The 230686-nt window shown below is 67.4% G+C and carries 211 protein-coding genes, 3 tRNA genes and 1 riboswitch (2 of these 215 running past the window's edge); of the genes, 114 read left to right on the plus strand and 100 right to left on the minus strand.

The annotated features are described in order from the left end of the window. On the plus strand, nt 1-299 hold the 3' portion of the coding sequence (locus SLQ33_RS05650) for a helix-turn-helix domain-containing protein (RefSeq protein ID WP_319452819.1). The gene continues 265 nt to the left of window position 1, outside the view; only the last 299 of its 564 coding nucleotides appear in the window; its start codon lies beyond the left edge, outside the window; the stop codon is at nt 297-299. A gap of 7 nt (nt 300-306) precedes the next feature. Continuing rightward, nucleotides 307-738: a PPOX class F420-dependent oxidoreductase gene (locus SLQ33_RS05655; protein ID WP_319452820.1), complete on the plus strand. Its 432-nt coding sequence runs from the start codon at nt 307-309 to the stop codon at nt 736-738. A gap of 20 nt (nt 739-758) precedes the next feature. Here the strand turns inward: SLQ33_RS05655 and SLQ33_RS05660 are convergent, their stop codons facing one another. The 3 genes from SLQ33_RS05660 to SLQ33_RS05670 form a co-directional block, all read right to left on the minus strand. Then, nucleotides 759-1052, minus strand: coding sequence for a putative quinol monooxygenase (locus SLQ33_RS05660; RefSeq protein WP_319452821.1), 294 nt, complete (start codon nt 1050-1052; stop codon nt 759-761). A gap of 89 nt (nt 1053-1141) precedes the next feature. After that, entirely contained in the window at nt 1142-1957 is an 816-nt protein-coding gene (locus SLQ33_RS05665) for a cutinase family protein (protein ID WP_319452822.1), read from the minus strand. Nucleotides 1958-2125: 168 nt separating this feature from the next. Continuing rightward, complete coding sequence (locus tag SLQ33_RS05670; protein WP_319452823.1) at nt 2126-2842, minus strand: CoA pyrophosphatase; 717 nt, start codon at nt 2840-2842, stop codon at nt 2126-2128. A gap of 95 nt (nt 2843-2937) precedes the next feature. Between SLQ33_RS05670 and helR the strand changes: the two genes are divergently transcribed. The 4 genes from helR to SLQ33_RS05690 all read left to right on the plus strand — a co-directional run bounded on the left by helR (nt 2938) and on the right by SLQ33_RS05690 (nt 9220). Beyond that, complete coding sequence (helR, locus tag SLQ33_RS05675; protein ID WP_319452824.1) at nt 2938-5121, plus strand: RNA polymerase recycling motor ATPase HelR; 2184 nt, start codon at nt 2938-2940, stop codon at nt 5119-5121. 105 nt (nt 5122-5226) lie between these two features. After that, nucleotides 5227-6114, plus strand: a complete 888-nt coding sequence (locus SLQ33_RS05680; protein WP_319452825.1) for a cutinase family protein — start codon at nt 5227-5229, stop codon at nt 6112-6114. Nucleotides 6115-6188: 74 nt separating this feature from the next. Then, the gene (locus SLQ33_RS05685; protein WP_319452826.1) at nt 6189-8729 is read left to right on the plus strand and encodes a DEAD/DEAH box helicase; all 2541 of its coding nucleotides are present in this window, start codon (nt 6189-6191) and stop codon (nt 8727-8729) included. A gap of 17 nt (nt 8730-8746) precedes the next feature. Continuing rightward, entirely contained in the window at nt 8747-9220 is a 474-nt protein-coding gene (locus tag SLQ33_RS05690) for a GNAT family N-acetyltransferase (protein ID WP_319452827.1), read from the plus strand. Between the two features lie 7 nt (nt 9221-9227). Here the strand turns inward: SLQ33_RS05690 and SLQ33_RS05695 are convergent, their stop codons facing one another. Further along, entirely contained in the window at nt 9228-10598 is a 1371-nt protein-coding gene (locus SLQ33_RS05695) for an MFS transporter (RefSeq protein ID WP_319452828.1), read from the minus strand. A 157-nt stretch (nt 10599-10755) separates the two neighbouring features. Between SLQ33_RS05695 and SLQ33_RS05700 the strand changes: the two genes are divergently transcribed. Beyond that, nucleotides 10756-11526 carry a class II aldolase/adducin family protein gene (locus SLQ33_RS05700; protein WP_319452829.1) on the plus strand — a complete coding sequence of 257 codons (771 nt, stop codon included), beginning with the start codon at nt 10756-10758 and terminating at the stop codon, nt 11524-11526. A 47-nt stretch (nt 11527-11573) separates the two neighbouring features. Next, the gene (locus tag SLQ33_RS05705) at nt 11574-12377 is read left to right on the plus strand and encodes a glycoside hydrolase family 16 protein (protein ID WP_319452830.1); all 804 of its coding nucleotides are present in this window, start codon (nt 11574-11576) and stop codon (nt 12375-12377) included. Between the two features lie 39 nt (nt 12378-12416). Here SLQ33_RS05705 and SLQ33_RS05710 read toward each other — a convergent pair whose 3' ends face one another. The 4 genes from SLQ33_RS05710 to SLQ33_RS05725 form a co-directional block, all read right to left on the minus strand. Continuing rightward, a complete protein-coding gene (locus SLQ33_RS05710) occupies nt 12417-15230 on the minus strand; it encodes a hypothetical protein (RefSeq protein WP_319452831.1) in 2814 nt (937 codons plus the stop codon). A 15-nt stretch (nt 15231-15245) separates the two neighbouring features. Continuing rightward, nucleotides 15246-15722 carry a hypothetical protein gene (locus tag SLQ33_RS05715; RefSeq protein ID WP_319452832.1) on the minus strand — a complete coding sequence of 159 codons (477 nt, stop codon included), beginning with the start codon at nt 15720-15722 and terminating at the stop codon, nt 15246-15248. Beyond that, a complete protein-coding gene (locus tag SLQ33_RS05720; RefSeq protein WP_319452833.1) occupies nt 15719-16708 on the minus strand; it encodes a caspase family protein in 990 nt (329 codons plus the stop codon). The genes SLQ33_RS05715 and SLQ33_RS05720 overlap by 4 nt, the downstream gene beginning before the upstream one ends. 382 nt (nt 16709-17090) lie before the next feature. After that, entirely contained in the window at nt 17091-17333 is a 243-nt protein-coding gene (locus SLQ33_RS05725) for a hypothetical protein (protein WP_319452834.1), read from the minus strand. A gap of 214 nt (nt 17334-17547) precedes the next feature. On the opposite strand from SLQ33_RS05725, the gene SLQ33_RS05730 reads away from it, so the two are divergent. The 3 genes from SLQ33_RS05730 to SLQ33_RS05745 all read left to right on the plus strand — a co-directional run bounded on the left by SLQ33_RS05730 (nt 17548) and on the right by SLQ33_RS05745 (nt 20894). Beyond that, on the plus strand, nt 17548-18783 hold the full coding sequence (locus SLQ33_RS05730) for a hypothetical protein (RefSeq protein WP_319452835.1): 1236 nt from the start codon (nt 17548-17550) through the stop codon (nt 18781-18783). 90 nt (nt 18784-18873) lie between these two features. Beyond that, entirely contained in the window at nt 18874-19704 is an 831-nt protein-coding gene (locus tag SLQ33_RS05735) for an LLM class F420-dependent oxidoreductase (RefSeq protein WP_319452836.1), read from the plus strand. A 251-nt stretch (nt 19705-19955) separates the two neighbouring features. Beyond that, the gene (locus tag SLQ33_RS05745) at nt 19956-20894 is read left to right on the plus strand and encodes a membrane protease subunit, stomatin/prohibitin (RefSeq protein WP_319452837.1); all 939 of its coding nucleotides are present in this window, start codon (nt 19956-19958) and stop codon (nt 20892-20894) included. Nucleotides 20895-20905: 11 nt separating this feature from the next. Here SLQ33_RS05745 and SLQ33_RS05750 read toward each other — a convergent pair whose 3' ends face one another. From SLQ33_RS05750 to SLQ33_RS05760, 3 genes are all read right to left on the minus strand, one after another. Then, nucleotides 20906-21745 carry an SDR family oxidoreductase gene (locus tag SLQ33_RS05750; RefSeq protein WP_319452838.1) on the minus strand — a complete coding sequence of 280 codons (840 nt, stop codon included), beginning with the start codon at nt 21743-21745 and terminating at the stop codon, nt 20906-20908. An 88-nt stretch (nt 21746-21833) separates the two neighbouring features. Further along, the gene (locus SLQ33_RS05755; protein ID WP_319452839.1) at nt 21834-22457 is read right to left on the minus strand and encodes a flavodoxin; all 624 of its coding nucleotides are present in this window, start codon (nt 22455-22457) and stop codon (nt 21834-21836) included. A gap of 14 nt (nt 22458-22471) precedes the next feature. Beyond that, entirely contained in the window at nt 22472-23353 is an 882-nt protein-coding gene (locus SLQ33_RS05760; RefSeq protein ID WP_319452840.1) for an aldo/keto reductase, read from the minus strand. A 110-nt stretch (nt 23354-23463) separates the two neighbouring features. Here SLQ33_RS05760 and SLQ33_RS05765 point away from each other — a divergent pair, with 110 nt between their 5' ends. The 3 genes from SLQ33_RS05765 to SLQ33_RS05775 all read left to right on the plus strand — a co-directional run bounded on the left by SLQ33_RS05765 (nt 23464) and on the right by SLQ33_RS05775 (nt 25877). Continuing rightward, nucleotides 23464-24348: a helix-turn-helix transcriptional regulator gene (locus tag SLQ33_RS05765; RefSeq protein ID WP_413467600.1), complete on the plus strand. Its 885-nt coding sequence runs from the start codon at nt 23464-23466 to the stop codon at nt 24346-24348. A gap of 79 nt (nt 24349-24427) precedes the next feature. Beyond that, nucleotides 24428-24793: a nuclear transport factor 2 family protein gene (locus tag SLQ33_RS05770; RefSeq protein ID WP_319452842.1), complete on the plus strand. Its 366-nt coding sequence runs from the start codon at nt 24428-24430 to the stop codon at nt 24791-24793. 82 nt (nt 24794-24875) lie between these two features. Continuing rightward, complete coding sequence (locus SLQ33_RS05775) at nt 24876-25877, plus strand: glycoside hydrolase family 6 protein (RefSeq protein WP_319452843.1); 1002 nt, start codon at nt 24876-24878, stop codon at nt 25875-25877. Between the two features lie 25 nt (nt 25878-25902). Here the strand turns inward: SLQ33_RS05775 and SLQ33_RS05780 are convergent, their stop codons facing one another. Beyond that, nucleotides 25903-26577: a helix-turn-helix domain-containing protein gene (locus SLQ33_RS05780; protein WP_319452844.1), complete on the minus strand. Its 675-nt coding sequence runs from the start codon at nt 26575-26577 to the stop codon at nt 25903-25905. Nucleotides 26578-26746: 169 nt separating this feature from the next. Here SLQ33_RS05780 and SLQ33_RS05785 point away from each other — a divergent pair, with 169 nt between their 5' ends. Then, nucleotides 26747-27235, plus strand: coding sequence for a DUF4189 domain-containing protein (locus SLQ33_RS05785; protein WP_319452845.1), 489 nt, complete (start codon nt 26747-26749; stop codon nt 27233-27235). A gap of 36 nt (nt 27236-27271) precedes the next feature. Here SLQ33_RS05785 and SLQ33_RS05790 read toward each other — a convergent pair whose 3' ends face one another. Continuing rightward, nucleotides 27272-27844, minus strand: coding sequence for a TetR/AcrR family transcriptional regulator (locus SLQ33_RS05790; RefSeq protein WP_319452846.1), 573 nt, complete (start codon nt 27842-27844; stop codon nt 27272-27274). A gap of 90 nt (nt 27845-27934) precedes the next feature. Between SLQ33_RS05790 and SLQ33_RS05795 the strand changes: the two genes are divergently transcribed. The 4 genes from SLQ33_RS05795 (at nt 27935) to SLQ33_RS05810 (ending at nt 32410) form a co-directional block, all read left to right on the plus strand. Next, the gene (locus tag SLQ33_RS05795; RefSeq protein WP_319452847.1) at nt 27935-28867 is read left to right on the plus strand and encodes an SDR family oxidoreductase; all 933 of its coding nucleotides are present in this window, start codon (nt 27935-27937) and stop codon (nt 28865-28867) included. 94 nt (nt 28868-28961) lie between these two features. After that, nucleotides 28962-29423 (plus strand): hypothetical protein, encoded by a 462-nt coding sequence (locus SLQ33_RS05800; RefSeq protein ID WP_319452848.1) that lies wholly within the window; start codon nt 28962-28964, stop codon nt 29421-29423. Between the two features lie 15 nt (nt 29424-29438). Continuing rightward, nucleotides 29439-30785: an amidohydrolase family protein gene (locus tag SLQ33_RS05805; RefSeq protein ID WP_319452849.1), complete on the plus strand. Its 1347-nt coding sequence runs from the start codon at nt 29439-29441 to the stop codon at nt 30783-30785. A gap of 23 nt (nt 30786-30808) precedes the next feature. Then, entirely contained in the window at nt 30809-32410 is a 1602-nt protein-coding gene (locus tag SLQ33_RS05810; RefSeq protein ID WP_319452850.1) for a phospholipase D-like domain-containing protein, read from the plus strand. 144 nt (nt 32411-32554) lie between these two features. Here the strand turns inward: SLQ33_RS05810 and SLQ33_RS05815 are convergent, their stop codons facing one another. Beyond that, nucleotides 32555-34210, minus strand: a complete 1656-nt coding sequence (locus SLQ33_RS05815) for an ABC-F family ATP-binding cassette domain-containing protein (protein ID WP_319452851.1) — start codon at nt 34208-34210, stop codon at nt 32555-32557. Between the two features lie 104 nt (nt 34211-34314). Beyond that, nucleotides 34315-34436, plus strand: a riboswitch (cobalamin riboswitch). A gap of 143 nt (nt 34437-34579) precedes the next feature. Between SLQ33_RS05815 and SLQ33_RS05820 the strand changes: the two genes are divergently transcribed. From SLQ33_RS05820 to SLQ33_RS05840, 5 genes are all read left to right on the plus strand, one after another. Further along, nucleotides 34580-35686, plus strand: coding sequence for an iron ABC transporter permease (locus SLQ33_RS05820; RefSeq protein ID WP_319452852.1), 1107 nt, complete (start codon nt 34580-34582; stop codon nt 35684-35686). Next, complete coding sequence (locus SLQ33_RS05825) at nt 35683-36522, plus strand: ABC transporter ATP-binding protein (RefSeq protein ID WP_319452853.1); 840 nt, start codon at nt 35683-35685, stop codon at nt 36520-36522. Before SLQ33_RS05820 ends, SLQ33_RS05825 begins: the two co-directional genes overlap by 4 nt. Then, nucleotides 36519-37643 (plus strand): ABC transporter substrate-binding protein, encoded by a 1125-nt coding sequence (locus tag SLQ33_RS05830; protein WP_319452854.1) that lies wholly within the window; start codon nt 36519-36521, stop codon nt 37641-37643. Before SLQ33_RS05825 ends, SLQ33_RS05830 begins: the two co-directional genes overlap by 4 nt. Nucleotides 37644-37686: 43 nt before the next feature. Beyond that, nucleotides 37687-38358: a (2Fe-2S)-binding protein gene (locus SLQ33_RS05835; RefSeq protein ID WP_319452855.1), complete on the plus strand. Its 672-nt coding sequence runs from the start codon at nt 37687-37689 to the stop codon at nt 38356-38358. 163 nt (nt 38359-38521) lie between these two features. Next, a complete protein-coding gene (locus tag SLQ33_RS05840) occupies nt 38522-39547 on the plus strand; it encodes a fused (3R)-hydroxyacyl-ACP dehydratase subunits HadA/HadB (protein ID WP_319452856.1) in 1026 nt (341 codons plus the stop codon). Between the two features lie 7 nt (nt 39548-39554). On the opposite strand, the gene mmuM is transcribed toward SLQ33_RS05840, so the two are convergent. The 8 genes from mmuM to SLQ33_RS05880 form a co-directional block, all read right to left on the minus strand. Further along, on the minus strand, nt 39555-40436 hold the full coding sequence (gene mmuM, locus SLQ33_RS05845; protein ID WP_319452857.1) for a homocysteine S-methyltransferase: 882 nt from the start codon (nt 40434-40436) through the stop codon (nt 39555-39557). 26 nt (nt 40437-40462) lie between these two features. Continuing rightward, nucleotides 40463-40750: a hypothetical protein gene (locus SLQ33_RS05850; RefSeq protein WP_319452858.1), complete on the minus strand. Its 288-nt coding sequence runs from the start codon at nt 40748-40750 to the stop codon at nt 40463-40465. A gap of 170 nt (nt 40751-40920) precedes the next feature. Continuing rightward, nucleotides 40921-41763, minus strand: coding sequence for a helix-turn-helix transcriptional regulator (locus tag SLQ33_RS05855; RefSeq protein WP_319452859.1), 843 nt, complete (start codon nt 41761-41763; stop codon nt 40921-40923). A 39-nt stretch (nt 41764-41802) separates the two neighbouring features. Continuing rightward, a complete protein-coding gene (locus tag SLQ33_RS05860; protein ID WP_319452860.1) occupies nt 41803-42735 on the minus strand; it encodes an SDR family oxidoreductase in 933 nt (310 codons plus the stop codon). 95 nt (nt 42736-42830) lie between these two features. Then, a complete protein-coding gene (locus SLQ33_RS05865) occupies nt 42831-43997 on the minus strand; it encodes an RNA polymerase sigma factor (RefSeq protein WP_319452861.1) in 1167 nt (388 codons plus the stop codon). After that, complete coding sequence (locus SLQ33_RS05870) at nt 43998-44405, minus strand: YciI family protein (RefSeq protein WP_319452862.1); 408 nt, start codon at nt 44403-44405, stop codon at nt 43998-44000. A gap of 80 nt (nt 44406-44485) precedes the next feature. Beyond that, complete coding sequence (dctA, locus tag SLQ33_RS05875) at nt 44486-45916, minus strand: C4-dicarboxylate transporter DctA (RefSeq protein ID WP_319453268.1); 1431 nt, start codon at nt 45914-45916, stop codon at nt 44486-44488. 204 nt (nt 45917-46120) lie between these two features. Beyond that, nucleotides 46121-47146 (minus strand): LacI family DNA-binding transcriptional regulator, encoded by a 1026-nt coding sequence (locus tag SLQ33_RS05880; protein ID WP_319452863.1) that lies wholly within the window; start codon nt 47144-47146, stop codon nt 46121-46123. A 165-nt stretch (nt 47147-47311) separates the two neighbouring features. On the opposite strand from SLQ33_RS05880, the gene SLQ33_RS05885 reads away from it, so the two are divergent. From SLQ33_RS05885 to SLQ33_RS05910, 6 genes are all read left to right on the plus strand, one after another. Next, nucleotides 47312-48784, plus strand: coding sequence for a sugar porter family MFS transporter (locus tag SLQ33_RS05885; RefSeq protein ID WP_319452864.1), 1473 nt, complete (start codon nt 47312-47314; stop codon nt 48782-48784). Next, nucleotides 48717-50675 (plus strand): putative nucleotidyltransferase substrate binding domain-containing protein, encoded by a 1959-nt coding sequence (locus SLQ33_RS05890; protein WP_319452865.1) that lies wholly within the window; start codon nt 48717-48719, stop codon nt 50673-50675. The genes SLQ33_RS05885 and SLQ33_RS05890 overlap by 68 nt, the downstream gene beginning before the upstream one ends. Nucleotides 50676-50680: 5 nt before the next feature. Beyond that, nucleotides 50681-51496, plus strand: coding sequence for a metallophosphoesterase (locus tag SLQ33_RS05895; RefSeq protein WP_319452866.1), 816 nt, complete (start codon nt 50681-50683; stop codon nt 51494-51496). A 311-nt stretch (nt 51497-51807) separates the two neighbouring features. Then, complete coding sequence (locus tag SLQ33_RS05900; RefSeq protein ID WP_319452867.1) at nt 51808-52617, plus strand: DUF1906 domain-containing protein; 810 nt, start codon at nt 51808-51810, stop codon at nt 52615-52617. A 243-nt stretch (nt 52618-52860) separates the two neighbouring features. Further along, nucleotides 52861-54894, plus strand: a complete 2034-nt coding sequence (locus SLQ33_RS05905) for a toprim domain-containing protein (RefSeq protein WP_319452868.1) — start codon at nt 52861-52863, stop codon at nt 54892-54894. Between the two features lie 9 nt (nt 54895-54903). Then, nucleotides 54904-57039, plus strand: coding sequence for a DNA gyrase subunit A (locus tag SLQ33_RS05910; protein ID WP_319452869.1), 2136 nt, complete (start codon nt 54904-54906; stop codon nt 57037-57039). Here the strand turns inward: SLQ33_RS05910 and SLQ33_RS05915 are convergent. From SLQ33_RS05915 to SLQ33_RS05955, 10 genes are all read right to left on the minus strand, one after another. Further along, on the minus strand, nt 57036-58109 hold the full coding sequence (locus SLQ33_RS05915; RefSeq protein WP_319452870.1) for a glycoside hydrolase: 1074 nt from the start codon (nt 58107-58109) through the stop codon (nt 57036-57038). The two genes, SLQ33_RS05910 and SLQ33_RS05915, sit on opposite strands and share 4 nt — an antisense overlap. A 215-nt stretch (nt 58110-58324) precedes the next feature. Next, nucleotides 58325-59665, minus strand: coding sequence for an LAGLIDADG family homing endonuclease (locus tag SLQ33_RS33560; RefSeq protein WP_413467584.1), 1341 nt, complete (start codon nt 59663-59665; stop codon nt 58325-58327). Nucleotides 59666-59670: 5 nt separating this feature from the next. Then, nucleotides 59671-61050, minus strand: coding sequence for a replicative DNA helicase (gene dnaB / locus SLQ33_RS33565; RefSeq protein ID WP_413467585.1), 1380 nt, complete (start codon nt 61048-61050; stop codon nt 59671-59673). Between the two features lie 528 nt (nt 61051-61578). Beyond that, nucleotides 61579-62034 (minus strand): 50S ribosomal protein L9, encoded by a 456-nt coding sequence (gene rplI, locus SLQ33_RS05925; protein WP_319452871.1) that lies wholly within the window; start codon nt 62032-62034, stop codon nt 61579-61581. An 8-nt stretch (nt 62035-62042) separates the two neighbouring features. Next, nucleotides 62043-62303 carry a 30S ribosomal protein S18 gene (gene rpsR, locus SLQ33_RS05930; protein WP_319452872.1) on the minus strand — a complete coding sequence of 87 codons (261 nt, stop codon included), beginning with the start codon at nt 62301-62303 and terminating at the stop codon, nt 62043-62045. Between the two features lie 44 nt (nt 62304-62347). Continuing rightward, complete coding sequence (locus tag SLQ33_RS05935) at nt 62348-62866, minus strand: single-stranded DNA-binding protein (RefSeq protein WP_319452873.1); 519 nt, start codon at nt 62864-62866, stop codon at nt 62348-62350. Nucleotides 62867-62959: 93 nt separating this feature from the next. Next, nucleotides 62960-63250: a 30S ribosomal protein S6 gene (gene rpsF / locus SLQ33_RS05940; protein ID WP_319452874.1), complete on the minus strand. Its 291-nt coding sequence runs from the start codon at nt 63248-63250 to the stop codon at nt 62960-62962. 84 nt (nt 63251-63334) lie between these two features. Then, nucleotides 63335-65005, minus strand: a complete 1671-nt coding sequence (locus SLQ33_RS05945; protein WP_319452875.1) for a glycosyltransferase family 87 protein — start codon at nt 65003-65005, stop codon at nt 63335-63337. After that, nucleotides 65002-67473 (minus strand): transglycosylase domain-containing protein, encoded by a 2472-nt coding sequence (locus tag SLQ33_RS05950; RefSeq protein WP_413467586.1) that lies wholly within the window; start codon nt 67471-67473, stop codon nt 65002-65004. The genes SLQ33_RS05945 and SLQ33_RS05950 overlap by 4 nt, the downstream gene beginning before the upstream one ends. Next, the gene (locus SLQ33_RS05955) at nt 67466-67888 is read right to left on the minus strand and encodes a DUF5318 domain-containing protein (RefSeq protein WP_319452877.1); all 423 of its coding nucleotides are present in this window, start codon (nt 67886-67888) and stop codon (nt 67466-67468) included. The genes SLQ33_RS05950 and SLQ33_RS05955 overlap by 8 nt, the downstream gene beginning before the upstream one ends. Nucleotides 67889-67998: 110 nt before the next feature. Between SLQ33_RS05955 and SLQ33_RS05960 the strand changes: the two genes are divergently transcribed. The 6 genes from SLQ33_RS05960 (at nt 67999) to SLQ33_RS05985 (ending at nt 74690) form a co-directional block, all read left to right on the plus strand. After that, the gene (locus SLQ33_RS05960) at nt 67999-68865 is read left to right on the plus strand and encodes a DUF1707 SHOCT-like domain-containing protein (RefSeq protein WP_413467587.1); all 867 of its coding nucleotides are present in this window, start codon (nt 67999-68001) and stop codon (nt 68863-68865) included. 111 nt (nt 68866-68976) lie between these two features. Continuing rightward, a complete protein-coding gene (locus SLQ33_RS05965; RefSeq protein WP_319452879.1) occupies nt 68977-69525 on the plus strand; it encodes a PadR family transcriptional regulator in 549 nt (182 codons plus the stop codon). A gap of 58 nt (nt 69526-69583) precedes the next feature. Then, the gene (locus SLQ33_RS05970; RefSeq protein ID WP_319452880.1) at nt 69584-70678 is read left to right on the plus strand and encodes an inositol-3-phosphate synthase; all 1095 of its coding nucleotides are present in this window, start codon (nt 69584-69586) and stop codon (nt 70676-70678) included. Between the two features lie 103 nt (nt 70679-70781). Then, nucleotides 70782-71675 (plus strand): alpha/beta hydrolase, encoded by an 894-nt coding sequence (locus SLQ33_RS05975; protein ID WP_319452881.1) that lies wholly within the window; start codon nt 70782-70784, stop codon nt 71673-71675. Nucleotides 71676-71806: 131 nt separating this feature from the next. Next, on the plus strand, nt 71807-73879 hold the full coding sequence (locus SLQ33_RS05980; RefSeq protein ID WP_319452882.1) for a PhoX family phosphatase: 2073 nt from the start codon (nt 71807-71809) through the stop codon (nt 73877-73879). A 19-nt stretch (nt 73880-73898) separates the two neighbouring features. Further along, complete coding sequence (locus tag SLQ33_RS05985) at nt 73899-74690, plus strand: LLM class F420-dependent oxidoreductase (RefSeq protein WP_319452883.1); 792 nt, start codon at nt 73899-73901, stop codon at nt 74688-74690. Here the strand turns inward: SLQ33_RS05985 and map are convergent. Beyond that, nucleotides 74604-75452, minus strand: coding sequence for a type I methionyl aminopeptidase (map, locus tag SLQ33_RS05990; protein ID WP_319452884.1), 849 nt, complete (start codon nt 75450-75452; stop codon nt 74604-74606). The two genes, SLQ33_RS05985 and map, sit on opposite strands and share 87 nt — an antisense overlap. A gap of 82 nt (nt 75453-75534) precedes the next feature. On the opposite strand from map, the gene SLQ33_RS05995 reads away from it, so the two are divergent. The 5 genes from SLQ33_RS05995 (at nt 75535) to SLQ33_RS06015 (ending at nt 79694) form a co-directional block, all read left to right on the plus strand. Further along, the gene (locus SLQ33_RS05995; protein ID WP_319452885.1) at nt 75535-75801 is read left to right on the plus strand and encodes a helix-turn-helix transcriptional regulator; all 267 of its coding nucleotides are present in this window, start codon (nt 75535-75537) and stop codon (nt 75799-75801) included. Between the two features lie 115 nt (nt 75802-75916). After that, complete coding sequence (locus SLQ33_RS06000) at nt 75917-76603, plus strand: GntR family transcriptional regulator (RefSeq protein WP_319452886.1); 687 nt, start codon at nt 75917-75919, stop codon at nt 76601-76603. A 48-nt stretch (nt 76604-76651) separates the two neighbouring features. Continuing rightward, nucleotides 76652-78436: an ABC transporter substrate-binding protein/permease gene (locus SLQ33_RS06005; protein ID WP_319452887.1), complete on the plus strand. Its 1785-nt coding sequence runs from the start codon at nt 76652-76654 to the stop codon at nt 78434-78436. Next, a complete protein-coding gene (locus SLQ33_RS06010; protein ID WP_319452888.1) occupies nt 78433-79176 on the plus strand; it encodes an amino acid ABC transporter ATP-binding protein in 744 nt (247 codons plus the stop codon). The genes SLQ33_RS06005 and SLQ33_RS06010 overlap by 4 nt, the downstream gene beginning before the upstream one ends. Before the next feature lie 53 nt (nt 79177-79229). After that, nucleotides 79230-79694 carry a MarR family transcriptional regulator gene (locus tag SLQ33_RS06015; protein WP_319452889.1) on the plus strand — a complete coding sequence of 155 codons (465 nt, stop codon included), beginning with the start codon at nt 79230-79232 and terminating at the stop codon, nt 79692-79694. On the opposite strand, the gene SLQ33_RS06020 is transcribed toward SLQ33_RS06015, so the two are convergent. Genes SLQ33_RS06020 through SLQ33_RS06050 form a run of 7 tightly spaced genes read right to left on the minus strand, consistent with a single transcriptional unit; the run spans nt 79691 to nt 86197 of the window. After that, a complete protein-coding gene (locus SLQ33_RS06020; RefSeq protein WP_319452890.1) occupies nt 79691-80635 on the minus strand; it encodes a CoA ester lyase in 945 nt (314 codons plus the stop codon). The two genes, SLQ33_RS06015 and SLQ33_RS06020, sit on opposite strands and share 4 nt — an antisense overlap. A gap of 15 nt (nt 80636-80650) precedes the next feature. Further along, nucleotides 80651-81847 carry a CaiB/BaiF CoA transferase family protein gene (locus SLQ33_RS06025; RefSeq protein ID WP_413467588.1) on the minus strand — a complete coding sequence of 399 codons (1197 nt, stop codon included), beginning with the start codon at nt 81845-81847 and terminating at the stop codon, nt 80651-80653. Continuing rightward, on the minus strand, nt 81844-82179 hold the full coding sequence (locus tag SLQ33_RS06030; protein WP_319452891.1) for a hypothetical protein: 336 nt from the start codon (nt 82177-82179) through the stop codon (nt 81844-81846). The genes SLQ33_RS06025 and SLQ33_RS06030 overlap by 4 nt, the downstream gene beginning before the upstream one ends. Beyond that, complete coding sequence (locus SLQ33_RS06035; protein ID WP_319452892.1) at nt 82176-83477, minus strand: aromatic ring-hydroxylating dioxygenase subunit alpha; 1302 nt, start codon at nt 83475-83477, stop codon at nt 82176-82178. Before SLQ33_RS06035 ends, SLQ33_RS06030 begins: the two co-directional genes overlap by 4 nt. Beyond that, entirely contained in the window at nt 83474-84361 is an 888-nt protein-coding gene (locus SLQ33_RS06040; protein ID WP_319452893.1) for an enoyl-CoA hydratase/isomerase family protein, read from the minus strand. The genes SLQ33_RS06035 and SLQ33_RS06040 overlap by 4 nt, the downstream gene beginning before the upstream one ends. A gap of 18 nt (nt 84362-84379) precedes the next feature. After that, on the minus strand, nt 84380-85360 hold the full coding sequence (locus SLQ33_RS06045) for a TIGR03621 family F420-dependent LLM class oxidoreductase (protein ID WP_319452894.1): 981 nt from the start codon (nt 85358-85360) through the stop codon (nt 84380-84382). Nucleotides 85361-85387: 27 nt separating this feature from the next. Next, entirely contained in the window at nt 85388-86197 is an 810-nt protein-coding gene (locus tag SLQ33_RS06050; protein WP_319452895.1) for an SDR family NAD(P)-dependent oxidoreductase, read from the minus strand. 118 nt (nt 86198-86315) lie between these two features. On the opposite strand from SLQ33_RS06050, the gene SLQ33_RS06055 reads away from it, so the two are divergent. From SLQ33_RS06055 to SLQ33_RS06065, 3 genes are read left to right on the plus strand one after another with little or no spacing between them, the layout of a single operon-like run. Then, nucleotides 86316-87134: a TauD/TfdA family dioxygenase gene (locus SLQ33_RS06055; protein ID WP_319452896.1), complete on the plus strand. Its 819-nt coding sequence runs from the start codon at nt 86316-86318 to the stop codon at nt 87132-87134. Then, entirely contained in the window at nt 87131-87835 is a 705-nt protein-coding gene (locus SLQ33_RS06060) for an SDR family NAD(P)-dependent oxidoreductase (protein ID WP_319452897.1), read from the plus strand. Before SLQ33_RS06055 ends, SLQ33_RS06060 begins: the two co-directional genes overlap by 4 nt. A gap of 14 nt (nt 87836-87849) precedes the next feature. Beyond that, nucleotides 87850-89301, plus strand: a complete 1452-nt coding sequence (locus tag SLQ33_RS06065) for an aldehyde dehydrogenase (protein WP_319452898.1) — start codon at nt 87850-87852, stop codon at nt 89299-89301. Here the strand turns inward: SLQ33_RS06065 and SLQ33_RS06070 are convergent. Continuing rightward, entirely contained in the window at nt 89288-89911 is a 624-nt protein-coding gene (locus tag SLQ33_RS06070) for a TetR/AcrR family transcriptional regulator (RefSeq protein ID WP_319452899.1), read from the minus strand. The genes SLQ33_RS06065 and SLQ33_RS06070 overlap by 14 nt on opposite strands. 16 nt (nt 89912-89927) lie before the next feature. After that, nucleotides 89928-91268: a glucosylglycerate hydrolase gene (gene ggh, locus SLQ33_RS06075; RefSeq protein WP_319452900.1), complete on the minus strand. Its 1341-nt coding sequence runs from the start codon at nt 91266-91268 to the stop codon at nt 89928-89930. A gap of 56 nt (nt 91269-91324) precedes the next feature. Here ggh and SLQ33_RS06080 point away from each other — a divergent pair, with 56 nt between their 5' ends. Beyond that, nucleotides 91325-91990, plus strand: coding sequence for an SDR family oxidoreductase (locus SLQ33_RS06080; protein WP_319452901.1), 666 nt, complete (start codon nt 91325-91327; stop codon nt 91988-91990). Here the strand turns inward: SLQ33_RS06080 and leuS are convergent. Beyond that, nucleotides 91987-94863 carry a leucine--tRNA ligase gene (gene leuS / locus SLQ33_RS06085; protein WP_319452902.1) on the minus strand — a complete coding sequence of 959 codons (2877 nt, stop codon included), beginning with the start codon at nt 94861-94863 and terminating at the stop codon, nt 91987-91989. The genes SLQ33_RS06080 and leuS overlap by 4 nt on opposite strands. 198 nt (nt 94864-95061) lie before the next feature. On the opposite strand from leuS, the gene SLQ33_RS06090 reads away from it, so the two are divergent. The 3 genes from SLQ33_RS06090 to SLQ33_RS06100 are packed head-to-tail and all read left to right on the plus strand — an operon-like array spanning nt 95062 to nt 97302. Continuing rightward, nucleotides 95062-95919, plus strand: coding sequence for an LpqN/LpqT family lipoprotein (locus SLQ33_RS06090; RefSeq protein ID WP_319452903.1), 858 nt, complete (start codon nt 95062-95064; stop codon nt 95917-95919). 44 nt (nt 95920-95963) lie between these two features. Next, a complete protein-coding gene (locus tag SLQ33_RS06095; RefSeq protein ID WP_319452904.1) occupies nt 95964-96302 on the plus strand; it encodes a hypothetical protein in 339 nt (112 codons plus the stop codon). A 19-nt stretch (nt 96303-96321) separates the two neighbouring features. Further along, nucleotides 96322-97302, plus strand: coding sequence for a bile acid:sodium symporter family protein (locus tag SLQ33_RS06100; protein WP_413467601.1), 981 nt, complete (start codon nt 96322-96324; stop codon nt 97300-97302). Here the strand turns inward: SLQ33_RS06100 and SLQ33_RS06105 are convergent. Then, the gene (locus tag SLQ33_RS06105) at nt 97289-97894 is read right to left on the minus strand and encodes a YqgE/AlgH family protein (RefSeq protein WP_319452906.1); all 606 of its coding nucleotides are present in this window, start codon (nt 97892-97894) and stop codon (nt 97289-97291) included. The two genes, SLQ33_RS06100 and SLQ33_RS06105, sit on opposite strands and share 14 nt — an antisense overlap. Before the next feature lie 125 nt (nt 97895-98019). Here SLQ33_RS06105 and SLQ33_RS06110 point away from each other — a divergent pair, with 125 nt between their 5' ends. Both SLQ33_RS06110 and SLQ33_RS06115 read left to right on the plus strand, forming a co-directional pair. Further along, on the plus strand, nt 98020-99321 hold the full coding sequence (locus tag SLQ33_RS06110; RefSeq protein ID WP_319452907.1) for an MFS transporter: 1302 nt from the start codon (nt 98020-98022) through the stop codon (nt 99319-99321). 4 nt (nt 99322-99325) lie between these two features. Further along, nucleotides 99326-100099: a TIGR03084 family metal-binding protein gene (locus tag SLQ33_RS06115; RefSeq protein WP_319452908.1), complete on the plus strand. Its 774-nt coding sequence runs from the start codon at nt 99326-99328 to the stop codon at nt 100097-100099. A 1-nt stretch (nt 100100) separates the two neighbouring features. Here the strand turns inward: SLQ33_RS06115 and SLQ33_RS06120 are convergent, their stop codons facing one another. Genes SLQ33_RS06120 through SLQ33_RS06130 form a run of 3 tightly spaced genes read right to left on the minus strand, consistent with a single transcriptional unit; the run spans nt 100101 to nt 103043 of the window. Continuing rightward, entirely contained in the window at nt 100101-101066 is a 966-nt protein-coding gene (locus SLQ33_RS06120; protein WP_319452909.1) for a squalene cyclase, read from the minus strand. 9 nt (nt 101067-101075) lie between these two features. Continuing rightward, the gene (locus tag SLQ33_RS06125; protein ID WP_319452910.1) at nt 101076-101567 is read right to left on the minus strand and encodes a pullulanase; all 492 of its coding nucleotides are present in this window, start codon (nt 101565-101567) and stop codon (nt 101076-101078) included. Between the two features lie 18 nt (nt 101568-101585). Next, the gene (locus SLQ33_RS06130) at nt 101586-103043 is read right to left on the minus strand and encodes a CCA tRNA nucleotidyltransferase (protein ID WP_319452911.1); all 1458 of its coding nucleotides are present in this window, start codon (nt 103041-103043) and stop codon (nt 101586-101588) included. A 114-nt stretch (nt 103044-103157) separates the two neighbouring features. Between SLQ33_RS06130 and SLQ33_RS06135 the strand changes: the two genes are divergently transcribed. The 7 genes from SLQ33_RS06135 (at nt 103158) to SLQ33_RS06165 (ending at nt 113388) form a co-directional block, all read left to right on the plus strand. Continuing rightward, complete coding sequence (locus SLQ33_RS06135) at nt 103158-103937, plus strand: NUDIX hydrolase (RefSeq protein WP_319452912.1); 780 nt, start codon at nt 103158-103160, stop codon at nt 103935-103937. Further along, nucleotides 103934-106342: a DUF6049 family protein gene (locus tag SLQ33_RS06140; protein ID WP_319452913.1), complete on the plus strand. Its 2409-nt coding sequence runs from the start codon at nt 103934-103936 to the stop codon at nt 106340-106342. The genes SLQ33_RS06135 and SLQ33_RS06140 overlap by 4 nt, the downstream gene beginning before the upstream one ends. Continuing rightward, a complete protein-coding gene (murJ, locus tag SLQ33_RS06145) occupies nt 106339-109863 on the plus strand; it encodes a murein biosynthesis integral membrane protein MurJ (RefSeq protein WP_319452914.1) in 3525 nt (1174 codons plus the stop codon). The genes SLQ33_RS06140 and murJ overlap by 4 nt, the downstream gene beginning before the upstream one ends. Nucleotides 109864-109964: 101 nt before the next feature. Next, nucleotides 109965-110555, plus strand: coding sequence for an RNA polymerase sigma factor SigM (gene sigM, locus SLQ33_RS06150; RefSeq protein ID WP_319452915.1), 591 nt, complete (start codon nt 109965-109967; stop codon nt 110553-110555). Nucleotides 110556-110712: 157 nt separating this feature from the next. Continuing rightward, the gene (gene trxB, locus SLQ33_RS06155) at nt 110713-111648 is read left to right on the plus strand and encodes a thioredoxin-disulfide reductase (protein ID WP_319452916.1); all 936 of its coding nucleotides are present in this window, start codon (nt 110713-110715) and stop codon (nt 111646-111648) included. A gap of 54 nt (nt 111649-111702) precedes the next feature. After that, a complete protein-coding gene (gene trxA / locus SLQ33_RS06160) occupies nt 111703-112038 on the plus strand; it encodes a thioredoxin (RefSeq protein WP_319452917.1) in 336 nt (111 codons plus the stop codon). Between the two features lie 156 nt (nt 112039-112194). After that, on the plus strand, nt 112195-113388 hold the full coding sequence (locus SLQ33_RS06165) for an N-acetylmuramoyl-L-alanine amidase (protein WP_319452918.1): 1194 nt from the start codon (nt 112195-112197) through the stop codon (nt 113386-113388). Between the two features lie 7 nt (nt 113389-113395). Here the strand turns inward: SLQ33_RS06165 and SLQ33_RS06170 are convergent, their stop codons facing one another. The 9 genes from SLQ33_RS06170 to rpmH all read right to left on the minus strand — a co-directional run bounded on the left by SLQ33_RS06170 (nt 113396) and on the right by rpmH (nt 119740). Further along, complete coding sequence (locus SLQ33_RS06170) at nt 113396-114142, minus strand: acetyltransferase (RefSeq protein WP_319452919.1); 747 nt, start codon at nt 114140-114142, stop codon at nt 113396-113398. A 215-nt stretch (nt 114143-114357) separates the two neighbouring features. After that, complete coding sequence (locus SLQ33_RS06175; RefSeq protein ID WP_319452920.1) at nt 114358-115353, minus strand: ParB/RepB/Spo0J family partition protein; 996 nt, start codon at nt 115351-115353, stop codon at nt 114358-114360. Between the two features lie 13 nt (nt 115354-115366). Next, nucleotides 115367-116401, minus strand: coding sequence for a ParA family protein (locus tag SLQ33_RS06180; RefSeq protein ID WP_319452921.1), 1035 nt, complete (start codon nt 116399-116401; stop codon nt 115367-115369). Then, complete coding sequence (gene rsmG, locus SLQ33_RS06185) at nt 116398-117099, minus strand: 16S rRNA (guanine(527)-N(7))-methyltransferase RsmG (RefSeq protein WP_319452922.1); 702 nt, start codon at nt 117097-117099, stop codon at nt 116398-116400. The genes SLQ33_RS06180 and rsmG overlap by 4 nt, the downstream gene beginning before the upstream one ends. A 60-nt stretch (nt 117100-117159) precedes the next feature. Then, the gene (locus tag SLQ33_RS06190) at nt 117160-117684 is read right to left on the minus strand and encodes a protein jag (RefSeq protein WP_319453270.1); all 525 of its coding nucleotides are present in this window, start codon (nt 117682-117684) and stop codon (nt 117160-117162) included. A 92-nt stretch (nt 117685-117776) separates the two neighbouring features. After that, nucleotides 117777-118874: a membrane protein insertase YidC gene (gene yidC / locus SLQ33_RS06195; RefSeq protein WP_413467602.1), complete on the minus strand. Its 1098-nt coding sequence runs from the start codon at nt 118872-118874 to the stop codon at nt 117777-117779. A gap of 49 nt (nt 118875-118923) precedes the next feature. Continuing rightward, on the minus strand, nt 118924-119220 hold the full coding sequence (yidD, locus tag SLQ33_RS06200; protein WP_319452924.1) for a membrane protein insertion efficiency factor YidD: 297 nt from the start codon (nt 119218-119220) through the stop codon (nt 118924-118926). Continuing rightward, a complete protein-coding gene (gene rnpA, locus SLQ33_RS06205; protein WP_319453271.1) occupies nt 119217-119576 on the minus strand; it encodes a ribonuclease P protein component in 360 nt (119 codons plus the stop codon). Before rnpA ends, yidD begins: the two co-directional genes overlap by 4 nt. A 20-nt stretch (nt 119577-119596) precedes the next feature. Continuing rightward, nucleotides 119597-119740 (minus strand): 50S ribosomal protein L34, encoded by a 144-nt coding sequence (gene rpmH / locus SLQ33_RS06210; protein WP_070355130.1) that lies wholly within the window; start codon nt 119738-119740, stop codon nt 119597-119599. Between the two features lie 555 nt (nt 119741-120295). Between rpmH and dnaA the strand changes: the two genes are divergently transcribed. From dnaA to SLQ33_RS06260, 10 genes are all read left to right on the plus strand, one after another. Then, nucleotides 120296-121774 carry a chromosomal replication initiator protein DnaA gene (gene dnaA / locus SLQ33_RS06215; RefSeq protein WP_319452925.1) on the plus strand — a complete coding sequence of 493 codons (1479 nt, stop codon included), beginning with the start codon at nt 120296-120298 and terminating at the stop codon, nt 121772-121774. A gap of 508 nt (nt 121775-122282) precedes the next feature. Beyond that, nucleotides 122283-123482: a DNA polymerase III subunit beta gene (gene dnaN, locus SLQ33_RS06220; RefSeq protein ID WP_319452926.1), complete on the plus strand. Its 1200-nt coding sequence runs from the start codon at nt 122283-122285 to the stop codon at nt 123480-123482. 28 nt (nt 123483-123510) lie between these two features. Beyond that, entirely contained in the window at nt 123511-124404 is an 894-nt protein-coding gene (gnd, locus tag SLQ33_RS06225; protein WP_319452927.1) for a phosphogluconate dehydrogenase (NAD(+)-dependent, decarboxylating), read from the plus strand. 3 nt (nt 124405-124407) lie between these two features. Further along, nucleotides 124408-125568: a DNA replication/repair protein RecF gene (gene recF, locus SLQ33_RS06230; protein ID WP_319452928.1), complete on the plus strand. Its 1161-nt coding sequence runs from the start codon at nt 124408-124410 to the stop codon at nt 125566-125568. Next, nucleotides 125565-126119 (plus strand): DUF721 family protein, encoded by a 555-nt coding sequence (locus SLQ33_RS06235; protein WP_319452929.1) that lies wholly within the window; start codon nt 125565-125567, stop codon nt 126117-126119. The genes recF and SLQ33_RS06235 overlap by 4 nt, the downstream gene beginning before the upstream one ends. 220 nt (nt 126120-126339) lie before the next feature. After that, entirely contained in the window at nt 126340-128373 is a 2034-nt protein-coding gene (gene gyrB / locus SLQ33_RS06240) for a DNA topoisomerase (ATP-hydrolyzing) subunit B (protein WP_319452930.1), read from the plus strand. Between the two features lie 36 nt (nt 128374-128409). Then, nucleotides 128410-132186: an intein-containing DNA gyrase subunit A gene (gyrA, locus tag SLQ33_RS06245; RefSeq protein ID WP_319452931.1), complete on the plus strand. Its 3777-nt coding sequence runs from the start codon at nt 128410-128412 to the stop codon at nt 132184-132186. A gap of 49 nt (nt 132187-132235) precedes the next feature. After that, on the plus strand, nt 132236-133132 hold the full coding sequence (locus SLQ33_RS06250; protein WP_319452932.1) for a DUF3566 domain-containing protein: 897 nt from the start codon (nt 132236-132238) through the stop codon (nt 133130-133132). A gap of 65 nt (nt 133133-133197) precedes the next feature. After that, nucleotides 133198-133271: transfer RNA gene (locus tag SLQ33_RS06255), tRNA-Ile, on the plus strand. Between the two features lie 145 nt (nt 133272-133416). Beyond that, nucleotides 133417-133489: transfer RNA gene (locus SLQ33_RS06260), tRNA-Ala, on the plus strand. 108 nt (nt 133490-133597) lie between these two features. On the opposite strand, the gene cwsA is transcribed toward SLQ33_RS06260, so the two are convergent. Continuing rightward, a complete protein-coding gene (gene cwsA, locus SLQ33_RS06265) occupies nt 133598-134035 on the minus strand; it encodes a cell wall synthesis protein CwsA (RefSeq protein ID WP_319452933.1) in 438 nt (145 codons plus the stop codon). 48 nt (nt 134036-134083) lie between these two features. Between cwsA and SLQ33_RS06270 the strand changes: the two genes are divergently transcribed. Beyond that, nucleotides 134084-134629, plus strand: coding sequence for a peptidylprolyl isomerase (locus tag SLQ33_RS06270; protein ID WP_319453272.1), 546 nt, complete (start codon nt 134084-134086; stop codon nt 134627-134629). Nucleotides 134630-134720: 91 nt separating this feature from the next. Here the strand turns inward: SLQ33_RS06270 and SLQ33_RS06275 are convergent, their stop codons facing one another. Together SLQ33_RS06275 and crgA are read right to left on the minus strand one after the other, a co-directional pair. Beyond that, a complete protein-coding gene (locus tag SLQ33_RS06275; protein WP_319452934.1) occupies nt 134721-135146 on the minus strand; it encodes a PH domain-containing protein in 426 nt (141 codons plus the stop codon). Between the two features lie 155 nt (nt 135147-135301). Next, nucleotides 135302-135586: a cell division protein CrgA gene (gene crgA, locus SLQ33_RS06280; RefSeq protein WP_319452935.1), complete on the minus strand. Its 285-nt coding sequence runs from the start codon at nt 135584-135586 to the stop codon at nt 135302-135304. Nucleotides 135587-135731: 145 nt separating this feature from the next. On the opposite strand from crgA, the gene SLQ33_RS06285 reads away from it, so the two are divergent. Both SLQ33_RS06285 and SLQ33_RS06290 read left to right on the plus strand, forming a co-directional pair. After that, complete coding sequence (locus SLQ33_RS06285; RefSeq protein WP_319452936.1) at nt 135732-136487, plus strand: DUF881 domain-containing protein; 756 nt, start codon at nt 135732-135734, stop codon at nt 136485-136487. Between the two features lie 18 nt (nt 136488-136505). Continuing rightward, nucleotides 136506-137180 (plus strand): aminodeoxychorismate/anthranilate synthase component II, encoded by a 675-nt coding sequence (locus tag SLQ33_RS06290; protein ID WP_319452937.1) that lies wholly within the window; start codon nt 136506-136508, stop codon nt 137178-137180. On the opposite strand, the gene pknB is transcribed toward SLQ33_RS06290, so the two are convergent. The 7 genes from pknB to SLQ33_RS06325 form a co-directional block, all read right to left on the minus strand. After that, nucleotides 137158-139047, minus strand: coding sequence for a Stk1 family PASTA domain-containing Ser/Thr kinase (pknB, locus tag SLQ33_RS06295; protein WP_319452938.1), 1890 nt, complete (start codon nt 139045-139047; stop codon nt 137158-137160). The two genes, SLQ33_RS06290 and pknB, sit on opposite strands and share 23 nt — an antisense overlap. Next, nucleotides 139044-140282 (minus strand): protein kinase domain-containing protein, encoded by a 1239-nt coding sequence (locus tag SLQ33_RS06300; protein WP_319452939.1) that lies wholly within the window; start codon nt 140280-140282, stop codon nt 139044-139046. Before SLQ33_RS06300 ends, pknB begins: the two co-directional genes overlap by 4 nt. After that, nucleotides 140279-141754, minus strand: coding sequence for a D,D-transpeptidase PbpA (gene pbpA / locus SLQ33_RS06305; protein ID WP_319452940.1), 1476 nt, complete (start codon nt 141752-141754; stop codon nt 140279-140281). Before pbpA ends, SLQ33_RS06300 begins: the two co-directional genes overlap by 4 nt. Then, nucleotides 141751-143166 carry an FtsW/RodA/SpoVE family cell cycle protein gene (locus tag SLQ33_RS06310; RefSeq protein ID WP_319452941.1) on the minus strand — a complete coding sequence of 472 codons (1416 nt, stop codon included), beginning with the start codon at nt 143164-143166 and terminating at the stop codon, nt 141751-141753. Before SLQ33_RS06310 ends, pbpA begins: the two co-directional genes overlap by 4 nt. Then, on the minus strand, nt 143163-144674 hold the full coding sequence (locus SLQ33_RS06315) for a PP2C family protein-serine/threonine phosphatase (protein ID WP_319452942.1): 1512 nt from the start codon (nt 144672-144674) through the stop codon (nt 143163-143165). Before SLQ33_RS06315 ends, SLQ33_RS06310 begins: the two co-directional genes overlap by 4 nt. Continuing rightward, the gene (locus SLQ33_RS06320; protein ID WP_319452943.1) at nt 144671-145138 is read right to left on the minus strand and encodes an FHA domain-containing protein FhaB; all 468 of its coding nucleotides are present in this window, start codon (nt 145136-145138) and stop codon (nt 144671-144673) included. Before SLQ33_RS06320 ends, SLQ33_RS06315 begins: the two co-directional genes overlap by 4 nt. A 151-nt stretch (nt 145139-145289) precedes the next feature. Further along, entirely contained in the window at nt 145290-146846 is a 1557-nt protein-coding gene (locus SLQ33_RS06325; RefSeq protein WP_319452944.1) for an FhaA domain-containing protein, read from the minus strand. Nucleotides 146847-147090: 244 nt separating this feature from the next. On the opposite strand from SLQ33_RS06325, the gene SLQ33_RS06330 reads away from it, so the two are divergent. Then, nucleotides 147091-147173 (plus strand) — tRNA-Leu (locus SLQ33_RS06330). An 80-nt stretch (nt 147174-147253) separates the two neighbouring features. Here the strand turns inward: SLQ33_RS06330 and SLQ33_RS06335 are convergent. The 8 genes from SLQ33_RS06335 to SLQ33_RS06370 form a co-directional block, all read right to left on the minus strand. Continuing rightward, nucleotides 147254-147649: a heme-binding protein gene (locus tag SLQ33_RS06335; RefSeq protein ID WP_319452945.1), complete on the minus strand. Its 396-nt coding sequence runs from the start codon at nt 147647-147649 to the stop codon at nt 147254-147256. Between the two features lie 247 nt (nt 147650-147896). Continuing rightward, nucleotides 147897-149303 (minus strand): hypothetical protein, encoded by a 1407-nt coding sequence (locus tag SLQ33_RS06340; protein WP_319452946.1) that lies wholly within the window; start codon nt 149301-149303, stop codon nt 147897-147899. Then, a complete protein-coding gene (locus SLQ33_RS06345; RefSeq protein WP_319452947.1) occupies nt 149225-150412 on the minus strand; it encodes an AAA family ATPase in 1188 nt (395 codons plus the stop codon). Before SLQ33_RS06345 ends, SLQ33_RS06340 begins: the two co-directional genes overlap by 79 nt. Continuing rightward, on the minus strand, nt 150405-151193 hold the full coding sequence (locus SLQ33_RS06350) for a hypothetical protein (RefSeq protein ID WP_319452948.1): 789 nt from the start codon (nt 151191-151193) through the stop codon (nt 150405-150407). The genes SLQ33_RS06345 and SLQ33_RS06350 overlap by 8 nt, the downstream gene beginning before the upstream one ends. A gap of 4 nt (nt 151194-151197) precedes the next feature. Next, nucleotides 151198-153000, minus strand: coding sequence for a DNA methyltransferase (locus SLQ33_RS06355; protein WP_319452949.1), 1803 nt, complete (start codon nt 152998-153000; stop codon nt 151198-151200). Then, nucleotides 152997-154727 (minus strand): DNA methyltransferase, encoded by a 1731-nt coding sequence (locus SLQ33_RS06360; protein WP_319452950.1) that lies wholly within the window; start codon nt 154725-154727, stop codon nt 152997-152999. Before SLQ33_RS06360 ends, SLQ33_RS06355 begins: the two co-directional genes overlap by 4 nt. Continuing rightward, the gene (locus tag SLQ33_RS06365) at nt 154724-154981 is read right to left on the minus strand and encodes a helix-turn-helix transcriptional regulator (protein ID WP_319452951.1); all 258 of its coding nucleotides are present in this window, start codon (nt 154979-154981) and stop codon (nt 154724-154726) included. The genes SLQ33_RS06360 and SLQ33_RS06365 overlap by 4 nt, the downstream gene beginning before the upstream one ends. A gap of 82 nt (nt 154982-155063) precedes the next feature. Continuing rightward, the gene (locus SLQ33_RS06370) at nt 155064-156521 is read right to left on the minus strand and encodes a neutral zinc metallopeptidase (RefSeq protein ID WP_319452952.1); all 1458 of its coding nucleotides are present in this window, start codon (nt 156519-156521) and stop codon (nt 155064-155066) included. A 99-nt stretch (nt 156522-156620) separates the two neighbouring features. Between SLQ33_RS06370 and SLQ33_RS06375 the strand changes: the two genes are divergently transcribed. Further along, nucleotides 156621-157124 carry a PPOX class F420-dependent oxidoreductase gene (locus SLQ33_RS06375; RefSeq protein WP_319452953.1) on the plus strand — a complete coding sequence of 168 codons (504 nt, stop codon included), beginning with the start codon at nt 156621-156623 and terminating at the stop codon, nt 157122-157124. Nucleotides 157125-157131: 7 nt separating this feature from the next. Here SLQ33_RS06375 and SLQ33_RS06380 read toward each other — a convergent pair whose 3' ends face one another. The 4 genes from SLQ33_RS06380 to SLQ33_RS06395 form a co-directional block, all read right to left on the minus strand. Next, nucleotides 157132-157953 carry an acyl-CoA thioesterase domain-containing protein gene (locus tag SLQ33_RS06380; protein ID WP_319452954.1) on the minus strand — a complete coding sequence of 274 codons (822 nt, stop codon included), beginning with the start codon at nt 157951-157953 and terminating at the stop codon, nt 157132-157134. Nucleotides 157954-157977: 24 nt separating this feature from the next. Continuing rightward, complete coding sequence (locus SLQ33_RS06385; protein ID WP_319452955.1) at nt 157978-158283, minus strand: hypothetical protein; 306 nt, start codon at nt 158281-158283, stop codon at nt 157978-157980. Beyond that, nucleotides 158280-159536, minus strand: coding sequence for a class I adenylate-forming enzyme family protein (locus SLQ33_RS06390; RefSeq protein WP_319452956.1), 1257 nt, complete (start codon nt 159534-159536; stop codon nt 158280-158282). The genes SLQ33_RS06385 and SLQ33_RS06390 overlap by 4 nt, the downstream gene beginning before the upstream one ends. 158 nt (nt 159537-159694) lie before the next feature. Further along, nucleotides 159695-160873 (minus strand): beta-ketoacyl synthase N-terminal-like domain-containing protein, encoded by a 1179-nt coding sequence (locus tag SLQ33_RS06395; RefSeq protein ID WP_319452957.1) that lies wholly within the window; start codon nt 160871-160873, stop codon nt 159695-159697. Nucleotides 160874-161032: 159 nt separating this feature from the next. Here SLQ33_RS06395 and SLQ33_RS06400 point away from each other — a divergent pair, with 159 nt between their 5' ends. Next, nucleotides 161033-162721, plus strand: coding sequence for a bifunctional diguanylate cyclase/phosphodiesterase (locus SLQ33_RS06400; RefSeq protein WP_319452958.1), 1689 nt, complete (start codon nt 161033-161035; stop codon nt 162719-162721). Between the two features lie 5 nt (nt 162722-162726). On the opposite strand, the gene SLQ33_RS06405 is transcribed toward SLQ33_RS06400, so the two are convergent. From SLQ33_RS06405 to SLQ33_RS06420, 4 genes are all read right to left on the minus strand, one after another. After that, nucleotides 162727-163035 (minus strand): GNAT family N-acetyltransferase, encoded by a 309-nt coding sequence (locus SLQ33_RS06405; protein WP_319452959.1) that lies wholly within the window; start codon nt 163033-163035, stop codon nt 162727-162729. 14 nt (nt 163036-163049) lie between these two features. Further along, nucleotides 163050-164003, minus strand: a complete 954-nt coding sequence (locus tag SLQ33_RS06410) for a pirin family protein (RefSeq protein WP_319452960.1) — start codon at nt 164001-164003, stop codon at nt 163050-163052. A 24-nt stretch (nt 164004-164027) separates the two neighbouring features. Further along, a complete protein-coding gene (locus SLQ33_RS06415; RefSeq protein ID WP_319452961.1) occupies nt 164028-164441 on the minus strand; it encodes an EVE domain-containing protein in 414 nt (137 codons plus the stop codon). Nucleotides 164442-164720: 279 nt separating this feature from the next. Continuing rightward, nucleotides 164721-165029, minus strand: a complete 309-nt coding sequence (locus SLQ33_RS06420) for a WhiB family transcriptional regulator (RefSeq protein ID WP_319452962.1) — start codon at nt 165027-165029, stop codon at nt 164721-164723. Nucleotides 165030-165442: 413 nt separating this feature from the next. Here SLQ33_RS06420 and SLQ33_RS06425 point away from each other — a divergent pair, with 413 nt between their 5' ends. Further along, nucleotides 165443-166546, plus strand: a complete 1104-nt coding sequence (locus SLQ33_RS06425) for an FHA domain-containing protein (protein ID WP_319452963.1) — start codon at nt 165443-165445, stop codon at nt 166544-166546. A gap of 3 nt (nt 166547-166549) precedes the next feature. Here SLQ33_RS06425 and SLQ33_RS06430 read toward each other — a convergent pair whose 3' ends face one another. Further along, nucleotides 166550-168013 carry a MinD/ParA family protein gene (locus SLQ33_RS06430; RefSeq protein ID WP_319452964.1) on the minus strand — a complete coding sequence of 488 codons (1464 nt, stop codon included), beginning with the start codon at nt 168011-168013 and terminating at the stop codon, nt 166550-166552. A gap of 417 nt (nt 168014-168430) precedes the next feature. On the opposite strand from SLQ33_RS06430, the gene SLQ33_RS06435 reads away from it, so the two are divergent. From SLQ33_RS06435 to SLQ33_RS06505, 15 genes are all read left to right on the plus strand, one after another. Further along, nucleotides 168431-169759, plus strand: coding sequence for an EspA/EspE family type VII secretion system effector (locus SLQ33_RS06435; RefSeq protein WP_319452965.1), 1329 nt, complete (start codon nt 168431-168433; stop codon nt 169757-169759). Between the two features lie 29 nt (nt 169760-169788). Then, nucleotides 169789-170106, plus strand: a complete 318-nt coding sequence (locus tag SLQ33_RS06440) for an ESX-1 secretion-associated protein (protein ID WP_319452966.1) — start codon at nt 169789-169791, stop codon at nt 170104-170106. A gap of 11 nt (nt 170107-170117) precedes the next feature. Beyond that, nucleotides 170118-170957, plus strand: coding sequence for an ESX secretion-associated protein EspG (locus tag SLQ33_RS06445; protein WP_319452967.1), 840 nt, complete (start codon nt 170118-170120; stop codon nt 170955-170957). A 17-nt stretch (nt 170958-170974) separates the two neighbouring features. Then, nucleotides 170975-171463, plus strand: a complete 489-nt coding sequence (locus SLQ33_RS06450) for a YbaB/EbfC family DNA-binding protein (RefSeq protein ID WP_319452968.1) — start codon at nt 170975-170977, stop codon at nt 171461-171463. After that, a complete protein-coding gene (gene eccA / locus SLQ33_RS06455) occupies nt 171456-173177 on the plus strand; it encodes a type VII secretion AAA-ATPase EccA (RefSeq protein ID WP_319452969.1) in 1722 nt (573 codons plus the stop codon). Before SLQ33_RS06450 ends, eccA begins: the two co-directional genes overlap by 8 nt. Nucleotide 173178: 1 nt before the next feature. Then, a complete protein-coding gene (gene eccB / locus SLQ33_RS06460) occupies nt 173179-174642 on the plus strand; it encodes a type VII secretion protein EccB (protein WP_319452970.1) in 1464 nt (487 codons plus the stop codon). After that, the gene (eccCa, locus tag SLQ33_RS06465; protein ID WP_319452971.1) at nt 174642-176867 is read left to right on the plus strand and encodes a type VII secretion protein EccCa; all 2226 of its coding nucleotides are present in this window, start codon (nt 174642-174644) and stop codon (nt 176865-176867) included. The genes eccB and eccCa overlap by 1 nt, the downstream gene beginning before the upstream one ends. A 10-nt stretch (nt 176868-176877) precedes the next feature. Further along, nucleotides 176878-178656, plus strand: a complete 1779-nt coding sequence (gene eccCb, locus SLQ33_RS06470; protein WP_319452972.1) for a type VII secretion protein EccCb — start codon at nt 176878-176880, stop codon at nt 178654-178656. Between the two features lie 144 nt (nt 178657-178800). After that, the gene (locus SLQ33_RS06475; protein ID WP_319452973.1) at nt 178801-179094 is read left to right on the plus strand and encodes a PE family protein; all 294 of its coding nucleotides are present in this window, start codon (nt 178801-178803) and stop codon (nt 179092-179094) included. A gap of 74 nt (nt 179095-179168) precedes the next feature. Then, nucleotides 179169-180443 carry a PPE family protein gene (locus SLQ33_RS06480; RefSeq protein WP_413467603.1) on the plus strand — a complete coding sequence of 425 codons (1275 nt, stop codon included), beginning with the start codon at nt 179169-179171 and terminating at the stop codon, nt 180441-180443. 94 nt (nt 180444-180537) lie between these two features. After that, complete coding sequence (locus SLQ33_RS06485; protein ID WP_319452975.1) at nt 180538-180840, plus strand: WXG100 family type VII secretion target; 303 nt, start codon at nt 180538-180540, stop codon at nt 180838-180840. 36 nt (nt 180841-180876) lie between these two features. Next, nucleotides 180877-181164 (plus strand): WXG100 family type VII secretion target, encoded by a 288-nt coding sequence (locus tag SLQ33_RS06490; RefSeq protein WP_319452976.1) that lies wholly within the window; start codon nt 180877-180879, stop codon nt 181162-181164. A gap of 94 nt (nt 181165-181258) precedes the next feature. Beyond that, the gene (locus tag SLQ33_RS06495) at nt 181259-182680 is read left to right on the plus strand and encodes a MinD/ParA family protein (RefSeq protein ID WP_319452977.1); all 1422 of its coding nucleotides are present in this window, start codon (nt 181259-181261) and stop codon (nt 182678-182680) included. Further along, a complete protein-coding gene (gene eccD, locus SLQ33_RS06500; protein WP_319452978.1) occupies nt 182677-184206 on the plus strand; it encodes a type VII secretion integral membrane protein EccD in 1530 nt (509 codons plus the stop codon). The genes SLQ33_RS06495 and eccD overlap by 4 nt, the downstream gene beginning before the upstream one ends. Before the next feature lie 13 nt (nt 184207-184219). Then, nucleotides 184220-185008 carry a hypothetical protein gene (locus tag SLQ33_RS06505; protein WP_319452979.1) on the plus strand — a complete coding sequence of 263 codons (789 nt, stop codon included), beginning with the start codon at nt 184220-184222 and terminating at the stop codon, nt 185006-185008. 42 nt (nt 185009-185050) lie between these two features. Here SLQ33_RS06505 and SLQ33_RS06510 read toward each other — a convergent pair whose 3' ends face one another. From SLQ33_RS06510 to SLQ33_RS06575, 14 genes are all read right to left on the minus strand, one after another. Further along, nucleotides 185051-185968 (minus strand): hypothetical protein, encoded by a 918-nt coding sequence (locus tag SLQ33_RS06510; RefSeq protein WP_319452980.1) that lies wholly within the window; start codon nt 185966-185968, stop codon nt 185051-185053. Between the two features lie 44 nt (nt 185969-186012). Beyond that, nucleotides 186013-188328 (minus strand): EspA/EspE family type VII secretion system effector, encoded by a 2316-nt coding sequence (locus tag SLQ33_RS06515; RefSeq protein ID WP_319452981.1) that lies wholly within the window; start codon nt 188326-188328, stop codon nt 186013-186015. Nucleotides 188329-188427: 99 nt separating this feature from the next. Further along, entirely contained in the window at nt 188428-190719 is a 2292-nt protein-coding gene (locus SLQ33_RS06520) for a hypothetical protein (protein ID WP_319452982.1), read from the minus strand. 4 nt (nt 190720-190723) lie between these two features. Continuing rightward, nucleotides 190724-191695, minus strand: coding sequence for a hypothetical protein (locus SLQ33_RS06525; RefSeq protein WP_319452983.1), 972 nt, complete (start codon nt 191693-191695; stop codon nt 190724-190726). Between the two features lie 293 nt (nt 191696-191988). Beyond that, nucleotides 191989-192273, minus strand: a complete 285-nt coding sequence (locus SLQ33_RS06530; protein WP_319452984.1) for a hypothetical protein — start codon at nt 192271-192273, stop codon at nt 191989-191991. 115 nt (nt 192274-192388) lie between these two features. Further along, nucleotides 192389-193489, minus strand: a complete 1101-nt coding sequence (locus tag SLQ33_RS06535) for a hypothetical protein (RefSeq protein ID WP_319452985.1) — start codon at nt 193487-193489, stop codon at nt 192389-192391. Between the two features lie 33 nt (nt 193490-193522). Continuing rightward, complete coding sequence (locus tag SLQ33_RS06540) at nt 193523-193861, minus strand: YbaB/EbfC family nucleoid-associated protein (protein WP_319452986.1); 339 nt, start codon at nt 193859-193861, stop codon at nt 193523-193525. Then, complete coding sequence (locus tag SLQ33_RS06545) at nt 193858-195399, minus strand: PPE domain-containing protein (RefSeq protein WP_319452987.1); 1542 nt, start codon at nt 195397-195399, stop codon at nt 193858-193860. Before SLQ33_RS06545 ends, SLQ33_RS06540 begins: the two co-directional genes overlap by 4 nt. Nucleotides 195400-195434: 35 nt before the next feature. Continuing rightward, nucleotides 195435-196832 (minus strand): type VII secretion protein EccE, encoded by a 1398-nt coding sequence (gene eccE, locus SLQ33_RS06550; protein WP_319452988.1) that lies wholly within the window; start codon nt 196830-196832, stop codon nt 195435-195437. After that, entirely contained in the window at nt 196829-198181 is a 1353-nt protein-coding gene (mycP, locus tag SLQ33_RS06555; RefSeq protein WP_413467589.1) for a type VII secretion-associated serine protease mycosin, read from the minus strand. Before mycP ends, eccE begins: the two co-directional genes overlap by 4 nt. Before the next feature lie 231 nt (nt 198182-198412). Continuing rightward, on the minus strand, nt 198413-198670 hold the full coding sequence (locus SLQ33_RS06560) for an HPr family phosphocarrier protein (protein WP_319452989.1): 258 nt from the start codon (nt 198668-198670) through the stop codon (nt 198413-198415). 28 nt (nt 198671-198698) lie between these two features. After that, complete coding sequence (locus tag SLQ33_RS06565; RefSeq protein WP_319452990.1) at nt 198699-200708, minus strand: fructose-specific PTS transporter subunit EIIC; 2010 nt, start codon at nt 200706-200708, stop codon at nt 198699-198701. Nucleotides 200709-200731: 23 nt separating this feature from the next. After that, complete coding sequence (gene pfkB / locus SLQ33_RS06570; RefSeq protein WP_319452991.1) at nt 200732-201709, minus strand: 1-phosphofructokinase; 978 nt, start codon at nt 201707-201709, stop codon at nt 200732-200734. Next, nucleotides 201706-202485, minus strand: coding sequence for a DeoR/GlpR family DNA-binding transcription regulator (locus SLQ33_RS06575; protein ID WP_319452992.1), 780 nt, complete (start codon nt 202483-202485; stop codon nt 201706-201708). Before SLQ33_RS06575 ends, pfkB begins: the two co-directional genes overlap by 4 nt. A gap of 102 nt (nt 202486-202587) precedes the next feature. On the opposite strand from SLQ33_RS06575, the gene SLQ33_RS06580 reads away from it, so the two are divergent. Continuing rightward, entirely contained in the window at nt 202588-204309 is a 1722-nt protein-coding gene (locus SLQ33_RS06580) for a phosphoenolpyruvate--protein phosphotransferase (protein ID WP_319452993.1), read from the plus strand. 65 nt (nt 204310-204374) lie between these two features. Continuing rightward, the gene (locus SLQ33_RS06585; protein WP_319452994.1) at nt 204375-205349 is read left to right on the plus strand and encodes a pirin family protein; all 975 of its coding nucleotides are present in this window, start codon (nt 204375-204377) and stop codon (nt 205347-205349) included. On the opposite strand, the gene SLQ33_RS06590 is transcribed toward SLQ33_RS06585, so the two are convergent. From SLQ33_RS06590 to SLQ33_RS06600, 3 genes are all read right to left on the minus strand, one after another. Then, nucleotides 205346-206371, minus strand: a complete 1026-nt coding sequence (locus SLQ33_RS06590; RefSeq protein WP_319452995.1) for a hypothetical protein — start codon at nt 206369-206371, stop codon at nt 205346-205348. The two genes, SLQ33_RS06585 and SLQ33_RS06590, sit on opposite strands and share 4 nt — an antisense overlap. A gap of 115 nt (nt 206372-206486) precedes the next feature. After that, nucleotides 206487-208643, minus strand: coding sequence for an FUSC family protein (locus SLQ33_RS06595; RefSeq protein WP_319452996.1), 2157 nt, complete (start codon nt 208641-208643; stop codon nt 206487-206489). A 38-nt stretch (nt 208644-208681) separates the two neighbouring features. Continuing rightward, entirely contained in the window at nt 208682-209248 is a 567-nt protein-coding gene (locus tag SLQ33_RS06600; protein WP_319452997.1) for a TetR/AcrR family transcriptional regulator, read from the minus strand. Between the two features lie 151 nt (nt 209249-209399). On the opposite strand from SLQ33_RS06600, the gene SLQ33_RS06605 reads away from it, so the two are divergent. The 23 genes from SLQ33_RS06605 to SLQ33_RS06715 form a co-directional block, all read left to right on the plus strand. Beyond that, complete coding sequence (locus tag SLQ33_RS06605; RefSeq protein ID WP_319452998.1) at nt 209400-210035, plus strand: TetR/AcrR family transcriptional regulator; 636 nt, start codon at nt 209400-209402, stop codon at nt 210033-210035. Between the two features lie 119 nt (nt 210036-210154). Beyond that, complete coding sequence (locus SLQ33_RS06610; RefSeq protein ID WP_319452999.1) at nt 210155-211084, plus strand: class I SAM-dependent methyltransferase; 930 nt, start codon at nt 210155-210157, stop codon at nt 211082-211084. A gap of 85 nt (nt 211085-211169) precedes the next feature. Further along, a complete protein-coding gene (locus tag SLQ33_RS06615; RefSeq protein ID WP_319453000.1) occupies nt 211170-212588 on the plus strand; it encodes an aldehyde dehydrogenase family protein in 1419 nt (472 codons plus the stop codon). A 57-nt stretch (nt 212589-212645) separates the two neighbouring features. Continuing rightward, nucleotides 212646-213509, plus strand: coding sequence for an SDR family oxidoreductase (locus SLQ33_RS06620; RefSeq protein WP_319453001.1), 864 nt, complete (start codon nt 212646-212648; stop codon nt 213507-213509). Between the two features lie 9 nt (nt 213510-213518). After that, nucleotides 213519-214481 (plus strand): NADPH:quinone oxidoreductase family protein, encoded by a 963-nt coding sequence (locus SLQ33_RS06625; protein WP_319453002.1) that lies wholly within the window; start codon nt 213519-213521, stop codon nt 214479-214481. Between the two features lie 28 nt (nt 214482-214509). After that, entirely contained in the window at nt 214510-215226 is a 717-nt protein-coding gene (locus tag SLQ33_RS06630) for a haloacid dehalogenase type II (protein ID WP_319453003.1), read from the plus strand. 9 nt (nt 215227-215235) lie between these two features. Then, complete coding sequence (locus SLQ33_RS06635) at nt 215236-215718, plus strand: DUF456 domain-containing protein (RefSeq protein WP_319453004.1); 483 nt, start codon at nt 215236-215238, stop codon at nt 215716-215718. 384 nt (nt 215719-216102) lie between these two features. Then, nucleotides 216103-216816: a bacterial transcriptional activator domain-containing protein gene (locus tag SLQ33_RS06640; RefSeq protein WP_319453005.1), complete on the plus strand. Its 714-nt coding sequence runs from the start codon at nt 216103-216105 to the stop codon at nt 216814-216816. A gap of 123 nt (nt 216817-216939) precedes the next feature. Next, nucleotides 216940-217149, plus strand: coding sequence for a hypothetical protein (locus SLQ33_RS06645; RefSeq protein WP_319453006.1), 210 nt, complete (start codon nt 216940-216942; stop codon nt 217147-217149). Nucleotides 217150-217240: 91 nt separating this feature from the next. Continuing rightward, nucleotides 217241-218935 carry a phage tail sheath C-terminal domain-containing protein gene (locus SLQ33_RS06650; RefSeq protein WP_319453007.1) on the plus strand — a complete coding sequence of 565 codons (1695 nt, stop codon included), beginning with the start codon at nt 217241-217243 and terminating at the stop codon, nt 218933-218935. A gap of 21 nt (nt 218936-218956) precedes the next feature. Next, nucleotides 218957-219328 carry a hypothetical protein gene (locus SLQ33_RS06655; RefSeq protein ID WP_319453008.1) on the plus strand — a complete coding sequence of 124 codons (372 nt, stop codon included), beginning with the start codon at nt 218957-218959 and terminating at the stop codon, nt 219326-219328. A gap of 8 nt (nt 219329-219336) precedes the next feature. After that, nucleotides 219337-220500, plus strand: coding sequence for a hypothetical protein (locus SLQ33_RS06660; protein ID WP_319453009.1), 1164 nt, complete (start codon nt 219337-219339; stop codon nt 220498-220500). Next, a complete protein-coding gene (locus tag SLQ33_RS06665; protein WP_319453010.1) occupies nt 220497-221168 on the plus strand; it encodes a hypothetical protein in 672 nt (223 codons plus the stop codon). The genes SLQ33_RS06660 and SLQ33_RS06665 overlap by 4 nt, the downstream gene beginning before the upstream one ends. Further along, nucleotides 221168-222190: a hypothetical protein gene (locus tag SLQ33_RS06670; RefSeq protein WP_319453011.1), complete on the plus strand. Its 1023-nt coding sequence runs from the start codon at nt 221168-221170 to the stop codon at nt 222188-222190. Before SLQ33_RS06665 ends, SLQ33_RS06670 begins: the two co-directional genes overlap by 1 nt. Continuing rightward, on the plus strand, nt 222187-222831 hold the full coding sequence (locus SLQ33_RS06675; RefSeq protein WP_319453012.1) for a phage baseplate assembly protein V: 645 nt from the start codon (nt 222187-222189) through the stop codon (nt 222829-222831). Before SLQ33_RS06670 ends, SLQ33_RS06675 begins: the two co-directional genes overlap by 4 nt. Continuing rightward, nucleotides 222831-223232 (plus strand): PAAR domain-containing protein, encoded by a 402-nt coding sequence (locus tag SLQ33_RS06680; RefSeq protein WP_319453013.1) that lies wholly within the window; start codon nt 222831-222833, stop codon nt 223230-223232. The genes SLQ33_RS06675 and SLQ33_RS06680 overlap by 1 nt, the downstream gene beginning before the upstream one ends. Nucleotides 223233-223249: 17 nt before the next feature. After that, a complete protein-coding gene (locus tag SLQ33_RS06685) occupies nt 223250-223780 on the plus strand; it encodes a hypothetical protein (RefSeq protein ID WP_319453014.1) in 531 nt (176 codons plus the stop codon). Continuing rightward, nucleotides 223777-225504, plus strand: coding sequence for a baseplate J/gp47 family protein (locus SLQ33_RS06690; protein ID WP_319453015.1), 1728 nt, complete (start codon nt 223777-223779; stop codon nt 225502-225504). Before SLQ33_RS06685 ends, SLQ33_RS06690 begins: the two co-directional genes overlap by 4 nt. Next, on the plus strand, nt 225501-226766 hold the full coding sequence (locus SLQ33_RS06695) for a hypothetical protein (RefSeq protein ID WP_319453016.1): 1266 nt from the start codon (nt 225501-225503) through the stop codon (nt 226764-226766). Before SLQ33_RS06690 ends, SLQ33_RS06695 begins: the two co-directional genes overlap by 4 nt. Before the next feature lie 13 nt (nt 226767-226779). After that, on the plus strand, nt 226780-227283 hold the full coding sequence (locus tag SLQ33_RS06700; RefSeq protein ID WP_319453017.1) for a hypothetical protein: 504 nt from the start codon (nt 226780-226782) through the stop codon (nt 227281-227283). A 24-nt stretch (nt 227284-227307) separates the two neighbouring features. Further along, nucleotides 227308-228261 carry a hypothetical protein gene (locus SLQ33_RS06705; protein WP_319453018.1) on the plus strand — a complete coding sequence of 318 codons (954 nt, stop codon included), beginning with the start codon at nt 227308-227310 and terminating at the stop codon, nt 228259-228261. Between the two features lie 3 nt (nt 228262-228264). Continuing rightward, nucleotides 228265-229836 carry a hypothetical protein gene (locus tag SLQ33_RS06710; protein WP_319453019.1) on the plus strand — a complete coding sequence of 524 codons (1572 nt, stop codon included), beginning with the start codon at nt 228265-228267 and terminating at the stop codon, nt 229834-229836. Nucleotides 229837-229849: 13 nt separating this feature from the next. Continuing rightward, nucleotides 229850-230686: the 5' portion of a hypothetical protein gene (locus SLQ33_RS06715; protein ID WP_319453020.1), read on the plus strand. The gene runs 66 nt beyond the window's last position; the window shows 837 of its 903 coding nt (coding positions 1-837); its start codon is at nt 229850-229852; its stop codon lies off the right edge, out of view.

The raw sequence follows: 230686 nt of genomic DNA on the forward strand, positions 1-230686 counted from the left end.
CCGTCGAGCTTGCCGAGAAGTCGGGCCTATCCGCTCCGGTCTGGGGTGAACTCGCACCAGAACCCCTCGTCGAAGAACTCCGCGGGCGTTCGGCCGCACTGCTCGCGCGTGCCCAGCGGTCCGGCGCGGTCCGTGCCGACGTGACGCCAGCCGACATCTCCGCGGCGGTGTGGGCGTTGCGCGGCGTCATCCACAGCGAGCGCCTGGACCCGGTCCTTCGGGGTCAGAACCTGTGGCGTCGCCATTTGAAGACAATCCTGCGGGGCTTTCACGTCGATGACGTCGACAGCTCTGCATGATGGTCCGATGGGATCCGCAGAATTGACCGACGACGTCATCACGTTCCTGTCCGAAGGCACCCGCACCGGCAAGCTCGGCTACGTCGCCGCGGATGGCCGGCCTCTCGTCGCGCCCATCTGGTTCGTCGTCGAGGACGGGCAACTGGTCTTCAACACCGGAAGCGACACCGCGAAGGGACGCGCACTGCGTCGCGACCCGCGCGTCGTGCTCGTCGTCGACGATGACCGTCCGCCGTACTCATTCGTCCAAGTTCAAGGGACCGCATCGATCAGCGCCGTCGACCCCGACGAACTCCTACGGACCGCCACCCGGATCGCTGCGCGATACGTGGGCGACGACCGTGCCGAGCAGTTTGGAAAGCGCAACGGCGTGCCGGGCGAGCTGCTCGTGCGGGTCACACCGGACAAGGTGATCGCCATGTTCGACGTCGCCGACTGACCGGACTACGCGCCGTGATCTCACACGTCTGAGGTGTTGTACCTCGTCTTCACCGGCGGCGCGGCCAACAGTGGAGGCAGTTCGGTGATCTTGCCGTCGCCGGCGCGGAATGCACGGTAGGCGTCGTCGTGTTCGACGGACTCCCAGAGCTCGTAGATGATCCAGTGCGTCTCGTCGAGCGAGTCGACGAGCACGTCGATGGCCAGGTTTCCGTCGAAGGCGCGCGTCTTGACCAGTTCGCGGCGGAACACTTCGGTTGCCTCCGAGAGTGATTCGGCCTTGAACCTCAACTCGAGCAGCACGGTGATTGGCATCGACTCTCTCCTGACATCAGCGGTTCGGAACCTGGGCAGGCGCCCGCATCCCTAGTTTCCGCTTTCGCCAACGAGGGCGGGCAGGAGGGTCAGCCGCCGTGCGCGGCCAGCTCGGTCGTCGGCGTCGACGTCGGCGTCAGCGTCGGCGCCAGGCTGGCGCTCATCACCAGTTGGTAGAGCGGTGTGCCCCAGGCGTGGGCACCGCTCGCCGCGGGCGCGTACGAGGTGTGGATCGCGAGGGCGGCGGGCGACATTGCGTCGGTGTCGGCGTCGGGGTTGGAGTCGCAGACCGGGTCGCCCACGTCGCAGACGCTGACGGTGCGCGCGCCGATCTCCGGCGGCAGCGTCGAGGTGGGAGCCGATGCCAGGAACGAGTGCTCCTGCGCGACGCCCTTGCCGACGCTGGGCACGATGGCGGTCGAACCGAGGTTGATGGTGGTGTCGGCGGGCAGTCGGTCGCCGTCGGCGATCAGCAGCGCCGCGGCCACGTGCGGGTCGTCGGCGAGGTCCTCGAGGTTGCGGTGGATCACCATGGCGCCCTGCGAGTAGCCGGCGAGCACCACCTTGGTGGTGGGGCACCGCTCGGTGAATGCCTCGAACTGCTCGGCCGTCGCGTCGGTACCGTCCTCGACGCTGTCCATGAAGCCCATCCAGCCGCCAAGGCCACCCTCCAAGGGGACCGGCGCCGCGGGATATTGCACGGCTTCGGCGGTGATCGTGTGGCCGCTTGCGGCCAGCTCGTCGCGCAGTTGCAGGTACGACTGGAAGACCACACCACCCATGCCGCCGTTGGCGTTCAGGCCTGCGCCGTCGCGCTGACCCGATCCGGCGGCGCCGATCCAATGAAAGTCGGCGCAGCCGGGCGTGGCCGCGGCGGTGCCGGTGGCCAGTCCGCCCAGCGCCATGCCAGCTACCAGAACGGCTAATCCAAGACGACGTATCACGACGATTTCCCTCCAACCCAGCGGCAAAGCCTGTTCGGTAGCAGTGCCGCGTCCTGAGGTTTGTCGTTGTCAGGACGGTTCTGCGTTACAGGTGTGACTCAACCGACGGTGTTTGACCAGGTGGGCGGCCTACTTCCAGGCGAACACCGGTTGCTCGAGCTCGTCGACCGCATCGTGGCGGCCTTCGAGACACAGCCACCGTAATTGCAGCAACACGGCACCCGTCGGCGCGTGGATGAGGTCGTTTCCCAACGGCATCTGCACGACAGGACGCGGGCTCTCCGGAATGGCGATGAACCGTGGCGAATCGTCGCGTTGCAGTTGGTGCAGTCCCACCCGATAGGCCGCCACGACCTCGTCGGCCGCGGGGCGGAGCTCGAGCCGTCCACCGCCCCAGATCACGATCGGGGTGATGACGTATCCGGACCGCGTCGGGTAGTCGTCGAGTAGTCCCAAGACGGTCGAGTCGGGCAGCCCGACGCCGAGTTCTTCGTCGAGTTCCCGAAGCGCGGCGTCGATCGCGGTCTCGCCCGGGTCCAGCCGACCGCCGGGCAGTGCCCACTGCGCGGCATGCGCCCGCAGCCGCGACGCTCTGCGGCACAGCAGGAAGGCCGCACCGCCGGAGACGTCGACCATGCGGCCGTCCAGACCGGCCTCCATCGGCCGCCCGTCGATCCAATCGTCCACCGGCGCCGGATCGATCCTGTCCTCACCGAGTTCGGAGTCGACGAGCACGATGGCGACGGCCGCGTGCCGCTTGGCCGGGTCGTTCACGACGCGGCGGTCGTGAGCCGCCAGATGCGTCCGGAACCGTTCGCGCAATGCCTCGTCGTACGTGATCGTCACCGCTCGACCATAGGCACCGTCGTAGTGGGCAGCATCACGCAAGTGTCGTCAGCGTGAAACACCAGGGATCATCGGGAGGAAGAGAGCGAGGGTCCGTGTCGACGCAAGAGCACGAAGAGGCATTGAACGCCGAGCGGGGCCATGTGGCCGGGCTCTACACGCGACTCGACGCCGAGCGCGCACGTGCGAAGGGTCGGTACGCCGCGGCGTTGCGCGGTGACGGCGGAGAGCTCGTCGATCGGGACGTCGAGGTGCGGGCAGTCGCCAACCAGATGAAGCGGCTCGACGTCGCGGACGACGGATTGTGCTTCGGCCGGCTGGATGCCGTCTCGGGCGAGGCGTCGTACATCGGCCGGATCGGCCTGCTCGACGAGGACGACGGGTACGAGACGCTGCTGCTCGATTGGCGGGCGCCCGCTGCGCGTCCGTTCTACGTTGCCACCGCCGCCAATCCGGAGAACATGCGTCGGCGCCGCCAGTTCCACACCCTCGGGCGTCAGGTGAAGGACTTCACCGACGAGGTCCTCGGTCGTCCCACCGGCGAAGACGAAGGGGACGCCGCACTACTTGCGGCCGTGAACGCGCCCCGCGGTGACGGAATGCGCGACATCGTCGCGACGATCCAGGCGGAACAGGATCAGATCATCCGGCTCGACCATCCGGGGGTGCTGGTGATCGAGGGCGGCCCGGGCACCGGCAAGACCGTGGTGGCGCTGCACCGCGTGGCCTACCTGCTCTACACGCAACGCGAGCAGATGGAACGCCATGGCGTGCTCGTGGTCGGGCCGAACTCGACGTTCCTGAACCACATCGGTCGCGTGTTGCCGTCGCTCGGTGAATCCGACGTGGTGTTCATGACCATTGGCGACCTCGTGCCAGACCTGACCGTCGCCGCCGCGGACACCTCGGAGGCCGCTCGGCTCAAGGGGTCGCTGAAGATCCTCGACGTGCTAGCCGCAGCGGTCGCCGACAGGCAGCGACTGCCGGTCGAACCGCTCCCCATCGAATTGGGTGACGTCACGGTGCGGATCGACGCCGAGACCGCGGAGTGGGCCAGAAAGGAGGCCCGCGAGAGCGGCCTGCCGCACAACGAAGCCCGTGCGGTGTTCCGCGAGATCGTCACGTACGTGATCACGGAGCGGGCGATCGCCCGCATCGGACGAGGCTGGCTGACCCGGGACGACAAGGCGGCATGGGCGGAACTGCGCGCCAGCCTGATCGAGGAGGTCGACGACCACGGCCAGTTCGCCGCCGCGCTCGACGAACTCTGGCCGGTGCTCACCCCGGACGCACTGTTGGCGGCGTTGTACGAGTCGCACGAACGACTGGACGCCGCGGGTGCCGACCAGGCTCTGTGGCGCTCCGTCGGCGACGCCTGGACGGTGTCGGACGTGCCGCTGCTCGACGAACTGGTGGACCTGCTCGGCCGCGACAAGGCCACCGACCACGCCGCCGAGAAGCAGCGGGAGGCCGAGGCCAGATACGCCGCCGGGGTGCTGGACGTCATGATCGACCGCGAGGATCTGATGGACGACGAGGACCACCTGCTCGCCCAGGACCTGATCGACGCCGAGGATCTGGCCGAGCGCTTCTCCGAGCGCGACAACCGCGAACTCGTCGAGCGGGCCGCCGCGGACCGGGATTGGACCTACCGGCACGTCGTGATCGACGAGGCTCAGGAACTTTCCGAAATGGACTGGCGGGTGCTGATGCGGCGCTGCCCTCGCCGGTCCTTCACGGTGGTCGGCGACCTCGTCCAGCGCCGGTCCGCGGCCGGCGCGACGTCGTGGGACGCGATGCTGGAGCCGTACGTGCCGGGCCGCTGGGTGTACCGCTCGCTGTCGGTGAACTACCGCACGCCGGCGGAGATCATGACCGTCGCCGCTGCGCTGCTCGCCGATTTCGCACCAGGAGTGAAACCACCGGAGTCGGTTCGTGCCTGCGGCGTCCAACCGTGGTCCCGCCAGCTCGCCGAACCTGAATTGAGCTCGGCCATAGCCGAATTCGTGCAGGACGAAGCCGCGCGCGAAGGCACCTGCGTGGTGATTGGACCACCCGGAGTGCCGGGCGCGGTGGCACCGTCGGAGACCAAGGGCCTCGAGTTCGACGCCGTCCTGGTGGTGGAGCCGGAACGGATTCTCGCCGACGGCCCGCGCGGTGCGGCCGACCTGTACGTCGCGCTGACCCGCGCCACCCAACGGCTCGGGGTCTTGCACCATGGCGAGTTGCCGCAAGCCCTGGCCGGACTCACCGACATAGCGGCGCGCCTCCTTCGCTGAGCAAAGTTTCGACGTTGCGCAGCAGGTGCTTTCGCATGGACGGGCGCCCCGACGGCCGCCGGGTGGCAGCGCGCGCTCGCCCCCGTCATGTGTCAGCATGGGTGGGTGAGGCTACGCCCCATTGTCGGCTTGATCGCCGCCGCCGCAGCTGCGGCCTGGGCGATACCAAGTGCACCAACGCCGTTCGCGTACGCAGCGCCGTGTCCCGATGCCGAGGTGGTATTCGCGCGCGGGACCACGGAAGCCCCAGGTGTCGGCCCGACAGGACAAGCCCTAGTCGACGCGTTGCGCGGTCAGATCGGCGCCAAGTCCCTCGGTGTGTACGCGGTGGACTACCCCGCCACCACTGAGTTCCGCACCGCCGTCGACGGTATCGCCGATGCACGCACGCACATCCTCGCCACGGCGGTGAACTGTCCTACCACCAAGATGGTCCTCGGCGGATTCTCCCAAGGCGCGGCGGTCATGGGCTTCGTGACCGCCAATACCGTGCCCGACGGAGTTGCTCCATCCGACGTCCCCGCGCCCATGCCGGCCGATGTGGCCGACCACGTCTCAGCGGTCGTCCTATTCGGGAAGCCGTCGACACGCTTCATGCACGCAATCAACGACCCACCGATCGCCATCGGTCCGCAGTACGTCGGCAGGGCGATCGACCTGTGCGTGGACAACGACCTGGTTTGCGATCCTCACGGCACGAGCTTTTCGGCCCACAACGAGTACACGGAGACGGGAATGGTCGACCAGGGAGTGGCCTTCGCCGCGAGCCAGCTCCAGGCCAGCTGGGCCGCGGACGCACGGGCGCAACCCTCGGCCACGGCGCTGCCGTCACAGCAGCCGACGGGACCCCTGCTCGCCGCGCCCTCCGGTCCCACCGCACCCTCTGCGGTCGACCCCGGCGAGTGGGGGGCCCATCTGCCGCCGGCGGGACCCGTCATCCCGCCTGGACCCACCGGCCTGCCACTACCACCGACAAACGCACCGGCGGCGTGACGTCGATCGATTCGCGTGACGAACGACCACTGACAAGGACGCCCTCGGACGCGTGAGGCAGGCTGGTCCTCACGATGTCCACCACTGCCCCGCCCCTGCTCGACGATCCGAGCGACTTGTCCGCACTGCGCGCGGGCGCCGACCCCGACGAGCTGTACAGCTCCTTCGCAGCCTGGGCCGAGGCGAGCGGCACGGTGCTGTACCCGGCGCAGGAGGAGGCGCTGATCGAACTGGTCAGCGGCGCGAACGTCGTGCTGGCCACGCCGACCGGCTCCGGCAAGTCGTTGGTGGCCACCGGCGCGTTGTACGCGGCGCTGGCGGCAGGCCGGCGCAGCTACTACACGGCACCCATCAAGGCGCTGGTCAGCGAGAAGTTCTTCGCGCTGTGCGACGTGTTCGGCGCGGCCAACGTCGGCATGCTCACCGGCGACGCAGCCGTCAACGCCGGCGCGCCGATCATCACATGCACCGCGGAGGTACTGGCCAACATCGCGCTGCGCGAAGGCGCAGAGGCTGACATCGGCCTGGTCGTCATGGACGAGTTCCACTTCTACGGCGATCCCGACCGCGGCTGGGCCTGGCAGGTGCCACTGTTGGAGTTGCCGAAGGCCCAGTTCCTTTTGATGTCGGCCACGCTTGGCGACGTGGCGTTCCTACGCGGCGACCTGACCCGCCGCACAGGCCGCCCCACCGCGCTGGTCGCCAACGCCGAGCGTCCGGTTCCGCTGTACTTCTCGTACGCGACGACGCCGATGCACGAGACGATCGGCGATCTGCTCGAGACGAAGCAGGCCCCGGCGTACGTCGTCCACTTCACACAGGCCTCGGCACTGGAGCGCGCGCAGGCGCTGATGAGCGTGAACGTGAGCACCAAGGAGGAGAAGGCGGCGATCGCCGAACTGATTGGCGGGTTCCGCTTTTCGACGGCGTTTGGTTCGACGCTGTCGCGGCTGGTCCGGCATGGGATCGGTGTTCACCACGCTGGCATGCTGCCCAAGTACCGGCGGCTGGTGGAACAGCTGGCCCAGGCCGGCCTGCTCAAGGTCATCTGCGGCACCGACACCCTGGGCGTCGGCATCAACGTCCCGATCCGAACCGTCGTCTTCTCGGCACTGTCGAAGTACGACGGCGTGCGCACCCGGCTGCTCAACGCCCGCGAGTTCCATCAGATCGCCGGGCGGGCCGGGCGGGCCGGCTATGACACCGCGGGCACCGTCGTCGTGCAGGCACCCGAACACGAGGTGGAGAACCTCAAGCAATTCGCCAAGGTCGCCGACGACCCCAAGAAGCGCCGAAAGCTGGTGCGGCGCAAGGTACCCGAGGGCATGGTGCCGTGGAGCGAGTCGACGATGACTCGGTTGGTCGAGGCGACTCCCGAGCCCCTGACAAGCAACATGCGGGTGTCGACGGCGATGATCCTCGACGTCGTCGACCGCCCCGGTGACCCGTTCGCCGCGATGCGTCGGCTGCTCACAGACAACCACGAACCGCGCAAGCGGCAGCTCCGGCACATCCTCGAGGCCGTCGGCATCGCGCGCTCGCTGCTGCAGGCCGGCGTGCTGGAACACCTCGACGAGCCCGGGGCCGACGGGCGCCGGTATCGACTCACCGTCGACCTGCCGCCCGACTTCGCCCTCAACCAGCCGCTGTCGACGTTCGCGCTCGCCGCCGTCGACGTGCTCGACCCGGAGTCGGAAACCTTTGCGCTGGACGTCGTTTCGGTCATCGAGGCGACGCTGGAGGATCCGCGGCAGATCCTGGCGGCGCAGCTGAAGAAGGCCAGGGGCGAGGCCATCGCCGCGATGAAGGCCGACGGCATCGAGTACGACGAGCGGATGGAACTGCTCGACGAGGTCACCTATCCGCGGCCGCTCGACGAATTGCTCGACCACGCCTTCGAGGTGTACCTGCGGAGCAACCCGTGGGCCGCGGACGGGCAGCTGTCGCCGAAGTCCGTCGTCCGCGAGATGTGGGAGCGGGCGTTCACGTTCCGAGAGTTCGTCAGCGTCTACGGGCTGACGCGCTCCGAGGGCGCGGTGCTGCGCTACCTCTCCGATACGTTCAAGGCGCTGCGGTCCGGAGTGCCTGCCGGTGCGCGGACCGAGGACGTCACTGACATCGTCGAGTGGCTCGGTGAGCTTGTCCGCCAAGTGGATTCGAGTCTGCTCGACGAGTGGGAGCAACTCACCAGCCCCGACCAGCCGTTCGACGCGCCCGTGGCGGTACCGGCTCGCCCGCGCCCGCTGACCGGGAACGAGCGCGCGTTCACCGCGATGGTGCGCAACGCGCTGTTCCGGCGGGTGGAGTTGTTCGCACGACGACGTTGGTACGACCTCGGCGAGTTGGACGCCGACTCCGGGTGGACGGCCGAGCGCTGGGAGGACGTCGTCCGCGCGTACTTCTCTGAGCACGACGACGTCGGGACGGGCGCGGACGCCCGCGGCCCGGCACGGCTGATCATCGACCGACAGCCCGGCATATGGCGGGTGCGGCAGATCCTGGATGACCCTGCTGGCGATCATGATTGGGGCTTTGACGTCGAGGTGGATCTGGAGGCCTCCGACGAGGAGGGCGCGGCGGTCATCCGGGTGGTCGACGCGGGCCGCCTGGACTAAGCATCTAACATCGGCTGATGACTGGCCGGCCGTTGATCCGCCCAGCGACGGTCGCCGATGTCGCCGACATTGAGGACGTCGTGAAAGCCGCGTATGCGCCGTACGTTTCGCGTATCGGCCGAAAGCCCGCACCGATGACGGTCGACTACCGAACCGTCGTCGCGGCCACCGACCAGGCCTGGGTCCTCATTGACGGTGCCGAGCTGGTGGGGCTCATCGTCGTGATCGTCCAATCCGATCATCTGTTGATCGAGAACGTGGCCATCAGTCCGGCGGCGCAGGGGTGCGGCTACGGCCAACTCCTACTGGGCTACGCGGAGCAACTGGCCCAGGAACGCTGCCTCCCTCAGACACGGCTCTACACCAACGCTGCGATGACCGAGAACCTCGCGTTCTATCCGCGCATGGGCTACGTCGAGGTGGCTCGCCGATCGCAGGATGGATTCGAACGGGTCTTCTTCGTGAAGGACGTCGGACCCAAACCTCGGTGATCCACGGTTATCGAGAAGGAGCAGGCACCGCCCAGGCGCTGCCCTGCTCGCGGTCGAGCACCGTCTCCCCCTTGTTCTTCAGCCCGAAGATGTAGACCAGCAGGCTCACGGCGATCACCACCGTGACGTAGAAGATGAACAAGGTGATGTGGTCGGGCTTGGACGCCTGGTAAAGCAGCGGCGCCGTACCCCCGAACACGGAGTTCGCTAGCGCGTAGCCCAAACCCACACCGAGAGCGCGGATTTCGGCAGGGAACAGCTCGGCCTTCACGATCGCGTTGACCGACGTATAGCCGGTGATGATGATGTACCCGACGGCCAGCAGTGCGAACGCCATCACCGCTGACGTCGTCTTCGGCAGGAACGTGAGAAGGACATAGGTGTAGATGACGCCACCGACACCGAAGAAGATCAGCAACGGCTTGCGCCCGATCCGGTCGCTGATCATGCCGCCAACCGGCTGCAGCAACATCAGGAAGATCAGGCCAAGCAGGTTGACCCACGTTGCGGTCAGCGCACGGTCAGTCCCGAAGGTGGACTTGACAATTGCCGGCGCATTGACGCTGTAGGTGTAGAACGCGATCGTGCCGCCCGCCGTGATGAGGAAGACGAGCAGCAGGGGCCGCCAGTGCGTGGTGAACAACGTCTTCAAGGACCCCGCGTCCCGGTCCTTGCCCTCGCGGATGGCCTCCAAGTGCGATTCACTGAGCGACTCGTCCATCGAGCGGCGAATCCACAACACCACGAGGGCGGCGATACCACCGATGAAGAAGCCGATCCGCCATCCCCAGGCCTTGAGGTCGTCATCGTCCAGGAAGTAGTGCGCGATGAGGAGCGTGAACTGCGCGAGAACGTGACCGCCGATGAGGGTGACGTATTGGAACGAAGACAAGAATCCGCGCCGATTCGCGGTGGCCGCTTCGGACATGTACGTCGCTGACGTCCCGTACTCACCACCGGTGGCGAACCCTTGCACGAGCCGGGCGAGGACCAGGATCACTGCCGCCCACCAGCCGATGATCTCGCGGGTGGGCATGACCGCCACGAGGAAGGAGCAGGCGGACATGACGGTGATGCTGAGCATCAGGGAGGCCTTGCGCCCGCGACGGTCGGCGAACCTGCCGAAGAACCACGATCCCACCGGTCGCATCACGAAGGTGACCGCGAAGATCGCGTAGATGTACACCGTTGAGTTGGTGTCGTTCTTGTCGAAGAACTGCGCCTCGAAGTACGAGGCGAAGACGGTGTAGACGTAGACGTCGTACCACTCGACCAGGTTTCCCGCCGAGCCCCGCATGGTGTTGAGCACCGCCCGCCGGGTGCTCGTCGGAGCGCGTGTCGGACCGGTCGGGCTGGATGGCGTCGCCTCATCGCTCATTGGGCGACGGTATCGAATCGAGCAGCCGCTAGAGGAGTTTCGGACTCATGACGAGCGATCACTAGCTCACCAACACGGGCGCGCGGCCGCGGTACCGCGGAGGTAAACTTCGGCGATCAGAATGCCGACTGGTGTGAGCCGAAAGGGGTGCCGATCGATGGTCGACGCGGCGACGGATCGTCCCTTCCTCGACCCGGCGGCCTACGAGCCCGAGCTGGCTGATCCGCTCGCGCTGCGCGCTCACCGCAACCGCCAACTTGCCCTGGCATACCGGGTGCTCGGTGCAATGGGCTGGGGCTCGCTCGGCGACGGTCACATCTCCGCCCGCGACCCGGAACGGCCGGACTGTTTCTGGCTGGGACGTTACGGCGTGCCCTTCCGGTACATGACCACCGACGACCTCGTACTGGTCCGTCCGGACGGCACCGTGGAGGGCGGCGGCCACATCAACATCGCGGCGTATTACATCCACGCCCCCGTGCACGAGGCACGACCCGACATCGTCGCAGCGGCACACTGCCACACACCGTATGGAACCCCGTTCTCGGCGACCGTCACCAGGCTCGAGCCGATCTCACAGGAGTCGTGCGCGTTCTTCGATGACCACGAGATCTTCGACGACGAGGAAGTCAACATCGGATCGACCGACGGCGGCAAACGCATCGCGGCGGCCATGGGAGGTGCCCGCGCGGCGATCCTGCGCAACCATGGGTTGCTGACGGTCGGCGCTACCATCGATTCGGCAGTCGGCTACTTCCTGTTGATGGAGCGCTGTGCCGAGGTTCAGGTGAAAGCGCCTGGTGCACAACCGATCAGCGCTGAGATGGCGCGGCGCGTCCACGACGAGTTCGACGACGTCGCCGCCTGGCAGATCTTTCAATGGGCACAGCGCACCCATGTGCCCGACCCAAGCGTTGTTGGGGATTAGCGGCTCAGCTGTTTGCGCTCAGCGTGCATACCGGCTTTCCTGGGTGGATGCCTGATATGAACCGTCGCCACGCGATGTCCATGGTCGGCATCGCCGCCCTGGCAGCCGCGATGCCCCTCCCCGCCGCCAACACAGCGCCGCCACCAGGCCGTTACCTCTTCGAGGACAACTTCGACGGACCCGCCGGCTCTGCCCCGGATTACTCCAAATGGGAGCCGGCGCTAGCGCGCGAGTCGATGGAGGACCCGACCTTCTGGGAGCTACCCGAGAACGTCGGCCAGTACCGCGACGATCGGCGAAACCTCTTCGTCGACGGCAAGTCCAATCTCGTGATCCGTGCCGCCAAGGACGGCAACACCTACTTCAGCGGCAAGCTCTTCGGCAAGTACCGCGGCCCCATCGGCACCACCTGGGAAGCCCGGATCAAACTGAACTGCCTCACTCCCGGTTGTTGGCCCGCCTGGTATCTGGCCAACAACAATCCCGTCAACGGCGGCGAAGTCGACCTCATGGAGTGGTACGGCAATGGCCACTGGGCCGCGGGCACCACTGTCCACGCACTGTTGAACGGCGGAGAGCACGTGAGCCAAGGCATCACGGTGGACAGCGGCTGGCACACCTGGCGCGTCCAATGGGATAACGCGGGCATGCGCTTCTGGAAGGACTACACCGACGGCGCGCAGCCGTACTTCAACGTTGCGGCGAACTCGCTGCCGGACTGGCACTTCAACGAACCCGGTTACACGTTGTTTCCGATCTTGAACCTTGCGGTGGCCGGTTCCGGCGGCGGCGACCCCAGCGGGGGCACCTACCCCGCGGACATGCTCGTCGACTGGGTGCGCGTCTGGTAGTGACGCAGGCACCGGCCGCATCGTGATCGATGGTGAAACCTAGGGTTGAGGCATTGCTGAGTAGTCGCGTTCGGCAATCGGCAAGTTCTCGCAGACCTTGCGGTAGTCGGCTTCGGATGAGATCGAGCGCTTCCATTCCTCGTCACTCATGTTGGTGGTGAGCTTGGCGCACAGGGCATCTACGCTGGGCACCGTCGGCCAGAAACGCAACGTCATGTCGTCACTGACCGACGCCAGCTCCCTGCCCTCCGGGCTGAAGGCCAGGCTCCGAACGGGTCCTTTGTGGCCGGCAATGGGAAACCCGACGCTTGTCCCGTCGTCGGCACGCCACAGCCTAATGGTTCCCTCGCGGCCGGCCGAGGCGAGCAGGCTGCCGTCCGGGCTGTAGGCGACCTTCCATACGACGCCTTGATGGCCCCTGAGTTCGTGGATCTGCTTCTCCGATGCGATGTCCCAGATTCTGACCGTCGAGTCGACGCTGGCCGAGGCGAGCCGAGTGCCGTCGTCGTTGAATGCGACGTCCCGGACTATGTCGCGGTGTCCGGCAAGCGTTGAGATCCGCCGAGGCCGCTCGACGGCCCATATCTCGATCACGCCATTCTCCCTGCCGAAGGCCAGCAGCTTGCCGTCCCTGCTGAAGTCGACGCACTCCACCGGACTCCATTGTCGAGGGCCCGTGTCCAGGTCTTGCGACTCCCGCTTCACGGGATCCCACATCAAGACCTTGCCGTCGTCGCCGCCAGACGCGATGCGGCCGTCGACGCTCACCGCGACGTCGCGAACGATCTTCTTGTCGGTGTGACGACCCAGCACCAACCCCTGAGGTGTGCGCGTGTCGACCTGCCACAGTTGCACCGTGCCGTCGAAGCTCCCGGTGATGACTTGGTCGCCGCTGGGGCTGAAGGCAGCGGAACTCACTACGTCGCTGGATATCTGCACGGGTTGATCCGTGGCCGGGTGGTGCGGTGGCCGGCCGTCCCAGATCCGTAGCGTCCCGTCGTCGCCCGTCGTCGCGATCCGGCTGCCGTCGGCACTGTATGCGACGCTGACGACGTACCTCTGGCCAGCGACCATCGGCAGCGCGGTGTTGGGATTCCAGATCCGCACCGTGCGGTCGGTGCTGCCCGAAACGATCAGTCCGTTGGGCGCGTAGGCAACTCCAGTGATCGTCCCCCGGTGGCCCACCAGCGGATCGCGGATCAGCCTCCTCTTGTCCACGTCCCACACCCGCAGGCTCTGATCGCCGCCGCCCGAGACCATGCGCCTACCGTCTTGGCTGAACGCGACCGCCGATACGACATCCGCATGTCCTGGCTTGAGGGGCTCAACGTTGAATGCACCGGTTTCCGTGTTCCACAGCCGCAGAATGCCATTGGCGCTGCCGGCCGCGACGAGGCGCGGATCGACGGGGCTGGCCGCCACGGCGCCAACGGGTTCGCCGTGGATGCCTTGACCCATCACCTTCGGTGTCACCTCGGCACCCTCGGCCGGGTTCCACACCCTGATCCTGCCGCCCCGTCCGCCGGTGATCACCCGTCCCGCAGTGTCGAAGGTGACGGTGGTGACGCCGTCGCGCTCAACATGGAGCTCGGGCGGCGCCGGACGGTGATCTGCCACGTCCCAAAGCTGGACCGTTGCGGTCGACCCGGCGCTTGCCAACAGTCGGCCGTCACGACGGAACGCCAGCGACTTGACCGGTCCGTCGGCTTGCATCACGGAACCCTGCGGGGCTCCCGTCATCGCGTCCCACAGTCGGACGGTCTTGTCCTTCCCGCCCGTAGCGATGGTCTTCCCGTCGGGGCTGTAGGCAATGCTGAGCACCTCACCTTCGTGACCCGACAGCGACCCGATCTCGGTGCCGTCCGCCGCGTTCCAGATCCGCGCGATGGAATCCGCTCCCGCTGAGGCGATCCGCGTGCCGTCATCGTTGACGGCGACACCGTTCACCACGTCCGGCGTCTCGATGATCTTCACGGTGGTCTGTCGGTCGGCGAGCGCATTCAGCAGCACGCCGTCGTCGTGTTCGTCCTTCCCGAACTTCATCGAGAGCAGCAACTTTTGGATGGCGTCGACGTCATCGCCGGTGCTGTCGAACGCCATCTCCGCCCTGGCCTCGGACAACAAGCGCCTACTCAACGCGTTGTCGCGTTCGCGTTGGGCTGCGATGGATTGTGCAATGGCAAGTGCGGCAACGACTGCCACGACGAGCGCAACCGCGGCGGTGACCATCAACCTGCGTTGCGACAGTCGCTTCTCGGCTTCCGTCTCTTGGAATCCGTCGAGTTCGTTCAGCGTCCGCGCGAGATCCGTCACTTGTTCGCGATATGTGTCGTCGCGCATCGAGAACACGCGTTGCCCACGTGTCCATCGCATGTCGATGAATCGTGGGAACTCGTCGAACGTGCCGTAGAGCGGGCGAGGTACTGCGGTCGTCGTCGCGGCGTCGAAGTCGCGAGCCTTCTTGTCCCAGGTGATCTCTCCCGCAGTCAGGACGAGCTGAATCTTCTTGCGGTCGTCGCCCTTGCGTTCCAGGAAGTGGGTGATCTCGTCGCAGACCCATTCCGAAGCGGCGGCCTCGGGACAGGCGAAGACCACCAGCCATCGCGAATTGTCGATAGCACCGGCGAGTTTCCTCCAGAGCGCGGGTCCGGTCAGATTGGGACGGTCCAGGAAGATGCAGAGCCGTCGCCGCATGATGCCGAGCATTGGGGTGCCGCGATGCAGCAGCTCAGTCTGAAGCGCCTTGGTCAGGTCGCCGTCGTTCATGTCCTTGTACGAGAAGAAACCGGCGTAGTCCCGCTCGCGTCGGCGAAGCGCCTGGCGCTTGGTCCACAACCAGCGGCGTACGTCCATCCAGCCCCCCCAGGCTCAGTCGCGCGAGACGCCCGCCGGCCAGATGACCCGAACCGGGCGCCCGCATGCACGTGCGAACTCGACGACGTCGCCTGTGCCTCCCTTGCCCTTCGCGGGCAGCCCATCCCAAACGGCGGCGAGCACGTCGCAGCGTTCGACGATCTCCTGCCCCGCCGCCAGATACGCGTCCTCGGATGGTTCCGGAAATCCGAGTGTCAGGACGGACTCGGCGGTATCGAGCAGCGTGCGGTAGGACGGCAGTTGCTCAGGGGCGAACGAGCTTTCGTAGTCGCGACAGGGCACCACCGCTTCGAGGCCGAAGCCGTGGGCAACCGCGAGGGTCGCCAGCAGCTGGTCGGCACCCGCAGCGAGGCAACTGATCACGGTACCCGTCGCCTCGGCGTCGAGTATCGATCGGAAGACCGACTCGATGGTCGGGACGGCACTCGCAGGCAGGGCCTGGTGACCGGTGATCCCGATCCGGGTCGTCACAGCTGACGCTTCTTCGCGAGCTCCCAATAGTGGGCGCCCAGATGCGTGAGTTTGCACGCCTTGCGCTCCATCGCGGCGAAATACATGTGGTCCGCACCCACCGGAACGATCAGCTTCGCGGCGGCGCATTTCTGCATCCGACTGAAGATCGTCCGATTCCGTTGGTAGAGCTCGATCGCGTCGGCCTCAATCGGAAGCGGGGTGGTCTTCTCGTAACTTGGGTCGAGTGCGTGAGGCTGTGATGGATCTGGAAACCATTCGGGGAGATCCCTGAGGATCAGGGGGTCGACTGACGGAGCGCACTTGCGGATTGCCTGGAGCTGCTCGACGTTCGCCAAGAACGTGGGACGTTGATCCCAGGCGCCGAATGACTCCGACACGTACGAGTAGAGCCCTGCGACGGACACCTCACCGAGCACGTCGGCGGCTCCGCCCAACAGCCCGCTTTCCAACAACACTGAGAACTGTCCGCGGCCCTCCGTCTCCATCGCGGATTGGCCAGCCCTACTCGCAGTCAAGATGGATAGCCCGTTCTTTACGAGGGCGAGATCATTCGAGATTGCTGGGATTCTTGCGGCCCCACCGGAGAAACAACAGTCCAGCAGGATGATGATCTCGTCGACCGGAGACTGCTTGATCATGTCCAGGATCGCCGAGAACGAAACTCCCGGGCTCACCGGTGTCCCGTCAGAGGTCACCAGATTGAGCGCATCCGCCTTTGGCACGCCGTGCCCCGCGAAGAAGAGCACAGCCATGTCGGCTTCTTCTCGAAAGAGTTGCTCGAGCGCGAGCGTGAACTCGTCCCTGGTGACACTTGGTTGCCCATCCGACGTGCCGAGGCTTCGACAATCGAAGTTCGTTTCGCGGTTCTGCTCGTGCTCCTGCAGTAGCGGAAGGATCGCCTCGGCGTCGCGGACGCACCCTGCCAGCGTCGGAAATTCGTGGCTGTCGTATTCGTCGATTCCCACAACAAGGGCGCGCTTCATGCGCTGAAAGATACAGCGATCGGACGGCGTCCAATGCTGAATTCGCAACGTACAGCACAAGCCTTGACCTGCAACAATGGGCGCTACAGAGCCGATGCCCAGAAGCCGCTGCGAGCCAACCACTTTGAGCCTGGCAACGCAGCCTTCGGCCTATTGCCGCTCACAGCAGGGCGAACTACGCTTCCGAACCTCGGGCTACGCGGGCGCTCGTGGGGCCTACCCTCGCAAACGGCGGAAGGTACGCCGATCACGACCCAGACGCCCGCGGGACCTGCTCCCGGCAATCTGCCCGGCAACCACCCGAAGAACTAAGCGCCGCATCAGTTCTCGGTGGCCTCGATCCCGTCGAGGGTCGGGGCACCCCACGTCCAGCGGCGTGGGATCAGTAGAGCGGGAGGAAACTTCCATTGATCCAGACTCCCCAGCGATACCCCAGCTGCTGCCAGACCACCGGCGTATCGGGTGACCAGCGGGGCTGCGGAGGCTTCGCCGGTGCGCCTGGCGGCGGCGGATCGCCAACCGGGTACCCGGGCGGTTCGGCGTTCGCGATTCCGGCACCCATCACCCCAGCAGTGAGTCCGCCTGCGACTGCGACGGCGGCGAGGAAGGTCTTGATCAGCGTCATGGGCGTGCCACTCCAATTCCCGGAATCAATCCGATAAGACCATCTAACCATCAAAGCCGAGCGGTAAACATCTCGTCGGTGCCCCGCAGTTGCGGACGACCTCGTCGCCTTGAACCGTGTGACCAGTCTGCAAAAAGTGTGCGAGCGGGGTCGGCTGGTGGCTCCTACCCCCGAGAGCGGTCCACCGGGCTGCGGCAACGGGAAGCGGCACATCATGAAGACCACGCGGTACGACGTTCGAAAATGGCAACCAACGGGCAGCACGGCCCGACGCATGCTCATCCTTCTGACGTTGGCCCTGGGCCTGCTGCTAGCGCCGCTTACTGGTCCGGTAGCTCAGGCCGCGCCGCCGGAGGTGCTGGCCAGCGAGAACCCGGTGGTCATCGGCTGGGCCGACACCACGAAGACCATCGATCTGACGTGGTCGTTGACGCCCCTGTCGCTGGCGACCTTGACCGTCACGGAGGGCGGGACGCCCACGCCGGTGGTCGAGCAGCTTGTGGGTTCACCTCCGGGGACGGGCGTTGTGCCGTTGACGGTCACCGAAGGCAAGACCTACACCGCCCAGCTCATCGCGGCAGTGACCAATCAGCCGCTCGGTGCGCCGCTGGTGATCACCACCAAACGGCCGCCGCCGCCCAAGTTCGACTTCGGCTGTGCGGTGCAGTGCATTACGACGGCGGACGTGGTGCCGCACGGCGGCTGGGCGCAGTTCACGATCGAGACCAGTGAGACCGCGATCATCACGCTCGAGGCGAGCACCACGAAGCCGAACACCGACGGTAAGTGGAGCAATCCGTCCGACGTGGCGTCGTCCACCGCGACGATTCTGCCAACCAAGAAGTGGACGCCGCAGCTGGCGAACCCGGACGCGAACACGACCTTTCACTACGTCGTGCGGGCCCATGACACGAACGGCAAGGAGCAGTTCAAGACCGGTAGCTTCAAGACGCTGACGCGCCGCGTGGTCGTGACCTTCGCCGAGATCCAGATGATCGACGACAGCGACGGCTTTGGCGCCGGCGACTGCGACTGCTTCTTCTATTTCAACGCCGGCGACGAGACACCGAAGGAATGGGGTCACATCTCAGACCAGCACAGCATCGAAAGCGGCACGTCGGTGCACCCGAACGTGTCCGTCACCGTCAACGACGCCCCAGCCGAAATCTTCATCCGTGCAAAGGGATACGACGACGACACCGACTTCGGTGAGTTCTGCTCCGCCGGCACCGGCTTCCCCGACTTCACCGGGTCCGCGAATTGGAAGTCCAGTGGCAACTTCGAAGAGTGCCTGGAGTGGGCCGGGGATCAGATCCTGGTGACCGTCGCGCGCCGAGGATCGGACCTCGAGCCCGGCGACGTCGAGGAGTTCACCGAGCCGTTCACGATCTCCGTGAACGGGGAACTGGTGTACAAGGTCCACGGGAGTTATCGGGTCACCTACGTGTGATGGCCAGCGCCCGCCTGATCGTCGCCGACGGAGGAATAGTCTCGTCTCGACAAGGGTTCAGCTCACCGTGTCGACCCTTAGGAGTGGCGTATGAAGATCGGGATATCCACGTTCGTCACCGACGACGGCATCGACCCAGTCTCGCTGGCGCGCGCGATCGAGGAGCGGGGCTTCGACTCGCTGTCGATCGCCGAGCACACCCACATTCCGGCGAGCCGGGAATCCGCCTACCCGATGGGCGGAGAACTGCCCGACATCTACTACCGGACGCTCGACCCCTTCGTCACGCTTGCCGCGGCGGCAGCGGTGACCTCGAAGATCGCACTGGTCACCGGAATCGCGCTGCTCATCCAGCGGGATCCGATCATCACCGCGAAGGAGGCCGCCAGCATCGATGTGATCTCCGGCGGCCGCTTCTCGTTCGGCGTCGGCGCGGGATGGAACATCGAGGAGTTGCGCAACCACGGCACCGACCCGAAGACGCGTGGCGCGCTGCTCGACGAGCGCATCGAGGCCATCAAGGCGCTGTGGACCGACGAGCCCGCCGAATACCACGGCAAGTACGTGGACTTCGATTCGTCGTACCTTCGCCCCAAGCCGGTACAGAAGCCGCATCCGCCGATCTACATCGGCGGCGCCTCCAACGCGACGATCAAGCGCGTCATTCGCCACGACGCGGGCTGGATCTCCAACCCCCTTCCCGTCGAGGTGCTGGCGAAGTTCGTCGGTCAGATCCGCGAGGGCGCCGGCCACGACGTCCCCCTGACACAGTTCGGCACACCTGCGGATCCCGACTACTGGCGCGCCGTCGAAGACCTGGGATGGGACCAGGTCGCGCTGCTGCTGCCGACCAAGCCGCTGGACGAATCGCTGCGGCTACTCGACGAGTACGCCGCGCTGGTAGCTCAGTACCGCGGCTAGCGCAGCCCGCAACGAAACTCGGACGCCTTCGGGCCGCGCCTTCGCGGATCGCGTCGTTGAGCGCTTCCTTGAACGACGTCCCCCGTTCGGCCATCCGCCTCTTGATGACCGCGAGCGTGTCGTCGTCGGGGGTTACCGTCGTGTGCACTCTGAACGCATACCCGCTCGACACGGCATCGTCGTTTCGCGTGACACTGCCGTCTACACGGCAAAGGCTGAATAATGACGCCATTCGATGGAAGGGGATGTAAGTGAAGATCAACCGATGGGGCGTCGCCGGAGGAGCAGTAGTGGCGATCGTCGCCGCGGGGCTGGCGTTGTCGGCGTGTACGACGGCACGGGTGAATGCGGGTCAGACCGCGATCATCGTCGACGACTACATGCTGATCCCCACCGACCCGGCAATCATCGAATGCGTCCAAGAGGAAACGTCGAATACCTATGGCAGCGTTGACGTGTACCGCTATCCCGCGCGGCAGATCTCCTGGGATGCCAACGAAGATCCCGGCGCGGAACGCGGTCCCTACGTCGTGGTGTCCAACGCGAAGGCACCTGCGGAACTGTTGGTGCCAGTCTCGGTGACGTTCGACCTCACCACAGACTGCGAGAAGCTCAAGTCGTTTCACCGCGAGTTCGGAACCAAGTATCAGGGCTGGCTCGACGACGATGGCCTACCGAGCGAAGGCTGGAAGCAGCTGCTGAATTACGTTGTCGGACAACCGTTGGAGCAGACCCTGATCCGGCTGTCGCAGAAGTACACCTGGCAACAGATCTGGAATGACGAGGCGATCCGGGCCGAGTTCCAGAACGCGCTGCAGCAGGAACTGCCGAACGCGAGCAAGAACCGCACCAACGGCGAGGACTACTTCAGCAACTTCCAGGTGACGGTGTTGAAGCCGGAGCCGAGCGACGAAGGACTCAAGGAGGCGATCATCGCCGAGCAGAAGGCCATCGCTGATGCCCGGGCGACCGAGGCAAAGGGTGTCGCCGACGCCAATGCCAAGAAGGCGGCCACCGAAGCCGAGATCTTGGCGGCCCAAGCGCAGACCGAACTGGCTCGCCAGCGCGCACTACAACAATCCGCCGAAATCGCGGGTTTCCCATCCGTGGATGACTACCTGAGGGCGAAGGCAATCGAGGCTGGGCAGAACCCCTACCAGCCGACGTACGTCGTGCCGCAGGCTGGGTGAACCGTTGCGGCTCAACCATTTTCGGCAGCCGCCCTGGTTCGCTCCCTCATTGAGGCGATCACTCCGCCGTCGTTGAGGATGTCGGTGCCGGTGAGGTATCCAGCTTTGTCGCTGGCGCAGAAGGCGAACATCTCCGCCATCTCTTCCGGCTTGCCCCACCGCGGGACCGCGAAGTCGGCGACCATTGCACCAGCCCCGGCCTGCTCCTCGAGCCTGCCCATCTCAGTGTCGATGGATCCTGGGGAGACCGAGACGATGCGCAGCCCCCGACCGTTGAACCGCTCGGCCTGCGACGTGCTGTACCACCGGACGAAGCTCTTGCTGATGGAGTACGAGATGCCGGATCGCGCCTCCTCGGGAGCGATGTCGCATGCCGAGAGCATCGCCTTCGTGAACGCGTCTTCGTCGGTTAGGGCGAGCGGGAACTGCCCCGTGGGAATCAGCTCCTCTGGCAGCATGTGGGCCGCCATCGATGCGACGTTGACGATCGCGGAGCCCGAGCCTGCGGTGCCGTAGAAGACCTCGTTGACGTTGAGCGTGCCGATCGCGTTGGTCCTCATGACGTAGTCGGCGTCGCCCATGCTGGGGCTCACCCCGGCGGTGTGGATCACCGAGGCGACCGTCCCGAGGCCGGATGCGGTCTCGAACAGCCGCGCGACCGCCTGCCTGTCGGTGACGTCGCAGTTGACGACCGTCGGCGTGATGTCGAGCTCCTTCAGCGCGGCGGCCGCGGCATCGAGCCGGTCCTGCCTGACGTCGCACAGCACGACCGTGTGGTCTCGGCCGACGATCTTGGCCGTGGCCAGACCCATGCCACCCGCGCCACCCGTGATTACCGATACTCGACTCATCTTTGGACCGTATACGGAGCGCGCCGCCGTTACAGGTTGGGGGTTGGGTGTCACCCCGGAACCCTGTCGCGGCTCCCGAGCTCACGGGTTACTTTGCGAACTGCGGGATGCGCTGCAGCCACGACATCATGTCGGTCTGGGCGTCCCGAACCTCTTCGCCGCGCACTGCGAGGCCTTCACCGATCGTCGCTTCGGGGCACAGACGCGTGTAGTCGTCGACGGTGTTCCCCATGCCGCTGACGGCGTACGTGACGAATGGGTGAATTGTCTTGCCGCGCAGGTCAACACCGTCGATGAAGGTGCGCATGATCATGGGTGGACGTACGTTCCAGATCGGGCTGCCGAGCAACACGGCGCCGTACGACTCGACTGCCGGTAGCGCGCCGGTGATCGCCGGGCGGGCCTCGGCGTCTTGTTCGTTCTTGTTGCGCTCGACCGTGGCCTGGTAGCTCTGGGGGTATGGGTCGGCGGCCTGAATTCGGTAGACGTCGACCGTGACGGTGGAGGCGATCATGTCGGCGAGCACCTCAGTGTTGCCTACCGCGAGGTCGATTCTGCCCCCGTAGTGGTAGTTCTCGCCCGGTCGGGAGAAGTAGGCCAGCAACACCTTCGACGAGCTCGTGGGGCGTGGCGTTGGCGGTTCACTGCAGCCAGCGAGTAGCGCCCCGGCACCCAGCGTCAGGGATCCCTTCATCAAGGTGCGGCGATTCATCGTGTATTGCGTGCTCAGGCTTCGGGGATCTCGATGCCGAACTTCTCGCGGGTGATGTCCTCCGGCTCCGGGCCGCCACGGATGCCGGTGTCGAGTGCGTCGATGGCCGCGAGCTGGGCAGCGGACAGTTCGAAGTCGAACACGTCGAAGTTCTCCGCGATCCGCGACGGCGTGACTGACTTCGGGATCACCTGGCGGCCCTGCTGCAGATGCCAGCGCAACATCACCTGCGCGGGCGTCTTGCCGTGGGCGGCTGCGATCCCGCCGATGACGGGGTCGTTCAGCGTGGAGCCGTGGGAGCCGTCGCGGTAGAAGGTGATGCCGCCGATCGGCGACCAGGCCTGGTTGAGGATGCCGTGCTTGGTGTCGGCGGCGAGCGCCTCGGATTGCCGGAAGTAGGGGTGGACCTCGATCTGATTCACGGCGGGCACCACCTCGGTCTCGGCGAGCAGCCCGTCGAGGTGAGCAGGCATGAAGTTGGAGACGCCGATCGCGCGCACCTTGCCGTCGGCGTACAACTTCTCGAGCGCTTTGTACGCCTCGATGGTCAGCGCGAACTCGCCGGGCAGCGCCTGGTGCAGGATCAGCAGGTCGAGTTGCTCGACGCCGAGCTTGCCGGCCGACTTGTCGAAGGCGTGCAGCGTGGCGTCGTAGCCGTAGTCGGTGATCCAGATCTTGGTTTCGATGAAGACGTCGTCGCGGGGCAGTCCGGAGCGTTTGATCGCCTCGCCCACCTCCCGCTCGTTGCCGTAGGCAGCAGCGGTGTCGATGTGGCGGTAGCCGATCTGCAACGCGGACTCGACCGCAGCGATGGTCTCGTCCGGCGGGGTTTGATAGACCCCGAGGCCGAGGACGGGCATGGACACGTCGTTGTTGAGAGTGAAGGGAACGCTCATCTTCTCGACGCTAGGCGCCGGTACGACCGCGCGGGAGGGCCTGGTGGGCCAGGTACCGGCAGTACCTGGCTGCGCGGGCCGGTCGCTTCTACCGTGGAGGCATGACCAGCATGGACGTGCCAAGCGCGATCCGCGAATTCCTCACTTCGCGGCGGGCGCTCATCAGTCCGGAGCAGGCCGGACTGCCGGCCTACGGAGGCAATCGCCGCGTCAAGGGGCTGCGCCGTGAAGAGGTGGCAATGCTGGCCGGCGTCTCGGTGGACTACTACGTCCGCATGGAGCGCGGCAACCTCGCCGGCGCCTCGGAGAGCGTGCTCGACGCCCTCGCTTCGGCCTTGCAACTCGACGAGGCCGAAAGAGCCCACCTCTTGGCTCTCGCGCGTGAGTCCGGAGCGCACGGCACCCGCCGCAAGCGCAAGACTGCCGGCACCCTTCGACCGGCGCTCCAACAGATACTGGATGCCATCACCGATGCGCCAGCGTGGATTCGCAACGGCCGTCACGACGTGCTTGCGATGAATCAACTTGCCCGCGCACTGTATTCGCCAGTGCTCGCCGACCCGCGCCGGCCTGCGAACACCACTCGGTTCGTCTACCTGCATCCCGAGGAAGCCGAACAGTTCTTCGTCGACTACGACCAGATCACCCGAGATGCGGCCGCGATGTTGCGCCTCGAGGCGGGCAACAATCCCCACGATGAGAAGCTCATCGCACTGGTCGGCGAGCTTTCGACCCGAAGCGAGTTGTTCCGCCAGCGGTGGGCTTCGCAGGACGTGCGATTCCATCGCTCCGGCCGCAAGCGGCTCAACCACCCGATCGTCGGTCAACTCGATCTCGACTTCGAGGCGATGCAACTCCCGTCCGAACCGGGGCTGCAGTTGAACGTCTACACCGCCGCGGCCAACACCCCGACCGCCGACGGCCTCAAGTTGCTCGCCTCATGGGCTGCCAGTCAGGAGAACCTGCTCTCCGAGCGCGCCACGACCACAGGGTGACGCGGCCTTGACACTCCAGTTACCGGAGGGTCCAGCCTGGGAACTGTTCACCGGACCACCACTGACATGGAGATATGCGATGACGACATCGATAGCGCTCGACCCGATCATTAACCGACACATCGAGGCGGTGAACAACTTCGACCTCGACGGTGTCATGACGACGATCGCAGATGACGCGCTGGTCAACGACAACATGCGCGAGTTCTGGGGTCGCGATCACATCCGGGCGTTCTTCGCCAAGGAGATGATCGGTGACCACGTCACCCTCGATACCGTCGAGGTGGTCGACAACGACGGGATGTGGTGCGTCCGTTGCAAATACGACGGTGACTACGACAAGACCGGACTTCCCGACCCGTTGATCATGACCAACTACTTCCGCGTCGTCGGCGACAAGATCGTCACCCTATTCATCGTCAACAACACCAAGCCGAAGTACTAAACACCCACGACTCTTGAGGCGGGCGCCGAAAACCTCAGGTACTGGATTGGCGCTTACTGCGCTCCATCAATATGTTTTTGGCGTGACGTTCTCAGCTGCTGGCGCAGCCGCGCGGTGGATCTCCCCCTTCCTGGCTGTGGCGGCTGTCGCCGGCATGGCTGTTCATGTCGAGCCTTCGCAGGTCGGTCCCACCCCGGCAGTGCGCCTGGCAAGTGACGCGAATCCGCTGGCTGGATTGCCGTTCTACGTCAACCCCACGTCGAAGGCCATGGCTGCCGCAAACGGTGTGGATCCGCGGAATCCCCAGCTGGATGCCATCGCCAACACGCCGACGGCGTACTGGATGGACAACTTGTCTACTCCCGCCGTCGACGCGAAGTACATCGCTGCGGCGCAGGGTGCCGGCACCATCCCGGTGCTGGCGCTCTACGGGATCCCGCATCGCGACTGCGGAAGCTATGCCGCTGGCGGGTTCGGGTCGGCCGCTTCCTATCAGGGGTGGATCGACGGCGTCGCAGCCGCCATCGGCGGCGGCCCGGCGGCGGTCATCCTCGAACCCGATGCGCTCGCCATGGCGGACTGTCTGTCGGGGGCGCAGCGCCAGGAACGCTTCGACTTGATGCACTACGCCGTCGACAGACTGACCGCCAATCCGGCGACGGCGGTGTACGTCGACGCCGGGCACTCGCGTTGGACGAGCGTTGACGAGATGGCGGCGCGCCTCAATCAGGTCGGTGTGGCGAAGGCCCGGGGCTTCAGCCTCAACACCGCGAACTTCTTCACCACCGGTGAGGAGATCGGCTACGGCGACGCGATCTCGGGCCTTACTGGCGGCAAGCCCTACGTCATCGACACCTCGCGCAACGGCGCAGGCCCGGCCGAGGGCGAGATGTACTGGTGCAATCCGAGCGGACGGGCGCTGGGTGCCCGCCCGACGACGGACACTGGCAACGGCAATATCGATGCGTTCCTGTGGGTCAAGCGGCCCGGTGAATCAGACGGGTCGTGCGGCAGCGGAGAACCCGGCGCTGGGCGCTTCGTCAACAGCTTCGCCATCGATCTGGCCCGCAACGCGGGCTGGTAGGGACATAGGCCGCGGCTTGGTTGGTTCACGCCGGGCGCGGCACCGTCGCCAGGCCTGATTGGCCAATCCAGCCGGGCACTGCTCGCCGTATGTCGGTCGGGGCGTCGATGGAGGCCGACCCGTCCAACAGTGCCCGCGGCCAGGATTGGTCTCCCCGCCAAATCTGGCTCAGCGTTCGCAAGTTGGTCGAAATCGTTGCCGCCACCTCGTATCCGGGATCGAAGTCGCATACCTGCGCCTCGCCGTCGGCGACCATCAGCCACCACGACGACGCTTTCGGAGGCGCTCCCGCCAACCGGAACGCCACCACCGTGCGCACCCGCGGCCACTGCGCGAGGGGAATCGTGCGGCGGATATCCCACATCAACACGCTCGGGTCGAGGTCTTTCTCGACGAGGTCGCTCATCCAGCGAACACTCCACGTCCCCAGCGCCTCAACCACGCCAACCAGTTCCCGCCCGCACTCGCTGAGCGTGTAGATCGTGCGGCCGTCGACTTCGGATCGCTCCACGACCCCGGCGCGGGTCAAGGTCTGCAGCCGCTTGGACAGCAGCGTCGGCGACATCTTCGGCACACCGCGGCGTAGATCGTTGAAGTGGGTACTTCCCGCCAGCAACTCGCGGACCACCAACACGGTCCACCGCTCATCGAGTAATTCCATGGCCTTGGCCACCGGACAGAACTGACCGTAACCCGACATCTGCAGCCTCCTCGCCCAAGCCAGCAAACGGTACTGCTAGTACACAGCATGATCATGAAGGTCGCTAGTACAGATTCAGGACCGCGGTTGCTACAGATCGGTGACTAGAGCACCCGAGTCGTCGCGGACGAACATCTTCCATCGAAAGCCCGATTCGAAGGAGGACATCATGACCGCAACCGAACACACCGTCGTCACCACCACCCACCAGAAAAGGCGAGCCCGAGGTCGGATCGCCGCCGCAATGGCCGCCGGCGCGGTCGCGGCAGGGGCGCTCGGCACAAGTTCAGCAGCCAATGCCTACGCCGACTACTACGTCGCCCTCGCCTACTCGTTCCAGAGTGATGTCGCTGGTCTCGCGAACAACCAGACAGACAGCGAACAGGCGAGGTTCGCGTCGCTCAAGAACTGCCAAGACGACAACGGCGGCAACCACTGCATTTGGTATGGCAGTTTCAGCAACGAGTGCGCCGCACTCGCCGTCCTCGGGGCGCAGGACGCGGCGACCGCGACCGCCCCCGACCTTCGGACAGCTGAACAAAAGGCGTTGGCGGCAAACCCCGGCGGTCGCATCGTGGCGTCGGGTTGCGCGCGCACACGCCCCGGCCACGGAGGGCCGATAACGGCCCCTACGCATACCATGGTCCCCCTTGCGTAAGAGCGATACCGGCAGGCGGGTCGCAGCGCGGCGAAGCTATGTCGCGGTTGGCAGCAGGCTGACGATCATGTCGATGAGCTCGTCGGCGGTGAGTTGCCACTTGTCCTCCACGAGGTGGCCGCTCGACTCGAAGACCGCGATGCCGTGGGCGTTGGTCAGCAGCAACGGTCCGTAGCGTCGCGCCTGCTCGGGCCCGACGATGCGCGCGACGATGTCGACGAACAGGTCCCACGTGCGGTCCGCCGCCTGCACCGCTGCCGTCGAATCACCGGTCGGCGTAGTGAACATGAGCCGGTACAGGTGCGGCCGCGTGCGGCTGATGCTGATCAGCGACAGCAGCGCTGCGCGCAAGGATCGCTCGGGCGGGTCATCGCTTTTCGCCAACCCTTCGAGGGTGTCACCTAGCTCGGCCACCGCGTTCGTCGCGAGGACGTTGAGCAGAGTGCCCTTGTCCGCGAAGTGGCGATACGGCGCAGAGCGCGAAACACCTGTGCGCGCGCCTACTTCACGCAGCGTGACCGCAGCGGGACCGCCGACGTCGAGCAAGGCGCCCGCGGCTTCGAGTAGCGACTGTCTGGTCGCCGCAGAGGTTTCCGATCGCGTTGCCACCGGCTGGAGCCTAGGCCCTACCCGTTTGGTTGACAATGTCAACTCAACGGGTAGTTTGAGCTGACACTGTCAACTGAAGTCTGGAGCGCCATGACTCCCGCTACTCGATCCGACCGCCAACAGTTGATCGTCGTGACCGGCGCCTCGACCGGAATGGGTGCAGCCACCGCACGAGAGCTCGCGGGCCGGGGATATCACGTGCTGGCTGGGGTCAGGCGCGACGTCGACGCCGCTGCGCTGCGGGCCGACGGGATCGAGCCCCACATCCTCGACATCACCAATGAATCCGACGTGGCCGCCATCTCCCGCCGCGTCACTGACGACCCGCTGGGACGACCCTTGCGCGCACTGATCAACAACGCCGGCGTCGCGGTCAACGCGCCGGTCGAAACCCTGCCGATCGCCGAGTGGCGAAACCTCTTCGAGGTCAACCTGTTCGGCCACATCGCGATGACTCAGGTGCTGCTGCCGGCGCTACTGCACAGTTCGGGCACCGTCGTGAACATCAGCTCCGTCGGCGGAAAGTTCGCCATGGCGACCTACGGCCCATACGCGGCGTCGAAGTTCGCCCTCGAAGCCGCCAGTGACTCCCTGCGCCGCGAAGTTGGCCCGCTAGGGGTCAAGGTCGTCGTGGTCGAACCCGGCGCCGTCACAACCAGAATGGCCGAAAGTGCAGTGGCCACTGCTAGTCGCCACAGCGCAAACATGACCACCGGCCAACTCGACCGCTACGCCGCCCTGACTGCAGCCGTCTCGGCGCAACAACTCTCCTTCACCAAGAAGGGCGTCCCCGCCGAACGGGCCGCGAAGGTGATCGCCAAGGCAGCAACCGCACCGAAACCGCGTACCCGCTACACGATCGGATCCGAAGCGGCACTGCTCTGGTTGGCCCGCGTCGCCCCCGACCGATTCCTCGACCGCATGCTGCGACTAGCCCTTCGGCCCCACTACGTCACGAGCTCGCAACCGCGTCCAGCAGCCAGTTGTCGCTCACCGCGTCAGCGCGCCGCTCGGACCGATTAGCGAAGAGCACACGACATACCGGGCAAATGCGCCTCCGTCGGCTGACGATCAGCGGTACTGTCCACCCGAACCAATCGGAAGGCACGGGGGAGATATGCGTATTCCGACCAGTGAGTTCATCTGGCAAGGACGACTGCACCTCGGCGATGAGCCAGGAGTCTTCGGCGATGCAACCTACGCGGGTTTGGCGATCGAATTGCCGCTGACCCTGACCAAAGCCGATTCCACCAGCGCCGCGACCCTGACCGTTCGCGCCGAGCACGTCCAGGTCATACCGCCCTATCTCGGCCATGTCGTCACCGTTGTGGCGTACCAGGATGGCGAGGCCAAGGTCGTTGGCGATGCCCGCATCGCGGCGCCGCCAGACAACCCCTCCGACGTCGAAACCGTGGTGCCCCTCGACTTGTCGACCGTCGCCTCACCGGTGTATGCAGGAGTCCGCATTCACGTCGATAGCGCCGTCGCGCCCGGCCTGTACGACGACTTCGTCATCGCCGGTCTGCGGCTGAATTCCACGGACAACGCGGTCGTCGGAGAACTGGGATTTCGTAGCTGACGATCTGAGCCGGCCGTGGATTCGGGATGGGATGCGTACGTCGAGGGAGTGCCGTACGGCATCGCGCCTAGTCAGGCGCCGACGGTGGAGACGCTGCGACCACCCTCCTCGCCTTGGGCGCTTCACGGCACCGTGTTCGGGCCGCAGGGATGGGTCGACGGTTACCTGACGATCGCGGGCGGTTCGGTCGATGCGATAACGAGCGTTCGGCCCACCGACATACCCGTGGTGGAGACAGATGGCAGCCTCGTACTTCCGGGCCTCATCGATCTGCACGGCCATCCCGAGCACAACATCTTCCAGGCGTGGGAGCCGCCGAGGACCTACCTCAACCGTTACGAGTGGCGCAAGCAGGAACCGGCGTATCAGATCCTGGTGGCCGGCCCCATGGACTACTTGCAGAAGGTCGCCAAGTTGCGGCCCTTGTGCGCGCGATACGCCGAGATGCGGGCGCTGGTGGGCGGCGTTACGGCGATTCAGGGTGCGAGCGCCAGGTATCCGGACCACAGCGAAGCGTTGGTGCGCAACGTCGACCTCCCCATCTTCGGTCGACATAAGGCCCGCTCCTACATCGACCTGCCGCATGAGAACGATGCCGCCAAGCTCCGAGTGAACATCGACTGCGGCACGGTCGATCGGGTCTACATCCATCTCGCCGAGGGGGTCGACCAAGCGTCGAGCGACGAGTTCGAACGGCTATGCGCACTGAACCTGCTCGGCCCGTGGACCGTGGTGATCCACGGAACCGGGCTGACACCTGAACAACTCGGGATCTTGCGGAATGCTGAAGCGAAACTCGTATGGTCTCCGCAGTCGAACCTCCGGCTGTATGGCGATACCACGCGGGCGGCCAACGCGATCGAGTTGGGCATCGACGTCGGGCTCGGCGCTGACTGGCTGCCCTCCGGCTCGCGCAGCCTGCTGGATGAGGTACGCGTCGCACGTCGCGTGCTGCACGCACAGCGCATGGACATCGCCCCCCGAACGCTGGTCGAGATGGTGACGAGCACGGCCGCCCGCATCGCAGGACTATCCGAGCTCGGCACCCTGAAACCTGGCGCACCGGCTGATATCTGCGTGCTCGAACGTCGCCACGACGACCCGGACGAGTCCGTCGTATCCAGCGACCCGTCCGCGGTGTCGCTCGTCGCGATCGGCGGCGACGTCGCGTACGCACGAACCGATTGGTGGGACGAGCTCTTCGACACCAGGGCTCCCGAATCGGTCATCGCCTGGGGCACTGAGATGCAACTGGACACCGGCTTCCGCGCAGCGCCGTCGTCACGTCGGCCGCTGCCGTTGTCGAAGGTGCGAGAACTACTTTTGACGGCCTTCATCGGAACAGGGCCGATCTTCGCTTAGCACTTCGACTAGGGGGGTACCTCGTGAAGCTTCTCGACGCAGCGGCGAAGGACGACGTGCAACGCGTCATCGACGCCAATCACAGGGCCCTGCAGGCGATTCCCGGATTCGTCCATGCCGAGCCCGGCTTTCCGCTCGTCGACGGGCGGATCTTGACCGAGCCGGCGATCATCGCGTTCGTCGCGGGGCAGGCGCACGACGCCGGCACCGACGGGGTGCGCCCACCCGCCTCTTTAGGGCCGTATTCCGTATTCGTCATGCAGGCCAGCCCAAGGATGCAACTGTCCATGCTCCCGGGATTCGCACCGGGGCCGACGTTGGACGGGCCCGAGAGTCGGGCGCAGACGTACGTGCCCATTGACGGCAACCCCATCGATCAACGCTTCGACGTTCGGTGGCCAATGCTGTGCCACATCTCGCCAGACGCAGGGTGGCCAACCCTGGAGAAGTTCCTCAAGGCCACCCGAGAAACGCTCACGATCGCCATGTACGACTTCAATGCCACCTATATCGCCAAGGTCTTCACCGAGGCGGTACTACAGCACGGACTGACGGTGGTCATGACGTGGGACAACGTGATGAAGGACGGTGAGAAGGAGCTTCTGGCCAACCTGCGGCAAGAACTCGACACGAGATTCGACTGTTGGGAGGTGCGTCACGGGAACGGTCGCCGCTTCGACAGCGCGTACCACCCCAAGGTGGCGGTGCGCGACTCATCGTCCTTCTGGCTGTCCAGTGGCAATTGGAGCAAGAACAGCCAACCCGAAATCGATCCAGTCAAGAAATGTGACCAACGAAGGGGCATGTTCACCAAGCGAAATCGGGACTGGCACATCGTCGTCGACGACGAGCCACTTGCTCGGCTGTTCGAGCAGTACATCACCTACGACCGCGACGAGTCCAAACGCGAAGCCGACGAGGCGATCCCGTCCTTCACCGAACTGATCGATGAGCAACACCTTCCAGACCTCTTCGTGTCGTTGGACGCGTTCGCTGACGCGGATGCATTACAAGACGTCCCCGAGCCGATCCCGCCTGAGCGGCTGCCGTCCACGCCGCGCGTTGTCAGCGTCCAGCCCGTCCTGACCCCGGACAACTACCACCCCCGGTTGATGGAGCTGCTGAGGGCTGCCAAACACTCGATCGACATACAGTTTGCGTACATCCGGTACAACGAACAGGACGGTGAGCTTCCTGAGAATGCCGGCTTCGTTGAGCTCCTGGAGCTACTGAGGGAGCTGAGTCATCAGAGCACCAAGACATTGCGAATCATCCAGAGTGGGGATGCGGACGACCTTTGCAGGCTCGTCGCATTCGGCGTCGACCAGTCAGTTATCAAGACGCAGAGCACCGTTCACAACAAGGGCATCATCGTCGATCAAGAGATCGTGCTCGTCAGCAGCGCGAACTGGTCGTTCGACGGAGTGCTCCGCAACCGCGATGCCGGGCTGATCATCTATGACGAAGAGATCGCAAGCTACTACCAGCGGGCGTTCGACTACGACTGGAACCACCGCGCCAGCGGCTATATCCAGCCCGACCCGGACGTCAGAATCGCTCCAGACGACGCTGCTCCCCCAGAGGGCATGGTGCGTATCGCGTGGCATGACTACTACGACGATTGACACCCCTGTCCCGCCTCGAGAATCAGTTCGCTCAACCGCGCGACATCAATACCTACAGAGGGCGTGACGACGCGGCCCATGGCCAGTTCTTGGTCACAGTGACAAAGGCGGTACCGCCTCTTGCGAGCGACGACGGCTCTCCGGCTACAACTCGGCGACGCGACCGTTGTCGACCAGCCACGAACGATCCAGCCGAACGTTCTGCAACATCCGGCGGTCATGTGTCACCAGCAAGAGCGCACCGTCATAGGTGTCGAGCGCCTGCTCGAGCTGCTCGATGGCGGCGAGGTCGAGATGGTTAGTCGGCTCGTCGAGAACAAGCACGTTGGTTCCTCGTGCCTGCAGCAAGGCGAGGCCGGCGCGGGTTCGCTCACCGGGCGAGAGGTCGTCGACCGCGCGCTCCACATGGTCGGCGCGCAGGCCGAACTTTGCGAGCAGGGTTCGCACGTCGGCGGTCGACCAGGACGGCACACGCTGCTCGAAGCAATCGACGAGCCTCCCGGAGCCAATGAAATCCGCACGGGCCTGGTCGATCTCGCCGATGGCAACGTTGGCGCCAAGACTCGCGCGGCCTTCATCGGGCTGCTGGCGACCTAGGAGCAGCCGCAGCAATGTCGACTTTCCTGCCCCATTGGGGCCGGTGATGCCGATGCGCTCTCCGGCGTCGACCTGTAGCGACACCGGTCCCAGGACGAATTCGCCTTGTCGCACAACGGCATTGTCGAGCGTCGCGACGACCGTACTCGACCGCGGCGCGGCTCCGATGGTGAACTCGAGCGTCCATTCCTTGCGGGGTTCGACGACCTCTTCCATGCGGGCGATCCGGCTTTCCATCTGACGGACCTTCTGCGCCTGCTTCTCGCTGGACTCGGTGGCCGCGCGTCGCCGGATCTTGTCGTTGTCGGGAGCCTTGCGCATCGCGTTGCGGACACCTTGGCTCGACCACTCCCGCTGGATGCGTGCGCGCGCCACGAGGTCGGCCTTCTTCTCGGCGAACTCGTCGTACTGCTCACGCCTGTGTCGGCGACCGACCTCACGCTCTTCCAGATAGCTCTCGTATCCGCCGCCAAAGACGGTGGTGGTGTTCTGGGCCAGGTCCAGTTCGAGAACGCGGGTCACGGTGCGGGCCAAGAACTCTCGATCGTGGCTCACCAGCACCACTCCACCACGAAGTTCGCTGACGAACTGCTCGAGCCGGACGAGTCCGTCGAGGTCGAGATCGTTGGTGGGCTCGTCGAGCAAGACGATGTCGAACCGCGACACCAAGAGTGCGGCCAATCCCACCCGCGCCGCCTGCCCACCCGACAATGCGGTCATCGGGGTCGACTCCGGGCGCAGCGCGTCGACGTCGAGCCCCAGGTCGGCCAGAACTGCGGGCAACCGTTCGTCGAGATCGGCAGCACCAGTGGCGAGCCAGTGATCCAGGGCCGCCGAGTAGGCGTCGGCCTCCGCCGGGCTGTGGCCCGGATCTGCCAACGCCGCCGCGGCTGCCTCCATGGCCTGCGTCGCTTCGGTGCATCCTGCACGGCGCGCGATATAGGTGGCGACGGTCTCCCCGGGTATCCGCTCGTGTTCCTGCGGCAGCCACCCAACGAATGCGTCGGCCGGGGCGACGCTGACCACACCGTCGAGCGGCTCGAGATCTCCAGCGAGGATCCGCAGCAGGGTGCTCTTGCCGGCGCCGTTGGCGCCGACGACTCCGATCACGTCGCCCGGTGCGACGGTCACGTCGAGCCCCTCGAAGAGGGTGCGATGGGCGAATCCGCCGGCCACGTTCTTCGCGACGAGCGTTGCGGTCATGGTTTCATCGTCTCCTGCGCGACCGGCCTATACGCCAGCGGGTGGCTCAGGCTCCATCCCTGACCCACTAGCGCTACGCTGTGCACGTTCATCCGCGACGGGGCCAGGAAGCCGGTGTGATTCCGGCACGGTCCCGCCACTGTGACCGGGGAGTAGACCCCACGCGTGACCACGGCCCTCGGGCTGGAAGGTCGGGGCGAGCGGCGATCCGGGAGTCAGGACACTGCACCGCCGCGGACCGGTATGACGGGGCGAGGAAACCCCGGAACGGAGACCGCTGGTGCACGCGCACGCCCTCAGCACGCGAAGACTCAACGCCTCACCACAGGCGCCCTTCGACATTCGCCGTGACGCCCGGCTGACCCGAGAATGAACCTGGCGGTGGCCTTCGGGCGCCGCCGCCTCCCATCCACGTCACGATCGCCATCGGCTGGACTGCTGCCGTCGGCGTGGTTCGGCGCGCTGATGCTCGTCCTCATCGCGTTCGGAATCGTCTCGATGGTCATCGGGGTGGGAATCGGTTCGGTGCGCGTCCCGGCCGCAACGGTCGTCGAGGTGATCTGGGCGAAGTCGCTGGGATCGTCGGACAGCGCCGCGGCGTCGAATCTCGTTCAGATCGTCTGGGACCTGCGGTTTCCGCGCGTCGTGCTCGCCGCACTCGTCGGGGCGGGCCTGAGCGTGGTCGGTGTCGCGGTTCAGGCGCTGGTGCGCAACCCGATCGCCGACCCGTACGTGCTCGGGGTTTCCTCGGGCGCCTCGATCGGTGCGGCTGTCGTCATCGTGTATGGCAGCGCGATGGGCCTGGGCGCCCTGGGGCTCAGCGGCGCGGCGTTCGCGACCGCCTGCTTGTCGATGGCCGTGGTGTACGTCGTGGCCCGGCGCGGCGGTGGACTGAACCCGCTGCGGCTGGTGCTCACCGGCGTGGTCGCCGGCTACGTGCTGTCGGCGCTCACCAGTTATCTTGTCTTCCAGGGTAATCCGCGCGGCGCGCAACAGGTGCTGTTCTGGTTACTGGGCAGCTTCGGGCGGGCCCGGTGGTCGGCGCTCCTCATCCCCGCCATCGTGCTCGCCCTCGTGCTGGTATGGCTGATCGCCAGGGCCCGCGCCATGGACGCGCTACTGGCCGGCGATGAGGCTGCCATCACGTTCGGCGTGCCGGTGGCACGGGTGCGGCTGGAACTGTTCGCGGCGACGGCCGCGCTCACCGCGGTGATGGTCGCCGTGTCCGGGGCGGTTGGGTTCGTCGGGCTGGTGGTTCCTCACATCGTGCGCCTACTGGTCGGCGGACTGCACCGACGAGTCCTCATGGCCAGCGCCCTGTTTGGGGCGGTGTTCATGGTGTGGGTCGATCTGGCCGCGCGGACGCTGGCCAGCCCACAGGAGATTCCCGTCGGCATTCTTACCGCGATCATCGGCGGTCCAGTGTTCCTGTTCCTGATGTCGCGCAGAGACAGCCGAACGGACCAGTTGCGATGACGCCCCCCACCGGTCTCGAGGTCCGTGACGTCGCCGTACGGGTCGGCGGGCGACTTCTCATCGACGGGCTCAGCATCGACGTCGGGCCGGGCCGATTCGTCGGGCTCGTCGGCCCGAATGGCAGCGGAAAGTCCTCGCTACTCAAGGCGATCTACCGCGTGCTGCGGCCTGAGCGTGGCGAGGTCAGCCTTGGGGGTGTTCGCGCCTCCTCGATGAGTGCGAAGGCGTTCGCCCGCACGCTGGCGGTCGTGGCGCAGGAGGCTCCGGTCGACGTCGAACTCAGTGTCGCGGACATGGTGATGCTCGGGCGAATCCCCTACCAGGGCACGCTGGGTGGTACCTCGTCGGCGGACCGCACTGCCGCCGCGGATGCGCTGGCCACCGTCGGCGCCGCCGACCTCGCCGACCGAGCCTGGCCCACGCTGTCCGGCGGCGAGAAGCAGCGGGTGCTACTGGCTCGCGCGCTGGCGCAGGACGGGCAGGTGCTCGTGCTCGACGAGCCGACCAATCACCTCGACGTTCGCCACCAGTTCGAACTGCTGCGGCTGGTGCGTGGGCTCGGGATCACCACACTCGCCGCCCTGCACGACTTCAATCTCGCCGCCGAATTCTGCGATGAGATCGTCGTCCTTCAGGCCGGCGCCGTCGTCGTGGCCGGGCGCCCGAGCGAGGTGCTCATCGACGAGGTGGTGCACCCGGTGTTCGGCGTGCACGTCGACCACGTCCGCAATCCACGCACCGGAGCGCTGCGGCTGCTGCTGTCCGCTCCGGACGACCCGACGTCGCCGGCCGGCGACGTCGGATCCCTCACCCCAACCCAGGAGTACTGCCCATGACCCGATTCCGCTCAGCGTGCCTGTCACTCGCCGCCGTGCTCGCCGTCGCCGGCTGTGCGTCCGACCCGTCGGACGACGTGGCGGCCGAGCCCGACCGGTCCGCCGGGGGTGCCACGGCGTTCGCCGATCTCCCACCGGTCACCGCGGACTTCAGCTGGCCGGCCGCCGCCACCCCGTCCGAGCACTATCCGGTGACCGTGTCGTCGTGTGGTGAGCCGGTGACCTTCGACAAGGCGCCGGAACGCGCAGTGGTCAACGACGACAACATGATCGAGCTGATGTTCGCGCTGGGCCTGACGGATCGGATGGCCGGCTACGCCGGGGCAGGTGAGCGGTTGCGGCTCGCGGCGTTCACTGACGACTACGCCGCCGTGAAGTCCCTTGGCCCGGATTACTTCAGCCTCGAGCCCCTGATCGGGGTTGCGCCGGACTTCGTCTTCGCCGGCTGGAACTACGGCTTCGATGCCGGGGGCATCAATCCCGACGGGCTGGCCGAACTCGGAGTCCCCAGCTACGTCCTGTCCGAATCATGCAGGCGCGTCGACGACACGCTCGCCCCGGCCACCGTCGACGAGTGGTTCGGCGACGTACGCGCGATTGCCGACGTGTTCGGGGTCCCGGAGCGCGCCGAGGCCCTGATCGCGCACTGGGAACAGCGGTTGGACCGGGTCGAGGACCGGCTCCCCAAGGATGTGGAGCCGGTGCGAGTCTTCTGCTGGGACTGGGGCACTGACACGCTGGGCACCGGTGCTGGACTCACGATCGTCTCGGAGCTGTACCGGCACGCGGGAGCGGTCAACGTGTTCGCCGACATGGCGGAGATGTGGGAGGACGTCGCCGTCGAGGCCGTCGTCGACCGCGCACCCGAACTGATCGCCGTCACCGACTACGGCGACGGACCCACCGGACAGCAGAGGGTCGAGGTGCTCCAGGCGATGAACGGGATCAACACAGTCCCCGCGGTGCGCGATAACCGGTTCCTCGTGCTGCCCCAGGAAGCGGTCAATCCGGGCGTCCGGATCGTCGACGGCATCGAGGCCCTCGCTGCGCAGCTGTATCCCGCACAGTTCGCCGACATGGTCGGCACACCCGGGTTCGGGCTGGCGCCCACCGAGCGCTGATGTGCCGCCGAAGGATTCCCGGGTAGCGCGCCGCCGAGTGGCGATGGCGCTGACGGCTGCCGCCGACATCGGCCCGTACTTCGCTCTCCATGGCGATCCGGCGGCAGTCACCCTGTCTCATCGACGGTTGTGCGAGCCGCAAAGGCTTCACTCGTTACTCAGCGCCATCGGCGAACGTATCGGAACCCGTGAGGGCCGAGTTGCCGCCTCCACGTTGCAGTACGGTCTCGCGGCGCGTTACTGGTCGCTCGTCTTGGGCGCATGGCGGTTCGGCGAGCTGGTCATCGACTTGCGCGGGCTCGGCTACGTCCACACTGCGCCCGACTCCGTCGAACTGACGCTGACCGACGTGCGCGCGTGGGATTGCACGTCCTTCGCCGCCGACGAGGTGGCCGAACTCATCGTCGACACCGTCGCCGCTCAGCTGACCAACCTGCACACAGCGCTGCGCACGGTGACACGGATCGCCGACGGACTTCTGTGGGGCAATGCTGCCTCGGCTCTGGTGACTGCGGCGCACACCGTCGACGTCAGGCGCCCCAGCGGTGAACTCACCGCCGTGACGACCGCGATCCGCTCCCATCCGCTCCTCTCCGACCGGATGGTCACCACGTCCACCGGAGGAGTTCGCCGTCGGAGCTGCTGCCTGTGGTATCGCACGCTCGACCGAACCAACTGCGGTGACTGCCCGCTGACGGGTCGCCGAGCTGGTTGATCGCCGATGAGGCGCCAGCGTCCACGCCCATGTCATCCGGCCCGCCGCACCGCTTCGTCGCTGTGCTCGTTTCGCGTATCGCCGTGCGTTGCCACGGTGTCCGCGCGCTAGTGTGCTTTGGTCGGCCTCAGCGAACAAGCCGACGGAAGAGTTGAGCAAGTTCATGACCGCACCAGCAGAAACGTCGGCGCTCGAAGCGCGGGTCGGCCACTACTACCAGATGGACGGCACCTACCTGGTGGGCCGCGAGAAGGTACGCGAGTACGCCCGTGCAGTGCAGGATTACCACCCTGCGCACTGGGACGTCGCCGCCGCCGCGGAGCTGGGTTATTCGGGCCTGGTGGCGCCGCTGACGTTCACCTCAACCCCGGGCATGAACTGCAATCGCTACATGTTCGAACAGGTGGTCGTCGGTTACGACACCTATATGCAGACCGAGGAAGTCTTCGAGCAGCACCGCCCGATCGTCGAGGGCGACGAACTACACGTCGACGTCGAACTGACGTCGGTGCGCAGGATCGCAGGCAGAGACTTGATCACCGTGACGAACACCTTCACCGACGCGAGCGGCGAGCGGGTGCACACCCTGCACACCACCGTCGTCGGCCTCACCGCCGAGGACCTCGATCCGGAGATCAAGACGGCCGTGCAGAACACGACGATGCACGACATGGACATCTTCGGAGTCGGCGAAGATGAGTACCACAAGACGGTGCGCCCGGAGGGCGAGGTTCGGATCTCCGAGGAAGGCACCACCCGCACGCCAGGAACCCCGTCGTTCGACGACGTGAAGGTCGGCGACGAGCTACCCCCGCGCCACACCCGACTGTCCCGCGGCGATCTGGTCAACTATTCGGGCGTGGCCGGCGACGGCAACCCGATCCACTGGGACGAGGGCATCGCCAAGCTGGCCGGGCTGCCCGACGTGATCGCCCACGGGATGCTCACCATGGGGTTGGGTGCCGGCTTCGCCTCCGCGTGGACGGGCGACCCCGGTGCAGTCACCCGCTACGCGGTGCGGCTGTCTGCGCCCGCGATCGTGTCAGCCAACGAGGGCGCGGACATCGAGTTCAGCGGCCGGATCAAGTCGTTGGACGCGGCGACGCGCTCCGGTGTCGTCATCGTCGCCGCGAAGTCCGATGGCCGGAAGATCTTCGGCCTGGCGACGTTGAACGTCCGCTTCCGCTGAGGGACGCCTAGCTTCCGATGGCGCTGGCGATGTTCCTGATGTCGTCGGGCCGGACGCGGCAGCATCCGCCCACGATGGCGGCGCCGGCCGTCACCCACTGTGGCACCAGTTCGGGTGACCATGCCGACGTGCCGATCCAGGTACGACGGGCCCCATCCCACGCCTCCCCGCTGTTCGGGTAGACGATGACGGGCTTGTCGGTGACGTCACGCGCGATGGTGATCGCAGTGAGTACGTCAGCGGGCGAGCAGCAATTCACCCCCACCGCAACGATTTCCGGCACGTCGGCGGCGATGGCGAACGCATCGGGCAGCGGTTGACCGGCACGCGTGGTCGTTCCGTCGATCGTGTAGGACAGCCAGGCCGGCAGGCCGAACTGCGGAAGTAACCCGGCTAGCGCCTCGGCCTCGTCGACATCGGGGACGGTCTCGATAGCAAGGACGTCGGGGTTGGCTTCGACGAGCACCTCCAGACGCGGCCGGTGCCAGTCGGCGAGCTCGGTGACCGTCAGCCCGTAGCGGCCGATGTACTCCTCGCCGTTGGCGAGCGCAGCGCCGTACGGCCCCACCGAGGCGGCGACCCAGCCGCCGCCGACCTCGTCGCGTGCCGTCCGCGCCAATTCGACGCTGAGTCTGATCAACGTGGCGGCCGCCGCGCGGTCGATTCCGTAGGCCGCGAACCCGTCGAACGAAGCCTGATAGCTTGCCGTCGTGGCGAACGCCGCCCCGGCGCGAAAGAAGGCGGCGTGGACCGCGATGATCTCCTCGGGGGCGTCGCGGATCAGGCGAGCCGACCACAGGTCGTCGGAAAGATCGTGACCGCGAGCCTCCATCTCGGTGGCAAGACCGCCGTCGCTTATCAACACTTTGTCGTGAGGCAGGGTAAACATGCTGGCTCGTAGTGGTCGCCTCGCGACTAGATGGCGCCCGGCGTACCGGGAGGGCTGAGCGAGCCGTCGACGTTGGGCACCATCGACGGGGCCGGTATCCCTCCTTCCGCCGCGTTGTCGCCCGGGATCCCATCGTCCGGCGGCGACTCGAACAAGCCTCCAGCGCAGGCCGGATGCCGCCACCCCAACCACTCGCATGCCGGATCGTCCTGGACTGCATTCGCAGGAACGGTCGCACCCATCACCGCCACTCCGGCAATTCCTGCCGCCACAGCCGTTCTGGCCAGCGTGCCGCACACTCCTGAAGCCATCATCTGTCGCTCCATCAGACGGGACTCAAACGAGTCGCTTGACGTTTGCCGCTCTCGAATCTTCACAGAAGTTGGCGGCCATGGCGCCGATACGGCCCCAGTCGGCCGCTTCATGGCGAAATTGTGCCCAGCGCTTGGCTTTTCGTCGTGCTGGTCAATATCGACGCCGGCGCTCAGCCACGACTCAGCGGTTGGTTCCCGATGACCGACAACAGTGCCAGGTTGCTGTGGCTCGGCGTGCCGGGGGTGGCGGTGTAGACGAGCAGCGAGTGTCCGTCAACGGGATCGGTGAGCACCTGGCACTGGAGTTCGAGTAGGCCGAGCTCCGGATGCAAGATGCGCTTGTGCTGCTCGTACTCGGCGACGATCTCGTGGCGCTGCCAGAGCTCGGTGAACTCGGGGCTGCAATCGAGTAGAGCATCAAGGTACGCGGTGGCTCGAGTGCGCGTGCGGGGGTTCGAGTAAGCCGCGCGCAAACTGGCGGTGAATCCGCGCGAGAGTTTGTCGTGGTCCTCGGCGAGGTAGCGGTCGCGGCCGTGCGGGTCGGCGAACCAGCGGAAACCTATGCTGCGCTGCAATCCGGTGTATTTGGTCAGGTCTCCTGTGAGCGCGACCGCTGCCGGCGTTTGAGCCAGCGTCTCGCCCAGTGCGGTGACGACCTCGGCGGGAGTATCGGCGAGCCGATCGAAGATCCGCATCAGACCCGGGCCGACGTGGTCTGCGCCCACCGTCCGCGACGGGGCGGCGAAGCCAGCCAGCTGGAAGAGGTGGTCGCGCTCGGCGAGGGACAGCCGCAGCCCGCGAGCCAGCGCGGCCAACATCGACGCGGACGGTCGCGGACCGCGTTGCTGTTCCAGGCGGCTGTAGTAGTCGGTCGACATGTCGCTGAGGGCGGCGACCTCCTCGCGACGTAGCCCCGCGGTGCGCCGTCGCCTGCCGCGGCCAAGCCCGACGTCCTCCGGCTGCAGTGCCTCACGGCGGCTCCGCAGGAAGTCGGCTAGCTGGGCACGATCCATGTTCACAGTGAACACCGGCCGGCGGGGACAGCGGTGTGCTCAGGCGGGAAAGCCCACACCGCACAGTTCCTCGGAGATGGTCCAGATCCGCGCCGCGGCCGCGTCGTCCGCCACATACGGGTACGGTCGCTGCTCTGCTGGCATCCCGCGCAGCTGCCTGAAGCCGTTGGGGCCGTAGAACTTTCCACCGACAGCTTCCTGGCTGGTCGCCGCGTACAGCGCGGGCAGCATTCCGGACTCCGCGGTACCCAGCACTCCAAGCCGAGCGAGCGTGCGGATCGCCCGCACCGAGAGACCGTCACTCGATCGGCCCAACTCCGGATGCGCTGCCAGCAGATTGGTGGCGGCCACGCCCGGGTGTGCGACGTTACTGACGATCCCCCAACTGCCCGACCTGCTGCGGCGGTCCAGTTCCATGCCGAACAGTGACACCGCAATCTTGGACGACGCGTAGGACCCGGACGTCGAGTAGCTGCGCTCCCACTGGAGATCGTCCCAATGGATTCCGTGTTGCGCCGCAGCAACACTGGATTGCGTGGTCACCCTGGCTTTGCCCATCCGCAGCAGCGGCAGGATCTGACCCACCAGCGCGAAGTGCCCCAGATGATTGGTGGCGAACTGCAACTCGAATCCGTCGACGGTGACCTGTCGCTGGGGCGGCGTCATCACCCCGGCGTTGTTGACCAGGATGTGGACGGGGCGATCCTCGGACAGCAGTTCGGCGGCCAGGTCGCTCACGGACTCCAGCGACGACAGGTCCAGCCGGCGCGTAGAGACCGTCGCTGTGGGCACCGCCCGCGTGATCGCGGCGACCGCGTCCGCGCCCTTGCGTTCGTTTCGAACCGGCATGATCACCTCCGCCCCCGCTTGGGCCAGGCGGTGGGCTAGGCACAGTCCGAGCCCGTCGCTGGCCCCGGTCACGACGGCCAGCCTTCCCGACAATTCCGGTACCTCGATGTTCTTCGCGCTCATTTGAGGCGTCCTCTCCGATCGGCTCTTTGCATCCATTCGACCTGTCGCCGCATGCGCCAACCAGGGTCAGAAGATCCGCGGATAATCGCTCCGCTCTAGAGGCGTTGGCGGAGGGTAGCCGCTTTCATCGTCAGGTGGTTGCGCTCGGCGACGGACTGCGCCTGCGCGGCAGCTTGCGCGTAAAGCATTGCGGCCGTGCTGAATTCACCAGCACGCTCATGGAGGTAGGCCTCCGATGCGGTGTACCGCGGCAGCATCGAGTCGAGCTCGCTGAGCGCAGCCAGACCGGCCTGCGGTCCGTCCGCCTCACCAACGGCGACGGCACGATTGAGCCGCACCACCGGGCTGTCGGTGAGTGCGACGAGCTCGTCGTACCAGTCGACGATCTGGACCCAGTCGGTCTCTTCGGCGGTCTGCGCGTCAGCGTGCAGCGCCGCGATCGCGGCCTGCGCCTGGTACTCGCCGAGCCGGTCACGGGCAAGCGCGGCCTGCAGCACGGCCACGCCCTCGACGATCAGATTGCGCAGCCAAAGGCCGCGGTCCTGGTCTGCCAGCGGCACGAGGCTGCCGTCGGCGCGAGTCCGGGATGGCCGTCTCGCGTGGTGCAGCAGGAACAGCGCGAGCAGTCCGGCGACCTCTTCGTCGTCGGTCGTCGCGGCGAGCTGCCGGGCGAGCCGGATGGCCTCGGCGGCGAGGTCGACGTCGCCGCTGTACCCCTCGTTGAACACCAGGTACAGCGTCCGCAGCACGGTGCGCAGGTCTCCCGGCTGATCGAGCCGGACGTCGCTGACGATGCGTTTGGCGCGGCTGATCCGTTGGGCCATGGTCGATTCGGGCACGAGGTAGGCCTGCGCGATCTGGCGGGTAGTGAGGCCGCCGACGGCCCGCAGCGTCAGGGCGACGGCCGATGACGGGGTGAGGCTCGGGTGCGCGCAGAGAAAGTAAAGCCGCAGCGTGTCATCCGTGGATTCGGTGGAACTGGTCGAAGCGGCGCTCACGTCCTCCCGGAACACCCGTTCCTCGCGGCGGCGCCGCGCGGTGTCGGATCGGGCGAGGTCGACGAACCGACGCCATGCGGTGGTGATCAACCAGCCCTTGGGATCGTCGGGGCGGTGGCTCGGCCACGTCTCGACGGCCCGGATCAACGCTTCTTGGACGGCGTCCTCGGCGGTCGCAAAGTCCGCCCCGCGGTGGACGAGAGCCGTCAAGACGCCGGGGATCAGTTCCCGCAGCTGGGCCTCGTCCACCGCGCCGGCGGCCATCTAGTCGGTGAATTTCGGCCCAGCGGTCAGGAACGACCGCACCTCGAGCCACTCGTGGATGGGCTTGCCGCCCGAGCCGGGTGCTGCGGACAATTCGCCGGCCAGCGCGACGGCGCGCTCGTAGGAGTCGACGTCGATGATCATCCATCCCGCGATCAGGTCCTTGGTCTCAGCGAAGGGGCCGTCGGTCACCGGCGGCTTGCCCTCGCCGTCGGACCGGACCCAGGCGCCGTCCGGGGCCAAGGCCTGGCTGTCGACGTATTCGCCGCTTTCTTGCAGGCGCTTGGCGAAGTCGTTCATGTATTGGATGTGGGCCTGGACCTCGTCGGGCGTCCACTGATCCATCGGCGCGTCGTTGACGGCAGCCGGCGCGCCTCGGTAGTGCTTGAGGAACAGGTACTTGGCCATGAGTTTCTCCCTTCAGGATGGCGACCCTAGTTGGTCGCTCACCCCTGGGACGGAGCCGTCACGACGTTCTCGACGTCACGTCACGCTGAACCCGTACGGTCAGCTGTAGCCGTGGGCGCCGCAGTGATCGCGTCCTCTTCGGGAACCTGCGTCAGCTCGCCGCTCATCGGATCGTGCTCTGTCAACGGCGGTACGTCGTCGCCGTCGAGGACCCTTCTCATGCGGTCCTTGTCGAGTTGGCCCTCCCAGTTGGCCACCACCATGGTTGCCACACAGTTGCCGAGGAGGTTCACCGAGACTCGCATCGAGTCCATGATCCGGTCCGCCCCTAGCAGCAGCGCTACCGCCGCCACCGGGATCGCACCGTGCCCGATCGCCGCGACGGTCGCCGACAATGCAAGGAACGACGACCCCGGGACACCCGCCATGCCCTTGGAGGTCAGCATCAGCACCAGAACTGCGGTGATCTGTTCACCCAGAGTTAGGTCCACGCCCAGCGCCTGGGCCAAGAACAGCACGCAGATCGACAGGTAGAGGGTTGCGCCATCAAGGTTGAACGAGTATCCAGTGGGTACCACCAAACCGGTTGTGGTGCGCGAACATCCGGCATTGGTTAGCTTGGTCATGATCCGCGGCAACACCACCTCGGTGGAAGCGGTGCCGAGCGCCAGGAAGAACTCGTCCTTGATGTAGACGAGGAATTTCCACAGGCTCACGCCGGCGAAGATCCGGGCGATGCCGGCCAGAATCAGAATGAACAGCGCCGCAGCGAGGTAGCAGGCACCGATGAGCTTGCCGTAACTGGCCAACGAACCTATGCCGTATTGGCCGATGATGTAGGCCATGGCACCGAACGCGCCCAGCGGAGCCAGACGCATCACCCAGCCGATGATCGTGAAGAAGATGTGGCTCATGTGGTCGACGAATTCGAGGATCACCGGTGGGCCCTTCTCGCCCAGCTTGGCCAGCGCCAGGCCGAACAGCACGGCGAAGAACAGCACCTGCAGCAGAGCGTTCTCGGCGAACGCCGACACGACGGAGGTGGGGATGATGCCCAGGATGAACTCGACGGTGTGTGGCAGCTCGCCATCATTGGTCTTCTTTGCAATCGCGTCGGCGCCGGAGGCCAACGTCTGTGGGTCGATGCTGAATCCCGCGCCCGGCTTGACGACGTTGCCGACGACCAGCCCGAACAACAATGCGAAGGTGGTGACCGCCTCGAAGTAGATGAGCGCCTTGACGCCAATGCGGCCGACGGATTTCAGATCGCCCACATGTGCGATACCGAGCACCACGGTGCAGAAGATGATTGGGGCGATGAGCATCTTGATGAGCTTGATGAACCCATCCGCAAAGGGTTTGAAGCTGCTGCCGAGGTCGGGCCATAGCCAGCCGATGAGGATGCCGGCGATGATCGCGACAAGAAGCTGAAAGAAGAGCGAGGTGTACCACGGCGGCTTGTTCGCCAGTCGCGCCAGCTCGCTCTTGGGCGGATCAATCGTCGTAGACATCGGGCGACCGTATGCGCGATTCGTAACGCAGCTGTTAGAGGTGCATTCCCCGTCGGTTACGCGAAAGATATACTGCCGCAATACATAACGCGCCATTTGTCACCCTTGCATTACATACCGCGACGTATGTAATGGCAGTCCCGAACCTCGGCTCCACCATTGGTGGCGACGCGCTCGCGCATCGACTAGCGCGCGCTAAGAGTGTCAGGACCTCGGGGCGCACCGCGCGGTCGACCCGCGTACCACCAGGTCGGGCTTGTGTCGCGCGTCCAGGAGAGGCGCATCCTGGAGCCGCATCCGAGCCAAAGCCGCCGCACCGGCGTCCTGTCCGAGCCGACGCGCGTGCTGATCGACGGACGTCAGATCGATTCCGTGCAAGCGGGCGACCCGCGAATTGTCGTAGCCGATCAGCGACAAGTCCTGCGGAATGCGCAAGCCAAGCGAGTGCGCCGCTTCGCGGACACCCAACGCCATCTCGTCGTTGTGTGCGAACACAGCCGTCGGGCGGTCGGCCAAATTCAAGATGCCCCGGGCGGTGCGCTCGGCAGCATCTTGCGAGTAACCTTGCCCAACAACGGTTTGCGGCCTCATACCGGCATTCGCCATTGTTGCTTCGTAGGCACGACGACGCAGTAGATGGCCTTCGTACTCGATGCCGGTGATGTGCGCGATACGCCGGTGCCCGAGATCGAGCAGATAGCTCGTCGCCGCCGCCGCGCCGGCCTCGTCGTCGGCGTAGACACTGTCGACGCCCGGCACCTTTCGCGCAACGCTGACCACCGGGACGGACTGGGCGAGCGTGAGCACCTCAACGTCGGGCAGCATCAACGTCGCGGCAATGATCACTCCGACACGGGCCTCGATGAGGGAGTTGACCGCTTGCTGGTCAGTCGGCTCGTCCGCGTCCGAGACTGCTAGGAGTACGCGATTTCCCGAGCGTTCCAGGGCATCTCGTACGCCTCGAAACACATCGGCGTAAACCTCGTTACGAAAGTCCAGCAGGTAGACGCCAATCGTCGACCGAGTTTTCGTGGCGAGATCAGCGGCGACGACGTTGTGCCGATAACCGAGCAGGCGGGCCGTTTCGAGGATCGTCCGTCGTGATTCTTCGCTGACGCCAGGCGCACCTCGGAAGGCCAACGAGACGAGGGCCCGGGATACGCCGACCTTTCGCGCGACATCGTCCTGGGTCACCGACCGGTGCATGCGCCCCGGAATGGATTCCTGCACGGACACCATGGTCCCACAGGCGTTCTTTAGGAGTGTTCAAATGGCTTTATGTCCAAATGACTTTACAAATGACTGTCGCGCGCTAGTCTACCTACGTGTGACGGGCATCACCGTCGCCAGCCAGCGCCAGCGTTCCCCGCGGGCCAAGCAATGGAGGAGCCCCACATGACTGCACATGCGGACTCGACGGCCGAAGCCGAGCTACCACCGCTGACGAACGGCCCCCACCGAAAACGGATCGGCCTCATCTCGATCGTCGCCTGCCTGGGCGGCCTGCTGTTCGGCTACGACACCGGCGTCGCCAACGGCGCCGAAGGTCCGATGGCGAAAGAACTCGGGCTCTCCCTGCTACAGCTGGGCGTAGTCATCAGCGCGCTGCTTTTCGCCGCCGCGATCGGCGCCCTGGTCGGCGGGATCATCTCTGACGCCATTGGGCGGCGCAAGACGATCCTGATCCTGGCGCTGTTGTTCTTCGTCGGCGTCGTGCTGGTCGTGTTTTCGCCGGCGGGACCCGAGTCGGGCACCTTCTCGCCGCTGGGCTTCGCGGTCCTGGTGAGCGGCCGCATCGTGCTCGGGCTTGCGGTCGGTGGCGCATCGACGGTGGTCCCGGTCTTCCTTGCGGAGCTATCGCCATACGAGATCCGTGGCTCGATCACCGGGCGCAACGAGCTGGCGATCGTCGTCGGTCAGCTGTCTGCATTCGTGGTGAACGCGATCCTCGGCGTGACCCTTGGCCACGTGGACGGCGTCTGGCGCTTGATGTTCGCGGTCTGCGCGCTACCGGCCGTGGCTCTGTTCTTCGGCATGCTCCGGATGCCGGAGTCGCCGCGCTGGCTGGTGGAGAAGGGCAAGTATGACGAAGCGCTCACCGTGTTGAAGACCGTGCGTTCCGAGGACCGGGCCATGGCGGAGTTCGCTCAGGTGGAGCTGATCGCCCGCGAAGAGCGGGAGGCCCACCAGATCGGGATCCGCGCGATCATGGGCAGCAAGTGGCTGCGCCGCATCATCTTCGTCGGCATCGGTGTGTGCATGACCCAGCAGCTCACCGGCATCAACTCGATCATGTACTACGGCACCCGGGTGCTGGAGGAATCAGGCATGGGCGAGGAGCAGGCCGTGCTCGCCAACATCGCGTTCGGAGTCGTCGCCGTCATCGGTGGAATCATCGCGCTGCGCAACATGGACCGGTTGGACCGCCGCAAAACCTTCATGATCGGTCTCACGCTCACCACGACCTGCCATTGCCTGGTGGGTGTTGCGTCGATGCTGCTACCGGCAGGGAATCCATTGCGGCCGTACGTAATCCTCGTCTTGGTCGTTGCGTTCGTGTTGTCGATGCAGACCTTCTTGAACATTGCCGTGTGGGTGTGGCTGGCGGAGGTCTTCCCACTGCACATGCGTGGTCTCGGCATCGGCATGGCCGTCTTCTTCTGCTGGGTCACCAACGGGTTCCTCGGGCTCTACTTTCCGACCCTGGTCGCAAGTATTGGCATCACCGGGTCGTTCTTCCTGTTCGCCGGAATCGGAGTGGTCGCGTTGCTGTTCGTGTACACCCAGGTGCCCGAAACCCGTGGCCGCTCGCTGGAGGCGCTCGAAGAGGACGTTTCGACCGGGCAGATCTATGTCGGCATCCGCTGAGGCGGAGGAGTTGGGCCGATTTCTCGCCGGAGTCGAGTTGTTCACCGCGCTTGACCCCGCACAGATCGCGGCGATCGCGGCTTCAGCGACGGTCCGCCAGTTCTCCGCAGGCGACCTGGTGGTCGACGCGTTCACGGCACCGCCCACGGAGATCTATGTGGTGCTCACCGGCGAAGTCGACCTGTGGCACGACCAAGATCGGGTGACGAAGGCCGGTGACGACCGGTTCGTTGCCGGCGAGGTTTTCGGATTCTCAGCCATGCTCACCGAACGCCCAATCGGCCCCAGGGTGGTCGCCACCACGTCGGCCCGCATTGCGGTCTTGCCGGGCAACCTGGTCGAGCCGGCGTTCTACTCTCGCATCGGCGCCAGGTTCCTGGCCGACTACATCTCTCGGACCCGACGGCGGGCCACGTCCACCCCGATGTTCAGCACGGTGGAGCACCTCATCGCGAGCACCCCGTTGGTCGTCAACCCGGAGACGCCCGTCGCGGTCATCGCACGGCAGCTTGCAGACCGTGACGTGCACTGCGCGGTCGTCGATTCGGGTGACGGCACCTACGGGATCGTCACTGAATCGGCGCTGAGCCGACGGGTTATCGGCGACGGTGTCCCCGCGGACACCCCCGCACGCGTGGTGATGGTGCACCCTGCCACCACGGTCGAGCTCTCCGGCTCGTCGGACGAGGCGGTGATCACGCTGCTCGATACCCGAGCCGAGTATCTGCCGGTCGTCGACCGTTCCGGCAATCTGCGCGGCGTGGTCGGAGCACGGGACTTCGTACTGGCGCCGACGACCGCCGGGGTCGGGATGCTCGAACAGATCCACCGCGCCCGCAACCGCGCCGAGCTGATCGAACGGGCCCAGCGTGCGCCATCGGTTCTCGATGACATCCTCGACCGGGGTCTGGCGGTCGATCGCGTCATCCGGGTGTACTCCGCGATTGTCGACGCGGTCGTTCGTCGATCGATCCAGCTGGTTTTCGCCGACCATCCCGACCTTGCTCTCGACCAATTCACGTGGCTCTTTCTGGGCAGTCACGGCCGGCGCGAAGCGGTGCCCTGTTCGGATGTCGATGTGGCCATTGCCTTCGACGACGCCGTATCCCCAGAGACGATGGTGCGGTTCCGCGGTGCGTTCGGGGACGTCAACGAACTGCTCACCGCCGCGGGGCTCGGCGTCGACGTCAATGGCGCCAACGCGTCGAACAAAGCCTTCTCCCGGACAAACGGCGAGTGGCGAGCCGCGGCAACGCGCTGGCTGACCGCCCCCGGGGAGCACTCCCGCGCGGCCATGGCGGTCCATCGCACCGGCCTGGCCGTCATCGCGTCCCTGCTGGTGGACGCACGGCCCGTCCATGGCACACCCGGACTGCCGGAGGTGGCACGGGTCTTCACCGACTTCCGGCAACACCCGGCGGCGATGGATCTGCTGCTGTCGGAATCGGTGTCGCACCGAGCGAAGGTGCGGGAGCGCACGCTTCGCGACGTGTTCACCGGCAAGGGCGACACCTTCGACGTCAAGACCCATGGGCTGCTACCGGTGGTGAGCATCGCCCGGTGGGCCGCACTTGGGGTCGGTTCCACCGAACTGCAGACCGTCAAACGACTCCGCGATGCGTCCGGTTCGGCCATCCTGCCCAGCGCCGAGGCCGACCGCCTGATCGAGGTCTTCGAGATCCTGCAACGAATGCGACTGCGCCATCACCTGAATCGGCTCCGCCAGGGGCAGCAACCCAGCGACCTGATCGACCGCGACGAACTGTCACCGATCGAACGCAGCATGATCGGCCAGGCCGTCCGCGAGATCAACACCATCGCGCGCCGGATGGACCGCGTCGCCCCTCGCCCCACACCGCTCACCCGGCCGGCCCGGCGAAAGGCAACCTGACAGCGATGCGGATCGCCGTCATCGGTGACGTCGGCGGACACGCCAAACAACTGCACCACGAGCTCGCCCGCCTCGGTGCGCGGCCCGACGGCTCCCTACCCGAGGATCTGATCGTCGTCCAGGTCGGTGATCTGATCCATCGTGGCCCCGACTCCGCTCGGGTCGTCAACACCGTCGACCACTACCTGCGCACCCAGCCCACCCAGTGGGTCCAGCTCATCGGTAACCACGAGGCACACTACCTCCAGCCGCCAGTCTTCTTGTGGCCGGAAACGTTGAGCCGCACGCACATCCGCATCCTCAATCGCTGGTGGCAAGACGGTGCCGCGACCGTCGCCGCCGCGGTCGAAACGACATATGAGTCCTTCCTCATCACCCACGCCGGCATCACGGCAGAGTTCTGGGCCAGCGACCTCGGCGGTCCACCCACCGCCGCCGAGGCCGCCCGCCGGATCAACGACCTTGCGAAATCAGGCGTCGATACGGTGTTCCGCGCCGGCACTTTCCTACACGGAATAGCCGCCCCGGACGCCGGGCCGCTGTGGGCGGACGCCACCACCGAATTGTTTCCCGGATGGGCCGACCGCCGCATGCCGTTCAGCCAGATCCACGGCCACAACAGCATCACCACATGGCGCGGAGACGACAACACTGCGCCCCGGACAGGCATCGACGCCCTCGTCACGATCGACCTCGCCGCCAAACACGAAACCGTCCACCTCGCCGGCGGTCGGCTCATCGGCATCGACCCCGACCACCGCGACACGCCGACGACCTCATGGCACGCACTTGAACTGACGGGCACCGTCACGGCGCGTTGAGTCGTCTCAGCTGTCAGCCCGACTGATGGCCAGTTGATCAGGTACGCCTCTGCTCGCCGCGCCGGGAGGTACCGCTGACGTGGGGATGGCTCAGCTCCTCCTACCGATCGGCCGCGGCTTTGGCCTGGGCTCGACGCTGGCCGGCCGAGATGATCTGGCGGCTACGGCGGGCGTGAACCGGCACGGGACAGCTCCGGCGCCAACGCCGGCCCGGAAGTGAATGTTTCGGCTTCGCGTCACCTAGATCGCGAACCGGACACAACCAGCCGGCGCAACACAAACAACAGCAGCCACATTGTTAACGTCGCCCGGTGCAGGACTCCCTAGGGATTACCGACCTGCGGCCATCGCGCCCGGTTTCCCGGCGCGACGCACTGCGCTACGCCGCTGCTGCGTCGGCATTGGCCGGGCTGGGTGCCGCCGCGGCAGGCGCCGCCGCGCCCGTTGCGTCGGCCGCCGCGCCCACACTGATTGACTTCGCCATGCGCCAGATTCCGGCCCGGGACATCCGGGCCGCAGGCCACGCCGGGGTGATCAACTACGTGTCGACGTCGCGTCCTGGCTCGAGCATGGGCGCCAAGCCGATCACCCTGCCCTACGCGCAGTCACTGGCTGCCGCCGGGCTGGCGATCGTCAGCAACTACCAATACGGCAAGCCGGGCGGGACCGCACCGTCGGACTTCACCCGCGGGTATGCCGGGGGCGTCGCCGACGCTCGTACCGCCTGGCAGTTGCATACCGCCGCAGGTGGCGGCCGGAGTGCGCCGATCTACTTCAGCGTCGACGACGACATCAACCGCGAAGCCTGGAACAGCATTGTCCTGCAATGGTTTCGCGGAATCAACTCAGTGATCGGCGCTCAGCGCACCGGCATCTACGGCGGCATCAATGCGTGCCAGTGGGCTACTGCCGACGGAGTGATCGGACGCTCACAATCGCCCGGCCACGTCTGGGCATGGCAGACGCGGTCGTGGTCACGCGGCCAGATCTATCCCGCCGCCGTTCTCTACCAGCGGGTGGTGAGCACCGCGTCGAATCCAGGCCCGGTGGTCGGCGGGCTCGAAGTCGACGTCAGCGATGCCCTGGCTCAAGACGTCGGCCAGTGGAACCTCCATCCGTGAGGGCGTAACCGTCGTCGAGATGCGGCGAAGATTGAGGGCGTAATCACCGGACTACTTTGACAAGACTTTGGCGTATCGCCAGTGCTTGTTAATGTCCTCTGCGCCGCCAGGTCAGTCGTTCGTAGACCGCCACGACACGGACCGGACGATGCGGCCAGGTGTCGGCGGGTCAAGACAGAATGCATATGCCACCCGTGCTGCCCCCACCTCGGCACGCCTCTGCCCTGATGGAAAGGACCAGCAGTGAGTTACACCGCCGCCGACATCACCGAGCTCGACGATGTCCAGCACACTCGCCTGCGGCCTGCGGTGAATCTAGGTCTCGACGTGCTCAACACGGCGCTACGCGAGATCGTCGACAACGCGATCGAAGAGGTCGCCGATCCCAGCCACGGTGGTGCATGCGTAACGATCACCCTGCACGCCGACGGATCCGTCAGCGTCGCCGACGACGGCCGCGGCCTCCCCGTTGACTCGGACCCCGTGAACGGCAAGAACGGCATCGTCAAGACGCTGGGTACCGCACGCGCCGGTGGCAAGTTCTCCGCACACACCGACGCCGCCAGCACGGGTGCCGGACTGAATGGGATCGGCGCCGCGGCAGCGGTGTTCATCTCGGCACGTACCGACGTGACGGTTCGCCGGGCGGGAAAGACCTACCTGCAGAGTTTCGGCGGCGGGTACCCCGGCGTGTTCGAGGGCAAGGACTTCGACCCGGACGCTCCCTTCACCCGCGGCGACACGCAGAAGCTTCGCGGCGCCGGCAACCGCAAGCCCGACGCGCACGGCACGACGGTGCGCATCCTGTTCGACCCAATCGTCGTGCCGGATTCCAGCATCGACATCAACGAAGTGCTGCTAAGAGCGCATGCCGCAGCTCGCATGTCGCCGGGCGTGCACCTGGTCGTCGTCGACGAAGGCTGGCCCGGCGACGACATCCGGCCCGAACTGATCGAACCGTTCAGCGGCCCGTGGGGCACTGACACGCTCCTTGACCTCATGTGCGCCGCCGCCGACGCGCCGCTGCCCGGTGTGCGGGCCGTCGTGGAGGGTCGTGGGGAGTACACCACCGGGCGCGGCGCGACGCCGTTCCGGTGGTCGTTGACCGCCGGACCCGCAGAACCGGCCACGGTGGCCGCGTTCTGCAACACCGTGCGCACCCCTGGCGGCGGGTCCCACCTGACGGCCGCGGTGAAGGGGCTGTCGGAAGCCCTGGCGGAGAGGGCTTCCCGGATCCGCGACCTGGGGCTCGCCAAGGGCGAGGAGGGTCCCGAGCCACAGGACTTCGCCGCGGTCACCGCACTGGCCGTCGATACCCGCGCACCCGACGTGTCGTGGGACTCCCAAGCCAAGACCGCCGTGTCGTCGCGGTCCTTGAACGTGGCGATGGCCCCCGACGTGGCGCGCAGCGTCACCATCTGGGCGGTCAACCCGGCCAACGGCGAAGCCGTGACGCTGTGGACCAAGCTGGCCCTGGAGTCCGCCAGGGCGCGGCGCAGCGCCGAGGGCGCGAAAGCCCGATCCAGGGCGGCGTCGAGGGCCAAGGGGCTGGGGACGAACCTGTCGCTTCCGCCGAAGCTGTTGCCCAGCAGGGAGACCGGCCGCGGGTCCGGCGCCGAACTGTTCCTGTGCGAGGGCGACTCCGCCCTTGGCACGATCAAGGCGGCCAGGGACGCCACGTTCCAAGCGGCGTTCCCGCTGAAGGGCAAGCCGCCGAACGTGTACGGCTTCACCGTGAGCAAGGCGCGGATCAAGGACGAGTTCGACTCGATCGAACGCATTCTGGGCTGCGGGGTACGTGACCACTGCGATCCGGAGATGTGCCGGTACGACCGGATCCTGTTCGCCTCCGACGCCGACCCCGACGGCGGCAACATCAACTCGAGCCTCATCTCCATGTTCCTGGAGTTCTACCGGCCACTCGTCGACGCCGGGATGGTCTACGTGACGCTGCCACCGCTCTTCGTCGTCAAGGATGGGAGCCAGCGCGTGTACTGCCAGGACGAGTCCGAGCGGGACACCGCCGTGGCTGAGATGAAAGCCACCTCCAAACGCAAGGTGGAGGTACAGCGCAACAAGGGACTTGGCGAGATGGACGCCGACGACTTCTGGAACACCGTGCTGGATCCGCAGCGGCGCACCGTGATTCGCGTGCATCCCGACGACGGTGAGAAGAGGTTGCATCACACTCTGTTCGGCGGACCGCCGGAGGGCCGACGTACCTGGATGGCAGACATCGCCTCCCGTGTCGACACCTCTTCGCTGGACTTGACGTAGGAGCACGATATGACCGCCATCATCGAACAGAACCCCGAGCTGGTGCTCGACCAGAGCGCCGACGACTACTGGAACCGCTACCAGCTGACCTTCGCGCTCTACAGCGTCAGCGACCGCGCCATCCCCTCCGCGTTCGACGGGCTCAAGCCGGGCCAGCGCCGCCTGCTCTACCAGATGCATGACTCGAGACTGCTCCCCGGCAACAAGCCGCAGAAGTCGTCGAAGGTCTGCTCGGCGGTGACTGGGAACCTGCACCCTCACGGCGGCGCGTCGATGTACGGCGCCGCTGCTCTGATGGCCGCTGAGTTCCAGCGCGTGAAAGTCATTGACGGACAAGGGGCCTTTCCGCGCATCCAAGGTGACACTCCCGCGGCCGACCGCTATACCGAGATGCGGTTGTCGGCACCCGGTGCCGCGCTGACAGCCGAGCTCGACGATCACGCGGTACCGATGGTGCAGACGTTCGACGGTGAATGGACCGAGCCGACGATGCTGCCCGCGCAGTGGCCGGTGCTGCTGTGCAACGGCGCCATGGGCATCGCCGAAGGTTGGGCCACCAAGGTGCCCGCACACAATCCCCGCGAGATCATGGCGGCCTGCAGGGCGCTGCTGGCCAGGCCGAACACGACCGACGACACGTTGATGAAGCTCATTCCCGGCCCCGACTGGGGATGCGGTGCCACCGTGATCGGCGCGACCGGATTGCGCGAGTACATCACCACGGGCCGTGGACAGTTCACGGTACGCGGCACGGTGTCGGTCGACGGGAAGAACGTCATCGTCACCGAGCTCCCACCGGGTGTCGCCAGTTCGACTGTGCAGGAGAGAATCCGGGCGCTGGTCGAATCCGGGGAGATGTCGGGTGTGGCCGATATGTCCGATCTGACCGACCGGCGCAACGGGCTGCGCATCGTGGTCACCGCGAAGCGCGGACACAGCGCCGAGACGATTCGCGACCAGCTGCTCGCCCTGACTCCCCTGGAATCGACGTTCGCCGCAAGCCTGGTCGCGCTCGACGAGGATCGGGTGCCCCGCTGGTGGACGGTACGGGAGCTGATCGGCGCGTTCCTGCACCTGCGCGACTCGGTGGTGTTGCGGCGCAGTGAGTATCGGCTCGAGAAGGTCACGGCACGGCGTCACTTGGTAGCCGGCCTGATGACCATCCACCTGGACATCGACGCCGCGGTGGCGGTGATCCGCGGCTCCGACACCGTCGACGACGCGCGACAAGGGCTGCAGGAGCGGTTCGCGATCGACGAGGAGCAGGCCAATTATGTTCTCGGGCTTCAGCTTCGGCGGCTGACCAAGCTCGACGTGATCGATCTACAGGCCGAAGCGGAGAAGCTGGACGCGGAGTTCGCTGAGCTCACCGAGCTGGTGTCCAACCCAGATGCCCGTCGGGTGGTGATCGACCGGGAGCTCGTGGAGACCGCGAAACTGTTCAAAGGCGCCGAGTTCGACCGTCGCACCGTGCTGGACTTCGAGGCCGTACCCGTCGCCGCCGGCGCCGACGAGGACGGGCCCCGTGAGCGCAAGGTCAACGCGTCCTGGCGCCTTGACGATCGGGGTGTGTTCTCCGACAGCCACGGCGAGCTGCTCACCTCGGGTCTGGGTTGGGCGGCGTGGACCGACGGACGAATCAAGTTCACCACGGGTAGCGGTCTGCCCTACAAGATCCGCGACATCCCGGTGGCTCCGGACATCGTCGGACTGGTGCGTTCGGGGGTGCTGGCCGATGGCCACCACCTGGCTCTGGTGACTCGCCGCGGGAAGATTCTGCGGATCGACCCCGCCGCGGTGAATCCGCAGGGCGCGGCGGGCAACGGCGTGGCCGGTGTGAAGCTAAGCGCCGGTGACCCCATGGACACAGTGATCGCCGCGTTCCCCGTTTCGTGCGAGAACGGCGAGGCCATTCTGTCGACGTCCGAAAAGGGTTGGAAGGTCACCGAAGTCGCCGACATCCCGGTGAAGGGCCGCGGTGGCGCCGGCGTCGGGTTCCACCCGTTCGTCAACGGCGAGGATGCCGTGCTGTCCGCGTCGATCTCGACCACCGGGTTCGTGCGGGGCGGGAAGCCGGTGCGGGCCGAGAAGCGCGCGAAGTCGACGGCTAAGGGGTCGGGCGGGGACGTGACGCCTGCTGGTTAGCGACGTGGAGTCGTGGTGATGTGCACGTGGTCGTAGTGGCCGTAACCCGAGCCGGCCGGACCGCCCGGTGTGTAGTAGGTGCCGCGCCAGATCACATCCTGTAACCCGAACCGGGCCGCATTGGCCATTGCGAACGCGAGAATCTCGTCTCCGAGCGCGATGCCCTCCGGGCTTGAGGAGTTGGGAATCATGATGTCGATCGCCAGGCCGCTCGGATGCCACGGTTTCGAGTCCGGCCGAACGCCGTCGATGTCGGCGATCTGGGGGAACCTCGCGCTGACGGCTCGCGCGGCCACGATGGTGTTGGGTTGCAGTCCGACCTCGGACGCGACGCCGACGGGCAGCGCCTCCGGGACGTCTACAACGGCAGCTGCGAGGGACGGGTCGCCGGGCATCGCGACAATCGGCGGGTCTACCGGAACGGGCGCACTCGCGGCGTCGACCACCGCTTGCTGTTGCGGTGTCAACGCCGCGTACTGCGCCTCCGCGGCAGAGATCTGGCGCAGCAGTTCACGCCACTTGGCCTGCAGGTCGGCGCGCACCGCGGTGGCCTGCTCGGCCGAGGCGCGGGCATCGGCGGCCGACGTCTCTGACGCCCTCGCGGCGGCGGCCCCACGCTCACGCCCTGAACTAAAGGCCTTCATCTGATCGGCCGTCTCATCGGCTATCACCCGCTGTAGCGACAGCTTGTCGATCAGCTGTTGCGGGGAGGTTGCGGTCAGCACTGCCGCGAACTGACCGGTGCGTCCGCCCATGTATGTCATCGCCGCTATGCGGTCGACCGCGGCCTGAAAGGGCTCAAGCTGGGAGTTCGCGACCTCGAGGGCCGCCAGGTCAGCGCGATGGCGCTCTTCGGCAGCAGTCTGGGCAGCCAGTCTGGCGTCGGCGTCGCGTTGGGCCGTCGTGACGGCGTCGCGGGTCTGCACCGCCTGACGGGACAGCTCGTTGAGCGTCGACAGCGCGTCAGCCGCCGGGTCGGCCATCACCCCGCCCGTCGACAGCGACAGCACCAGTACCGCAGCTGCCGAACCGTACGCCGTTCGCCGAAGTGAATGGCGAACCCATGTCATTCGGCTTGTCACGATCCTTCGCTTCAGGGACCGACCCGGTCCGGCGCGTGCGTCCCGGACAGGGTACGAACTGGCGTCGCCGATGTCCACCCGTCCGTCGACGTGAACGCCGCCCGGCCGGACCCAGCGGCAACAACTGCCACGGTCGTCAGTCATTTCGGGCCGAACCCGGCCACCACGAACCGCGATAGCTACAGCTGATGCGCCACGGTGACCTAGTTGGTCCGTCCCTGCAACCGCGCGCTGGCGTTGGCCACGCCAATAGCGAGGTGAGCCCGTACCGAAACACCCTGAACGACAACGTTGTCCGCGTCGACAACCGTGATCCGGTAGACCTCCCGCTCTCCTACACTCGAGATCTCGACGACCTTGTCCCAGAAGACGTCGTTGTTCGTCAGGTCGTGAAGCGTTCGGTCGTCGAGGACGGCGGCAGCGCGGTGGAGGCGACCGCGACTTGGCGAATGCTTCCACATCGTCGAACCGCAGAACTTCGTTTGCATGGCTTCTGCGAATGCGCGGTGGGTCATCCGTTGGTCGGACAGGCCTTGCCGTACTTGATCCCATACTTCGCGCGGAACCGTGTCGACGTTCTCATTGCTCTTAATGCCCTCCAGCTGGGCGAACACCGCGCGCGCGTCGAAGAACTTTGCACCGTGCGCGTCGACGGTGCGCAGGAATCGCATCTGGTGGCCCACGCCAGACACATGGAGGTGCCATATGTCGCGGTAGCTACCTTGTGGGATGCGGTAGGCCCGCGACGGAATGCCCAGCCTCAAGAGCAAGTGCCTGACGTCCTCCGAGAGACGCCGGCTCGTCGATGCGTAGTAGATCCGACCTTGTCCTCCCTTTCCGTCCCACTTGATGCACCCGTCCGTCGCCCAGAGATGTCTGAGGAACAGCGCGATCTGTTCGTCGGGAACCGCGAAGACCTCGGGCGGCACGAACTTCTCATGACTGCGCTTGTCGAATAGGCCCAGCCCGTCGAGCCACGCCACTATTGGATTCCGCTTGCCGTGCGTCACCCTGTACGGCGCGGGCAATCGCAGTGTAATGACCCGGGCCGCTGGATACTCGTCTCGCACCACTGTGACGCCAAAGTGCTTGGCCGCGTTTGCGACCGCCGCAAGATTCTGCTCGTCGATGCTCGCGTACCGGGTGGGCTGATTCTTGACGCACGACCCGTCGCCAATCATGTGCGCCAGCAAGACGACCTCGTCGTCAGCCATGCAGTGCGTGCTTCGGGGCTCGGGCACGCGGCGCGGGACCGCCAGTCGGTCACCGGCTTCCAGATCCCCGACCCGCCTCCATCCGTCGAGCAACATGAACAAGCAGTCGGCGGTCGCTTCCAGTGACCGGCCTGAAGCCAGCCGCAGCGTGAACGCCTCGTCACGGCCACCGGGCGTCACTTCGGTTACCTGGCGTGCCACCAGGCGCTTGCGCTCATCAAGCGACCACACCAGGGGCCGCTCGCCGGTCCGGTGCAACTCGTCGCACGTCACTTCGGCGCCGTTGTCGGCCCTCAGAATTCGCGCATTGGCGACCAGCCGCGACAACACGACTCCTAGTGCGCCATGTTCGTAAAGCGGGAAAGATGTAGCTGGTGCGCGACAGTTATGGTCTTGGTCGGGCCGTTGCGATGCTTTGCTATGATGAGGTCTGCCTCGCCGCCGCGGGGGTCGTCTCGTTCGAAGGCATCTGGCCTATGAAGCAGAATGACCATGTCCGAGTCCTGCTCGATCGATCCCGATTCGCGTAGATCAGCTAACATTGGCTTCTTGTCGGTTCTTTGCTCCGGACCGCGATTCAGCTGACTCATCGCCACCACCGGGACCTCAAGTTCCTTTGCTAGGAGCTTGATCTGCCGGGAGAACTCGGACACTTCCTGCTGGCGGGACTCGACCTTCTTGCCCGACGTCATCAGCTGCAGGTAGTCGATGACGATCAGCCGTAGGTCCGCCTTCTGGGCCAACCGGCGCGACTTGGCTCGGATCTCCATCATGGTCAAGTTCGGCGAGTCGTCGATGTAGAGCGGCGCCTCGCTGATCTCGCTCATGCGGCGCGCGAGCCGCGTCCAGTCGTCGTCGCTCATCCGACCCGACCGCATGTCGGCCAGCTTGATCTTCGCCTCGGCCGACAACAACCGCATGACGATCTCGGACTTGCTCATTTCCAACGAGAACACGACGCTCGACTGTCGGTTCTTGATGGAGCACGACCGCAAAAAATCCAATCCCAGAGTCGATTTCCCCATACCCGGACGGGCCGCGATGACGATCATCTGCCCCGGGTGCAGCCCGTTGGTCAACTCATCGAGCTCGACGAATCCCGTTGGCACGCCGCGGGCGATACCGCCCTGCGAGGCGATGGCGTCGATCTCGTCCATCGTCGGCTGAAGCAGCTGCTCCAGCGGAACGAAGTCCTCGGACGTGCGGCCGTCGGTGACGTCGTAGATCTCGGCCTGTGCGCGGTCGACGATCTCGGCGACGTCGGCGCCCTCGGCCCCGGCATACCCGTACTGCACGACGCGGGTGCCGGCCTCGACGAGGCGGCGCAGTAGCGCCTTCTCCGCGACGATGCCGGCGTAGTACCCGGCGTTGGCGGCCGTTGGCACCGTCGAGATCAGCGTGTGCAGATACGGCGCTCCGCCGACGCGCTTGAGCAACCCGCGACGGTCGAGTTCGGCGGAGACGGTGACCGCGTCCGCGGGCTCACCGCGGCCATAGAGGTCGAGGACGGCGTCGTAGACGCTCTGGTGAGCCGGCCGGTAGAAGTCTCCGGGACGCAGCCGCTCGAGCACGTCGGCGATGGCGTCCTTGCTCAGCAGCATGCCCCCGAGTACCGACTGTTCGGCCGCCATGTCCTGCGGAGGTTGGCGCCCGTAGTCCTCGCTAGGCGGTCCTGCCTCCATGCCGGAACGACCGAGATCATCGACGACAGCCACGAAGCGTCCCACCTCCCCTACGTTCCCGTCGAACATGCATTCGACGTCAACTTCTGCGACTGTAAGTCAACCCACCGACGACCACCTCGTCGGCGACGTCGGACCTGCCCCATTTCGTGCAATGTCGCCGCCCGAGGGCGGCCACGACGGCTAACGCTAGACGTTGCTGGAACGCCCGCAAACCGCCCCTGTTAGTGAACTCGTGCATGAAATGTGGATATCCGAGGTCGGCCATGTTGAGTCGCTGGGGACAACTTGTGGAGTAATGGGTCCACAATATGCATCCCCGCAGATAAGGGCACCACAGAGGGCGTGTTGAACTGTGGATGTGAATTGCCTCGGCGTGTCGGGCCGGGTTGCCGACTCGGGCGTGTTGTGTTGCCGTTTCGGAGCGGGCAGGTTAACAGCCCGTTAGCTTCGCTGTGGCGCGAATTGGGAGCAACGTTCGCCAGCGAGCACAGCAACGCCCGGGCGAGGTTCGATCAAGCCCCTCACCCGGGCGTGTTGACGCTGTTGTAAAGCTTCGGACTACTCCGCTTCGACGTTCAGCGACACCGCGACGGTCACGTCGGGGTGCAGCCGCACCGAGATCGGGTGCGTCCCGATGGACTTGATGTGCGTCTTCGGCAGCGCGACGGTGCGCTTGTCCAGATTGGGCCCGCCGGCCTTCTTGATGGCGGAAACCACGTCGGCCGGTGTCACCGAACCGAACAGCTTGCCGGTGTTCCCGGCAGTCCGGCCAGTCAGCGACACGGGGCCCAGCGCCTCGAGCGCGGCCTGGATTTCCTTGGCGTGGTCCAGGTCGCGGACCGTCTTGACCTCGCGGGCCCGACGGATCTCCTCGGCCTGGCGCTCGGCGCCACGCGACGCAACGATGGCCAGCCCGCGGGGCAGCAGGTAGTTGCGGCCGTAACCGTCCTTGACCTCTACGGCATCCCCGGGCGTACCCAGGTGATCGACCTCTGCGGTGAGAATCAGCTTCATCTCAGCCCCTACCGCGTCGCCGAGCTGAACGGCAAGAGCGCAACCTCACGGGCGTTCTTGACGGCGATCGCGACGTCGCGCTGATGCTGCACGCAGTTACCCGTCACCCGGCGGGCGCGGATCTTGCCGCGCTCGCTGATGTAGGTGCGCAGCAACGCGGTGTCCTTGTAATCGATGTTCTGCAACTTGCCCTTCTTGGAGCAGAACACGCACTTTCGCGTCTTGATCGGCTTCTCGGGAGCCGGACGCCTCTTCGTGGCCTTCGCCATGGATCTCTGCCTATCTACTTCTTGGTTTCGCTAAATGGTTTGTCTCAGAAGGGCGGTTCTTCGTCGGCCCCGCTGAAGGAACCGGACGCCGGAGCACTGCCCCACGGGTCGTCCTTGGGCTCGGCGGCGCGCGCGTTCCCGCCGCCACCACCGCTGCTACTGCCGCCACCGCCGAAGCCACCGCCGCCACCGCCGCTGCGGTTGGCCTTGTTGACCTTGGCCGTCGCGTACCGCAGCGACGGGCCGATCTCGTCGACCTCGAGCTCCACCACAGTGCGCTTCTCGCCCTCACGGGTCTCGAACGAGCGCTGCTTGAGCCGGCCGCTGACGATCACGCGCGATCCACGAGTGAGGCTCTCGGCAACGTTCTCGGCGGCTTCCCGCCAGATGTTGCAGCGCAAGAACAGCGCTTCGCCGTCCTTCCACTCATTGGTCTGACGGTCGAACATGCGCGGGGTCGACGCGACGGTGAAGTTCGCGACGGCCGCGCCCGACGGCGTGAACCGCAGTTCGGGATCGGCGGTCAGGTTTCCAATGACGGTGATGATGGTGTCACCAGCCACGAGGTCCTCCTGGATTAGTTGTCAGCGCTTTGAGCAAGCAGTCGCAGGCGAGCCTACGGAACTGCCCCGACGCGCACAGGCCGTCTAGACGACTTAGTGCTTGTCGGTCCGCAGCACCTTGGTCCGCAGCACGGACTCGTTCAGGTTGAGCTGGCGATCCAGCTCGGACACGGTGGCCGGTTCGGCCTTGACGTCGACGACGGCGTAGATGCCCTCGGCGTGCTTGAGGATCTCGTAAGCCAGCCGGCGACGGCCCCAGATGTCGACCTTGTCGACACTGCCGCCGTCCTTGCGGACGACGTTCAGGAACGTCTCCAACGACGGGGCTACAGTCCGCTCGTCGAGAGTTGGGTCGAGGATGACCATGATTTCGTATGGACGCATAAGGAACCCATCACCTCCTATGGTCGTGTGCGGCCACGGACTATCCGTGGCAGGAGGGTCGCCTGCGTCGGCAACCGGCCCAGGTTACATGACGGGGCCCTGACCGGCGAAATCGTGCGTCGCACGCTCGGCGTCGAGCGGAGCCTCCTCCACCGGTTCTTCCCGCCCGAGCACCTTCGGACGCAGCCGCGGCGGCACCCACCGCGCCGGGGCGTCGGGTGCGTTCTCGAACACACCACCCGACGGATCGTCGACGCGTCCGTGGTCGCGGACCAGGTCGAGTTCCGGCCGGTACATCTGGCGGATAACCAACGCGCACAACGCCATCACCGCAACGTCGCGCAGCAAGACAGTCGTGGTGAAGAACTGTTCCGGCAGCCCCATCTTCTGCTCGCCGTGCAGGAACAGCATGCGCGGCATCCAAACCAGCGCGTCGATCGTCATCCACGCCAACAGGATTCGACGATGCGGCAACGCCAGCGCGGCCAACGGCACCAGCCACAGCGAGTACTGCGGACTCCACACCTTGTTCGTCAGCAGGAAGGCCGCCACGACGAGGAAAGCCAGCTGCGCCAGCCGCGGTCGCCGCTGCACCGTCAGCGCGACGTAGGCGATCGCCCCGCAACACGCCACGAACAGGATCGCGGACACCGCGTTGAGCACCGAGGGCGGCTCCCAGAACCCCAGCTGCGGATCGAATCCGGCCCAGCCCGTGAACGACTTCACGACGTTGTACAGCGAGTCCATGTCGTCACCGCGGCGAGTGTTCAGGATGAAGAACTCGGCCCACCCACGGGGGAACATCACCATGACCGGCAGGTTCACCACCAGCCACGTTCCGACCGTCGCGAGCGCGGCCTTGCCCACGTCGCGCAGCCGCCCGGCGCGCATCCCGAGGATCAGCAGCGGCACGAACAGCAGCAGCGGATACAGCTTCAACGCCACGCCGATCCCGATGAGGGCGCCCGCCAGCCCCGGTCTTCGCCGTGCCCAGGCCAGCATCGCCGCCGCGCCGCACGCCGTGGCGAGCGCGTCGAAGTTGGTGAACGCGTGGAAGATCAGCACCGGCGAGCCCGCGACCACGGCCGCGTCCCACATGCGCCGGCCCGCCAGTCGCGCCGTCGCCCACACCGTCGCCATCCACGCGAGCGCGAGCCCCAACGCGGAGATGTTGAAGAACATCACCACCTCGGCGACCACGGGTATCGACACCAGTTTCGTCAGCGCGGTGTAGGTCTTGGCCAACGCCATCGACACGTATTGGTACACGCCCGTCAGCACGGGGTACTCCATGTACCGGATCGCCGGAGTGCCGTCGTACTGCATGCGGGGCGCGCCGGTGGGGTCGCGCTCGATCCAACTCGACTTGTAGGGAAACTTCCCCAGGTTCAACAGTTCTGCCGTGTACAGGGGCACGGTGTCGGAGTAGCAGAACTCGTAGTAGGCCCGGTTGTTCTCCCATATGGCCACCCGCTGGTCGGCGGTGCCCGTCCCCGTCGACTGCAGGCAGGCGGCCTTGGTGGTGTAGCCGAACGCCAGGAACACCAGCGCGATGAGCAGCATCACCCGCAGCGGCGTCAGGAATCGCGCACGCCCGATCAGCGCGTGGCGCCCGACGGGTCCACCGACCACGCCCGACAGCGCCCTCCCGATTACGTCTGTGCGACTGGGTAAGTCGCGATCGTCGTCGCTCCGTAGATCCCCGGCCAACGGTTGTGGGGACACCGTTGCCCGATCCGGTTCCTCACCGGTCACGGCGGCGGAGGCGGCGCGGTGATCGTCGGGGTGGGCGGCGGGACCAACGCTCCGGGGTCACCGGGTGGTGGCGGAGGAGGCAGTGTCACGGTGGTCGGCGGACCGAATGGGATCGTGATGCCCGGCCCCAGTTCGATGGTCGGTTGGATCACGGTCTCCGAGGGTGGCGGCGGCTCTGAGGGTGGTGGCGGAGGAGGCGGCGCTTGCGGCACGCCCGCGTACCCACCGATTTCCGTTGGCTTGGGGAAGGTTTCGTTGTCGGTGTCCTCGAGGGCACCGTCCATCGTCGCCTTCCAGATGTTGGACGGCAGGCCCGACCCGTACACCGGCCCACCCGACGCGTTCACCAAGGGCCTGGTGCCGTCGGTGGTGCCGACCCACACCGCCGTCGACAGCGACGGCGTGTAGCCGACCATCCACGCGTCGCGGTTTGCGCCCGTGTCGCCGAGCTGGTTGGTGCCCGTCTTGGCCGCCGAAGCGCGGCCGCCGGCGAGGTTGTGTCCGTTGGAGTAGGCGGCGATGGGCTGCATGGCCGCGGTGACGTTGTCGGCGACGGCCTTGTCGATCTTCTGCTCGCCGGCGTTGTCCTCCTGCGCCGCGTCGAACAGCACCTGGCCCGCCGAGTTGACCACCTTCTGGACGAAGTGCGGCTTGTGGTAGACGCCCGAGTTGGCCAGCGTGGCGTACGCCGAGGCCATGTCGATGACGCGGGACTGATACTGCCCCAACACGATTCCGTTGTAGGGCGGGCCGCCCTTGCCGTCTTCGGACAGCGTGTGCTCGACGCCGGGGAAGCTCTCGGCGATGCCCGCCTGATGGGCGGCGTCGGCGACGTCCTGCGGGCCGTTCTTGAGCTTGAGCATCAGCCGGTAGTAGCTGGTGTTCAGCGAGCGCTTCAACGCCTCGGCGATGCTGCAGGTGCCACACCCGCCGCCCTCGACGTTGTTGATCGTGACACCGTTGAGGTTCACCGGCGAGCTGTCGATCTGATACCCGAGCCCCATGCCCTGCTGCAACGCGGCGACGAGGGCGAAGACCTTGAACGACGACCCCGTCGGCAGCCCGGCCTGCGCGAAGTCGAAGCCGTTGGCGTCGGAACCGCCGTAGTAGGCCTTGACGCCGCCCGACTTGGGGTCGATCGAGACGACCGCCGTCCGCATGTCCGGCTCCTGGCCATCCAAAGTCTCGGCCACGGCTTCCTCGGCGGCCTTTTGCGCCTTGGGGTCGATGGTGGTGGTGACCTGCAGCCCCTCGGTGTTCAGCGTCTGCTCGTTGACGTCGAACAGCTCCGACAGCTCCTTCGTGACCTGGCGCTCGATCAACCCGTTGGGCCCCGTCGTCTGGTTCTGCGAGGCGGCCTGGTCGGGCGGGACCGTCGCCGGAAATACTTGTGCGGCACGGTCGGCCGGCGTCAGCGCGCCGATGGTCACCATGCCGTCGAGCACCCAGTTCCACCGCTCGGCGGCACCTTCGGGGTCGACGGCCGGATCCAGCGTCGACGGCCGTTGGATCAGCGCGGCCAGCAGGGCACCTTCGGAGACGGACAGCTGTTCTACCGGCTTGTCGAAGTACGCCTTGGCCGCCGCGGAGATGCCGTAGGCGCTGCGGCCGAAGTAGATGATGTTGAGGTAGGACTCCATCACCTGGTCCTTGGACCACTCGCGCGACATCTTGGTCGAGATGACCAGTTCCTTCGCCTTGCGGATCAGTCCTCCGATGCCCGAGCGGGCGTCGCCGACCAAGGCGTTCTTCACGTACTGCTGCGTGATGGTGGACGCACCCTGCAAGTCGCCGCCGAAGAGGTTGTTCTTGAATGCCCGGATGAAGCCCCTGATCGAGAAGCCGGGGTTGGTGTAGAAGTCGCGATCCTCGGCGGCCATCGCGGCGTCGCGCACGTGCGCGGGAATCTGGTCGATCTTGACGTCGACCCGGTTGCCTTCCGGCGGAATGATCTTCGCGAGTTCACTGCCGTCGCTGGCGAGAATCGTCGATACCTGCGCCGTCCGGACGTCGCCGGGCTTCGGGATGTCGACGATGACGTACGCCATCGCGAACGTGATGATCGGCAGCACGATGGAGGCGGCCACCAGTGCATAGATGGTGCGGCGCACCCACTTCCAGTTGATCCGCCTCGTTGCCCCGGGCCGCGGTCCAGGCGGTCCGCCCGATGGCCCGTCGTCGCGGGGCGGTGGTCCGACGGGGGGCCGTGGCGGCGGAGGCGTACCGTCGAGCGCCGCCTTGACGACCTCGAGCGGGTCGCGGAACCGTCCATCGGTTGGCATGGGCGGGACCTGGGGCAGCACCATCGTCCTGCGGTCGTCGGGCGGGAGGGGACCGTTGGACGTCCGCGGCGGGGGCGGTGCCGAATGCCGGGTGGGGGCCACCGGAGGTGGCGTCACCACACCGTCAGCTCCCGGTCCCCTGTGGACGTCGTCGGCTGACCTGCTGTGGCGCCCTTCGCTATTCACTGGCCGTGCGCGCTCCCGAGCGCGCCGTCCGCGTGCCCCGTGCCTTCGGGGGGCGGGGCGCACCCAGTACGTACGACTTGACCAGGTGGTTCCAGCTACAGGTGCGGCACACCTCCACGACGTGCACCTTGAATTCGTCGAACCGCGCGGCGAGCATCACCAGCTCCTCGGTGCTGCGAGCCGAGCCCGACACCGCTCCGAGGTGGTCGCCGAAAACCCACGACACCAGGGTGAGCTGTTCCTTGCGGCAGATCGGACAGGTCACCTTGCTGGGCCTACCGTGGAACTTCGCCGCCCGGAGCAGGTACGGATTGGCGTCGCACACCTCCGAGACGCCGGTGCGTCCCGAGTACACCTCGGCCAGCAGGGACCGTCGCTTGAGCGCGTAGTCCACCACCTGTCGCTGCAGTCGCACGTTGACCAGAGTACGTCGGCCTCCCAGCCGCGGAGGGCCGACGGGGCAGCGCGAGCCGCGGTTCGGCATCTGGTCTGCGGTGATTGGGGATGAACTTCTACGATCGTCGCGTGGCCACGCGGCAGAGAACCAATACCCGAGCGAAGGACGACGACCGCACCAAGACGTGCCAGATCCTGGACAGCGCGCTCGGTGACGGGCAGCTGTCGATGGAGGAACACCGTCAGCGCGTTGCGGCGGCCACCACGGCGCCCACGCTCGGAGACCTTCAGGCATTGGTGGACGACCTTCAGACCGGGAACGCGCCGGTGCAGCTGCCCAACCTGAGCAAGCCCTCGCGGCTCACCAGTGGCGGCAACTCCGGCGGTCGGGCCTGGGGCTTCACCGCCGCCATCACGGCGGTGCTGGTCGTGCTCGGCATCGCGATCGGCTGGGGCCTCTACGGCAATTCCTCCTCGCCGCTGGACTTCACCACGGACCCCGGTGCCAAGCCCGACGGCGTCGTGCCGATCGTGAAGACGCCACCCACCGAACTGCAGTCACTCGGCGGGTTGAGTGGACTGTTCGAGCAGATGCGCAAGAAGTTCGGCGATACGACGGGCTACTCGATGACGATCTACGACACGCGCGCCAGCCTGACCCGACCCGATCCGCGCGATGACCGGCGAGTGCTGTCCTACGAATATCGCGGCGGCTGGGACGATCCGACTTCGACCACCAAGAGCGACGACGACCGCGTCGTCGACCTCGCCAAGTTCGACTTCCCCGTGATCATCGGGATGGCCAAGGGCGCGCCCGAGATCCTGAGGCTGGGCTCGCAAACCATCGAGGACACCCGCATCGGCCTCGACCCGTCCGACGACCCGCTCAACCCCGACTCGCTCGACATCGACATCTACGTGACGGGTGAGTTCAACAGCGGCTACATCTCGGTCGGCCCGGACGGCACCTGCAAGCGCTGCGAACCCGCCTCCTAATCCTTCGCCAACACCCGCACCGTCGGCTCGATGTAGCGGTATATATATCGGCGCGATACAATTGGCCGACGTGTTGAGTCGTCGTAGCGACAAGCAAAGGAGGTGGTTCGGATGCTGGAGCTCGCAGTCCTGGGTCTTCTGCTCGAATCGCCGATGCATGGCTACGAACTGCGCAAGCGGCTGACCGGCTTGCTTGGCGCGTTCCGCGCGTTCTCGTACGGTTCGCTGTACCCGGCGCTGCGTCGCATGCAGGCCGACGGGCTCATCGTCGAGAACGCCGCCCCCGAGGGCACCCTCAAGGTGCGCCGCGCGCGACGCGTCTACGAGATGACCGACGCCGGCAAGACGCGGTTCACCGAACTGGTCGCCGACACCGGACCGCAGAACTACACCGACGACGGTTTCGGCGTGCACCTCGCGTTCTTCAACCGCACGCCGGCCGAAGCCCGGATGCGCATCCTCGAAGGGCGCCGCCGCCAGGTCGAGGAACGTCGCGAAACCCTGCGCGACGCCGTCGCTCGCGCCACCAACTCGCTCGACCGCTACACCCGCCAGCTGCATCAGCTCGGGTTGGAATCCAGCGAGCGCGAAGTCAAGTGGCTCAACGAATTGATCGCGGCTGAACGCGTGGCGCAGGGACGCGCCGAGCAACAGCCCTGAGCAACATCCACAACTACAACCAGCACCCGATAGTCCAGTAGGAGAAGGAGACCGTCCCATGTCCGAATTGAACGGAACGACCCCCAGCACTGACGTCCGGGTCGCCATCGTCGGCGTCGGCAACTGCGCATCCTCATTGGTCCAGGGTGTGCAGTACTACCTCGACGCCGACGAGAACAGCACCGTGCCCGGCCTCATGCACGTGAAGCTGGGCCGGTACCACGTCCGCGACGTGAAGTTCGTCGCCGCGTTCGACGTGGACGCCAAGAAGGTCGGCTTCGATCTGTCGGAGGCCATCTTCGCGTCGGAGAACAACACCATCAAGATCGCCGACGTGCCGCCCACCAACGTCACGGTGCAGCGCGGCCCGACGCTCGACGGCATCGGCAAGTACTACGCCGAGACCATCGAGGTGTCCGACACCGAGGCCGTCGACGTGGTCAAGGTGCTCAAGGACGCCAAGGTCGACGTCATGGTGTCCTACCTTCCCGTCGGCTCGGAAGAGGCCGACAAGTTCTACGCCCAGTGCGCCATCGACGCCGGGGTGGCGTTCGTCAACGCGCTGCCGGTGTTCATCGCCTCGGACCCGGTGTGGGCCAAGAAGTTCGAAGACGCTGGCGTGCCGATCGTCGGCGACGACATCAAGAGCCAGGTCGGCGCCACCATCACCCACCGCGTGATGGCCAAGCTGTTCGAGGACCGCGGCGTGCAACTCGACCGCACCATGCAGCTCAACGTCGGCGGCAACATGGACTTCCTCAACATGCTCGAGCGCTCGCGCCTGGAGTCGAAGAAGATCTCCAAGACGCAGGCCGTCACCTCCAACCTGCAGAAGGAATTCAACGCCAAGGACGTGCACATCGGCCCGTCCGATCACGTCGGCTGGCTCGACGATCGCAAGTGGGCCTACGTCCGCCTCGAGGGTCGCGCCTTCGGTGACGTGCCGCTGAATCTGGAGTACAAGCTCGAGGTGTGGGACTCGCCGAACTCGGCGGGCGTCATCATCGACGCGGTGCGTGCCGCCAAGATCGCGCTGGACCGTGGCGTCGGCGGCCCCGTCGTCGCCGCGTCGGCGTACCTCATGAAGAGCCCGCCCGAGCAGATGGCCGACGACATCGCCCGCACGCAGCTGGAAACCTTCATCGAAGGCTGAGCTTCCTCCCCCTTCACCGACACTGCGGGGAGATCGCGAATCCGAGCGGAAATGCGATCTCCCCGCAGTTTCGGCGTTTCTGGGGGTCGTTAGAGTCACGTCCGTGGTCTCTGATGACGAGTTGGCAAGCCTCGACGAATTTGGGCTGCTGCCCGAGAACGCCGAACAGATCGGTGCGACGGGTCCACTCCCGACCGTCGCGCGCCTCGACCTCGGCGACGTCAGCGCGCTTCAGTGGGGTGACGAGCCGCCCGAGGTGGTGTTCCTGCACGGCGGCGGGCAGAACGCTCACACCTGGGACACCGTGATCCTCGGGCTCGGCGTGCCCGCACTCGCGATCGACCTGCCCGGCCACGGCCGTTCGGCATGGCGCGAGGACGGCGACTACGGCCCGACGCTCGCCGCGGAGAAGCTCATCCCCGTGTTGCGCGTGCACGCCCCCAGACCGCGGCTCGTCGTCGGCATGTCGCTCGGCGGGCTGACGGCGCTTCGCATCGCCGCCACGGAACCGGCGCTGGTGCCCGAACTGGTGCTCGTCGACGTCACGCCGTCGGCGCCGGAGCGCCACGAGCAGATGACCAAGGCGCAGATGGGCACCGTCGCGCTGGTGCAGGGCGACCGTACGTTCCCGACGTTTGCAGCGATGCTCGACGTGACGGTGGCCGCCGCACCGCATCGCGACCGTAACTCGTTGCGCCGCGGTGTCTTTCACAACTCCAAGCGCCTCGACGACGGCGGGTGGACGTGGCGGTACGACTCGTTCCGCAAGGGCGACGGGTTCGCGAACCTGTGGGACGACGTGCCCGCGATCACGATGCCGACGACCTTGGTTCGCGGGGCCAACTCGTTCTTCGTCAACGACGAGGACGCCGCGGCCTTCGCCAACGGCGCACCGGGATTCCAGCGCACGCACGTCGTCGCGGACTCCGGCCACTCGGTGCAGGGCGACCAGCCCGCCGCGCTGGTCGCCATCCTGCGCGACATCCTCGACGCTTGACCCGGACGACCGGCCGCGTTGCCAGCTGTTCATCAGCCGGTTCACATCTGATTGCCCTGCGCCAGTAATTTCACGCGAGACGCGTCGCCACAGCCCCGGCCGGCGCTCTCTGCGTGAAAGGACCTTGCCTGATGGCGCTCTTGCCGCTGAATCTGTTCGTCCAACACGACGGGCGATCGTCGCGGCAACGAGTGACCTGCCGCTACCGGTGCGGCGAGGCGTGCTTCCATCCCGCGCCGAACACCAGCGACAACGAGTACTTCGGCGACGTCGTGAAGCAGGCGATGTCACGGCGCTCCGTGCTGCGCGCGACCGGGGTCACGGTGCTCGCCGTCGGCGCAGGCACCGCGCTGGCCGCGTGCGGGGGCGACGAGACCCCCGCCGCCTCCACCCCGACCACGCCCGCCGAGCCCGCCACCCCGCCCGGCATGAACTTCACCGCCGTCGCACCCAACAGCGAGGACGTCGTCGTCATCCCCGACGGCTACCAGCAGAAGGTCGTGATCAGCTGGGGCGATCCGGTGGTACCCGGCGCGCCGGTGTTCAACGTCGGAGCCCAGTCGGGCGCCGCCCAGCGTCAACAGTTCGGATTCAACAACGACTTCGCCGGGCTGCTCCCGATCGAGGGCCAGCAGAACCGCTTCCTGCTCGTCACCAACCACGAGTACGCCACGCCTCAGTTCATGTTCCCCGGATACGACGCCGACGCCCCCACCCGCGAGCAGTTCGACATCGAGATCGCATCGCTCGGCATGAGCGTGGTCGAAGTCGAGCGCACCCCGCAGGGACTACGCCCCGTGATGGGCCGCTACAACCGGCGCATTACCGCCGACACCCCGATGGCGCTCATCGGGCCCGGCGCGGGAACCGACTTCGTCAAGACGCCTGCGGACCCCGCCGGCCGCACCGTCGCCGGTACGTTCGCCAACTGTGCGGGCGGTGTGACCCCGTGGGGCACAGTGCTTTCCGGGGAGGAGAACTTCAACCAGTACTTCGGCGCCGCCAAGGATGCACCCAAGCCCAACCCGGCCGACGCCGACCGGCTCAAGCGCTACGGCTTCAAGTTGGAGCCCTCCGAGCTGCTGTGGGAGACGTTCGACCCGCGCTTCGACGTGGCGAAGACGCCCAACGAGGTCAACCGGTTCGGGTGGGTCGTCGAGGTCAACCCGTGGGACCCCGCGTCGGTGCCGGTCAAGCACACCGCGATGGGTCGGCTGAAGCACGAGGGCGCCAACATCTTCGTGACGTCCGACGGCACCGTCGTCGCCTACACCGGTGACGACGAGCGCTTCGACTACATGTACAAGTTCGTGTCGAGCAAGAAGGTCCAGCCGGGCAACACTCCAGAAGCCATGGCGCACAACATGACCCTGCTCGACGAGGGCACGCTGTACGTGGCGAAGCTATCGAGCGACATTCCGGCCGACCAGGTCGACGGCTCCGGCAAGCTCCCGGCCACGGGCTCATTCGCAGGCACCGGCACGTGGCTCCCGCTACTGCGCTCGGGCCCAGGCGGCCAAGCCGAGTCGCTCGTCCCTGGCATCAGCGCGCAGGAGGCGGCCGTCTTCACCCGGTTCGCCGCAGACAAGGCCGGCGCCACCAAGATGGACCGGCCGGAGGACTTCGAGGCCAACCCGAAGACCGGCAAGGTCTACGTCGCGCTGACCAACAACGACAAGCGCGGCGTCGAGGGCAAGGCCGGACCCGACGCGGCCAACCCGCGCATCGACAACAAGAGCGGCCAGATCCTCGAGCTCACCGACGACCACGGTGGCACGTCGTTCACGTGGGACCTACTGCTGGTGTGCGGCGACCCCGAAGCGGCCGACACCTACTACGGCGGGTTCGACAAGACCAAGGTCAGTCCGATCTCGTGCCCGGACAACCTCGCCTTCGACAGCCATGGCAACCTGTGGATCTCGACCGACGGCAACGCGCTGGACTCCAACGACGGGTTGTTCGCCGTCGCGCTCGACGGCCCCAACCGCGGCGAGACCCGCCAGTTCCTCACCGTGCCGCTCGGCGCCGAGACGTGTGGGCCCGTCGTCACCGACGACTTGGTGACGGTGTGCGTCCAGCATCCCGGCGAGCACGACGACAACAGCATCGACAACCCGCTGTCCCGCTGGCCCGAGGGCGACAACGGAACGGCCCGGCCATCGGTGGTCGCCGTGTGGCGCGACGGCGGGAATATCGGCGTATGAGCACACGTACGTTAAGAACATGAGCTTCCCCACTCGCATCGGCGTCCAACTCCAGCCCCAGCACTCCCCCAACTACGGCCACCTTCGCGACGCGGTCCGGCGCTGCGAGGACCTCGGCGTCGACGTCGCCTTCAACTGGGATCACTTCTATCCGTTGTACGGCGATCCCGACGGCGCCCACTACGAATGCTGGACGATGTTGGGCGCCTGGGCCGAGCAGACCTCGCGCATCGAGATCGGCGCGCTGGTGACGTGCAACTCCTACCGCAATCCCGAACTGCTCGCCGACATGGCCCGCACCGTCGACAACATCTCTGACGGCCGGCTGATCCTCGGCATCGGATCGGGCTGGAAGGACAAGGACTACGTCGAGTACGGCTACGAGTTCGGCACCGTGGGCAGCCGGCTGAACGACCTCGCAGCCGCGCTACCGCGCATCACGTCGCGGCTGGCCAAGCTGAATCCCCAACCGGTGCGCGACATCCCGATCCTCATCGGCGGGCAGGGCGAACAGAAGACGCTGAAACTGGTTGCGCAGTACGCCCATCAGTGGCACGGATTCACCACCACCGAGACGTACCCCGCCAAGGCCAAGGTGCTAGCTGAGCACTGCGCGGCCTTGGGTCGTGATCCTGACACGATCGAGCGGTCCGCCGGCGTCACCGGCAAGGGTGCCGAACTGCTGGCCGACGCCGACGCACTGGTCGCGCTTGGCGTGAGCCTGCTAACCGTCGGCGTCAACGGCCCCGACTACGACCTGACCGACGCCGAGGCGCTGTGCCGCTGGCGCGACGATCGCGCCGCCGGCTAGCCGGGTAAGGATTCGCGGGCCCGCTTCCGTGATGGCGATGGTGTGCTCGGAGTGCGCGGTGTTCGACCCGTCTGCCGAGCGCAGGGTCCACCCGTCCGCATCCATGGCGAGGCGATCGCTGCCTCGCGCCCACCACGGTTCGAGCGCGAAGGTCATGCCCGCCCGCAGCAGCAATCCGCGCCCGCGGCGTCCACGGTTGGCGATGTGGGGATCCTCGTGCATCGTGCGACCCAACCCATGACCGCCGAATTCAGCGTTGACGCGGTACCCGGCTTCGGTGGCCACTTCGCCGATTGCGGCGGAGATGTCACCAAGATGCCCGCCGGGTACCGCGGCGGCGATACCCGCGTCCAGGGCTCTTCGCGTCGAATCGATCAGCGCCCTGTCGGCGAAATCGACACCGTCGCCGACTATCACCGTGACCGCGGAATCGGCCACCCAACCGTCGATCGAAACGGCGAAGTCCAGGCTCAGCACGTCGCCGTCACGCAGCACGTATTCGCGTGGTTTGCCATGTAGCACCGCATCATTGACCGAGAGGCAGATGACGTTCCGGAACGGACCTCGACCGAATGACGGTGCGTAGTCCCAGTAGCAAGATTTGGCACCTCGGTCGGTGATCAGCGCACGGGCGTGGTGCTCGAGCTGCATCACGTTCACTCCTGGCTGCGCCTCGATCGACAACGTAGCCAACGTCTCCGCGACGAACTCACCGGTCACCGCCATCTTGTCGATTTCTCGAGCGGTCTTGAGTTCAATCATGGCGGCCTCCATCGATCGGTATTTTTATACCGATGCGACGGTACCAGAGCTCGGTACTTAAATACCGGCTACGCTCACCGGCATGGTGCGTGTACCTCTGAGCCCCGAGCAGGTGCGGGCCGGACAACGGCTCGGCGCGCTGATTAGGACAGCCCGAGCTGGCCGTGACCCCGAGCTGATCGCTCGCAATGCCGGCATCTCACCCGAGACACTGCGCAAGATCGAGGTCGGCCGAATGCCCAGCCCGAGCTTCGGCACGGTAGTTGGACTCTGCGATGCGCTCGGGTTGCCGCTACAGCACGCCGTCGATGCTTGGCAGGCGACGGACAACCAACGGATGGCGATCTAAGCCGCCACCACCTAACTCGGCGTAACGAGAACGACAGTCTCGTTTGGTCGGTTTCGAGGGATATGTGGTAGCACCCGTCCGTGAGGTGCGGCGGACGTGAGAGACTCCTCGAGCCATGCCCAAGAAGTACGGGGTCAAAGAGAAGGACCAGGTCGTCGCCCACGTCGTGAACCTGCTCCTCACCGGCAAGTTGCGCACCGGAGATCGGTTGGACCGCAACGAGATCGCCGAGGAGTTGGGGCTCAGTCGGGTTCCGGTCCAGGAGGCGGTCGTCCAACTCGAACACGACGGGGTGTTGTCGACGCGCTACCACCGCGGCGCCTTCGTCCAGCGTTTCGACGAAGACGTCGTGCTCGAGAACCACGAGTTGTACGGGGTGCTCAACGGCATCGCCTCGGCGCGCGCGGCCGCCGACCCCACTCCGAAGCTGCTGCACGACCTCGACCGGCAACTCGACGTCCTGCGCGCGAGTTCGGAGACCAAGGCCTTCCACGAGAACGCGTTGCGCTACCGCAAGTTAGTCAACGACGCCTACGCCGGGCCGCGCCTGCACGCCGCCATCCTCGCCGCGCAGGTCTTCATGCCGCGCGCATATTGGTCGACGTACCTGGGCAGCCACGACGAGTTGGTGCCGTACTACGAGGCGGAGAACGCCGCGATCCACGACCGCGACCCGAGCGCCGCGCGGACCGCCTGCGTCGAGCGGTCCGAGGTGCTCGGACGGATCATGATCAGCGAATTGGTGCGCCGCCGCGTGCTCGGCCCGGATTCGCCCGTCGACGGGTCATCCACCAGATTCTGAGTGAGCCCAACCCGCCTCAGCCGCCGCGGTGACGGCTACGTTGCGAACATGACGCGGTTACTCAAGGCGAGCGTCGCGGCGCTCGTCGTCCTGATGACGTTCGCCATGGGCTGGGCCCCAACGGCGGGCGCCTACGGCGACCAGTGCGCGCCGCCGGGCATCCAGAGCGCGAGCGCGCTGCCCACCAACCTGGCCGCGGCGGCCAAGGGTCCCGACGAGGACAAGTACACGACCGCAAGCGTCCCGCCGCTCGCCTCCGTGAACCGCGACGCGCTCGGGCTGAGCACCCCTGGGGTGCTGACCGTCGGCACGCTGTCGGACGCGCCGCCGAGCATCTGCATCGACTCGGCGGGCCAGTTCACCGGCTTCGACAACGAGTTGTTGCGCGCGGTCGCCGAGAAGCTGGGCCTTCAGGTGAACTTCGTTGGGACCGAGTTCTCGGGACTGCTGGCTCAGGTGGCGGCGCGGCGCTTCGACGTCGGCTCGTCGTCGATTACCACCACCGACGCGCGGCGGCGCACGGTCGGGTTCACCAACGGCTACGACTTCGGCTACTTCTCTCTCGTGGTGCCGACCGGTTCACCGATCACCGGCTTCGACAAGCTGGCCGCCGGGCAGCGTATCGGCGTCGTTCAGGGCACCGTCCAAGAGGCGTACCTCGTCGACACCCTGCACCTCGACCCCGTCAAGTTCCCCGACTACAACACCGTGTACGCCAGCCTGAAGACGGGGCAACTCGACGCATGGGTGGCGCCGTCGCAGCAGGCGCTGGGCACCGTCCAAGCCGGTGATCCCGCCACGATCGTCGAAAACACCTTCAGCTTGGACAATTTCGTGGCCTACGCGGTGGCCAAGGAGAACAAGCCGCTCATCGACGCGCTGAACTCCGGGCTCGACGCGGTGATCGCGGACGGCACGTGGGCGCGGCTGTACTCCGACTGGGTGCCGCGCGCACTTCCGCCCGGCTGGAAGCCCGGCAGCAAGTCCGCTCCGGTGCCTACGCTGCCCGACTTCGCCGCCATCGCCGCGGGGAACGGACCGGCCGCTCAATCCGGCGCCGCGCCGAAGTCGACACTCGCGCAACTGAAGGATTCGTTCCTGGATTGGGACCTCTACAAGCAGGCCATCCCCGACCTGTTCAAGACGGGCCTGCCGAACACGCTGATCCTGACGTTCTGCGCCAGCATCATCGGGCTGGTCCTCGGCATGCTGCTGGCCGTCGCGGGCATCTCCCGCGCGCGCTGGCTGCGCTGGCCGGCCCGCGTGTACACCGACGTGTTCCGCGGGCTGCCCGAGGTGGTCGTGATCCTCATCATCGGGCTCGGCTTCGGACCCGTCGTCGGCGGGCTGACCAACAACAACCCCTACCCGCTCGGGATTGCCGCACTCGGCCTGATGGCGGCGGCCTACGTCGGCGAGATCTTCCGCTCCGGCATCCAGAGCGTCGAGGCGGGTCAGCTGGAAGCCTCACGCGCACTGGGGTTCAGCTACTCGGAGTCGATGCGGCTGGTGGTGATCCCGCAGGGCGTGCGACGGGTGCTGCCCGCGCTGGTCAACCAGTTCATCTCGCTGCTGAAGGCCTCGTCGCTGGTCTACTTCCTCGGTCTGATCGCCAGCCAGCGGGAACTGTTCCAGGTGGGCCGCGACCTCAACGCGCAGACCGGCAACCTCTCGCCGTTGGTGGCCGCCGGGCTCTTCTATCTGATGTTGACGATCCCGCTGACGCACCTGGTGAACCTGATCGACGACCGACTGCGGCGCGGTAGACAGGTCGCCGAACCCGACGACCCGCTGGACCCGGCGAGTCCGGCCCGAACCCAGGAGATCGTGTGAGCACCCCGTCGCCCGAACCGGTGTCGTTGGCCGCCAACGACGTTCACCTGTCCTTCGGCGCCAACGCGGTGCTGCGCGGCGTCGACCTCGACGTTCCAGCCGGTACGACGGCCGCCGTCATCGGGCCGTCGGGGTCGGGCAAGTCGACGCTGCTGCGCACGTTGAACCGGTTACACGAACCGGATCGCGGCGACATCCTGCTCGACGGGCGCTCGGTGCTCAAGGACGATCCGGACGCGCTGCGACAACGCATCGGCATGGTGTTTCAGCACTTCAACCTCTTTCCGCACCGGACCGTGCTCGACAACGTCACGCTGGCTCCGCGCAAGCTCAAGCGGCTCGGGGGCGACGAGGCTCGCGAGCTCGGCCTCGCCCAGCTAGACCGAGTCGGGTTGCGCCACAAGGCGGATGCCCGGCCTGCCACGCTGTCCGGCGGTCAACAGCAGCGGGTGGCCATCGCACGGGCGCTGGCGATGGCGCCGCAGCTGATGTTCTTCGACGAGGCGACGTCCGCGCTGGATCCCGAACTGGTCAAGGGCATCCTGGCGCTCATCGCCGAGTTGAAGTCCGACGGCCTGACCTTGGTGGTGGTCACGCACGAGATGGGCTTCGCGCGGTCGACGGCCGACGCCGTCGCCTTCATGGACCGCGGCCAAGTGGTGGAGTCCGGACCGCCGGAGCAGGTATTCGAAGCGGCCGAGACCGAGCGGCTGCAAAGATTCCTGTCCCAAGTTCTCTAAACCACGTTGCATTCCGCTTCTGAAAGACGCCAAGAGGTTAGACTGCCAAAATTATGGTGGAAACCGAACCACAGGTCACTGAACTGGCCGGGGAGCTCCAAGCGACGCTCTCAAAGCTGTTCTCGGTGCTCCGTCGTACCGACTCCAGCCGCAATGCCACCGACACCGGCGCCGACCTGACGTTGGCGCAGCTATCGATCCTGCTGACGCTCCTCGATCAGGGCCCGATGCGCATGACGGAGCTCGCCGCCCACGAGCGGGTCCGCACCCCCACCACCACGGTGGCCATCCGCCGGCTCGAGAAACTGGGGCTGGTCAAGCGGTCCCGCGACCCGTCGGACCTACGCGCCGTGCTCGTCGACGTGACCCCGCGCGGCCTGGTGCAACACCGCGAGGCGCTGGCCACCCGCCGGGCCGCCCTCGGTGCCCTGCTGAGCAAGCTGACCGCTGAGGAACGGGCCACCCTGGCGGGCGCGATCACCTCGTTGGCCAAGCTAGCCCAACAGTCCGTCGACTAGTCTTCCGGCGGCCCCGGTACATCCACCGCCTCCGGCGGCACCGCGCGCCGAAGCACGTTGGCCGCGTGCCGCATCAGCGCCGCATCCACCAGCTTCCCATCGCGACCCACCGCTCCGACGCCCCCCGCCTGCGCCCGCCGGTAGTCCTCGACGATCGCGCGGGCATCGGCGAGGTCGTCGTCCGTTGGCGTGAAGACTGCGTTCGCGACGGGCACCTGATCGGGATGGATCGCCCACTTGCCGTCGAAGCCGAGCAGGCTCGCATGCGTCGCGGCGCGGCGGTACCCGTCGGAGTCCCGATACCCGGGGTAGGGCGCGTCGATCGCGGCGACGCCCGCCGCGCGCGCGGCAGCCAGTACCTGTACCCGCACCGCGTGCCAGTAGTCGCCCGGGTACTCACCGACCGGCTGGAAGTTTCCGTCGACGCGGGCCCGCAGCGAGGCCGACAAGTCGCCCGCTCCGAAGATGACTGCCTCCAACCGGTCACTGGCACGGGCGATCTCGGCGGCATGCAGTAGCCCGTCGGCCTCCTCGATGAGCGCCTCCAAACCGATGCGACGCGCGAGCCCCAGCTTGGCCTCCAGCTGGGTGAGCAGCACGTCGACCCACCAGACATCCCGGGCGGCAAGGACTTTCGGCACGATGATCACGTCGAGCGCGTCACGTGCACCGGTGACGACCTCCACGATGTCCCCGTAACACCACGGGGTGTCGAGGCCGTTGATCCGGATCGCGCGGATGGTATCGCCCCAGTCCAGGTCCGTCAGCGCGGCGACGGCCGTGACGCGGGCGGACTCCTTCGCGGCGGGCGCACACGCGTCTTCGAGGTCGAGGAACACCAGATCCGCGCCGGCCTTCGCCGCCACTTCGCACATGTGCTCGTTGCTCGCTGGTGTCGCGAGTTCGCTTCGGCGCGGCCGACTTCGGCTTGGTTGGGTCATGACGGCTCCCTGGGTTCAGATGGTGCCAGCCGCGCGCAGGGCGGCGAGGCGGTCGGTGTCGAGTCCCAATAGTTCGGCGAAGACGGCGTCGGTGTCGGCACCGAGGGCCCGCCCGAGGTGCGCGACGTGGCCCGGCGTCTCGCTGAGCCGCGCGACGGGACCCTGCACGGTCATGGCCCCCAGGTCCGGATCGTCGAGCGTCACGAACGTTCCCCGAGCCCGCAGGTGCTCGTCGGCGAGCAGTTGCTGCGCGTCGTAGATCGGCGCGGCCGCAACGTCTTCGGCGAGGAACACCTTCATCGCGTGCTCGAAGGTATGGCCTGCGATCCACGCGGCGACCAGTCCGTCGACCTCCGCCGAGCGCGCCTGCCGGGGCACCGGGTCGACGTACTCGGGGCGCGCCGCGAGGTCGGCCCTGTCGATTGCGCGGTACACGCGCGCCGCCACGCTCGACGACGCGCTCGAGATGGCGATCCATCGGTCGTCGGACGTGCGGTAGGCGTTGCGCGGTGCGCTCGCATCGACCCGGTTGCCGGTGCGGCCCTGGAGCTGGCCGAGCTGGTCGTAGGCCAGCGTCGCCTGCTCGACCAGCCGGGCCAGCGGCTCGATGAGGCTCACGTCGACGAGTTGGCCTGGGCTGCAGTGCACGTCGCGGTGATACAACGCCATCATGACGGCATAGGTAGCGGCCTGCGCCGCGACGCCGTCGGCCAGCATGAAGGGCGGCAACGTGGGCGGGCCATCGGGCTGACCGGTGACGTGGGCGAACCCACTCATGGCCTCGGCGAGCGTGCCGAAACCCGGACGGTCGCTGGCCGGCCCACCCGCGCCGTATCCCGTGACGTGGAGCATGACGAGCAGCGGGTACTGCGCGTGAAGCGTCTGGTAGTCGAGCCCCCACCGGGCCAGGGTGCTGGGCCGGGTGTTGATCACCAGGACGTCACTGACCTCGAGCAGGCCGTGCAGAAGCGCGCGGCCGTCGGCCGTCCGCATGTCGAGCGTGACGCACTTCTTGTTGCGGCTCACGCTCTTCCAGATCAGCCCGACGTCGTCACGCCGGGCACCCCACGTCCGCAACGGGTCGCCGACGCCAGGTTGCTCCACCTTGATGACCTCGGCGCCGAACTCCCCGAGTGCAGTGGCGACCAAGGGCCCCGCCGCAAGCGTCGCGGCGTCGATCACCCGGATGCCCGACAGCGGCAACGTGCTCACAGTGCCGGTTCGGCGACCATCTCGAAGAACGCGGCGCCCGAATCCGGAATGCGGTTCTGATGGAACACGTTCACCGCATACGACACCAGGATCATCGAGTACAGCATGTGCATGAGCCGGATCGCCTCGGCAGGCAACGCGTTCACGTCCAGCCCGTCGAGGTGGGCGATCGCCCGCTCGGCGTGCGGCGCGATCGCGTCGTAGAACTCGACCAGCTCGTCGAAGGGACGGTCCAACCGTGCGGCGTACCGTTCGGCTCGGGTCGCGAGCGCCCAGTCGTTCACCCATCGTTCGAGTTCGGAGAAGCCCTCCGGCAGTTGGCGTTCCGTCATGACTTCTGCTCCTGCCCAGCCTGGTGCGCCGCGACGGTGTCCCGGATGACCGTGTGGAACTGCCGGATCAGCAGTTCCTGGTCGCTGAGGTGGAAGGTGGTCTGCGCGCGGGTCTTCAGCGCCGAGTGCGTGGCCTCGATGGTGTTGACGTCCTGCATGGCGAACTCGATGGTGCTGTCCACCACCACTTCCTGAGCCAGCCGCTCGTGCGCGTTGGCCGGTGGCACGAAGTACAGGTCGATCTCGTAGACGTGGGTGTCGACCGTCTCGGGCCAATAGGTGTAGGTGATGTAGTAGTTGCGGGCCCAGAGCTGGATCGAAATGTTCGGGAAGACCCAGAACTGGTCGTTGCCCCACGACGCGATGTTGCCGCGGTTTAGAAAGCTCGGCAGCGGTCCGATGTCGGGCACGTCGTCGGGTCCGAATAGCCCGGCGCGGAACAGCTTGTATACCCACCGTTGGTCCTGGCGCGGCTCGCCTGCGCCGCCGGGCGCACGCGGCGCCAAGATGGGCGGCCCTGGCACCGACGTCAGCATGTGCGGCCGGAACAGGTCGTAGTGGTACGAGTCGACGGGCGGCACCATCTTCTCGGCCTTGGAGACGTCCGGGTCGATGAAGCGCCCGTGGACGTAGGGCGGGTGGTACCACTCGCAGACCGAGTCGACGGCCAGCTTCCAGTTGCCCTTGATCTGCGTCGCGAAGCCGTAGTGCTGCGTCATGAGGTCGAACGGGTATGACTCCATGCCCAGCAGGCCCTCGCCCAGGAACGTGCGCAGTGGCTCCGCGTCGTCGGAGAGGTTGACGAAGATGAAGCCCGCCCACACCTCGCAGTGCACCGCCGGCATGCGCAGCTTGCTCTTGTCGAGGTCGAAGAACTCCTCCTCGTTGGTGATGTGGTTGACCACGCCGTTGAGCCCGTAGCGCCACCCGTGGTACTTGCAGGAGAACGCGCGGCAGCTGCCCGCCGACTCCTCCTGCGGATGTTCCTGCCACACCACCTTGTTGCCGCGGTGTGCGCAGACGTTGTGGAACGCGTAGACGTTGTCGTCGAGGTCGCGGGTGATGACGAGCGACGCCAGCCGGCCCGGCAGCTCCCGCGTGAAGTAGGACCCCTTGCGCGGCAGGCGTTCCATGCGCCCGATGCACAGCCAGCTGCGCTCGAACACGGCCTTGCGCTCGGCGGCGAAGAACTCCTCGGAGATGGAGTCTTCGTAGTTCACCGGGCCGGTGCCGAGGTCGGGGTAGTCGGGGGTGAACTTTCCGCGCCCGGTGGCGAGGCGCTGCTGAATGCTTGTCACGAGTTGGCTCCTTCGTCGACATGGTGGCCGTTGGACCAGGGCTGCTGGTCCCAGGGGCGATCGAGCGGCTCCATCTCACCGCCGAACGGGAAGAATGCACGCTGCGCGTACGTCTCCCGGGCCAGGCCGTGACCGAGCTCGTCGATGAATGCGCGCTTGAGCGGATTGGTGAACAGCTGGCGGGAGTACCGCAGCGTCAGCGGCGGGCGCCTGACGAGTTCGCGGGCCAGTTCCCAGGCGCGATCGAGGAGTTGGTCCTTGGGCAGCACCTCGTTGACCACCCCCCATTCCTTGGCCTCCTGCGCGCCGAGCTTCTTGCCGGTGAGCAGGAAGTAGCGGGCCCGCGTGTGGCCGGCGAGGAAGCTCCAGATGACGTGCTGTCCGTCGCCGGGGACCTGCCCGCGCGGAAAGTGCGACGCGTCCTGGAAGTACGCGTCGTCCGACGCCAGCACGATGTCGCCCATCAACGGCACCTCGGAGTGCATGTTGCACGGGCCGTTGACGGCGCTGATCATCGGGACGTCGACGTCGAGTACGTTGAAGATCAGATGCCTTGCATACCAGGCCTTCTCGTCGAGCTTGACCAATCCGCGGGTGCCGGGCATCAACAGGTACTCGGGCTGCTCCGGCGGGTCACCGTTGGGTAGCCGACCCCAGTTGGCGTTGTAGTTCGCACCGGTGCCCGTGTGAATCAGCACCTTGATCTCGCGGTCGCCCGCGACGTCGGCGAACGCGTCGCACATGTCGTCGTGGGCCTGCCAGCTCCACACCAGGCTGTCGCCTCCCGTGTGGCACTGCATGAACAGGATGCCGTCGTCGGTCAGCTCGAACTTGTAGTTGGCATAACGGTTTTGGTATTCGGTGAATCTCGTGCGCTTCGCCATTGAGAGTCCTCTCGGTCGTTACGTTCCGGTCAAGCGCGCCACGATGGGCGCAAACCTCTGAGCCTGGGTCTGCTGAACTGTCACGTAGTTGGTGCCGTAGTCCTCGCGGCGCGCCTGCAGTGTCTCGGCGATGGCGTCGGCGGATCCGACGAGCACGTTGGGGTGGTCGCGCAACACCTCGAGCGTCATCCCCGTCTTTGTGGCGACGCGCTCGTAGGCGGTTTCGACGTCGGCAGCGGCGGCGGATTCGACGATCGAGACGAAGTACGGCGAGGTCTCGATGTCCAGGTCGCCGATACGCGTCGCCGCCGCCGTCCGTACGTACTCGAAGCGGCGCACCGCCTCCTCCTGCGGGGTGAGCCCGTCATCGTTGCGCAGCGTGAACGGCACGGTGTTGATGCTGACGATGTCGGCCTCCTGGCCGGCGTAGGTCAACACCCGCCTTCCTCCGCCGCCGATCATGACCGGCGGGTGCGGGCGTTGGACCGGTTGCGGGGTTCCCTTGTAGCCGTTGACGTTCACGTACTCGCCGCTGCGGTCCAGCTCCTCGCCTGCGCAGTGCGCCTTGACCAGCGCGACGACCTCCTTGAGCTTCGCGATGCGCCGGCCGGGCGTGTCGAAGGCGATCCCCATCGCCTCGTACTCGACCCCGCTCCACCCAGCGCCGATCCCGACCTCGAGCCGGCCGTCGGACAACAGGTCCAGCGTCGCCACCTCCTTGGCCAGCACTGCGGGGACGTGGTAGTCGACGCAGAACACCCGGCAGCCGACGCGCAGCACCGTCGTGTGGGCGGCCGCCGCAGCGATCGCCGCGATGGGAGCCAGGTCCTGACGCGGGGTGTGAGCGGCGCGCTGGGCGGGTCCCGGGCCGAGGTAGTGGTCGGCGAGAAAGAGCGTCGTGTATCCGAGCTCCTCTACCTTGCAGGCGAATTCACGCCAGTCGCGTGCCCCGGAGGCGTTGGTCGCCTGAATCGCGAAGCGGAAGGGCTGCCTGTCCACGACGCCGAGCGTACTCGGAATCTCGACTTAAGTATACGGTTTTGTATATTTGTTTTGATTGGCGCGGGCACCGAGCATCGGGCCGCTCGCGCTGTAGCCGCCGTCGACGGGAAGCGCTGCTCCGGTGATGAAGGACGCGTCGTCACTGGCCAGAAACAACGCGGCGGCAGCCAGTTCGGCGGGCTCACCCCAGCGCGCCATCGGCGTCGGCAGGTGCGCCCCATCGGGGACCTCGGCATCCGGGCTGCCACCCGCGCGCCCGGTATACGTCATGCCCGGACAGATCGCATTGATGCGAATGCCGGAGCGGGCGTAGTCCAGCGCAGCGGATTTCGTCATCTCGACGACCCCCGCCTTCGTCGCGGCGTAGCACGACAGGCCCTTCCACCCGACCAATGCGGACGCCGACGCCGTGTTGATGATCGCGCCTCGGTTGGCGCGCAGCATCACCGGAAGCGCGTACTTCATCCCGAGGAAGACGCCCTTGAGGTTCACGGCGATCAACCTGTCGAAGAAGTCCTCGTCGGTGTCGGCCAGCTTGGCCCGAGGACCGCCGATACCGGCGTTGTTGAAGAGGACGTCCAGCCCTCCGAACCGCTCGACCGCGACGTCGACCATGCGCTGGACGTCACCGGCATGGGTGACGTCGGCGCGCACCGCAACCGCCGAATCGCCGATGGCGTCCGCGGCGTCCGACTCGGTGCCGGTGACGTCGACGCAGACGACCCGCGCTCCCTCTGCGGCGAACAGCTTGGCCGCCGCCCATCCGATGCCCGAACCCGCGCCCGTGATCAGCGCGACCTTGCCGTCAAGCCGGCCGGTGGATGCTCCGCCCATGTGTCGTCGACTCCCTTCTGCTTCGCATTGCCACCTAAGTATACGACAGAGTATATTTTGTTGATAGGGTGGTGATTACCCGACCACCCCAACCAAGGCGACCGAAAGGCGGCTCGACATGGCCGAAACGATGGCGCTCAGCCCGGAACTGGGCGCCGAGCTCGTCGACTACGGAACCGGCGACGACCTGCTCGACGACGCAGTGATCGCGCAATGCCGGGAGGCGCTCAAGTGGCGCGGCGTGCTGCTGATCCGTGGCGCGCACTTCGACGACGATGCCCAGCTGGCGTTCAGTAGGAAGTTCGGCGGGCAGGGCGGTACCCCTGGCGGCAAGGAACTGTCGACCATCTCGATGGACAAGAAGGTGAACAAGCTCGCCGAGTACCTCAAGGGCGCGTTTCACTGGCACCTCGACGACACCACCAGCGACGTCCCGTCGCGGGCGACGATGCTCACCGGGCGGCGGCTGTCGGCCGAAGGTGGCGGCACCGAGTTCGCCAATACCTATGCGGCATACGAGAACCTGCCCTCACACGAACGCAAGCGCTACGACGGGCTGCGGGTCGTGCACAGCTTCGAAGCCGCTCAGCGGAAGGTGAATCCCGACCCGACCCCCGACGAGCTCGCCAGTTGGCGCACCGTACCGAGCCATGAGAGCTCACTCGTCTGGCAACGCCGCGACGGGCGGCGCTCCCTGGTCATCGGCGCCACCGCCGACCACATCGTCAGCGTGGCCGCCGACGAGAGTCGAGCCCTGCTCGACGAACTGCTGGCATGGACGACGCAATCGCGGTTCTGCCACGCCCACGACTGGTCGGTCGGTGACGCCGTGCTGTGGGACAACACGGCAGTGCTGCACCGCGCCCTGCCCTACGACCCGTCGTCGGACCGCATGCTTCGCCGGACCCACGTCAAGGGCCAGGAGGCCTGGGCGTGAAGACCGCGCTGGTCACCGGCGGTGCGTCGGGTATCGGGTTGGCTATCGCGGATCGACTCCGGGCGGACGGCAACCACGTCGCCACCATCGACCTGACCGCATCGGGCACCGACTTCAGCTACGCCGCCGACGTCACCGACCGGGCGCAGCTCGACGACGCGCTCGGCGCCATCCGCGGCGCGCTGGGGCCCATCACGATCCTCGTCAATGCCGCGGGGATGACGTCGTTCCGCCGGTTCACCAACATCGGCTTCGACGAATGGTGCAAGGTCATCGACGTCAACCTGCACGGCGTCTTCCACGTCACTCAGGCGGTGCTGCCCGACATGTTGGAGGCCGGTTGGGGGCGGATCGTCAACATCTCCTCGTCGAGCACCCACTCCGGTTCGCCCTTCCAGGCGGCCTACGTCGCAGCGAAGTCGGCCGTCAACGGGCTCACGAAAACCCTTGCGCTGGAATACGGTCCGCAGGGCATCACGGCCAACGTGGTGCCGCCCGGCTCCATCGACACGCCCATGCTGCGCAAGGCCGAGGCGGACGGTCTCCTTGGCGGAACGGTGGAGGACATCGCCGCGCAGATCCCGGTCCGGCGGATCGGCCAGCCCGAGGACATCGCTGCCACCTGCGCGTTCCTGGTTTCCGAGGAGGCCGGCTACATCACCGGCCAGCTCGTCGGCGTCAACGGCGGACGCTGCACCTAGCTCGAAGGAGAGCCATGTACCACCGCACGCAACTGTTCATCGACGGCGAGTGGACGGCGCCCAGCGGTGGGGCCGCCATCGACGTCGTGTCACCGCACACCGAGCAGGTGATCGGACGGGCGCCTGCCGCATCGCCCGCCGACGTCGACCGTGCGGTGGCCGCCGCCCGCGCGGCCTTCGACACCGGTCCGTGGCCGCGGTTGGCGCCCGAAGCGCGCATCGCCGCCGTCGAGCGACTGGCCGCCGCATACAAGGAGCGGCGCGGCGAAATGGCCGAGCTGATCTCCGCCACGATCGGCGCGCCCATCACGTTCGCCAAACACGTGCAGGCCCGCCTTCCACTGACGGCCATGGCGGCATTCTGCAAGGTAGCCGCCGCGTACCCGTGGGACGAGGTCCGACCGGGCTTCTACGGCAAGGACATTCGCGTCACCCGGCAACCGGTCGGGGTGGTCGCGGCGGTGGTGCCGTGGAACATGCCGCAGTTCCTCACCATCGGCAAGGTCATCCCCGCGCTGCTCGCCGGCTGCACCGTCGTGCTCAAGCCTGCGCCGGAGTCGGCGCTCGACGCCCTGCTGTTCGCGGAGCTCGTCGAGTCAGTGGACCTACCGCCCGGCGTGCTCAACGTGGTGCCCGGTGATCGCGCGGCCGGTGCGGCGCTGGTGGCCCATCCCGGCGTCGACAAGGTGTCGTTCACCGGGTCGACGGCGGCGGGCCGCAACGTGGCGATCGCATGCGCCGAGGGACTCAAGCAGGTCACCCTCGAACTCGGCGGGAAGTCGGCCGCCATCGTGCTCGACGACGCCGACCCGGCCGCCACCGCGAAGGCCATCCAGATGGCCAGCCTCGCCAACAGCGGGCAGGTCTGCAACGCGCTCAGCCGGGTGCTCGTACCCGCCTCCCGCGCAACCGAATTCGTCGACGCCTTGCAGGCGGAGTTGGTGGGGCTGACGGTCGGTGATCCCTCAAACCCGGCGACCCAGCTGGGTCCGCTCGTCGCGCAGCGTCAGCAGGATTCGGTGCGCGGCTACATCGCCGACGGCCTGCGCCAAGGCGCGCGGCTGGTGGTCGGCGGCGGGGACCTTCCCGACGGCCTCGACCGCGGGTGGTACGTGCGCCCGACGTTGTTCGCCGACGCCACCAACGACATGCGCATCGCCCGAGAGGAGATCTTCGGTCCGGTGCTCACCGTCATTCCGTACCGGGACGAGGAAGATGCCGTCGCAATCGCCAACGACTCCGACTACGGGCTGGCGGGTGCGGTGTTCACCGCGGACTCCGCGCACGGGCTGGCGCTCGCCGCACGCGTGCGCGCCGGTTCGTTCGGCGTCAATGAGGGTTACATCATGGATCCCCTGGCCCCGTACGGCGGCATGAAGGCCAGCGGCTGGGGCCGCGAACTCGGTCGGGAGGGAATCGACGGATACGTTGTCAGCCAGTCGATTTCGGGGGTCAGCGCGGAATGACGCCGCGGAGGAACAACCGCACCGCGTACTGGAGGTGACGCTCCTGCTGCTTCTTCGACCGGTAGACGCCGAAGTCGGCCATCCGCGCGGGCACCGCCTCGACCATCGCTAGGAAGTGCTCCGCGGCCAGTTCGAGATCGTCGACCTCGATGGTGCCGAGTTCCTGGTGGCGCCGCAGCAACTCGGTGGCGACCCGCTGACGCCCCGCCCACATCATCGACTCGGCGGAGACGTTGAACTCCGGAAACAGTGCGGCCTCGTTGAACGCGATGCGTTTGAGCCGCACGTTCTGTGGGTGCGTGGCGCGGGCCAGTGATGCGCGGCCCAATGCAAGCAATGCCGTCTCGAGATCGTCGTCGTCGAACTCGCCGAGGGACTCGTCGTCGGTGTAACGCGCCAGCGCCCAAGGGATCACGTCGGCGAACACCGCGCGCTTGTCGGGATAGCGGGCGTACAGCGACCGCTTGGTGATGCCCGCCGCGCGGGCGATCGCCTCCATACTGGCTCCGGCATAACCCATTTCGACGAACGTGGCCACCGCCGCCTCGCGCACCGCCAAGTCGAGCTGCTTCGCCTCGGCTTGCGTGGGCCGTCCTCGCCGTGTCGCCACCAGCCGAATTGTACGACTAGCCCAGCCAATCCAGAACAGCGGCCGCGGTCCACGACTGTTGCATGCTGCCGAGCGGCTCGCCGGAGAACGGCTCGTAGTACTCGGCGAAGGTGCCGTCGCTGGCCTGGCGCAGCCCCTCCCGGCGCAGCTTCGTAGCCCGCTCGGCCCAGCCCCGGCGCGCGAAGCACCAGGAGAACAGCCACGTCATCACCGGCCACACCGGCCCCCGCCAGTACTCACGCTGGCGGAAGTCACGCGAGACCGGCGACGTCGACGGGATCAACGCATACTTCATGTCGGGGTGCCCACAGAAGCGCGGTCCTTCGAGCAGCCGCAACAACGCCCGCTCCTTGTCGTGTGGAAGGCCGCCGCACAGCAGCGGCGCGAACTGGGCGACCGTCTCGGTGGCCACCCACTTCTCCGCGCGGACGTCGTAATCCCTTGCTGCCCCGGTCCGTTCGTCAGTCGTGTCGACGACCCCGGTACGGAAGCGCTCGGCCCATCCGTAGAGGTCGCGCACGTCGGCGTTTGGACGCTTGTAGTCCTCGCCGATCTCGGCCAGCACGGTGCACGCCACCGACAGGATGGCCGAAACGAACACGTCCTCGACTTGGAAACTCATCACCTTGCGTAGAAGCTCGTCGTCATAGCGCGCCGACTTCATCTCCTCGAGCAGCCACAAGTAGCGGTCGTACTCCACGTCCGACGGGCGCTGGCTGGCGTCGGTATTGATCTTGTTGTCCTCGCGTTGATACTCGGGCACATTGCCGGGCACCACATTTGCGTACGCGCTGTCCCAGCGTGGTGAGTTGTCCATGCCGGACTCCCAGCCGTGATACAGCGTGACCCGACCGTGCCCGTTGGGATCCCGCGCCTCCGCCAGCCACCGGTGCCAACGCACCAGATCGGCCCACCGCCGGTCGAGGAACGCCTCGGCGACGGCACGCGTCGACCGACCGCGGGTGCGCGCGTGGTCGAGGATGCGCTGAACGGCGATCGCGTGCACCGGCGGCTGAGTGATGCCGGACGTGTGCCGATTTCGCGGGGCGTTCGCGGCCAGCGCCGACGTCGCCCAGCGCGCGGGCCCGGGGAAGTACCCGTCGACACCGTTGGCGAAGACGATGTGCGGGATCATCCCGTTGCTCCACTGCGCCGACAGCAGCGTGTCGAGTTCGACGACGGCCCGCTCGACGCTCAGCGGGGCCAGCCCGATCGACACGAACGCCGCGTCCCAACTCCACATGTGGGGGTACAGCAACGGTGCCGCAGTCGTCATCGTGCCCAGGTCATTGCCGCGCAACAAGTAGGCGGCGCGGGCCGCGAGCTGCGTCGGCGCGAAGGTCGGGTCGGGTGCCATCAGGTTCCATGATGCGGCGTCGGCGCGGAAAACGCAGGTCGGTAGGGTCGGTTCCCGTGCCTACGGCGATGATTACCGGAGCCGGCGGAGGGCTCGGCAGTGCCATCGCCGCTGCGCTCGCCCCCACCCACACACTGTTTCTGGCAGGCCGGCCGTCGGAGCGGATCGACGAGGTCGCCGAGCGGTTCGGCGCCACCACGTGGCCCGTCGACCTGGCCGACCCCGACGGAATCGACGCCATCGTCGAGCCGATCGTCGAACTCGACGTGCTGGTCCACAACGCGGGCGTCGCGTACCCGGCCCGGGTCGCGGAGTCATCGGTCGACGAGTGGCGCGCCACGCTGGCCGTCAACGTGGTCGGGCCGGTGGCGCTCACGCTCGCGCTGCTGCCTGCGCTGCGGGCGGCCGGCGGCCACGTCGTCTTCGTCAACTCCGGCGCCGGGATCAACGCCTCCCCCGGGTTGGCGTCCTACTCGGCGAGCAAGTTCGCGTTGCGCGGGTTCGCGGATGCCTTGCGGACCGACGAGCCCGGCCTGCGGGTGACGTCGATCCACCCAGGACGGATCGCGACGCCCATGCAGGAGGACCTCATCGCCTACGAGGGCCGCGAGTACCGCCCGGAGCAGTTCCTGTCGCCGGAGACGGTCGCCGCAGTGGTTGCGCAGGCGGTCGCGGCGCCGCCCGACGCGCACGTCCACGAGGTCATCGTCCGCCCCCGCTAAAGAACGATGTTCACCAGGCGGCCGGCCACCACGATGATCTTCTTTGGCGTGGCTCCGGCCAGGAACGCCGCGACCTTCTCGTCGGCCAGCGCCGCCGCCTCCAGCGCATCGGCGTCGGCGTCGGCGGCCACGGTGACCCGCCCGCGCACCTTCCCGTTGACCTGCACCGGGTACTCGATGGTGTCCTCCACCAGGTAGGCCGGATCGGCCACTGGGAACGGTCCACGCGCCAGCGAGGTCTCGTGGCCCAGCCGCTTCCAGAGCTCCTCGGCGAGGTGCGGGGCCAGCGGAGCCACCATCAGCACCAGCGGCTCGACGGCCGCGCGAGCGGTGACTTCCTCCTTGGTCAGATGGTTCGTGTACTCGATGAGCTTGGCCGCCGCGGTGTTGTTACGCAGCGCGATGTAGTCCTCGGAGACGCCCGCGATGGTCTTGTGCAGCAGCCGCAGCGTCTCGTCGCCGAGCGCCTCGTGGTCGGCGACGCGCTCGAGGCCCGTCTGCTCGTCGATCACCACGCGCCAGACCCGCTGCAGGAAGCGGTGCGCGCCGACGACGTCCTTGGTGGCCCACGGCCGCGACGCCTCCAGCGGGCCCATCGACATCTCGTAGACGCGCAGCGTGTCCGCGCCGTACTCGTCGCAGATCTCGTCTGGGGACACGGAGTTCTTCAGGCTCTTGCCGATCTTGCCGAACTCCTGGTTGACCTCGACCTCGCCGTCGGGCCCGGACCAGTAGAACTTCCCTTCCCGCTCAACGACTTCCGCGGCGGGCACGTAGCTGCCGCGGGAGTCCGTGTAGGCGAACGCCTGGATGTAGCCCTGGTTCACGAGCCGCCGGTAGGGCTCGCGGGAACTCACGTAGCCGAGGTCGTAGAGCACCTTGTGCCAGAACCGCGAGTACAGCAAGTGCAGCACCGCGTGCTCGACGCCGCCGACGTAGAGGTCGACACCACCGGGATCGTCGACGCCATGCTCGGCCTGCCGAGGCCCCATCCAGTACGCCTCGTTCTCCTTGGCGCAGAACGATTCCGAGTTCAGCGGGTCGGCGTAGCGCAGCTCGTACCAGGAGCTGCCCGCCCACTGCGGCATCACGTTGGTATCGCGGGTGTAGCGCTTGAGCCCGTCCCCCAAGTCCAACTCGACGCTTACCCAGTCGGTGGCCTTCGCCAGCGGCGGCGACGGTTCGGTGTCGGCGTCGTCCGGGTCGAACTGCACCGGCGCGTAGTCGGCGATGTCAGGCAGTTCGACGGGCAGCTGCGCCTCCGACAGCGCGTGGGCCCGAGCGTCCTCGTCGTAGACGATGGGAAACGGCTCACCCCAGTACCTTTGGCGGGCGAACAACCAGTCGCGAAGCTTGTACTCGACCCGGGCGCGGCCATGGCCGTCGGCCTCCAGCCGCGCCACGATCGCCTCCTTGGCCGACGCGACGCTCAATCCGTCGAGATAGTCGCTGTTGACCAGCACGCCGTCGCCGTTGTACGCCGCCTGGGTCACGTCGCCGCCGCTGACCACCTCGATGATCGGCAGCCCGAACTGCGTCGCGAACTCCCAGTCGCGCTGGTCACCGCTGGGCACCGCCATGATGGCGCCCGTCCCGTATCCGATCAGCACGTAGTCGGCGATGAAGACCGGAATGCGTTGCCCGTTGACCGGATTGGTGGCGTATGACCCGGTGAACACACCGGTCTTGGTCTTGTTCTCCTGACGCTCCACATCCGACTTCGCCGCAATGGCGGCGCGATACGACGCCACCGCCTCGCCGGGCGTGGCCGCATCGTAGGTCCACCTCGGGTCAACCCCGTCCGGCCAGTTCGCGGCGGTCAGTTGCTCGACCAATGGGTGCTCCGGCGCGAGCACCATGTACGTCGCTCCGTAGAGGGTGTCCGGCCGCGTGGTGAACACCTCGATGTCGCCCGCGTCGGTGGCGAACTGGACCTGCGCACCGGTCGAGCGGCCGATCCAGTTGCGCTGCATGGCCTTGACCTTGTCCGGCCAGTCCAGCACCTCGAGGTCGTCCAGCAGTCGATCGGAGTAGGCGGTGATGCGCATCATCCACTGCCGCAACCGCTTCCGGAAGACTGGGAAGTTGCCGCGGTCGCTGCGGCCGTCGGAGGTGACTTCCTCGTTTGCGAGCACCGTGCCCAACCCAGGGCACCAGTTGACGATCGAGTCCGACTGGTACACCAGCCGGTACGAGTCGACGACGTCGGCCCGTTCGCCGACCGAGAGCTCGGCCCAATTCCGAGCACCGGCGGGCAGGAGCGCGGCGACCCGGGGATCGAGTGAGTCGAGAACCCGCGCACCCGAATCGAACTCGGCGATCAATTCGTCGATGCGGCGGGCCCGGTTCAGCGCCGGGTCGAACCACGCCTGGTAGATCTGCAGGAAGATCCACTGGGTCCACTTGTAGAAGTCGACGTCGGTGGTGGCGAAGCTGCGCCGCGAGTCGTGGGCGAGCCCCAGCCGGCCCAGCTGACGGCGGAAGTTGACGATGTTGGCCTCGGTCCGCGTGCGCGGGTGCGTGCCCGTTTGCACTGCGTACTGTTCGGCGGGCAGCCCGAAGGCGTCGAACCCCAAGGCATGCAAGACGTTGCGCCCCGTCATCCGGAAGTAGCGCGCGTAGACGTCGGTGGCGATGTAGCCAAGTGGGTGACCGACGTGCAGCCCTTCACCCGACGGGTACGGGAACATGTCCTGCACGAACATCTTGTCGGCGGGCACGCCGGCGCCGTCGGCCGGTGCGAGCGAGCCAACCGGATTGGGCACGTTGAACGTGCCCAACAGGGCCCACGTCTCCTGCCACGCCCGTTCGAGCTCGTTCGCCAACTCCGCGCCGTAGCGATGCTGCGGCGTGTCGGCCTCCGCGTCTGTCACGTGAACAGGGTAGTCAACGGCCTCCGAGGTGCCTGCGGCCACGGCTTGGTATCGGTTTCGTTTCAGACCGGTCAGGGCATGGTTGCAGGTCGATTCCGGCCCTAGTGGCAAACCCGGCGCGGTGGATACAGTCGGCGCCTGGCCATGGGCACACGCAGCCCGAAGCTATCCAGGAGAGTTCGGAAGGACCGCCGTCAGATGTTCGAGAACGCCCGCCGTTGGGGGCTTCTAGCTGGAGCACCCGCCGCCGCAATGGCCGTCGTCGTCGGCTTCGCATGCGCCACTGCGTCGGCCGATCCCGTCGTTCCGCAACCTCCGCTGCCCGCACCCGCGACGGTGACGCAGACCGTCACGCTCGCTCCGCAGGCCGCGGGGCTGAACGTCGCCACCCCAGCCGCGCCTGCACCGGCCACCATCGTCCCCGCGACGTCGGTGACCATCGCCGACTTCCTCAAGAGCAAAAACGTCGGGCTCGAACCGCAGAAGGCGGCCGACTTCAAGGCGCTCAACATCGTGCTACCGATGCCGCAGGGCTGGAGCCACGTACCCGACCCCAACGTGCCCGATGCCTTCGCCGTGATCGCGGACCGCGTCGGCGGCGACGGGCTGTACACCTCCAACGCCGCGCTCGTCGTCTACAAGTTGGTCGGCGACTTCGACCCCAAGGAAGCCATCAGCCACGGCTTGATCGACAGCCAGCAGCAGCCGGCGTGGCGGGCCACGGACGGGTCACTCGCGGACTTCGGCGGCATGCCGTCGTCGTTCATCGAGGGCACCTATCGGCAGAACAACTTGACGCTCAACAGCTCTCGCCGTCACGTCATCGCCAGCTCCGGCCCCGACCGCTTCCTGGTGACCCTGACGGTGACCACCAGCGCGCAGGTGTCCGTCGCAGCGGGCGACGCCACCGACGCCATCCTCCGCGGGTACAAGGTCACCTCACCCGATGCGCCACCGGCCGCCCCGCTCGCCGCGACCCCTGCGGCCCCAGTCGCCGCCGCACCCGCGCTACCCGTCTCGGCCCCGGTCAACCAGCTGCTGGGCACGCCGCGTTAGACCCGGGGGCTGCCCGACCCTCGGGCGCCTCGTATTCTGAGGCCATGTTGATCGCCGCGGTGCTGTGCCTGTGCGCCGCCGCCGCGACGACCGCTTTGGGGCTGTGGTCGCTGGCCCGGCCACGCGTCGGCGACCCGGTGGGTCAGGTGCTCCGCGCCGTCGCGCCCACCCAGCTGGCCGCGGCGACGATGCTCACGGCCGGTGGCCTCGTCGCGCTGGCAACGCCGCAGTCGACCGGCCTGCTGGTGCTGGTGGTGTGCGTCGTCGGGGCAATCAGCACGGTCGCGGCCGGCTGCTACCAGAGCGCCAAGGTCGTCGCGCAACGTGAGGCTGTCGCCAGCTGCACCGGTTCGTGCGCGTCCTGCACCTTGTCCTGCAACTGACGTACTGCCGCTGATGCCGATGCCGCGCCGGTTGCGGCTCCCCGCGGACCCGTTCATCGTCACGCTGCTCGGCGTGGTCGCGCTGGCAGCGCTGTTTCCCGCCTCCGGCCGCTTCGGCGACGTGCTCGCCATCGTGACGAAGATCGCGATCGCCCTGCTGTTCACGCTTTACGGCATCCGGCTGTCGCCGACCGAGGCGTGGCATGGGCTACGGCACTGGCGGCTGCACCTGCTGGTGCTCGGTGCGACGTTCGTCGCCTTCCCGCTGCTCGGGCTGGCCGCCCACGTGTTGGTGCCCTCGGTGCTGACCCCCGGGCTCTACACCGGCGTGCTGATGCTGTGCCTCGTCCCGTCCACCGTGCAGTCGTCGATCGCGTTCACCTCGATTGCGCACGGCAACGTGCCCGCCGCGATCGTCAGCGCGACGCTGTCCAACATGTTGGGCGTCGTGCTGACGCCGCTGTTGGTGGTGCTGCTGGTGCACACCGCCGGCACGGCCCGGGTCGACGGTTCGGCGGTGCTCGACATCGTGGTCCAGCTGCTGTTGCCATTCGTCGTCGGGCAGCTGCTGCGGCCGTGGCTCGCGGGCCCGGTGGCTCGCCATCCGGTCGTGACGAAGGCCTTCGACCGCGGTTCGATCCTGTTGGTGGTCTACACCGCCTTTTCGTTGAGCATGACGCAGCACGTCTGGAGCACGGTGAACGCCTGGCGCCTGCTCGGCGTGCTGGCCGTGTGCGCGGTGCTGTTGGCGATCATGCTGGCGCTGACCGTCGGCGCCGCGCGGCTGTTCCGGCTGAACCGAGCGGACATGGCGGTGCTGTTGTTCTGCGGTTCGAAGAAGAGCCTGGCCTCTGGGCTGCCCATGACACTGGTCCTGTTCGGAAGCGGCGCTGGGCTGATCATGTTGCCGCTCATCATCTTTCACCAAATACAGCTGGTGGTGTGCGCGGCGATCGCCACCCGCATGTCGCGGACCGCGCCCGAGGCTAGTTCCGGCTGACGTCGATGGGGTGGGTGGCCAGCACGGACAGCGGCAGCGGCTGGCGGCGCAACACCCGCGCCCACAGATCGACTCGCGGCTCGACGAGCACGTCGGATGGCAACGCCGACAACACGATCCAGTCGTCGCGCTCGATCTCGCCGTCGAGCTGTCCCATGGTCCAGCCGGAGTACCCGGCATAGATGCGGACGCCCTCGACCGCGGGGGCGATCGAGTCGGGGTCGGCGTCCAGGTCCACCATCGCAATCCGGCCCTGCACGGGCCGCAACCCCGGCACGTCGCCGGCGTCGATGCCGACCCGCACGGCGGCCAGGCACAGCGCCGCGTCGCGCTTCACCGGTCCGCCGATGAACATCGTCTTCGGCTTGGTGGCCAGCTTCGCCCACTGCGGCAGCACGTTGTAGACCGCGGTCTCACTGGCCCGGTTCAGCACCACTCCAAGGGTGCCGCCGTCGTTGTGTTCGACGATGTAGATGACGCTGCGCCGGAACGTCGGCTCGAGCAGATCGGTGTTGGCGAGCAGCAGTGTTCCTGCGCGCACGCGGTGCGCCGTGGGGGCGAGGTAGTCCTCCGGATCTTCTGACTGCGCCACCTCACCATCATGGCACCAGCGCCGCCTCGTCGTCGCGAACGGGCGCGGCCTGCCGGGATATTTGTAGGGTTGTCCGGGTCCAGCTCGTACGCCCCCGAACACCGACCAACGAGATCGGATTCCACGTGGCTAGCCCGCATGCGATCGTCGCCCTCTGGCGGTCGGTTCATGCGCTGCCCGAACTGCGCAGGCTGCTGGAGCTGCGCGCCGTGAGTTCGTTCGGCGACGGGCTGTTCCAGGGTGGACTAGTCGGGGCACTGCTCTTCGACCCGGAAAGGGCCGCGAACCCCTGGGAGATCGCCGGATCCTTCGCCGCGCTGTTTCTGCCCTACTCGCTGCTCGGTCCGTTCGCGGGTGCGCTGCTCGACCGGTGGGACCGACGTGGCGTGCTCATCGTCGCGAACCTCGCCCGAGCGGTGTTCATGGCTGCGGTGGCACTCCTGCTCCTGTTCCGCGTGGACCAGGTGTGGATCCTGCTCGGCGCGTTGATCGTCAATGGGTTCACGCGGTTCGTCACCTCGGGGCTGTCCGCGGCACTGCCACACGTGGTGCCGCGGGAGCAGGTGCTGACGATGAACTCGGTGGCAACGGCCGTCAGCGCTGCGTCCCTGTTCTTCGGGGCGATCTCCATGCTCGGGCCGCGCTCGGTGTTCGGGGCAGGCGCCGGTGGTTCGGCGACCGCCGTGTTCATCGCCTCTGCGGCGGTGGCGCTGGCGTTCTACTTGTCGGTCCGGTTCGCGCCGCACGTGCTCGGTCCCGACGACTCGGCCCGCGCCGTGCACGGCTCGGTGGCCTACGCGGTGGCCACCGGTTGGGGGTATGGCATCCGGACGGTGGTCGCCGTGCCCAGCGTGGCGGCGACGCTGTCGGGGATCGTCGCGCACCGCATCGTGTTCGGCATCAACACGCTGCTGGTGTTGGTCCTCGTGCGGCACACCGGTTCGGTAAGCGTGGCGGGCTTCGGCGTGGCTGTGCTGTTCGGCACGGTTACCGGGCTGGGCTCGTTCCTCGCGAACTTCCTCACCCCGTTCGCCGTGCGTCGCTGGAGCCGGTACGTCACGGCCAACGTCGCGCTCGCGGCGGCGGTGGTGGTTCAGCTCGGCGGAGTGGGCCTGGACCTTTCGGTCATGATGGTGTGCGCCTTTCTGCTGGGCGCCGCGGGGCAGTTCGTGAAGCTGTGCGGCGACTCGGCGATGCAGCTCGACGTCGACGACGCGCTCCGCGGTCACGTCTTTACGGTTCAGGACGCGCTTTTCTGGGTGGCGTTCGTCGGCGCGATCACCGTGGCCGCGTCCGTCATTCCCGTCGACGGACACTCGCCCGCACTGGTGGTCGCCGGCGCGGTGGCCTACGTCGTTGGGCTGGCGGTGCACGCCGCCGTGGGGCGCGGCCGCACCGGGGCGTCTGACCGAGCGGGGCTAGTGTGACGCCATGGCTGGCGCGGATTCCGTCGTAGCCGACCTTCGGGCGGAGAGCGACGAACTCGACGAACTCGTCGCGGCACTCCCGGAGGAAGCGTGGCGAACGGCCACGCCCGCGCCAGGCTGGACCATCGCCCATCAGATCGCGCACCTGTGGTGGACCGACCGAGTCGCGGTGGTCGCGGTGACCGACGAGGCCGGATTTGCCGCACAACTCGAGGCGGCTGCCAAGAACCCCGCCGGCTTCGTCGACGAGGGCGCCGAGGAGCTCGCCGTCACTCCGCCCGCGGACCTGCTCACGCAGTGGCGGCACGAGCGCGCCGTCCTGCACGACGAGCTGCTGCGGGTCGCGGACGGTCGCAAGCTGCCGTGGTTCGGCCCTCCGATGAGTGCGGCGTCGATGGCGACCGCGCGGCTGATGGAGACCTGGGCGCACGGCCTGGACGTCGCCGACGCGCTCGGCGTGAAGCGCCCGGCCACCGCCCGGCTGAAGTCGATCGCCCACATCGGGGTTCGGACAAGGGATTTCGCCTTCGCGGTCAACGGGCTGCCCGCACCCGCCGAGCCGTTCCTCGTCGAGCTGCGCGCCCCGGACGGATCGACGTGGTCGTGGGGCCCGGCCGACGCCGCGCAGCGCGTGACCGGGTCGGCCGAGGACTTCTGTCTGTTGGTGACGCAGCGCAGGCCGCGCGCGGAGCTCGACGTGACGGCCGTCGGCGCCGACGCGCAGAAGTGGCTGGGCATCGCGCAGGCGTTCGCGGGCCCCCCGGGGCCGGGCCGATGAACTAGCGCGCGTCCCACCAGTCGAGCACCCGCATGCCGGACAGGGTGAGCCACTTCGACGGCTCGCCCTCTGGCACGTCGACGTCGAACCACACTCGCCCGCGCAACGTTTCGCCCTGCAGCCACGTGCCGTCGGCCTGGCGCGCCGCGCGCACGAGCTCGATGGCCTCCGCCATGCGGGGATCCGGCGCGGTGCCGTCGACCAATGCGGCTTCGCGGAAGTACTCGGCTGCGTTGAGCACGCTGTAGCACCAGCGCCAGGGGTATCGGAACCGGTCGACCCACGGCGCCACGGGTGCACCGGTCGAAAGCCGGCGGAGCAATCCCCGCTGCAGCAGGTACTCCTCGCCACCGCGACGAGCCGCGCGTGAGGCGTCCGTGCCACAGGTCGCGGCGTCGTAGGCGAGCAGCCCCTTGAGCGCGTTGAGCGTCGAGTGGAACGACGACCGAGTCGACCCCTCCACCCACTCGCAGTTCCACCCGCCGTCGGTCAGCCGATGCTCGACGAACCAATCGACCAGCCCGCCGACGTCGACATCGAGCCACACCCCGTTCGCGACCGTCCACGCGTTGATGCAACAGTCGACCTCGCCGCCCCAGTACGGCAGGTCGTCGTACTCCCAGCGGCTGTGTTCGGCGAGTAGTTCGGCGGTGCGACGTTCGCGGAGCACGTCGGGGGCCATGCCCCACTCGCGCAGCGCGTTGAGCGTCCACGTCGTCGCGGTCCACGGCTGGCCCGACCGCTCCACGTCGTCGAAGTCGAAGTCGGAGGGGAAGAACGCGCCGCCCGCCCACTGCCCGGTGGGCTCCTGTTCGGCGAGCAGCCGCGCGCCGTAGCCCTCGGTCGCGATGCGCGCCCGCGTCGCCTGCCACACCTCGGGCGGGGCGCCGCACAGGTCGCGCTCGACCTGCCAACGCAGCGCCGGGTCGGAGTCGAGCAGCCACTCGATCGGGTTGTCGACCAACATGATTCGACTTTAGCTCGCGGAGTCGGCGGCGCCATCGGAGTCGGTGTCGGAGAGCGTGACGTCCCAGCGTCCGTCGCCGTCGGTGTCGACGTAGGCCCGATCGCCGGCGAGCACCCGATCTGCCGACCCGTCGCGATCCACGTCCAGCAGCCGGTCGTCGAGCGCCCCGTCCCCATCGAAGTCGAGCACCGGACCACCCGTGGACTCGATGCCGTCGAGCCCGAAGAACCTCAGCTGCCCGCCACGTTCGACGCTGACGGCCCACGTCCCAGAGCCGTCGTCGGTGTAGCTGGCCTCGCCGACGCCGTCGTCGTCCAGATCCAGCACGACGTGATCGGCGAGCCCATCACCATCGAGGTCGGCGATGGCGTCGTCGATGCGGCCGTCGCCGTCGAAGTCCAGCGCAAGCGCGTCGAATGCACCGTCCCCGTCGAGGTCCAAGTCGGGTTCTGCCGACCAGATGCTGGCCGCGCCGTCACCGTTGCCCATGCAGTAGTCCACGACTACTTGGACGCGCGGCTAGCTCCTGGCGTTCCACCAATTCAAGAGCTCCGCCGTGGCCTCTTCGCGGCTCAGCGGTCCCCGGTCGAGGCGCAGCTCCTTGAGGAACCCCCACGCCTGTCCGACCAGCGGGCCGGCCGGGATCCCGAGCAGTTCCATGATCTCGTTGCCGTCGAGGTCGGGCCGCACCCGCTGCAGATCCTCCTTGGCGGCGAGCTCGGCGATGCGGTGCTCGAGGTCGTCGTAGTCGGCCTGCAGCCGCTGAGCCCGCCGCTTGTTGCGCGTCGTGCAGTCGGCCCTGACGAGCTGGTGCAGCCGCTCGAGCAGCGGTCCCGCATCGGTGACGTAGCGCCGCACCGCCGAGTCGGACCACTTGCCGTCGCCGTACCCGTGGAAGCGCAGGTGCAGGTACACCAGCTGCGAGACGTCGGCGATCATCTGCTTGGAGTACTTCAGCGCCCGCATCCGCTGGCGGGTCAGTTTCGCTCCGACCACCTCGTGGTGATGGAAGCTCACCCCGCCGTCGGGCTCGTGCTTGCGCGTCGCGGGCTTGCCGATGTCGTGCAGCAGCGCCGCCCAGCGCAGCACCAGGTCGGGGCCCTGTTTCTCGAGGTCGACCGCCTGACGCACCACCGTCAGCGAATGCTGATAGACGTCCTTGTGCTGATGATGCTCGTCGATGGCCATGCGCATGGCGCCCACCTCCGGCAGCACTACCTCGCCAAGGCCCGTCTGCACCATCACGTCGATTCCGGCGACCGGGTCCGCGCCGAGGATCAGTTTGTCCAGCTCGGCGGACACCCTTTCGGCGGTGATGCGGCCCAGCTGCGGCGCCATCCGTTCCATGGCGTCGCGCACCCGCGGCGCGACGTCGAAGCCGAGCTGCGACACGAACCTGGCCGCCCGCAGCATCCGCAACGGATCGTCGCCGAACGACACCTCGGGGGCCGCCGGCGTGTCCAACGTGCGCGTCCGCAGCGCGCCGAAGCCGCCGAGCGGATCGAGGAACTCGCCCGGACCGGTCGCCGTGATGCGCACTGCCATCGCGTTGACCGTGAAGTCGCGTCGCACCAGGTCGTCTTCGAGCCGGTCGCCGAACCGCACCTCCGGGTTGCGCGTCACCCCGTCGTAAGCGTCGGCGCGGAACGTGGTGATCTCGAGCCGGTCGTCGCCCTTGCCCACGCCGACGGTCCCGAACTCGATGCCGGTGTCCCACAGGGCGTCCGCCCACGCGGCGACCGTGCGCTGGATCTGTTCGGGACGCGCGTCGGTGGTGAAGTCCAGGTCGGTCCCCAGCCGACCGAGCAGTGCGTCGCGCACGCTGCCACCGACGAGGTACAACTCGTGACCTGCGGCGCTGAACAGTCGGCCGAGTTCGGCGAGGACGTCCGCGTGCCGGTTCAGCGCCACCGCGGCGGCGGCGAGCTGCGCGGCGTCTGCTTGGGAGTCGTTCGGCACGTTTGGTGATCTTTCCATCGAGGACATGGTCCTCACCGCGCGGCTCACAGCACCGTAACGACTCGGCATAGGTAGTGCGTCGCGGCGAGTGCGAGGCAGGGAGAAACGCCCGTGGCAGCTACTATCGCTTGGGTGTCGGAGGGCGAACGGGCCAAACCAAGACGGCGCCGGGGACGGCGCCGCGGCCGACGCTCCGCAGGCCCCCCCGATTCGAACGCCCAGAGTCCATCTTCGGCGAACGGCGACCGCCCCGCCCAACCGGGCCCCACTCCAGCTGACTCCAAGCCCCGGCCCCGGCCCGGCCATCAGGCCCCCGCCCGATTGCGCACCGTGCACGAGACGTCCGCGGGCGGCCTCGTCATCGACGGGCTCGACGGCCCCAAGGATGGCCAGGTGGCCGCCCTCATCGGCCGCCTGGACCGCCGCGGCCGGGTGCTGTGGTCGCTGCCCAAGGGGCACATCGAGCTCGGTGAGACGGCCGAGCAGACCGCGATTCGCGAGGTCGCCGAGGAGACCGGAATCCAGGGCAGCGTGCTCGCCGCGCTCGGAAGCATCGACTATTGGTTCGTGACCGAGGGCAGGCGCGTGCACAAGACGGTGCACCATTACCTGATGCGATTCCTCGGCGGTGAGCTCTGCGACGACGACGTGGAGGTCAGTGAGGTGGCCTGGGTGCCGCTCAAGGAGCTGCCTGCGCGGTTGGCGTACGCCGACGAGCGGCGCCTCGCCGAGGTCGCCGACGATCTCATCGACAAGCTGCACGAAGGCGGCCAGGATGCGCTGCCGCCGCTGCCGCACTCCTCGCCGCGGCGCCGCCCCCAGACGCACTCTCACACCCGCAACCGTCGTCCCGACGACGCCCCCCAGCCCCAACCCGGTCGGCGGGCGAACGGCTGCGGCCAAGGACCATGAGGAACCCGGCGGCCCTGGCACCACTGCCGACGCTGCTACGTTTCCTGGCCGCCGTCGCGTTGGTGACGCTCATTGCCGCACCTGCCATCGCGCCCCGAGCGGCGGCCGGTGAACCCGGGTCCGGGTCATTCCTGTCGATCCGCATCGACAGCGTCACCCCCGAGGTCGTCAGCACCACCAGCGACGCCGTCGTCACCGTGGTTGGCACGGTGACGAACGTCGGGGACCGGCCGGTGCGCGACGTGATGGTGCGGCTCGAGCACGCCGCGGCCGTGAGCTCGTCGCCGCAGCTGCGCACCAACCTGGCCGGTCCCGTCGAGCAGTACGAGCCGGTCGCCGACTTCATCACCGTGGCGCCCGAGCTCGAGCGCGGCCAGCACGTGCCGTTCACGCTGTCCTACCCGCTGCGCTCGAGCGAGTTGCCATCGCTCGACATCACCTCGCCCGGCATCTATCCGACGCTGGTCAACGTCAACGGCACCCCCGACTACGGCGCTCCTGCACGGCTCGACGACGCCCGCTTCCTGCTGCCGGTGCTCGGGGTGCCGCCCGACCCGAGCACCGACACCGGCGACACGCTGTCGGCCGTCGTGCCACCCGACACCTCCCGCCCCGTCCGGATGACCCTGCTGTGGCCGCTCGCCGACAAGCCGAGGCTGGCCGCGGGTGTCCCCGGCGGCACGGCCCCGGTCCGGCTGAAGGACGACGACCTCGCGGCGTCGCTGGCCGCGGGCGGCCGGCTGGACACCCTGCTCGGGGCGATCGACTTCGCCACCAGCCCGCCCGTCGACCCCGGTGGGCAGATGCGCAGCGCGGCCTGCCTCGCGGTCGACCCGGACCTGCTCGTCACCGTCAACGCGATGACGGCCGGCTACGTCGTCAACGACAACCCGTCGGGCGGGATCAGTTCCCCCACCACGCCGGGCACCGGACAGGACGCTGCCATCGACTGGCTGAACCGGCTCAAGGCGCTGACGCAGCGGATGTGTGTCACGGCGACGGTGTACGCGCAGGCCGACCTCGGCGCGCTGCAGCGCGTCAACGACCCGGGGTTGAGCACGATCGCCACAGGCGACGCGGCCGACATCGTCGACCAGATCCTCGGCGTCAAGTCTGTCCGCGGCGCGACGCTGGTCGGCGACGGCCCGTTGACGGGCCCGGTGGCCGAACTGCTCGCCGGGCTCGCCCAGCAGGGCCAGACCGTCGCGATCGCCGCGGGCGAAGTCACCGAACAGGACTCCGCCACCGGCGAGGGGCCACGTGTCGACGTCACGCCGCGCCGGTACACGCCTGCGCTGGTGAGCGCGCCGTTCGACCCGACGCTTGGGGCGGCGCTGGCCGGCGCGGGTACGGAGCCGACGGTGCCGGGCTACCTCGACGCGTCGCTCGCGGTTCCGGTCAAGCACGACTCGACCGTCGCGCGCCGTCAGGATGCGCTGTCCGCACTGCTGTGGCGCGGCCTGCGGCCGGACGCCACACCGCGCACCCAGCTCGCGATGCCGCCGATGGCGTGGAACCTCGGGCCCGACGACGCCCAAGCGATCCTCACCTCGGTCGCTACGTCCATCCATGCCGGGCTCGCGGTTCCGCGGCCGCTGACGGCGGTGATCGCGGAGAGCCTCGCGATCCCGGTTCAGGACGCCCAACCCCTGCCCGGTGACGCCATCGGCAACCCCAACGCCCAGTTCGGCGACGGCGTCACCTCCTCGATCTCGGGGGTGACCGGTCGACTGTGGGGCCTGACGGCCGCGCTCACCGACGACGAGCGGACCGGGCTCACCGGTGTGCAGTACACGGCGCCGCTGCGTGAGGACATGCTGCGCGCGCTGAGCCAGTCGGTACCGCCGGACGCGCGAAATGGTTTGGCGGAACAGCGCATTGGGACCACCGCGGCTGCCGTCGACGAGATGTTTCGGGCGGTCACGGTGGTCAACCCAGGCGGCTCCTACACACTGGCCACCGAACGCAGTCCGCTGCCTTTGGCGCTGCGCAACGACCTGCCGGTGCCCATCCGGGTGCGGCTCGCCATCGCCGCCCCGCCGGGAATGACGGTGACGGACATGGGCGAAATCGAACTGCCGCCCGGCTTCCTTCCGCTTCGGGTGCCGATCGAGGTGCACTTCACCCAGCGCGTCGCCGTTGACGTGTCACTGCGGACCGCCAACGGGCTGGCGCTCGGCGAACCCGTGCGCTTGTCGGTGCACTCCAACGCCTACGGCAAGGTGCTCTTCTTCATCACGCTGTCGGCGGGCGCGGTGCTCGTGCTGCTCGCCGGGCGACGGTTGTGGCACCGCTTCCGTGGGCAACCCGACCGGGCCGACCTCGACCGGCCCAGCCAGCGCGGCCCAGCCGACAAGTCCGACCCACTCGACGTCGCGATCGCCCACGCCCCGGACGACACGTGACCTCGGCTTCCGCCCGATCCGGGCCGCCGAAGCCAGCACAACTCTCCGACGCCGCGGTGGTGTCGCGGTCGTGGGGCATGGCGTTCGCCACGCTCATTAGCCGGATCACCGGCTTCACCCGCATCGTGCTGCTGGCCGCGATCCTCGGCGCCGCGCTGTCCAGTTCGTTCACCGTGGCCAACCAGCTGCCGAACCTGATCGCCGCGCTGGTGCTCGAGGCGACGTTCACCGCGATCTTCGTGCCGGTGCTGGCCAGGGCGGAGCGCGACGACCCCGACGGCGGCACCGCGTTCGTGCGTCGGCTCGTCACGCTGGCCACCGCGCTGCTGCTCGTCGCGACCCTGCTCTCGGTGGTGGCCGCGCCGCTGCTGGTGCACCTGATGCTCGGCGACGACCCTCAGGTAAACCGCTCGCTGACCACCGCCTTCGCCTACCTGCTGCTGCCGCAGGTCGTCTTCTACGGGCTGTCCTCGGTGTTCATGGCGATCCTCAACACTCGCAACGTCTTTGGCCCGCCCGCATGGGCGCCGGTGATCAACAACGTGGTCGCCATCGCGACGCTGCTGGTGTACCTCGCCGTCCCGGGCGAGTTGTCGGTGAATCCGGTCGAGATGGGCAACGCCAAGCTGCTGGTGCTCGGCATCGGCACCACGCTCGGCGTCTTCGCGCAGGCGGTGGTACTGCTGCTCGCCATCCGTCGCGAACGGGTCAGCCTGCGCCCGCTCTGGGGGCTCGACGACCGGTTGAAGAAGTTCGGCGGCATGGCGGCGGCCATGGTGCTCTACGTCCTCATCAGCCAGGCCGGCCTGATCGTCGGCAACCAGATCGCCAGCACCGCAGCCGCTTCCGGCCCCGCCATCTACAACTACACGTGGCTGGTGCTGATGCTGCCGTTCGGCATGATCGGCGTCACCGTGCTGACGGTGGTGATGCCGCGGCTGTCTCGCAACGCCGCCGCCGACGACACCCCCGCCGTGCTTGCCGACCTGTCGCTGGCGACTCGGCTGACGATGATCACGCTCATTCCGATCGTGGCGTTCATGACCGTCGGTGGCCCGGCCATCGGCAGCGCGCTGTTCGCGTACGGCAACTTCGGCGAGGTCGACGCCGGCTACCTCGGCGTGGCGATCACGCTGTCTGCGTTCACGCTGATCCCGTACGCCCTGGTGCTGTTGCAGCTGCGCGTCTTCTACGCCCGCGAGCAGCCGTGGACGCCCATCGCGATCATCGTCGTCATCACCGTCGTGAAGATCGTCGCCTCGCTGGCCGCGCCCTACCTCACGGACGACAACGAACTCGTCGCCGGCTACCTGGGGCTGGCCAACGGGCTCGGCTTCCTGGCCGGCGCCACCGTCGGCTACGTCGTGCTGCGCGGCGCCCTCAAACCGCCGGGCGGCGCGTTGATCGACCTACAGGTGGTCCGGACCATCCTGGTCACCATCGCGGGGTCGCTGATCGCCGGGCTGTCCGCGTACGTCGTCGACCGGTTGTTCGGCCTCGAGGCGCTGACCACGAACTACGGTGGCGGCGGCTCGCTGCTCCGGCTCCTGGTGCTCGGCGTGATCATGTTGCCGATCGTCTGGGTGGTGCTGTGGTCCGCGAAGGTGCCCGACGCACACGCCGCGGCGGCCGCCGTGCGGCGCAGGTTCGGGCGCGGCGCCGGGTCCCATTCCGTGACGGCCCAACCGATGGGGGTCTCCGACAGGCCGCCTGGCCTGCCACCCCTGCCGTACGCTGATGACATCACGCGCCCGTTGCGTCTTTTTCCGCATCCCGCGGACCTGCGGCGCATCCCTCCGGCAGGGGTTGCCGGGGTAAGGACTCGGAAAGGACCAGCGGTGACCGACGACTCCGCGGGCGTACCCGGGTCCGAGAGCGGCGCGACCACCCGCATCCCTCGCCCCTCAGCCGACGACTTCCAGCCCGACGTGCCCGACGAGGTGCCGTACTCCGTAGCCGACCGGCCGCCATCGGACTTCGGCGGCAACCCCAGCCGGGAGACGCTCGCCTTCGACGTGCCACACGACGTGCCGCTCGATGCGTCGCTCGACGACGACGCCCACCTCATCCCAGGAGCCACCATCGCGGGCGGCCGTTATCGGCTGCTCGTCTTCCACGGCGGGCCACCGCACCTGCAGTTCTGGCACGCGATGGACATCACGCACGACCGCCAGGTGGCGCTCACCTTCGTCGATCCCGACGCGATGCTCCCCGAGCACGAAGTCTCCGAGATTCTTTCCCGCACGACGAAGCTGGGTCGCATCGACATGCCCGGCATCGCCCGAGTGCTCGACGTCGCGCAGACGGGGTCGGGTGGGCTGATCGTTTCGGAGTGGATCCGCGGCGGTTCCCTCGCAGAGGTGGCGGAGACCGCGCCATCCTCGATCGGCGGCGCGAGGGCCATCCAATCGCTCGCCGCAGCGGCCGAAGCCGCCCACCGGTCCGGTGTCGCGCTGTCGATCGACCACCCCGGCCGGGTGCGGGTCAGCATCGACGGCGACGTGGCGCTCGCCTTCCCCGCCACCCTGGCCACGGCCACTCCCGAGGACGACATCCGGGGCATCGGCGCCGCGCTGTACGCGCTGCTGGTCAATCGGTGGCCGCTGCCCGAGTCCGGCGTCCGCAGCGGAATGGAGCCCGCCGAGCTCGATCCGGCGGGCGAGCCGCTTGATCCTCGCGCGATCGACCGGGCTATCCCGTTCCAGATCTCCGCGGCCGCCGCGCGTGCGGTGCAAGAGAACGGCGGCATCCGGAGCGCGCCCACTCTGTTGAACCTCCTGCAGCAGGCCACTGCCGTCGCCGACCGCACCGAACTGATCACACCGATCGACGAGCCCGGCGAGGGCCCCGCTCGCTACCGCGTCGCCGCCGCCGACGACCCCGAGGCAAGCGAGCGCAAGCGCAAGGGGCTGTTCATCGGCATCGCCATCGGCGGAGCCATCCTCGTCATCGCGCTCGTCGTGCTGGCCACCGTGCTCAGCAGCATCTTCGGCGACGTCGGTGGCCCACTCAACAAGGACGAGCTCGGGCTCAACGCGCCGAGCAGTAGCACCAGCGCACCCGTCGACACCGACGTCGTGAAGCCCGTCAAGGCGGCGGTCTTCTCGCCCGGCGGCGAAGCCGACAATCCCGCCGACGCGGGCCTGGCGATCGACGGAAACCCGGCGACGGCGTGGCCAACGGACACCTACAGCGACCCGGTGCCGTTCCCCGGCTTCAAGGACGGCGTCGGGCTGATCCTGCAGCTGCCGCAGCCCACGAAGGTCGCGTCGGTGACGCTCAACCTCAACAGCACGGGCACGTCCATTCAGCTACGGTCCGCGGAGTCGGGCACCCCCGCGGCGCTGAGCGACACCACCGAACTGACGTCGCCGACGGCGATGAAGACCGGCTCCAACACCATCACCGTCGACAATGCGTCACCGACGTCCTACCTGGTCGTGTGGATCACCACGCTCGGCACCGTCGACGGCAAGAGCGAGACCGCCATCTCCGACATCATCGTCAAGTCCGCGTCCTAACCGCTCCCCATCCCCAGGCCGGCTACGTCGTTGGCACAGGTCAACGGCGGCAGCGAAAAGTAGTGTCCGGACGGGTGCTCCTGCCTGCTTAGGGTTCGGCTGTGGGGAGCTTCGGGGGAATCGCTGATCCAACTCGGTCGGACGAGGAGTTGCTCGACGCGCACGTCGCGGGCGAGCGGTACGCGTTCGAGGCGTTGTTCCACCGTCACCACCGCCAGCTGTACCGGCTGGCCCAGATCACCAGCCGCAACCCAGACGACGCCGCCGACGCGCTCCAGGACGCGATGCTTGCGGCGCACCGCAACGCACCCGCGTTCCGCCGCGACGCCTCCGTCAGTAGCTGGCTGTACCGCATCGTCGTGAACGCGTGCCTGGACCGCCTGCGGCGCAACAAGACTCACCCCACCACGTCTCTCGAAGACGAGTTGTGGCCCGGCCGTGACCCAACCCCGCGCATCGACACCGCGCTGGTCATCGAACGCGCACTGATGCGGCTACCGGTGGAGCAACGCGCCGCCGTGGTGGCCGTGGACATGCAGGGCTACTCGGTAGCGGAGACGGCCCGGCTGCTCGGCGTCCCCGAAGGCACGGTCAAGAGCCGCTGCTCGCGCGCGCGGGCCAAACTCGCCAAGACGCTGGAGTACCTTGGCCACGACCCGGCCATGGCCGGGCGACACGCCGCAGGCGATTAGCGCGCTGGCGGTGCGGCCCAGCTGCAGTTCAGTGGACACTGGGCTCCTGGCGGACGCAACACTTAACAATCCGTGACGAGGCCAGTCCACGTCCGGGAACAGCCCCGAATACCCTGGTGTTATACGCGTGCCGACGCGGTATGGCAGAAAGGCGGACATGACCTCCAATCCCATGGTCCATGACGTGATCATCATCGGTTCGGGTCCGGCCGGTTACACGGCCGCCATCTATGCGGCCCGGGCACAGCTGAAGCCCCTGGTGTTCGAGGGCGTCGCGTTCGGCGGTGCCCTGATGACCACCACCGAGGTCGAGAACTACCCCGGCTTCAAGGAGGGCATCACCGGCCCCGAGCTCATGGAGGAGATGCGCGAGCAGGCGTTGCGGTTCGGCGCGGACCTGCGCATGGAGGACGTCGACGAGGTGTCCCTGTCCGGACCCGTCAAGACCGTCACCGTCGGCGACGAGTCGTATGCGGCCCACGCGGTCATCCTCGCGATGGGCGCCGCTGCGCGGCAGCTCGGCGTGCCCGGCGAGATGGAGCGCATTGGCACCGGCGTCAGCACGTGTGCGACGTGCGACGGGTTCTTCTTCCGCGACCAGGACATCGCGGTGATCGGCGGTGGCGACTCCGCGATGGAGGAGGCGATCTTCCTCACCAAGTTCGCGAGCAACGTCACCCTGATCCACCGCCGCGAGGAGTTCCGCGCGTCCAAGATCATGCTGGAGCGGGCCAAGGCCAACGAGAAGATCACCTTCTTGACCAACACTGCCGTCACCGAAGTCGAGGGCGAGCCGAAGGTCACCGGGCTGCGGCTGCGCGACACGGTCACCGGCGAGGAGTCCAAGCTGGCCGTCACGGGCGTGTTCGTGGCGATTGGCCACGATCCGCGCTCGGCCCTGATCCGCGGCCAGGTCGACCTCGACGACGAGGGCTACGTCGCGGTCAAGGGCCGCACCACGAGCACGTCGCTCGACGGCGTGTTCGCCGCGGGCGACCTCGTCGACCACTCGTACCGCCAGGCCATCACGGCGGCGGGCAGTGGCTGTTCGGCCGCCATCGACACCGAGCGCTGGCTCTCGGACCGCGAGTGATCGTGCCTGTCCTGCAATGTTTTTCAGCACCACCCCTACCGCAAGGAGCACCCCATGACTAGTGACACGAGCGCGACGGTCGCCGTCACCGACGATTCCTTCTCCGACGACGTGTTGGCCAGCGCCACGCCCGTCCTCGTCGACTTCTGGGCCACCTGGTGCGGCCCATGCAAGATGATCGCTCCCGTGCTCGAGGAACTAGCCACCGAGAAGGCCGGCGAACTCACCGTGGCGAAGCTCGACGTCGACGCCAACCCCGGCACCGCGCGCGACTTCCAGGTGGTGTCGATTCCGACGCTGATCCTGTTCAAGAACGGCGAACCGGTGAAGCGCATCGTCGGGACGAAGGGCAAGGCCGCGCTGCTGCGCGAGCTCGCTGACCACGTCTGACGGGCCCGTCCGGTCCACACGCCAGACCGTTGGTTGGCCTGGAGTTTTCCTTATTTTCGGCACGGTCTGCGACAATGATGGCTGGCAGCAGACCAGCTGCCCCCGCCACAGTCGAAGCCGTGCCCCTGCCGGCGTTGGTCACCGAGAGGCCTGGTTATGTCGATTCTGCGTCGCGGCGATCGCGGAGGCGCGGTCACCGAGATTCGGGCGGCATTGTCGGCGCTCGGCCTGATCGACAACGCCGACGAGGACGTCAACACCGGTAAGCACGTCGCGCTCGATGCCTTCGACGACGACCTCGACGAAGCCGTCCGCGCGTTCCAGCAGCGCCGCGGACTGTTGGTCGACGGTGCCGTCGGCGAGGCCACGTATCGCGCACTCAAGGAAGCGTCCTATCGGCTCGGCGCGCGCACGCTGGCCCACCAGTTCGGCGCCCCGATGTACGGCGACGACGTGGCCACGCTGCAGGCCCGGCTACAGGACCTCGGTTTCTACACCGGCTTGGTCGACGGGCACTTCGGGCTGCAGACGCACAACGGGCTGATGTCCTACCAGCGCGAGTACGGCCTGTACCCCGACGGCATCTGCGGCCCAGAGACGTTGCGCTCGTTGTACTTTCTCGGTTCGCGGGTGACCGGCGGCTCGCCGCACGCCATCCGCGAGGAGGAACTGGTTCGCCGTTCGGGGCCGCGGCTGTCCGGGAAGCGCGTGATCATCGATCCGGGCCGCGGCGGTGCCGACACCGGACTGATCGTGCGTGGCCCGTCGGGTCCCATCAGTGAGGCAGACATGCTGTGGGACTTGGGAAGTCGCCTCGAAGGCCGCATGACCGCCATCGGGATGGACACGTTCTTGTCGCGTCCGGTCGGGGGAAGCCCGTCGGACGCCGAGCGCGCCCAGACGGCCAATACCGTCGGCGCCGATCTCATGATCAGCCTGCGTTGCGCCAACCTGCCCGGCTCCCCCGCCAACGGCGTCGCGTCGTTTCACTTCGGCAACTCACACGGTTCGGTGTCCACCATCGGTCGCAACCTCGCCGACTTCGTCCAGCGAGAAGTGGTGGCGCGCACGGGATTACGCGACTGCCGTACTCATGGTCGCACGTGGGACCTGCTTCGGCTGACCAGGATGCCCACCGTGCAGGTGGACGTCGGGTACATCACCAACGCGAGCGACCGTGACTTGCTGGTGTCCACCCAGATCCGTGATTCGGTCGCCGAAGGCATCCTCGCCGCGGTGAAGCGGCTCTACCTGCTTGGCAAGAACGACCGCCCGACGGGCACGTTCACCTTCGCCGAACTCTTGGCGCACGAGCGGACGGTCGAAGCCGGCCGCGCCGCTCAAGCCTGACGCCAGCTCATACGCACGGCGACAGTCCGGCACCCACCGGCTGTTGCAGCCGAGCGCTTTCCAACAGTCGCTCCAGCGCCGCCTCGACGTCGGCCTTCCACCCCAGGCCCTCTTCGAGCTCCAGACGCAGCCGGGGAAAGTAGCGGTGCGGCGTAACGACGGTGAACCCGACGTCGATGAGGAAGTCCGCGTCGACGACGCACTGCTCGACCGAGCAGTCGCCGAGCACCTCCACCGCTGGGCGCAGTTCGGCCGGAACGGCATTCGGCTCCGATAGTGCCGACGCCTCAGCCGTCCGCCCGAACGCCTCCAGCGCCCGCACGCCGCGTCGCATCAGATCCGCGACCACCGACGTCACCAGCTGGCGGGTCAACCCGTCGGCGTCGGCTCCGGATTCGACGCCGAGCGAAGTGAGCAGAACCGCGTCGGCGCTCACCGGTCCGGTGGGGAGCAGCCGGGCACGCGGCACCGCCCGCGGCGGAGCGTAGAAGACGTAGCCGAGGCATGGCGCGTCGTCGGCCACCGGCACCGGGGGGCCATCTTGGTCGGATGTGCACTCGACGACGAGCTGGCCGCATGACCCCCACTCGAGCATGACCATGGACAGCCACGCTTCCTTCTCGAACTCGGGATCCGCGAGGTGATCGTCGCCCCGCAGCGTCGACGGGTCCAGCTCCCAGAACACACAGCGCCGCGCGTGCTTGGGCAGCTGCTCGAATGCCTCGAGCCGCAGCGGCGTGATTCGTGCGGACACTAGTTTCCCCGGTCTTCGGTCGGTGCTGCCGATGGCGGCCCCTCCAGGATAGGAGAGCGCGCTACACGGGGCCCGATTTCGGCAGCCGCGCTCATCGCAAACCACCGGTTTGCCCAAATCCGTTGCTGCACAGGGTCATTCCTCCTTGAATCCCGACCGTAGGGCCGCGCGACGAGGGGTTGTGTCACAGTGACGTAATTACGTGGTGTGGTGGGTCATGCCTTCGTTGCGTTCATTAGGTCCACTATCCGTTGTAGGTCGTCGACCGAGCCGAACTCGACCACGATCTTCCCCTTGCGTTTGCCAACGCTCACCGTAACCCGGGTATCGAACGCTGACGACAGCCGCTCAGCAACGTCCTGGAGCCCTGGCATCTGGATCGGCTTGCGGCGGGGGGTGGTCGGCGTCGCCGGGTCGGGTCCCTCGCGGTTGGCGAGCGTGACCGCCTCCTCCGTCGCCCGCACCGACAGTCCCTCCGCGACGATCCTCGCCGCGAGGGCCTCCTGCTTGTCCGGTCCGGCCTCGAGCGCCAGCAGCGCTCGCGCATGGCCCGCGGACAGCACGCCGGCAGCGACGCGGCGCTGAACGGCGATCGGCAGCCGCAGCAGTCGGATCATGTTGGTGATCACCGGACGCGACCGACCGATCCGGGTGGCCAACTCTTCGTGAGTCACGCTGAACTCGTCGAGGAGTTGTTGGTAGGCGGCCGCCTCTTCCAAGGGGTTCAGCTGTGCCCGGTGGATGTTCTCGAGCAGGGCATCGCGCAACATGCTGTCGTCGGCGGTCTCGCGGACGATCGCCGGTATGGTCGCCAGTCCCGCCTCTTGCGCCGCACGCCACCGCCGCTCCCCCATCACGAGCTGGTAGCGAGGTCCACCCGGTGCGCCGTCCACCGGGCGCACGACGATCGGCTGCATGAGCCCGAACTCGCGGATCGAGTGAACGAGTTCGGCGAGCGCATCTCCGTCGAAGACCTGCCGCGGCTGACGGGGATTCGGCTCGATCGCCGTCGGCGGGATCTCCCGGTAGACCGCGCCGACGTCGGACACGACGGGCTCGGCCAACCCGTGCGGGGCGCCTCCGCCGAGCACGACGTCGGCCGCCCCCGGACTGAGGTTGTTCGGTTCGCCATCGTCGGGTCCGGTCGGGATCAACGAAGCGAGGCCCCGGCCCAGCCCGCTGCGCTTGCGTGGTTGCGGTTGCGGCGTCATCGATTCCGTCTCCTCATCGCGAATCCTTCGATCGAGGGTCCGCGCGCTGGGCGAGCTCGCGACTGGCGTCGAGATAGCTCATCGCTCCGCGGGAGCCCGGGTCGTAGTCGAGGATCGTCATCCCGTAACCGGGCGCCTCGGAAACCTTCACGCTGCGCGGGATCACCGTCCGCAGCACCTTGTCGCCGAAGTGAGACCGGACGTCGTCGGCCACCTGGTCGGCCAGCTTGGTCCGGCCGTCGTACATCGTGAGGATGACGGTGGTGACCTCGAGGTTGGGGTTGAGGTGTGCCTTGACCATCTCGATGTTGCGCAGCAGCTGGCCCACTCCCTCCAGCGCGTAGTACTCACACTGGATGGGGATGAGTACCTCGGGAGCGGCAACCAGCGCATTGATCGTCAGCAGCCCGAGCGACGGCGGACAGTCGATGAAGACGTAGTCGAAGTCGTGGTCCTTGAGGCTCGCGAGCGCGTTCCGCAGTCGTCCTTCGCGGGCGACCATGCTGACCAGCTCGATCTCGGCGCCCGCCAGGTCGATCGTCGCGGGAACGCAGAAGAGCCGTTCGTTGTGGGGGCTGCGCTGGACCGCCGCCTCCAGCGAGATCTCCCCGATCAACACCTCGTACGAGGACGGCGTCCCCTCCCGGTGTTCGATGCCGAGTGCCGTGCTGGCGTTGCCCTGCGGGTCGAGGTCGATCACGAGCGTGTTCAGCCCCTGCAACGCCAGCGCTGCCGCCACGTTGACTGCCGTCGTCGTCTTGCCGACGCCACCCTTCTGGTTGGCGATCGTGAAGACACGTTGGTGTGACGGCCGCGGCAGCCGGTTGCCCTTCGCGCCGTGCAAGAGCCGGACGGCGCGCTCTGCTTCGGCGCCAATCGGAGTGTCGGCGATGTCATCGACCGGCCATGCCCCGTCGGTTCCGGCGGGCCATGTTTCACGTGAAACATTGGCTGGCGCCGGGGGCGCCGTTTCACGTGAAACATTCGGAGTCGCGGCGGACGGTCCTGCCCCGGGAACGTTCGCGTTGTGTTCCGGTGGCGGCTTCATCCCGACTTCCTCCGCGGCCGCGATGGCCGCTTCGCTGATTGTGTCCGTGCTCCGCGCCGCGCTACGACCACGGTTACGGGTGGAGTCAAATAGTCCACGCCACATCTCACCACCTCCGCGTCAACGGCACCTAATGAGTCCAAGACTCGTCGATGCTCGGTGACTTCTTCTTCGGCTCGCTCGCCCTTCATCGCCAACATTCGCCCGCCCTCGCGCAGCAGGGGCATCGACCACCGCGCCAACTTGTCGAGGGACGCGACCGCTCGCGACGTGACGGCGTCGAATTCTCCGACACTCTCGAGCACCGCCTTGTCCTCCGCGCGCCCCCGGACGACTTCGACCGCCAGCCCCAACTCCGACACCGCCTCCTCCAGAAAGTCGGCGCGCCGGAGCAGCGGCTCGATCAGCGTGACGTGGAGATCCGGGCGAGTGAGCGCCAGCGGGATGCCCGGCAGGCCGGCACCGCTGCCGATGTCGGCCACCCGCTCTCCCGCTTCGAAGAGCTCGGCGATCGCCGCACAGTTCAACAGGTGACGGTCCCACAGCCGGTCGAGTTCACGCGGACCGATGAGTCCGCGTTCGATGCCGGCGCCCGCGAGGATTGCCGCATACCGACGCGCGGGCTCGAGACTGGGGCCGAAGACGGAGTCTGCCGCCCCGGGCGCATCCGGAGCGTGGCCATGTTTCACGTGAAACATTCCTCCGAATCCACGGGCGGCGGACGGTACGAACTACATCGGTGTAACTCGAGCTGACGCTCAGTCGACGAGGACGACCACGCGACGCGACGGCTCGGCGCCTTCACTCTCGCTGCGAACCCCGTCGATCGCGGCGACGGCGTCGTGCACGATCTTGCGCTCGAACGGCGTCATCGGCGTGAGCTCCTCGCGCTCGCCGCTCGCCAAGACGCGGCGCGCGATCTGCTCCCCCAGCGCTGCCAGCTCGTCGCGCCTCCCCCGGCGCCAGCGCGCGATGTCCAGCATGAGCCTGCTGCGCTCCCCGGTCTTCTGATGAACCGCGAGTCGCGTCAACTCCTGCAGCGCGTCGAGCACCTCGCCCTTGCGCCCGACCAACTTGGTCAGGTCCTCGCCGCCGTCGATGCTCACGATCGCCCGGTCGCCCTCGACGTCGAGATCGATGTCTCCGTCGAAGTCCAACAGGTCCAGGAGCTCCTCGAGGTAGTCGCCGGCAATCTCGCCTTCGGCCACCAGTCGGTCTTCGATCTTCTCGCGCGGCGGCTCTTCGGTCTCCGTCGTGCGCTCGGTCGTGTCGGCGTCAGTCATGGTCGTTGGTCCTTCTTCCTCGTCCATCAGGATCTCGTCGGCGGTCCCGGTGTCACCCGGTCCGCGTTGCGGGTCTTCGTGCGAAAGCACGGTCACTGCCTTCGCCTCTTGGCGGGCCGGGGATTCCGGCGGGGCGTGTTCTTGGCAGCGCCGTTGTTGGTGCCGCCGGGCTTGGCTGCGGCGTTCGTCGTCGGCGTGGTGGGTGCGTCCACCTCAGCGGTCGATTCCACTTCGGTCGCAGTGCTCTCCGCGTCCGCCGCCACGGCAGCCTTGTTGGCTGCTGCCTGCTTCTGCGCAGCTGTGCGCTTCGGCTTCCGGGCGGGCTTGGCGCCGGGCGCCGGGGCGTTGGACGCGCGTCGCTCGATGTCCTCTTGCTTCTTGGCCTCTTCGCGGGCCTCGATCTTGCCGAACACGTAGTGCTGCTGGCCGTACGTCCACACGTTGTTGGACACCCAGTACAAGATGATCGCGATCGGCAGGAACGGGCCGCCGACGATCACGCCGACCGGGAACACGTACAGCGCAAGCTTGTTCATCATCGCGGTCTGCGGGTTGGCCGCCGCCTCCGGGCTCTGCCGCGCCACCGACGCCCGACTGTTGAAGTGGGTGGCGATGCCGGCGAGGATCATCAGCGGCACCCCGACGGCGATGACCGACGCGCGATTGAAGTGCGTGAAGGCATCGAGTCCGACCGTCTGGATCATCGATGCACCCAGCGGTGCCCCGAACAGATGCGCGTCCAGGAAGTTGCGGACGTCCGCGGCACTGAAGAGGTAGTTGCCCAGCGACGCGTTCTCCTGGACCGTCAGCCCCAGCCGGCCGAAGCCGGTCTGCGTCCGGTTGAAGGACATCAGCACGTGGTACAGGCCGAGGAAGACAGGCACCTGCGCGAGCATCGGGAGGCAACCGAGGATCGGGTTGAATCCGTGCTCCTTCTGCAGCTTCTGCATCTCCGTCGCCATCCGCTGGCGGTCCTTGCCGTACTTCTTCTGCAGCGCCTTGATCTGTGGCTGCAGCTCCTGCATCTGGCGGGTGGTCTCGATCTGCCGCACAAAGGGGCGGTACAGAATGGCCCGCAATGTGAAGACCAGGAAGGTCACCGACAGGCCCCATGCGAAGAAGTTGGTATCGCCGTCGACGCCTGGGATCAGTCCGATGAGGAAGGCGAAGACCTTGTACCAGACCCACATGATCGCGGAGACCGGATAGTAGATGTAGTCGAGACTGAACCAGTTGAAATCAAACAAGCGAATCGCTCCTCAACGTTGGATCGCTCTCGATCGGGTCTTTTGAGTTGGACGCCCGATCGGGGATCGGGTCCCACCCTCCACGGTGCCAGGGTCCGCACTTGGCCAGCCGGACGGCCGCCAGCCAGGTCCCGCGGAGCAGCCCGTACTCCTGCAGTGCATCCACGGCGTACTGGCTACACGTGGGGGTGAATCGGCACGACGCGGGCCGCAGTGGCGAGATCATGTTCCGGTACAGCTGCACCGCGGAGACCACACCCCGCAGGACAGCGCCCCGACCGCCGGTCATCGCGACGCCCCAGTGCGTTCCTGGGCTCGCCGCAGGGCCGTGCGTAGTTCTTGCTCGAGCCGAGCGGAGATCGCATGCCTGCTACTCGGCAGCGCTCTGATGACGACCCTGTCGCCTGCGTGGAGTTCGTCCACGACACCGCGCGCCACGTGACGCAGTTTGCGCGCGACCCGGTGGCGTTGCACCGCGGTGCCCACCGACTTCGCCACGACGAGGCCGATCTTGGGCACGTCTGATCCGTCGTCCGGCACGCGCAGCGCATGGACGACCAAGTCTGGTTGAACGGCTCGGACTCCCTTGTTGACCGTCAGGCCGAAGTCCGCGGACCGTGTCATCCGGTATCGAGCCGGAAGCACGACGCTAAGTCCTGCGCGCGTCACGCAGTGAGCGAGCGACGGCCCTTGCTACGTCGGCTGGACACGATCGCCCGGCCGGCGCGCGTGCGCATCCGCAACCGGAATCCGTGCACGCGTGCACGACGCCGGTTGTTCGGCTGGAAAGTGCGCTTGCCCTTGGCCACGGCTGTATCTCCTCAATTACCTTGCGTCCGTGTCCGTCACCCATGAAGTGCTCATGCGGTGGGGACGCAGTCGCGTTTACGCTCGTTCGTCTCGCTTGCTAGCTCCGGCGCGTTACCCCGGAACCGCGGGTCGCTGCCGTGTCGCCACGTGCGGGCGACTGTTCGAGGGTACTGACGAGATTTCCCTAGGTCAAACCTACCCGCAGCGACCGCCAGGTGACCTCGTGCGTCACACCGTTCACCACTGTCGAGCAGTCGCACGAGAAGCACGGAAGAATGTTGCAGAACTGTTGGCCACTAGGAGAGAAAACTGTTAGCTTCTGCCAATGCCGTTTCAGACCGGAGCGGCGATGGACAACTGAGCGAGGATGGTCACCTCACCGCGAGCCGACAGAATGCCCGACTCTGTGACGAGCCCCAGTGCATGATCATTCCGCCAGCACATGACGACACGACGACGACGGTCCGTTGTCCACAGACTGTGGATAACTATGTGGACGATTCGTCATCGTTTACTTGGCCATCTCTGATTTGGCCGCAAGGGGGTATGTCTCGTTGACTGCCGACCCCGATCCACCGTTCGTAGCGATTTGGAACAAGGTCGTAGCCGAACTCAACGGAGATACTCCACACCAAGCGGCCCTCAACGGCGACGTCACACCACCGGTACTCACCCCCCAGCAAAGAGCGTGGCTCAAGCTGGTCCGTCCGTTGGTCATCACCGAGGGCTTTGCTCTGTTGTCCGTTCCGACGCCGTTCGTGCAAAACGAGATCGAACGTCACCTCCGTGAACCGATCATCACGAGTCTCAGCCGCCACCTCGGTCAACGCGTAGAACTCGGCGTCCGCATCGCCACTCCAGACCCGGACGTCGACGACGAGGCATCCATCGACCTGCTGCCGGATCCGGATGAGGTCGACGAGGACGAGGAAGCACTCGCCAGTGCCGAGGAGGCCTGGCCCAGTCACTTCACCAACCGTCCGCAGAACTCGTCGTCCAACGACGTGAGCCTCAACCGGCGCTACACGTTCGACACGTTCGTCATCGGTGCCTCGAATCGCTTCGCCCACGCCGCGACGCTCGCCATCGCCGAAGCGCCGGCGCGTGCTTACAACCCACTCTTCATCTGGGGCGAGTCTGGGCTCGGGAAGACCCACCTGCTGCACGCCGCGGGTAACTACGCACAGCGTCTGTTCCCCGGCATGCGGGTCAAGTACGTCTCCACCGAAGAGTTCACCAACGACTTCATCAACTCGCTCCGCGATGACCGCAAGGCGTCGTTCAAGCGGAGTTACCGCGACATCGACGTCCTGCTCGTCGACGACATCCAGTTCATCGAAGGCAAGGAAGGCATCCAGGAGGAGTTCTTCCACACCTTCAACACGCTGCATAACGCGAACAAGCAGATCGTCATATCGTCGGACCGGCCGCCCAAACAGCTGGCCACCCTGGAGGACCGGCTCCGGACGCGGTTCGAGTGGGGTTTGATCACCGACGTTCAGCCGCCTGAACTCGAGACGCGCATCGCCATCCTTCGCAAGAAGGCTCAGATGGACCGGCTCGACGTGCCCGACGACGTCCTCGAACTCATCGCCAGCAGCATCGAGCGCAACATCCGCGAGCTCGAAGGCGCGCTCATCCGCGTCACCGCATTCGCGTCGCTCAACAAGAGCGCCATCGACCGGTCGCTCGCCGAGATCGTGTTGCGTGACCTGATCTCCGACTCGAGTACCACGCAGATCAGCATGGCGACGATCATGGCCGCCACCGCCGAGTACTTCGAAACCACCGTCGAGGAGCTCCGCGGGCCTGGAAAGACCCGGGCCCTGGCGCAGTCCCGCCAGATCGCGATGTACCTATGTCGCGAGCTGACCGATCTCTCCTTGCCCAAGATCGGCCAGGGGTTCGGTCGTGACCACACCACCGTGATGTACGCCGAGCGCAAGATCCGCGGCGAGATGGCGGAAAAGCGCGAGATCTTCGATCACGTCAAGGAACTCACGACTCGTATTCGCCAGCGTTCCAAGCGCTGAGCGACCCAGAATCCGCGAGATTCGAACCACTTCTTCGAGAAACTTTGGTCGCGTCCGCACCACTCGTAACACCAAATCGCTGTGCATCACTCGTGGACAGACCCATCGAGGACTTACCGCCTCAGCTGCCCAGCCATGCACGAGCATCGATCGGTCCACAGTTGCCAACAATGTGTCGACACGTCGTCCACAGGTCGCTCACATCCGTCCACCCCATCCGACCTGTACGGGCACTGTGTCATCCACAACCTGCACAGCCCCTATTACTACTACTTCTGTATCTACTAAGAATCCTTCTTTGAAGTAGGGCCCTGGGGACATCTCCTCCCCACCCCAACTTGGCACCCTCGCCGAACCGTTTGTCACTCCGATCGATTAGCTTTCAAGTTGGCGTCGAACGCTCTACGGTGGGTCTTCGGCAGCCGGTACGGCACGGTTCGCAGCGCGGGGAGACACTTGAGACTGCGCGGGGCGGTGTTCGTGGTTCGGGTTTCATCGAAGGGACGTTATGGACGTGGTGACGACGACAGTTGGTCTCACCGATTTGAAGTTTCGCCTGGTGCGGGAGGACTTCGCCGATGCCGTGGCGTGGGTGGCTCGCATTCTGCCCACCCGGCCGACTGTGCCCGTGCTCTCCGGTGTCTTGCTGACCGGGTCCGATGACGGGCTGACCATCTCCGGCTACGACTACGAGGTTTCCGCCGAAGTCCGGGTCGCGGCCGAAATAGCTTCTCCCGGAAGCGTTTTAGTGTCCGGTCGGCTATTGTCGGACATCACAAGGGCGTTGCCGGCCAAGCCGGTCGACGTCAGCGTCGAGGGCACTCGGGTGTTGCTCAACTGTGGCAGCGCGCGGTTCTCTCTCCCGACCATGGCCGTCGAGGACTATCCGACGCTGCCGTCGCTGCCCGAGGAGACCGGGGTGGTCTCGGCCGAGCTCTTCTCCCAGGCCATCAGCCAGGTGGCCATCGCGGCAGGCCGCGACGACACGCTTCCGATGCTGACGGGCATTCGGGTCGAGATCTCGGGCGAGAAGGTGGTTTTGGCGGCTACCGACAGGTTCAGGCTCGCCGTGCGGGAGCTGACCTGGGCCACGGACGTGGCGGATCTCGAGGCGGCCGTGCTGGCGCCGGCGAAGACGTTGGCCGAGGCCGCGAAGGCTGGTACCGACGGCGGTGACGTGCACCTGTCGCTCGGCGCGGGTGCGGCCGTGGGCAAGGACGGGCTGTTGGGCATTCGCAGCGCGGGCAAGAACACCACGAGCCGATTGCTCGACGCGGAGTTCCCGAAGTTTCGGCAGTTGCTCCCCGCAGAGCACACGGCCGTCGCCACCGTCGGGGTGGCCGAGCTGACCGACGCGATCAAGCGCGTCGCGCTCGTGGCCGATCGCGGTGCGCAGATCCGGATGGAATTCGCCGAGGATACGGTGCGGTTGTCGGCTGGCGCGGACGACGTCGGCCGGGCCGAGGAGGACCTTCCCGTCGAGTTCGCGGGTGAACCACTCACCATCGCGTTCAACCCGACCTACCTGACCGACGGGCTCGGCTCGTTGCACTCTCAAAAAGTGACGTTCGGCTTTACGACACCCAGCCGACCCGCGGTGTTGCGCCCGACGAGTGATGATGAGGGGTACGTCGGCGCAAGCGGCCCGTTCCCGGCAGCTCAAACCGATTACGTCTACTTGTTGATGCCGGTGCGGCTTCCGGGCTGACCGGCCTTTCGCCACGGAAGAGGCGCTCATGCAACTCGGCTTGATCGGGCTCGGCAAAATGGGTTTCAACATGCGCGAGCGGTTGCGCAAGGGGGACCACGAAGTCATCGGATACGACCCGCGGCCCGAGGTCTCCGACGTTCCCGACCTGGCGGGGTTGGCTGCCGCGCTCACCGCGCCTCGGGTGGTCTGGGTGATGGTGCCTTCGGGTGAGGTCACCCACGACACCATCGTCGCGTTGGCGGCCGAGCTAACCGAAGGCGACCTGGTGATCGACGGAGGGAACTCCCGCTACACCGAGGATGGCCCGCACGCAGAACTGTTGAGTGCCAAGGGAATCGGATACATCGACGCAGGCGTCTCCGGCGGCATCTGGGGGCTCACCGAAGGATACGGGCTCATGGTCGGCGGATCGGACGCCGACATCGCGCGCGCCATGCCGATCTTCGACACGCTGCGGCCGGAGGGTCCGCAAGAGGACGGGTTCGTCCACGCGGGCCCGGTCGGCGCGGGTCACTTCACGAAGATGGTCCACAACGGCATCGAATACGCGCTGATGACGGCGTACGCCGAAGGCTACGAGCTGCTGTCGGCGGAGCCGTTGGTGAAGAGTCCGCAGGCGGTGTACCAGGCGTGGACCAACGGCACGGTGGTCAGATCTTGGCTGCAGCAGCTATTGGCGAAGGCCCTCAAGGAGGATCCCCAGCTGGCCGAGATCAGCGGTTACACCGACGATTCCGGGGAGGGCCGCTGGACGGTCGAGGAGGCCATCCGGCTGCGCGTACCCGTTCCAGGAATCGCGGCGTCGCTCTTCGCGCGCTTCCTGTCGCGTCAGGAGGACTCGCCGACCATGAAGGCCGTCGCTGCGCTGCGCAATCAGTTCGGTGGCCACGCCGTCCAAAGGGTTAGTAAGTCGGGATAGGTTTTGTACGTTCGCCATCTTGGGTTGACCGATTTCCGGTCGTGGCCACGCGTCGACGTGGAGCTCGAACCGGGCCGGACGGTCTTCATCGGACCCAATGGCTACGGTAAGACGAATCTCGTTGAAGCACTCTGGTATTCATCGACACTGGGCAGCCATCGAGTGGCGTCCGACGCGCCGCTGATTCGCGAGGGAGCCGAACGCGCCATCGTGTCGACCATCATCGTGAACGAGGGTCGCGAGCTGGCGGTGGACCTGGAGATCACGGCCGGACGGGCGAACAAGGCCCGGCTGAACCGCTCGCCGGTGCGCAGCGCAAGAGAAGTGCTCGGGGTGCTCACTGCGGTGCTGTTCGCGCCAGAGGACTTGGCGCTGGTGCGCGGTGATCCAAGTGAACGTCGGCGCTACCTGGATGAGCTCGCCACCACGCGCCGCCCCGCGGTCGCTGGGCTGCGCGCGGACTACGACAAGGTGCTCCGGCAACGCAGCGCGCTATTGAAAACTGCTGCGGGCGCACGTTATCGCGGAGACGCGGGAGCTCTGGAGACGCTCGACGTGTGGGATGGGCACCTCGCCGCCCAGGGCGCGCAGCTCATCGCGGCCCGGGTGAAACTCGTCAATGACCTGGCGCCGGAGGTAGAGAAGGCGTACCAATCGCTGGCGCCGGGCTCTCGTCCGGCGACCATCCGGTATCGCAGCGGCGTCGAGGCCGTCGAGCTCGAAGCCTCCAACGGCACCGTCTCCCCCGAACCGTTCGAGCACGCGCTGCTGGAGGAACTCGCCCGCCGGCGTTCCGCGGAGCTCGAACGCGGCGTGTGCCTGGTCGGACCACACCGTGACGACCTCGAACTGCGGCTCGGCGATCAACCCGCGAAAGGCTTTGCCAGCCATGGCGAATCGTGGTCGATGGCGCTGTCCTTGCGGCTGGCCGCGTACGAGCTGTTGCGTGCCGAAGGAAGCGACCCCGTGCTGTTGCTCGACGACGTGTTCGCGGAACTGGACACCGCGCGCCGACGAGCCCTGGTCGCTGCGGCGGAGTCCGCGGAGCAGGTCTTGGTGACGGCGGCCGTCGTCGATGACGTCCCAAACGACTGGGATGCGCGCAGAATGGAGATCGACATGCGCGAAGGTGATGCGGGCCGCTACTCGGAGGTGATCGGATGACGGACCACGACCCCGTGGAGCCGCCCGAGGGGCTGGCGCACCTCGCAGGCATGGACCTAGTGCGCAGAACCCTCGAGGAAGCGCGCGGTGCCGCGCGTACCCAGGGCAAGGAGGTCGGGCGCGGTCGCACGTCGCAACCACGCAAGCCATGGGCCAAGGGTCGGCGGCGGCGGTGGTCGGGTCCCGGACCGGACTCCCGCGATCCGCAGACGTTCGGGTCCGCGACGTCGGCGCTGGCACAGGAGCGCGGCTGGTCTACCAGAGTCGCCGAGGGTTCGGTGTTCGGCCAGTGGCAGACCGTCGTCGGAGAGCAGATCGCCGCGCACGCCGAGCCGGCGTCACTGCGCGACGGCGTGCTGACCATCGAGGCCGAATCCACGGCATGGGCGACGCAGCTCCGCATGGTGCAAGCGCAGGTTCTGGCGAAGATCGCCGCGGCGGTCGGGGACGGTGTCGTCACCTCGTTGCGGATCGTCGGTCCGGCGGCGCCGACGTGGCGCAAGGGCAAGCTGCACATCTCCGGGCGCGGCCCCCGAGACACCTACGGATAGGTGGTTTCCCTACCACTGGCTGAGAGCGCCGACAAGGGTTTATCCACAACTCTGAAGCGTCTGGACGCGCCGAACTTCGCGAAATTCGGCACACGGCGCAAATAGGTGTGTAGAAACGCCGCCTCAGAGTCAGTGGTGACAGTGTCTCCCGGTAGACTCGAAAGTGATCCGAGAGAGCCAGTTGCCTCTCGCCTGCGAACCCCAAGGAGACGCGTCCAACGTGGCTGCCCCGAAGAAGCGTGCTTCGAATGAGTACGACGCCGAATCGATCACCATTCTCGAAGGCCTGGAAGCCGTCCGGAAACGTCCAGGCATGTACATCGGGTCCACCGGAGAACGCGGTCTGCACCACCTCGTCTGGGAAGTCGTCGACAACGCGATCGACGAGGCGATGGCCGGCTACGCCACCAGGGTCGACGTCAAGATCATCGAAGACGGGAGCGTCCAGGTCACCGACGATGGCCGCGGCATCCCCGTCGCCATGCACTCCACCGGTGTCCCGACCGTCGACGTCGTGATGACGCAACTGCACGCGGGCGGCAAGTTCGGCGGAGAGAACAGCGGCTACAACGTCAGTGGCGGTCTTCACGGCGTCGGTGTCTCGGTCGTCAACGCGCTGTCTACCCGCCTAGAGGCGACGATCCTGCGGGACGGCTCCGAGTGGTTTCAGTACTACGACCGTTCGGTGCCCGGCACGTTGAAGCAGGGTGGGCCCACCAAGAAGACCGGCACCACCATCAGGTTCTGGGCCGACCCCGACATCTTTGAGACCACCGACTACGACTTCGAGACCGTCGCTCGTCGCCTGCAAGAGATGGCGTTCCTCAACAAGGGGCTGACCATCGACTTGATCGACGAACGCGTCAAGGCTGAAGACGTCGTCGACGAGGTCGTCAGCGACACGGCGGAAGCGCCGAAGTCCGCCGACGAGAAGGAAGCCGAGGCCAAGGGCCCGCACAAGGTTAAGCACCGGACCTTCCACTACCCGGGCGGCCTGGTCGACTACGTCAAGCACATCAACCGCACGAAGTCCCCGATCCAGCAGAGCATCATCGACTTCGACGGCAAGGGACCCGGCCATGAGGTCGAGATCGCGATGCAGTGGAACGCAGGCTATTCGGAGTCGGTGCACACCTTCGCGAACACCATCAACACCCACGAGGGTGGCACCCACGAAGAGGGCTTCCGCAGCGCGCTGACCACGGTGGTCAACAAGTACGCGAAAGACAAGAAACTCCTCAAGGAGAAGGACGCGAACCTCACTGGCGACGACATCCGCGAGGGCCTTGCTGCGGTGATCTCGGTCAAGGTCAGCGATCCACAGTTCGAGGGTCAGACCAAGACGAAGCTCGGCAACACCGAGGTGAAGTCGTTCGTGCAGAAGATCTGCAACGAGCAGCTGTCGCATTGGTTCGAGGCGAACCCCGCGGAGGCCAAGACGGTCGTCAACAAGGCGGTGTCTTCAGCGCAGGCGCGCATGGCCGCCCGGAAGGCGCGGGAGTTGGTGCGTCGCAAGAGCGCAACAGATATTGGCGGGCTGCCTGGCAAGCTCGCGGACTGCCGTTCCACCGACCCCCGCTTGTCGGAAGTGTATGTGGTGGAGGGTGATTCGGCCGGCGGCTCGGCGAAGAGCGGACGCGATTCGATGTACCAGGCCATCCTGCCGCTACGCGGGAAGATCATCAACGTGGAGAAGGCGCGCATCGACCGCGTGCTGAAGAACACCGAAGTCCAGGCCATCATCACCGCGCTCGGCACCGGCATCCATGACGAGTTCGACCTCACCAAGTTGAGGTATCACAAGATCGTGCTGATGGCCGACGCCGACGTCGACGGCCAGCACATCTCGACGCTGCTGCTGACGCTGCTATTCCGATTCATGAAGCCGCTCATCGAGAATGGGCACGTCTTCCTGGCACAGCCGCCGTTGTACAAGTTGAAGTGGCAGCGCTCCGAGCCGGAGTTCGCGTACTCCGACCGCGAGCGCGACGGTCTGCTCGAGGCCGGCAAGGCAGCGGGCCGAAGGATCAACACCGAGGATGGCATCCAGCGCTACAAGGGTCTCGGCGAGATGGACGCTAAGGAACTCTGGGAGACGACGATGGATCCGTCCGCACGGGTGCTGCGTCGAATCACGCTGGACGACGCGGCCGCCGCCGACGAACTGTTCTCCATCCTGATGGGCGAGGACGTCGAAGCACGACGCAGCTTCATCACCCGAAATGCTAAAGACGTTCGCTTCCTTGACGTTTAAGTGCCTGCATCCAAAGACGAATAGGGCTGACATACGATGACTGACACCACCCTGCCTCCTGGCGACGACGGCGCAACCACCGACCGCATCGAACCGGTTGACATCCAGCAGGAGATGCAGCGCAGCTACATCGACTACGCGATGAGCGTGATCGTGGGCCGCGCGCTGCCCGAGGTTCGTGACGGCCTCAAGCCCGTGCACCGCCGTGTGCTGTACGCGATGTACGACTCCGGCTTCCGTCCGGACCGTGGCCACGCGAAATCCGCACGCTCCGTTGCCGAGACGATGGGCAACTACCACCCGCACGGCGACTCGTCGATCTACGACACCCTGGTGCGCATGGCGCAGCCGTGGTCGCTGCGCTATCCGTTGGTAGACGGTCAGGGCAACTTCGGTTCGCCGGGCAACGATCCGCCGGCGGCCATGAGGTACTGCGTCACCGGTGATGCGTTGGTGCGCTTGCCATCCGGGCATTCGGTGCGTATTGCGGACATCGTTCCTGGCGCACGCCCTCAGTCGGACAACGTCGTCGACCTGAAGGTCCTCGATCGGCATGGGAACCCCGTCGTCGCCGATCGACTGTTCCATTCGGGCGAACATCAGACGTACAAGGTGACGACGGATGAGGGCTACGAGGTCACGGGAACAGCGAACCATCCGCTGCTGTGTCTCGTTGATGTCGCGGGCGTGCCGACTCTGCTCTGGAAGCTGATCGAGGAGATTCGCCCAGACGACCGGGTCGTCATCCAACGAACTCAGCCAGCGGAGTTCGGACCGGCGGACTGGTTTGAAACCTTCGAGGCATTGCTGCTGGGCGCGTTCATCAGCGAGGGATTCGTCTCCGAGTCGCGCGCCGGATTCAACAATCTCGACCGCGACTACTTCCATGTGGTGCTCGCAGCGTACGACGCGGTCGTCGGCGGCCCGCGCTACGTCTCGGAGCGAACTATCGCATCGGGATCCAGGCTGCTCGAACTGGACATACACAATCTGGATGCCTTGCGTAGGAGTCGGCTGGCCTGCCTCACGGGTCAGCGGTCCGCCGCGAAGGTGGTTCCGGACTGGATGTGGCATGCCGCCACAGTGGTGAAGCGCGCATTCCTGCAGTCACTGTTCGAGGGCGACGGGTCGTGTTCAGCGCTGCCCCGCAATACCATTCAAATCTCGTACTCAACGCGCAGCGGTCAGCTGGCCAGGGACGTCCAGCAGATGCTGCTGGAATTCGGCGTCATCTCCCGCCGCTACCTGCATGCAACGGGCGAACACAAAGTCGTCATTACCAATCGTGCACATGCGGAAGCGTTCTCGACGCAGATCGGATTCGGCGGCGCCAAGCAGGACAAGCTGAGAGAGATCCTCGGCGAGCTGCCGGAGATTGCCGCGGGCCTGGACGGCGACCACGTACCAGGTCTGGCGAACTTAATCCGCACCCGGGGCGGAGGGCGTTGGGTCGATAAGGAATGGCTGCAGAAACACAATGTCGACCGCGTGTCGCGTTGGCGGCGTAGCGGCACCGAGATCCTCGGACACATCACGGACGAAGACGTCCGGTCGATCGCGAGCGACCTCACAGACGGCCGCTTCTACTACGCGCGTGTAGCGAGCGTCAGCGACTCGGGTGTGCAACCGGTCTACAGCCTGCGTGTCGACACCGACGATCACTCGTTCATCACCAACGGATTCGTCAGCCACAACACAGAGGCGCGGCTCACTCCCCTGGCGATGGAAATGCTGCGCGAAATCGACGAGGAGACAGTCGATTTCATCCCGAACTACGACGGGCGCGTGCAGGAGCCGACGGTTCTGCCGAGCCGCTTCCCGAACCTGCTGGCCAACGGTTCGGGCGGCATCGCGGTCGGCATGGCCACCAACATGCCCCCGCACAACCTCCGTGAGCTCTCGGATGCGGTCTTCTGGTGCCTCGACAACTACGAGGCCGACGAAGAGGCCACGCTCGCGGCGGTCACCGAACGCGTGAAGGGACCCGACTTCCCGACCTACGGATTGATCGTCGGCTCGCAGGGGATCCACGACGCGTACACGACGGGTCGCGGTTCCATTCGCATGCGGGGCGTCGTCGTCATCGAGGAGGACGCGAGGGGCCGCACGCTTCTGGTCATCACCGAGCTCCCGTATCAGGTCAATCACGACAACTTCATCACCTCGATCGCCGATCAGGTCCGCGACGGAAAACTTGCGGGCATCGCGAACATCGAAGACCAGGGCAGTGACCGGGTCGGCATGCGCATCGTGGTCGAGATCAAGCGCGACGCCGTGGCGAAGGTGGTGCTGAACAACCTCTACAAGCACACGCAGCTGCAGACGAGCTTCGGCGCCAACATGCTCTCGATCGTCGACGGCGTTCCGCGCACCCTGCGGATCGACCAGCTGATCCGCCTGTACGTGGTCCACCAACTCGACGTCATCGTGCGACGCACCACCTATCGGTTGCGCAAGGCGAACGAGCGGGCGCACATCCTGCGCGGATTGGTCAAGGCGCTCGACGCCCTGGACGAGGTCATCGCGCTGATCCGGGCATCGCAGACCGTCGACATCGCCCGGGCTGGGCTGATCGAGATGCTCGACATCGATGACATCCAGGCGCAGGCGATCCTCGACATGCAGCTGCGGCGCCTCGCCGCCCTGGAACGGCAGCGCATCGTCGACGACCTCGCCAAGATCGAGGCCGAGATCGCCGACCTCGAGGACATCCTGGCCAAGCCCGAACGCCAGCGCGCCATCGTGCACGACGAGCTCGCGGAGCTGGTCGAGAAGTACGGCGACGACCGGCGCACCCGAATCATCCCGGCCGACGGCGACGTCGCCGACGAGGATCTGATCGCACGCGAAGAGGTGGTCGTCACGATCACCGAAACCGGCTACGCCAAGCGGACCAAGTCGGACCTCTATCGCAGTCAGAAGCGCGGCGGCAAGGGCGTCATGGGGGCGGGGCTGAAGCAGGACGACATCGTCAGGCACTTCTTCGTGTCCTCGACGCACGACTGGATCCTGTTCTTCACCACCCAGGGCCGGGTCTATCGCGCAAAGGCCTACGACCTGCCGGAGGCGTCTCGCACGGCCCGCGGGCAGCACGTCGCGAACCTGCTGGCCTTCCAGCCGGAGGAGCGCATCGCTCAGGTCATCCAGATCAAGACCTACGAGGACGCGCCATACCTGGTGCTGGCCACCAAGAACGGTCTGGTCAAGAAGTCCAAGCTGACGGACTTCGACTCCAACCGCTCGGGCGGCATCGTCGCGGTGAACCTGCGCGACGGCGACGAACTGGTCGGGGCGGTGCTGTGCTCGGCGGAGGAGGACCTGCTGCTGGTGTCGGCGAAGGGTCAGTCGATCCGGTTCTCGGCCACCGACGAGGCGCTGCGGCCGATGGGTCGGGCCACCTCGGGCGTTCAGGGCATGCGGTTCAACGAGGAAGACCAACTGCTCTCGCTGAACGTCGTCCAGGAGGGCACGTATCTGCTGGTCGCGACGTCGGGGGGCTACTCGAAGCGCACCGCGATCGAGGAGTACACGGTCCAGGGCCGCGGCGGCAAGGGCATCCTCACGATCCAGTACGACCGCAAACGTGGCACTCTGGTCGGAGCGTTGATCGTCGACGACGACACGGAGCTCTACGCCATCACTTCCGGTGGGGGTGTCATCCGGACCAGGGCACGTCAGGTGCGCAAGGCCGGACGGCAGACCAAGGGGGTGCGCTTGATGAACTTGGGCGAGGGCGACACACTGATTGCCGTTGCACGCAACGCTGACGAGGACGCCGCCGAGGATGACGGCGACGAGTCAGATGCGACGTAGTGCGACGCAGGCTGCCGACCGGCAGTCAGCCTGAGCTAAGGAGCCGTAGGTGAGTTCACCGAACGAGCCGGGACCCCCTCGTCCGGGTGACGGTCCCGGCGGCACCAACGGTTCGGGCAGCGGACCGGTGGACGTGCCGGGCGCCTCGCGATCGGGCCCCGAGCACGGCGACGTGCCACCGTGGCAGCGGGGCGCGCCTCGCACCCGGCCTCCGCAGCGCACTCAGGACGGTCCACCGCCGAGTGAGAGCGGGCGCACCGGCGCCTCGGCAGGGCACTCCCCCGCCGTCGACGCACGCATCAACCGGTTCATCTCGGGTGGCCCGGCCGGTCAAGGTGGTCCCTCGGGGCCGAGCGCGCCCACGCGGGAACCCGCTCCCCTGCGGGAACCCGAGGCGGCGCCGCTACCCGCGACGCGCGCCGAGCCCGTCCGTCCCGAGGTCTACGCCAGCGAGCTACCCGACCTGTCCGGACCGAGTGCCCGTCCGGCGCAACGAAGCAAGCCGGGCGGCGAACGCACCACCCCGGAGCCCGCGACCCGGCCGCCTGCGCCGTCGCGCGCGTCGGCGGGCAGAGCTCAGCAGGGACCGGTGCGGGCCAGCATGCAGGTGCGGCGGTTCGACCCGTGGAGCGTGCTGAAGGTCTCGCTGGTGTTGTCGGTGGCGCTGTTCTTCGTCTGGATGATCGCCGTCGCGTTCCTCTACCTCGTGCTCGGCGGCATGGGGGTGTGGAGCAAGCTCAATAGCAACGTCGGCGACCTACTCACCAGCGCGAGCGGCAGCGGTGGCGAGTTGGTGTCCAGCACCACGATCTTCGGCGGCGCGGCGCTGATCGGACTCGTCAACATCGTGCTGCTGACGGCGATGGCGACGTGCGGCGCGTTCATCTACAACCTCTCGACCGACCTCGTCGGCGGCATCGAGGTCACTCTCGCCGACCGGGACTGACATCCGCGGTTTGGGTCGATGGGCGGCGTTACGGTAATCTCGTCGCTCGGCCCGGTTGCGATTACGGGCCTGTAGCTCAGGTGGTTAGAGCGCTTCGCTGATAACGAAGAGGTCGGAGGTTCGAGTCCTCCCAGGCCCACGGTTTGCCTTTCGAGGAAGGTGTGCAGTGAGGCTGTTCGTTGTGCTGGCCGTACTCGTGGCGGGCTTGCTGATCATCCGATCGCGCAACCGCGTCGAGGTCTGGCACGTGGCCGCGGATCAGCCCAGCTGACCACCACCCCAAAGGGGCCTTAGCTCAGTTGGTAGAGCGCTGCCTTTGCAAGGCAGATGTCAGGAGTTCGAATCTCCTAGGCTCCACAAGATAATTCAGATCGCGCAGGCCTCCGGCCCCACTGCGCCGAAGGTACGGTTGTTGTACAGATCGCGCGAGAACAGTTGCAAACAAGCGTACTTTCGGCGAGCGCCTCAGGGCTTCGGCGACACCTCGACACTGGGCGGAAGCGGCGACGGGTCCGGCTGCGTCGACCGGCGGATGATGGAGAACGCGACTGCGCCGAGCCCGAGCACCGCGACGCCGGCTGCGACAAGCACCAGCGGACGCGGGAACCGCTTGGTCCGGCGGGCTTCCTTCAACGTCTGCGGAAGATTCGACACGACCTCCTGGGCCGCCGCGAGCTCGGCGCCGACGACCTCCTGCGCCGCGGCGAGGTCCTCGCGCAGCTGGCGTGCGATGCGCCCCCGCCGGTACCGATTGCCCACCCAGGCCGCCGACGAGTACGCGGAACCAAGTCCGATGCCGAGTGTTCCCCTCGTCACGTCGACCGGGCCGACGGTGGAGTACTTCAGGCCGCGGGCCAGCCGCTCTCTTGGCGTCAACCGGTCGGCCTTCGTCTTCGCACTCATGTCGACAACACTATTCGGTGGGGGTCGGGCACGGCCATGAACTCCGAAATGGCACACTGGTTTCCCGTGACGAGCCCCATTCAGACAGCGACCGCGACCCTGCACACCAACCGCGGCGACATCAAGATCGCGCTCTTCGGCAATCACGCGCCGAAGACGGTCGACAACTTCGTCGGCCTGGCCCAGGGCACCAAGGACTACTCCACCGAGAACGCGACCGGCAGCACGTCGGGTCCGTTCTACGACGGCGCGATCTTCCACCGCGTCATCGAGGGGTTCATGCTCCAGGGCGGCGACCCCACCGGCACCGGCCGCGGCGGCCCGGGTTACCAATTCGCCGACGAGTTCCACCCCGAACTGGTCTTCGACAAGCCGTACCTGCTGGCGATGGCCAACGCCGGGCCGGGCACCAACGGCTCGCAGTTCTTCATCACGGTCGGCAAGACGCCGCACCTGAACCGCAAGCACACCATCTTCGGTGAGGTCGTCGACGCCGACTCGCAGAAGGTCGTCGACGCCATCGGCGCCACGCCCACGGGACCGGGCGACCGCCCGACCGAGCCGGTCGTCATCGAATCGATCACGATCTCCTAGGGCCACCTGCTCTGCGCGCGAGCGTGCGCAGAGTCGGAGTTTTTCGCGGCGTGTCGGGGACAAACACGCGCGCTTGCGCCAAAGGTGGGTGTCAGCGGGCCTGGCGGCCTGCGTAGCCTGCCTCGGTCAGTGCATCGAGCACGTCGAGCGGGTCGGTACCCAGATCCCATCGGGTGAACACGATTAGCCGGTCGTCCGCGGTGTCGATTTCGAGCAACCGCACCTTGCGTGCGAGCCGCCGAAATTCGGTGATGCGAATGCTCGTGATGTCGTCCTGCGTCAGCAGCTGCGTGCGGAACCAGCCGCCTACCTGAAGGCCGGCGTCGGTAATTGCCAGTTTCGGCCGCGCGCGCCAAGACCCGGTTGCAAACACGAACAGCCCGACGGCGGCAATGCCTAGCAGAATCCGACCGGGGGCGTCTGTGACGGCGATCACAGCCGCCGTAGCCATGCTTATGGAGATTGCTGCGCAAGCCACGATACCGAAGGTCCTGGGACTCCACTGTGTTTGCTGCATTGGTCCTGGGCGCCGTCTACGCGTGCCGGATGGGGTTATCCACAGGTGCTATCCCCAATGGGGATGAATCACAACGATGTGATTGGGTGACGAACAGGTTGCGGAACGGGAAACGCGTCGGATCGAATTTGAATTCATCTCGACCGTCAGTACGGTCACCGCCACCGCATCGTGAGCAACAGGCCAGTAATCATGAAGGCAAACGCGATCGCGTAGTTCCACTGCGCCAGGTTGGCCATCCAGGCCAGGAAACTGGGAGCGTCCACAGGATTGGTGGCGGCCAACTGGTACACGAGCAGCCACAACAACCCGATCAGCATCAAGCCGATGAAGAGCACGACGAACCACTGTGCCGACGGCCCCGCCTTGACCTTGACCGGCGTCCGGCTCACCGGGTTGATGGTGAAGTCGTTCTTCTTGCGAACCTTGGACTTGGGCATGGGTACCTTCGCGGCCGGTCGGCGCTACTTCCGACACCGGTGCGAGGACCGGCAGCTCAGTGCGACGATGATGCAGATGCAACGAACAGCCTAACCCAGCGCACCGCCTGACTCCGAAATCGCGAGGCCCCGGAAGGAGGAGTCGATGCCGAGCCTCCGCACGAAGCGCTCCGCGTGGCGCTTCGGCGTCCCGGCGGTCTGCTTGTGCGCCGGGCTGCTGCTCGGCACCACCCACGCCGTCTCGGGCGGCGACGAGATCCGGCGCAGCGATGCGCCTCGGCTCGTCGATCTGGTTCGGGAGGCGCAGGGGTCCGTCGACCGGCTGTCGGGTCAGCGGGACACCCTGGTCGCGGAGCTCGACACGCACCACGGGGGCTCGCCCGCTGCCGCCGCCGCGCTCAGCCTGATCACCGAACGCGCCGACGTGCTGGCCGTCGACGCCGGGCTCGACCCGATGCGCGGGCCGGGTCTGGTGGTGTCCCTCAACGACGCGCAGCGCGACGCGGAGGGCCGCTTCCCCCGCGATGCCGCCCCGGACGACCTCGTCGTGCACCAGCAGGACGTGCAGGCGGTGCTGAACGCGTTGTGGACTGCCGGCGCCGAGGGCATCCAGATGCAGGACCAGCGCATCATCGCCACGTCTGCGCCGCGATGTGTCGGCAACACGCTGCTGCTCAACGGCCGCACTTACAGTCCGCCGTACGTCATCACCGCGATCGGCGACGTGGCGGCCATGCAGACGGCGTTGTCGGCGGCGCCGTTGGTGACGTTGTACAAGCAGTACGTGGTGCGCTTCGGGCTGGGCTACACCGAGGAGCCGAAGGCTCAGGTCGACCTGGTGGGGCATCCAGCGCCACTGCGGCTGCGCTTCGCCAAGCCGTCGGGTCCGCTGGGCTACTGAGCCAAGTAGCCTGATCGGATGCGAGTTCTCGTCGTCGACAACTACGACAGCTTCGTGTTCAACCTGGTCCAGTACCTGGGCCAGCTCGGTGTGAATGCGGAAGTCTGGCGCAACGACGACGCACGCCTCTCGACGGCGTCCGACGTGGACGCCGCGGCGGCGCAGTTCGACGGGATCCTGTTGAGCCCCGGTCCCGGGACTCCTGAGCGAGCGGGCGCGTCCATCCCGCTGGTGCGGGCCTGCGCCGCGAGCGCCACTCCCCTGCTCGGAGTCTGCCTCGGGCACCAGGCGATCGGCGTGGCGTTCGGAGGCACGGTCGACCGCGCCCCCGAACTGCTGCACGGCAAGACGAGCAGCGTGCATCACACGAATCTTGGTGTGCTGAAAGGCCTTCCAGACCCGTTCACGGCTACGCGGTACCACTCGCTGACCATCCTGCCCGAGACGATGCCCGCCGAGCTCGAGGTCACCGCGCGTACCGAAGGCGGCGTCATCATGGGGGTGCAGCACAGGGCGCTGCCGATCCACGGGGTGCAGTTCCACCCCGAGTCGATACTCACCGAGGGCGGCCACCGCATGCTGGCCAATTGGCTCGGCTTCTGTGGAGCCGCGCCGGCCGAACAGCTGGTGAGCCTGCTCGAGCGCGAGGTCGCCGATACGGTGGCGGCGGCTACTGCGCGAAGCTCAGCGTGATGGTGCCGTCGACCCTGATCGGGGTGCCGGCCGCCGGGTCCTGAATCACCACGGCGTTGGTCGGCTGGCCACTGTTCTGCGCGTTGGGCCCTTTGATGAAGTTCGGACCGTTGTTCTGCCAGCCGAGCGACTGCAGATATGGGAACGCGTCGTCCCAGAAGCGGCCTCGCAGGTCGGGCATCGTGAACTGGTTGCCCCGCGACACCTGCACCTGAATCGGCGTGTCCACCGGGACCGTCTCCCCCGCCGCCGGCACCGTGCCCACCACTTGACCCTGAGTGCCCCTGAGCCCGTCGACCTGGACGATGATCGGCGGCGCTTTGAACTCATTGCCGCTGAGAATCTTCTGAGCGTCCTCGGGGCTCAGACCCTTCACGTCGGGAACGGGCTTCTTGTCGGGCCCGCTACCCACCACGATCGTGATGCGGTTGGTGATCGCCGTGGTCGAGTTGGCCGGCGGGTTGGTGTCGATCACCTTGCCCGTCTGCTCGGGAAGGGACGGCGATACCGCCTGCGTGACATTCTCGAACCCGGCGTCCTTGAGCTTCTCTGCTGCCTGCGCAGGGGTGTAGGACTTCAGGTCGGGAATCTCGGCCTGCCGAGGCCCCGACGAAACCGTAATGGTGATCTCGTCGCCGGCGGCCACCGACGAGTTGGCGGAGGGGTCGGTGCCGATGACGCGACCAACGGCGACCTTGGAGTTCGCCTCCTCGCGGGTGGTGATCTTGAATCCGCGATTCTGCAGCGCCGCGATGGCGTCGTCCTGGGTCTGGTTCGCGACGTCCGGCACCTGCTGGTCACGCGGATTGGCGCCGATCGTGTTGATCCCAACGGCCACGACGACGGTCAGGATGGCCAGGATCGCGACGCCGATGAGCCAACGGCCGACCGATGCGCGGCGGTCTGGCTCGTCGCTGGCTGGGCGGTGCGCCGGGATGTGCTCGGTGGGCGCCGCGCGGCCTGAAGGTGTGGGCGCCATGAACGAGGTGCGTTCGGCTTCCGTGAGCACCTTCGGTGCGTCAGGTGCTTCGCCGCTGTGGACGCGGATCAAGTCGGCGCGCATGTCGGCGGCGCTCTGGTACCGGTTCTCCGGGTTCTTGGCCAGGGCCTTGAGCACCACGGCGTCGAGCTCCGGTGAGATGCCACCATGCTTCGACGACGGCGAGGTGGGGTCTTCCCGAACGTGTTGGTACGCCACGGCGACCGGCGAATCGCCGACGAAAGGTGGCTGCCCAGTGAGGATTTCGTACAACACGCAGCCAAGCGAGTAGACGTCGGAGCGGGCGTCGACCGTCTCGCCGCGGGCCTGTTCCGGCGAGAGGTATTGCGCGGTGCCAATGACCGCCGCAGTCTGGGTGACGCTGTTGCCCGCATCGGCGAGCGCCTTGGCGATGCCGAAGTCCATGACCTTCACGGCGCCGCCCTTGCTGATCATGATGTTGGCGGGCTTGACGTCGCGGTGGATGGTGCCGTGCTGGTGGGAGAAGTTCAGCGCCTGGCAGGCGTCGGCGATGACCTCGATTGCCCGGCGCGGCTCCATGGGCCCGTCGGTGTGCACGATGTCGCGCAGCGTGATGCCGTCGACGTACTCCATGACGATGTAGGGCAGCGGCCCGGTGGCCGTCTCGGCCTCGCCGGTGTCGTACACGGCGACGATCGCCGGGTGGTTCAGCGCGGCGGCGTTCTGCGCCTCCCGGCGAAACCGCAAGTAGAAACTCGGATCTCGGGCCAGGTCGGCGCGCAGCACCTTGACCGCGACGTCTCGGTGCAGCCTCACGTCGCGCGCGAGGTGAACTTCGGACATGCCGCCAAACCCAAGAATCTCGCCGAGTTCGTAGCGGTCGGACAGGTGTTGGGGGGTGGTCATGGGGAGTTCTGTTCCAGGGCCGGCAGCGCGCCGGGCGTCGCGGGCGGTTCGCTCGCCGGCGGCGAGGGCGAGGGCAGCACCGTCGTACTGGTGATGGTCGACGGCTGTTGCTTCTGCTTGTCGCGCTCGTCCTGTGCGTTGAGCAGGATCATGATCGTGATGATCAACGCGAGCGCGCCGAGCACGCCCGCTGCCCACAACAAGGCGCGCTGGCCCTGGGAGAACGTGCGACGCGGCGCCGGAGGTGGGGTGCGATGGGTGCCGCCCACCGGACGCGGCCGGGACTGCGGGACGGGCGGGCGGGGCGCGTAGTTCGCGGCCGGGCGCTGCACCGTCGACGGGATCGCGGCCGGCGTGGCCCGTCCGCCGATGGTCGGCGCCTGGTTGGGGCGCGGCGGCCGACGCCCTGATCGCACTGCGGCCACCGCGTCGGCGAACGCGCCACCGGTCCGGTACCGAAGCCCGGGCTCCTTCTGCAGAGCGATCTCGATGAGCTCACGCACGTTCGGCGGCACGTTGCCCGGCAAGGCGGGCGGCTGCTCCTTGATGTGCTTCATCGCGACGGTCAGCGCGCCGTCGCCGGTGAACGGCCGTCGACCCGAAACCGATTCGTAGCCAACGACTCCCAGCGAATAGACGTCGCTGGCCGCGGTCGCGTCACGGCCGAGCGCCTGCTCCGGGGCGATGTACTGGGCGGTGCCCATCACCATGCCCGTCTGCGTGACGGGGGCGGCGTCGACGGCCTTGGCGATGCCGAAGTCGGTGAGCTTCACCTGGCCCGTCGGGGTGATCAGGATGTTGCCGGGCTTCACGTCGCGATGCACCAGCCCCGCGTTGTGGGCGACCTGCAGCGCACGGCCCGTCTGCTCGAGCATGTCAAGGGCGTGCCGCAGCGACAGGCTGCCGGTGCGCTTGAGCACGGTGTTCAGCGGCTCGCCGTTGATCATCTCCATGACCAGGTAGGCGGTGCGGCCCTCGCCGTCGAGGTCGGTCTCGCCGTAGTCGTACACGCTGGCGATGCCGGGGTGGTTGAGCATCGCGACCGTGCGGGCCTCGGCCCGGAAACGTTCGATGAACTCGGGGTCCGACGAGAACTCGGCCTTCAGCACCTTGACCGCGACCTGACGACCCAGCCGGGTGTCCAGACCCTCCCAGACCTGACCCATTCCGCCCGTGGCGATGTGCCGTTGCAGCCGGTAGCGGTCGGACAGCGTCACTCCGACGCGCGTGCTCATGATCCCTCCCGCAACGCCGCGGCAATCGTGGCCCGTCCGATCGGCGCGGCCAGCGCGCCGCCGGTGGCGGACAGTCGGTCGCCCCCATTCTCCACTAGGACCGCGACGGCCACCTTGGGTGCCTTGGCGGGGGCGAATGCGATGTACCACGCGTGGGGCGGGGTGTTGCGTGGATCGGTGCCGTGTTCGGCCGTGCCCGTCTTGGATGCGATCTGCACGCCGGAGATGGCGCCCTTCTGCTGCGTCACCGCCTCCGCGTCAATCATCAGACCCGTAAGTGTAGTTGCGACCTGCGAAGACACCGCACGGCGGAGCTCGTGCGGGCTGGTCGTGCTGATGTTGGAGAGGTCGGGTCCCTTGAGGTCCTCGACGAGGTAGGGCTGCATCGTCACGCCGCCGTTGGCGATGGTCGCCGCGATCAGTGCATTTTGCAGCGGCGTGAGCGCCACGTCCTTCTGGCCGATGCTCGACATCCCAAGGGCGGCACCGTCGTCGATGGGTCCGAGGGTCGACTCGGCCACCTGCAGGGGCGTCGGGGGCAGCGGGCTGTCGATTCCGAAGGCCTGCGCGGTGCTGCGTAGGGCGTCGGCGCCGGTGTCGATGCCGAGCTCGACGAACGCGGTGTTGCAAGACTTCGCGAAAGCGTCGTGCAGCGTCGTCGTCGGGCCACTGCCGCACGACGACCCGCCGTAGTTCTCGAGCGTCGCCGTGCTGTCCGGCAGGACCACCCGCGCGGCCGCGGTGACCGGGGTACTCGGGGTGGCGCCGGCCTGCAGGGCCGCGGCGGTGGTGATGACCTTGAACGTGGAACCCGGCGGGTAGGTCTCGGAGATGGCGCGGTTGACCAGTGGCGAGTTGGGATCGTCGCGCAGCTGTTGCCACGCCGCCGACTGCGTCGAACCATCATGGGAGGCAAGCAGATTGGGGTCGAACGACGGCGACGACACCATCGCAAGAATCTTGCCGGTGGATGGTTCCAGCGCCACGACGGCGCCCTTGCACGGACCGTTGCAGCCCGTCTGCATCGCATCCCACGCCGCCTGCTGCACCGGCGGCTTGATGGTGGTGGCCACGTTGCCGCCGCGGGGGTCGCGCCCGGTGAAGAAGTCCGCCAGCCTGCGCCCGAACAGCCGTTCGTCGGAGCCGTTGAGGATGGTGTCCTCGGCGCGCTCCAGCCCGGTGCTCGAATACTGCAGGGAGTAGAAGCCGGTCACCGGGGCGAACACCTCGGGGTTCTGGTACACCCGCAGAAACCGGAAGTGGCCGTTGGTCGACGTCGAGTACGCCAGCAGCTGACCGCCCGCGGTGATCTGCCCGCGTTGCCGCGAGTACTCGTCGAGCAGGACGCGCTGATTGCGCGGATCGGACCGCAGCCCATCGGCGGTGAAGACCTGAGTGAGGGTGGCGTTGGCGAGCAGCAGCACGATCAGGCCCATGATCGCGACGGCGATGCGACGCAGTGAGGTGTTCATACCTTCTGGATCACCTCCGTGCTCGCGCTGGCGATCGGGGTGGCGTTGACGGGCTTGGTGGTGATTGGACGCCGTGCGGCGTGCGAGATGTGCAGCAGGATCGCCAACAATACGTAGTTGGCGAGCAACGACGATCCGCCGTAGGACATCCACGGCGTGGTCAACCCGGTCAGTGGGATGAGCTTGGTGACTCCGCCCACGACGATGAACAACTGGATCGCCAAGGTCGACGCGAGCCCCGCGGCCAGTAGCTTGCCGAAGCTGTCGCGGACCGCGATGGCGGTGCGCAGCCCACGGATGATGACGATCGTGTAGAGCATGAGCACGCCTGCGAAGCCGACGAGGCCGAGCTCCTCACCGATCGCGGCGATGATGAAGTCGGTGGACGCCGCGGGCACCGTTCCGGGCTGGCCGTTGCCGAGGCCCGTGCCGAAGATGCCGCCGGTGGCGAAGCTGAACAACGACTGCACCATCTGGTAGCCGGTGCCGTCGGGGTCGGCGAACGGGTCGAGCCAGTTCTGGACTCGGGTCTGGACGTGGCCGAAGACTTGGTACGCCGCAACGCTTCCCACGGCGAACAGCGTCAATCCGATGAACACCCAGCTGAGCCGGTCGGTCGCCACGTAGACCAGCACCAGGAACGACGCATACAGCAGCAGCGACGTACCGAGGTCCTTCTCGAACACCATGACGCCGATCGACGCGATCCACGCGACGAGCAACGGCGCGAGGTCGCGAGGCCGGGGTAGGTCCATTCCGAACACGTGCTTGCCCGCGCTGGTGAACAGGCTGCGCTTGGTCACCAGCACCGAGGCGAAGAAGATCAATAGAAGAATCTTCGACACCTCTGCGGGCTGAATCGAGAAGCCGGGCAAGCGAATCCAGATCTTCGCGCCGTACGACTCGGATATCGAGCTGGGCAGTACCGCCGGGATGACGAGAAGCACCAGGCCCGTCAGCCCGCACACGTAGCCGTACCGGGCCAGTACGCGGTGGTCCTTGAGGAACACGATGACGAGGGAGAACACCACCACCCCGACGAGCGTCCACAGCGTCTGCTGGTTGGCGTTGGGTCCGCCATCGGCACCCGCGGCGATGGGCCCCGCCGCGAGGTCCAGACGATGAATCATCACCAGCCCCAAACCATTCAGCAGCGCAACGACCGGCAGCAGCAGCGGGTCGGCGTACGGCGCGAAGCGGCGAACCGCGAGGTGGGCGCCGCCGAACAGGGCGAGGTACGCGAGCGCGTACTGCGCCAGGTCCCAGCTGAGCCCCTGCTCCTGGTTGGCCTCGACGATGAGCAACGCGACCGTGGTGATCACCGCGGCGAACCCGAGCAGGAAAAGTTCGGCATTGCGGCGGTTGGGCAGCGGCGGCGCAACGGCAACCGCGGCTTGCGGTTGCGTGCTCATGACGCCGCCCGGCAGTTAGTGCCCGGCTCCTGCGGTGGTGGAGACAGCGACGTCCCGGTGGGAGCCGGCGGGGTCGTCGGTGACGAGGCCGGCGGCGCGGGTGAGGTGACCGTGGTGGGCGGCTCGGGTGAAGTGACCGTCGTCGGCACTTCGGGGTTGACGGATTCCGTTGGGTCGCCGGAGGGTTCGGGCGTCGGGGCCGGCGGCGGCGGTGGTGTCGTGGTGGTGGTCGTGGCGGGCGCGGGCGGCAGGCAGACGGGCAACAGCGACGAGCGGCCGAGCTCGCGGAGCTGGCCCATCGCGTCGTCGACGCTGCCCGCGGGCAGGCCCGCCGTCACTTGCGCCCGTTCCGATTCCCGGAGGTCGGCGACCTCGAGGCGCTGGCAGTCTCCGCGTTGGTCGTCGACGCCGATGATCCGCAGCTCGTTGCGCGCATCGAGGCAGCCCAGTCGGAACGGCTGCTGCAGTGGCATGCCGAGAAAGCTGCCCTGGACGCCGCGCATGATGTAGACGGCTCCGTCGTGCTCGGCGACGTAGTAGTTGCTCCGGACGACGAGGCTGCCCACCCCGAGCCCGACGATCACCAGCAGCGCGAGCAACAGTGCCACGAAGAAGATCCTGCGGCGCGAACGCGGTTTGCGTTCGGGCGGTGGGGGTTCGGTGGCAGGACGCTTGATGGGCTCGGTGCGGCGCGGGTTGAACGCCGACGCGCGCCCGGCGGCCGTGTCGGGTGGCGGGGCATCGTCGTCACCGGAGACGGCGCCCGCGAGGATCGGCTGGGTCTGGCCCATCCCGTAGTCGACGACGTCGGCCACCACCACGGTGACGTTGTCCGGCCCGCCCCCGCGCAACGCCAATTCGATGAGCCTGTCGGCACTTTCGGCGACGTCGGAGATCTGGAGCGCGTCCAGGATGGTCTCGTGGCTGACGGGGTCGGACAGCCCGTCCGAGCACAGCAGGTAGCGATCGCCGACGTGGGCCTCGCGCATGATCAGCGTCGGCTCGACCTCGTGGCCCGTCAGCGCACGCATGATCAACGACCGCTGCGGGTGGCTGTGCGCCTCCTCCGCGGTGATGCGGCCCTCGTCGACCAGCGTCTGGACGAAGGTGTCGTCCTTGGTGATCTGGGCGAGCTCACCGTCGCGGAGCAGGTAGCCGCGGGAGTCGCCGATGTGAACCAGCCCAAGTCGGTTGCCCGCGAACAGGATCGCGGTGAGCGTGGTACCCATGCCCTCGAGCTCGGGATCCGCTTCGACGTGCGCGGCGATCGCGGAGTTGCCTTGGTGCACGGCGGAGTTGAGCTCGCTGAGCAGGTCGCCGCCGGGCTCGTCGTCGTCGAGATGGGCGAGCGCGGCGATCACCAGCTGCGACGCCACCTCGCCCGCGGCGTGGCCACCCATGCCGTCGGCCAGCGCGAGCAGCCGGGCACCGGCATACACCGAGTCCTCATTGTTGGCTCGGACCAGACCGCGGTCGCTGCGCGCCGCGTAACGGAGGGCGAGGGTCACGGGCGCAGCTCGATTACCGTCTTGCCGATTCGCACCGGCGTTCCCATCGGAACCCTTACCGCCGTCGTCACCTTCGCCCTGTCAAGGTATGTACCGTTGGTCGATCCTAGGTCCTCGACGTACCATTCGGACCCCCGAGGCGACAGCCGGGCGTGCCGTGTCGAGGCGTAGTCGTCGGTGAGCACCAGAGTCGAGTCGTCGGCGCGGCCGATGAGCACCTGCTGGGTCCCCAGCGTGATGCGCGTACCGGTCAACGCGCCCTCGGTGACGATCAGCTGGCGTACGACCCCACGGCGCTGCCGGCTGGGCAGCAGGGTGCCCCGCAGGGCGAGTCCGCGGCGCATCATCACCGCGCCGGTGGGGGCGTAGATGTCGGTTCGCAAGATCCGTAGCACCGACCAGATGAACAGCCACAGGAGCAAAAGGAATCCGACGCGCGTCAGCTGCAGCACTAACCCCTGCATCCGACGTCCTCTCCGCCACCGTCCCATTGTCTGCAGAATCCCAGCCCGCCGTCACGCGGGCCGGCCACCTTCGGCAACGTCACGATACTTGGGCGAACAACGGCGTGAGGGCGAAGCGAACACCTTCCGCGACGATGACCGACCCGTGTACTCAGTGCACCCGGACGATGATCTCGGAGTGGCCGAGCCGGATCACGTCACCGTCGGCCAGCTGCCATTCCTGCACCGGCGCATTGTTGACGGTGGTGCCGTTCGTCGAGTTGAGATCGGACAACAACGCCATCTGGCCGTCCCAGCGGATCTCGAGGTGCCGACGGGAGACGCCGGTGTCCGGCAACCGGAACTGAGCGTCCTGCCCGCGTCCGATCACGTTCGCGCCCTCCCGCAACTGGTAGGTGCGGCCGCTGCCGTCGTCGAGCTGCAACGTCACGTTCGCGCCTGCGGCGCCGTAACCCTGGGGGTATCCCGCGGGTGCGGCCGGAGCCTGCTGGCCGTAGTCGTAGCCGGCCGGCTGAGCGCCGTAGCCCGCATCCCCGTATCCCGGGGCCTGCGGTGCGGCGGGATCGGCGTAGCGCCCGTAGTCGGGCTGGGCGTAGTCCTGGCGGCCGTAAGCCTGAGCGCCGTAGCCACCCTGCTCGGGATAGCCACCTTGCTCCGGGTACCCGCCCTGCTCGGGGTAGCCGCCGCCGGGGGCCGGGTAGCCACCCTGCTCCGGATAGCCGCCCTGCTCGGGGTACGCCGGACGTGGCGGCTCCGCGGGGCGCCCGTACTCGTCATGACGCTGGGGAGCGGCGGGCTGACGGCCGTAGTCGTAGTCCGCGCCGGGAGCGCCCGGAGCACCGGGAGCGCCGGGCGCACCGTATCCGCCTGCCGGTGCGGCCGGGGCCGCTGGGGCTGCGCCGTATCCGGCCGGCGCCTGCCGGTAGCCCTGGTCCGCGTAGCCGCCCTGCTCCGGGTAGCCACCGTGTTCGGGGTAACCGCCCTGCTCCGGGTAGCCGCCCTGCTCGGGGTAGCCCGGTTGGCGCGGCGGGTAGCCCGGGGCGGGAGCGCCCTGCGGCGGGTAGCCGCCTTGCTCGGGGTAGCCGCCCTGGTCGTACCCGGCGGGCGGGCGCGGCGGGTAGCCGGGCGCCTGGGCGCCCTGCGGAGGGTATCCACCCTGCTCGGGCGGGTACTGGGCACCGCGCTCATCGGCCGGGCGACCGTAGTCGTAGGGTTCTTCGCCGGGTTGCCCTTGGCCCTGGCTTCCGCGGTAGCTCGGGTTGTCGGTCATCGGTACTCCTGGTTCTGCGGTGTCCGTGCGGTCTCGGTGTGCCGGGGCGGGTTCGCTCGCGGACGAATCTGGGTCGACCGCTCCACGTGTGCGGAACTGGCCGGTGTGCAAGTTCGATGACGCCTCGAATCTGACGACCACCTCACCATACGTTTGCCACCCTTGGTCACGGATGTATCCCTCCAGGTATCTGGCAAAAGTTGTCGACGTCAGGGCAGGATCGGCGCTCACCTTCTGATAGTCGGTTGCACTGAGGGTAATGATGTAGGCGTTGGAGGCCAAAATACGGCCGCCGCCAACTTCACGCGCCCCGGCCTCGGCCTCGCGCTGCAATATCGCCTCGACCTCTTGGGGAACGATCGAACCGCCGAATACGCGCGCGAAGGCATCACCAACCGTGGATTCGAGCTTGCGCTCGAACCGGTTGACAAGACCCATGTCACCGCCCGCCTCGCTGGTCGTCGTCGAATCCGCATCCGCGGCGGGCCGACGCGCGTGTCGCGTGCCGGATCGCCCCAGTACGCATGGTATCGGCCCAGCCCAGCGCATTGGGAACAACAGCGGGCCAAGAGAACGCTGAGAATCGGATCGCGGCAGGTCAGCGCGGAATCTCGCGGTCGGGCTGGGCTACCGTGCGGTTTGGGGAACGGACGCCGGTGCTGATAGCCTTGCCCGGTTGTTGGGGCGAGTGGCGGAATGGCAGACGCGCTGGCTTCAGGTGCCAGTGTCCTTCGGGACGTGGGGGTTCAAGTCCCCCTTCGCCCACAATTTGCGGTGACAAGAAGCCCGGCCTTTGGCCGGGCTTCTTTGTTGGCCGTGCCAGTAGTTGCGGTCGGGTGCTGGACTCAGCCGGCCATGAACTGCTCGTAGGCCGACGACAGCGCAGGCGGCAGCACCGTCACGTTGCATGCGCGCTGCGTGTCGCCGAGCGGTGCGAGAATGCCGCGGAGTTCGGTGTACTCCTGCGGGTTGGCCGTGAAGTACCCACGCAGGCTGGCCTCCGCCTGCGGGCGCGGCTGGCCGTATGCGGCCGTGACGACCTGGTTCGCACCGGGATGTGCGGTCAGGTAGTCCCTGGCCGAGCCCGTCACGGTGCTGACGGTGCCGGAGACTCCGGCGGCACTGCAGTCGGGAGCGGCCGATGCCGCTGGCGCCATGGCCGTCGCGGCCACTCCCCCGAGCAGAATGCCCGCAGAGATTCCGGCGACGTTCCGGCGCACGCTCATACGATTGAATTTCATGATCGATTCCCTCATTCGCGAATTGGTCGCTTGGACTCCCCGTCCCGAAATCCACGGTAGCGGCGGTACGGCGTGCCGAATTCGAGCGTCGCCCTTGGCCAACGCGCCGCTGCGGGCGTTACACCCAGATCGCCCCGATTCGATAAGCAACCGCACAATTACGGTGTGAGATCTTGAAATCCCTCAGAGTCGGGCGTGCATTCTTAGGTGATCGTGATGTCGACCGTGACCGAATCGTTGTGTGGCGTCAGAACAATTGGAGCGCGGAATCGCTCAATCCAGCCGACCGCACCGCGATACCAGCCGCGGTGTCGAAGGATTCGTCGTGCACCCATTCGGGGTCAACACCGAGCGCTCGGACGTCGCCCCCTTCGGCGGTGCGCAACGTGTACGCCGTCGGCGAGCCAGGGCTGTAGTACAGGATCGCGCCGTGCGGCGGCGCGGGGTGTACGAGGTTCGCGAAGTAGCCGAGCAGCTTGTAGATCTCCTCGGTGGGCGCGCTCGAACGGCGCCGAAGCTTCGGGTCGAACAGGGCGACGCCGCGGTCGCCGGGCCGCTCGGAGATGACGGCGAGGTCGGGAAAGCCCATCAGCGGATCCGAGCCAGGGTCGTAGCGCCAGCGCACGCCTTCCGGGGTCAGGGTGTGCAGCGACGGCTGGAAGTGCAGGCGCACCGCCGTCTCGCCGACCGTCCACGTGTAGATCGGAACCCGTGTCCGCTCGGCCAGGCTGGCGGGCCTGCCGTCCGGGGCTCCGATGCGTCGGGTGATCGCGTCGGCGAGCATCACCAGACACCAGATCTCGAAGAGCTTGGTGTCGAAGCGGGGGTCGTAGAAGCTCCAGTCCCGCTCCCCCAGTTCGGCCACCGCGCCACCGTCGAGACTGGCCCGAATCCATTCCGCGAGTTGGCGATACGCCTCGGGTCGGGCGATGTGCCCGGCGTCGAGGCGCTGCTCCACCTTGTCGACGAGGACGCGGACGGCCGAGCGGCGCCACACTTCCACTGCTTGCGGCACGGTGCGGGCCAGGAGCGGGACGGCGAGCATGTGCGTGAGCGCGTCGAGCAGCCGACGGAGCTCGCGGAACTCGGGTGAGCCGACGGGAAGCAGCGTCGAGGGGGTGCGCTCGAGATCGCGCTTGATCCAGCTCACGGCGTACGAGGCCAGCACGTTCTCGGGGGTGGCGGTGGCACGTTCGACGTGGCGGATCGGGTAGCGGCGTGGCACGTCGACGCGCCCTCGCTGCCTGCTGTACCTGGCCAGATCGAGCCGACCCTGAATGGTCCCAACTGATTCCGCGGCGACGTGGGTGTAGCGGAACGTCGGCCTGGCGATGATTCGGCCGACGACGTCGACCAGCCGGCCCGCCGCCGCCAGCGAGGCGCGCAACCGGGCGGCCGCCACGAAGTCGTCGAGGTCCTGGTCGTCGGCGCTGTCCAGCGCGGCACTGACCTCGAGGTTCCATGTTGGCGCACCCGCGAAGTAGGTGACGAGCAGCGGCAGGGAGGCGTTGATCGCCGCGCGTCTGCCGCCGAACGTGAACTGGCCGCCGCCCGGTAGGTCCTGTTCGTCGGGCATCAGTACCCGGTGGCCGAGGCGGCTCGCAGCTGCCGCAGCGTGAGCGTGGACGTCGGCAGCGGCGCCGTCTTCAGCCATGTGTCGATCGCCGCGAGTTGGGCGCTGCTGAGGTTGCCTGCCTGCGGAATCACCCGGTCGGCGAGCGCGAGGTCGAGTGCACCCAACACGGCCGGCTCGTCCCGCGGCGAGGTTGGCAGTCGAAGCACGAGCTGTCGGTACACGTCGGTGACTTGCGCGCTGCCGAGCGGCCAACCCGCCTGACCGGTCACGTCGTTGTCGTAGCGCAGGGTGGTCAACATGTCGCGCAGCACCGCGGTCGCCGAAGCGATGGCGGAGCTGCCCACGAACTCGGCCTCGTCGAATCCCGGACCGCCATACGTGGCGGCGTACCAGGCGGCCGCGGTGAGCCTCGCCTGCTCGAGCTCGTCGTCCAGCCGCCCGGCGTCCGGGACGCCGACGTGGATGAACTGGAAGCGCCGGCTCAAACCCTGGGACAGCGTGTAGACGTAGTTCGAGTCGACGGTGTTCATCGTGGCGATGATCCGGAAGCGCTTGGGAATCCACACGTAGGTGCCGCCGCGGTGCTCGTCGCCGAACCACAGCGGAAGCCGGTTGTCGTCGCCTCCCCCGCCGAGCACGGTGTAGAGCGGTCCGATCGCCTTGTCGATCTCGGCGCGGTTGAACTCGTCGATGATGAGCCAGTGCGCCTGACACTGCTCCTGCTCGTCGGGATCGAGTTGCCGTGCAACGACACTCGCGCATTCGAGTGCCGCACGGGGCACGTGCCCCAGCCACGGCTCGAGCGTCTCGATGCCACCCTTGGACGTAGGGTGCAGCCCGCCGATGACGTCGTAGGTGCTCCAGTCGGCGGTCGCCGTCTCCAGTCGCGCCGTGGCGTTGAACGCCTCGGCGAGCACGTAGGCCAGCGTCGTCTTCCCGGTGCCCGGCGGACCCTGCAGGATGAGGTGGCCACCCAACAGCGCGATGACGCACCGCTCCAAGAGCGTGTCGGCGTCGGGGAAGACCAGGTGCTTGGCGTCGGCGAGCTCGCGGGCCTTGGCCGTCAACGCCTTCACGTCCGGCGACTCGAGATTCACCCCGGCGACCGCGCCTGCCGCGGCGTAGTCCTCGTCGAAGTAGAGCAACGAGACGGCCCCCGATTGCGTGAACGGCTTCAAGTCAGTCATCGGACCTCCCGGCCAGGTCGTGGAGCAGCGGCGCTGCGGCGGACGCGTTCACGCGCCCGTACCGCCGGCAGTCGAAGGTGACGGCGCGACGGGGGTTGCGGCCCGGCTTGGTGATGGTGATCGTGAGATCGCGGATCTCCCAGAGTGATCCGTCGACAAGGCGGCCGCCCGACGCGTCGGCGAGGAGCAGCTGGTCCTTCGGACGCAACCAGCCCGCCGGCGAGGCGTCCCACAGATCGCACGTGATGGTCGCGGCAGCTCCGGCGACCGCGTGGTCCTGTGGATGCACGGCCGTCAGCCGCCGGTCGCGCTGGCGCGCGATCCACGGCAGCAGCGCGTCGACGGTATCGACGCGGACCGCCGCGCGGCTGTCCCAGGCCGGTGGCTGATCCGCATAGCCGACCTCGGCCGCGCGGTCCAGGGTCTCGCGTTTGATGTGCACGCTCGACGATCCGCCCGTGGCGCGCTTGGTCCACCCGTCGAAGACGGCGAGGACGCCGCGATGGTCGTCGACGCCGAAACCCAGGGTTAGCCGCGGAGGTTCGGTCATGAGCTCGCCGTCATGACTGCGGGTGGTTTGGATGCGGTAGTTGTCGCCGCTGCGTCCCTTGCCCTCGCTGGTGATCTTCCACGCGTACACCAGCAACTGCAGGTACTGCTTGCCGCGCGCGAGGTCGACCCGGGTGGGGTTGACGCTGCGCCCACCGTGCACGCTCTGCTGCACTAGCGCCGTCCAGCCCGCGGCCCCGAAGGCCGCGACCACGTCGTCCACTGCCGTCACCGAATCAGCTGTCCGTGAAATGACCGAAGTCGTTGCGCGGCAAGGCCTCCGACAACAGTTGCTCGAAGACCCGGAACGACAGTCCGGTGGGCCGATGCCCGGACGCGATGACCGCGCCGACCGACAACGAGTACAGGTACTCGAGCGATCGCGCCGACGACGAGCCGTCGTCCGTGCCGGCGAGCGTGGCCAGATGCCTGCGCACCGCGTCGAGTGCCACGCCGGCGACGCCGGTGCGCCGTGGGCGGGGCGCGCGCGATCCGGCAGTGAAGGTGATCACCAGGTCGTAGAACGGCACCAGTTCGGCGCCGCTGCGCCCCTTGTACCCCTTCATCGAGCGTTGCACCTTGTCGAGCAGGCTCACGTCGGTCTGAACGAGCCCGGCCCCGTCGGTGGCCGACAGCAGCGCCGACCAGACCTTGTCGTCGGCATTGTGGAAGACGACGCTCGCGCGGGCGCCGGGGCTCAACACCCGGCGAATCTCGTTGAACGCCTGGGCAAGTAGCTTCTCGTAATCATTGAGCGTCTTGCCGCCCGCACTGGGCGGTAGGGAGCGGTTGACGACGATCTCCGCGCTGGTGTCGGTCACGTCGCCGAGCCAGGATTCCCACACCACGTTGCAATCGCCGTAGAAGAGGTTCGCGCCGAACGGCGGGTCGGTGAACACGTAGTCGACGCTCGAACTGGGCAGCCACGACAAGTCGGTGGCCGACGACCGTCGCACGAAGGCCGTGTCGTCGGCGCCTCCGGCGGCGGGGTGCGTGGCGTAGAAACGGGACACCTGGGCCACCTGGTGGCGGAAGATCTCGAAAACGTTGCCCTCGGCGACGAGCTGCGGAATGTAGAGCGTGCCCGTCAGCGGACGCTGCCCGCCGTACGCGTTGTAACGCCGCATCCTGGTGGCGTGCCACGCGGTGTTGGTGAACGCGAAGGTCAGCGCCGACCGCGTGGCGGAGTTGGGTTCGGTCGAGATCGCGTGCCACAGCTCACTGAGCGCGAGCTTGCTGCGATGGTTCCAGAAGTCGGCCACGTCGGTGATGCCGCGGAGTTGCAGCGCTGAGCGGCGATGCATTTCGCGATCGGGGCCCAGCGGCACCGACGGGATCCAGCGGGCCGGCATCCGTCGCGCGATAGCCGCCAGCAATGCCAGGTCGACGGCGTCGGCGGGCCCGCGCTGCAGCTTGCCGCAATCGTCACACGCCACGGCCTTCTCGGCGGGCTCGCTGACCACGCCGCTCACCCCGGACCGGGACTGCTCGTGCCCGCACCCCGCACAGGTGAGCGTGCGGGCAGTGCCGCCGGACTCACTGCTCTGATCCCAAACCCGGATGGGTTCGCTGCAAGCCGCGCACTCGTGGACGTCGGTCCACACCAGGTGCCGGAGCAGGCTGGGCCGTGCGCAGGTTGGGCAGTTGGAGCGGTACAGCTTGCGTTCGAGCGCGGACGTCGCCGCGCCAAGCACGTCAAGGGCCGCAGCCAAGGCGTCGGGAGGCACGGGGTGGGTGTAGTTGTACGCGAGATGGGTTGCGCCGGGGCCCAAGTCGGACAGGATGGTGCGCCTGCCAGAGTTGAGTGCGGCCAGGCCCGTCATGCCGGATCCGCAGAACGGATCGAGCACCAAACCGCCCGGCTCCGTGCTGGCCACGATGAACGGTTCGATGGCGGCGGGCGGGACCTTCGTCGGGTAGGTGTGCACCTGGTAGGCGCTGCTGCCCTTGGATGCCGACGTGGTGGCGGGAATGGCGTCCAGCACCGGACGGGTGCCCCCGTCGAGCAGGTGTGCCAGCGATGCGTCGAGTTGGCTCATGGGTTGCCCCACGCGCCGTCGTCGAGCACGAAGTGCTCGCCGAGCAGCGTTTCGACGTCGCGGTAGGAGTATCCGGTGAGCGGGCAGCCCGCCTCCAGAAGCGTGCGCATGACGAACGAGTGGACGTAGGGCGTGGTGCGCCGCCGGGGCGACGCGGACCCGAGGTGCGCGGCGACGGCCGCGACCAGCGACTGCCGCGGAAACGGCTTGGCGCCCAGAGCTGTTCGACGCTTGCCTCCTCGCGCCGCCCTCAGGTGCAGCACCAGGTCGAAGCTCGACACCCGCTCCTGGTCGGTGATCTGCTTGATGCCCTTGAAGCTGGGTTGGCTCTTGTCGAAGGCGACCGCGGACTCCAGCCGCAGGTCGGCGCTCTCGAGCGCGCGCTCGAGCGCGCTCCACACGGCGTCGTCGCTGTTGTGGAACATTACGCTGGCCCACGCGCGGGGCTTGAGCACGCGCGCGACCTCGGAAAAGCTTGCCGCCATCAGCTTTTCGTAGTCCTGAAGGGTCTTGGCGCCGTGCTCGGCAGGAAGGGACGTCGACACCACGGCCTCGTCCGCGGTGGGCGTGAAGTCGTCCAGCCAGGACTCCCAGAGGAACGACGCGTCGGAGTAGTAGATGTTCGCGCCGAACGGGGGATCGGTGAAGACGTAGTCGACGGTGCCCGACTCGAGGTGGTGCAGCGCGGCGGCCGAGGACTGCGCGACCGTGCACGAGCCAGGGGCGTCGGCGAGCGCGGCGACGAGCTGCCCGACGGCGGCGAGCTTGCGACGCAGCAGCGAGAAGACGTTGAACTCGTAGGTCAGGGACGCCACGTAGAGCGTTCCGGACAGGACGTTGGTGGGCCGCTTGGGATTCCACTGATAGCGCCGCGAGGCCCGGTTGATCACCGCCGTCACGGCGAAGCGCAGCATGGCGCGCTGCGGGGACTGATTGGCGCCGCGCCACGCCGCCGCGAGTGCGCACAGGTTGCGGTCGGTGAAGAAGTCTGCGGCGGTGTGGATTCCAAGGGTCCGGTGCTGGCCGCGCCACATCTCCCGCCAGTTCTCGAACGGCGCCGTTGGGTACCAGTCCGCGATGTCGGACCGGCGCGGGCGCAGCGCCGCAGCGAGTTCGCGCTTGGTGGGCGGCCGTTGGTCCCGGCGGCGGCAGTGTGAGCAGGAGACGGACACCAGCACGGGGACCGCGGCCGCCAGCGTCGCCTCCGCCTTGCGGAACGTGGCGTCGCAGCGGGGGCAGCGCAGCGTCTTCGACAGCGTGCCATCGGGCTGTCTTGCCGCGTCCCAGAAGCGGATTCGGTGCGCACACGAAGGGCAATCCAGCGAATCGGACCACACCGTGTACTCGATGCGCGCGTCGGATGCGCAGTGGGCGCAGCGAGTGCCATAGAGCTCTTGCTCCAGTTGGGCGAGCTCACCGAGCAGCGCCCGCGCGCCCCCACCGAACTCCTCGGCGTCGGCTGCGGCGGCGTACCCGGACGCGATGTGGACGGCGGCGGGGGAGAGGTCGGACAGCAGCCCGGCGCGTCCGGACTGCACGCACGCGACACCCGTCATGCCCGACCCGCAGAACGGGTCCACCACGACGTCACCGGGATTCGTGTAGTGCTCGATCATCCGCACGATGCCCTCGGGCGGGACCTTGGTGTGGTAGCTGTGCGCCCGGTAGAACACCGAGCCCTTGCCGCCGACGACTTCGTCGCGGTACGGCTCCGACACCCGCTTCACCGGGTACCGCCCGGCCGCCCGAAGTGCACCCGAAGCTGGACGCCGAGCGCGGTGGCGATGCGGTCGAGCGTCGCCAGCGTGAGTTGGTGCTCGCCGGTCTCCCAGCGCGCGACGGTGGACTGCGTCGAACCCATCCGCACCGCGAGCTCGCGCTGGGTGAGCCCGCAGGACTCGCGGGCGCCGCGCACCATGTCCGCGATCTCGCGCGGATCTGCCTGGCAGTCGCGGCGCACGGGCCCGGCTTTCGTCAACACAGCTCAGAGGCTATGAGCTGGCACCGACACGTAGGTATCCGACACGCAGTCGAAGGCGGGGGACTTGGCCCGCGGGAGGTCGCTACTTGAACCGTTCGTAGCACAGGTCTTGGTCGCCGCCCAGCCCCGAGCGATAGGCGACGATTCGGGTAAAGCCCGCGGGCACCGTTTCGCCGTTGACGTTGCTGGCGGCCAGCCCGTTGGTGAGCAGGCCCGCCACCGCCTCGTCGAGGTCACCCGCGGTGAGCGTGAGGTTTCCGCCGCTGGGCAGCTCGATCGGGGAGGCCATCGCGGCCTGTGCGACACCGGTCAGGCAGGCCGTGCGCAGGGCGGCGGTCGCCGTGTCGAGCGGTTCGCCCTTCTCGTGCTGGACCGCCAGCGCGTAGCGCGAGGTCAACACCGACAGCGCGGTGTTGTCGCCCTGGACGAGCACCTTGTTGCGCTCGCTGGCGACCTGGCCGAGTTCCTGCATCGCGGACACGTCCACCGAGATCGTGTTGGTCGCTGGGCAGTAGGACGCGGGCGGGCTGGGGTCGGCGTCGGCGCACTCCTCGGCGTCCATCGACAGCTTCGGCGGGTCGTTCAGCTTGAAGACCTCGGCAAGTACTTCCATTTGCAGATTCAGCGTGTTCTCGTCGAGCGTGATGTCGCCGCTCTGCACCTCGCCGCTGTTCTCGTCGAGCGGCAGCTCCATCGGGAGGTCGCCGCGGCGCTCCTGAATCTCGTCGAGATCGATCTTCGCGCAGTCCGCCGGGCCACCCGAGAACCCCATCTGGAAGGCGCTGACCCGGTCGAGTGCGGTGCCGTGTCCGGTCTCGAGCAGCTCGCTTTCGCCCGGCTCGATGATGGGATCCCGCAACGTAATCGCCGCAGCCAGAACGTGATTGAGCCCGTCGCCGGTGCTCAGCATGAACCGGGGAGACTGCCCCTCGGCGACCCAGCGGATGTAGCTGCCCGCGAAACAATCGGCCTGCTGTTCGCTCACGATCACGGGGGTTTCGTCGTCGACGATGTTGGCCATGTGCTGGACGGCGTGCCCGTACTCGTGGCCGAGCAGCGCGGCGATCGACACGTCACCGAAGAACTCCTTGCCGATCGGGACGAGTACGCCGCGGTCCCACGCCATCAGCTTCTTGCTCGGGCAGAAGAAGGCGTTGGGCTCCTGGTAGGTGTCGGTGCCGCAGACGGTGGGGCTGGACGGGTCCTCCGAGTCGTAGGACATCAGCTTCTCGATCGGCGTGAACTCGCCGTCCAGCGCGGGGGAGTAGTTCTTCTCCCAGTAGTCCGCGACGTCGTTGACCGCGAGCACCGCCAGCTTGTCGATGTCGCCGTCGTCGGTGTCCTTCACGTCACCGACGGGATCCGGGGCGCCGTCCTTGATGCCGCTCGGACCGTCCTCCGCGGGGAGTCCCGCGACGCGGAAGGGGTCGTAGAGCGGGGACACCGCGTGGCCCTGGGTGACGCCACCGCACCCGGCAACGAGAAGCACCGTGCAGCCGACCGCCATCGTCGCCTTCGCCAGACGTGCGCGTTGTTTCATGTCCTGATAAACCTCGCGAGAAGGAGCTGAATCAGCGCTGAGGGTATACCGGATGACCCGGTGACCGTCACCCTTGCGTCGAGGTGAAAGTATCGACCTGTGGGAAAGAACGAGCGCGGAAAGATCGTCATGGCCGACGACGAGATCGCCGGCTTCATCGAACGCAGCCGGACCGCCACGATGGCCACGGTGCTCCCCGACGGCCGACCTCACCTGGTCGCCATGTGGTACGCGGTGCTCGACGGCGAGATCTGGTTCGAGACGAAGGCCAAGTCGCAGAAGGCGGTGAACCTGCGCCGCGATCCGACCATCACGGTCATGATCGAGGACGGGCAGACCTACGACACGCTGCGTGGCGTATCCATCGACGGCACGGCGGAGTTCGTCGACAGCGATCCGGATGTCCTTCTGCGCGTGGGGATCAGCGTGTGGGAGCGCTACACCGGGCCGTACACCGACGAGATGAAGCCGTTCGTCGACCAGATGATGAACAACCGCGTCGCCATCCGCGTGGTGCCCGCGCGGCTGCGCAGCTGGGACCATCGAAAGCTCGGCATGCCCGAAATGCCCGTCGGCGGCACGACTGCGCAGTATCTCGGTTGAACCCGCGCTAGCTGCCCGCCGACCCGGGCGTGAAGCCGGGATTGGCCAGCGCGGTCGCCGTCGCCGTTCCGATGGGTCCCTGACGGTCGAACATGGCGGCGGATCCGCACGCGACGCCCTCGGCGCTGGTGTGGGTGAGCGCGGCCAGCCCGATGTCCGCACCGACGGGCAACCGGCTGAGCGTCACCGTGTAGTCGGCGTTGATGTAGTGCAAACCCGCTGTGCCGTAATGGGTCAACGAGCTCGCGACGTCGCCTGCCATGGCGACGCGGGTCAGCGGTGTCATCGGGTGGCCGGCGACCATCGGCTTGACGTCGCGCAGCCAGGCGTATTTCGGTCCGTCGTGTCCCCAGGCGGTGAGGTCGAAGCTGAGCCCGGCGAGGTTCGGCTCGCGGCCGTAGGCCCAGATCCACATCGACGCGTCGTCCACCGGGCCGTCCGGCTCGGGTGGTAGCGGCGGCATCGTCACGTCGCTGCTCCACACTTCGCCCGGCGGCTGCTCGCCGCGGCGCAGCATCAGCGCGCTCGCTCGCGCCACCACGACGTCGGACTGCGTCAGTTCGGCGTGCACCAACTTCAGGCGCCGACCGTGCCGGACGACCTCGGTGCGGGCCCGCAGCGGGGCCATCGCAGCTGGCCGAAGCAGGTCGACGGTCAGGCGAGCCGGCTGCAGCTCGGGATCGCCAGCGTCACGCTCGACGGCGTACCCGAGTAGGCCGCCGACGAAGTTGCCGCTTATCGAGGATCCCCACGGCCCCTTCGCGATCGACGTGGGAACGAACTCGTCACCGTCGGCGACGAAGTATGCGGGGGGCAGCGGAGTGGTCATCGCCTCCGAACATATCGGCGCGGGTTACGCGCCGGGAGCGCGGCTCTCGAGCAGCCGCTCGTAGAGCGCCCCCATAGCGTCCAGAGTGGCGGTGTCGGGGATGCGGGCCTGCTGCAGCGCAACTGCCTCGCCCAGTTCCTCGTCGAACATGCCGAGCACGACGAGCACCGACATCGAGTCGAGGTAGCCGTCGGCGACGAGGTCGACCGACGACGCGACGTCCTCCTCGGGGTGGGCGTAGAAGACCCGGGTGAGCAGGCGCCTGCGCAGCTCCGCCCATGGCGCGGGTATCCGGCCCTTCGTCACCTCGACGTCGTCCATCAGCGTCACAACTTCCCCGATTCCGGCAGTGACCCGGGGTCGACGAGTTCGACGACCACCGCGGACGCGGCCTTTCCGATGTTGGCGGACAATGCGATTCGCACGGCGCGTTCGGTGTCGTCCGAGGCGTCGGCGAGCGAGCGGACGAGCACCCGGACCACCGGGCATTCGCCGTAGACGGCATGCGGCACCGCGGACACGCGCGTGTCGAGCACGCTGTCGACGCCGCGGACGGCCTGGCGGACCTCGTCGAGCCGGATGCGGGTGCCGAGGAAGTTGACGTCGGCGGCGGCGCGTCCCTTGATCAGAACGTCACCGCCCGGGGAGACGGTCCCGACGTCCCCCGTCGGCCACCACTCCGAGGATTCGCCGCACGGCGCACCGTCGAGGGCCACGTAGGAGCTCATGCGGTAGGGACTGCTGACCGCGATGTCGCCATCGGGCCCGGCCGCGTCCTCCGTCGAAGTCGCACGGACCCGTACCCCCGGTAGGGGCCGTCCGACGTTCCCCTCCCGGAACTCCGAGATCGCCGAACGGCCGATCGAGATGCGCGGGCCCAGTTCGGCCTGGCCGTACATGTTGGTGATCGTGGCGCGGGGAAAGCTCGCCGCAAGCAGGTCGGCCATGGACTGGCGGACTGCGCCACCCGCGAAGATCAGCTCGATCGGGGCGTCGAATCGCCAGGTCGGATCCTGCGCGAGCAGGAACGACTGATGCGGCGCCAGGTAGACCGCCGAGTCCGGGCGCAGCGTCTCCCGGAACCGGGCCCAATCGTCGAGCGACGTTGGCGAGGACTCGATGCGCACGGGCACGGACGCGAGCAGGTGGCTGTGCATGACCGACAACCCGTACGCAAAGCGAGGGTTTACCAGCGACACGTAGTCGCGAGCCGGATCGAGGGCGAGCGCGTCGGAGATGGCGGTTGCGCAATCGCGGATGACCTGTTTGCGGTAGCGCACCAGTTTCGGGTCTCCGGTGGTGCCGGACGACTCGAAGATCAACTCGTCCGACTCACCGGGCGTTGCGGAGCTGGGCACGAAACGTGACGTGCAGTCGGTGACGCTCCAGCCGGCAAACGCCGGTTGGGCTGCGACGTCGTCTATGCGGGCAGGGGCAACCACCAGCACGGATGCGTCGGTAACGAAGGCGCTCAGGTACCGCTGGATGGCGCCGCGTGCGCCGTCCAGCGAGTGCGATATCGCCAACGAGTCCGTCAAAATTTGCCGTAATCCCGATTCCGTGCTGTCCGCGGGTGCGGACACGTCAATGAGATTGAGCATAGATGCTGGCAGACGTTTGGTCGCGGGCACTTTCATACCAATGTCATCATTCGCGGCGAAGAGTGTGCTGAATCACCGCGATCTTGTTGAACTCGAAAACGATTCAATACGTGCAGGGCCGAGCCGAGCCGATGGCGGGGTCACGCCGCAGTGACCGTCGGTGGGGCGAGCACGACGGCCGAGTTGTGCCCGCCCATGCCCAGGGACATCTTCAGCGTCAGTCCGTCCACCGCCCGCGTCGCTCCGTCGAGCAGGCGGGCATGGCCCGCTGCGACGGTCGGTGGCGCCGGAATCACGCCGTGTTCGTAGCCGAGCGCGGCCGCGGCGACCTCGACGGCGGCCGCTGCACCCTGGCAGTGACCGGCCAACGGCTTGACCGAATAGATCTCGGGCTTGCCGTCGAACAGCTCGTCGAGCACCCCCGCCTCGGCGGCATCGCACTGCTGGGTACCCGGGCCGTGCGCATTGATGTACCGCACCTCCGCCGGCTCGACGTGCGCCGCCTCCAGCGCTTCGCGCACGCAGATGTCGACGTAGGTGCGGGCGGGGTCGACGGACGTGAGGTGGAAGGCGTCGTGCGTCATCGAGCCGCCGAGCATGGTCGTGTACGGCGTACCGGCGCGCGCCGAGAGTACGAAGCTGACCGACGCCTCGCCCGCGGGGAATCCGCGGCTGCCCTCCTGGAAGGGGCGGCACGCATCGAGCGGCTCGGCGTCGACCACGGCGACGCCGAGCTTGACGAAGTGCGCCACGTTCTCTGGAGTTAGCGAGAGGTCGGTGGAGATGAAGACGACGTCGTCGACGAGGCCTGCATCGAGCCACATCTTCGCGGTGATGAGGCCGGCGTTGCCAGAAGCGCACATCGCCGAGACGTTCATGGCCGGTCCGTGGAAGCCGTATTCCTGCATGAGCATCGATACCGGGGTCGACGGCATCATTGCCAGGTAGTCGCGGACGCGTCGCTGGCCGCCTTCGTCGACGTAGAAGTTCCGCCACTCCTCCATCTCGGGTATCACCACGGCGTGCAGCAGCCCGACCCGTCGCCCAGGCGCCCAGCCGCGTGCGGACGCGTCGGTCAGCGCCTCCCTGGCGGCCGCGCGCATGGCGCGCGCCGACCGGCTCGACCCGTCGCGGGGGTCGCCGCCCGCGGGAACCCTTGCCAACCAAGCGCTTTGACCGTCCGCCCCGTAGCCTTCCACCAGGTCGGCGGCGGGTTTGCCACTGAGTAGCCCCGTCCATAGCGAGTCAGCGCCCCACCCATAACCGGTCACCGCGCCGATACCGACGATCTTCGCGCCGACCGCGCCTCTTCCTGTCATTGACGTCTCCGTTGATTCCGTTGCTGGGATGCCCGTTTGGGCCCTCCCATTGATTAACCCTCTTCAGGGCGTTATTGACCAGTCAGGCGATTCAATCGACACGCAGGTCGAGCGGTCATTTCGGTGTTACGTTGGTTCGCCTAGCCGAGGGGGCTGCGCGTGACTCTGGGGGATCGCGACCGCGAGGCCGAGGTCGTCAGCGTCACCGATGACACCTCGGCCGACCTGGTGATGGCCCGACGCGAGTCCGCTGACGACCGATACCGCAGGTTGCTGGAGCACAGCCCCGACGCGATCTGCGTCCATCAGAACGGGCGGGTCGTCTACGTCAACAAGGCCGGGCTGCGGTGGATCGCCGCGCCGTCCGCCGACGAACTCGTCGGCAAAGTCATCACCGAGTTCGTCGACGCCGAGTCCATCCCCGCGATGCTGGCGCGCATCTCGTCGCTGCGCCATCAGGGCGACATCTCCGAGCCGTCCGAGGCGGCAATGCTTCGCTTCGACGGCACCCGAATCGACGTCGAGGCCGTATCGGTGCTCACCGTGTGGAACGGGGAGCCCGCCTACCAGGTGATCTTCCGGGATATCACCGCGCACAAGAAGGTCCAGGCGGCGCTGAGCTTCCAAGCGGCCTTGGTGAACCACGTCAGCGACGCCATCATCGCCACCACGGACATCGGGACGGTGACGAGCTGGAACCCGGCCGCCGAGACGATCTATCGCAGGCCCGCCGGGGCGGTGTTGGGCCGTCCGGTCAGCGAAGTCGTCGGTGCGGACTTGGATCCGTCGAAGATCATTGCGTGGGGCGGGAGTATCAGCACCACTCATCACGCCTCGGACGGAGCGACGCTTGCCGTTCGAGTCTCCGCCGCGCCGATGGACGAGGGGTTCGTGCTGTTGTGCACCGATCAGACGGCCCTGCACCGTGCGGAGCAACAGTTGCAGGCGGTGGTGAGATCGCTCGACGAGGGGGTGGTGGTGCTCGACCACGCGGGACAGCTGGTCTCGGCCAACCCCGCGGTGCGACGCGTGCTCGGGCTCACCGCAGCCGATGATGCGCTCGACTACAGCGAGATCGCGGACCGGTGGATGTTTCCCCGCTCCGACGCGATGTCCGACGCGATGGGCGGGCCAGCGCCCGTGCCCGACCGGCCCGTGATGAACACACTGGCGACCGGGATTCCCTACAGCGGTGAGGCGTACAGCTTCGGGCCCACGGGGGAGCGGCGGTGGCTGTCGGTCACGGCGCGCAGGCTCAACCCTGACGAGGGGGACCGGTCGGCCGTCCTGGTGACGTTCCGCGACATCACCGCGGTCCGGGCCGCGGCCGAACGCTTCGCCCACCAGGCCACGCACGACCCGCTGACCGGGTTGCCGAACCGGGCGCACCTCGTGGAGCGGGTGGAGCGACTGCTTTCCGACGGCACGTTGGGCGCCGTACTCTTCGTCGACCTCGACGACTTCAAGGTCATCAACGACACCATGGGCCACGACGCTGGAGACTCGGTGATTCAGATGGCGGCCCAACGAATTCGGATGGCGGTGCGCAAGATCGACGTCGTCTGCCGGTTGGCCGGTGATGAGTTCGTGGTCCTGCTCGTCGGAGCGCTAGACCGTACGGAGCTCGACCGCCTGACAGAGCGGATCAATGAGCGGCTGGCCGCGCCAATGTCGGTCGCCGGCGCGACCGTCTACGTCGCAGGAAGCATCGGCGTGGTGGAGATGCGCGAGTGCGAACTCCTAGATGCTGCAGCGGTGATTCGTCAGGCCGACCGGGCCATGTACGCGGCCAAGGCGCGTGGACGGCGGGCAGTCCGCTACCTGGCCGAGGGGTCCACCGCGCCGTAGCGCCGCTACACCGGATCGACGAGATCGTCGTACTCGCCGCTCTTCTCGAGGTACGCGGCGACCATCGAGCACGGCGCCACGATGCGCAACCCGTCATCGCGCGTCGCCGCAAGCGCGTGGGCGACCAGGATGGTGGCCAGTCCGCGCCCCTGAAACGCGTCGTCGACCTCGGTGTGGAAGAAGCTGCGCCGTCCGGCTTGGTCCGCGAACTCAGCCATGCCGACCTGGCGGCCGTCGACGGTGATGGTGAAGCGGCCGGGCTCGCGGGTCACCGTGGTGGGTGTGCCGGTCTTGTCGGTGGTGTCCAGGGTCATCGGGCTCCTTCGATTCACGGGTTACGGCGGGCGCGTAGGGCGGCATTCGGCAGGGGAGGTGCGGACAGACGCGGGTCGGGGTAGCCGACGACCGATCCGAATCGGTCGTCGGTCGCCTCCCAGAGCCGGCGGTACTCGACGATGTCATCGTGGCTGCGTCCGACGAAGTTCCACCACATGACGAGGGCCTCGTCGAACGGCGGCCCACCTAGGACGAGTACGCGTGCGGGGCCTGCGTCAGAGTTGACGAGCACCAGCTCGTGGTGGCCGTGCGATTGATACCAGAGGTCGCCGTTCTCCAGTGGGGTGCCGCCCGCGGAGAGCTGACCCATGTCGACCAGCACGCCGTGCTCGAAATCGGGTGCGACGTCGAAGGTGACGGACGCACCCGGGATCAGGTCGACCTGAGCGCCCAGCAGCGGGGTGAAGCTAGGTACGGGCGAGTGGGCACCGGCGAGGTTGCCGAGGAACACCCGGACCCGCGCGCCGTCGTACACGTGCACGGACGGTGCGTAGTGGGTGAAGTCGCGAGCGGTGTCGCGGTGGGCGCCGGGTAGGGCCACCCACAGTTGCACGCCGTGCAGGACGGTGGTGGCCGGTGTGGACACCTCGGAGTGACAGATGCCTGCCCCGGCGGTCATGAGGTTGAGTTCGCCGGGCCGGACCATGGCGTGTACGCCCGCACTGTCGCGGTGCTCGATCTCGCCGCTGAAGAGCCAGCTCACCGTCTGAAGCCCGGTGTGCGGATGCGGGGGAACGTCCATGCCCGGACCGGAGCCCACGTCGTGGGGGCCGTAGTGGTCGACGAAGCACCACGCCCCGATCAGCGAGCGCTCGCGCGCAGGCAAGGTGCGGCGCACGTGCATGGCCCGGGGGCCGCCGAGCGGAACGTTGCGCGGACGCAGCACACCGGTGAATGTCGAAGTACCACAAGCAACTTCGTCAGGCCGTGCCTCGACGTTGCTCACCGGTCCACACTAACCCCGGACCGGTCAGGCCGTCATCGCAGTGCGGATGACGTTGAAGTCGTGCTCGTCGATCTTGAAGACGCCGAACCGGAAGCGGTAGCCCCAGCGGGCCTTGTCCTCGATGAACCCGAGCTCGTCGAGCAGCGGACGAATGGGAGTCTCGTTGCACGGAAGGAACTCGACCTTGCGCCGAAAGGGCTGGAACTCGGGGTCGAGGTCCTCCTGATACACCTCGTCGTCGGCGACTTGGCCGATGGCGGTGAACGCCTGCAGCGGCGGCCCGTCGGGGTAGTCGGTCTTCGGTGAATAGAAGGCGATCCAGTCACCGCGCTCCATGCGACGCAGCATGTGGGGCTTGCCGTGATTGGCCTGTGTGAAACCGCCTGCGACGCCGCGTTGCACGTGGCCGCGGCTGACGGTGTTGATCCAGTACGTCATGACGCCACGCTAGGAGCGCATGCCGACACCGTGGACGAGTTATCCACAGGCCTGTTAGCCGATGCGCGGAAGACGAGCGAGCCGCCGATGCGGGCGCATCGGCGGCTCGGGTGACGGTGCCGCCATCGCCTCTCGGCAAGTGGTCGCTCGTAGCGACGATTCTGGGGTGGTACCCGGGGATGTCCGACACCGTCGCTTGTCTAACGACGACGGTGCCGCCGCTATTCCAGGGCCGCCCCCGCTGCCGCCCCCTCGAATCGGCAGCGAGGGCGGCGGCGCTCAGGCGGCTTCCGGCTCCACGGGCTCCAGGAAGAGGCGACGAGCGGTGCGCACCGGGTACCCGTTGCGTTCGGCCAGGTCGCGCAGCTGACGCAGGGCATGCCCGCGACCGCGGCCAGCCTCGGGGATGACGACACCAGCCCATAGCCCCTCGGCCTTGGGCAGTTCGACCGCGTCGCGGGCGCAGGCCCAGCGCCGCGGGCACAGCCGGCAGATGGCCTTCGCGTCCTCGTCGGCGGCCGACGTCCACCGCTCGGGATTCCGGGTGCACTCCCCGATGGGCAGTCCGTCCAGTGCCACTGCGTTCATAGCGTTGCTCCCTAGCTCCTCGCGTCGCTGTCATGCGCGCCTTCGATGAAACGAAATGTATCGCACGAACCATAGCGATGCAACAGTTCAGTGGAACCGAAACCATGGCACGCGGTTCCATCGACCCGTTTTGGTCGGGCCACAGCTGTCCGATTGGAGCGCGAACATGATGGCAGAATGTGCGTATTCGCAGGTACAACCCCTGACTGTCATTGTGGCCCCCGCACCGAGACCGACTCGGAGCCGGAACGGTAGTCGTAGCGATGAGACGGTTTGGATGCCTCTGGAAATGCAGCATCCGGTCAGGCGCTTCGGGTAAATTGGCCCCAAGCCATAGCGGTGCATCGGCTTTGGCTACGATTACGGCACCGCGCAGACGTTTGGGAGGCCGCTTCGTTGAGGTACTTCCGACGATGACGAGACCAGAGCAGAACTTCGAACCGGGTTCCCTGGTCGTTCGGACCGAGCGGTCCTCGTACGTCATTTCGCCGCGGGCGGGGGCGGCCACCATCGGGCGTGACCCGCATGCCCAGGTACAGATCGACGACCCGCGGATATCCCGCGTGCACGTGCGGCTGGAGCTCGTCGACGGGACCTGGCGCGCGGTCGACACGAGCGTGAACGGGATGTTCCTCGGGAGTTCGCGCGCGCATTCCATCTCGATCACCGACGGGCTGACGGCGCGGCTCGGCGACCCAGTGGCCGGGCCCACGGTGCGGTTCGAGGTGACCCCGATGGCGGCGCGCGGTCGCGTCGACCCGGATTCCGAGCTCACCGCCGTGGTGGGGCCCGCCACCGACGACGACGAGTCAACCGTCCTACTGGACCCTGGCATGGTGCGGGCCGGGGCGGCCGCCGCCGCACGCAGGCGGGAGCTGGACATCAGCCAGCGCAGCCTGGCCGGCGACGGGATCATCAACGCGGGCGCGCTCATCGCCTTCGAGAAGGGGCGGAGCTGGCCGCGGGAGCGCACGCGGACCAAGCTCGAGGAAGTCCTTCAGTGGCCGCCCGGCACCATCTCCGAACTCCGTCAGGGCGGTGGCGGCGCGCCTACCGCTCCGAGCGTGCAAGTCGCCGCGGTCGCCGACGAAGCGCCGTTGATCGCGCAGGCCGTGGAAGCCGCCGTGAATACCCTTGGCGGCACCATCGATTCGCTGCCTCCGTGCAACGACGCGGACTTCATGCCGCGGGTCACCGCGATACTGGCCGACCTGCGCCAGCTGGAAGCCGTGGCGGCCAGGGCGGCCCGCATCGGCCGCGTCACGCCGCCGCTGATCAAGGCGTTGAGCATGGTGCGGCGCGAACTCGACCAGCTCACCATGCTCGCTGCGACCGCGCCCGCCGCGACGCTGGGCCAGCGGCTGTACGCGGCGCGCCGCCGCGCCAACCTGACGATCGGCGAGACCGCGCAGGCCGCCGGTGTACCCGAGGAGACCATCGCCGAGGCCGAATCCGAGCGGCCAGTTGCTGCGCCGTCGGCGGCTTTGATCGAAGGCCTGCTCGCCCAGTTGGACTGACGGTCAGTGCCGGTCGCGGCCGCGGTCGTCGTTGGCCGGGAAGTGCTCGGCCAGCGCCGCGGCGATCTCGATGAACTTCCGTCGCGTCGCCGGCGACAGCTCGGTGGTGCCCGCGATGACGCCGCCGGGCCGCAGGTGTCCGTCGAACGGGACCTCGACGACGGCCTGCCCCTGCCCGGCGAACTGTTGGGCGAGGATTCCGCGGGTGCGCTTGTCGGCGTGTCCGTCGGAGTCGTTGAGTACCACCACAGTTCGGCGCAGCAGGCTGTTCAGCCCGCGGTTGGCCAGCCAGTCCATCGTCTGCCCGGCGGTGGCCGCCCCGTCGACCCACGGCGAGGAGACCACGACCAGCGCGTCGAGGTCGCGCAGCACCTCCTGCGTGACGGGGGAGTCCATGGTCGAACTGCAGTCGATGATCGAGATCGTGAAGTAGCGGTCCAGGCGCGAGGTCGCTTCGCGGTAGATCGCCGGGTCGAGCACCCGTCGGCGCGCCGGGCTGGCCTCGCCGGCCAACACGAACAGGCCGGCCGCGTTGTTGCCCACCCTGCTTCGGACGTCGGCGAACGTCTCCAGGTGTTGGTCGGATGCCAGCTCCCAGTACGAGCCCATCGCCTTGGGGTCGACCCGGCTACCAAGCTTGCCGAATGAGGTGTCGGCGTCGATCGCGACGACGCGGTCTTCTTGACGCAGCTCGGCGAAGATCGACCCGATGCTCGCCGACATCGTTGTCTTGCCGACGCCGCCCTTGCCCATCACGCCGACCTTGTAGTGGCCGCGGAGCACCGCCTTGATGCGGGCTTCGAGCTCGGCCTGGCGAGCCTCCTCGGGAGACTGTCCTACGTTGATCAACCCGAACGAGGCGCGGAACAGCACGCGGCGCCAGCCGGTCGACGGCGGGGTGCGACGCGACGGCACCAGGTCGTCGGCCCGGATGCGGTCGGCGTAGGACCCCGTCGGCGGCGCGGGCGCGGTGCGATTGTCGGGTGCGTTCGGACCCGGGGACCAGCCGGCGTAGGGCGGCTGTCCGGGGCTGGGCGGCGCGGCGGGGCGCGGTCCCTGGGGTTGCTGTTGTTGTGGCGGTGGTGCGGCAGGCCAGTTGGGTTGCTGATTCCACTGTCGCGGTGGTGGCGGCGGCGGTTCGGGCCGGTTTGGCGCGTTGAGCGGGCCGGTGTCGCGCGGCGTCCCCGGCGGGGGGCCGTAGCGCTGCGGACCTGGACGCGGGGGGCCGGCAGTGCGCTCGGGCTCACGCGGCGGGACGGGCGGTGGGGGTTCCGGCGGCGGACCGGGTTCCGGCGGTGCAGCGTCGGGCGGTGTCGGGTCCGACGGCACGAAGTCGACGGGCGGACGGGTGGGCAGCGGCGTCACTGCGGGCGTGAACGCGGGCTCGACCGGCGCGGGTTCGTAGTCGGTTTCCTCCGGACCCGTCCAGCCCAAGTCCTTGCGCAGGGCGTCGTCGCGGTCGCTCACGGCACCACTGCTCCTCTCCGTCGGATAGACGACGCGACTTTCGGTTCACCCAAGTATCAACTACGCCGCGCCGGTGGCGGTCCAGCCACGTGCAACTTCGCGGGCCAAGTCAGCGTTCAGCAAACATGTTCAGCGCGCTGAATCGTCCGTGGACCACCCGGCCCGAGCGCGCCGAGGAGCGGTTGTCGCGGCCCTCGGTGCGCTGCGGGAGGGGCGGAGGCCGACGGTGTCGGTTTCCACGCGCACTCCATCGATCCATACCGTGTGCCGCGCGGTAATCTGCACAACGGTCCAGGTAGATAGCGGTATCGGGAATGCAATGCGGTGCCCGGCCAGCCGACGGCCTGTGGCGAAATTCGTGCACTGGAGGGCTCGAATCCGCTGGTAGGCTCACATCCGGCGAAGGGGTGAACACGTATGGGGTTCTTGGACGCGGTCGAGGACATCGGCGGGGCGATAGTCGACGCTGGCAAAGGCTTCGCCGAGGCCGTCGACGCTGCGGGGCCAATCGTCGACAAGTTGCTGCGGGCGGCGAACTCCCCGATCCTCGAAGGCGGCCAAGTGATCATCGCCGGGATGCGCCGCACCACGGGCACCGGTAAACCCGACGACGGTGACCAGTTCGGCCAGGGCGGTCAGCGGTTCCGCGACGCGTCGGACGTGCTGGCGACGGCCGAACCCACCGACGACTGGACGGGCAGCGGCGCCGACGCCTACGCGACATCGAACCGCAGGCAGCAAGGCCGCACGGTCACGATGGCGGGGCTCGACCGCCAAGTACAGACGGTGATCGCGCGTGAGGCCTTCCAGGTCGGCTATCACCGGGGCAAGCTCGACGACCAGTCAAACTGGCTCGCAGACGTCGGACTCACCACGTTCAAGCTGGGCCTCATCCCCGGGATCGGGCCCGCGATGAAGGCAGCGGCCGAGACGCAGTGCGTGATCGCCGCGGTGGGTTCCAGCGCGATGGAGCTCGCGTCGCTCTCGGACGAGGTCAGCGTCAACGCCGCGGCCGTGCAGGGGCTGGTCGGTCATTACGAGCAAGTCGGTCGGTCGACGGGTGACGTGGCGCCGATGTCGCCGCCACCCCCACCTCCCGGCGACCCGGGCGAGGATCCGAAGGACGGGCCGCCCGACGGCGACGAGGCACCTCCCCGTGATTCCCCCGGTGAAGGCCCCACCGACGCGCCGGGCGGCGGCGGGTCGGACGGCGGGGGTGGGGGCTCGTCCGGTGGCGGTGGAGCACCTTCCGGCGGTGGCGGGCCCGCGAGCGTCCCGCCGCCTGCCGCGGCGGTCCCGAGCATGACGGCCCCTGCGGTGCCCGCGGCGCCGATGACGGGCGGCGGTCCCGCCGCGGCGGGCGGCGTCCCTGCCGCAATGGGCGGGCTGCCTTCGGCGCCCGGCGGTGCGCCCGCAGGCGCGGGCGGGGCGGCGATGCTGGGTCAGCTGATCCAAGCCGCCGTCCAGCGCGCGTTGGACCAGCGGGCCGCACAGCAGGCCCGCGACGAGAAGGACGCCGAGGACCGGGAGAAGGAGCTCGAGGACCCAGCGAAGGACGAGGACGGCGACGGCATACCGGACGCCGAACAGGACACCGGGCCAGAGGCGGCACCGGGTGCCCAGGCCGGCGGCCGGGCACCCATTCACGTGGAGTTCGACGTCGATCCCGAGCGGCTGGCGACGCCGATGACGGTTACCTTGGATCGAGATCGTTCGATCGTGGTGCCGCCCACCACAACGACATAGCAAGATAGATTTTCGGAGGGGGTTTTCACATGTCTACCGAGCTGCGTGTGCTGGTCGCGCACCTGGGCGAGTTGGCGGCCAAGCAGGGCGAGGCCGCGGCGGTGATCGGATCCGCGACCGACGCAGTCAACGGCGTCGGTGCGTGGGTGGCGTCCACGCACGGCACCATCTCGTCGTCCACCGCCGCTGCCGTCGCGGCCGTGGAGCACGCCCGCCGCACCGCTGGCGGCAAGCTGGAGCGGGAGTCACGGAAGACGCAGCACCGGCTGACGCAGTCAGCGGCGAACTACGAGCTCACCGATCGAGAAGTCGGTGGCCGCGTCACACGTCAAATGCGGCCGAGTTAGGGGGTTGAGTCGTGAGCGGAACCGGAGCAGGCACCTCCCACCTCGATGACGTCGTTGCCGTCGAGCTGACCATCGACGGCATCCTCGTCATCGCAGACCGACTCAACCTGATGGAGTTTCCGACCGCGCTGGGTATCCGACCGAACATCCCGCAACTCGAACTGCGCGACGTTGTCTGGGAGCAGGTCGGTCGCGACTTGACCGCCCAGGGCGTGCTGGACGTGTTCGGCACGCCGCACCCGGAGGTCGCCGCAATGATCGACACGCTCAGTCGCGCCGACCGGACACTGGAAGGCCGGTGGTGGCGCCGCGACGTGGGCGGCAAGATGGTGCGGTTCGTGGTGTGTCGCAAGGGCGAGCGGCACGTGGTCGCCGCGCGTGACGGCGACATGCTGGTACTGCAGCGCGTCGCACCGCAAGTGGGTTTGGCGGGCATGGTCAACGTCGTGCTGGGGCCGGGAACACCCGTCGACGTCGAGCCGATGACCGCCGTCGCGAGCAAAGTGGCCGAGGCCACGTCCGCAAACCAGTTGACGCAGTTCGGCATTGACCCCGTCTCGGCGCGCAAGTACGCCGACCTGATCAACGAACCCAAGAGCTGGGTGGAACTCACCGCCACCGAACGCCATCCCGGCGGAACCTCCACCCAGGCCGACGCCGCCGCGGGGGTACTCGAGGCGCGCCAAGGTCGAATCGTCTCGCTTCCCCGCAAGGTCAACGGCGAGCTGTACGGCAGCTTCCTGCCAGGAACTCCCGAGAACCTGCAGCGGGCACTCGACGGGCTGCTCGCCTTCCTCCCTTCGGGCTCGTGGTTCGACCAGGCCACCACAGACGCCTCGTACCCGGACTGAGAAAGGCACTCCCCTTCGTGGACGACACTCCGCCGAGCGGTTCCGACGACGATCACGACGATCTCGCGGCCGCACTGGACTTCTCGCCCCCCGTACGATCTGACACGTCGGACCTCGACGCGCTCGGTGGCTACGTGGTGGGTGGCGACGGAGTGAGCGACGACGAACTTCCCGTGCCAGTGTTCTCCGTGACGAATCCTCCCGGAACCGTCACCGTGACAACGTTCATGGACGGACGCGTCCAGCAGATCGACCTATCGCCGAAGGTAACCACGTTGACAGAGTCCATGCTCGCCGAGGAGATCGTCGTGGTCGCCCGGCTGGCCACCCAGGACGCCCGCGCCGCGCAGTACTCCTTCATGCTCGAAGGCATGCGCCAACAGGGCCACGACGACGTCGCGACACGCGACTTCCTCGAACGCGACCTCGACCTCCCGTCCCCCGAACAAGCCATCGCGGCCCGTGCGGCCGTCTTCGCCGAGCGCTACGGAGGTGACCATGAGTGAGCAACTTGCCGGACTGTTCGGCAGCGCCGTCGGCATGCTGGCGAGTTCGCCGACGCGATCCCTCGAGATGTTCACCGAGATCACCGGCGTCGACGAAACCGCCTGCGACGCATGGATCGGACGTATCCGGTGCGGTGACACCGACCGGGTCACGCTCTTTCGCGCGTGGTACTCCCGCGCCAATTTCGGACGTTTGGCGGGTGCGGCCGAACTCTCGATGAACACGCTCAACGCGCGCGTTCACATCGGGGGATTGTTCGGCGACATCACCTATCCGGTGATCTCGCCGTTGGCGATCACGCTGGGCTTCGCCGTTCACGAGGCCACCGAGGGCAACTTCGCCGACGCGATGGAGGCGTTGGAGGACGTGCCCGCTGCGGGCGCCGAGCACCTCGTCTCGTGGGTCAAGGCGGTGATCTACGCCGCCGCCGAACGGTGGACCGACGTCATCGATGAGGTCCGCGGGGCGACGTCGTGGCCCGACAAGTTCCTTGGCGCCGCGGCAGGCGTCGCGCACGGGGTAGCCGCGGCGAACCTGGGCTTGTTCACCGAGTCGGAACGACGGCTGACCGAGTCGAATTCGTCGCCGGCCGGTGAGGCGTGCGCCGTCGCCATCGCCTGGTACCTGGCCATGACGCGCCGCAGCCAGGGCAACGAGGAGTCCGCGGTCGCGTTGCTCGAGTGGTTGCAGGCCACGCACCCGGAGCCGAAGGTCTCGGCAGCGCTGAAGGATCCGAACTCCCGGCTGGTTACCGTCACCCCGGAGAAGATCGCCTCCCGCACCGATCAATGGGATCCGTCGAGCACGGTCGCCGACAACTCCGGTCGCGAGCAGCTGCTGGCCGACGCCGAGGCCGAACTGGACCGCCAGATCGGGCTCAGCAGGGTCAAGGAGCAGATCGAAAGGTACCGCGCGGCAACGCAAATGGCCCGGGTGCGAGAAGCCCGCGGCATGAAGGTCGCGCAGCAGTCCAAGCACATGATCTTCGCCGGTCCGCCGGGCACCGGCAAGACGACGATCGCCCGGGTGGTGGCCAACATCCTGGCGGGGCTCGGCGTCATCGCCGAGCCCAAGCTCGTCGAGACGTCGCGCAAGGACTTCGTGGCGGAATACGAAGGCCAGTCGTCGGTGAAGACGTCGCGCACCATCGACCGCGCCGTGGGTGGGGTGCTGTTCATCGACGAGGCGTACACGCTCGTTCAGGAACGCGACGGCCGGGCCGACCCGTTCGGCACCGAGGCGTTGGACACGCTGCTGGCGCGCATGGAGAACGATCGCGACCGGCTGGTGGTGATCATCGCCGGATACAGCGCCGACATCGACCGGCTGCTCGAGAGCAACGACGGTCTGCGCTCACGGTTCTCCAATCGGATCGACTTCGACTCGTACCTGCCAAGCGAGATCGTCGAGATCGCCGAAGTGCTTGCCAAGGGCAATGATTCGATACTCAGCGACGAGGCGGCCAAGCGCGTGCTCGAGGCCGCGACGTCGCTGTTCCAGCAATCGCTCAACGGCAAGCCGGCGCTCGACATCGCAGGCAACGGACGGTATGCACGCCAGCTGGTGGAGGGCGGCGAGCAACGCCGCGACATGAGGTTGGCGCGGTCCGTCGACTTCGACAGTCTCGGCGTCGAGCAGCTCAGCGAGATCACCGGCGAAGACATGGCTGCGGCGATCGACGCCGTCCACGGGCGACTGAACGTCGGCGAGTGACGTGGCTGGATTCCGACTCACCACCAAGGTTCAAGTCAGTGGCTGGCGTTTCCTGCTCCGCCGCGTCGAACACGCCATCGTGCGGCGTGACACCCGCATGTTCGACGATCCGCTGCAGTTCTACAGCCGTGCGGTGTCGATCGGCATCGTCGTCGCGGTACTGATCTGTTTGGGCGCAATGCTTCTGGCGTACTTCAAGCCACTCGGCAAGCGCGGCGGCGACAGCCTGCTGGTCGACCGCACCACCAATCAGCTCTACGTGGTGATGCCCGGCAACGGTCAGCTTCATCCGGTGTACAACCTGACGTCCGCGCGGCTGGTGCTGGGCAACCCGGGCAATCCCAGCGCCGTCAAGTCCGAAGAGTTGAACCGCATGCCAAAGGGTCAACCGATCGGCATCCCGGGTGCGCCGTACGCCACCCCGGTGGCGACCACGCCCGAATCGATGTGGACGTTGTGCGACACCGTCACCAAGCCCGAGAGCATCGCACCCGCGATCGAACCGTCGGTGATCCTGCTGCCGTTGGTGTCCGACGGGTCGGTCGGACCGATGCGGCCCGATCAAGGCCTGCTGGTCTCGTACAAGGGCGGCGACTGGCTGGTCACCGAGAACGGCAGGCACGCCATCGACCTGACCGACCGCGCCGTCACGTCGGCGGTTGGCATCCCGGTGACGTCGAAGTCCACGCCCGTCTCCGAAGGGCTGTTCAACGCGATCCCGAACGCCGGACCGTGGCAGTTGTCCGCCATCGGCGCGATGGGAGCGCCGAATTCCCTTGGCCTTCCGCCGAACCTGGTGATCGGGAGCGTCTTTCAGACCGTCACCGACTCAGGTGACCAGAAGTACGTGGTGTTGGCCGACGGAGTGGCGAAGGTCAACGACACCACCGCTGCGGCGCTGCGCGCCACCAATTCGTTCGGGCTGATTTCACCGCCGGCAGTCGAATCCAGCGACGTGGCCAAGGTCACCGAGCAGGTGTATACGTCACCGTTGCCCGACCAACCCCTCGACATCGTCCTGCGCGACGAAGCGCCCGCGCTGTGCTGGTCGTGGCAACGCGAGCCGGGTGACCAGAGCCCGAAGACCGCGGTGATCAGCGGTCGCCACCTACCCATTCCCGCGGGTGCGCTGAACACGGGCATCGACCAGATCGGCGGCAACTCAACGGTCTTCATCAATGGCGGGCAGTTCATCCGGCTGCAGTCGCCCGATCCGCGCTACGGCGAGAGCCTGTACTACATCGATCCGCAGGGCGTCCGGTACGGACTGCCCAACGAGGAGACGGCCAGGATGTTGGGGCTCAACGCCCCGGTGACCGCGCCGTGGCAGGTGGTCGGCCTGCTGGTCGACGGGCCCGTGCTGTCCAAGCAGGCGGCCCTGCTCGAACACGACACGCTGCCAGCCGATCCCAGTCCACGCAAGGTCCCCGACGGCAACTCACCAGTACCCGTGGCAGGAGGCTGATGACCACCAAGAAGTTCACGCCGACCATCAAGCGGGGGCCGCGGCTGACGCCGGGCGAGATCAACGTGACGCCGCCGGACGACCTCGGCGTGGAGATCCCCGCGTCGGGCATTCAGAAGATGCTGCCGTGGGTGATGGGTGGCGGCATGATCGGCATGATCGCGATCATGATGTTCACCGGCATCCGGCAGCTCTCGCCGTACATGCTGATGATGCCGCTGATGATGATCATGGCGACGGTCGGATTCATGGCGGGCGGCGGTCCCGGCGGCAAGCGCGTCCCCGAGATAAACGCCGATCGCAAGGAGTACCTGCGCTACCTCTCCGGACTGCGCACCCGCGTGACATCTTCTGCCGCAGCACAAGTGGCGTTCTTCAACTACCACGCGCCGCACCCCGACGACCTGTTGTCGCTCATCGGGACCAATCGGCAGTGGTCGCGTCAGACCAGCACCGACTTCTACGCGGCGACCCGAATCGGGCTGGGCACCGAGCCCGCCGTCGACCGCCTGCTCAAGCCCAACGTCGGCGGTGAGCTCGCGGGGCCGCAGGCCGCACCGCAACCGCACCTCGAACCGGTCAGCCACATGTGGCTCACCAAGTTCCTGCGTACCCATGGTCTGATCCACGACTGCCCGAAACTCCTTCAGCTGCGCACGTTTCCGACGATCGCCGTTGGTGGCGATCCGGACGGATCCGCCGCTCTGCTGACCGCCATGATCTGTCACCTGGCCGTCTTCCATCCGCCGGACCTGCTTCAAATCCGGGTGCTGACCGAGAACCCCGAAGATCCGACGTGGGCGTGGCTGAAGTGGTTGCCGCACGTTCAGCATCAGACGGACACCGACGCCGCGGGCGCAACGAGGCTGGTGTTCACGCGCCCGGACGGGTTGTCGGACCTGACGGCGCGCGGGCCGCACACCGCCGATGCCGTCCCGAGCGGACCGTACGTCGTGGTGATCGACTTGACCGGCGGCAAGGCGGGTTTCCCCGTGGACGGGCGGGCCGGGGTCACCGTGATTACGTTGGGCAACCAACGCGGATCGTCCTACCGGATCAGGGTGGACGCCGACGGCACCGCCGACGACTGGATGCCGAGCCAATCGTTCCGACTGGTCACCAGCTCGTCCGATCGCATGACGCCCGAGCAGGCCGGACGGATCGCCCGCAAGCTCGCCGGGTGGTCGATCACGGGCACCATCATCGACAAGAGCATCCGGGTGCAGAAGAAGGTCGCCACCGAGTGGCACCAGATCGTCGGAGCGCAGACGATCGAGGAGGTGACGCCCAGCCGGTGGCGCATGTTCACCGACACCGACCGGGACCGGCTCAAGGTGCCGTTCGGCCACGAGCTCAAGACCGGCGACATCATGTACCTCGACATCAAGGAAGGCGCGGAGTTCGGGGCCGGGCCGCACGGCATGCTCATCGGAACGACAGGCTCGGGCAAGTCGGAATTCCTTCGCACGCTGATCCTTTCGCTGGCCGCCACGCACCACCCCGATCAGGTGAACCTGTTGCTCACCGACTTCAAGGGCGGCTCGACGTTCCTCGGCATGGAGAAGTTGCCCCACACCGCGGCCGTCGTCACCAACATGGAGGAGGAAGCCGAGCTGGTCAGCCGGATGGGCGAAGTGCTCACCGGCGAGCTGGACCGTCGGCAGTCGATACTCCGTCAGGCGGGCATCCAGGTCGGCGCCGCGGGTGCGCTCTCGGGTGTCGCGGAGTACGAGAAGCATCGCGAGCGGGGTGCCGAGCTCCCGCCGTTGCCAACGCTTTTCGTCGTCGTCGATGAATTCGCGGAGCTGCTGCAGAACCATCCCGACTTCATCCAGCTGTTCGATCGCATCTGCCGCGTCGGTCGATCGTTGCGCGTGCACCTGCTGCTGGCGACGCAGTCGCTGAACACCGGCGGGGTGCGCATCGACAAGCTCGAGCCCAACCTGACCTATCGCATCGCGCTGCGGACCACGAGCTCCGCTGAGTCCAAGGCCGTGATCGGAACGCCTGAGGCGCAATACATCACGAACAAGGAGAGCGGCGTCGGATTCGTCCGGGTGGGCATGGAGGATCCGGTGAAGTTCCAAAGCGTCTACACCGGCGTGAACTACGTACCCACCGAGCCCGTGGACGATCTAGGGGAGCCTGCGCCGCGCCACGCCGCCCAGAGTCGGGTGCGCATCCACGCGTTCACGGCGGCGCCGATTGCGGAGGCGATGACGTGAGAGTCGAGACATGAGCATCGAACCAGAACAGCGCGTGCTGCGCGAAGTCGTGCTCAACCAACTGACCACCGGTGAGATCCGCGCCTACCGAATGTGGTTGCCGCCGTTGACCGATCCCGTGCCGGTCAACGAGCTCGTCGAGCGCGACCAGCGTCAACCGCTGCGCTTCGGGCTCGGCATCATGGACGAGCCGCGCAGGCACCGCCAAGAGGTCTGGGGCATCGACGTCTCCGCCGCTGGCGGCAACATCGCTATCGGCGGTGCACCCCAGACGGGCAAGTCGACCTTCCTGCAGACGATGCTGTTGTCGGCGGCCGCGTCGCACACGCCGCGGCAGGTGCAGTTCTATTGCATCGACCTCGGCGGCGGCGGGTTGATGTACCTCGAGGACCTGCCGCACGTGGGCGGCGTGGCGACGCGTTCGGAACCCGACCGGGTCAACCGCATGGTCGCCGAGATCAAAGCCGTACTCCGTCAACGCGAAGCGATGTTCAAGCAGCACCGGGTGGGCTCGGTCGCCACCTACCGGCAGATGCGCGACGACCCGAACCACCCGGCGTTCGCCGACCCCTTCGGCGACGTATTCCTGGTGATCGACGGGTGGCCGGCGTTCGTCGCCGAGTTCCCCGACCTGGAGCCCGTCGTGCAGGACATCGCGGGCCAGGGCCTGGCGTTCGGCGTGCACACCGTCATCTCCACGCCGCGCTGGACGGAGCTCAAGGCGCGCGTGCGCGACTACCTGGGCACGAAGGTCGAGTTCCGGCTCGGCGACGTCAACGAGACGCAGATCGACCGCATCACGCGCGAGATTCCGGCCAACCGTCCCGGCCGCGCGATCTCGCTGGAGAAGCACCATCTGATGATTGGCGTGCCGCGGCTCGACGGCGTCCACAGCGCCCTGAACATGGTGCCCGCGATCTCGGCCGCGGTGCAGCACATCAGCACGCTGCACACGGACCAGGCGCCGCAGGTGCGCGTGCTTCCCGACCGCATCTACCTCAACGAGCTCGACCCGCACCCGCCCGGTCCGGAGTCCGACTACCGCACCCGGTGGACGGTTCCCATCGGCATCCGCGAGTCCGACCTGTCGGTGGCGTACAGCCCGATGCATACGTCGCCGCATCTCTTGGTGTTCGGGGCGCCGAAGTCGGGCAAGACGCGCATCGCACACGCGGTCGCTTCGGCGATCTGCGCGCGCAACAGCCCGTCGCAGGTGCGCTTCATGCTGGCGGACTACCGGTCGGGCCTGCTCGACGCGGTGCCGCAGAGCCATCTGCTCGACGCTGGCGGCGTCAACCGCAACAACGCGTCGCTCGAGGAGGCGATCAAGGCGCTGGCGATGAACCTGCAGAAGCGGCTTCCGCCTCCGGACCTGACGACGGCCCAGCTACGGGCGCGGTCGTGGTGGACGGGCCCCGACGTCGTACTGCTCGTCGACGACTGGCACATGATCGTCGCGGCCAGCGGCGTGATGCCGCCGATGGGGCCGCTGGCACCGCTACTTCCCGCCGCCGCCGACATCGGCCTGCACGTCGTCGTGACGTGCCAGATGAGTCAGGCGCATCGCGCCACCATGGACAAGTTCGTGGGCGCCGCGTACGGGGCTGGGTCGCCCACGATGTTCCTCTCGGGCGAGAAGACGGACTTCCCGTCCAGCGAGATCAAGGTGAAGCGGCGGCCGCCTGGCCAGGCATTTTTGGTGTCTCCGGACGGCAAGGAAGTCATCCAGGCGGCCTACGTGGACCCACCCGAAGAAGAAGTGTCTGCAGCACCCCCGACGGGCCGGTAATATTTCTCGCAAGACGTTCAGCAACGCTGACGGCGACGAATTAGCAAACGGATCGGGGGACGATCAATGCGGACGATGGATCGTCATTGCGCTCCCGGCCCTGCCGTGAAGTTAACCCTTCGAATTACATAAGGAGTATTCGCAATGCAACCCATGTCCCACAACCCCGCAGCTGCGGCCATTGGTGCCCAGGTCGTCGCGAACGCCGCCCGTGGACTTGCTGGCGGTACTGCCGCATCAGCCGAGGTTACGGCCTTGCTGCCGGCGGGTGCCGACGAGATTTCGGCGCAGGCCGCGCTGGCGTTCGCCACCGAGGGCCTTGAGTCGACCGCACTGAATGCGTTCGCGCAGGAGGAGCTCAGTCGGGCCGGTGCCGCATACGCCGAGGTGTCGGGCATTTACACCGCTGTCGACGGCGCCAACGCCGCCGTCCTGTAGTCATACATTTATCAACTGTCTGAATCGGAACTAGCTCCCAGCAAATCATGACTGCATTGCCCGCAATTCCCACCATGCTCTGGCACGCAATGCCGCCAGAGCTCAACACGGGACGGCTGATGGCCGGCGCCGGTCCGGCGCCCATGCTTCAGGCCGCCGCCGGGTGGGAAGCGTTCGCAATCCTGCTCGAGACTCAGGCCGATGAATTGATGGCCAGCCTGGCCGCTCTCACGTCGGCCTGGTCCGGCTCAGCAAGCGAGCGCGCGGTGTCGGCCACCATGCCGATGGTGGTGTGGCTTCGGACGACGTCCATGCAGGCGCAGAAGCGGGCGATGCAGGCGATCGCTCAAGCTAACTCCTATGCGTTGGCGCTGGCGACCACGCCACCGCTGGTGGAGATCGAGCAGAACCACATCACGCACGGCATCCTCGAAGGCACCAACTTCTTCGGCATCAACACCATCCCGATCGGACTCAACGAAGCCGACTATCTCATCCGCATGTGGAACCAGGCGGCATTCGTCATGGACGCCTACCAAATGGAGACCACGGCAAACACCTTGTTCGAACCGATCCTGCCGATGACGCCGATCGTCATCCCCGGGGTCGGGGAGGGCACGGCATCCGGGGCCATCGGACAGGTCGCGGCCATGGCGCCTGGCGCGGCGATGCGCGAGGCGTCCTTCGCCCACGTCGGCGCCCAGGCCACCGTCGAGTCCATCGGGCTGATCACCGGCAACATGGTCAGCCAGGCCAACATGGCCGCGACGCGGGGCGAGGGCGCGGCGCAGCGCGCGCAGAACGCTCAGCAGAATCCCATGCAGCAAGGCGCACAGCAGGGTGTCCAGATGGCCACTCAGATGGCGTCGCAGCTGGGATCGACGCTGATCCAGCTTCCGCAGCAAGCGACTCAGATGGTCTCGCAGCCGATGCAGCAATTGATGGCGCCGATGCAGCAGTTGACGTCGATGTTCAGCGGCGCGGGCTCCGACAAGGCCCAGATGGGCCTCATGGGAGCCAGCCCACTGTCCAACCATCCGCTGGCCGGCGGGTCCGGGCTGAGTTCCGGCGCCGGCTTGGTGCGCGCGGCGTCGGTGCCCGGCGCGGGCGGAACCATGTCGCGCACGCCGATGATGGCCAACCTCATCGGCAACACCGAGATGTCCCCCAAGTCGATGCCCGGTGCGGGGGCCGGGTCCAACACCGCCGGGCTCGCGCCCGTCGGCTCCGGGTCTGGAAGCCCGGGAATGATGGGCCACAACAAGAAGGACGGCGGGTCCCGTCCGGGACTTCAAACGCCGACGCTGCTCGCCTACGACACCGGCGAGGACGAAGAAGACGACTGGTAGGTCGTCACGACAAAGACTTCCCGGCCCGAGGGGGCGGAAGGACTCGCCATTTTCCCGTGGTGAGGACACAGGAAAAGAGAAAAGGTAAACAACGATGGCACAGATGAATACCGATGCCGCTGTCCTCGCCAAGGAGGCAGCCAACTTCGAGCGCATCTCCGGAGAGCTCAAGGGCGTCATCGCACAGGTCGAGTCCACCGCCGGTTCGCTCGCGGGTCAGTGGCACGGGCAAGCGGGCATGGCTGCTCAGGCCGCGCTCGTCCGCTTCCACGAGGCGGCGGCCCGTCAGGTCCAGGAGTTGAACGACATTTCGGCCAACATCCACACCTCGGGCACGCAGTACACCTCCACGGACGAGGACCAGACGTCCACCCTGTCCAGCGCGATGAACCTCTGACCACACCTACCCATACCTAGAACGGAGACATAGAACATGAGTGAACAGCTTTGGAACTTCGCAGGCATCGAGGGCGGCTCCGGCGAGATCCAGGGGTCCGTGGCCACCACCGCGGGTCTGCTCGACGAGGGCAAGGCGTCGTTGGCGGCCCTGGGCGCCATCTGGGGTGGCTCGGGCTCGGAGGCCTACCAGGCCGTCCAGACCCGCTGGGATTCCACGTCGCTCGAGTTGAACAACGCGCTGCAGAACCTGGCGGCGACCATCAGCGAGGCCGGCTCCACCATGGCGCAGACCGAAGCCGGCGTGACCGGTATGTTCGCCTAACACGGCTGAGCACGGAGGGTGGGCGCGCCCGGCCAGTGGTCAGGCTCGCCCACCTCACGTGCGCTCCGCATGAACTCACGTTAAGAGGTTTTCCATGTCGGCCGACTATGACCGGCTCTTCCACTCCTCGGATCCAGCACAGTCCGAAGAGGAGACAGCGAACGTCGACCGCGACATCGTGGCCGGCGGCGCTTCCGCACCGATGCCCGTCAAGACGGGGCGCGGCGACGCGCCGTCCGGGCCGATGCCCATGACCCCGCCGCCGACACAGGCCGCCGCAGCACCCGCGACGGCGCCGCCTCCACGCGCGGCAGAGATCACCAGCCAGCTGCGGCCCACCCAAGGCACCGGCCAGCAGCGCGTGCAGAACGGCATGATGCGCGCGCCTCAAGCCCCCACCTCCGCCGGCGCGCGGTACGAACAGCCGCGACCGGCGACCGCACCGCAAGCTCGTCCGGCTCCCACCCCGGCGCCCTCACAGCACTTCATCGAAGCGCCGCCGGAGAGTCGCGGCGTCGTGTGGGGCACCTCCGCGCAACAGCAGGCGTCCGGACCCGTGCCGACGTCGGCGGCCAGCATCGGCAATCACCGTGCCATCGACGCACTTTCACACGTCGGCGTGCGATCCGCGGTCAAGATGCCGTCCCAGCGCGGGTGGCGTCACATCATCTACATGTTGACCCGGATCAACCTCGGGCTGTCTCCCGACGAGCTCTACGAGTTGGACCTGCATGCACGGATCCGGCGCAACGCCCGCGATTCGTACCAGATCGGCGTCTTCGGGCTGAAGGGCGGCGTCGGCAAGACCGCCGTGACGGTCGGGCTCGGGTCCACGCTCAGCAAGATCCGGGGCGACCGGATTCTGGCCGTCGACGCCGATCCCGACGGCGGCAACCTCGCCGATCGCGCGGGACGGCAGTCCGCCGCGACCATCGCGGACCTGTTGTCGGACAAGGAATTGAACCGCTACAACGACATTCGCGCGTACACCAGCATGAATGGCTCCAACCTCGAGGTGCTGTCCTCCGAGGAGTACAGCGGCGCGCGTCGTGAGTTCAACGACGACGACTGGAAGGGCGCCGTCGACGTCGTCTCGCGGTACTACAACCTCGTGCTGGCCGACTGCGGAGCCGGGCTGTTCCAGCCGGCGTCGCGCGGCGTGCTGTCGACCGTGGCGGGTCTGGTGATCGTGGCCAGCGCGTCCATCGACGGTGCCCGCCAGGCGGCGGTGACCATGGACTGGTTGCGGCAGAACGGATATCAGGATCTGCTCGGCCGTTCCTGCGTGGTGATCAACCACGTCGTGCCCGGCAAGCCGAACATCGACGTCGAAGACCTCGTGCAGCAGTTCGAACGGCACGTTCCGCCGGGCCGCGTCATCGTGCTGCCACACGACAAGCACATCGCCGCAGGTACCGAGATCCAGCTCGAGCTGCTATCCGACACGTTCAGGAGGCGGATCACCGAACTGGCCGCGGCGCTGTCCGACGACTTCGACCGGCTCGAACGGCGTTGACCACCACGGCCGCAGCCACCAGCACGCCGGGCGTCACGCCCGGACGGCCGTCGACGACGCGGGTCACGATCCTGACGGGTCGTCGCATGACGGACCTGGTGCTGCCTGCGGCGGCGGCGATCGAGACCTACATCGACGAGACGGTCGCCGTGCTGGCCGACCTGCTGGAGGACACTCCGGCAGATGTGTTGGCGGGCTTCGACTTCAAGGCGCAGGGGGAGTGGGCGTTCGCTCGCCCCGGCGCTCCGCCGATCAAGGCGAGCGATTCGCTCGACGAGTCGGGGGTGGTCGACGGTGCGCTGCTGACGTTGGTGTCGGTGACCCGGACCGAGCGGTATCGGCCGCTCGTCGAGGACGTCATCGACGCCATCGCGGTGCTCGACGAGTCACCGGAGTTCGACCGGACCGCGCTGAATCGGTTCGTGGGGCTGGCGATTCCGATCGTCGCCTTCGTGATCACGGGGCTCGCGCTGAAGGCGTGGACGGACGCGGGGCACAGCTGGTGGTGGGCGGTGGCGCTCGGCGTGCTCGGCCTCGCGGTGCTCGGCGGCAGCATGCTGTCGAAGACGCGGTACGGCAACCTCGACATGTCCGAGAGCCTGCTGGTGGCGGCGATGCCGCTGCTCGCGGGCGCGGCGGCGCTGGCGGTTCCGTTGCCGCGCGGTGCCGCAGGACTGGGTGCGCCGCAGTTGGCCGGCGCCGCAGCCGTGGTGCTGCTGCTGGTGCTGGCCACGCGAGGCGGCCCGCGCAAGCGTGCGGAGGTGGCGTCGTTCCTGGCGGTGACGGCCGTCGCGGCGACGGCGGCGGGCATCGCCTACGGCTACGACTGGCAGGAATGGGTTCCTTCCGGCGCCATCGCGTTTGGGCTCATCGTGGTGACCAACGCGGCGAAGCTGACGGTCGCGGTGGCCAGGATCGCGCTGCCCCCGATTCCCGCGCCCGGCGAGGTCGTCACCAATGACGAACTGCTGGACCCGGTTTCGAGTCGCGACGCCACCGAAGAGGAGTCACCGACCTGGCAGGCGATCATCGCCTCCGTGCCGGAGTCGGCCGCCCGACTGACCGAGCGCAGCCATCTGGCCAAGCAGCTGCTGGTGGGCTTTCTGACGGCCGGTGCGCTGGTGCTCGCGTTGGGTGCCGTCGCGGTCGTCGTGCAGGGACACTTCTTCGTTCACAGCCTCATCGTCGCCGGCCTCGTCACGGCGGTTTGCGGCTTCCGGTCGCGGCTGTACGCCGAACGGTGGTGTGCCTGGGCGCTATTGGCGGCGGCCATCGTCATCCCGTCGGGTGTGACGACCCGGCTGTGCCAGTGGTATCCGCAGCAGGCGTGGCTGATCGTCCTGTGTTACGTAGCGATCGTCATCGTGGCGTTGATCATGGTGGGTGCCACTGACGGCGTGCGACGGATGTCGCCCGTCACCAAGCGAATCCTGGAGCTCGTCGACGGTGCGACCATCGCCGCGGTGATCCCGCTGCTGCTGTGGATCGCCGGTGTGTACGACGTGCTGCGGAACATCCGGTTCTAAGGAGGAGGCGCTCGTGACGACACCTGAAACACTCGGCGTTGACCCGGTGTCGTTGTCGGGTTTCGGCAACGAGATGCTCTCTGCCGCAGGCGACATCCCGCTTGCGCCGCCGCCCTTCACGACGGCTGGCGCCGACCCCATCTCGTTGAAGATCATGAGCGCCCTGCCTGGCATCGAGACGCCCATTCAGACGGGGTTGCCGGAGATCAAGGCCGAGGCCACCAAGACGGCGTCCGACATCGTGGACGCAGCCGCGAAGTACCTGCAGACCGACGAGCAGTTGGCGAAGGCGTACGAGAATCAGCAGTTCGACGGCCAGGGCGGCTCGCCGGGTGGCGGTGGAGCGTCAGGTGGTGGCGTCCCGGGAGCCGGTGCGCCGGGCGCGGGGGCCGCCGCGGGCGCGCAGGCGGCGGGCGGTGCTGGAGGCATGGACCAGATGGGTCAGCTGATGAGCATGCCGATGCAGATGGCCGGACAGGCCGCGCAGATACCGATGCAGGCGATGGGCGCGCTGGGGTCGATACCGCAAGGCGTCATGCAGGGGGTGCAGCAGGTCAGCCAGATGGCCGGCGGGCTGGGCGGGGAGGACTCGTCGCCGGGCGAATCATCAACGCGCCCAGACGATCCGTCGAAGTCCGAGTCAGGACAGGACGGCGCCGCGTTAGCTCGAGATGACGCCGAGCGGGCGCCCGTCGAGCAAGCCCGACCCGAGGCCCGCGAGGAGCCGCCCACGCCGGCCGAGGAGAAGAAGACGCCCGCGCAGACCCGGCCCGCTGAGGTCGCTCAGCGGATGAACCTCTGAGTTCGGGCGTTGCTCCATCGCTTCCGGTGATACCGCCATTCGCTACGACTCCGGCCAGCCAGGAACGGCAGGCTCGACAGTGGGCGGATTGTCGACGACGGTGGTCGCCATCTTGGCCCGCTGATCGGCGTTCAGCGGATAGCGGTCAAGGCACTGCTGGCGCATGGTGTTTTCGGCGTCCTGTGCGTCGCGGGTGAGCTCTAGATCTTCTGGGCTACCAAGAACCACGCCGGGGTGATCGCCGTTCGACCAACCGGCGACGACTTCGCTGCCGGTGACGAACCAGGGGCCGAACACGTCGGTGCGGGGTGCGGGCTGAGGCCCGCGCTGCGGTGCGGTCGGCGCAGTTGGCCGACTGGAATCGGCGCGCGGATCGTGATCGCTGAACTCGATCCTCCACACCTTCATGTTGTCGTAGTCGTTTGGCGTGAGCCCGTTGAGGAGTTTCATCGGGGTGAATTGTGTTGCACCAGCGGCTTGCGTGTATGCGTTCAATGTGGAGTCGCAGACGAACGCACGAAAGCCGGTCGGGATGGGCTCGGTGCGCACCACGTGGAATTCTTCGTTGCCGACGATGCGCTGATTCGAATCGTGAAAGTCGGACGCGCCCCGCGACTTGCGAATCTGGCGTTGCTCGTAGGGGAGCTCCAGCGATTCCGGCGAGCCGGTCCTAGGCGGCGTTGGTGTCGCTTGCAGAAACCCTGGATACCCGTTGTCGATGTCGTCGGTGTAGCGGATTACGAGCCACGACTCCAAATACGCCCGTACGGGGACGGCCCAACCGCCAACCAGATCGACGCCTGGCTCGGCAGTCCACCGGAAGCGGAAGTCCTTCAACTTCTCCGGCCAACTACCTGAATGATCGCCGGTGGAGGGCGTGGAATCCGTTGGTGGGGAAGCGGGCGTGTGGCTGCACCCCACCACCGTGGCGATCAACACCGTTGCAGCGCCTAGTGCCATCAGCGAGCGTCCATCAACACGTGGGGGCAACGGGTACATCCGACTCACTTCTCCGGTGGCTTGATCTTGTCGAATTCGCCCTCAGAGACGTAGATCGCCGCCTCGTAAGCGTTCGACCACTTGATATAGGGGAACTCGTTGTTGCCTGCGACCGATGAGAGGTAACTGTCGATCAGCCTCTGCGGAGTATCTGGCCGCAGCGTCCCGTTCTCGAGATTGCTGCCGAAGACGCTGAGGTCCCCAGCCTTCTCGTGAACCAGGTAGCTTGCAACGGTTTTGGTGATTTCGTCCATGTCGCGCAGTGGCATCGGGGTCACCGTTCCCGGCGTTGGCGCCTCGCCGACGAATAGGTCGCGGAGGGGATCGCCGGGGATCTTGTCGTAGATGGCCACCGCGTCGCTGGCCTTTGGCACCTCGCCGACGACATCGTGGACGAGATCGAACCATTGCCCCTTCTTCTCCCACGCGGCTTGAGCGGCGTCGTAGGAGTTCTTGCCGGAGTCAAGTTGGTGGATGTACTCGCCCATATCCATGGAACCTTGGAGCTTGCCGACGGCCTTGAGCAGATCTCCGTCTGGAATTCCGCCGTGCGCGAGCCCATTTGAGTACTCGGCTACGTACTCCTTCCACGCGCTGGCGGCGTGGGCATTGAACCTGTCGCCTGCGACATCGTCGGAGTCGATGACGGCGAATAGACCACGAAGGTTGTTCGCATTGGCTCCGGTATCGAGGCGATCGAATCCCTTGGTGCCGTCGAGGTTATGGCCCGCCATATCGTCGATGTAGGGCACATTCGCATCGCCGAGTGCACGGACCAGTTCGGGATTGATCTGTCCGAGCGACTCGCTACCGGACATGTTGAGCAGGTCCTGATAGTGCTGGCCTGCGTAGGCATCGAAGGCGTGCATGGTCTGACCGGCCCGCTCGGAGTGGTCCAACGTGTCGGGGAACATGGCGCCGACCGCCTTCCCGTCGTCGGCCCAGTCGTGCCTGTACAAGTCGTGCATGAAGTTGTCGTTCGCGGCGGTGTCCTGTCCGGCGACCATGTCGTGCACGGCAACTGGATCATGCGAGGCCGACGAAATCAGCTCCTGCAGGGTGGGATCGAGGTTCTCATGGCCCCAGCTGTCGGGGTAGTCAGGCCATCTGTTGCTCTCGAAATGTTCGAGCAGTTCCCGTGATTCGGCGAACATCCCCTCGTTCAGCGCACTGCTTCGCTGCAGCGCGGGATCGCCGTAGTTCGAGATCGCTGCGACGTCGCGATACTCGTCGAGGAACTTGTACGGCTTGTTGTAATCGGGCGGCATGTGGGTTCTAGAGCCGTCCGGGTTATCGATCCAATAGCCGCTCGGGTCGTTCAGTAACGGGGCGTCGAAGACGTCCTGAATGCTGTTCGGCAGGTTCTCCTTGCCGCCCGTCGACGGGACGTATCCGTCCTGCCCAGGCTTGATCGACGGGTCGATGGGGGAGGTCTTGACGCTGTCCGAGCCGATGAGGTGAAGCGCATTGGACACCGCCTTGGCGTCTTGCGGTGGGAGCTTGTCCAGCGCGGCCTTGATCTCCTCGGGCGACTTGCCATCCATCGAGTGCGACAACTCGTTGAGATAGGCCATGCGCTCCGGCGGAATCGTCAGATTGCCCTTGTCGAGGTCGGCCTTCTGCTCGGGAGTCAGGGTGGTGGCGTCGTGCAGTCGCGTGGATTCCTCGGGACTCAGTTGTCCGTCGGCTAGTGACTCCCCGTCGTCGTGGCCATGCTCGCCGGCCTCGTCGATGTCGTGTTTGCGCTTCTCCTCTTCCTGCTTCTTCTTGTCTTCTTCGTCCCCCTGAACGCCCTGAAGATCCGGTGCTTCTTTGAGGTCGCCGAACTTCTGGTTCCCGAGTGCCTGGTACTCGCCGCCGATCTTCTTCACTTCTCCGGCGACGGTGTTGAGTTGACCATTCGAAGTAGTGATCACGTCCTGCAGCTGCCCGAGGCCCTTCTGGACGATCGGCATCAGTTGCGTCTCGCGATTCTTACCCGGCGGCACCGAGGCGGCAGCGTCGACCACCCACTGACGCACCGCGTCGAGGTTCTGCCGGCCGGTCGACACAATGTCCGCCGACTGGGTGACCTGCGCGCTGAGCCGCCGATCGAGTCCCGCCAACTGACCGAACACCTTGCCGTGCTCGGTGTTCGCCGTCCCGTAGGCGCTGGCCGCCGTCCCGTTCCACCGCGACCCGGGCGCCGCCGACTCGACGGTGGTCTGCATCTGGCGCAGGGGTCCGCTCTGGTCGAACCGCTCCCCCGTCTGAGGCACCCCCTCGCCGAACGTCTCGCGCGCCTTCGACCACGTCGACAGGAATCCCTCAAGCACCCCCACGCGACGCCCTCCCCGACTGGTTTTCGATCAATCCTAAAACGCGACAGCTACCGTCCGACGCGGCAATGTTCGCGCCTATACCCGCGAACGCAGAACAGGTTAGACAGTGGCGTCGGTATTGATGGCGTCTGATATGAGTACGGCGAGGTGCTGCCAATACACCCAATCGGCGATTGCGGCGCGCTGGCTCGGTCCATCCGTCGCAGTGTGTGCCCGGTGCAGGGCGAGCTCTTGAGCGTGGTCGGCGTACGTGATGAGCGCTTCGAGCTGGGCGGCGCCGCGGTCGGGCATCGTGCTCATGAGTGGCTTGGTGACGTCGAACCACAGCATCACCGAGTTGTCGGTCGGCTCCAGGGTGTCGGCTTGGGCTGGCGGTAGGAGCTCACTGAGCGCGACGTCGCTGACCGACGCCAGCCGGGCGGCTGCCCCGGGCGCGATGACCTCGAGTCGGCTGCGGCCCTGCATCTTTCCGGTGTCGGGGATGTCGTCGGGCTGCAGTATGACCTTGGCCGTGCCGGGGTCGAAGGTGGCGAACTGTGCTTCCGTCGCGATGACGGCACGTAGCTTCTGGCTTCGGGCCTGGGCCCAACCCTGAACGGCGAGAATCGGATACGTGGTCCACTTGGCGCGCTCGGCTGGTGGGATCGATTCGTCGGCGGTGGCCATCTGGACCTGTTCGGGCAGGTTGACGCCTTCGGGGATGTAGCCGAGGCCGTAGCTGTTCGCGACGACGATGGTGCCGTCGACGCAGAGGCCCGTCACCCAGAAGAAGCCGAAGTCCATCACGCCGACGTTGAGCGCGGCGCCGATTCTCCGGGCCAACGTCAACGCGTCGTTTCCGCCGCCCCTCTGACGACGAGCGGCAGCCCCGGCTGCGGAGGCGGCGATGGTGTCGCGTTCGAGGCGCGCGTTCGAAACAGGAACGGGCGCCGGCGCCGCCGTGGCGGCCGCAGCCGAGTTCGTGGCCGCGGCGGGGTTGACGCCGGGTCCGGTGGGCACAGAGGAGCCGGGAGTGCCGCTGCCGCCGCCGGTTCCACCGCCGCCGGGGCCGGCGGGTGGGGGCGTAGCAGGCGCGCCGAGAGGCATCGGTGGAGGCGCTGCGGGAGTGGACGGTGCACCGATCGGCGCCGGACCTGAACCGCCACTGCCTCCGCCCGACAAGCCGCCGCCACCACTGCTGCCTCCACCGCCGGGGCCGGAAGCTCCGCCACCGCTGGGGCCGGTCGCTGCTGCAGCAGATGGTTCGAGTCCTTGCGGCGGTAGCACCGGCGCTTGTGCAGCGGCCGGCATGACGGGTTGCGTGGGCGTGGGCGGACCGGATGCGGCGCCCTTGGCGACGTCATTCATGAAGCGCTGCTGTTGTTCGGCAGGCGTGAGTGGAGGTTGCCCACCCGCGGATGCGGGAGTACTGGCGTCCTGCTTGTACTCGGCCATCTGGCTCGGCGGGTTAGCGCTGTTTCCGGGGGAAGGGTTGCTGGGGTGGCCGCCGAGGCTGGGGCTTGAGGAGCCAGATGGACCCGACGGGCCGCCACGTCCGGGCATGGTGGGCGACATACCCGAACCGCCAGGATCGGAACGGGTTGGCGCACCGTCGGCGCCGACGGTGCCGGAAGGCGCGGGTCGAGGATCCGACGAGTAGGGGTTTGAGCTCACCGGAGAAGCGGGCGCTTCTCCCCCGTTCTCGACCGGATTGCGTTGGGGGCCCCGACCTGGCGCAGTAAAATATGACACCGGTGTGGCCGGCACCGAGGCATCCTCCCCGCCGACGTCTCCCAACAATCTGTTCGTCCCCGAGCCTGGGGAACGACTTCCTGGTGTCGGTGCCGGGGACGCCGCAGGCTCTCCGCGCACCGTTTGCGGGCCACTCTCGCCACGTCCGTCGAGACCTGGAAACGTCGCGTCGAGGTCGGCCGCCGCGTCGCTTACCGTCTTCGTATTGCGCAACAGAGTGGTACTTACGATCCTCTCGATCTCGTTCTCCTGCGCGATGGAGTCGCCAATTCCGATGCTCTCCTCTTGCTTGTCGATCTCTTGCTGGGCCGCATCGGTGTCTGCGACGATCGTGTTCTTGGCATCGATGATCGCCTGGCGTGCGGAGTCGTAGAACTGGATGGCGCTGTCGAGTCGACCCTTGAGCGCCTCCATCTTCTGGATGCGATCGTCGACCTGTCCCTCGGCTGCGGTCGAGGCCCCACCGAACCACCCGTTGTGGTTGAAGATCGCCGACTTCTTGCCGTTCCAGGTATCGATCACGCCGGTGAGTTCTGTGCGGACGGTCTTCAGTGCATCAGACCGTTGCTGCAATGTGTCCTCGTCGGCCTGAGGCCAGGCCGCCGGGGGCGCTGTCATCTCGTCCTTGCGACCGCCCGACGGTTTAGGAATCGATGTCATGTTGCTACTTCGCCGTTGCCTGGCATGCGCTTGCAATCGCGTTGTTGAGCCGTAGGCCTGGTGTCACCACATAGTCGTCCGCGGCGGTATAGGTCGAGGTCGAGTTGGCGTAGGCACGAAAGTAAAGCGCGCTAAGCGTAGCGAAATCCTCGAATACCGGATTGCCACTGCCTCGGCCAAGCTGTTCAATCTTTGAGGCGTAGCGGGTGAACGCATCGGCGGCGGTCTCTTGAACGCTACGTTGCTCAGGAGTCCAGCTGGTTGCGGGTATCTGTGTGTCCTGGCGCGACCACTCCTGCAGTTCGGCCTCAAAGGATGCCGAGCCGACCACCCAGTCGGCGCAAGTACGAGTCACCCCTGTCAGAAATCGCTCGGGATCTCCAGAAAACCCACCATCGGGCGGATCGGACGGCGTCTGGGCGGCTGGCACCGTGGAAGCTCGGCCAATAACGTTGCCTTGTCCGATTGCATCGCAAATCGTCGATATCGTCCGCGACAAACTCACATTGACTCGGGATAGGAGATCGTCGTCTGGAACGTATGTCGCCAGTGATTCCGCGTATGCGCGGCCGTATGCGACGAACTGTTCGTAGAGTTCGCGCATCACTCGATGGGGCGTCCGCTTCGCGAGATCTAAAGCTTGATCCGACGTGGCGCGCATTCCATTCCCGGCGGCCTCGAACTGCGCCCGCTGATCGGGTGTCCATTCTGACGCGGGAGTCGTTGGACTGCGTTGGCGCCAACCTTCGGATTGCGACGCGGCTAGGGCGTTCTGTAGTGGCCGCCAGCCGTCGCAAGTCGGGTCTGAGGTGATGATCGCAACTGGGCCGGTATCGTTCGCGCTGGCAATGCCGCTTGCCGTTGGTGGCGTAGACGTCTCAGTCGGTCCACCACCGCCCGACCCGTCACGGGTGAAGAACAGGGTGACGCCGACCGAGATGGCGATCACTAGAAGCACGGCGACGGCGACAAGCAACCACTTCAACCCATTGTTCTGATTCGGAGGCGGCGGAGGCTGCTGAGCGCCCCATCCGGGCGGTGGGTAGTAACCGGGCGGCGGCTGCTGAGGAGGGCCGGGCGGCGGCGCCCCTGGGCCCCACTGACCTGGCTGCGGCGGGTAACTCATCCGCGCATCTTCAGCTGTTGGCGACCCAATTCAATACTCCCCAAGACACGAATTACTCGCGTTCGAACGTACCGGACATCACTACACACCCAGCGTAAAGCACAAATTAGCGGCTAGTGCGCGGCATTTGTAGTCCGGAGAATTCAAGAGAGTGCTGCGGTCGCTACCGGTTCATGCCCAGGTCTCGAGGGAGACGCACTCGACGCGTCATCGCCGTCATCGCGCATGACCAACAACGCAACACCGATCGCAATCGCGGTGGCCACCAGCACCGCGACCACCGCGATGATCCACTTCACCCCGCCTCGCCGGGGAGTCGGCGCCGACGGCCCCGTGCCTGGCGGGAAGTAGAACCCGGGCGGCAACTGTCGCGGGTCGACGGGCGGCAAGGCTTGGCCAAAGGGGTCCTCGTGCGACGGTGTGGTCACGCGCGTACTCCCACCCGGTGTGTGCTCAATTCCCCAACTCCCGCAAGACGAATGGCATGTGAAACCAGCCTAAGTCGACGGCGGATAGCGCCAGTGCACCAATTTGGGGAGCCGGTCAGCCCGCGGGCGCTGCCTGACACGCCGCAGACACCAGGTTGTCGAGCCGCAAACCCGCCGACGCCAGGTAGTGGTCGCCAGCCGCGTAGGTCGGCATGGCCGCCACGTACGCGCGGAAGTACTGCGCGGCGAGCGTCGCGAAGTCCTCGAACACCGCGTTGCCGCTCCCGCGTCCCGCCGCTTCCAGAGTCGTCGCCGAACCACCGAGCAGTGCCGCCGTACGCTCCTGCACGGCCCGCTGCTCGGGAGTCCACTTGTCTGCGAGGATGTCTGGGTTCAGATCCCTCCACGCCTGCGTGTCGGTCTGCATCGTCGACTCGGCGGGCACCCAGCGGCCGCACGTCGGCCCGGCCTGCGGAATGAACCGCTCCGGGCTTGCCGGGTTGCCCGGCGGCGCCGGCGCAGTGGGCGGCGCCGCCGACGGCACAGCAGGCGCCCGGGAAATGGCCGAACCGGAGTCGGCTGCCGCGCAGATCTCCGAGATCGACTGGAACGCAGCAATGTTCGTGCGCGCAAGCATGTCGTCGGCCGGTTGGTAGTCCGCCAGCGAATCGGCGTAGGACCGCCCGTAGGCGATGAACGCCTCGTAGAGCTCACGCAGCACGCGGTGCGGCGTCTGCCTCGCCAGCCCGACGGCGTCGTCCGCGGTGTTCTTCATCGCGGTGCCGACCGCCTCGAACTGCGTACGCTGCGCCGGATTCCAGGCCGACGCGGGGATGGACGCGTCGCGCTGCTCCCAGCCGTTCGACTGCGCCGACGCGAGCGTGCTCTGAATGCTGCGCCAGCTCTGGCATGTCACGTCGGTCGTGATGATCGCCACCGGCCCCGCGTCGCTCGCACTGGCGATCACGGTAGGCGAAGTCGTCGCACTCGAGGCCGCAGCGGGAGTCGTCGGTGCCGCCTGCTTGTCGGAGCCCGGCGCGCTCGGGTCGTCACCGGTGAACAGCAGGATGGCACCGACCACGACCGCGACCACCACGGCCAACGCGATGAGGCCGATCCACTTCGTGTAGCCGCCGCGGCGGCGCGGCGGCTTGGGCAGCGGCTCGGGGGCCCACCCTGGCGGGTAGTGGTCCCCAGATTCGTCTGAATCTCCCACGGAGTGGCTCATACGCGACACCTCACGATCGGCTCATGACACGTCGTTCATGTCGGCGGTGATCTCTGCGACGGCGACGTCGAGGCGTTCCCGGTCCGCGGTGATCGACTCGGCAGCCTCGGCCGTTGCCTTCTGCAGCGCCTCGTTGACTCGGCCCTGCACCACGTCCGCGCCGAGGCGCAGCACCCCGTCCTCGATGAAGACGTCCGTCAACAAGTGATGACCGTTGAGCGTCACCTCGACCGTCTCGGATTCGTCTGTCGCCGTGAACGTTTGGGTGCTCATCTTGGCCAGCTGGTCATCCATCAACGTCTGGAGCCGCTGGGCCTGCTGCAACACCGCGGCAACCTCGGGGTGCATGTCATCGCTCATGACGAGTCCTTGTTGGGCTGGCCGGCCTTGCGTTGCGGCTGACCGATGTAGCCCTCAGTCCACGGCCGGTCCTCGTTGTAGATCTCCTCGTCGGGGGTCAGTCCGGGCGTACGCTTCCGCTCCTTGCCGCCACCCTGCCCTTGCGCGCCGTGCATGGGCATGCCGCCGCCCATTCCGCCCATGCCCGCTCCGCCTGCGCTCGCGGCCGCCGGGGTGCCGGCACCCTGTGCGCCCCCGGCACTCGGCCCGGGTCCGACGGCTACGCCGCCAACCGACGGCTGCAACGGCATGTTGGGGGCGCCACCGCCGCCGCCCGAGCCGCCACCCGATCCACCACCACCCGCACCGGAGGCGGCTGGTTGCAGGCTCGGATCTCCTGGCAGCTTCGGAAGATCCTTCGGCATGTCCCCGCCTGGCAGGCCGCCTCCCGGCGGCCCGCCGCCGGAACCGCTTCCGCCAGAAGGCGAACCGCCACCCGACGGCGAACCGCCCGACGGCGAACCTCCGGACTTGCCGGCCTCCTGCGCGGACATAGGCGAGACTGCGGCCGTCTCGGGCACCTTGGGCGTGCCGCCTTCAGGAGCCCCACCCGATCCCCCGCCGCCAGCCGGGTTGGCGCCGTTCCCGGTGTCGGCGGGCTTCGTTCCGTTGCCCGTCACGGGCGCGGTCGGAGCACCGCTTGGCGGCGGATCCGGCGCGTGGATGCGATCCGGGTTGGCCTCACGTGCGTAGGCTTCTCGGATATCGTCGGACTGCAGCTGCAGGTCGGCCATCTTCTCCGAGATCTGATGGGCCAGCCCACCGCCCAAGCTCTGTGCCTGCATTAGTTCGGCCTTCAACTCGACGTACTGCTGGTAGACCGGCGTGTGCTGGAACATGGCCTTGACGTGCGCATCCGAGACGCGCATCGCTTCACCCGCGAGTTGATGCCACGACGTACCGAGCTTGAAAAGCCAGTCGCCGTAGGAGCTGAACTTCTGATAGGCCTGCTGGGCGGCGTCGCCTTCCCAGTTCTGGATCGGCTCCTTGAAGGTCTGTGCCGAGGTCTGGAGCGTGTTGCCGTTCTGGATCCACACCTGCGCGGCGTCCCGCAGCGACGCGCCGTTGTCGCCAGTTGCCAAGTCCGTTTGCGTCTTCTCGATGTCGGCGTAGCCACCGGCACTCACGTCTGTGGGGTTGCCCATCGGGATTGGAGGAGTCGGGTCCGGAATCGAGTTGGCCTTGGGCGTGACGGGCCCAGCCGGGGGACCGCTACCGTCGAGGGATGCCTGGGCGGCCGCATCGACCTCGTCGTAGGCTGCGGCGACCGAGTCCAATGTCTCGGCCAACCGCTCGCCTTCGCGATCCCCGTAGCTCTGGCATTGATAGACGTGACTTGCGTTCGAATTCAGATTGTCGACCGCGGATTTCGACAGCGGCAACAGATCCGGTGGCACCACGATGGGCTTGTCCAGCAGCGAGTTGCTGAAGTTCAGGTTCTTGATCTGGACGGCCTTGGTCCGCAGATCCTGTGTCTCGACGTATACCCCGTCTCCCATGTCCCCTCCTCAAACCCGGCGCGTCACGGCGTACATCATTGCTCCAGCGCCATCTGATAACGGCTTTCCTCACGCGGGTTGATCAGCCGGATGGGCAGCTGACGGTGGCGCGGGGTGTCGATGAAGTTGTGCCGCAACACGACTCGTCCGATACCAGGGTGTGGCCCCAGGTAGGTGGTCGAGTTGGGCCACGCCACCTTGGCGACCTGACCGACGCGGGCGTTGATGAAGCCTGCGAACTCGCGGAACTGCGGGCCTAGCGTGACGACCGCCCCGCACGCCGCCGACCGCACCACGAACTGGGTGAACAAGCGCGCGTCGCCGAGGTTGATGCTGACGTCGACGTCGTCGAACGGCATGTACACCGGATACCGGTCCGCGGTCTCGCCGACGAGCACGCCCGCGGAGCCGATCGGCAGCTCGTAGTGCCGGTCGGTCAGCGGGCTCTGCCCGTGCAGTGCGGCGCGCTGCCCGCCGAACAGGCACGAAAAGCCGCGCGGCGTCGACGGATTGGCGAGCGTGGTAAGCAACACCGTCGTCGTCGGCGCGATGCCGGGACGGATCCGCACCCGGGTGATCGTGTGGTCGGCGCGGGCGGACCACCACACGTCGGGACCGCCCGCCGCGGTGTAGGCGGCGGTGAACGTGCTGCGGCCCTTGATCGACGACCACGACTCGCGCTCGAAGCTGATCTCGGTAGCCCGGTCGAAGTCGTCGAAGCTGCGGCCGCACCGTGCGTCGATTCCATTGCTGGCCAACTGATCTGCGATACGAGTCGTGGAGGCGACCAGATACCGCGCGAGGCCTGCCACGCCCGCCTCACGTCGCAACGCGGCCTTGCGCGTCTGCTCGGGCTTGGCGCGCAACACGATCCAGGTGCGGCGATTGGCTGGCGCCGGGTACGGCCCGACGACCTGTTCGTACAGCGCGACCAGGCTGGACGGCGCCGTCTTGCCGACCCGATAGCCGGCCGAGACGACGTCGGCCTCCATGTCGGGGCAGTGCGCGACGAGCAGTTGTTCGACGAGCCTGGTGTCGACGACGTCGTCGGTGAACGCTTCACCGGTGACGATCACGGTCGGGGTGAACGGCCGGGGAACCAGTTCGATGACCGATATCAGGTACTCGCCGTGCCAGCGCACCGCGACGTGATCACCTGGCATCACCGTCGATCCGACCGCTGGTTCCGACGGGGCGTCCGGCACGACGCGGTGCCGTCGACGCCACGAGAAGATCGCCACGATCCACCCGGCGAACCGGCGGCCGCGCACCGTCAGCACGGCCGCGACCGCGATGAGCACACCCAGAGTGATGCCGAGCCACATCAGGTCGAGGTGGATGAACAGGATGACGACCGCGGGGATCAGGACCGCCGCCCACAGCAAGTGGCCGGTGGTGACGCGAATGCCGAACTGCGCCAAGAAGTTCTTCATCGACGGCGCCTCAACGCGCGGCGGGCCAGTGCACCGATTCCTAGCGCCAGCGCGAGGCCGACTCCCGTCAGGACCACGATGTTGATGGGGCCCCGGTCGGGCGGGGGAATGTAGACCGGCGGCGGCAGCTGTTTCACCTTGTACGGCACCGTCTTCGGGCCGGGTGCGACATCCCACGTCAGCGCGGCGACGGGATCGATGACACCCGCGCCGACGTAGTTGTCGACGCCGCCACCGGGATGCCTTGCCGTGGCCGTGATCCGGTTGATGATCTGTGCCGGGGTCAGGTCGGGGAAGCGCTGTTTGACCAACGCGGCCAACCCGGACACGTACGCGGCGGCGAAGGACGTGCCGTTGATCGGGATCGGACCGTCTTGTCCCTGAAGGGCATTCACCGGATTGCCGTCATACCCGAGCGCGATGACGTTCTCGGCGGGCGCGGCCGCACCGACCCACGGCCCGGACATCGAGAACGTGCTCGGCTGGCCGTTGGGTGCGATGCCGCCGACCGTGAGCACCAGCGGTGAGTACCAGGCAGGCGAGACGATGGTCTGCACCTGCTTCCATCCGCGCGGGTCCGCGGGGGTCGAAGCGTCCGGCGGCGGGTTCTGGTTGCAGTCCTGCCCCGTGTTGCCCGCCGCGACGACGATGACTGCGCCCTTGACGTTCACGGCGTACTCGATGGCTGCGCCGAGTCCGGATTCGTCGATGGGCCGGGTGATCTTGTAGCAGGCCGCCTCGCTGATGTTGATGACCTCAGCGCCCATGTTGGCGGCGTGCACGATCGAACGCGCAAGGCTGCGCAGGGAACCCGCGGTCTGCGTCGTGTTCGGGTCGTTGGGGTCGGTGCGCGAACCCACGGGCTGGAAGTTGTCCGACGTCTGGCGAAGCGAAAGGAGCCGCGCGGCAGGCGCGACGCCGATGAACCCGTCGGTCGGTGCCGAGCGTCCGGCGATGATCGATGCGGTGAGCGTTCCGTGCGCATCACAGTCGGACAAACCGTTGCCGGCATTGTCGACGAAGTCGCCGCCCGGCTCGGCGGGAACGCGGGGCGATGCGTTCACCCCGGTGTCGATGACCGCGACAGTTACTCCCATACCGGTTGCGAACTTCTGCGCCTCGGCGAGTTGAAGGTAGTCGTTGGGCCAGGGCTTGTCGGCGAAGTTCGAGTTGGGGAAGACGGTCGGTGCGCCGCAGACGCGCCGCTGCTCGGTCGGCTGGTCGGGTCCCGTTTCGTCAGGTGGAAGCGCGCTGGGGTCTATGGCGGGAGGGTCGATGGCGATGGCCGGCGGTGCGCTGAGCAACGCCAGGAACAGCGCCGCCAGCAGAATGCAGACGCGTCGGATCATTCGTCGTCCCCTGCGGCGTTCGCCCGGCCCACGCTGCGCTGAAACGGCGTTAGCAAACGAAAGGCCGCCCAATGGGCGGCACATCGCCTAACGTCAAGCCCCCTGACCTCTTGCACCCCGCAATCCTACGGTGGCGCGGGAGGGGGTGGCTCCGCTTTCTGTCGGGGTGACCGACCGGGGGCGCCAACGACCCAGTTCAGGCCATTCGCCGCCCCCGACCGAAGCGACGATTCAGGCGTCGAGGTCCTGTTGGACCAGCGCCGCGACGGTGCTCAGCGCCGTCTCGTCGTCCGACGCGACGGTCACCTGGGCGCCGTTTCCGGCTCCGAGCGTCATGATCATCAGCGCCGAGCCGGCGTCCACCGGCTCACCGCCGTCGACCGACAGAGTGACGGGTACTCCGGCGTTGACTACGGCCTCGGCGATGATCGCGGCGGGGCGGGCGTGCAGGCCGATCGACGAACCGACGATGACGGTCTTGGTGGGCATGGCGAGTCTCCTTGTGGTGGTGAGTGGGTCAGACGGTTGCCAGGGCCGGGGTCGGCTCGGCGGCGGCGGTGGGCTTGGCGAATTGCTTGGCGGCGATGACGGCCAGCGCGCCGGCGACCATCCCGGCCGCGATGGCGATGACGAACCACAGCTTGTTGTCGATCGCGAAGAGCACGAAGATGCCGCCGTGTGGGGCCCGGGAGGACACCCCGGTCGCCATGCAGAGCGCGCCGGTGATCGCCCCGCCGAACATCATCGACGGGATGACGCGCAGCGGGTCGGCCGCCGCGAATGGGATGGCTCCCTCAGAGATGAAACACGCGCCGAGAAGCCATGCGGGACGGCCATTCTCACGTTCAGGTTCACTGAACAGCTTCGGGCGCAGCACAGTAGCCAGTGCCATGGCAAGAGGCGGCACCATACCTGCGGCCATGACCGCCCCCATGATCTCGAACGACGCCGTGGTCGCCGCCGTGAGCCCGGCGGTGGCGAAGGCGTAGGCGGCCTTGTTGACCGGGCCGCCGAGATCGAAGCACATCATCAGGCCGAGGATGACGCCGAGCAGGACGGCCGAGGTTCCGGTCATGCCGTTGAGCCAGTTGGTCAGGCTGGTGTTGACCCAGGCCAGCGGACGGCCGACTAACAGGAACATCAGCAGGCCTACGGCAAGTGAGGCGAACAGAGGGATGACGACGACTGGCATCAAGCCTCGGAACCATTTCGGCACCTGGAGTCTGCTGATCCACAGCGCCGCGAACCCTGCGATCACGCCGCCGACGATGCCGCCGATGAATCCTGCGCCGACGAAGACAGCGACCGCGCCTGCGGTGAATCCCGGTGCGATGCCGGGTCGGTCGGCGATCGCGAAAGCGATGTAACCGGCCAGCGCAGGCACCAGGAAGCCGAACGCGAGCCCACCGAGTGTGAACAGGATCGCCCCGAGGTACTGGGCGAAGCCACCCGGCGGAAGGTTCGTCAGCGAGTTGTTGAGCGCATACATGTGCGCAAACGACTCGGTACCTCCGTCGGGCTTGTTGGCGATCTCGTAGCCGCCGAACAGGAACCCGAGCGCGATGAGCAGGCCCCCGGCCGCGACGAACGGGATCATGTAGCTGACGCCGGTGAGCAGGATCTGTCGGGTGCGGGTACCCCAGCCGACCCCGCCGCCGGCGGACCCGGTGGCCGGGCTGGCATCGCCCGCCGCGGCTTGGACCCGCGCTGCGTTGGGATCGCTTGCGGCGCTTACCGCTTCGCTAATCATCTTGGCGGGCTCGTTGATGGCACGCTTCACGCCCGAGGCGATGACGGGCTTGCCCGCGAAGCGGCCCTTGTCCTTGACGCCGACGTCGGTGGCGAAGATGACGGCGTCGGCCGAGGCGATCACGTCGGCCGACAGCGGGGTGCTGCCCGAGGACCCCTGCGTCTCGACGTGCAGGGTGACGCCGGCCTCCTTGGCGGCAGCCACCAGCGAGTCGGCGGCCATGTAGGTGTGCGCAATGCCGGTGGGGCATGCGGTGATTGCGATGAGCGTCTTCGCGGCCGGTGCGGCCGGAGCCTCGGCGGCGGGAGCCTCAGCAGGTGTGGCGGGCGCGGGATTGACCACACCCTCGACGAGCGCCACCACGTCGTCGGCCGACGCGGCGTTGCGTAGTGACTCGACGAAGTCCTTGCGCACCAACGCCCGGGCCAGACTCGACAGCAGCTTCATGTGTTCGGAGCCGCCCGACTCGGGCGCCGCGATCAGGAAGGCGAGGTCGGCGGGGCCGTCGGGGGCGCCGAAGTCGACCTTGGGGGACAGCCGCGCAAACGCGATCGTGGCGGTGTCCACGTGCGGCGAGCGACAGTGGGGGATGGCGATGCCGCCAGGCAGTCCGGTGGCGGACTGCTCCTCGCGGGCCAATGCGGCGGCGACGAGCCCGTCACGGTCGGTGGTTCGCCCGGCGGCGGCGAGGAGGTCGGCAAGCAGACCGATGACGGCCTCCTTGTCGCCGCCAGCATCGACGTCGATGGCGACGAGTTCGGTGGTGGTGATGGACATTTCGCTACCTTTTCCTTGAGTGGCTACGGACTGGTGGACGCGGGTGCGAGCGCATACACCCGAACGGCGTTGAGGTCGAGTTGAGCGGGCGTGGGTAGCGCGGAGCCCGGGAGCGCGGCCGCCGAACTGCCGTAGGCGACGGCCATCTGGAGGCGTTGCGGCGGCTCGGCCCCGCCGACCTCGGCGCGCAGGTAGCCCGCGAGTGCGCTATCGCCGGCGCCGACGGTGCTGCGCGGGGTGATCGGGGGAGGGGCGGCCATCCAGCTGCCGGTGGCGTCGACGAGCACCGCACCCGCTGCGCCGAGCGTGACGAGCACCGCACGCACGCCGTCGCCGATCAGCTTTCTGGCCGCGGTCACCACCGGCTCGGGATCGCCTGCAGCGGTGGCATTCTCGAGATCCGCGGGCGATGCGCCGACGAGGCTCGCCAGCTCTTCGGCGTTGGGCTTGATGAGGTCCGGCGCGGCGCTTCCGAATGCGGCGGCCAGCGCGGCGAGCGGACGTTCCGACGTGTCGACGGCGACGCGGCACGGAAGCGGCGAGAGCAGCTCGACCACCTGGGCGTACCAATCCTCGGGCACGCCGGGCGGGAGCGAGCCCGAGAGCACCACCCACGACGCGTGCTGCGCGGCGTCGTGCACGGCCTGAGTCAGGGCACTCAATGCGGACTCGTCGAGGTGGGCGCCGGGCTCGTTGAGTTTGGTTGTGGTGCCATCGGATTCGGTGATCGCGAGGTTGGTGCGCACCGCGCCGGTCACCGGCACGCAGCGGAACGCGACGCCGCTGCTGTGCAAGGCCGCGACGATGGGATCGGACTCCGCGGCGGGCAACAGCGCCACCGCGTCCAGCCCGGCCAGGCTCAGGGCTCGCGCGACGTTGACGCCCTTGCCCCCGGGTTCGGAGCTGGCGGATGTGACGCGGTGCATGGCGCCGCGGGTGAGCGGCGTGCCGAGCGTGACCGTGCGGTCGATGCTCGGGTTCGGGGTGACGGTGACGATCATGCGGACTCTCCCGCGCAGACGACCTCGACGCCGCTGTCGGTCAGCGCGCGGTGATCGGCGGCGCTTATCTCGGTATCGGTGATGAGTGTGTCGACGCTCGAGATCGGCGCGAAGCTGACGAAGTCCTCCCGGCCGACCTTGCTGGAGTCCGCCGCGACGACGACGTAGTTGGCGCACTGGACCATGGCGCGCTTGACCGCGGCCTCGTCGCTGTCGGGGGTGGACAGCCCGTGCCGCACGCTGATGGCGTTGGTTCCGATGAAGGCGATGTCGACGCGCAGCGAGTCGAGCACCCGCAGCGCCTGCTCGCCCACCGCGGCCTGGGTGACTCCGCGCACCCGGCCGCCGAGCAGCTGCAGCGATACCGAGTTGATGGAGGCCAGCCGGGCGGCGATGGGCACCGAGTTGGTGACGACGACGAGGTCGCGGTCGGTCGGGAGCACCGCGGCGATGCGCGCCGTCGTCGTGCCCGCGTCCAGCAGCACCGACGCACCGCTGAGCGGGAAGAACTCGGTGGCGGCAGCGGCGATCGCGTCCTTGTAATCGGCGCGGGTGGTTTCGCGCTCGCCCACTCCGGGTTCGACGAGGTGCAGCGCGCGCGCCGGGACGGCGCCGCCGTGGACGCGTCTCACGACGCCGGCCTTGTCCAGGGTGGCCAGGTCACGTCGCACGGTCTCGGTGGTGACGTCATACTCCTGCGCGAGCTCGGTGACCGACGCGCGGCCCCTGCTGATCACCAGTGCGGCGATCGCCTGCTGGCGCTCCTCGGCGTACATGAGCCTCCGTATGTGTGGGAAACCACGTTGATGAATGTTGATATATGTTGTTTTACTCCCGACTGTGTTGACTTGTCAATCATTTCTTGTAATGTGGCTCACATGAGTTCTTCGCCTTCGACGACATCACTCACGCTGGGCGGGATGGCCGAGCTTCCGGTGGGCACCGTCTTGCAGGGCGTCCCCGCCGTCGCCGGCGTGCAGTACGCGCCGGTGATCAGGCCCGGCGCGCGCCCCCGCGTCGATGCGGACGCGGCTAGCTCGGGTCTTGCCGAATCCGCCAGACCGGCGGAGGCCGAGCGCTTCACTACCGCTGCGGCCGCGGTGGCAGGCCGGCTGCGTGAGCGCGCCGCGAACGCGTCGGGTGCGGCTTCCGAGGTGTTGGCCGCCACGGCGACGCTGGCTCAGGACCGGGCGTGGATCGGCGCCGCCGAGAAGCGCATCGCCGACGGCAGCCCCGCGGTGGGCGCCGTCATCGGAGCGGTCGAGCAGTTCGTCACGATGTTCACCCAGCTCGGCGGGTTGATGGCCGAACGGGTGACCGATCTTCGCGACATCCGCGACCGCGTCATCGCGGAACTCAGCGGCCTGCCCGAACCCGGCGTGCCGCTACCGGACGTGCCGTCGATCCTGTGCGCCGAGGATCTTGCGCCCGTCGACACCGCGGGACTGGACGCGTCGTTGGTCGTGGCCCTCGCGACGACGCTCGGCGGCCCCACCAGCCACACCGCGATCATCGCCCGCCAGTTGGGCATTCCGTGCGTCGTGGCCGTCGACGGCCTGGACGCGGTGCCTGCGGGCACCATGGTCATGGTCGACGGCACGCTCGGCACCATCACCGTCGCGCCCGACGCGGCCACCGCCACCGAGGCCGTCGCCGTCGCCCGCGGCGACGCCGAACTCGCCAAGCAGTGGACGGGCCCTGGCGCCACCGCCGACGGACATCGGGTGGCGATCCTGGCCAACGTCCAGGACGGCGCCGCGGCGCGCTCGGCGAGCGAGACGCCCGCGGAAGGCGTCGGGCTGTTCCGTACCGAACTCTGCTTCCTCAACCGCGACACCGAGCCCACCGTCGCCGAGCAGGCCGACATCTACGGCGAGGTGCTCACCGCCTTCGCGGGACGCAAGGTCGTCGTGCGCACGCTCGATGCGGGGTCGGACAAGCCGCTCAAGTTCGCGGGGCATCCCGACGAGGCCAACCCGGCGCTCGGGGTGCGCGGCATCCGCATCGCCGACGGCAATCCCGGCATCCTGACGCGTCAACTCGAAGGCATCGCCGCCGCGGCGCAGGCCACGGGCAACCAGCCGTGGGTGATGGCGCCGATGATCGCGACGCCGGCCGAGGCCGCCGACTTCGCCGCGCAGGCCCGCGCCCATGGGCTCACCCCTGGCGTGATGATCGAGGTGCCTGCGGCCGCGCTGCTGGCCGACCGAATCCTCGAGCACGTCGACTTCCTGTCGATCGGCACCAACGACCTGACGCAATACACGATGGCCGCGGACCGGATGTCGGCCGAGCTCGCCACGTTGACCGATCCGTGGCAGCCCGCGGTGCTGTTGTTGGTCGCGATGGCGGTGAAAGCCGGTGTCGCCGTGGGCAAACCGGTGGGCGTGTGCGGCGAGGCGGCGGCCGATCCGCTGCTGGCGTGCGTGCTGGTCGGACTGGGGGTGTCGTCGCTGTCGGCGGCGGCCGCCGCGGTGTCCGGCGTTGGCGCCAAGCTGGCCAAGGTCACGCTGGCCCAGTGTCAGGCGGCGGCCGAGGCGGCGGTCGCGACGGCCACCGCCGCGGACGCGCGCGCCGCGGCCATCGCCGTGCTGGGGTAGCCACCGGGGAATAATCGGACCGTAGTCCGGTTGTAAGCGGTAGTCCCGATTTCCAGGAGGTACCGATGCCCGCCATCACCGCAGATACGCTCACGCTCCCCCGAATCGCAGCGCCGTCGGTGACGGACCGCGACCGGCCGGTGCGGTCGATCACCACCGGCCCGCAGGGCTACGAGGGCGAGGGCTTCCCCGTCGTGCGCGCGTTCGCGGGCGTCCGCCCCGCGGACCTCGACCCGTTCGTCCACATGGATCAAATGGGCGAGGTCGAGTACCAGCCCGGTGAGCCGCGTGGGACGGACTGGCATCCGCACCGCGGCTTCGAGACCGTGACGTACATGATCGATGGTCGCTTCGCGCACCAGGATTCGCACGGCGGTGGCGGGCTGATCACCGACGGCGCCACCCAGTGGATGACGGCGGGCGCGGGCATCCTGCACATCGAGACCCCGCCCGCCGAACTCGTCGAGAGCGGCGGCGTCTTCCACGGCATCCAGCTGTGGGTCAACCTGCCGCGCAAAGACAAGTTCGCGACGCCGAGGTACCAGGCGATCGAAGGTGGCGACGTGAAGCTGCTGTCGTCCGACGACGGCGGTGCGCTGGTGCGCGTCATCGCGGGCGAGGTCGATGGGCAGCGCGGACCCGGCGGGACGCACACGCCGATCACGTTGGTGCACGCCACGATCGAGCCTGGCGCACAGCTGAGCCTGCCGTGGAACCCCGAGTTCAACGCGCTGGTGTACGTGCTGTCCGGCGACGGCGCCGTCGGCCCGGCTGGCAATCCGATCCGACAGGGCCAGCTCGCGGTGCTCGGCTCCGGTGACCGCATCACGGTAAGTGCAGCGGTCCAACAGGATTCCCATCGGCCGACCATGGAGGTGCTGATCCTGGGCGGCCAGCCGATCCGCGAGCCGGTGTTCCAGTACGGCCCGTTCGTGATGAACTCGAAGTCGGAGGTCGTCCAGGCGCTCGAGGACTTCAACGCAGGCAGATTCGGGAACATCCCGCCGAACGCGCTGATGCCACACACCGCGGGCCGCTAAGCGTTGTCCTTCGACGAAACGCCGTTGAGCACCTTCTGCGCCTGACGGTCGACGAGTCCGGTGATGCTGTGTTGAGAAGCGCCGAGCAGCAATGCATAGCCCATGACGTGCGCGCTGGACGAGGCGCTGACTGACGGGCCGACGATACCGGCCTTGATCATCAGCAATCCGGCCACTGCCGCGAGCGCGCCGGCCGGGAGCTTGAGCAGCATCGTCGCCATCGGGACCGCGTACGCGCTCGACGTTCCCTGCATGCGTCGAAGCGACAGTGCGCCAACCAAACTGGCGCTGACGAGGCCAAGCAGCTCCACGACGACGATGTTGCCGCGCGATGACAAGTCGGCGCCGTTGCCCGTCATCGCGGCCGACAGTCCCAGCGCCGACGGCCTGGTGACGTCGACGAATGCCAACCCAACGGCGATCAGCGCCAGCGCTAGCGTGGCGCCGAACAGCAGGTTGCGGAAGCTGCGAAGCCGCACGTTCTCGCTGTCCGAAGCCTCGTAGACCGCCCTGACGCTGTGCGCGATCGACTCTCGGGCGTGTCTGTCCCACTCCGGCTTTTCGACGTACTCACGCAGTGTGGCAACGCGGCGGTTGTCCTTGCCAAGTAGTTCGCCGCCGTCGGCCACGATGCTTGGCAGCTTCGCCTTCACTACCTGTGGGTCGGCCAGGCGAATGACGGCCGCATCGATGGAGTGGATCCTGACCCACGTGGCTTCGACGTCGATGCCGTTCCACATGCCGCGCAGCTGCGGACGAGTGTCGAGGATCTTCAACGCCTCCTCGAGTTGGCGTCGCGCCTCGCGGCATTGTCCTGCCAACTGGCGATCGGGCGGCAGTTCGTCGAGTTGCACCTGAAGATCGGAGAGTCGGCTACGCGCTCGCTCGCGCCACACCGAACGCGGCGGCCGCCCCGAGCGCAAGCCTCGCCGGGCTGCGGGCGGCTCGCCAACGGCGGGCGGTGCCTCGTGCGGCGTCGGCCCGACCGCGATGTGCAGTCGCTGCTCTGTCAGCGCTCTCATGTCGAGTCACCCCACTCTCAAACCACCGGGCAGTTCAAGGCTGACTCGTAAGTCCGTGGCGGGCACGAGTAGTGCGCTACCTGAATCTCGATCGGGAAGGGCAGCGCCGACGGCGCTAGGGCTTGGAGAGCGCGACCGGGCGGACGGGCTTGGGATACAACAACTCCAGCTCACCCAGGCTGGCCGCGACCGTGACGAGCGGCAGCGCCGCCGCGACCGAGAGGTCGCTGCCATCGGACTCGGCGCGCAGTCCCAGCACGAAGTCGTCGCTGATCGGTCCGTGCTCGTGGGCGGGATCGTCGCCGCCGAGCCGTTCGCACACCGCGGTCGCGTGAGCCTCGAGCACCGAGCGCACCCGCGGGTAGGCGGTCAGCGGCGGCGGGACGACGTCGGCGATCAGCTCGGCCGCGGCGCGCAGCCGCACCGCGCGGTTGGAGGCGCGGATCACCGGGGCCCGCAGGTCCGTCGCGCCACCACTCTCCGAAAGATATTGACGCACTGCGTCATCCAACGTCCGCGACGCAGTCAGCGCGTCGTGGCCAAGCGCGAAGACCCGGTCGTTCGACTCTTCGTAGGCGCCGCGGGTGACGCGCCGGACCGTCGCCATCAGATACTGCGCGCCTGCGGCGTAGGCGGCGTCCACAGTCCGGGCCACGTGCGCGGTGGCGCCCCGCGGCCACAGCAGCGTCGAGACGACTACGCCAACCAACGCTCCGACGACGACGTCCTCGACGCGGATCAGCCCGACGCTCCAGCCCGTTGGGACGATGAGGTTGAAGATGATCAACACCATCATCGTGAACATCGCCTGCCCGGCAATGAACGACGCCACCTCGGGCACGTAGGCCGACCCGAACGCAACGAGCGGCAGCATCACCCACATCACCGGCGGGTCGACACCCATCAACTCGATGAACACCGCGCCAAGCACGAACCCGATCGCCGTACCCCCGACGGCCCGCACCACGCGGGTGCCCGTGGTGAGTGCGCTGCTGCGCAACACCGACATCGCGCCGAGCACGACCCAGAACCCGTGCTGCACGGGGAACAGATGGGTGATCGCGACGGCCGCGGCCAGGCCGAGCCCGGTGCGCAGGCTGTTGCGGACCACCACCGCACGAGTGGCGACGAACCCCGTCGGCAGCGATGCGATGGCCTCGGACTCCGATAGCACCCGGTCGGCCGCGCCGGACTCCGGCAGCCGTCGGCCGAGCACCCGCGCCCACACCGGCCTGGCGTCGGCGTCCGCGGCCTGCCCTACGACGCGGCCCGTCGCCCCGACACACGCGGAGAACGTGCGGATGGTGAGCAGCCTGCGCCCCGTGCCGATGGCAGCGGCGTCACTGGCCTCGCCGAGGATCTCGAGCACGTCGGCGCGATAGCGGCTCCGCGACGCCGCCCGCTGCTCGGCGAGCGCCGTGACCAGCGCCGCGCGGTGGCGGGCCCGGTCGGCACCCCGCGGGCTGTGCAGCACCGCCGCGCATTCCCGCAGCACCCGCACGATCGGGATGCGCATCTCGAAGAGCAAGGCGCCGGTGTTGTCGGCGACGCGAGCGGACAGCCACTCGAGATCGTCGACGACCCGTACCAGCGCGCGGCTGCCCGCGGTCAGTCCGACCGGCCGGTAGTCGGCGCCGAGGAAGTTGGCGCGCAGCGCATCCATCGCGGTCGTCACGTCGTCGGCAGACGCGGTCCCCTCGAGCCGGGCGGCCAGGGTTCGGCAGACCTGGGCGGCGTGGTTGCGCAATTCGTCGTGGTGGCGCGGAGGAAGCAGGAACAGCGCCGCGGGGACGGCAAGGGCCAGCGCGATCGCCCAGCCGAGCAGCCGGTCGGGGATCGGTCCCGGCGGTGTGCACACCGGCAACACGAACGTCAGGAGCGTCGACCGCTGGCCGGCCGCGATGATCTCGCTCAGCACACCCGAGAAGGTCACTACGACGGCCAGCACGAACATCGTCGCGACCGCGAGCCACGGGATGGGCGCGACCAGCGAGCCCAGCGTGATGAGCACGAAACCGTTGAACCCAAGCCCGCCGTACGCCACCGCCCGCGCGGCCCGGTTGCCGGGGAAGTCGACGATGACGAGCAGCGCCACCGACCCGAAGATGGCGAACAGTGGGGTCTGCGAACCTCCGCCGACCGCGAATCCGACCATCGCCGCGACCGGAAGGACGAGCGCGGCGCGGATCGCTCGACGCAGCGCGTCGTGTTCTGGGTCTTTTTCGCGGATCCGGCCGACGGCCCGGCGCCACACGCCAGCCGGGGTCAGCATGAACGCCGATCGTAGCCGCGTGGCCGAGCCAGTCGGGTTCAGTCGGGCTCGGGAACCGTCCCGAAGCGCCCTTCGTCCAACGCATCGAGCAGCTGGACCGCGATCCAGGCGAGATCGCCGGCGTTGCGGGGCACTAGTGCCTGCTCGTAGCCGACGAGCACGTAGAGGCCCCACGCGGCGAACACCCGGGCCTGGTGCTCGTTCTTCAGGATCTCGAGCGCCGACTCACGCAAGACGTCGAAGCGCTGCAGGTCGACGGCGGCCTGCACCTCGTTGACGTCGGGGTCGATCGCGCTCCACACCCGGATGGCCGCCTCGGCGCCGTGCGGCAGCGCCAACCCTTCGTTGATGAGCCTGCCGACGCGCACCCGGGGATCGGGCTCCGCCGACACTTCCTCGATGATCCCCACGGTCCTGACCTGCACCCAGTACGCGACCAGGTCCCGCGTGTAGGCCGACCAGTTCGCGAAGTAGTGATAGAAGGAGCCGGTCGTCACGCCGAGTCGGTGGCACACCTCGGCCAGTTTCAGGCCGCCGTAGCCGAGGTCCGACAGCACGTCGAGGCCCGTCTCGAAGTACGACTCCCGAGAAATGACGCCTGCCATGGCTGGACACCATAGTTGTCAGTCGGGCCCGGGTGCCAGAGTCCGTCAAAATTGACTTTGACGCGCATGAATGTTTGCTGAGCAAAATTGATTGACGGCGCCGAAACCGATTCACACCAGAAGGCCAGGTGACATGTGGCACAATTTGACCGTGCCGTATACCGCGACCCGGGGTCCAGGACGTCCGCCTGCAGCGAAGGCGGCCGAAACCCGTGAGCGCATTGTGCGGGCGGCGCGTGAGGTTTTCAGCGAACTTGGTTACGACGCAGCGACATTCCAGGCGATTGCGATCCGCGCCGATCTGACCCGCCCCGCGATCAACCACTACTTCGCTAGCAAGCGCGTGCTCTACCGCGACGTGGTCGAGAAGACGAATGAGCTGGTGGTTGCCGCGGGCATGGAGAAGGCGCACGGTGAGACGTCCCTGCTGAAGCGGCTCTCGGCCTTCTTCTCCGCTGCGATGCAGGCCGATTCCCGCGACCGTTCCTCCGCGGCATTCCTGGTGACGTCGGTGCTGGAATCCCAGCGACACCCCGAGTTGAGCCGCGACGAGCACAACTCGTTGAAGACGTCCCGCGCGTTCGTGAACTGGGCAGTCACCGACGCGATCGAGCGCGGCGAACTCACCACGGACACCGACGTGGCCACCCTGGTCGAGATGTTGGTGGCCGTGATGTGGGGCATGGGTTTCTATGCTGGCTACGTCGGCGGGCACGACGAGTTGGGCACCATCGTCGAGACGCTCGAGCGGCTGCTAGGAAACAAACTCTGGACGCTGTCCGAGTAGCTTGCACGTCTTCGGGCTACCAGCGCCCACGCACCACATAGCCTGGCTAATCTAATTTCGGTAGGGTTGCGAACGAATTCCTGCGCTGCTGCGCGCCCGACCCGAACTGGAGCGATGACATGAGCTCACGGCGCACCCACGACGACACCTGGGACATCGCGACAAGCGTGGGATCCACCGCGGTCATGGTCGCCGCGGCCCGCGCCGCCGAGACCGACCGGCCGGAGCCGCTGATCCGCGATCCGTACGCCAAACTCCTGGTCGCGGGCGCAGGTACCGGGGTGTGGGACTACATGATCAACGACGACTTCGTCGCCAAGGTCACCGAAGCCGACGCCGAGGCCGGCCTGATGTTCCGGCACATGGCCAACTACCAGGCCGTGCGAACCCACTTCTTCGACGAGTTCTTCACGTCGGCGGCCGCGGCGGGCATCCGGCAGATGGTCATCCTGGCGTCGGGGCTCGACTCGCGCGCGTACCGGTTGGACTGGCCCGCGGGCACCACGGTCTACGAGCTCGACCAGCCGAAGGTGCTCAAGTACAAGGCGACGACCCTCGCCGAGCACGGTGTGCAGCCCGCGGCCACGCTGCGCCAGGTGGCGATCGACCTGCGCCACGATTGGCCGAAGGCCTTGCGCCAAGCGGGGTTCGACGCGTCGACGCCGACGGCCTGGCTCGCCGAGGGTCTGCTGATGTATCTGCCCGCCGACGCGCAGGACCGCCTGTTCGAACAGCTCACCGAGCTGAGCGCGGCGGGCAGCCGCGTCGCCGTCGAGACCGTCGGGCCGCAAGCCGGTGAACGGCGCGAGCGCATGCGCGGGCGGCTGCAACAGCTGCGCGCCAAGTTCGACATCGAGGAATCCGTCGACGTGGCCGAGCTCATGTACAACGACGCCGACCGCGCCGACGTCGCCGAGTGGCTGGACGCGCACGGCTGGACGGCCTCGTCCGTCACCTCACAGGACGAGATGCGCAGGCTCGATCGCGCGGTCCAGGTCGACGCGACGCAGGACTCCGCCTTTTCGAGCTTCGTGACGGGGCGGCGCTGACGGGTCCATCCCGACGGGGCCTGTTCGCCAACCACCTGGTTGGTTAGGATCGGATCCTGTTCCTCGGGTCAGGAAGGACTCCGCCATGACCACCGAATTCGTCGCCCCATCCGCCTCGGCGCCAGCGGCATCCGCCACCGTGGACATCCCCGCCGTTGTCGCCAAACTGCGCAAGACGTTCGCGACCGGTCGGACCCGCGACCTCGACTGGCGCAGGCAGCAGCTTCACGCCTTGGAGAAGCTACTCACCGAGAACGAGAGCGCCATCGCCGCCGCGCTGGAACAAGACCTCGGACGCCAACCGTTCGAGGCGTGGCTGGCCGACATCGTCGGCACCGCGGCCGAGGCCGCCGACGCCGCCAAGAACGTCGGCAAGTGGGCCAAGCGCAAGCGCCAGCGGCTGGAGTTGTCGCAGCTGCCGGGCCGCGGATGGGTCGAGTACGAGCCGTATGGCATGGTGCTGGTCATCGGCGCGTGGAACTTTCCGTTCGCGCTCACGCTCGGACCGGCGGTCGGCGCGCTCGCTGCGGGCAACGCCGTCGTGCTCAAGCCGTCCGAAGTCGCGCCTGCCTCCTCGGCGGTGATGGCCGAGCTCGTGCCGAAGTACCTTGACCCCGACGCCGTCGCCGTCATCGAGGGCGACGGGGCGGTCAGCCAGGAGCTCATCGCACAGGGCTTCGACAAGCTCTGCTTCACCGGCGGAACCGAGATCGGGCGCCGCGTGTACGAGGGTGCCGCGAAGCACCTGACGCCCGTCACGCTGGAGCTCGGCGGCAAGAGCCCGGTGATCGTCGCCGCCGACGCCGACCTCGACGTCGCCGCCAAGCGCATCGCGTGGACCAAGCTCATCAACTCCGGCCAGATCTGCATCGCGCCGGACTACCTCCTGGTCGAGGCCAGCGTCCGTGACGAATTGGTCGACAAGATCAAGGCCGCCGTCGGCGCGTTCGAGGCGGAGGCGACGGGTGGCAAGCGCATCGTGAACCAGCGGCACTTCGACCGGCTGACCGCATCGCTGGCTGCCACCAAGGGCAGCGTCGTCGTCGGTGGCGGGTCGGACGCCGCGGCGCTGAAGATCGAGCCGACCGTCGTCGTCGACCCCGGGCTCGACGAGCCGTTGATGACCGACGAGATCTTCGGACCCATCTTGCCCGTCGTCACCGTCCAATCCCTTGACGAGGCAATCACTTTCGTCAACGCGCGGCCGAAGCCGCTGGCGGCTTACCTATTCACCAAGGCCAAGAGCACGCGGGAACGGGTGATCCGGGAGGTCTCGTCCGGGGGCATGCTCATCAATCATCTGCTGTTCCACTTCGCCACCACGAAGCTGCCGTTCGGCGGGGTGGGGCCGTCGGGGATGGGCGCCTATCACGGCAAGTGGGGCTTCGAGGAGTTCAGCCACCGCAAGACAGTGATGACGAAGCCGACCCGACCCGACTTAACTGCGATGATCTACCCGCCGTATACAGAGAAGGCGTGGAAGCTGGCGCGCAAGCTCTTCTAGCAGGGGCTTGTCGGCGGTTCGCAACCACTCGTCAATGAGGTTCGAGAGAGGAACGCAATGCCCGGAGTGCAGGATCGCGTCATCGCCGTCACCGGAGCCGGAGGAGGACTCGGGCGCGAGTACGCGCTGACCCTGGCCCGCGAAGGGGCCTGTGTCGTGGTCAACGACCTTGGCGGCTCCCGCGACGGCACGGGTGCCGGACACAACATGGCCGACCAGGTCGTCACCGAGATCAAGGAGGCCGGCGGCCGCGCCGTCGCCAACTACGACAGCGTCGCCGAGTCCGAGGGCGCCGAGAACATCATCAAGACGGCGATCGACGAGTTCGGCGCCATCCACGGTGTGGTGAGCAACGCGGGCATCCTGCGTGACGGCACGTTCCACAAGATGACCTACGAGAACTGGGACTCGGTGCTCAAGGTCCACCTTTACGGCGGGTACAACGTCCTTCGCGCGGCGTGGCCGCACTTCCGCGAACAGAGCTTTGGCCGCGTCGTCGTCGCGACGTCGACTAGCGGCCTGTTCGGCAACTTCGGGCAGGCCAATTACGGCGCCGCCAAGCTGGGGCTCGTCGGCCTGATCAACACGCTGGCCCAGGAAGGCGCCAAGTACAACATCAAGGCCAACGCCGTCGCGCCGATCGCGGCCACCCGCATGACCGAGGACATCCTGCCCAAGGAGGTCTTCGAGAAGCTGACGCCCGAGTACGTCGCGCCGGTCGTGGCGTACCTCTGCACCGAGGAACTGCCCGACACCGATTCGATCTTCATCGTTGGGGGCGGCAAGGTGCAGCGCACCGCGCTGTTCCAGAACGACGGTGTGACGTTCGACAGCGTGCCGTCGGTCGACGACGTCGCGGGCAAGTGGGGCGAGATCACCGATCTGTCAGCGGCGAAGTCGGCCAGCTTCAAGCTCGGCTGAATCCAGCCCGTGAAAGCGGTTGTTGCACAGGAGCTTTCCGGACCGGCAGGGTTGGTCTACACCGACGTCGACGACGTGGCGGGCGATGGTGCCGTCATCGTCGACGTCGGTGCGGCCGGCGTCTGCTTCCCCGATCTGCTGATGCTGCGGGGCGAGTACCAACTCAAGATGCCGTCGCCCTTCATCCCCGGTGTCGAGGTGGCTGGCACCGTGCGGTCGGCACCGGATGGGTCGGGATTCGTCGTCGGGCAGCGGGTCTCGGCGTTCAGCCTGCTGGGTGGCTGGGCCGAGCGGGTCGCGGTGTCGGTGGACAGCGTGGTCCCGACGCAGGACGGACTGGACGACGCGTCCGCGGTCTGCCTGCTGGGCAACTACTACACGATGTACTTCGCCCTAGCCCGCCGAGCCGCGTTGCTCGCCGGTGAGACCGTGCTCGTGCTCGGCTCCGCGGGCGGAGTGGGAACCGCAGCCATCCAAATCGCCAAGGCGTTGGGCGCCAAGGTGATTGCCATGGTGCACCGTGCGGGTGCGACGGAGTTCGTCGAGTCGCTCGGGGCGGACGTCGTGCTCCCGCTGACCGACGGGTGGGCCAAGGCGGTGCGGGATCACACCGACGGCCGTGGCGTGGACGTGGTGGTCGACCCCGTCGGCGGGGATCCGTTCGACGACGCGATCCGGGTGCTGGCGACCGAAGGGCGTTTGCTCGTGCTCGGCTTCGCGGCAGGCGGCATTCCCACCGTGAAGGTCAACCGGCTGCTGCTCCGCAACGTGAGCGTCGTCGGCGTTGGCTGGGGCGAGTTCGCGGGCCGGACCCCCGGCGCGCAGGCCGCGGTTGGTCGGGAACTCGGCAAGTTGGTGGACGCGGGCCTGCGGCCGCCGCCGCCCGTGCGATTCCCGCTGTCGGAGGGGCGGGCCGCCCTGCAGAGCCTGGCCGACGGGGGAATTCACGGGAAGCTCGTGCTGGAGCCGTGATGAGCGCTTGCGCGAAGAACATCGAGCAGTGAACCGCCCGCGGGCGTTGGCTTTCGACGTTTTCGGAACGGTCGTCGACTGGCGCGGCAGCATCATCGGTGAACTGGAGATGTTCGGCGAAAGGCATGGGCTGGCCGAGGATTGGGCGACCTTCGCCGATGAGTGGCGGGCCGGATACCCGGCGGCGATGAACCGAGTGCGCAACGGCGAGCTTCCGTGGTTGAAGATTGACGTGCTGCACAGGCTGATCCTCGATGAACTACTCGATCGAGCCGGAATCGACTCCGTGCCGGACGCCGACATCGAAGAACTGAACCGCGCGTGGCATCGGCTCGACCCGTGGCCCGATTCCGTCGAGGGGCTGGCGCTCCTCAAACAGCGCTTCGTGATCACGACGCTGTCCAACGGAAACGTGTCCTTGCTGACCAACATGGCCAAGCGTGCGGGACTGCCGTGGGACTGCGTCATCTCGGCCGAACTGTTCCGCCACTACAAGCCGGATCCCGAGGCGTACCTCGGCTGCGCCGACCTGCTCGACGTCGCACCCAGTGAGCTCGCGCTGGTGGCTGCGCACCCGAGCGATCTGCGCGCCGCGCGGGCCGCCGGTCTGATGACGGCGTACGTGGCTCGGCCGCTGGAGCGCGGCCCAGGACGCAAGCCGCCGAGGGTCGAGGACGGCGAATTCGACTTCGTGGCCGACGACTTCGTCGATCTCGCCCGGCAACTCGCCGCCGTGACCCCATAGGCTCTGGTCATGAGCACCGTCGGAATCATCCTCGTCGGCGTCGCCATCTTCGTCGGGTTGGTCGGCATTCTGGTGCCGCTGCTCCCGGGGTCCATCCTGGTGTTCGCGGCGATCCTGGTGTGGGCGCTCTTCGAGCGCACGACCGTCGCATGGGTGACGCTCGGCGTCGCCGGTGTCGTGCTGGCCGTCGCGCTACTGGTCAAGTACCTGTGGCCGATGAAGCGGATGCGCAGCGCCGACGTCGGAACCTGGAGCCTGCTCGCGGGTGGCGTGCTCGGGATCATCGGGTTCTTCGTCGTGCCGGTCGTCGGGTTGATCCTTGGGTTCGTGCTCGGCGTCTATCTCGCCGAACTGTCGAACCGCCGAGACCAGCGGCAGGCGTGGGCGTCGACTGTGCAGGCGATGAAGGGCGTCGCGCTGTCGGTGCTGGTCGAGCTCGCGGGCGCGCTGATGGCGACGGCGGCGTGGCTGGTCGCCGTGCTGGCGTTCTAGGGGTAGTTGCTCACAACGAATTCGCTCATTTGAGAGCAACGGCTCGGTCGTCGACCTTGCGGGAAAAATAGCGGGACATCACCACTTGAAGACAGCTCGCGTGAATTCAGCAAGCGACGGCGATGGGCGACCTCGAACTGCAAAGTTTGCCTGCAGCACTGAATTCCCGACCTGCACGAAGTGAGTAGTCGACTACTCTTCTGCCGCCGGTCAAACAGGGAAATAATTCGTGCAGTGGCCAGTCAATACGAGGCGGTAGAAATGACGGCGGCACCCCAACCTTCGGCAATGTTCGGCTCGACCGTATTGGACCGCCACCGCCCGGCTCGTCCTGAATCAGCAGGAGTTTCCGTTCGCCTTCTTGGTCCATTTCAACTCATCAAGATGGGCATCCCGGCACCGCTGCGATCGGGTGGAAAGGCAGAGCGGCTGCTTAGCGCGCTCGCAATGCAGGCCCGGTCCGGGGTTCACCGCGAAACACTGGTGGAAAGGATATGGCCCGGCACGTCGCACGTGTTGTCGTACCAGAGCTTGAACACCCTCGTGCACGAGCTGAAGATTCAGCTGGCCGATGCCCTAGGGGGACAGCCGCCGATCGTTCACATGCAGGCGCACTATCTCCTGAACCTCGATGGCGGACTGAAGGTCGACGTAGTGGAGTTCGAGTCGGCGGTCGACGCTGGAGATCGGTTTCTATCGGAGGGTGCAACGGCGGCGGCCATCGATTCGTACCAGAACGCCGTCCTGCTCTACCGCGGCGATCTGACCTCCGATGCGGACATCTCCGGGCTATTGGAGCGGGAGCGCTTGCGCGCGGTGTGTTTGAACGCCTTGGCGCGGTTGGCCGACGCCAACTTCGCGCTCGAAAACTACGAGCAGGCGCTGGCCTACGCCGTCCGGCTGCTCGGGGTCGATCCCTGTCGGGAAGACGCGCACCGCATGACCATGCGGGCATACGTCCGACTGGGGGCACGTGCGCAGGCGTTGAGGCAGTACAACGTCTGTCGGCTGATCCTCGCCGAGGAGTTCGACGCCACCCCGGAGCCCGCAACCGAACAACTCTTCCAGCTGATCCGGACCGATCCGGGTCACATCTGAACGAGCCCCTCCGCCAAACCTCATCCAGACCTCACTGGCGGCTCATCCGCCACGGCCGTGACCTCATTCGGGGCTGAGCCCCGGCCGGTACAACTGAGTTCTGATCGAAGCGATGAGGTCTTCATGGCGGAAGGTGACCCGGCGGACAAGCTTTCCGCCAAACGTCATTTCGTGCTCGTGTTGCGCATCGTCGTCGAAGGGGGCGGAAAGGTGACGGGCGAACTCGTGGATCCATCGTTGGACCGACGGCGTCGCTTCGACGACATCACCGACCTCGTCGACGAAGTCCGGGGCTGGATCGACGACGCGATCAGGCAGGGATCCCCGGGATGAGGGGCGAGCCGATCGGCCGCCGCGCCAGTGATTCAGCGGATCGCGTGAACCCGACGGCTCACGCGAATTTGAAACCACCACGGAGGTTTTCATGCCTGTTCTAGTCGTGCCGGGCGTATCCGTCGAGGCCAATTTCGATGTGCTGCCACCACTTCCCGCCGCAGCAGGCATCGTCGGCGTCGTCGGGGTCGTCGACCGCCCACCGGCCACCGCTCGCTTGGTCGGTGTCAGCCGGGTGTCGGAACTGCAAGATCTATGCGGTCCAGGAACCGTGGCGTCGATGCCAGAAGCGGTGGCAGCGTTGTCGACGGGCGCCAGGGAGGTGCTGGTTTCCGCCGTTGCAGGCGGGACGGCCGCCACCGCGACACTGATGAATTCCACTGAGGCGCCTGCGGTCCGGCTGCGGGCGCGGTCTCGCGGCGCGTGGGCGAACCAGCTGAGCGTCGATGTCGGAACCGTAACCAATGCCGACGGCAACCTCGTCCGGGTCACGTTGCGGATCCTGCAGAACAGCCAGGAGGTGGAACGCTTCGACGACCTCATCGTCGAGCCGGGCCAGCGGCAGGACCTGTTCTCGGTGATCAACGCCCAGTCCAACTACGTGGTGGCCGTGGAGCCCAACTTCGACGGCGACGACCCCAAGCCGGGGACCTACCCGCTCGGCGCCGAGGGCTCCGTGGCGGTAGAGCAGAAGGACGCGGCAGGCACCGTGCTGATGGACGTCAAGCTGAAGCCTGGCGCGCCGAGTGACGGTGTGGCGGTGACCATCGCGGGCGAAGGTGACGAGATATCACTCGAAGTGCGCCGCAACGGTGCCCGGCAGGAGTTCTTCGAGAACTTGACCATGGATCCGGATTCGGCGCGGCACTTGCCCGCCCTGCTCTCGGCCCTGAGCCGGTTCGTGCGCGCCGTGCCCCACAGCTCGCTGGAGGGAGCGTTGCGACTACCGCGGGCGACGCCGGCCCCGGTGGCGTTCGCCGGTGGTGCCTCACCCAACGTCGCCGCCTACCGCACAGCGATCGACTTGCTCTCCGACGACCCCCGCATCGACCTGGTGATGGCATGCTTCGATTCCGCGTCGAGCTCGGACGACGTGATCCAGATCCACCAGGCGCTGCTCGCGCATGCCCTCGTGGCAAGTGACGCCGGTGCGCCGCGGGTGGCGTTCGGGTCGATACGTGGCGCGGACGCCGGCAACCTCGACGCCATCCGCGATCACGCTGCCGCGGTGCGCAACCGGCGGTTCGTGCTCATCGCCCCACCCGGCGCCACCGGCGCCGTCGTTGGGCTGCTCGGCCGGATCAACCCGGAGATTTCGCCCACCTTCCAGCCCACCCAGCTGCTCGGCGTCCCGCCGTCGACCTATCGGGAGAGCCAACTCAACGTGCTGCTGGGGCCGACCGTCAACCTGCTCGTCGTACAGCAACGGGCCGGACACGGAGTGATCGTGCTCAAGGGCATCAACACGTTCGGCGACCAGATTTCGGTGACCCGCGTCGCCGATCGATGCATCCGCGAGACGAAGGCGATCAGCGAGAACTTCATCGGCCGATTGAACTCCGCCGATGCCCGAGAGGCCTTGAAGCAACAGCTCATTGCGACGTTCACCCGATTGGAGCGGTCCGGCGCGCTGGTACCGAGCACCGATGGCACGGACCCGGCGTTCCTCGTCGACGTCTATTCGACACAGCAGGACTTCGCACAGGGCATCGTCCGGGTGGACATCGCGGTACGCCCGGTGCGGGCAATCGACTACGTGTACGCCACGATCCGCGTCAAGAACTAGGCGACCCAGGAGATCTGAACCATGCCAACGATTTTCGCAGCCTCCGAAAGCACTGTCCTGGTCGACGGCGAGCCCGTCGAGGGCGTGCAGGGTATCGACTACCGGACCCGGCACGACCGCACCAACATCTATGCCCTTGGTAGCACCGAACGGGTCGGGGTCGTCTCCGGCGCGTACGAAGTCCAGGGCCGACTGCGGGTCACGTCGGCAAGCTCGAAGCTCGATGGGCTCGCAGCAGACCAGCTCTTCCAGATAATCGCCAACCTGCGGCACGGTGACACGGAGGCCACGGTGACCTTCGACGATTGCTGCCTGACGGAGAAGACGTTCGACTTGGCCGTCAACGGCCAGGGGACGGCGGTGTACGCATTCAGCGCCGCCAGGATGCGATAGCCGACACCATGCCGATTTCGGTCGTCACTCTCGACCTGGCTGCCGGTGTCGCGCAGCTCGCGGGCAGCACGATCGCGGTGCGCGCCCGCCCCGGCGGCGCGCTCGACGTCGGCGGTCGGGTCGTTCGCCCGCTGAGCTTCGGCGAGCGGTGGCGGGTGCTCGACGACGTAGCCTCCAGCGACAGCCCTTTGGGGGCAACGGTCTTGGCGCACGCGGGCGAGCCGGAAACCGCCGACCAAGCGCAGGTAGCCGACGACGAGATCGCTCAGATCATCGCGTTGCATCTCGCCGGAGCCCGGCCCGAGCGCGCGGTGCCCGGGTTCGCCGCGCAGCTGGCGCGGTTGGTGGCGGCAGGGTGGGCACCCCGCGACGTCTTCGACGCCGACGCCGATCTGGTCGACCTCCTAACGGCGGAGGCACCGGGCGAGGGTGACGGCAGTGAATGGACGAGCATCGTCGTCGCCCCGGACCATCCGGCATCGGCGCCGCTGGCGGAAACACTGCGCGCGCTTGAACGAAACCTGTTGGACCGCATGGGGTCAACGGAGTCCAACGACCGCCCAACGCCGTCCGACGATCGGCCCCGACTCGTTGCGGAAAGCGCGTCGAGTGATGACTTCCCCGCGCCCTTCCCAACGGTGCCCGAAGGGAGCTGGCCATCGCACGTCGGCTCCGCACCGACGCCGGCCGGGCTGGAATCCATGCACCCGACCGCGCGTGCCGAAAACGCATCGCCGTTGCTCGTAACGCCCTCTGCCGCCGACGGTTTCGTGGCCCCCGGCGAGCCGGTGTGCGTTCCGCGCCCGATCCGCCTCGCCTGGTCGGATCAGCAGGGCGCGGGCGGTCGGCCCACGTCGGACTGGCCCAGCGCACCGCCGGTCGGTCCGCGCGTTGAAGACCCGCCCGAGCCGACGGGGCTCCCCGAATCCGCCGTCGCCTCAACCGTGTCCACGGTGTGCTCCACGACCAGCTCGCTCGGCGCGTCGTCGCCGTACCGCGCCACCCTCGCCAGTTCGTCCACCGCACCGACCGTCGTCGACGACACCCCGATCGCCACGCGGACGGCGCCGGGCGCGGCTCCCGGCCAAGCTCGGCTCGACGTCTTCGGACTGGCCGATCAGCTCGCCGCACTGCTGGACGAGGAATCCGAGCTGCGAGGGCTGCGCCGATGACGACCCCCTCGCCGCCGCCGATGCCGCTCGTCGGCGACATCGCCCTGAGTTCGGTCCAGCAGCTCGATCACGTGATGAGCGCCGGGTTCGCACGCATCGCCGTCCCCGGTCTCGACGGTGACGTACTTCAAAGGGCGGGGCGGGGCTCGCACAGCATCTGGATCCGCGGCGTGCTGTCCGGCGACACCGCGATGGCCGATCTCGGCAGCTTGCAGAAGCTGGCCGGCGAAGGCACCGAAGTGTCCTTCTCGACCGACATCACGGTCGCGCTCGAGTTGGGACAGGTGGTGGTCACCGATCTTCGCGCGCAGGCCGTCGCGGGTGCCGCGAAGCTCGTCGGCTACGAACTCTGCCTCGTCGAAAGTCCTCCGCTGCCACCGCCGGCCGAGGTCAGCGGCTTCGGCGGGCTCGACGACTTCGGCCTCGGCGACTTGGGGTTCGACGCCGACATCATGGACGACATCGCGGGCATCGCCGGTGACGTCGCAGGCGCGGTCGACGCGGTGATGGAGGTGGCTGATCAGCTGTCCGCCCTGGCCAGCCTCGGCAGCATCGACGTCGGAGGGCCACTGAAGCCGTTGTCGGACACCGTCGCCGACGTGACGAAGGCCGCAGGCACGTTCAACGACGTCGCGGACTCACTGGCCAAACTGTTGGGCGGCAACTGATGACGGTGCTGAGTTTCGGCGCGACCGCCACGATCGGCTCGCTGCGCTACACCGGCGGCCTCGCCGGAGTGCGGCTCACCATGCCGATCGGGCCCGCGGTCGGATCGGCTCGCGTCAGCGTTCCGCGCGACCTTCGGGTCGATGCCAAACCGGGCGACGACGTCGAGCTCGCGCTGATCGGTGAATCAGGTGAGGAGACAACCGCATTCACCGGGACGGTATCCGCCGTCCGGAGGACGTTGGACCAGACCGTCGTGTTGTGTGGCGATGCGTCCGCCGCGTTGGCGGCGGTCCGTCCTGGCAGCACCTTCGAGCAGCAGAGTGCAAGCGCCATCGCCAGCGCACTGGCCCGCGAGGCCGGCGTGAGCACTGTGGCCGTTGACCTGGATCTCGACCTTGCGTGCTACGTCGCCGATCAGGGTCGCACGGCGTGGGAGCACCTGACCGCCCTCGCTGCGTGGGGCGGCGCATTCGTCGCGGCCTCCGCCGACGGTGGCGTCGAGGTGCGGAAGTTCCCATCACCGCCTGCGGAAACCGCGCTGCGCTACGGCCGGGAAATCGCCGAACTGAGCGTCAGCGCGGTGGCACCCGCCGCCGACGTCGTCTCGATCGGCAACGGTCCCGCGGGCGACGCCTCCGACCCGCGGGCTCGCTTGCAGAGCGTCGAGACATTGCCTGACGACGCGCCGAAACCCGGCCCCCGGACGATCCGCGTGGCGGCGGCGGCGCTGCGCACGCCGTCGGCCGCCGCAACGGCCAGTCAAGCCCGGGCGAGCCACAACGGGGCACCACGACTATCGGCCACCTGCTGGCTGGTGCCGGGCCTGCGCGCGGGCACGTCGGTCGAAATCGCCGATGCGCCAACGCCGGACGCGGTCGGGCCGTGGCTGTTGACCCGGGTGGTGCACTCCGTCGGCCCGGGACCTGCGGGCCGCACCACGTTCGAGGCGGTAAGCATGGAAGCCGCGGGCGGCTCCAGCTTGCTCGACCTGTTGGTTGGCGCAGTGGGGAGCCTGCTGTGACCGCCGCGCTGTTCGACTCCGTCGCCCGAATCGCCCAGCATGAGGCCGCAGCCCGCTGGATCGCCGCGATCGGCGTGGTGGGCGACGGCATCCACGGCGACGACCACGCGGTCTCCGTCGAGCTGCGGGAGACCGGGCTGTTGCTGCCGAGGGTGCCGATCGCCGTCCCCGTTCCGGGGCAGGCAGCGACCCCGCGCGCGGGTGACCTCGTGGTTCTGCTGTTCGCCGACGGCGACGTCAACGCTCCGGTGGTGATCGGCACGCTGTACCACGCAGACCTCGCTCCGCCGGAGCACGGCGAGGGTGACGTCGTGTTCGCATTGCCCGCGGGTGAGCAGGAGCCCACCTTCCGGGCGGTGCTCCGCGGCGCGGACCCGAAGCTCACCGTGACGATGGGCGACGTCGAGGTCGTCGCCGACGACACGAAGGTGCACGTTCGGACCGGCGACGCCGAGGCGACGGTCGAGGCCGCGGGCAACGGCCGGATCGAACTTCGGGTCGGCGACGCCAGCGTCACCGTGACCGGCCGCGGCGACATCGTGCTGAAGACCTCGGGAAAGCTCAGCCTCCAGGCCAATGACGTCGAGATCAAAGGTCAGAGTTCGGTCGCCATCTCGGGTCCGCGGGTCGAGGTGAACTGATGGGTCAGCCAGCTGCCAACGGCGCCGCCACCGTAGTCGGAGTCGACACCCACATCGTGATGGTGCCGTCACCCGGCGGCCCCATCCCGACCCCGCTACCGCATCCGTTCTGTGGACCGCTGAACTGCGGACTGGTCAACAGCGTGCAGATCGCCGGGCAACCGGCGGCGGTGGTCGGCTCCGGCGCCACGAACCAGCCGCCGCACCAGCCGACCCCGCCCGGCGTCGCCTTCCAGGCCCCGCCGACCAACTCGGGCACCGTGCACATGGGCAGTACCGGCGTGCTGATCGGTGGCCAGGCCGCCGCTCGTAACGGTGACCCCGTCCGCACCTGCAACGACCCGGTCGAGGCACCGGTCGGGCAGATCGTCGCAGGTGTCCCGACCGTGACGATCGGCTGAGGGTTCGTGAGGCGGCCATGACCGAAAGCTCCCCACTCGGCACCGACCTGCGCGTCGTGCTCGGCCCGCCAGGGATGGCGGCGTACGATGCCGCCGCGCTTGACCTGCGTAGGCGTCCGACGGCGGTTCAGCGTACGACGCCGAACGCCGTTGTCGGCCAACCGCCTCCAGCACAGGGCTGGCAGCCGGAACCCGCTGGTGCAAATGAGTTGTCGGACCTCGACACGATCACCGGACGCGAGAACGTAGCCCAGGCGTTGATCCTGCGCCTGCTGACACCACGGGGTGCGTTGGCCGACCTCGGGCACGCCGGGTACGGGTCGCGGCTCGGTGAGCTGATCGGGAAGGGCAAGACCGAGGAGCTCCGCGGACTGTGCCGCGCCTACCTCCTGGAAGCGATCCGCGACGAGCCGCGAGTTGAAAACAAGCCGTTGGCAATAGTTTTCGACCCTGCTCGCGAGCAGCCGTGGGATTTCGTCGTGGAGATCGCGGTCCAGCCGGTGTCGGGCGGAGACCCCGTCACGCTCGGATTGGAGGTGGCGCTGTGACCGACCTGGAGTACACGCCGCGCCCGTACGCGGACATCGTCAGAGACCTGCTGACCACGCTGACGGGTGGCACGGTCCGGGAGCCCACGATCGCCCCTGCCACCGGACCGCTGCGGCTGGACAGGTTGGCGTCCCGGCCGATTCGCCGTGTCTCACACCTCGAGGGCGTCACCGAGGTCGACGGAATGCCCGTGGCCGTGCAGTTCGGAAACGCCGACTTCGACCTGGCCGACATCGACAACGACGGTCTGGCCGACGCCGTGGTGTTCCGCGACAACGGCCGAAAGCCGATCGCAGGCAGCCAGCTCACGGTGAACTACTACCCGGTGCAGGTCCCGCGGCCGGTTCCGCTGACCGATCTGAACGTCGGCTCCGTGGTGCGGACGGTCTTGGAGACGGTCGCGAGAGAAGTCGCCCAAGACGAGCAGTACCTCGACAAGATCTACCGGTCGGCGTTCATGGAGACCGCCGAGGGCGCCGCCTTGGACAAGGTGGTCGCGCTCATCGGCGTCACCCGACTGCCCCCGCGCCACCCACTCGTCGACGTCCGGTTCGGCCGCAGCGCAGCCACCGGCGGCAAGATCACCATCCCGGCGGGCACCGTCGTCACCGATGCGGGCACGCCTCCAGCGCGGTACAGCACGGTCACCGAGCTCACGCTGGAAGCCGGCGAGCAGTCCCGCAGCGTGCTCACCGCAGGAGTGTCGGCCGACACCCCGGTCGTGGACGCGGGCAAGTTGGACAGGCTCGAGACGAGCATCGGCGGGATCTCCGAGGTGAGCAATCCGGATGCAGCGTTCCGCGAATCGGCCGCCGAGGCCGACGATGCGCTGCGCCGACGAGCCCGCGGTGCGCTGCACGGCACCGTCCGCGGCACCCTCGACGCGTTGCGTTTCGGCATTCTGTCGGTACCGGGGGTCAAGGCCGTGGAACTGACCGAGTGGCCGGATGGCCAGGCCGGTGTCGTCCGCGCCGACGTGGCCTACGTGCGGCCGGACCCGGCCGTCGAGAAGGCGGTGCTGGAGCGGATCGACGAACTCCGACCGGCTGGGATCCGTGTCGACACCGGCGCCGCGAGGCGTCGCACCGTGCGGGTCACCGCGGCACTCGTGCTGGCAGGTACCGGCGTCAGCGGCGCCGAACTCAACCGGCTGACCGCAGGCGTCGAGGAGCGCGTGGCCAAGAAACTCGCCGACCTACCGCCGGGCGCCGCGATCCGGATGGCGGTGCTGACCGCCGCCGCGCTCACCGACCCGCTCATCGCTGATGCCGAGCTCACGCTCGCCGACCCGGACGGCGCACCGGGCACGCCGATCAGCCTTGCGCCCGGCGAGGTGCTTGACGTCGTCCGCCCGTTCACCTTCCCGACGCCGCAGCCGGAACGCACCGTGACCGGCGTGGTCGCCACCACCGCCGACGTCGACCTGGTACTGCCGATCCAGCTGCAGACGGGCGTCGCGCTCGCCGACGCAACCGCCGCGGCGCAGCTCGCGGTCGATGCGTATCTGGCCGCGGCCGGGCCCCTGAACCCGCTCACGCTGGCGGGGCTGGCATCGAGCCTCCAGGCCACGACAATGTTCGGTTTGGTGCGCGAGCAGGCCAGCATCGTCGTCGAGGCCTCGGGCCAGTTCGTCCAATTGCTCGACGGTCAGGGCAGTTTCACGCCAGCCGCAGGCCAGACCCTCCGGCGCCGCACCCTCGACGTGCGCGAGGTGGCCGGATGAGCACGCATGCCGAAGCCATGGTCGGACGATTGCCGACCCTGTATTCCGACGGCGACCTGGTCCGCGGGCTGGCCGCCGTGGCTGGCCTACAACTGGAGATCGTCGACGAGGAGGCGCGAATCATCCAGCGCGCCCACTGGTTCGACACCACCGTCGAGTTGGACGAGGCCGCGGCCATCGGGGCGCTGCTGGACATCCCACCCGAGACATGGCAGCAACTCGGCGAGTACCGGGCCTGGTTCCACGCACTGCGTACCGCGCGACTGCAGTACGGGGCGGTCACCGGCCCGGCGTTGAAGGCCTTCACGAAGTTGTACGTGAATGCCTTCGAAGAGACGAACGGGATCGACGTACTGGCCCCCTTTGCGGACTGGGGCGACGAATTCGGCCGCACCGGCCACGCGCTCATCGAAAACCCGCTACGACGGCGCACTCTTCGGCTGGGCGGGCCCGAGGGCATCGAGCCGCTGCACCAACAGGTTTGCCACCAGGGCCTCGACCCGACACCTCTGTCGGCACTGTTCACCGGCGGTCGCCACAGCGAGTACGTGCCGGTGCTGGTGAACCGCACGACCGGCGACGCGTTGACCTATCTGGGCGAACTGCGCCCTGGCGATCGAATGTGGCTGCACGCCAACGATGACGGATCGATCACCGCACAACTGAACCGCGAAGACGTGACGCGCAAGCTGCGCAGCATCAGCCGGGTCTCCCCGGGAACCCCGTGGAATCAGGCCGACGTCACGACACCTCCGCAGGCGCTAGTGCTGAGCCCAGGGGCCAACGACCTGTGGTTCCTACCGGTCGCACACTTCGACGCGCCGGGCCTGGACCGGGCGCTGCTCGCCCTCGCCGGGCTGGACATGACCGAGGGCCGATGGGACCAGTCGTCGTTCGACCACGCGATGTTCTACGCCGACCCGGCCGCATACCTCGACCTGAGCTGGCAGGAGGCGCCGCCCGCAACGTTGCTCGTCGACCTCGATGCCGGAGCGCTGAGCAACCGCGGGCGAGCCGACGGGTTCGAGGCGCGCGAACAGCTCGAGAGTTCCGTCGGCGCAGGTATCGGCCGGCTGAGCGCCGCCGGGGTGCGCGCGGAGGTGCGATTCCGCCCGCTGCACGACAGCCAGCGTCAGCTCGACCACCTGACGTACGTCAGTGGCCTTGCGCAGCGCGACATCGGCACCGTCGGCATCGATCGGCTGACCGATGCAGGCGGGCTGTTCGGGCTCACGGTCTACGACGACAGCACCTACCAGTGACGGGAGAACGACGATGCGAGCCAAGTTGAAGGTCCAGCTCTGCGACCGCAGCGGCGTCGTGCTTGCGACGCGGGCCGCGCACAACACCGTGCTGCGCACCGGTGGCCAGCTCATCGCCGACCTCTTCACTGGAAAGGGCGGCCCGATCACCCACATGGCCGTCGGCACCAGCGACGCCGACCCGACGTCGGTCACGGTCTCCGCGCTCGGCAACGACGACGGCCAAGGGCAGCCGGGCCTCACGGGCGATACCGTCGCGGCGATCCCGTCCACCGCGTTCGTCGTCGACGTCGACGAGGTGCAAAGCCGCGTGCTGGTCAAGGTCCGGGCCACCCTGCCGGATGCGGCCGGCGTCGGCACGTTGTGTGAGGCCGCGCTGGTGTCGCGGCAAGCGGGCGCCGACGTGCTCTACAACCGCGTCGTCTTCCCGCCGCTCACCAAGGGGAACGACCACGACCTGACGCTGTTCTGGGAGATCGAGTTTCCGTTCGGCGACCTGCAGTGGCTAGCGCGCTGAGATCCGCAGACTAAGGAGAAGACGATGCCATTCGCCAAGAGCAGCCTGAGCATCAAGCTGCAGAACTATCCACCGGCCAACCGGGATGCCGTTGTCACGCTGACGAATCCGGTCACCGGGCAGACGTTGGATCGCAAACCGTTCCTCGACGGGACGCTGCTGGTTCGCGACCTCGACCCGGGACAGTGGCAGATCGCCGTCAAACACCCGAACGTGGTCGGGCCGCTGTACACCGGCGTGGTGCACACCTTGCCGGTCCCGCAACCCACGTACGTTCCAGTGCCGATCCGTCCAGATGACTTCCGGGACACGCCGATTCGGGATCTCCCCGATGCCGACCTCGGTCCGGTGCAGCAGACCGTGTCCGCCGCTCGCACCACCGCCGCCGCGGTCGGCGGCAAGGCCCCCGGTGAGGCGATCAGGGCAACCGACTGGAACCAACTGGTCAACGCCGTGTCAGACGTTGCCGGAGCGGTGCTCGAACTCACCTCGCTGGTGAGCCCGCGCGGCCACGACCATCCGGAGATCGCCTCCAAGATCGACGAAGTGCAGGGCAACCTGCGCCGGTTCATCGAGTCGTTCGGCAACAGCGTGCTGGAACTGCGCCGCGACATCGAAAGCCAGAATCTGCGCAGGGTGACCACCAAGGTGCTCGACGCAGGCGGAGTGGTCGGCGCCGACCGGGAGCGCATTCTGCAGCGGGTCAACGACCTCGAATTGACCAGGCAGGTCAGCACTTTGGAGTATTCGTCCAAGCTCGCCGATGCCGGCACCGTGCTCGGCGCGGAGCTGCAGAGCATCGCCCTGGCTCAGGGCGCCAACGCCGGTGCCTTCATGGACAACGACGACGTCAAGGCGATGGTCGGCATCACGGCGGCGTTCGCCTCGAGCGGTGGCACGCTCAGTGCCGACCAGGAACTCGACACGTATCGGCGGACCAGCCTGGTGCAGCGCTTCTCGAAGCTTGGCGGGGTGTGACCGATGGCACGCATCGCCGACATCGAGCGGCTCAAAGCACTGGTCGACCGGCTGCTGCCGCTGTCGTCGCGGGCACGCGGCGAGGTGATCGCGGCTGATGACTGGAACACGGTGGTCGGGGCGCTGCTGGAGGTGGCTCGCGCCGTCGTGGAAGACGACGCCGACTCGACCATCCCCGAACACGCCCACCCCGACCAAGTCGCGGTCGGTTGGTTGGACCCGCGGCTGCGGACGCTGATCGAACGTGGGCCGCTCTCGGACCCGACGTCGACGTCGCGGGTCACCGCCATCGAACGTCAGGCCGGCCTGATCGGACGGCAGCTGGACGAGGTGTCGAACCAGCTCCGCGATCTGCGGGTCGTCACCAACCGGCAGGAGACCAACGATCTCGACCGGTCGTCGTCGCTGACGGTGTTGTCCCGCACGGTGTCAGGCCTCAAGGATCCACGCGACGAAGTCGCCGCCCTGCGCGCGTCCCTGGATGCGATCGGCGCCAACGTGTCCGCGGTGAGCACGTTCGCCGCCGGCCTCGGTGACGTCACTCCGGCGGACGTGCTGAGCGGGCTGCGACGGATCGACCAGTTGCAGGAACGGCTCACCACGCCGACCGGGACACTGCTGGACGCAGGCGAGTTCGAGCGAAGGCTGACCGAGCTGCGCACCACGCTGGTCACCGAGGACGAGCTGACCGAAGCGATCAAGAGCAGGCCGGCGAGGTTGACGAACGAAGCCAAGGCCCAACTTCTCGACGAGGCCAAGCTGGCCGCTGTACGCCAGGCCGAGGACAGCGCGACCACCCTCAACGAGGCGCTGCGCAACCAGCTCACCACTCGCATCGACGAGGTGGCCCAATCCGCGGAGAAGGCCGCCAGGCAAGCCGCGGGCGACTTCCGCGACGAGTTGAAGACCGCGATCACCCAGCAGGTGACGCAAGTCGTCGAGCAGGGTCAGCGAGCCACCGAGGACCGGATGAAGGACCGCGTCGACGCCGCGACGGTCGCGTTGCAGGCCGTCGTCGACGAGCGGATCACCCGATTCGAGGGCAGAGTCGACGGCCGCGTGACGGCCGCGATCACCGCCTCCAAACCTTCGTTGATGGCCGAGCTCAACGCCACCCTCGCCCAGAGATTGTCCGGGCTGGACGGCCAACTGGTCACGTTGCAGGGTGGCCTCGTCGACATTCGTACCGCGCTCACCTCCGCGGCGACGGAGGTGGCGACGGTACGGCAGAGCACCGCGACTGCCCTGGCGAACCAGGCCGCGGCCCTGCGTGCCGAGTTGGCCGGCCAACAGAACCGGTTCGACGTCGCGCTGGCAGACGTCCGGCGGCAGATCCCACCCGCGAGCCAGGGCATCACCCGCGAAGAACTGCTGACCGAGCTGGCACGCAACAACGACAAGCTGCGCTCCGAAGTCCAGACCACCATCACCTCCGGTGTCGAGACGCAACTCGACCACCGGCTCACTGGTCACCTGCAGGTCGTCGACACCGAGGGCGTCAGCCCGATGTTGCATCTGCAGGCAGGACAGCACGTCGTGCTGAGGCCCGTCCGCCCGGACCAACCCTTCGGATAGGCCGGACGATTACATGCTCGCTGACCTCGAAACCCGCCTCGCCGACGTACTGGGCAGCCGGCTGAGCGGACCGTTGGCTGGCCGGGTGTTCGTCACTCCCGGACCCGCCGACACCACCTCAACCGCGCTGCTGGTCGGGGTGGACAGAGTGGACGCGGTCGAAGAGAACTTCGGCACCGGGCGCAGGCCGGAACGGGTTCCCGGAGCGACGGACCCCCGACGGGTGGTCCGGCTCCGCTGCGCCATCAGGATCGAGGTGCGGCCCGGGGACGCCGACACCAGGGCCGACACCATGGCCGCGCTCGACGCGCTGCTGTACGAACTCGACGCACCCGAGCTGCGCAGCGCGAGTGCGCTGACTGCACCGGGAGACCCCGGTTTCGTGCTCGACGGACAGGTCGCCGCGGCCGCGTCGGTCACCCCCGAACCGAACGGGTTGCCCGCGGTCGAGCTGCGGGCCGAAGGCTGGTTCTGGCCACCCAATGCGCCAGGCATCACGGGCGTGGCGATCGCTTCCGCGTTGGTGCGGACCGCCTCGCTACCGATCGGCCTGCAGCCGTGGCCGCTGTTGATACGCCCCGGCGACCCCGCCGTCGCGCTCACCCTGCGGGTCGGAGCGGCGGGGACCACCGTGCTTACCGGCGCCGCCCAGACCACCAGCCCCTTCGGGGAGCTGGTCGTGCGCGTCGTCGATGCCGGCGGCCGTCCCGGAGCGGGGTCGATCTCCGGCGGTGCGGCGGGACCACAGGGCAGCCGGCTCGTCGCCGTCACCAACGACACCGCAGTGCTCAGCTACCAGCCGCCCGGCACGCCGGCCGATGACGAACTGGTGGTGTGCGTTGCCCGTGCG

The organism is Mycobacterium sp. RTGN6 (assembly GCF_033804605.1).
Lineage (GTDB): Bacteria > Actinomycetota > Actinomycetes > Mycobacteriales > Mycobacteriaceae > Mycobacterium.

Coding starts and splice junctions, on each gene's coding strand:
- SLQ33_RS05655 (WP_319452820.1), top strand. CDS start 307: ATGGGATCCGCAGAATTGACCGACGACGTCATCACGTTCCTGTCCGAA.
- SLQ33_RS05660 (WP_319452821.1), bottom strand. CDS start 1,052: ATGCCAATCACCGTGCTGCTCGAGTTGAGGTTCAAGGCCGAATCACTC.
- SLQ33_RS05665 (WP_319452822.1), bottom strand. CDS start 1,957: ATGGCGCTGGGCGGACTGGCCACCGGCACCGCCGCGGCCACGCCCGGC.
- SLQ33_RS05685 (WP_319452826.1), top strand. CDS start 6,189: ATGTCCACCACTGCCCCGCCCCTGCTCGACGATCCGAGCGACTTGTCC.
- SLQ33_RS05690 (WP_319452827.1), top strand. CDS start 8,747: ATGACTGGCCGGCCGTTGATCCGCCCAGCGACGGTCGCCGATGTCGCC.
- SLQ33_RS05695 (WP_319452828.1), bottom strand. CDS start 10,598: ATGAGCGATGAGGCGACGCCATCCAGCCCGACCGGTCCGACACGCGCT.
- SLQ33_RS05700 (WP_319452829.1), top strand. CDS start 10,756: ATGGTCGACGCGGCGACGGATCGTCCCTTCCTCGACCCGGCGGCCTAC.
- SLQ33_RS05705 (WP_319452830.1), top strand. CDS start 11,574: ATGCCTGATATGAACCGTCGCCACGCGATGTCCATGGTCGGCATCGCC.
- SLQ33_RS05710 (WP_319452831.1), bottom strand. CDS start 15,230: ATGGACGTACGCCGCTGGTTGTGGACCAAGCGCCAGGCGCTTCGCCGA.
- SLQ33_RS05720 (WP_319452833.1), bottom strand. CDS start 16,708: ATGAAGCGCGCCCTTGTTGTGGGAATCGACGAATACGACAGCCACGAA.
- SLQ33_RS05725 (WP_319452834.1), bottom strand. CDS start 17,333: ATGACGCTGATCAAGACCTTCCTCGCCGCCGTCGCAGTCGCAGGCGGA.
- SLQ33_RS05730 (WP_319452835.1), top strand. CDS start 17,548: ATGAAGACCACGCGGTACGACGTTCGAAAATGGCAACCAACGGGCAGC.
- SLQ33_RS05735 (WP_319452836.1), top strand. CDS start 18,874: ATGAAGATCGGGATATCCACGTTCGTCACCGACGACGGCATCGACCCA.
- SLQ33_RS05750 (WP_319452838.1), bottom strand. CDS start 21,745: ATGAGTCGAGTATCGGTAATCACGGGTGGCGCGGGTGGCATGGGTCTG.
- SLQ33_RS05755 (WP_319452839.1), bottom strand. CDS start 22,457: ATGAATCGCCGCACCTTGATGAAGGGATCCCTGACGCTGGGTGCCGGG.
- SLQ33_RS05760 (WP_319452840.1), bottom strand. CDS start 23,353: ATGAGCGTTCCCTTCACTCTCAACAACGACGTGTCCATGCCCGTCCTC.
- SLQ33_RS05765 (WP_413467600.1), top strand. CDS start 23,464: ATGGACGTGCCAAGCGCGATCCGCGAATTCCTCACTTCGCGGCGGGCG.
- SLQ33_RS05770 (WP_319452842.1), top strand. CDS start 24,428: ATGACGACATCGATAGCGCTCGACCCGATCATTAACCGACACATCGAG.
- SLQ33_RS05780 (WP_319452844.1), bottom strand. CDS start 26,577: ATGTCGGGTTACGGTCAGTTCTGTCCGGTGGCCAAGGCCATGGAATTA.
- SLQ33_RS05785 (WP_319452845.1), top strand. CDS start 26,747: ATGACCGCAACCGAACACACCGTCGTCACCACCACCCACCAGAAAAGG.
- SLQ33_RS05795 (WP_319452847.1), top strand. CDS start 27,935: ATGACTCCCGCTACTCGATCCGACCGCCAACAGTTGATCGTCGTGACC.
- SLQ33_RS05800 (WP_319452848.1), top strand. CDS start 28,962: ATGCGTATTCCGACCAGTGAGTTCATCTGGCAAGGACGACTGCACCTC.
- SLQ33_RS05815 (WP_319452851.1), bottom strand. CDS start 34,210: ATGACCGCAACGCTCGTCGCGAAGAACGTGGCCGGCGGATTCGCCCAT.
- SLQ33_RS05820 (WP_319452852.1), top strand. CDS start 34,580: ATGAACCTGGCGGTGGCCTTCGGGCGCCGCCGCCTCCCATCCACGTCA.
- SLQ33_RS05825 (WP_319452853.1), top strand. CDS start 35,683: ATGACGCCCCCCACCGGTCTCGAGGTCCGTGACGTCGCCGTACGGGTC.
- SLQ33_RS05830 (WP_319452854.1), top strand. CDS start 36,519: ATGACCCGATTCCGCTCAGCGTGCCTGTCACTCGCCGCCGTGCTCGCC.
- SLQ33_RS05835 (WP_319452855.1), top strand. CDS start 37,687: ATGGCGCTGACGGCTGCCGCCGACATCGGCCCGTACTTCGCTCTCCAT.
- SLQ33_RS05840 (WP_319452856.1), top strand. CDS start 38,522: ATGACCGCACCAGCAGAAACGTCGGCGCTCGAAGCGCGGGTCGGCCAC.
- mmuM (WP_319452857.1), bottom strand. CDS start 40,436: ATGTTTACCCTGCCTCACGACAAAGTGTTGATAAGCGACGGCGGTCTT.
- SLQ33_RS05850 (WP_319452858.1), bottom strand. CDS start 40,750: ATGATGGCTTCAGGAGTGTGCGGCACGCTGGCCAGAACGGCTGTGGCG.
- SLQ33_RS05855 (WP_319452859.1), bottom strand. CDS start 41,763: ATGGATCGTGCCCAGCTAGCCGACTTCCTGCGGAGCCGCCGTGAGGCA.
- SLQ33_RS05860 (WP_319452860.1), bottom strand. CDS start 42,735: ATGAGCGCGAAGAACATCGAGGTACCGGAATTGTCGGGAAGGCTGGCC.
- SLQ33_RS05865 (WP_319452861.1), bottom strand. CDS start 43,997: ATGGCCGCCGGCGCGGTGGACGAGGCCCAGCTGCGGGAACTGATCCCC.
- SLQ33_RS05870 (WP_319452862.1), bottom strand. CDS start 44,405: ATGGCCAAGTACCTGTTCCTCAAGCACTACCGAGGCGCGCCGGCTGCC.
- dctA (WP_319453268.1), bottom strand. CDS start 45,916: ATGTCTACGACGATTGATCCGCCCAAGAGCGAGCTGGCGCGACTGGCG.
- SLQ33_RS05885 (WP_319452864.1), top strand. CDS start 47,312: ATGACTGCACATGCGGACTCGACGGCCGAAGCCGAGCTACCACCGCTG.
- SLQ33_RS05895 (WP_319452866.1), top strand. CDS start 50,681: ATGCGGATCGCCGTCATCGGTGACGTCGGCGGACACGCCAAACAACTG.
- SLQ33_RS05910 (WP_319452869.1), top strand. CDS start 54,904: ATGACCGCCATCATCGAACAGAACCCCGAGCTGGTGCTCGACCAGAGC.
- SLQ33_RS05915 (WP_319452870.1), bottom strand. CDS start 58,109: ATGACATGGGTTCGCCATTCACTTCGGCGAACGGCGTACGGTTCGGCA.
- rplI (WP_319452871.1), bottom strand. CDS start 62,034: ATGAAGCTGATTCTCACCGCAGAGGTCGATCACCTGGGTACGCCCGGG.
- rpsR (WP_319452872.1), bottom strand. CDS start 62,303: ATGGCGAAGGCCACGAAGAGGCGTCCGGCTCCCGAGAAGCCGATCAAG.
- rpsF (WP_319452874.1), bottom strand. CDS start 63,250: ATGCGTCCATACGAAATCATGGTCATCCTCGACCCAACTCTCGACGAG.
- SLQ33_RS05965 (WP_319452879.1), top strand. CDS start 68,977: ATGCTGGAGCTCGCAGTCCTGGGTCTTCTGCTCGAATCGCCGATGCAT.
- SLQ33_RS05970 (WP_319452880.1), top strand. CDS start 69,584: ATGTCCGAATTGAACGGAACGACCCCCAGCACTGACGTCCGGGTCGCC.
- SLQ33_RS05980 (WP_319452882.1), top strand. CDS start 71,807: ATGGCGCTCTTGCCGCTGAATCTGTTCGTCCAACACGACGGGCGATCG.
- SLQ33_RS05985 (WP_319452883.1), top strand. CDS start 73,899: ATGAGCTTCCCCACTCGCATCGGCGTCCAACTCCAGCCCCAGCACTCC.
- map (WP_319452884.1), bottom strand. CDS start 75,452: ATGATTGAACTCAAGACCGCTCGAGAAATCGACAAGATGGCGGTGACC.
- SLQ33_RS05995 (WP_319452885.1), top strand. CDS start 75,535: ATGGTGCGTGTACCTCTGAGCCCCGAGCAGGTGCGGGCCGGACAACGG.
- SLQ33_RS06000 (WP_319452886.1), top strand. CDS start 75,917: ATGCCCAAGAAGTACGGGGTCAAAGAGAAGGACCAGGTCGTCGCCCAC.
- SLQ33_RS06005 (WP_319452887.1), top strand. CDS start 76,652: ATGACGCGGTTACTCAAGGCGAGCGTCGCGGCGCTCGTCGTCCTGATG.
- SLQ33_RS06015 (WP_319452889.1), top strand. CDS start 79,230: ATGGTGGAAACCGAACCACAGGTCACTGAACTGGCCGGGGAGCTCCAA.
- SLQ33_RS06020 (WP_319452890.1), bottom strand. CDS start 80,635: ATGACCCAACCAAGCCGAAGTCGGCCGCGCCGAAGCGAACTCGCGACA.
- SLQ33_RS06030 (WP_319452891.1), bottom strand. CDS start 82,179: ATGACGGAACGCCAACTGCCGGAGGGCTTCTCCGAACTCGAACGATGG.
- SLQ33_RS06040 (WP_319452893.1), bottom strand. CDS start 84,361: ATGGCGAAGCGCACGAGATTCACCGAATACCAAAACCGTTATGCCAAC.
- SLQ33_RS06050 (WP_319452895.1), bottom strand. CDS start 86,197: ATGGGCGGAGCATCCACCGGCCGGCTTGACGGCAAGGTCGCGCTGATC.
- SLQ33_RS06055 (WP_319452896.1), top strand. CDS start 86,316: ATGGCCGAAACGATGGCGCTCAGCCCGGAACTGGGCGCCGAGCTCGTC.
- SLQ33_RS06065 (WP_319452898.1), top strand. CDS start 87,850: ATGTACCACCGCACGCAACTGTTCATCGACGGCGAGTGGACGGCGCCC.
- ggh (WP_319452900.1), bottom strand. CDS start 91,268: ATGGCACCCGACCCGACCTTCGCGCCGACGCAGCTCGCGGCCCGCGCC.
- SLQ33_RS06090 (WP_319452903.1), top strand. CDS start 95,062: ATGTTCGAGAACGCCCGCCGTTGGGGGCTTCTAGCTGGAGCACCCGCC.
- SLQ33_RS06095 (WP_319452904.1), top strand. CDS start 95,964: ATGTTGATCGCCGCGGTGCTGTGCCTGTGCGCCGCCGCCGCGACGACC.
- SLQ33_RS06100 (WP_413467601.1), top strand. CDS start 96,322: ATGCCGCGCCGGTTGCGGCTCCCCGCGGACCCGTTCATCGTCACGCTG.
- SLQ33_RS06115 (WP_319452908.1), top strand. CDS start 99,326: ATGGCTGGCGCGGATTCCGTCGTAGCCGACCTTCGGGCGGAGAGCGAC.
- SLQ33_RS06120 (WP_319452909.1), bottom strand. CDS start 101,066: ATGTTGGTCGACAACCCGATCGAGTGGCTGCTCGACTCCGACCCGGCG.
- SLQ33_RS06130 (WP_319452911.1), bottom strand. CDS start 103,043: ATGGAAAGATCACCAAACGTGCCGAACGACTCCCAAGCAGACGCCGCG.
- SLQ33_RS06140 (WP_319452913.1), top strand. CDS start 103,934: ATGAGGAACCCGGCGGCCCTGGCACCACTGCCGACGCTGCTACGTTTC.
- trxB (WP_319452916.1), top strand. CDS start 110,713: ATGACCTCCAATCCCATGGTCCATGACGTGATCATCATCGGTTCGGGT.
- trxA (WP_319452917.1), top strand. CDS start 111,703: ATGACTAGTGACACGAGCGCGACGGTCGCCGTCACCGACGATTCCTTC.
- SLQ33_RS06165 (WP_319452918.1), top strand. CDS start 112,195: ATGTCGATTCTGCGTCGCGGCGATCGCGGAGGCGCGGTCACCGAGATT.
- SLQ33_RS06175 (WP_319452920.1), bottom strand. CDS start 115,353: ATGACGCCGCAACCGCAACCACGCAAGCGCAGCGGGCTGGGCCGGGGC.
- SLQ33_RS06180 (WP_319452921.1), bottom strand. CDS start 116,401: ATGAAGCCGCCACCGGAACACAACGCGAACGTTCCCGGGGCAGGACCG.
- rsmG (WP_319452922.1), bottom strand. CDS start 117,099: ATGTTTCACGTGAAACATGGCCACGCTCCGGATGCGCCCGGGGCGGCA.
- SLQ33_RS06190 (WP_319453270.1), bottom strand. CDS start 117,684: ATGACTGACGCCGACACGACCGAGCGCACGACGGAGACCGAAGAGCCG.
- yidC (WP_413467602.1), bottom strand. CDS start 118,874: ATGTGGGTCTGGTACAAGGTCTTCGCCTTCCTCATCGGACTGATCCCA.
- yidD (WP_319452924.1), bottom strand. CDS start 119,220: ATGACCGGCGGTCGGGGCGCTGTCCTGCGGGGTGTGGTCTCCGCGGTG.
- dnaN (WP_319452926.1), top strand. CDS start 122,283: ATGGACGTGGTGACGACGACAGTTGGTCTCACCGATTTGAAGTTTCGC.
- gnd (WP_319452927.1), top strand. CDS start 123,511: ATGCAACTCGGCTTGATCGGGCTCGGCAAAATGGGTTTCAACATGCGC.
- SLQ33_RS06235 (WP_319452929.1), top strand. CDS start 125,565: ATGACGGACCACGACCCCGTGGAGCCGCCCGAGGGGCTGGCGCACCTC.
- gyrA (WP_319452931.1), top strand. CDS start 128,410: ATGACTGACACCACCCTGCCTCCTGGCGACGACGGCGCAACCACCGAC.
- cwsA (WP_319452933.1), bottom strand. CDS start 134,035: ATGAGTGCGAAGACGAAGGCCGACCGGTTGACGCCAAGAGAGCGGCTG.
- SLQ33_RS06270 (WP_319453272.1), top strand. CDS start 134,084: ATGGCACACTGGTTTCCCGTGACGAGCCCCATTCAGACAGCGACCGCG.
- SLQ33_RS06275 (WP_319452934.1), bottom strand. CDS start 135,146: ATGCAGCAAACACAGTGGAGTCCCAGGACCTTCGGTATCGTGGCTTGC.
- crgA (WP_319452935.1), bottom strand. CDS start 135,586: ATGCCCAAGTCCAAGGTTCGCAAGAAGAACGACTTCACCATCAACCCG.
- SLQ33_RS06285 (WP_319452936.1), top strand. CDS start 135,732: ATGCCGAGCCTCCGCACGAAGCGCTCCGCGTGGCGCTTCGGCGTCCCG.
- SLQ33_RS06290 (WP_319452937.1), top strand. CDS start 136,506: ATGCGAGTTCTCGTCGTCGACAACTACGACAGCTTCGTGTTCAACCTG.
- pknB (WP_319452938.1), bottom strand. CDS start 139,047: ATGACCACCCCCCAACACCTGTCCGACCGCTACGAACTCGGCGAGATT.
- SLQ33_RS06300 (WP_319452939.1), bottom strand. CDS start 140,282: ATGAGCACGCGCGTCGGAGTGACGCTGTCCGACCGCTACCGGCTGCAA.
- pbpA (WP_319452940.1), bottom strand. CDS start 141,754: ATGAACACCTCACTGCGTCGCATCGCCGTCGCGATCATGGGCCTGATC.
- SLQ33_RS06310 (WP_319452941.1), bottom strand. CDS start 143,166: ATGAGCACGCAACCGCAAGCCGCGGTTGCCGTTGCGCCGCCGCTGCCC.
- SLQ33_RS06320 (WP_319452943.1), bottom strand. CDS start 145,138: ATGCAGGGGTTAGTGCTGCAGCTGACGCGCGTCGGATTCCTTTTGCTC.
- SLQ33_RS06325 (WP_319452944.1), bottom strand. CDS start 146,846: ATGGGTCTTGTCAACCGGTTCGAGCGCAAGCTCGAATCCACGGTTGGT.
- SLQ33_RS06335 (WP_319452945.1), bottom strand. CDS start 147,649: ATGAAATTCAATCGTATGAGCGTGCGCCGGAACGTCGCCGGAATCTCT.
- SLQ33_RS06340 (WP_319452946.1), bottom strand. CDS start 149,303: ATGGCTGAAGACGGCGCCGCTGCCGACGTCCACGCTCACGCTGCGGCA.
- SLQ33_RS06345 (WP_319452947.1), bottom strand. CDS start 150,412: ATGACTGACTTGAAGCCGTTCACGCAATCGGGGGCCGTCTCGTTGCTC.
- SLQ33_RS06355 (WP_319452949.1), bottom strand. CDS start 153,000: ATGAGCCAACTCGACGCATCGCTGGCACACCTGCTCGACGGGGGCACC.
- SLQ33_RS06370 (WP_319452952.1), bottom strand. CDS start 156,521: ATGAAACAACGCGCACGTCTGGCGAAGGCGACGATGGCGGTCGGCTGC.
- SLQ33_RS06380 (WP_319452954.1), bottom strand. CDS start 157,953: ATGACCACTCCGCTGCCCCCCGCATACTTCGTCGCCGACGGTGACGAG.
- SLQ33_RS06395 (WP_319452957.1), bottom strand. CDS start 160,873: ATGACAGGAAGAGGCGCGGTCGGCGCGAAGATCGTCGGTATCGGCGCG.
- SLQ33_RS06405 (WP_319452959.1), bottom strand. CDS start 163,035: ATGACCCTGGACACCACCGACAAGACCGGCACACCCACCACGGTGACC.
- SLQ33_RS06415 (WP_319452961.1), bottom strand. CDS start 164,441: ATGACGTACTGGATCAACACCGTCAGCCGCGGCCACGTGCAACGCGGC.
- SLQ33_RS06420 (WP_319452962.1), bottom strand. CDS start 165,029: ATGAACGCAGTGGCACTGGACGGACTGCCCATCGGGGAGTGCACCCGG.
- SLQ33_RS06425 (WP_319452963.1), top strand. CDS start 165,443: ATGACGAGACCAGAGCAGAACTTCGAACCGGGTTCCCTGGTCGTTCGG.
- SLQ33_RS06435 (WP_319452965.1), top strand. CDS start 168,431: ATGGGGTTCTTGGACGCGGTCGAGGACATCGGCGGGGCGATAGTCGAC.
- SLQ33_RS06440 (WP_319452966.1), top strand. CDS start 169,789: ATGTCTACCGAGCTGCGTGTGCTGGTCGCGCACCTGGGCGAGTTGGCG.
- eccA (WP_319452969.1), top strand. CDS start 171,456: ATGAGTGAGCAACTTGCCGGACTGTTCGGCAGCGCCGTCGGCATGCTG.
- eccCa (WP_319452971.1), top strand. CDS start 174,642: ATGACCACCAAGAAGTTCACGCCGACCATCAAGCGGGGGCCGCGGCTG.
- eccCb (WP_319452972.1), top strand. CDS start 176,878: ATGAGCATCGAACCAGAACAGCGCGTGCTGCGCGAAGTCGTGCTCAAC.
- SLQ33_RS06475 (WP_319452973.1), top strand. CDS start 178,801: ATGCAACCCATGTCCCACAACCCCGCAGCTGCGGCCATTGGTGCCCAG.
- SLQ33_RS06480 (WP_413467603.1), top strand. CDS start 179,169: ATGCTCTGGCACGCAATGCCGCCAGAGCTCAACACGGGACGGCTGATG.
- SLQ33_RS06485 (WP_319452975.1), top strand. CDS start 180,538: ATGGCACAGATGAATACCGATGCCGCTGTCCTCGCCAAGGAGGCAGCC.
- SLQ33_RS06490 (WP_319452976.1), top strand. CDS start 180,877: ATGAGTGAACAGCTTTGGAACTTCGCAGGCATCGAGGGCGGCTCCGGC.
- SLQ33_RS06495 (WP_319452977.1), top strand. CDS start 181,259: ATGTCGGCCGACTATGACCGGCTCTTCCACTCCTCGGATCCAGCACAG.
- SLQ33_RS06510 (WP_319452980.1), bottom strand. CDS start 185,968: ATGGCACTAGGCGCTGCAACGGTGTTGATCGCCACGGTGGTGGGGTGC.
- SLQ33_RS06520 (WP_319452982.1), bottom strand. CDS start 190,719: ATGACATCGATTCCTAAACCGTCGGGCGGTCGCAAGGACGAGATGACA.
- SLQ33_RS06540 (WP_319452986.1), bottom strand. CDS start 193,861: ATGAGCGATGACATGCACCCCGAGGTTGCCGCGGTGTTGCAGCAGGCC.
- SLQ33_RS06545 (WP_319452987.1), bottom strand. CDS start 195,399: ATGGGAGACGGGGTATACGTCGAGACACAGGATCTGCGGACCAAGGCC.
- eccE (WP_319452988.1), bottom strand. CDS start 196,832: ATGAAGAACTTCTTGGCGCAGTTCGGCATTCGCGTCACCACCGGCCAC.
- mycP (WP_413467589.1), bottom strand. CDS start 198,181: ATGATCCGACGCGTCTGCATTCTGCTGGCGGCGCTGTTCCTGGCGTTG.
- SLQ33_RS06560 (WP_319452989.1), bottom strand. CDS start 198,670: ATGCCCACCAAGACCGTCATCGTCGGTTCGTCGATCGGCCTGCACGCC.
- SLQ33_RS06565 (WP_319452990.1), bottom strand. CDS start 200,708: ATGTCCATCACCACCACCGAACTCGTCGCCATCGACGTCGATGCTGGC.
- pfkB (WP_319452991.1), bottom strand. CDS start 201,709: ATGATCGTCACCGTCACCCCGAACCCGAGCATCGACCGCACGGTCACG.
- SLQ33_RS06575 (WP_319452992.1), bottom strand. CDS start 202,485: ATGTACGCCGAGGAGCGCCAGCAGGCGATCGCCGCACTGGTGATCAGC.
- SLQ33_RS06580 (WP_319452993.1), top strand. CDS start 202,588: ATGAGTTCTTCGCCTTCGACGACATCACTCACGCTGGGCGGGATGGCC.
- SLQ33_RS06585 (WP_319452994.1), top strand. CDS start 204,375: ATGCCCGCCATCACCGCAGATACGCTCACGCTCCCCCGAATCGCAGCG.
- SLQ33_RS06590 (WP_319452995.1), bottom strand. CDS start 206,371: ATGAGAGCGCTGACAGAGCAGCGACTGCACATCGCGGTCGGGCCGACG.
- SLQ33_RS06595 (WP_319452996.1), bottom strand. CDS start 208,643: ATGCTGACCCCGGCTGGCGTGTGGCGCCGGGCCGTCGGCCGGATCCGC.
- SLQ33_RS06600 (WP_319452997.1), bottom strand. CDS start 209,248: ATGGCAGGCGTCATTTCTCGGGAGTCGTACTTCGAGACGGGCCTCGAC.
- SLQ33_RS06610 (WP_319452999.1), top strand. CDS start 210,155: ATGAGCTCACGGCGCACCCACGACGACACCTGGGACATCGCGACAAGC.
- SLQ33_RS06615 (WP_319453000.1), top strand. CDS start 211,170: ATGACCACCGAATTCGTCGCCCCATCCGCCTCGGCGCCAGCGGCATCC.
- SLQ33_RS06620 (WP_319453001.1), top strand. CDS start 212,646: ATGCCCGGAGTGCAGGATCGCGTCATCGCCGTCACCGGAGCCGGAGGA.
- SLQ33_RS06635 (WP_319453004.1), top strand. CDS start 215,236: ATGAGCACCGTCGGAATCATCCTCGTCGGCGTCGCCATCTTCGTCGGG.
- SLQ33_RS06640 (WP_319453005.1), top strand. CDS start 216,103: ATGGGCATCCCGGCACCGCTGCGATCGGGTGGAAAGGCAGAGCGGCTG.
- SLQ33_RS06645 (WP_319453006.1), top strand. CDS start 216,940: ATGGCGGAAGGTGACCCGGCGGACAAGCTTTCCGCCAAACGTCATTTC.
- SLQ33_RS06650 (WP_319453007.1), top strand. CDS start 217,241: ATGCCTGTTCTAGTCGTGCCGGGCGTATCCGTCGAGGCCAATTTCGAT.
- SLQ33_RS06655 (WP_319453008.1), top strand. CDS start 218,957: ATGCCAACGATTTTCGCAGCCTCCGAAAGCACTGTCCTGGTCGACGGC.
- SLQ33_RS06660 (WP_319453009.1), top strand. CDS start 219,337: ATGCCGATTTCGGTCGTCACTCTCGACCTGGCTGCCGGTGTCGCGCAG.
- SLQ33_RS06665 (WP_319453010.1), top strand. CDS start 220,497: ATGACGACCCCCTCGCCGCCGCCGATGCCGCTCGTCGGCGACATCGCC.
- SLQ33_RS06670 (WP_319453011.1), top strand. CDS start 221,168: ATGACGGTGCTGAGTTTCGGCGCGACCGCCACGATCGGCTCGCTGCGC.
- SLQ33_RS06680 (WP_319453013.1), top strand. CDS start 222,831: ATGGGTCAGCCAGCTGCCAACGGCGCCGCCACCGTAGTCGGAGTCGAC.
- SLQ33_RS06685 (WP_319453014.1), top strand. CDS start 223,250: ATGACCGAAAGCTCCCCACTCGGCACCGACCTGCGCGTCGTGCTCGGC.
- SLQ33_RS06695 (WP_319453016.1), top strand. CDS start 225,501: ATGAGCACGCATGCCGAAGCCATGGTCGGACGATTGCCGACCCTGTAT.
- SLQ33_RS06700 (WP_319453017.1), top strand. CDS start 226,780: ATGCGAGCCAAGTTGAAGGTCCAGCTCTGCGACCGCAGCGGCGTCGTG.
- SLQ33_RS06705 (WP_319453018.1), top strand. CDS start 227,308: ATGCCATTCGCCAAGAGCAGCCTGAGCATCAAGCTGCAGAACTATCCA.
- SLQ33_RS06710 (WP_319453019.1), top strand. CDS start 228,265: ATGGCACGCATCGCCGACATCGAGCGGCTCAAAGCACTGGTCGACCGG.